The sequence below is a fragment of the Paraburkholderia fungorum genome (assembly GCF_902833645.1).
Lineage (GTDB): Bacteria > Pseudomonadota > Gammaproteobacteria > Burkholderiales > Burkholderiaceae > Paraburkholderia > Paraburkholderia fungorum.
Window position 1 is genome coordinate 401303 of the sequence record NZ_CADFGE010000004.1, and the last position, 168887, is coordinate 570189.

A 168887-nucleotide genomic window follows, 5' to 3' on the forward strand; every position below is an offset into this window, starting at 1 on the left:
GAGCATGCGCGGCTCGCGGACCCATCGGCGGCGGTGGTCTCGATCTATGCGCGGGGCCGCGATTATCACAAGGTGATGCGTAACCGTCTGCAACAACTAGCCGAGAAAATCGAGGCGGCGATTGGTGCATTCGGCTACCGCGTATTTACCGATTCGGCGCCGGTGCTCGAAGTTGAACTTGCGCAGAAGGCCGGGATCGGCTGGCGCGGCAAGCACACGCTGCTGCTGCAGCGGGATGCGGGGTCGCTGTTTTTTCTCGGCGAGATCTACGTCGACGTGCCCTTGCCGACCGATGCCGAGACCTCGCCCGACGATGCACCTGAAACGCCGGGCGCGCATTGCGGCAGTTGCACGCGCTGCATCGGCGCTTGCCCGACGGGTGCGATTGTTGCGCCGTACAAGGTCGATGCGCGCCTCTGTATTTCGTATCTGACGATCGAATTGAAGGGCAATATTCCCCTGGAAATGCGGCCGCTGATCGGTAATCGTGTGTATGGCTGCGACGATTGTCAGCTCGTCTGCCCGTGGAACAAGTTTGCGCAGGCCGCACCGGTCGCCGATTTCGATGTGCGGCACGGGCTCGATCGCGCGACGCTGGTTGAACTGTTTGCATGGAGCGCGGAGGACTTCGATACGCGCATGCAGGGGAGTGCGATTCGCCGTATCGGCTATGAGAGCTGGTTGCGCAATCTGGCGGTGGGGATGGGCAACGCGCTACGGGCCCCTTCGGAGCATCTGGACGCGGAGGCGCGCGCGGCGATTGTGCACGCGCTTGAATTGCGCGTCGGAGACCCCTCTGCCGTTGTGCGAGAGCATGTGGAATGGGCGTTGGAAGCGGCGTAAAGTAGCGGCAATCCACCGGCGGGTAGCATGCCCGCGCGTCATGCAGGCACGCTACCGCGAAGTTTAAAAAGCACCGGTTCAGTCATGAGGCAAGCACCATGTTCAACGCAGTGATCGATGCACCGTTCGGCAAGGTCGGCATTCGTCTCGAAGGCGAGGCCGTGCGCGAGATCGTCTATTTGCCGGAGTCGGTGCAGAGCGTTGCACCGGACACGCTATTGGCCAGACAGGCAGCCGGGCAGATCGAGCGTTATTTCGAGCGTGCGTCGGCGAAGTTCGAATTGCCACTGGCGCAGGTCGGCACCGCGTTCCAGCGCCGCGTGTGGCAAGCGATCAGCGACATCCCGCCCGGTGTCGTGCTGACCTATGGACAATTGGCACGGCAGATCGGCAGCGTCCCGCGCGCGGTCGGCCAGGCGTGCGGCTCCAACTATTTCCCGATTGTGGTTCCGTGTCATCGGGTGGTGAGTTCGAGCGGCATCGGCGGATTCGCGCATACGGGTGGAGACGGCTTCTTTCGCAACGTCAAGCGTTGGCTTCTGGCGCATGAAGGCATTCCCTACGCATGAGCGACACCGTGACTGAAGACGCGCTCGTCGCGTCGCCTTTGTTTGTCGCGAGCTCGGCCTCGATCGATGCATTCTGCGACGCGCTGTGGCTCGAACACGGCTTGTCGCGCAACACGCTCGATGCGTACCGGCGCGATCTGCGGCTGTTCTGCGAATGGCTCGCACAAACCCGCAACACGTCGCTCGACACCGCCAGCGAGGCCGATCTCAACGCCTACAGCGCGGCGCGCCAGAAAGACAAATCGACCTCGGCGAACCGGCGGCTCTCGGTGTTTCGCCGCTACTACGGTTGGGCCGTGCGCGAACATCGCGCAAAGGTCGATCCGACGGTACGCATCCGTTCGGCCAAGCAGCCGCCGCGTTTTCCGTCGACGCTCACTGAAGCCCAGGTTGAGGCGCTGCTCGGTGCGCCGGATATCGACACGCCCTTGGGCCTGCGCGACCGCACCATGCTGGAGTTGATGTACGCAAGCGGTTTGCGTGTCACCGAACTCGTCACGTTGAAGACCGTGGAAGTGGGCCTGAACGAAGGTGTCGTGCGTGTGATGGGCAAGGGTTCGAAAGAGCGCCTGATTCCATTCGGCGAAGAGGCTCACGGCTGGATCGAACGCTATTTGCGCGAAGCGCGGCCCGCTTTGCTGGGCGCGCGCGCGACGGATGCGCTGTTCGTCACGAGCCGCGCGGAGGGCATGACCCGTCAGCAGTTCTGGAACATCATCAAGCGTCACGCGGCAGCGGCCGATGTGCACGCGCCGCTCTCGCCGCATACGCTGCGGCACGCGTTCGCGACGCACCTGCTGAACCATGGCGCCGACCTGCGCGTCGTGCAACTGCTGCTCGGCCATACGGATATCTCGACCACGCAGATCTATACGCACGTGGCCCGCGAACGGCTGAAGTCGTTGCATGCGCAGCATCATCCGCGCGGATGATTCACACAAGGCGTGCTACTCGCGTTTGCCCGCGCCGTTAGATGAACTCGCGCAACCGGTGCTTGAGAATCTTGCCCGTCGACGCCGCCGGCAGCGCGGCGAGCACCTTCACTTCAGCAGGACGCTTGTAGGGCGCGAGACGCTCGCCGCACCACGCGATCAGTTCCGCTGGCGACACCGTTGCTCCCGCGATCAATTCGACGAACGCGATCACTTCCTCGTTACCCTCCACCGCGCGCCCGATCACGGCCGATTGCACTACCTGCGGATGCGCGTTCAACACATGCTCGACTTCCGACGGATACACGTTGAAGCCCGAGCGGATGATCAGCTCCTTGCTGCGCCCGACGATATGCAATGCACCGTCCGCGTCCTGGCGGGCGAGGTCGCCGGTTTTGAGCCAACCGTCTTCGGTGACGGCAGTGCGGGTCTGCTCAGGGTTCCGGTAATAGCCGAGCATCACGTTCGGACCGCGCACCCATAGTTCGCCGATTTCGCCCGTCGGGGCATCCACGCCATCGGGTCCGACGAACCGCACGTCGACGCCGGGAATGGCTTCGCCGACCGAGCAATCGCTGCGCGGTGCGTCGAGCATGGTGTGCGAGACGGTCGGGCTGCTTTCGGTCATACCGTAGCCGTTGTGCAGCGTAAGGCCGTAGACGGTTTCGACGTGCGCCTTTAGTGCAGCATCGAGCGGCGAGCCGCCCGAATAGGCGAAGCGCAGATGTGGCGCGGACCAGGCGTGGCCGTGCGTGTGCAGATGTTCGAGCAGTTTGGCGTGCATGGCCGGAACGCCCTGGAAGATCGAGACGCGTTCTTCGGCTAGCGCGCGCCGCACTGCTTCCGGCGCGAAACGTGGGGCGAGCCGCAAGGTTGCGCCGGCGTGCAGGCTGCCAAGGCAAACCGAGGCGAAACCGTACACATGCGAGATCGGCAGAACGGCGTACACCACGTCGTCGGGCACGACTTTGCGCAAGCGGCTCGACACGGCCGCGATGAAGAGCAGATTGCGATGCGACAGCATCACGCCCTTCGGCGCGCCGGTGGTTCCCGTGGTGTAGATCAGCGCGGCGCATTGGCGGTGGCTGGCGGCTTCGACCGGCTCGGCTTGCGCGTTGGCGTCGATCGCGTACGACCAGCCGCCGATATCCGGCGTGATGGCAGGCGCCTTGACGGCTTGATGCCGCTCGGCATGCTGTTGGGCATCCACGGAGCTTTCGACCGCGTAGGCGACCACGCGAGGCTGCGCATGCGCACGGATTGCGTCGAGTTCCGCAGCCGACAGGCGCGCGTTCGACACCAGCGCCCACGCGTCGAGTTTCGCGGTCGCGAACAGCAGCACGATCTGCGCGATGCTGTTCTCGGCCACGATCATCACCCGATCGCCGCCACGTACCCCCCATTCGCGCAGCAGCGCGGCGGCGGCGTCGACGGCCTCCAGAAGCTGTGCATAGGTAAAGCGGCGCGCGTCCTCGATCAAGGCGACGTGCTGCGGATCCCGCGCGGCCGCAAGCACCGGGATTTCGGCGATACGCGTGGGCAGGCCGGCCAGTAACGCGGGGATGTCGATAGTGGAACGGGTGGAGGAATCGAGGTTCAACGCTGTCTCCAGGAAGCAATCCGGTACCCGGCATGCGGTGCGCCGGAACATTTGCGAACGATCGTGCCACAATCGCCGGGCCCGCACAATTGGCCGTTCGGCAAATAGCCGTTGTGCAAACTCGCTATTACAATGCGCCGATGAGCAAATCCAGACACGTCTCCGAAACGCCCGCGACGCAGTTTCTGCGCCGCCATGGCGTCACTTTCGGCGAGCATCCTTATGATTATGTCGAGCATGGCGGCACTGAAGAGTCGGCGCGCCAGCTCGGTGTGGACGAACATCATGTCGTGAAGACTTTGGTGATGGAAGACGAGCACGCCAAGCCGCTGATCGTGCTGATGCACGGCGACCGCACCGTCAGCACCAAGAATCTGGCGCGGCAGATTGGCGTGAAACGCGTCGAGCCGTGCAAGCCCGAGGTGGCGAACCGCCATTCGGGTTATCTGATCGGCGGCACGTCGCCGTTCGGCACGCGCAAGCAGATGCCGGTGTACGTGGAGTCCAGTATTCTCGAGTTGGACAAAATCTGGCTGAACGGCGGCCGGCGAGGTTTTCTGGTCAGCATCGAGCCCGGGATCTTGACCGGTTTGCTGGCGGCGCAGCCGGTTCAGTGCGCGAGCGTCGATTGACGTTTGCCTGAATGTTGGCCGGGCAGGCGGGTTCGGTAGAATGTGCGCCGCCTTGTTCCCTGTTGCGGTTGAAGTATCGAGTTTCAGACCGCCGATCCTTATAAGAGTCCCCAGATGCAAAACCTGATCGTTGCTGTCGTTGCCTACCTGATCGGCTCGGTGTCGTTTGCCGTGATCGTGAGCGCTGCAATGGGGCTGGACGACCCGCGCTCGTATGGTTCGGGCAATCCGGGCGCCACTAACGTGCTACGCAGCGGCAGCAAGAAGGCCGCGATTCTCACGCTGATCGGCGACGCCTTCAAAGGCTGGTTGCCGGTGTGGTTCGTGGTGCACTTCGGCGCGCGCTACGGGCTCGACGATACGTCGGTGGCGATAGCGAGCATCGCCGTGTTTCTCGGTCATCTGTATCCGGTTTTCTTCCGCTTCAAGGGCGGCAAGGGTGTGGCGACCGCCGCGGGTGTGCTGCTCGCGATCAATCCGATCCTCGGCATTGCTACGTTGCTGACGTGGCTGATCGTGGCATTCTTCACGCGCTATTCGTCGCTGGCGGCTTTGGCCGCGGCCGTATTCGCGCCGCTCTTCGACGGTTTTCTGTTCGGGCCGCATATCATCGCGCTGGCGATTGTCGTGATGAGTTCGCTGCTGGTATGGCGTCACCGCGGCAATATCGCCAAGCTGATGCGCGGCCAGGAAAGCCGCATCGGCGACAAGAAGAAAACCGACGCAGCGGGGAGCGCGGCCGGCGGTAACGAGTCTTGAGCGTGGACCCATTGGCGGGCCTCAACGGGGCCTCAACGCACGTCCGCTACCAGGCGTCCACACATGCCTGGTTTTAAGCGTCACGCGTGTCAGTCACGGAAGTTGTTGAAGTCGAGCGGCGTGTCAGTCACGTCCTTGCGCAGCATCGCGATCACGCTTTGCAAGTCGTCGCGCTTGCCGCCTGTGATGCGCACCGCATCGCCCTGAATGCTCGCCTGGACCTTGATCTTGCTGTCCTTCACGAGGCGCACGATTTTCTTCGACAGATCGCCGGAGACGCCTTTCTTGATCTTGATGACCTGCTTGACCTTGTCGCCGCCGATCTTCTCGATCTTGCCGTAGTCGAGAAAGCGCACGTCCACATTGCGCTTGGCCATTTTCGACAGCAGGACGTCCTTGACCTGGCCGAGCTTGAAATCGTCGTCGGCGTAGGCCGTGATTTCACTTTCCTTGTGCTCGACACGCGCGTCCGACCCTTTGAAGTCGAAGCGGGTTGAAATTTCCTTGTTGGACTGCTCGATCGCGTTCTTGACTTCGATCATGTCCGCTTCGCAGACGACGTCAAACGATGGCATTGTTTTCTCCCAATGGTGCTGCGGTGCGTGGCGCAACCGGTCGGCTGCTCACGGGGCACTCGCTATAATCACGAACCTGGTGTCATTTTACCGATGCCACTCCCTTTTGCCTAAGGCCGCCGCGCATTGTCGCGCGGCAGGGGCCAGATGCCGTTTCGTTCGCCGTCCCATTCTTCCTATTCCGATGTCTCTATCCGACTCTGCCGCGTTCGTTGCCGGCTATCCGCTGAAGGCGCATAACACCTTCGGTTTCGATGTTCGCGCGCACTTCGCGTGCCGGATCGAGCACGAAGCGCAACTGATGGCTGCCGTGCGCGATCCGCGCGCCACCGGCTTGCCGCGGCTGGTGCTGGGCGGCGGCAGCAACGTCGTGCTGACGGACGACTTCGCCGGACTGGTGCTGCTAGTGGCGCTGCGAGGCCGCCGCGTCGTGCGTGAGGACGATGACGCCTGGTACGTCGAGGCGGCCGCCGGCGAGCCGTGGCACGAGTTTGTCGCATGGACTTTGTCGCAAGGGCTGCCTGGATTGGAGAACCTCGCGCTGATTCCCGGCACGGTGGGCGCAGCGCCGATTCAGAACATCGGCGCGTACGGGCTGGAAATGTGCGAGCGGTTTGCGTCGCTGCGAGCGGTTGAGCTGGAAACGGGCGCCGTGGTCGAACTCGATGCCGCCGCTTGCCGATTCGGCTACCGTGACAGTTTTTTCAAGCGGGAAGGGCGCGACCGTTTTGTGATTACTTCGGTCACGTTCCGTTTGCCGAAAGTTTGGCAGCCGCGCGCCGGCTATGCGGATATCGCGCGCGAACTGGCTGCGGGTGGCAATGCCGCGGCCGCGCCGAGTGCGCAGGCGATTTTCGACGCGGTAGTCGCGGTGCGGCGCGCCAAGCTGCCCGACCCGCTTCAGCTTGGTAACGCGGGGAGTTTCTTCAAGAATCCGGTCGTGGAAGCGGCGCAGTTCGAGGCGCTGAAGCTCAAGGAGCCAGAGGTCGTGTCTTACCTTCAACCGGACGGCCGGGTGAAGCTCGCCGCTGGCTGGTTGATCGATCGATGTGGCTGGAAAGGCCGTGCGATGGGCGCGGCGGCGGTGCATCAGCGGCAGGCGCTGGTGCTGGTGAATCTCGGCGGCGCGAGCGGGGCGGAGGTATTGGCGCTTGCAAAGGCGGTGCAGCGGGACGTGCTGGCACGGTTTGGGGTGGAGCTGGAGGCGGAACCGGTTTGTTTGTGATGGCGTAAGTGGCTTGCGGCAATAAAAAAGGCGCCGGGAGTTTTCTCCCGGCGCCTTTTTTTGCGTCTGTGATTCAGTGCCGGCCGCGCCTTGCGGCACTTAACTTCGCTCACGCGAAGTTAAGTTAGCCTTCACCGAAACGCCCGTGCTCAGCCGCGCTGACGACGTGCGTTTTCAGCAATCCGCATACGCAGCGCGTTCAGCTTGATGAAGCCGCCAGCATCGGCCTGGTTGTAAGCGCCGCCGTCGTCGTCGAACGTGGCAATCGTCTTGTCGAACAGCGTTTCTTTCGAGTCGCGCGCGACAACCGAGACGCTGCCCTTGTACAGCTTTACACGCACCCAGCCGTTGACCTTCTCTTGCGTATGGTCGATCAGCACCTGGATGGCGCGGCGCTCCGGGCTCCACCAGTAGCCGTTATAAATCAGCGACGCGTAACGGGCCATCAGATCGTCTTTCAGGTGAGCGACTTCACGGTCGAGCGTGATCGACTCGATACCGCGGTGCGCCTTCAGCATGATCGTGCCGCCCGGCGTTTCATAGCAGCCGCGCGACTTCATGCCGACGTAACGGTTTTCAACCAGATCCAGACGGCCGATGCCGTGCTTGCCGCCCAGGCGGTTAAGCTCGGTCAGCATCTCGGCCGGCGACAAACGCTTGCCGTTGATCGCGACCGGGTCGCCGTGCTCATACTCGATGTCGAGATACTCAGCCTGATCCGGCGCCTGTTCCGGCGACACCGTCCAACGCCACATGTCGGCTTCGGCTTCGGCCTTCGGGTCTTCCAGGTGACGGCCTTCGAACGAGATGTGCAGCAGGTTCGCGTCCATCGAATACGGCGCGCCGCCTTGCTTGTGCTTCATTTCGATCGGAATGCCGGCCTTTTCGGCGTACGCGAGCAGCTTTTCGCGCGACAGCAGATCCCATTCACGCCACGGCGCGATCACCTTGATGCCCGGTTCCAGCGCGTAGTAGCCGAGTTCGAAGCGAACCTGGTCGTTGCCCTTGCCGGTTGCGCCGTGCGAGACCGCTTGCGCGCCGGTGGCGCGGGCGATTTCGATCTGACGCTTGGCGATCAGCGGACGCGCGATCGACGTGCCCAGCAGGTATTCGCCTTCATAGATCGTGTTGGCGCGGAACATCGGGAACACGTAGTCGCGCACGAACTCTTCACGCAGGTCTTCAATGAAGATGTTGTCCGGCTTGATGCCGAGTTGCAGGGCCTTTTTGCGCGCCGGTTCCAGCTCTTCGCCCTGGCCGATGTCGGCCGTAAACGTGACGACTTCGGCGTCGTAGTTGTCCTGCAACCACTTCAGGATGACGGAGGTGTCGAGGCCGCCCGAATAGGCGAGCACGACTTTCTTGATATCGCTCATGGTGAACTCGTAGCTGGAGAAAGCTGGAAAACAAGGCGCACCGGCGGTTCCGGAGCGCGGAAAACCACTATTTTGACACTAAACCGCCGCTTGCCCCTCGTTTTTGGGGTAGGGCGGCGGGTAAGCCAGGTCCACTTGGGAGCGTGAACTACCCGTGAACAACCCGCGGACACCGGCCTGATGCGTGGCGCTAAACGTGGATGCCTTGCCTCGTATTCAAGGCCCCGTCGCGCTTCACGCAGGTGCTGCGTAGCGGTTCGCTCAGTGATTGAGCTTGCCGAGCAGCAGATATTCCATCAACGCCTTTTGCACGTGCAGACGATTTTCCGCTTCGTCCCACACGACGCTTTGCGGGCCGTCGATCACTTCCGCGCTGACTTCCTCGCCGCGATGGGCGGGCAGGCAGTGCATGAACAATGCGTCGGAATTGGCGCGCGCCATCATGTCGGCGTCTACGCACCAGTCCGCGAAGGCTTTCTTGCGGGCTTCGTTTTCGGCCTCGAAGCCCATGCTGGTCCACACGTCGGTGGTGACCAGATCGGCACCGGTGCAAGCCTCGTTCGGATCGTCGAATTCCTGATAGAACGGGGCGCTTTCCGGCGCGACCATCGCGTGGTCGAGTTTGTAGCCCGGCGGCGTGGACAGGCGCAGCTTGAAACCGAGAATCTGCGCGGCTTCGATCCACGTGTACAGCATGTTGTTGGCGTCGCCGACCCATGCGACCGTCTTGCCGCGAATCGGACCGCGATGCTCGAAATACGTGAAGATGTCCGCCAGCACCTGGCACGGGTGATATTCGTTGGTCAGCCCATTGATCACCGGCACGCGGGAATTCTCGGCGAAGCGCTGAAGAATGTCCTGGCCGAACGTGCGGATCATGATGATGTCGACCATGCGCGAGATCACCTGCGCCGCGTCTTCAATCGGTTCGCCGCGGCCAAGCTGCGTGTCGCGCGTACTCATGAAGACGGCGTGGCCGCCTAGCTGGAAGATGCCGGCTTCGAACGACAGGCGCGTGCGTGTCGAATTCTTCTCGAAGATCATCGCCAGCGTGCGGTCGTGCAGCGGATGGTACGTCTCGTAGTTCTTGAACTTGCGTTTGAGAATGCGCGCGCGTTCCAGTACGTACTCGTAGTCGTCCAGCGAGAAATCCTTGAACTGCAGGTAGTGGCGAATTTTCTTGGCGGTCATGAAACAAATACGGCGGTCTCACCCGGCAGGATTGCCGGACGGCGCCGCCGTCGTTTGTGGTAACTCAATGCAGCATAAAGGATTTCGCCTCGTTTGACGAGTCGGCTAAAACGTCCGGCAAGCCGGCTGAAAGCCGTTTGCAACCCTCAAACGAGGCTTGTGTGCGCTGCGGAAAAAGGTCCGCTGCGCTATAATCTACCGGTTATCCCTAAGCCCAGCAGGCTGATATCGAGCTTGCGGGACACGGCTCGCGCGCTCCGGAAAGTTTCGTCGCGGTGCGCCGTCATGATGAGCGCCGCGGCGGCCTGTCCGGCCCTTCGCGGTATCTGGCGGCGCAGCTCGCCAATCAGGCGTGGTCACGTGTTCAGGCATCCCAAAGCCGCTTTGCAGTCAGCTTTGCCGTCATTCCGCTGGGCAGTCACACAGGTATTCCTACATGGCCGAAGCAGCTCCAACCGAATATTTCATTCAGGGCATCACGTCGACCGGGAAAAAGTTTCGGCCGAGCGACTGGTCGGAGCGGCTCGCAGGCGTCATGGCATGCTTTGGTCCCAGCCCGGGCGGCAAGGGGCCGAACGCTTACCTGCAATACTCGCTGTACGTGCGGCCCACCATGATCGGTGACCTCAAGTGCGTGATTCTCGATTCGCGTTTGCGCGATATCGAGCCGATGGCCTTTGATTTCGTTTTGAACTTCGCAAAAGACAACGATCTCGTCGTGACGGAGGCTTGCGAGTTGCAACTCGAGCAGCACCCGGCGCCGCAAGAGAAGAGGCATGTGATCTAGCAGGAGCTTCTGCCGGATCGGCAAAAAAGCAAAAACCCGCAGCCAGCGGGTTTTTTTGTGCCTGAAGCAATGACTTCAGGGCGGGTGGCATGGGTGCTGTGGAGTCGATGTGCCGCTAACTGAGGCGCGAACCGGTGAAGGTCCGTATCCGCTGCCGTTAGTAGGCAAACTCGAGGCAAGCCCCAAGCAAAAAAGCCCGCCGAAGCGAGCCTTTCCGTTGCAGCGGAAACAGGAGGTAGCCCACCGAAGCGGGCTGACCGAATTTACTGCGCTGCAGGCGCTTGCAGACCTTTGAGGGCTGCAGCCAGACGGCTCTTGTTACGAGCTGCCTTGTTCTTGTGGACGATTTTCTTGTCGGCGATGATGTCGATGGTCTTCGACGATGCCTGGAAGATCTCAGCGGCCTTAGCCTTGTCGCCGGCTTCGATTGCCTTGCGGACAGCCTTGATAGCCGTGCGGAACTTCGAGCGCAGTGCCGAGTTGTGCGAGTTTGCCTTGGCGGCCTGGCGGGCGCGCTTACGTGCTTGTGCGGAGTTAGCCATGACGGTTCCTTATCCTGTTCCTGTTTCCAGTACCTGACCTTCAAGTGGGTGAGGTGCTGCTTTTAGATCGAACTCTTGGAAGCGATTGCCCAAGAGCGCAAAAAGTGTCGAAAAAAATCGATCGGACTACGCGAAGGCGCGCCCGTGTTCGGAGTATTTCGAGGATAAAGGTGACCGTTTGATGCCGACCTGAACCCCGTCCGAAAATTGAGCGAGCTTCGAAACCGGCGATTATAGCAACAAAATCAGGCACGTGGCAACGGGGAATCGTCGGGCGCGGCGTGCCGGTTGCCGCGCGAGATCCGGGATTCTGCCGGCCCTGACTAGGGCGGGATCGTCTGCGGGTGTGCCGACGACCGTGCGGCAACAGGCGAGCGGATGGCAGGCCCGGCACGCAGGGGGTGCGGCGCGGGTACGGCGGCCAACAAAAAAACAACCATAAAACGGCCCGATTCGCTCGTCTGAACGAACGTATGCGGCGCAAATCGGTCCGATTCGCGTTCTGGCTCGTCGTCCGCCCCTGCGGCACCCGTATAATAAGCGCCCCATGAATCTATTCCGAGCCCTGCTGACGGTCAGCGGCTTCACGCTGCTGTCGCGCGTGACCGGACTGGCCCGCGAAACGCTGATCGCCCGTGCGTTCGGCGCCAGTCAATACACTGACGCGTTTTACGTCGCCTTCCGCATCCCGAACCTGCTGCGCCGCATTTCCGCCGAGGGTGCGTTCTCGCAGGCCTTCGTGCCGATTCTCGCCGAGTTCAAGAACCAGCAAGGACACGACGCCACCAAGGCGCTGGTCGACGCCACCTCGACCGTGCTCGCCTGGGCGCTCGCGATTCTCTCGCTGATAGGCGTGGTGGGGGCCTCGGGCGTGGTGTTCATCGTCGCGTCGGGACTCGCGCATGAGGGCCACGCCTATGCGCTCGCGGTCACGATGACGCGCATCATGTTCCCGTACATCATTTTCATCTCGCTGACGTCGCTGGCGTCCGGCGTGCTGAATACGTACAAGAATTTTTCGCTGCCCGCGTTCGCGCCGGTCCTGCTGAACGTGGCTTTCATCTTCGCGGCGGTGTTCGTCGCGCCGCGCCTGCAAACGCCGGTTTATGCGCTCGCGTGGGCGGTAATCGCCGGCGGCGTGCTGCAGTTCATCGTGCAACTACCAGGTCTGAAGAAGATCGACATGCTGCCGCGCATCGGCCTGAATCCGCTGAAAGCGCTCGCGCATCGCGGTGTGAAGCGAGTTCTGTCGAAGATGGTGCCGGCAATGTTCGCCGTATCGGTCGCGCAGATCAGCCTGATCATCAACACCAACATTGCGTCGCGGATCGGCCCGGGTGCTGTTTCCTGGATCAATTACGCCGACCGGCTGATGGAGTTTCCGACCGCGCTGCTCGGTGTCGCGCTTGGCACGATCCTGCTGCCGAGCTTGTCGAAGGCGCACGTGGATGCCGATTCGCACGAGTATTCGTCGCTGCTCGACTGGGGGCTGCGTGTCACCTTCCTGCTGGCGGCGCCCAGCGCCATCGCGCTGTTTTTCTTCGCTCAGCCACTCACCGCGACGCTGTTCCACTACGGTAAGTTCGACGGCAACGCCGTGGTGATGGTCGGTCGCGCGCTGTCTGCGTACGGCATCGGCCTCGTCGGCCTGATTCTCATCAAGATCCTCGCGCCCGGTTTTTACGCCAAGCAGGACATCAAGACGCCGGTGAAGATCGGCGTTGGCGTGCTGATCGCCACACAGATGAGCAACTATCTGTTCGTGCCGATTTTCGCGCATGCGGGCCTCACGCTGAGCGTCGGGCTCGGTGCTTGCGTCAACGCGCTGTTCCTGTTCCTCGGTCTGCGCAAGCGCGGCATTTACACGCCGTCGAAAGGCTGGTTGAAGTTCTTCGTGCAATTGTTCGGCGCCTGTCTGGTGCTGGCCGGCGCGATGCATTGGTTCGCGATCAGCTTCGACTGGATCGGCATGCACAGCCGGCCGGTCGATCGCATCGTGTTGCTGGGGGCGTGCCTCGTTCTGTTCGCCGCGCTATATTTCGGTATGCTTTGGCTGATGGGCTTCAAGTACGCGTATTTCAAAAGGCGGGTGAAGTGATCACGATGACGCGAGTTCTCGACTATTTCAGTACGCTGGTTGCCGAAGATGACAGCCTGCCGCTGACCGAGGCGGCGCTTTCGCTCGCGCAGGACGCTTATCCCGATCTCGATTTGCAAGGCACGCTGGCCGAGATCGACGAGCTGGTTTTGCGTTTGCAGCGCCGCATACCGGACGACGCCGACATCAGACAGAAGGTCGGCATTCTGAACCGGTTCTTCTTTCGCGAGCTGGGTTTCGCCAGCAACCTCAACGATTATTACGACCCCGACAACAGTCATCTGAACGCAGTGCTGAAGCGCCGCCGCGGCATTCCGATTTCGCTGGCGGTGCTGTATCTGGAGATGGCCGAGCAGATCGGCATTCCGGCGCGCGGCGTGTCGTTTCCGGGTCACTTCCTGTTGCGCGTGACAACGCCGGACGGCGACGTGATGCTCGATCCGACTACCGGGCATTCGCTGTCCGAGTCGCAGATGGTGGATATGCTGGAGCCCTATGTGGCGTCGGCGGGCGACTCGGTGAGCCGGGCGTTGCGCATGTTGCTGCAGCCGGCCACGCGCCGCGAAATCATCGCTCGCATGCTGCGTAATCTGAAGTCGACTTATCTTCAGACAGAACGCTGGCAGCGTTTGTTGGCGGTGCAGCAGCGTCTTGTGATCCTGCTGCCGGACAGCATCGAGGAAGTGCGCGATCGCGGGTTCGCCTATGCGCGGCTCGATTACCTGCGCCCGGCGCTCGAAGATCTCGAGCGCTATCTAGGCGATCGGCCGGATGCTGAAGACGCGACGGTGGTGGAATCGCAGTTGCATGAACTGCGCCAACGCACCCAGTACGACGACCGCGACTGAGCGCCGTTTCGACGGAGCAAAACAGAACGCCTGCCAGTGAGTCATGCTGATTCACTGGCAGGCGTTTTTCATTGGCACAGCCGCGCAACGCGGCAGGCCGGATGGGTTGTTACTTCGGCTGCATCCGGATCGCGCCGTCCAGACGAATCACTTCGCCGTTGAGCATCGGATTGTCGAAGATCTGCTTGGCCAGCATTGCGTACTCCGCCGGTTTGCCCAGCCGCGGCGGGAACGGCACCATTGCGCCGAGCGCGTCCTGCACCTCCTGCGGCATGCCGAGCAGCATGGGCGTTTCGAAGATACCCGGCGCGATCGTCATCACACGAATCGCGTTGCGCGACAGATCGCGGGCGATCGGCAGCGTCATGCCGACCACGCCGCCCTTGGACGCCGCATACGCGGCCTGGCCGATCTGGCCGTCAAATGCCGCCACCGAGGCCGTATTGATGATCACGCCACGCTCACCATTCGCATTCGGTTCATTCTTCGACATGGCCGCGGCGGCGAGCCGGATCATGTTAAAGGTGCCGATCAGATTGATGGAGATGGTGCGGGAAAACGATTCGAGCGGATGCGGGCCGTCTTTGCCGACCGTCTTGATGGCGGGCGCAACACCCGCGCAATTGACGAGGCCGCGCAGCGTGCCGAGTTTTGTGGCGGCTTCGACGGCTTGCGTGGCGTCGTCTTCGCGGCTCACGTCGCACTTGACGAATACACCGCCGAGTTCTTTCGCGAGTGCGTCACCCGCGTCCTGATTCAGGTCGGCCAGCACCACCTTCCCGCCGTTCTCGACGAGCAGGCGCGCGGTGGCCGCGCCGAGTCCCGATGCACCGCCGGTGATCAGGAATACGTTGTCACGAATCTCCATGTCTTCTCCTTTGCTTCGGTTCAGTAATGTCTTGATCGAATATTTTTTCGATGATCGATTGTAACGGCTATGCTGCGATGCGGAAAGTGAGGCGGGCACCGACCGCCGTGGGCACTCGCGGGAAGCCCGCAGCACCGTCAAACTGATATGGATGGCTAATTAATATCGGGCGGGGTGGGCGCCGCCGGCGCATGGCTATGCACGCCGTGCGATACAGGACGCAATAAAAAAACCCGCCGGCATGGGCGGGTTTTTATACGGCAGGCAAGCACGGACGCGAGCTTACTTCAACGCGTCGAACGCGCGGTTGCGAATTTCTTCGACCGTACCGAGGCCCGAAATGCGGCGATATTGCGGCGCCTTCAACGGGGTAGTCGGGTCGCCGTTCTGCGCCCAGTTATTGTAGTACTCGATCAGCGGCTTGGTTTGTGCAACGTACACGTCGAGGCGCTTCTTGACCGTTTCTTCCTTGTCGTCGTCGCGCTGGATCAGCGGTTCGCCGGTCACATCGTCCACACCTTCGACCTTCGGCGGGTTGAACTTGACGTGGTACGTACGGCCCGACGCGGCGTGCGAGCGGCGGCCGCTCATCCGCACGATGATCTCGTCGAACGGCACGTCGATTTCCAGTACGTAATCGATCGCGACGCCTGCCTGCTTCATCGCTTCGGCTTGTGGAATGGTGCGCGGAAAACCGTCGAACAGATAGCCGTTCGCACAATCCGGCTGCTGCAGACGTTCCTTCACCAGATTGATGATCAACTCGTCCGTTACCAGCTCGCCGGCGTCCATGAAGCGCTTTGCCTCAATGCCGAGCGGCGTGCCTGCCTTAACGGCGGCACGCAGCATGTCACCGGTGGAAATTTGCGGAATGCCGAATTTTTCCTTGATGAAGTTTGCCTGAGTGCCCTTGCCCGCGCCGGGCGCACCCAAAAGGATCAAACGCATGTGATATCTCCAGATCTATGTGAATTCTTTGGTAGCGCTGCAGCCATCCCGCGAATCGTCGAGGGACCCCGCGCCGGCTGCCGTTTCGGGTCTCGCGCTGCACGTCGACAACGACGGCGCTGCAAGCCGGCAACGGCGCGACCGGGGCAAACCCTGACTCTCGCGTTTAACGGGAGGCGCGCATAACCGTTCGATTATGCCATGGGTTTTTACGCTCACGCCCCGAATAAAGCCTGCACCCGCGCGAGATCGGCGGGCGTGTCGACGCCGGGCAGCGGCGCATTCTCCGTGACCAGCACCGCGATTCGCTCGCCGTGCCACATCGCGCGCAGTTGTTCGAGCGCTTCGACCTGCTCGATCGGCGAAATCGCGAGGCTCGGATAGGTGCGCAGGAACTGGGCGCGATACGCGTACAGACCGATATGGCGATAGACCACCGCGGGCGTCGGCGGCGCAGGCATCGACGCCACATCGGGCCAATGCGCTTGATACGCGTCGCGTGCCCATGGAATCGGCGCGCGCGAGAAATACAGCGCGACGCCGCGCGCGTCGAGCACGACCTTGACGACGTTCGGATTGAAGATTTCCGCCGCATCGGTGATCGGATGCGCGGCGGTGGCGATCGCGCATCCGTGGCTCGACGCGAGGTGCGACGCGACGCCGCACACGAGCACCGGATCGATCAACGGCTCGTCGCCTTGCACGTTCACCACGATCGTGTCGTCGCTCCAGCCGAACTGCGCCGCCACTTCCGCGAGGCGGTCGGTGCCCGACGGATGATCGGCGCGTGTCAGCACGGCGTCGAAGCCGTGCTCGCGGGCCACATCCAGCACCGGCTGCGCGTCGGAGGCGATCAGCACCTGTTGCGCGCCCGATTCGCGGGCACGTTCGGCGACCCGCACCACCATCGGCTTGCCGCCAATGTCGGCGAGCGGTTTGTTGGGCAGGCGCGACGAGGCGAGCCGGGCCGGTACGACGGCGACAAACGGAGGAGTGGTGACGTTAGCGTTGGTCATCGGAAGGACGGGCGGCGATGAAACCGGAAGAAAGCGCTCGCAAGTCGTGCATTGCGCGCGCCAACGGGAAAGAGGGCAAATACGACGGTGAATTGCGGCGGATCGGAGAGCCAGGGCGCGCCGAATCCCGCCGCCCCGCATCTTGCCCGCGCCGGGCAACCCCGATTCAGGCGACCGAGCCCGGATTCAGGTCGACCGGTGTGCCTTCGACGGTCTGGCGCGCTTCGTCGACCAGCATCACGGGAATACCGTCGCGGATGGGATAGGCAAGCTTGTCCGCGTTGCAGATCAGTTCCTGCGCAGAACGGTCGTAGCTGAGCGGGCCCTTGCAGATAGGGCAGACGAGAATTTCAAGCAGGCGAGCGTCCACGGACTTTCTCCACAACTAATGCAATGAGGCGATGATCGAGCGCGGCTTCGACAGGAACAACCCAGATGCGCGCGTCGCGCCAGGACCCTAATTTTACCGCATCCTTTTCGGTTATCAGGATGGTGTCCGCGTCGACGTCCGTAAAAGGATTGCGCTCGAACGCGTAGTGATCCGGCAAAGCGCGGGTGGTCGGCGTGAGACCGGCCGCGCGCAGCGTCGCGAAAAAACGTTCCGGCGCGCCGATGCCGGCCGCCGCCAACACGCGCTCGCCGCTGAATTGCGCAAGTGGGCGGCGCAGACCGGGGTTGTCGAGATGCCAGGCGTCGGCGGGCGCAAGTTGCAGCGCGAACGTGTTCGGCCAGGGAGGCAGTGTGCGCGCGTAAGGATCGTTGACCAGCGTCGCGTCGCGGCGGCGCGACAGCGGCTCGCGCAGCGGACCGGCCGGCAGCAGAAAACCATTGCCGCCCAGCCGGTGATCGAAGACCACCAGTTCGGCATCGCGCTCGAGGCGGTAGTGCTGCAAGCCGTCGTCGCTGACAATCACGTCGACTTCGCGATGCGCGGCGCACAATGCCTGCGCGGCCGCGACGCGATCCGGGCAGACCCACACCGGTGCGCCGGTGCGACGCGCGATCAGCAACGGTTCGTCGCCGCCGACGTTTGCCGCCGAGGTCGCGAGAACCGGCGTCGGTTCTTTGACGCGTGCGCCATAGCCGCGCGACACCACGCCGGGCTTGAAACCGGCGGCGCGCAAGGCTTCGACCAGCGCGATGACGGTCGGCGTCTTGCCGGTGCCGCCGACGGTCACGTTGCCGACCACCACCACCGGCACGCCAATGCGCACGGATTTCAGCCAGCCGAACGAGAAGGCGGCGCGGCGCGCGGCGGCAATCGCGCCGAACACACACGCGAGGGGCGTCAGCGCCCACGCAAGCGGGCCGCGCTGCTGCCATTCGCGCGCAAGGCGTGCCTCGAGACGGTCGTTCAGGCCGCTCATTGGCGAGCCGCAAGGACGGGCGATGCACGGCGCGCCCGAAGGGGGCGGGGCGGCGTGGCAGTGCCAGGTGCGATACGCGGGGCAAGCATCAACGCGGTTCTCCGGACAATCAAAAAGGGCAGCAAAAAAGTGCGGCGGCATGAAGCAGCGGGACCGAGCAGCGGCCGCAGCCGATGCGCTCGCGCGGCGTGGCGTCAGTGTGCCGCAATGGCGGGCGCCGCGGGGCTTTCGGCATGCTGTCGAACCCGCCACTCTAGCGCGCGGGCGTCCCGCCCGGCAAGTCGCGCGTCCCGCACCGCGCGGCAGGCAGCGACACCGGACGATGCCCACAGCCTGTGGATAACTTTGTGGAGAACCTGCCTGTCGATCGGCTGGAAAGGCCGCGCCGAGCGCTCCGTATCGGCAATCGTTCTCTTTAATGAGATGTAAATACCATATAAATCAACGACATGCTTCCAATTCGCGTGGTCCGGCGGCCGATCTGGACGGTATTTGTCTAATGGGTCCCGGCATGTGGACACTTTTAACAATTTGGCCGCCGCGCTGGACGCCGCTGGCCACTCGGTCTATCGTCTGTCCGGCCAGTCACAGATATTCCTCGCATGAATTCCGAAAGCCCTTTTGCTTCGTCGGCTACGCCCGGCGGTGAAGTCGTCGTCCCCGTTTCAGCGCTCAACCGGGCGATCGGCACGATGCTCGAACGCTCGTTTCCGCTCGTCTGGGTGGCGGGAGAAGTGTCGAACTTCACCCGTGCCGCGAGCGGCCATTGGTATTTCTCGATCAAGGACGCTCAGGCGCAGATGCGCTGCGTGATGTTCCGCGGCCGCGCGCAATACGCCGAGTTCACGCCGCGTGAAGGCGATCGCATCGAAGTGCGCGCGCTGGTGACCATGTATGAGCCGCGCGGCGAACTGCAACTCAATGTGGAAGCGGTGCGCCGCACCGGGCAAGGGCGTCTTTACGAAGCCTTTCTCAAACTGAAGGCGCAACTCGAAGCCGAGGGTCTCTTTGCCGCCGAGCGCAAACGCGCGTTGCCGGCCCATCCGCGTGCGATAGGCATCGTGACATCGCTCCAGGCAGCGGCACTGCGCGACGTCCTGACCACCTTGTCGCGCCGCGCGCCGCATATTCCGGTGATCGTCTATCCGGCGCCGGTGCAGGGTGTGGGCGTGAGCGCCAAGCTGGCCGACATGGTCGACGCGGCCAACGCGCGGCGCGAAGTCGATGTGCTGATCGTGTGCCGCGGCGGTGGCTCGATTGAAGACCTGTGGGCGTTCAACGAAGAAGTGCTGGCGCGCGCGATCGCCGAAAGCGCCATTCCGGTGGTGAGCGGCGTGGGGCACGAAACCGATTTCACGATCGCCGACTTTGCCGCCGACGTGCGCGCGCCGACGCCCACCGGCGCCGCCGAACTCGTCAGCCCGCAGCGCGTGCTGTTGCTGCGTGAACTCGATCATCGGCATGCGACGCTCGCCCGCGGTTTTGGCCGCATGATGGAGCGGCGCGCCCAGCAACTCGACTGGCTCGCGCGGCGGCTCGTATCGCCGGCCGAGCGGCTCGCGCGGCAGCGCACCCATTTGCAGCAATTGAGCGTGCGGCTGGCATCGGCGGGGGCGCGTCCGGTGCGTGACGCCCGAGCGCGCTTTTCTCTGCTGCAGATGCGCTGGCAGCGCTGGCGTCCCGATCTCGCCGCGCATCAGGCGAAACTCGGCAGCCTTTCGCAACGTCTGGACGCGGCATTGTTACGCCAGCATGAACGTCAGTCCGCGCGAATCGACACGCTGGCCGCGCGGCTCGAAGTGTTGAGTCCGAAGCGCACGCTGGAGCGCGGCTATGCTGCCGTGCTCGACGCGCAGAGCGGTCGCGCGGTGCGCGCGCCTTCGTCGCTGAAACCGGGGCGGCGCCTGACGGTGCATCTCGCGGAGGGGGCCGCGGACATTGCGCTCGCCGATGTGCAGCCGCGTCTGACTGACGCTTTCTGACCGGTCGCCGGCAGCGGTCCGAGGCGTCTTTTCGACATCCGCATGCGGCGGGCACAACTCGTGCGAAGGCACGAATTACGCTATGTGTGCGGCAAGTTCGCCGATGCCGGACATAAAGTCCGTTGGTTTGCGGGGTTATTCCAACTCGCCTACAATCGAGTGCTCAATAGCGTTATCCCGCAGACTCCCCCACAACAGATACAGACTGAAGGAAAGCACCATGGAACATACGCTCCCGCCGCTGCCGTTTGCCAGAAACGCACTCGTTCCGCACATGTCGGAAGAGACGCTCGACTATCACTACGGCAAGCACCATCAGACCTATGTGACTAACCTGAACAATCTGATCAAGGGCACGGAGTTCGAGAACCTGTCGCTCGAAGAGATCGTCAAGAAGGCATCGGGCGGCATCTTCAACAACGCTGCTCAAGTGTGGAACCACACGTTCTTCTGGAACAGCCTGTCGCCGCAAGGTGGCGGTGCGCCGACCGGCGCACTGGCTGACGCGATCAACGCCAAGTGGGGTTCGTTCGACAAGTTCAAGGAAGAATTCGCCAAGACCGCAGTCGGCACGTTCGGCTCGGGCTGGGCATGGCTGGTGAAGAAGGCCGACGGTTCGCTCGACCTGGTGTCGACGAGCAACGCCGCTACGCCGCTGACCACGGACGCGAAGGCGCTCCTGACGATCGACGTGTGGGAACACGCGTACTACATCGACTACCGCAATCTGCGTCCGAAGTTCGTTGAAGCGTACTGGAACATCGTTAACTGGGAATTCGCGTCGAAGAATTTCGCGTGAGATTGCCGGTTGCAGCGTGATGAGATAGTTCGGATTTCCAGGTAAGTTGCAAATCTGGATTGATCGCTGCGATCAAGTCTGAAAAAGTAGTAAAGCAAAAAGCCCTCCTTCGCGAGGGCTTTCTGTTTTTTTGGGCGCTTCGCAAGTTGGTGCGGCCAGTTGCTGGTCGAATCACCGGCCAAGTAAATACATTGAATCCGATAGAGCGGATTCGAGCATTTCATGCTGTCTGTCGTATTCGCACGTCGAATGTTTCCCGATTTACGTCCATTGTTACTGTCGAATTACTGAAGATTTCTTTCGGCTGGAAAGTTTCGTCGGCATTCCGAATTGAGGATGCGGTCTTGTCGAAAGCTCCCGGTCTCACCATCGAAAGACTCGTCCTCTCCGCCCTCATCCTCTGAGCATAGCGAGCGCCGTACTGGGTATGCCCGGCACGCCTGCCATGCATGCTTACAGCCCCGCGCCGCCAAGGTTTCCACGACGTTCCGCCGTTGCGCCGGCCCCGGCGTCAATGCATTGCAACATGTTTCTGACGGTGAGCACCGGTAAACATCGGTAAGAACTGGCTCGTTATCGTTCGCTGACGTTTATCCCCCGTCGCGCAGCCAGCGGGCTGTCCCGCGCGACGGCATCACATCGACGTGATGCGGACGAAAGGTCCGGGTCGACGTGAGATCGACGACGAAATAGCAGTTCATCCGCGGGGCATGATGGAAACCACTCAGATTCTGGAACGCGCGACGGCACATCATCTCGCGGGTGAGTTCGGCCATGCGCGCGCGCTGTACGATGCCGCACTCGCGATTGCGCCTGACGACGCGAACGTGATGTTCCGTCTCGGTGTGCTCGACATGCAAAGTGGCGCGTACGACGCCGCGCTCGCCTGGCTCGATAGGGCGCTGACGCGTGCGCCTGACAACGCGCGATATCACTTCGTTCGCGGACAAGTCTTTGCCGCGGCCCAGCGGTTCGCCGAGGCGATCGACGCCTATCTGCAAGCGTTGTCATTCGACGCCAATTCCACCGACACACTGTTCGCGCTCGCCGCGGCGTTGCAATCGGCCGGTGAAGATGCGGCCGCGATCGAGACCTACGAATCATTGCTGGCGCTCGAGCCGAACCACATCGACGCGCTTAACAACCTGGGCAACTGCTACCGGCAGCAGGGCGACGCGAAGGCGGCCGAAGCTGCATACCGCCGCGCGATCACAGCGCAACCCGGCGATGCCAACGCCCTGACGAATCTCGGCACGCTGCTCGAGGCGGCCGGCCGTCTGGACGAAGCCGTGACCCTGCTCGAAGCGGCGGTGCGCGCGGCGCCCGATTCGCCGTGCGGCCTTGTGAACATGGGTGTCGCGCTGCACCGGCGCGGCGAATTCGAGTCGAGTGCCGTGTTGCTGGCACGTGCGTTCGCGTTGGACCCCGCGTTCCCCGAAGCCGCCTACAACCTGGGCAACGCGCTGCATGCGCTAGGCCGGCGGCGCGAAGCGGTGCTTGCCTATCGGCGCGCGATCGAGCAGGCGCCTGCTCACGCCGATGCGTACAACAATCTGGGTATCGTCTACCAGGAGTCGGGCGCGCGCGAGGAGGCGGCGCAGGCGTTCGACGCGGCGATTCGCCTGCGCCCCGGTTTTGTGGCCGCGCTCAACAATGCCGCTACGCTGATGCGCACGCTTGGCCGCTTTGCCGAAGCGGAATCTCATTTGCACGAGGCGCTTATCGTCGACCCGCACTACGCCGTCACGCACAACAACCTGGGCAACGTGCTCAAGGACCAGGGGCGCCTCGACAACGGCATCGACTGTTATCGCCGCGCGCTCGCGTGCGATCCATCGAACGTCGTTGCGCACAGCAACCTCGCTTATGCGTTGACCTTTCAGGCAGAGCAACCCCAGCCGCTGCTGGACGAATGCCGCCGATGGTCCGCACAGCACGAGGCGCCTTATCGCGACACGCATGAACCGCATTCGAACGATGCGACAGCGTCGCGCCGCCTGCGTATCGGCTACGTGTCGCCGGACTTTCGTGAACACTGCCAGACGCTGTTCACGCTGCCGCTTCTGTCGCATCACGACCACGCGCAGTTCGAGGTGTTCTGTTATGCGAGCGTCACGCGGCCGGACGACCAGACGCAGCGCCTGGCCCGTCATGCCGACGTATGGCGCGACGTACGCGAACTCGACGACGAACGGCTTGCAAGGGTGATTCGTGACGACTGCATCGACATTCTGGTCGACCTGACCATGCACATGGCGGACGGCCGTCCGCTGCTGTTCGCGCGCAAACCAGCGCCGGTGCAGATTGCGTGGCTGGCTTATCCCGGGACGACCGGCGTCGAGGCAATCGACTATCGGCTGACCGACTCATGGCTCGACCCGGCCGGCACGGATGCACAGTACAGCGAACAGTCGATCCGTCTGCCGGATTCGTTCTGGTGCTATGACCCGTTGACCGATACGCCGCAGGTCAACGCGTTACCCGCGTTATCGAACGGCTATCCGACCTTCGGCTGCCTGAATAACCCGTGCAAGCTGAGCGACGCGACGTTCAGACTGTGGGGCGGCGTGATGCGCGAGGTGACGGAGGCCCGGCTCCTGCTGATGGCCCCGGATGGCGCGGCCCGTGCGAGTCTGCTCGAGCGGCTCGGACGCCATGGGATAAGCGCGGAGCGGGTTTCTTTTACGCCGTTCCGGCCACGCGCGGACTATCTGCGCACGTATCATCAGATCGATGTCGGGCTCGACACGTTTCCGTACAACGGCCATACGACGAGCCTTGACTCGTACTGGATGGGCATTCCTGTCGTTACTCGGGTCGGCGGCACGTCGGTGGGTCGCGCGGGGTTGAGCCAGCTGGAAAATCTGGGTCTGCGCGAACTCGCGGCGGATAGCGATGCACGGTTTGTCGAGACCGCGGTTCAGTTGGTGCGCGATCTGCCGCGGCTGGGCGAGATGCGGGTAAACCTGCGGGCGCGGCTCGCTGCTTCGCCGTTGATGGACGGCGCGCGTTTTGCGCACCACGTCGAGGCCGTTTATCGCGGCGCCTGGCTGGCGTGGTGCGAGCAGGTTCACGGGAGAGCGTCCGTTAGAGGCGAGCGCGCTACCGCTGCGCACTGATGCGCGAACGTCCGCCCGCCGCGCCCAATCCCAGGCGCAAACGGTTGCCGCCGACGGAGCTTTGCGAGGTCATGTCGGTCACGTCGGCAATGGTCCCCAACTGCCGTTCCAACGGACTCGCCACGCTGTTGGCGACGGGGCGGTCGATAAAGGGACGCGAAGGGTTCATCAGCGATCGTCAGCGCGACAACAGGCGGGGAGGGTATGACGATGCCGGGGAAGGGCTTCGATTGATGGGTTACGGATGTTTTTCCGGCGGTTACCCGGCATTGGGGCGGGAAACAACTGTCAGGTCGGAGTCTGCCGGGCTGGCGCCGAGTGCAAGCTTTGTCACAGTTGGTAACTGCGGTGAGCCCGGCGGATCCGTGTCCAACTCGGATTCAGAGCGTGCGGACATCCATCAAGGTTGCGTGGAAGCGGCCCCGGTCGAATCGGAATCCGTCGACATCTGCCGATGCCGGTGACCGCGGCCGCCGCCGGTGGATGCAACCGTGCTTGCCGGCGCGGGCGGCGGCGGCGGGTGATTCATGTACTGAAAATTCTGCGCGATCGAGGCACTGGGAAATGTCGTGGTCGGCGCGACGAGCACACTGCTCGTCAGCGGCGCGTCCGACTGCGCGAAGGCGGGCGATATGCAACCGGCGCAAGCCGCCGCTACTACGAAAACAAGCCGGTTCATCGAGTGATCCTCTTTCTCTAATGCATGGATTGACGCGGCACGAGCCATGGGTGAGCGCATGTTTGGCGGGGTTGCCGTGCGATTCGCGGCGGCATGCTTCGACGGTCCGATCGCGCGACGCAGGTGCCACGCTGGTGTCGGCCAGTTTAGGCCGGATGGTGTGAAATCAGGTTGCCGTCACGCTTACAAGCATTACCTCATATGACGTCGCCGGAGCGGCGAGCGAGCCGTCACTCCCGCACGGTGAGGATAGTACGAAGGCCACGCCGCGGGCCGCAGTCCGGGCCGCAGTCCGGGTCGAAGTCCGAATGTAAGCGAAAAACTTTCTGTAACGATCTGGTAACCAAGGACGGTAGCGATTGGCCTAACGTTTAAATTCCAACGTCCTTGAAGCGTACCAACATGATCTCCAGTACCAAGTCGATAAGCATCGCCATACCTGCCGCGGCCGTCGCGCTTGCGCTCGGTGGTTGCGCGGTGATGCCGCCGAGCGGTCCGAGCGTGGTTGCCCTGCCGCGCAGCGGCGAGCCGCTCGGCCAGTTCCAGCAGGACGACTATGCATGCCGCGACTACGCGAGTCGCTCGACGGATCCGAACGGCACCGCGTCGCAGGCGGCAACCACCAACAGCGTGAACAGCGCGGCGATCGGCACGCTCGGCGGCGCGGCGGTCGGCGCACTGATCGGCGCGGCGGCGGGCAATGCCGGGGCGGGCGCGGCGATCGGCGCCGGCAGCGGGCTGTTGCTCGGCGGCGCGAACGGCGCGAATAGCGCCCAGTATTCGGCCGCGGGTTTGCAGGCCCGCTACGACGCCTCCTACGCGCAGTGCATGACCTCGAAAGGCAACACGATCTCGCAGCCGCCGCAGCCGGCCTATTACGCGCCGCAGCCGTACTACTACGCGCCGCCGCCGAGATATGTCGCGCCGCCCCCGGTGATATACGCGCCTTATCCTTACTACTGAGGTCGGCTGCCTCGCTTAACCGGGGGCGAAGTGTTTGCGCCGGGTACCAGGCAAGCTTGTTGCTGTAAAGCTTTTGTCATGTCTGGCGGAAAGACACGACACCATGGCGGCTCAGCGCCTGGCAAACGGCGTAGGTTTGGATCGAGGGCTGGGTCGCCGCTATCCGGCGGTGCCGCGCAGCCCGCGAATGCCACTCCGCCCCTGCCGACAGACGCCGTTTCTGACTTCGCCGCGCGACGTAGCCTGAACATTGGGAGTCGGCCGGGCATCGTGCAAGCGAGGCGACCATGCAGCGACCGCGAACCGGCACGTTCAGTCCGAATGTAGTGTCCCGGGTGTGTGAGTGGCTGGCGATTGCATTCGTTGTCGTTTTCTTTCTTTCATGCGGTGGTGGCTCAGGAAGCGGGTCGGGCACGCTCTCGGGTTCGGGCGCCGGCAGCGGCACCAATGGCGGCGGCTCGACAACAGGCGGCAGCACGAGTGGGACCGGCTCATCGGGCTCAACCGGTACAGGCGGCATGGCCACGGGCACGACGGCCTACGCGACCGATGTGCTGATGCATCACAACGATCTCGCTCGCACTGGCCAGATGCTTGCCGAGACGACCCTCACGCTCGCGAACGTCAATTCGGCGAGCTTCGGCAAAATCGCGTTTCTTCCTGCGGACGGCAAGGTTGACGCGCAGCCGCTCTTCGTCACCAGTCTGTCGATCGGCGGCACCCCCCACGACGTGGTCTACGTGACGACCGAACACGACAGCGTGTACGCCTATGACGCTACGACCTTCGCGCAATTGTGGAAGGTTTCGCTGATCGGCAACGGCGAAACACCCAGCGATGACTTTAGTTGTCCGGACTTCACACCGGAAATCGGCATTACATCGACACCGGTGATCGACCGCAATCGCGGCCCGAATGGCGTCCTTTATGCCGTGGCGATGACCAAAGACAGCAGCGGTGCATACCATCACCGCCTGCATGCACTCGACCTGACGACTGGCGCCGACATGCTGGGCGGTCCGACCGAGATCGCGGCGACCTACCCTGGCAACGGCGCGGGCAGCGTCAACGGCGTGATTACTTTCAATCCGGCACAGCATACCGAGCGCGCGGCGCTCACGCTGGTTGGCGGCAACCTCTATATGGGCTGGACCTCGCATTGCATGGCGGGTGCGTATACCGGCTGGCTGATGGCCTATAGCGCCGACACGCTGCGGCAGACCAGCGTCCTCAATATCACGCCGAACGGCAGTCAGGGATCGATCTGGATGGCCGGGTCGGGGATGGCGTCGGACGGCACCTCGGTTTACGTCGTGGACGGCAACGGCACGTTCGGCACCACGCTCAACGCGCAGGGCTTTCCGGTCGACGGTGACTTCGGCAACTCGCTGATGAAGCTATCGACGGGCAATCTGCAGGTCACCGATTACTTCGCGATGGATAACGTCGTGGCCGAGGCAAACGCCGACAACGATTTCGGTTCGGGCGGTGTGATGCTGTTACCGGATCAGACGACCGCGAGCGGCGTCGTCAAGCATCTGGCGGTGGCGGCGGGCAAGGACAATCTGATCTATGTCGTCGATCGCGACTCGATGGGCAAGTTCAGTCCGACCGCGAACAACATCTGGCAGGTGTTGACCGGCACGCTTGCCGGCGGCATCTGGGGATCGCCGGCTTATTACGCCGGCGTGGTGTACTACGGCGGCTGGAACGACAACCTGAAAGCGTTGCCGGTATCGGGTGCGTATCTCGCCACCACCGCCGCATCGAAGAGCGCTACGACCTTTGCCTATCCTGGCGCGACACCGGCCGTGTCGGCCAACGGCACCAGCAACGGCATCGTCTGGGCAGCGGAAAACGGCACGACGGGCGCCTTGCACGCGTACAACGCAAGCAATCTCGCGAACGAGTTGTACAACAGCAATCAGGCCGGCACGCGCGACCAATGGGGAGCGGGCAACAAGTTCATCACGCCGATGATCGCGCGCGGCAAAGTGTATGTCGGCGCGACCAACGGAGTGGCGGTGTTCGGTTTGCTGTAGGTGGAGCTGCGGCGCCCGCATTGCGTGAGTGTCAGTCCATGTCACGCAATGCGAGGGGCTTATTCCGCGTCGCTCGTTGCCGCTGTCTTGCGTGGCCGGCGACTGCGCGGAGCCGCTTTGCGCGCTGCCTTTTTGGCGGCCGCAGGCGGTTTTTCTTCGGCGACAGACGCGGCCGGTGCTTCGGCAGGCGCGGCGATTTCCGGCACCTCGTCGATCGTTCGCGGGCTTGCCTTCTTCGTTTTCTTCGCGGCCGTCTTGCGCGGTGCGCGTTCCTTGCGGCGCTTCGGTTGAGCGCCGTTCGTTTCCTGCGCTTCTTCCACGGCCGGCGCGACGGGTTCCGCTGTGAAGGCCTCCGGTTCTGCCCAGGCTGCTTCTGGCCGCTCGAAAACGGCGTCGTCGGCCAACGGCGCAGGCGCGTGCATTGCCTGTTCTTCCGCGGGACCTCGCGCGTGGCCGCCGCGCTCGAACGCCGCGCGTTCTTCGTGCGCCGTTTCCTGCTGGCCACGACCCGCCTTGCGATTGCCACGGGTTCTGCGGCGCGACTCGTGCTTGTTGCCCGATTCGCCTACTACGGTGTCCGCGGATTGCGCGTCGACGACCTGTTCCACCGATTCACCCGATTCACCCGCTCCGGGCGGCTCGGTCACGTTCTCAACGACCACATTCGCAGCCGTGCCCCGGTAAACGTACGCACCCGACTTCTCGTCGCGGCCGAACTCGAGCAGTCCGCGCGCCTGCGCCTCTTCCAGCAGATTGCCGAACGCGCGAAAACCGTAGTACGTCTCGTTGAAATCCGGCTTGCGGCGCTTGATCGCGTTCTTCAGCACCGAGGCCCAGATCTTGCCGCTGTCGCCACGTTCGGACGCGAGTGCGTCGAACGTTTGCACCGCGATCTCGACCGCCTTGGTGCGGCGCTTTTCGAGGTCTTCCTTGTTGCGCGACTTTTCTTCGTCGGGCGCGCGTTTGGCAGTCTGCTGCGCGGCCTGTTGCGGGCGCGACGATTCCCGTTTGGCGACCGTGCGCTGACTTTCGCGCACGAGGTCGTCGTAAAAGAAGAACTCGTCGCAGTTGGCGATCAGCAGATCGGAGGTGGATTGCTGCACGCCGACGCCGATCACCTGCTTGTTGTTCTCGCGCAGCTTCGACACCAGCGGCGAGAAGTCCGAGTCGCCGCTGATGATCACGAAGGTGTTGACATGCGATTTCGTATAGCAGAGGTCGAGCGCGTCGACTACGAGCCGGATGTCGGCTGAATTCTTGCCTGACTGGCGCACATGCGGAATCTCGATCAACTCGAAATTGGCCTCGTGCATCGCGCCTTTGAAACTCTTGTAGCGGTCCCAGTCGCAATACGCTTTCTTCACGACAATGCTGCCCTTGAGCAACAGACGTTCGAGCACCAGCTTGATGTCGAACTTGTCGTACTTCGCGTCGCGCACACCGAGCGCCACGTTTTCGAAGTCGCAAAATAGCGCCATGCTGACGGTTTCGTTGGATGACGCCATGAATATCTCCATTGAAGCGATCGTCGAATTCGACGAATCGCGACCATGATAGCGATTCCGGCGCCGCCGATCAGCTTTTGTGTTGCGCGCGTGTTTCCAGCACCTCGTCGACGAGGCCATACGCTTTGGCGTCGTGGGCCGACATGAAGTTGTCGCGGTCGGTGTCGCGGACGATATCTTCGATGCTGCGCCCGGTGCACTCGGCCATCATCGCGTTGAGGCGTTGGCGTTGGTAGAGCACCTCTCTCGCCTGGATTTCGACGTCCGCGGCGGTGCCCTGGCTGCCGCCCGACGGCTGGTGAATCATGATGCGCGCGTTCGGCAGCGCGAAGCGTTTGCCGCGTTGTCCGGCGGTCAGCAAAAACGTTCCCATGCTGGCGGCAAAGCCGGTGCACAAGGTCGACACTTCGGGCTTGATGAATTGCATCGTGTCGTAGATGGCGAGGCCGTCGTACACTGAGCCGCCCGGCGAGTTGATGTAAAAGGAAATATCCTTGTCGGGATTCTCGGATTCCAGGAACAGCAATTGGGCGACGATCAGACTCGCCGACTGTTCATTCACCGGGCCGACCAGAAAGACGATCCGTTCGCGTAGCAGACGCGAATAAATGTCATAGGCGCGCTCGCCGCGGCCGGACTGTTCGATCACGGTGGGCACGAGGCCGAGGCCGGTGATGGCAGGATAGCTGGAATGCATGATTACCTCGTTTGGGACGGTAAGTAGGTTGCCGGCAGCAGCAAGCGGCACGGTGCGTTGACCGATTCGAACCGCCACGCGCCGTTTGCGCGGGTTGTTGTCCGTATGACGAGGGGGAGGGCGGCCGTGTGACGGGAATATTTTTTCGCCGGCCTGTCACATCGGCGAGGGCTCGGGCGTCAAGCTGGAAAGGATGCAGATCTGGAGGTGTACGCATGACGGAACAGGCAATCGACAAGGCATCCCGTTTCGAGGCGGCGCGCGCCCGCCTGGTCGCGCTGGCGTACCGGATGCTCGGCAGCCGCGCCGACGCGGAAGACGTGGTGCAGGACGTCTGGCTCAAATGGCATCTCGCCGATACGAGCGAGGTGCGGGCACCGGCCGCCTGGCTCACCACGATCACCACGCGCGCGGCCATCGACCGGTTGCGCCACGTTCAGCGCGAACGCGCGTCGCGGCCCGCGGGCTGGTTGCCGGAGCCCTGGCTTGACGAGGTGGCGCCATCGGCGGAGGACCTGGTCTTGCGCGCGGCGCAGATGTCGTACGGTGTGATGCTGCTGCTCGAGCGTTTGAAGCCCGACGAGCGGGCAGCATTCGTGCTGCACGAGGCTTTCGATTGCGACTACGCGGAGATTGCGAAAATCCTCGAGCGCACGCCGGCCGGTTGCCGTCAGATGATCCACCGGGCCAAAGCGCGTTTGCAGCGTGACGGCGAGCCGCTTGGACGGCCCGATCCCGCCGCGCACGCGCGGGTCGTCGAGCGCTTGCGCGCCGCGCTGGAGGCACAGGATCGGGTGGGTTTGCTGCAACTCTTTAGCGACGCGCCGGAAGTCGTCAGCGACGCGCCGGTGTGCACGCAGGAACGGGCCCCTGTGGCCTGGGGGGATATGGTGATAGCGCTCGCGCAGCAGGCGAGCCATGCGGAGACGGTGTCAGTGGAAGGCGCAATGGGTATTGCGCTGCTCTTCGCAGGCGAGGTCGTCGGTGTCATCGACGTGTCCACGCGGATTCTTGCGGACGGCTCGGTCAAAATCGTCGCGTTGCGCGTCGTCACCCGCGCGGCGCGGTTGCATGCAGTCAATCGCGTGCTGGGGTGCGCGGCCATCGTGAAGCTGCTCGCGCGAATCCAGCACCACGCTGCCGTGTCAATTACGATGCGCAGCGACTTCCCAGTTGATATCGACGCATAGCACCTGGGTGCCGTGCGGCGTATGCGCGGCGATCGAAGCCGTCACGCACAGGTGCGCTTCGTTGATCGACAGGTAAGGCGGCGTGAGGTGCACCTGATCGGGCACGCGCATGGCCTGAATGAAATACGGCCGGCGTTCCCAGCTCGCGCCTTCCGAATGCAGCAAGGGCCGGAAGCGCTTCGCGCGTTGCGAAGTACGGCCCGGCGGCAGTACGTTGTCGCCGATTTGCCGTCCCGAACCGTCGAGCACGAAGCAGCGTGCCGTTTCACCGAGCGCGAGCAACGGCGCGCTCGCCTCGGTAACCGATTCGCCGGCCACGAGTTGGGCGGCCGCCGTTTCCAGTGCCTTGACGTAAGGTGCGAGCCGCGTGGACTGTGCGCGTTCGCGCGCGGCAACCCGCTCGCGCAGCGCTGCGGAGAGCGAGTCCATTAAGCCGGCCGCCGCTTGCGGTTTCACCGGCTCCACGCTCGGGCCCGCGAAGAACGCGCCCTGTACGAAATCGACGTTGCATTCGAGCGCAATCAGCGCATCGCGCTCGGTGCTCAGGCCGCCCATCAGTACGAGTTGACCGGATTCGTGCAGCAGCGAGACGAGGCCCGGCAGCACCCGTTCGATATGCGAGTGCTCGCTTGCCTGGGCGAGGATGCAGCGGTCGAGCGTGACGATGTCCGGGCGCAGATTCCACACGCGATCGATGTTCGAATGCTTCGCGCCAAAGCCGTCCAGCGCGATCAGGAAACCGGATTTGCGCAACGCGTCGATGATCTCGGCGAAGCGCGTGGTTTCGCCACCCGCCTGCTCGGATACTTCCAGCACCACCCGTTGCGGCGGCAAGCCCAGCGCCTTGAGGCCGGCGAGCAGCGCGTCGCCGTAACTGGTGTCCATCAACGCCGCCGGGTGCAGGCTGAGGAAAAGCCATTCGTCGTGACTGTCGAATGCGTTGAAATTGCCCAGATGCAGCGATTCGGCGAGTCGTCCGAGTTCCAGCAGGTCGCCGCGCCGTGCCGCCTGCGTGAAAACCTCGTGCGAAGGCACTTGCAGCGCATGTTCGTCGTGCGCGCGCAATGAAGCGTGATAACCGATCGCGCGCCGGTGCGACACCGAGAAAACCGGCTGGAACACGCTGAATACGGTGTAGCCGCCGTACAGAACGGTGCGCCGGGAGCCTTCGTCGCCGGCCATCGGGCGCGGTGGCTGGAAACCGGGAGGATCGAGTTCGATCATGCTCATCATGTCAGTCGTGTCTGGAAGTGGCGGCGCGCCTGCATGCTCGGCACGAGTCCGCACGCGCAAATGGTGAGTTTACAGGATAGGCGAGCAAGAACTATGCGCACGCGGAAACATGCTACGCGCGCCCGGTTACCACGGCCGGTACGCCGATTGTGCGCCAGCGCGGCCGTGAAAGCGACGCTTCGCACATCGGTGGTGCGATACGCGCCCCGTTGCGGGTCGGTGGCGGGTAACGGTCAACGGCAGCAAGTCAACGGCAGCAAGTCAACGGCAGCAAGTCAACGGCAGCAAGTCAACGGCAGCAAGTCAACGGCAGTAAGCCCACCGCAGCAACACCGCCGCCCGCAGCAAAACTCAGGTCCGCTCTGAGGGATCGGTCTTTTTCGCGGGCGTGCGGATGTCCGGCGACAGTTGCGCGAAGATCCACGACGAGCCCGCGGTGATGATGCCGACACATAGGAACGTCGCATGGAACGCGGGCAGCGAGTTGGCGGCCGTCATACGCGGCAGGAGGCCGGTGAAGGTCGCGAGCAAGGCGCCGGCGACTGTCACGCCGAGACTCATCGACAGCATTTGCACCAGCGAGAACAGGCTGTTGCCGCTGCTCGCGCCGCCGGTGCCGAGGTCCTTGAGCGTTAGCGTGTTCATGGCGGTGAACTGCATCGAATTGACGCCGCCGAAGAACGCCAGTTGCACGAGCCGCAGCCACAGCGGCTGGCCGGCGCTGGTCAGCGCGAAGCTCGCCATGGTCAGGCCCACCAGCACTGTGTTGACGATCAGCACGCGCCGGTAGCTGTATCTGACGATCAGTGTCGTGACGAGGCGCTTGGCCGCCATGCCCGCGGCCGCTACCGGCAGCATCATCATGCCGGCCTCGAAGGCGCTATAGCCGAGACTCACCTGCAATAGCAGCGGGATCAGATACGGCATCGCGCCGCTGCCGATCCGCGCGAACAGATTGCCGAGCAGCCCGACGCTGAAGGTGTGGATCTTGAACAGGTCGAGCGAGAAAATCGGTTCAGGTTCGCGCACCGCGTGCAAACCATAGGCGACGAAGCAGGCGAGGCTCAGGATCAGCAGCACCAGCACGGTGGCGTGCTGAATACCAAACTCGGTGCGGCCGTCGAGCGCGAACGAAATCGCCACCATGCCGAAGATCAGCAGCAGATAGCCTTTCAGATCGAACTTGCCGGTGTGCTCGTTGCGGCTATCCGGCATGAAGATGAAGGTGGCGATGCAACCCACGATCCCCACCGGCACGTTGATCAGAAAAATCCAGTGCCACGAAGCGATCTTCACGAGCCAGCCGCCGAGCGTCGGCCCGATCAGCGGCCCGATCAGCCCCGGGATCGCCACGAACGACAAAGCCGGCAAGTAGCGCTCCGCCGGGAAGGTGCGCAGCACCGCGAGCCGGCCAACCGGCAGCAACATCGCCCCACCCACGCCTTGCACGATGCGGTAGATCACCAGTTGATTCAGGGTATGCGCGTTCGCGCACAGCAGCGAGCCGACCGCGAACACGAGGATCGCGCTGAAAAACACGCGCCGCGTGCCGAGTTTGTCGGCGAGCCAGCCGGACACCGGGATCATCACCGCCATGGTCAACGAATACGCGATCACCACCGATTGCATGCGCAACGGCAACTCGCCCAGGCTCGTCGCCATCGCGGGGAGCGCGGTATTGACGATGGTCGAATCGAGCGTCTGCATGAAGAAGCCGGTGGCGACCAGCCACAGCATCACCGTGAGCGAGCGGGCCGAAGGTGCCGGCGTGGCCGGGGCGGAAGAAGAGGCGGGCAGGGTCGGCGGCGTGGACATGGAGGGCGGCAGGGCGCGCAGGGACGGACTGGGGACTCGCTATTCTAGGGAAAAGCGGGACCCGGCGCAGCGAATAAGCACCAGCCGCGATGACGGCTCAAGCCGCTCGTGCCACAGCCGGCAACGCCACGGCAGCATGGAAAAATGCCTGCGCGCGCGGCTCGTTGCCGAACGCCGCGTGAATTCTGATCCACGGGCTGACTGCGGTATTCGGCCGGAAATAGCTGCCGGGAATCACGGTCACACCGAGCGGCGCGGCACATGCCACGAACCTTTCGGAGTTGTCGACGTGCGGTACACGTGCCCAGACAAACTTGCCGCCGACGGGCTTTTCGAACAACTCCCAGCCGGCATCTTCGAGCGTCTGGATGGTCGATCCGAGCGCGTCGCGCATACGGCGGCGCAGACGCTCCAGATACTTGCGGTACGCGCCGCGCTCCAGCAGCGACACCGCCACCGCTTCGGCAAAACGCGACCCGCCAATGCTCGTCAGCATCTTGATGTCGACCAGATCCTTGATGATCGCGTGGCTTGCCACCACACAGCCGATGCGCAACGAAGACGACAGCGTCTTCGACAGGCCGCCCACGTAGATCACGTGCTCGAGCTGGTCGAGGGTCGCGAGGCGGTCGGTGACGTCGCTCTGGAAGTCGGCGTAGATGTCGTCTTCGATGATCTTGAAGCCGTGTTCGCGCGCCAGTTGCAGCAGCCGGAACGCGACCGGCGGCGCGACCGTGGTGCCGGTCGGATTGTGGAACACCGTGTTGATGAACATCAGCTTCGGCCGGTGCAATTGCAACTGTGCCTGCAATACGTCGAGATCGGGGCCGTTGTGGGTGCGTGGAATGCCGATCAGCTTCACGCCGTGCAGCTTCAACAGACCGTAAAGATTGTAGTAACCAGGGTCTTCGACCAATACCGTGTCACCGGCTTTGAGCATGTAGCGCATCAGCAGATCGAGCGCCTGGCTCGCGCCGTTCGTGATCAGAATCTGCGAGGCGTCTGCCTGAATTCCCAACTGGCCGATGCGGCTTTGCAGATGTTCACGCAAGGTCAGATTGCCGAGCGGGGTCGCGTAGTCGACCATGCTTGCGGCGTCGGTGCGCGATACGTGGCGGATCGCCTGCGCGAGGCTATCCATGTCGCGCCACGCGTCGGGGATGAAGCCGCTGCAGAGCTTGAGCGTTTCACCCGGATGATTGAACTGCTGCAGAAGGTGCCCCGATTCGTCCTCGGCGCGGCGCGGGTCCGAGGTGCCCTGGCACTGCGTGCTGGCCGGCTGGCGCTCGGAGACATAGAAGCCCGAGCCGTGGCGCGAGTCGACGTAGCCAAGCGACACCAGCCGGTCGTAAGCCTCGATCACGGGGAAACGGCTAACGGCGTAGTCGGCGGCAAACTGGCGGATCGACGGCAGCTTGGCGCCCGGGTGAACCGTGCGCGACCGGATCCAGGCGGTGACGCCAGCGACGATCTGTTCGGTGAGCGGCACGCCGCTGTCCCGATCGAGTTGGATTTCGAGTTTCATGGTTCTTTCCTTCAACGGATAGCGGGGCCGCCGCACGCTCTTCTGAAGCGTGTTTACCCCAACTGTCCGTTTTTTCGACTGAACAGTTCCGATGAAAGTGTTCGGAACTGTGCATGGGTATCTGATGATCGCACGTCAATAATCCATACAACAGGAAAGTTCTTCGAAGGAGAAAAGCGATGCGTGAAGTCCGTATTTTCGAAATGGAACATGACGAGCCCGCGGCGGCCTGGCGTGTCGCGCGTCCGTCGACCTTCAAGGCGATCTCGGGCGAGATCTGGCTGACCGTCGAAGGTGAGCATCACGATCACTGGCTGGCAACGGGGCAATCGATCGAGTTGCCGCGCGGCGCGGTGGCGTGGGTCAGCGCCGGGCGGGCCGGTGCGCGCTTCGCGTTGGCCAGCGGGTCGGAACACCTCGCCATGCGGTCACTGCGCGCGTTGCCGGGCTTGAACTGGCTGCCGCGTTGGCTGGGTGTGGCGTAACGCGGGGCCATGGCTGCCTGCACTGCTGCGGCTGAGGCAAGCACGGATTACGTGTTGCGTCCGCTCAAGGCCGCGGCTCAGGCGGTTGCATCAACCTCCCCGATATAGCGCGCGCGTGGCCGGATCAACCGGCCGTCGCGCGTCTGTTCGATTGCATGGGCAATCCAGCCGACCACCCGGCCGAGCGCAAACAGCGTGAATGCGGCGCCGGTCGGCAGACCGAGTACCCGTTCGATTGCGGCCAGGGCAAAGTCGACGTTCGGCTCCACGCCGGTCGTGTCGCGCACCGCGCGCGCGAGCTTTTCTACTTCGGCTAATGGCGAGCGGGCCGGTGCGCAGTCGGCAAGCATCCCCAGCAGCAGACGTGCGCGCGGATCGCCTTGCGGATACAGCAGATGACCGAAGCCCGACAGCACGGGTCGATGCATGCTCTGTTCGTGGTGCGCAAGCCGGTTCGCCAGATAGCGATGCAGATCCGGCGCGCGCGACGCTTCGTCGAAAAGCGCGGCAATCCTCACTGTCTCGCCACCATGCCGCGGCCCGGCCAACGCGGCCAGACCGCCGGCCACCGCGCCGAACAGGTGCGTTCCCGTCGACGTGATGCAGCGAACCGTGAAGGTCGACGCGTTCAGTTCATGATCGGCGCATGCCACCAGCGCCGCGCGCAGCAGCCCGGCCTGCTGACGGTTGCGCACGTTCCACGCCGAAGCCAATTGCCGGTGCAGCGGTTCGTTCGACGGCGCCGCCGAGACCATTGCCGCCGCCAGCAAACGCATGACCGAGCACGCGGTATCGAGTTGCGCATCGCGGCCGAGCGCCCATACCCGCGGCATTTGCGCCGCGGCGGCCGGCAGCAGCACGAGCGCGCGGTCGAGCGGCGTGCTGTCGCTCCAGAGCTTGAGCCACGCCGCCCACTGAGCGGTGGCGAACGGCACGGCCGGCGCCTCGGCGATACGCCTCGCACTGCATTCCCACAACAGCGCCGCGACCTCTTCCAGTGACGCCGTGCGTGCCAGTTCCATCGCGTCATGTCCGCGATAGAGCAGGCGCCCCTCGGCCACCAGCGTGATAGACGATTCGAGCACCGGCACGCCCCAGTCCAGCACCTTTTGCGCGACCTTGCCGGCACGCTTGCCGTCTTCCTTGCGCCGAGCGAGCCGCCGCACTTCGCCGGCATCGTAGAGCCGGCGCTTGCCTTGCGCATCGGGCGACGAACTTAGCATGCCGCGGCTGACATACGCGTACAGGGTAGGCAGGCTGATGCCGAGTTCGGCGGCGGCTTCGGCAGCGGTCAGAGTAGGGGCGAGTGGCATGGAAACGCGTGGAAACCGAAGAAATCAATATATATTGATTATCATAATCAAGATTGATTGCGGCAAGGCGGAATTCTAGACTCGGTTCACTTTCTTTCTGTTCCAACCTGAATGAGATGAACGCCATGACGCCTGACCTTGCGCTCAAACATATCTGGACGACGGCGGGATGCGACCCGACTGCATTGAAATCCGTGTCGCTTGCCGGTACCGATCCGGAGCTGCCGTCGGTCTATCGGGTCGGCACGCTGGCCTCGGCGACCATCGCCGCCGCGGGTCTTGCCGCGGCTGAATACTGGCGCTTGCGCACGGGGCATCGGCAACACGTTGCGGTTGAGATGCGGCGCGCGCTGGCCTCGTTTCGCAGCGAGCGCTATCTGCGCATCGACGACGGGCCGCCGCCTGCTTTGCGCGATCCGGTGATGGGCTTCTATGCGACGCGTGACGACCGCTGGATTCAACTGCACACCAACTTTCCGCATCATCTTGCCGGGGTATTGCAGGTGCTCGGTTGCGCGAACGATCGCGCGGCAGTGGCCGAGGCCATTCGCGGCTGGGATGGCGCGACGCTCGACCAGACGCTCGCCGACGCCGGCTTGTGCGCCGCCTTGATTCGCTCACCCGACGAATGGGCCGCGCTCGATCAGGCAAAAGCGATTGCGAGGCTGCCGCTGTTCGAGATCGAGCGCATTGGCGACGCACCCGCCGAACCGCCGCGCCGGGACGGGGCGCAGCGGCCGCTCGCGGACGTGCGGGTGCTGGATCTGTCGCGCATCATTGCCGGGCCGGTGGCGGGACGCGCGCTCGCGCAACATGGCGCGGACGTGTTGATGATCAACGGTCCGCACTTGCCGAACATTGCGCCGCTGGTGATCGACAACGGACGCGGCAAGCGTTCGGCCGTCGTCGATCTGCGCGATGACGCGGGGCGGGAAACCTTGCGTGGCCTCGCTGGCGGCGCCGACGTGTTTTTGCAGGCGTATCGGCCAGGCGCCCTGGCGGCGCACGGGTTTGGACCCGAGGAACTGGCGCGGATACGGCCGGGGATCGTCTATGTTTCGGTTTGCGCTTATGGGCATACGGGACCATGGGCCGGGCGGCGTGGCTTCGATAGCCTGGTGCAGTCGGCAAGCGGGATTGCCGTGACTGAGCGCGACGCGGCGGGATGGACCGAGCCGAAGCATTTGCCCTGTCAGGCGCTGGATCACGCGACGGGCTATCTGGCCGCTTTCGGCGCGATGGCCGCATTGGCGCGGCGCGCCACCGAAGGCGGAAGCTGGCACGTGCGGGTGTCGCTCGCGCAGACCGGACGGTGGCTGCAGTCGTTTGGATTGTTGCCGGACGGCTGGAAAGCGCCCGATGTTGCGATCGACGACGTGCGGGATTGCCTTGCGACCGTTGAGTCCGAGTTTGGGCGTGTTCTCGGCGTGATGCCGGCCGAGCGGCTGGATGAGACGCCCGCCGGTTTCGCGTTGCCGCCGTCCCGGATCGGGGCGCACGAGGCGAAATGGATGTGAAGACGGCTTGGCGGCCCGGCACTGGCATTTACCCGCACAGCGCCTGGCCGCAGGCGCCGCGAAAAATCGCCGCGTGGGCGGAAAACTACTTCCTCAACTCCGCCACGAAATCATAGTAATCGTTGCGGCAGTAGGTATCGGTCAGCTCGATCGCGCGCTGATCCGCCGTGTACCCGACGCGAGTAATCAGCAACAGCGCTTCGTTATTCGCAATGCTCATTTGCTGCGCGATCTCTTCATTCGCGTTCACCGCGCGAAAATGCTGCAGCGCGCGCACGATCGTCAGTCCGCGACTTTCCAGGTACGAGTACAACGACTCGCCAATTGCCTGAGGATCGGGAATCACCGCAGCCGGGAACGTGGAGTTTTCCACGGCCATTACGATGCCGTCGGCGAGGCGCAAGCGGCGCAGGCGCGTCACGGCTGCTGCCGGGGACAAGCCCAGTTGAATCACTTCATCGCGATTGGCCGGCGAAATTTCCCGCGACAGCCATTTCGAACTCGGTGTAAAACCGCGCCGCCGCAGCATTTCGCTGAAGCTCGACAGACGCGATAGCGGATCTTCGTAGCGTGGCGTGATGAAGCTGCCGGCACCCTGGGTGCGCCGGATCAATCCCTGTTCGACCAGCAGGGCAATGGCTTTGCGCGACGTGATCCGCGACACGCCGAGCGCTTCGGACAGCACGCGCTCGGAGGGCAGCGCCTCGCCCGCGTTCCAACGGTTTTCGTGAATCGCAGTGCCGAGCTTGCGCGCGAGTTGCAGATACAGCGGCGTGTCGTTTTCCGGGTCCGGGCGCAGATCGCGCCAGCGGTCTTCCGAGGCAGAGGTCATGGGGCTCACGCAAGAAGGGCAAGCGGCAATTCTATGACATCGGCGCGCTCCGTTATAGCGGGCTTTTGCCGGAGGCCCGATCCGATGCCCGGGCAAGCGCTAAACTCGTCCCTATGATTTCCGTACCGTCCGCCTGCGCCGCCGCGGCGGCTGCCGCGCGTTGGCTCCCGTCCGCCTGACCATTTTCTGCTACTTTAGCCACATCGAGGAGAAAGCATGACGACCGATATCGCAAGCGTAAGCCTGCCCGACGGCGAGCGCATTCCGAAACTGGGGCAGGGCACCTGGGAGATGGGCGAACAGCCGGCACGCCGCGCTGCGGAAATCGCCGCGCTGCGCTGCGGCATCGAATTGGGCATGACGCTGATCGATACGGCGGAGATGTATGGCGACGGCGCGACCGAATCGCTCCTGAGTGAGGCGCTGGCGGGGCTGCGCGACCAGGTATTTCTCGTCAGCAAGGTGTATCCGCATAACGCCAGCCGGCGCGGTGTGATCGCGGCCTGCGAACAGAGCCTGAAGCGTTTAAAGACGGATCGGCTCGATCTGTATCTGTTGCACTGGCGCGGCTCGGTGCCGCTCGCGGAAACCGTCGAAGGATTCGAAGCGTTGCGCCGCGCGGGCAAGATTCGCCACTGGGGCGTCAGCAATTTCGACACCGACGACATGGAAGAACTGGTCGCCGCGCCGGGCGGCGACGCATGCGCGACCAATCAGATTCTCTACAACGTCGCGCGTCGCGGAGCCGAATTCGACCTGTTGCCGTGGCTCGCCGCGCGTAGCATGCCGGCTATGTCATACAGCCCGGTCGATCACGCGCGTCTGCCGAAGCGCTCGCCGCTCGACGACATTGCCGACACGCGCGGTGTTTCGATATTTCAGGTGGCGCTGGCGTGGGTATTGCAAAAACCCGGCGTGTTCGCCATTCCTAAAGCAGGCCGCGTCGAGCATGTGCGCGACAACCATCGTGCTTCGCAACTGCAACTCCACGCTGACGAACTCGCCGCCATCGACACGTATTTCAAATCGCCACGCAGCAAGCGGCCGCTCGAAATGCTGTAAGCGCCGCGGCGGTCCGGGGTCGCCCGCTTCAGACTTTAGCGAATCGCGGCCAGCCGCGAAGTTGCCGCGCGCGGCGCCTCGCAGTGGCTCGCTGCGGCGGCCCTACGCCGACTAATTGCAGCTGTGATGCAGGTGCACGGAACCCAGAACAGCGACTTCAGCGGGCGTATGCCTGAGCGAATCTTCGTTGACCTGGGCGGCGTCGGCGATGAATTCGTCGACGATCGACGACACCGGCGTATTGTTCAAACACAGCGATACCCGCTGCGTTTCGTTGGGTGGCAGCGACGCGCGCTGGCCGAGGAACAGCACCCCGTATTGATAGCCGTGGATGATGCCGCGGATCGCGCCGACGCATTGGCCTTGCGCGACGTTGTCGTTTTTCCGTTTGCAGGTTTGTGCGAGTGAATAGGCGGAGAAGCTTGGGTCGACCGGCGGGGCGGCTTGCGACAGAGTTTGTGGTTGCGGCCCGGCCGATGGGGCAGGGGTTTGCGCCGGGGTTTGAGCATGAGCGAGCGATGCGAGGCCGAGAGCGGTGATCATCAGCAGGCCGGCGGCCGTGCGCGCCATCGCGTGGGGGACGTTTCGTTGCATGTTGTGGTGCCCTCATATCGAACGTTGAATCTGATATGAGGCGATCGCTTCGGTTTGGTTCCGGTCATGCGCGACGCGATCGATTGGCTGGGCTTTAAACGCGTGCAGGAGCACGCTGGTGAGCTCGCCGGAGGTGCGCCAAGGGTTCGTGCGGGCGCCCCGCTTGCCCGCGAGCGTCGTCGATTCAAACCGGCCTCGGGCGGTGACGCTCGACCGGGGGATCGAGACATCACCGCCGTTGCCGGGGGACTGCGGGCGGGATACGGAGGGTCGTCGTTAGCGACGGGTAGGGCGCGGGGGCCCCCTACCCGGGAATCAGGCCATTGCTAATGCCCGTTTCCTCCGCCATTGCCACCGTTACCGCCGTTGCCGCCACTACCCTTGCCTCCGTGGCCGCCGCCGAAGCCTCCGCCAAAGCCGCCGCCGAACCCGCCACCGAAGCCTCCGTGGCCGCCACCGCAACCGCAGCCGCCGCTCCCGCTGCTGCCGCCGCCGCTGCTGCCACCACCGCTGCTGCCGCCGCCACTGCTTCCACCGCCACTGCTTCCACCGCCACTGCTTCCGCCGCCGCTGCTTCCGCCGCCGCTGCTTCCGCCGCCACTGCTTCCGCCGCCACTGCTTCCGCCGCCACTGCTTCCGCCGCCACTGCTTCCACCGCCGCTGCTGCCTCCGCCACTGCTTCCACCGCCACTGCTTCCACCGCCGCTGCTGCCACCGCCGCTGCTGCCTCCGCCACTGCTTCCACCGCCGCTGCTGCCACCGCCGCTGCTGCCACCGCCGCTGCTGCCGCCACCGCTGCTTCCGCCACCGCTGCTGCCGCCGCCGCTGCTGCCACCACCGCTGCTTCCGCCGCCACTGCTTCCGCCGCCACTGCTTCCGCCGCCGCTGCTTCCGCCACCACTGCTACTACCACCGCCGTTACCTCTACCGCCGCCGCCGGCCGCTCCCGAGCCTGCCGCGCCACCGGCGCCTCCGGCACTATTGCCGCTCGCGCCACTGCTACTGCTGCCGGCACTCGCAGCACCGCTGCTGCTACCGTTGCCGGCATAACGCAAGCACCCTCCAACACTGGTGCTTATGCAATTGCGCGGACTGAACACCACGGCCGCATCATCTGCAGCCGTTGGTTCGTCGGGTGGCGTGCCGGTGGTTGCCGCACCCGCTGCGCCCGCTGCCGCGCCGTCGTCCTGCGCGAGTTGGGTCGCGCTATGCACGCCGCTGGCAGGCAGTGGCGCGTTGGCGGACGCCGTCCACCTGGGGACCGGATCCGTCGACGCCGAATACGCGACCTGAGTGACGAGCAAAGCTACACCTGCCACGATCGCCGCACTTCGCAGAACCCCGCAGTAGTACTGATTGAATTTTCTGGTTTTCATCACGTCTCTCCCGAGGGAATGCCGACACCTCGCTGCCGCCAATTCCCACGCTGACTCCTCGACGACTGGCCTGTCTGAACGCGGGCCGCATCGTCCCCCCGGACTCTGGCTTGCGGATGCAAGTCAAGCATCATCACTGCTTTCCCGGCTGCGTAGCCGGTGCGGCTGACAAGCGCCTTTATGCGTTTCAGCCGTTACCGTCAGGGCACGCTTTTCGTCACGTATCGCTTCTTGCCATGGCGATTCCCAAAAGCGGCGCTTCAGACGTTGTCCCGATCTCTTTGGTCCTGAGTGTCTGGACACTACTTAGCGATATCCATGCCATTACCCGCAAAGCCTTGCGGTGACAGGTGTCGAATAGGGGTGTGTGATGCCGGCGAGGAAAAAACGCATGAAAACGTTTCGGCGATGAAACGCACCGCTGGAAAGCCGCGTTATTGCGCGTTATTCGTTGCGCGCGGCATCTTCCGGGGTGTCTTCCGAACCACGGCCGGTGGCCTTGCCGGTACCGTCGCGCGACGCGGCCTGGAGCGCGCGCAGTTCGTCGACGGGGATATGGCAGCGGATGCGATGCGCGGACGACTGAGTAGAGTCGTCGCCGCCGGCTTCGAGGAAGGGCGGATCTTGCTGCTCGCAAATCGCACCGAGCTTGCGCGGGCAGCGCGTATGGAACACGCATCCGGAAGGCGGCGTGGCGGCGCTCGGCAGATCGCCCGACAGGCGGATGCGGGCGCGGCTGTCGTGGGCGTCGAGCGTCGGCACTGAAGACAGAAGCGCTTCCGTATAAGGATGATGCGGCCCACCGAAGACCGCGGCCGCCGGTCCGATCTCCAGCAGCCGGCCGAGGTAAAGCACCGCGATGCGATCCGACAGATAGCGCACCACATGCAGATCGTGCGAAATGAACACGTAGCTCACGCCGCGCTCGCGTTGCAGATCGGCGAGCAGATTGAGAATCGCGGCCTGCACGGAGACATCGAGCGCGGAGGTAGGTTCGTCGCACACCACCACGCGCGGCTCACCGGCGAACGCGCGCGCGATCGCCACGCGCTGTTTGAGTCCGCCGGACAACTGGCGCGTGCGCGAGCCGAGATAGCGCTCGGGCAAGCGCACGGCGGCCGTCAAGGTGGCGAGCCGTTCGTCGATCGCGGCGCCGCGCAGGGCGGTGAGGCGCGACAACGCGCGGCCGATCAGGCGCTTCACCGAATGCGCGCGATTGAGTGCCGAGTCCGGATTCTGAAACACGATCTGCAAGGACTTGACCTGTTCGTCGTTGCGTCGCGTGACGCGCGCGGCGAGTGGCGTGCCGTCGAGTTCGAGCACGCTGCCCGCATCCGGTGTCAGCAGACCGAGCATCAGTTTCGCGAGCGTGGTCTTGCCGCTGCCGGATTCGCCGACAAGGCCGAGTGTTTCGCCGCTGGCGAGATCGATCGAGACGTCGTCGACGGCGCGCAGCGGGGCGCCGGACACGTGGAATGTCTTCGAGAGTTTTTCCGCGCGCAGCACGAGAGCAGGGCGCCCGGCGTTGCGCGCCGCGCCATCATGCAGCGGCAATCCTTCGGCGGCCGCACGCGGCAATTCGGTTGCGCGCTCGTGATAGTGGCAGCGCGACATCTGATCGCCGTGCGCGGCGCTCACGCGATACGGCGGTGGCGCCTCACGGCGGCAACGGTCGTCCGCGAGGCGGCAACGCTCCGCGTAAATGCAGCCTTGTGTGACCGAACCCGGCGAGGGCAGATGGCCCGCGATGGTGTCGAGCCGCTCGCTGTCCTTGCTGCGCCCCGCGCCCGGCAAACAGCGCAGCAGTCCAACCGTGTAGGGATGGCGCGGCCGGGCGAACACGTCCTGGGTCGCGCCTTCTTCGACCAGCTTGCCCGCATACAGCACGCCGACACGCTCGCACATCCGCCCGATCACCGCGAGATTGTGGCTGATGAACAGCACGGCGGTGCCGAGTTCCGCGCGCAGTTGCGCGACGAGGTCGAGCACTTCCGCTTCGACGGTGGCGTCGAGCCCGGTGGTCGGTTCGTCGAGAATCAGCAGGGCCGGATTCGAGGCGAGCGCCATCGCGATCACCACCCGCTGCTGCATGCCGCCCGACAACTGATGCGGGTAGCTGTCCATCACGCGCTCGGGTGAGGCGATGCGTACACGCTGCAGAATCTCGACCGTGCGCTGCACCGCTTCTTCACGTGATACGCCGGCCGCTTCGAAGGCTTCCGTGACTTGTCGCGCAATCGTCAGTGACGGATTCAATGCGCGTCCAGGGTCCTGATAGACCATCGAAATCGCGTTCGCGCGCATCGTGCGCAAGGCGTCGGCGTCGAGCTTCTGTACGTCCTGACCGGCGATGACGATCTTGCCCGCCTTCACCTTGCCGTTGCGCGGCAAATAGCGCAGCGCTGCCATTGCGACTGTCGATTTACCGCAACCCGATTCGCCGACGAGACCATACGCTTCGCCGCGCCGCACGCGAAACGACACGTCCTGCAACACTTCGCGATCGCGTCCGCGCATCCGGTAGGTGACCGTCAGGCCCACCACGGTCAGCGCATCCGTGCGATCGCTCTTCGACACGTCGAAGGCCGGGAACGAGGCGGGCGGCGGGCCGTTCATCGGTCGAGCACTCCTTGCACGCTATCGGCGATCAGATTCACGCCGACCACCAGCGAGGCGATGGCGCCGGCCGCGAACACGACGGTCCACCACGCGCCGCCCGCCATCAGCGTGTACGACTCGGATAGCGCAAGCCCCCAGTCGGCGGAAGGCGGTTGAATGCCGAAGCCGAGAAACGACAGCGTCGCGACCGCGAAAATGGCATAGCCGAGCCGCACGGTCGCCTCGACGATGATCGGCGGCAACACGTTCGGCAGAATCTCCGCGAACATGATGTAAGGCGCGCGCTCGCCGCGTAGTTGCGCGGCGGCGACGTAGTCCAGATGCCGTTCGGCGAACACGGCGGCGCGCACCGTGCGCGCGGTGATCGGCGTGAAGGTGATGCCGATCACGAGAATCACGGTGAAGTTCGACGCGCCGACCGCGGCGAGCGCGAGCAAGGCGACGATCACGAGCGGCAGTGCGAGCACGGCGTCGATTGCGCGGCCCACGACGTTGTCAACCCAGCCCTCGAAGTAGCCGACGATCAAACCGAGAGCGGTGCCGGCAAGCGTGCCGAGCAGGGTCGCCAAAGGCGCGATGGTCAGAATGTCGCGCGCGCCGACGATCACGCGCGAGAACACGTCGCGGCCGAGCTGATCGGTGCCGAACCAATGCGTGCTGTCGGGCGGCATCAGCGAGTTGAGCGGATCGGACGCATACGGGTCGATCCGCACGATCCATTGCCCGGCGATCGCGCAGACGATCCACCATCCGACGATCAGCACGCCGACTACAAACGTAGGTGAGCGCAGCAGCACGCGCAACTGGTCGAAGCGCGGTTCGCCGGCCCGACGTGGCGTGGGCGGCGCGGCCGGTGGAACGATGGTGCTCATTCGGCGCTCCTCACCCGCAAGCGCGGATTGAGCAGGACATGCAGCGCATCGGCGACGAGATTGGCGACGGTGTAGACCACACCGATCGTCAGCACGCCTGCTTCGAGCATGGGGAAGTCTTTGGCCTTGGCGGCGTTGTAGATCAACGAGCCGATGCCCTGATAGTGGAACAGCGTCTCGACCACCACGAGACCACCGATCATGTAGCCGAGCTGCGTTGCGGCAACGGTGATGGTGGGTAGCAACGCATTGCGCAATACGTGCCGCCAGATCACGATATGACGCGGCAAGCCTTTGAGGATCGCGGTGCGGGTGTAGTCCGCATCGAGTGCTTCGACGGTGCCCGCACGCGCCATCCGCGCGATGTAGCCGAAAAACACCAGCACCAGCGGCAGCACCGGCAAAATTAGATGCCGAAGTTGTTCGAGCACGCTCGCTTCCGGCGGATACGACGCTTCGATCGGCAGCCAGCGCAGCCACACGCCGAACACCAGAATCAGCACGATCGACGAGACGAACTCCGGCACCACGGTGGCCGACAAACCGGCGATGCTGATGGTGCGATCGAGCCAGCGCCCGGCATGCATGGCCGACCACACACCGCCCGCAATGCCGAGCGGCACGACGACGATAAATGCGAGCAGGCCGAGCCTCGCCGAATGCGCGAGCGCATCGGCGATAAACGGCCCAACCGGCTCGCGGTACGCATAGGAGAGCCCCATGTCGCCGCGCACGAAATGCGAGATCCACTCCACGTATTGCGTCATGAGCGGACGGTCCGCGCCGAGCTGGTGATTGAGCGCGGCGACCGCGCGCGCATCGGCGAGCGGCCCGAGCACCGCACGGCCGATATCGCCCGGCAGCAACTGGCCGCCCGCGAACACGATCACTGACAGCAGCCACAGCGTGATCAACGACAAACCTAGCCGCGTCGCCAGAAATCGCACGACGCGGCCGGCGTTGCCGCTCGACACCGGGGAAGCGGAAGGGGTCACCGTGGTCGACATCGTGCGCTCCCGTCGAAGCAGTGCCGCGCGCTCAGCATTACGCGCTCAACACCGCGCGATCGAAATAGAGTTGCGCGAGCGCGGTGAAGCGCACGCCGTTCACACCCTTGCGCATGGCGATCAGTTGATCGTAAAAGAACGGGATGATCACGGGTGTTTCGTCGAGCAACAAGGTCTGAATCTGTCCGGAAATTTTCCGCTGCGAACTCAGATCGATCGCCGCGACGAATTGCGCGACCAGTTGATCGTACTGCGGGTTCCGGAAGTGCGCGGCGTTCCACGTGCCGGTACTGGTGAGCGGCGCGTTCAGGAACACATTCGGCACGCCGCGATGGCCGTAATCGGTGATGCCGAGCGGCGAGTCGAGCCAATCCGATTTGCCCGGCGTGCCCGCGCCGTAGTACAGCGACTGGCTTTCCACTTTCAAATTGATGCGCACACCGATCGCCTTCGCCGCGTTCTGCACGACCACCGCGAGATCGGGAATCTCCATGTACTTTTCGGTGGTCAGCGTGACGTCGAAACCGTTCGGCACACCCGCTTGCGCGAGCAGTTGCTTTGCTTTCGCGATGTCGATCCTGCGTTGTGCGACGCCGGCGTCGGAAGACGGAAACACCGGTGCGAACGGACTGTCGTTACCGAGTTGCGCGCGGCCCTTGAACAGGCCCCGCACCAGCACGTCGCGATCGAGCGACAACGCCATGGCCTGGCGTACGCGCTTGTCCTTGAACACCGGGCTGTCGTTGCGCATGTGAATCTGGCGGTGCGCGCTCGACTTCACGCCGACTGCCTTGTAGTCAGGGTTGTTCAGAATGCCGGCGCCACCCTGCACGGTGAAGGTGCCCATCACGTCGGCCTGGTGACCTTGCAGGGCAAGCAATTGAGCCTGTTCGTCGGCATAGAAGGAGAACTGTACGCGTTGCGGTAACGCTTTGTCGCCCCAGTAATCCGGATTGCGCACGAACGATGCGCCGACCTTCGCCTGATACTTTTCGAACTTGAACGGGCCAGTGCCGATGAAGCTCTTTTCATAACCGCCCGCATAGTTCGCGGGCAGGATCACTGCGTTGTAATTATCGGAGGAAACGTAGTACGGAAAGTTGCCGTTCGGAGCATCGAGGTGGAAGGCGACCGTGTGCTCGTCGACCACTTTCGCGCCGCCTTTCGACAGCACACCCTTGAGCACCGACAGCGCCGCCGAACCGCTGGCCGGATCGGCGAGACGATCGAAAGTGGCAACGACATCTTTGGCGGTGAATGCCTGGCCGTCGTGGAATTTGACGTTCGGCCGTAGCTTGAAGGTCCACACGTCGCCTTTGTCGTTCGGCTTCCACGACAGGGCGAGCGCGGGCCTGAGCACGAGCTTTTCGCCGTCGTCGTCGATCAGGAATTCGCCGGTCTGGTTCAGCAGTGCGAGACTCGCGGCATCGGTCACGGTGAGCGGATCGACCGCACCGGCCGGTGTCAGGTGGGCCACGCGGATCGTCTGATTAGATGGAGCGGGCGCGCCTTGTGCGCGTGCGAGCGGCGCGTTCAGCACGCCGCCGCCGGCCAGCGATAGACCGATCACGCCGGCATAGCGCAGCAGCTCGCGGCGCGTGATGCGGCCGGCGATGAATTCGTCGATAGCGTGGTTGCCGTAGGCGTCGGCGGTGCGGCGGGCCAGGTCGAGTCCGGAAAGTCGATCCGCGGGAGTCTTCATCGATGGAGTATCCAGTCCGTTCTGCTGTCGGTTCTGAAGGGCCGCGCTGGATGCGCGCGGCAGGGTAGCGGGTTTGCGATGACGCAACGCGGTTTCAGTGTAAGCGATTGCCTGCGGATTCGGCGCGCCTGCGAGGGCGCGGCCTGCCGGTTTCGCGGATAAAAGGGCCCGCGTGTGTCGTCGGGACAACGCTCGACGCATGCTGCGAGACGCCCGGCCACGGGCCGTAGGGTGCGCAATCCGCCCGCGGCCGATGCCGTAGCGCAGGAAGCGCTGCTGCGATGGCATCCTTACCGATCAGGCCGGTGCCGGCGAGTTGAATTTACCGCGCGCCGGGGGCCACTGGCACGATACGCGAAACGGCGCGAACGGGAGATTCAATGTTCGTGCGGATGTTTGTGAATCGGATCGACCCAGAAGACCGTTTCCGGCGCTTCCACTGCGTCGATGTTCAGATTTACCACCACCGCTTCATTGTCGCTGCGCACCAGCACGCATTCGAGCGGCTCGTCGGTGCTCGCGTTGATTTCCTGATGCGGCACGTAAGGCGGCACGAAGATGAAGTCGCCCGGGCCAGCCTCGGCCGTGAACTCCAGATGTTCGCCCCAGCGCATGCGGGCCTGGCCTCGCACCACGTAAATCACGCTTTCGAGCGCGCCGTGATGATGCGCACCGGTCTTTGCGTTCGGATGGATCGTCACGGTGCCGGCCCAGATTTTCTGCGCCCCGACCCGCGCCGCATTGATCGCCGCCGCGCGATTCATACCGGGCGTTTGCGCGGTATTGCTGTCGAGCTGGTCGGCCTTGATGACCTTCACGCCGTGCTCGCGCCAGTCGACCGGCGCCGACGGGTGCTCGTCCTTGTAATGCGGGTGTTCGTGATCCTGGCTCATGGTGTGTCTCCTCGTGGGCGGCCGCCCGGGTGATGGACGCGCCGCCTTGCGGCATTTTTGCACGTTCAGAAACAGGCGTGTGGCTCGCCGCTGCGGGTGTTCGCGTTTTCCGAACCCGCCCGGAACCCTTGTCGGTTGTCTCGCACGGGCTGCTTTTACGAGTTGTCCGATAGTGCCGCCCCATGCGCTAACGCAGGCTGGCGCTCTGTCAATTTTTCAAGGGTTTAACCACCATGAAGCAGATTAAACGATTGTCCTGTGGCGCGCTGCTTTGCCTCGCCTTTGCCGCATCCAGCGCCTGGGCCGAAGCCGGCCACGAGTGGGGCTACAGCGGCGACCACGGCCCTGCTCACTGGGGGGAAATCAGCAAAGACTTTCATACTTGCGAAAGCGGCCGCGCGGAATCGCCGATCAATATCGAAAGTGCGAAGAAGGCGCCCGCCGATCTGCCCAGGCTGAAAATCAACTACCAGCCGCTGCCGATCGACATTTCCAACACCGGGCACTCCGTACAGTTCAACGCAGCGCCGGGCACGGATAGCATTTCGCTCGGCGCCCATGCCTACCAGCTGGTCCAGTTCCACTTTCACACACCGGGTGAAGAGCGCTTCTCCGGCAAGGCGAGCGTGATGGATGCTCACTTCGTTCACCGCTCCGACGACGGCAAACTGCTCGTGCTGGCGGTTCAGTTCAAACTTGGGGCGCAAGCCAATCCGGTTATTCAGGCCCTGCTGGATCGTATCCCTCGTGAGCAGGGCGCGGAGCTGATGGCGAGAGGCGTCACGATCAACCCGCTCGATCTGCTGCCGGGGAATCGCGGTTATTACACCTATAGCGGCTCGCTGACCACGCCGCCTTGCTCCGAAGGGGTGACCTGGATCGAGTTCAAGGAACCCGTGACGATCACGCCGCAGCAACTGCACGCGATGGAGGCGTTCTATCACGGCAATCAACGTCCGGTGCAAGCGCTGAACGGTCGCGATATCTGGGACGTTGAGTGATTATTCGCCGCGTGGAGCGTGCCGGTATCCACGACCCCGCGCCGCGATGAAAAAAAAAGCCCGTCCACCAAGGACGGGCTTTTTTGCTTCAGTCCGGGTGGCCGCACATTGCGTGCAGCCACCTCGGCGCTTACTTCTGCTTCGAGCTGATCACGGCTTCCGCGACGTTGTTCGGCGTTTCCGCGTAGTGCTTGAACTCCATCGTGTAGGTCGCGCGGCCTTGCGTGGCCGAACGCAGCGACGTCGAATAGCCGAACATCTCCGCGAGCGGCACTTCGGCGCGCACCAGCTTGCCGCCGCCGCCGGCGATGTCTTCCATGCCTTGCACCATGCCGCGACGGCTCGACAGATCGCCCATCACGTTGCCCATGAAGTCTTCCGGCGTTTCCACTTCGACGGCCATCATCGGTTCGAGCAGCACGGGCCTTGCCTTGCGCATCGCATCCTTGAAGGCCATCGAACCGGCCATACGGAAGGCGTTTTCGTTCGAGTCGACGTCGTGGTACGAACCGAAGGTCAGCGTCACTTTCACGTCGACCACCGGATAGCCCGCCAGCACGCCGGCCTTCAGCGTTTCCTGAATGCCCTTGTCGACCGCCGGAATGTACTCGCGTGGAATCACGCCGCCCTTGATCGCGTCGACAAACTCGTAGCCTTTGCCTTGCTCCGACGGTTCGAGCGTGATCACCGCGTGGCCGTACTGGCCACGGCCGCCCGACTGCTTGACGAACTTGCCTTCGACATCTTCGACCTTGTTGCGCACCGTTTCGCGGTAAGCCACCTGCGGCTTGCCGACAGTCGCCTCGACGCCGAACTCGCGCTTCATCCGGTCGACCAGAATTTCCAGGTGCAACTCGCCCATCCCGGAGATGATCGTCTGACCGGATTCCTCATCCGTCTGCACGCGGAACGACGGGTCTTCCTGCGCGAGACGATTGAGCGCGATGCCCATCTTCTCCTGATCGACCTTGGTCTTCGGCTCGACGGCCTGCGAAATCACCGGTTCCGGGAAGATCATCCGTTCGAGAATGATCACGTGCTGCGGATCGCACAGCGTGTCGCCGGTGGTCGCTTCCTTCAGGCCGACTGCCGCGGCGATGTCGCCCGCGTAGACTTCCTTGATTTCCTTGCGCTCGTTCGCATGCATCTGCAGGATCCGGCCAAGGCGCTCCTTCTTCTCCTTGACGGCGTTGTAGACGGTATCGCCCGAATTCACCACGCCCGAATACACGCGGAAGAAGATCAACTGGCCGACGAACGGGTCGGTCATGATCTTGAAGGCGAGCGCCGAGAACGGATCGGTGTCGGTTGGATGACGCTCGATTTCCTTGTCGTGCTCGTCGTGACCGGTAATGGCGGGCACGTCGACGGGCGAGGGCAGATAGTCGATCACCGCGTCGAGCATGGCCTGCACGCCCTTGTTCTTGAACGCGCTGCCGCACAGCATCGGCACGATTTCGTTGGCGATGCAGCGCGCGCGAATGGCGTGCTTGATTTCCTCTTCGCTCAACGTCTCGCCGCCGAGATACTTGTCGAGCAGTTCTTCATTCGCTTCAGCCGCGGCCTCGACCATCTTGTCGTGCCATTCCTTGGCGGTGTCGGCGAGTTCGGCCGGAATATCGCGATATTCGAACTTGATCCCCTGGTTCTCTTCGTCCCAGTAGATCGCTTTCATCTTCACCAGATCGACTACGCCCTGGAAGTGTTCTTCCGCGCCGATCGGAATCTGGATCGGCACCGCGACGCCCTTCAGGCGGTCGCCGATCTGCCGCTGCACGCGGAAGAAGTCCGCGCCCACGCGGTCCATCTTGTTGACGAACGCGATGCGCGGCACCTTGTACTTGTTCGCCTGGCGCCACACGGTTTCGGATTGCGGCTGCACGCCGCCGACCGAGTCGTACACCATGCACGCGCCGTCGAGCACGCGCATCGAGCGTTCCACTTCGATCGTGAAGTCGACGTGGCCCGGGGTGTCGATGATGTTGATCCGGTGTTCGGGGTAGTTGCCGGCCATGCCCTTCCAGAAGGCGGTGGTGGCCGCCGACGTGATGGTGATGCCGCGCTCCTGCTCCTGTTCCATCCAGTCCATCGTCGCAGCACCGTCGTGAACCTCGCCGATCTTGTGGGTCACGCCTGTGTAGAACAGGATGCGTTCGGTGGTGGTGGTTTTGCCGGCGTCGATGTGAGCGCTAATGCCGATATTCCGGTAGCGCTCGATGGGAGTCTTGCGGGGCACGTGAACCTCCTTGAAATGGCGCGCCTGAAACGCTTGCCGGGCGGCAATCTGTGCTGCCCGGGGAGCCTTGGATGCTGCTTTGCCAAGAATACTAGGATAGCGCGTCGGCCCGTCTTTTGCAGGAATCTTGCCAGCTGCGTGTGACGGCCTGCTGGCATGGCTCCCGGCGCGGGGCCGGAGATGGCATGGCCTGCTTCGCGCGGAACGCAAAAAAAAGCCGGCACCTCGTGAAAGGCACCGGCTTTTCCGGAAAGCGGCCGCTCGAGGAGCGGCGGGGTGACGCCGTGGCGGCGCGCGTTTAGCGCGTTTATTGCGCGGCCGGCAACCCCTGGATTTTCATCCCCGGTTTGATGCCTTTCGACGAGAACCAGCCCTTGCTCATTTCCAACGCATACACGCCGTTGTTCTTCGGGCAGTGATTGTTGGTCGTCTCGGCCTGCATTTCGTCGATATCGGTGACCGTGCCGTCGGCGCGCATGAAGGCGATCGACAGCGGGATCAACGTGTTCTTCATCCAGAAGCAATGCACGGCGTTTTCATTGAAGACAAACAACATGCCTTCATTCGGCGCGAGGGTCGTGCGATACATCAGGCCTTGTTCGCGGTCGGCGTCATTCGCGGCAACGGCGGCGTCGATCACGAACATGCCCGCCGTCAGCTTCGCGCGCGGGAAGTCGCCGGGTTGCTTCGCGCCGGCCGGCATCTGTTGCGCGTGAGCGGGAGCAGCGGTGGTCGCGGCGAACGAGATCGCCGCAAGCGGCAGGGCAACGGCAACAGCGAAACGCGCAATCAACGAGCGCATGGGAAATCGCACGGCATGACTCCTTGCTGGAAATTAACCCGCGAATGTTACGCGAGCGCGTCAAAAACAAAAAGGCAGATCGCCTTGCGGTGATCTGCCTTTCAACGCCGTAAGAACGGCAATGAAGCGTGTACTTGACTGCGTTTTTACAACAAACTTACTCCGAAGCGCCCGAAGCTGCAGCTGCTGCTGCTGCCTTCTTGTGCGACTTCTTGTGAGCGTGCTTCGTGGTCTTCTTTGCCGACGAAGCTGCTGCTGCCGGAGCTGCCGAAGCTGCTGCCGGTGCCGAAGCTTGTGCGAATGCTGCCGTTGCGAAGAGGCCAGCGACCAGAGCGGCGATCAGTTTGTTCATTTTGTAAATCCTCAGCTTGAGTTAATTAACCAAATGACCCGGTTATATGTAGAGTCATGTCGGTAAACGTGCCATCCACCTTTCGGTTGACAGCCGCATCGAGATTTTTTTCGACGCGTCTGTTTAGCGTTCAGACTCCCTGTACTCGCCGCGTGAGCGGCTTGTGCAAAGGCCCTTAAGGCTGAATGCCGGATAGCTTCGGGCGGCATCTGCGTCGAATAACGCGTGAGCTCGCGCACCGGTTGACGTGTTTTTTGTGGAAAATTTATATGCGGATGCGCTGATGCAAATGAGTAGCCGCGCAGTGATCGCGGAAGCAATTGTTTCACGCGTTTTCAGCTTGGTTTCACGCGCTATTTTTGTTTGCGGATACAACGAGTTAGCTTTTTTATCGCCGGTCAGAATACAAACTTGATGCCGGCGCGGCGCCGGCATGGCGTGCAGGTGAACCGTTTTAAACCATGCCTTCCCATGGCGCCTTCAGCGGCAATTCGACACTCTCTCCGGGCTGCAGCCCGAGCGCAAAAATATCGAGTGCGCCGATGCCCGCGCGTACAAGACGCAGCGTCGGAAATCCGACCGCGGCAGTCATGCGACGTACCTGGCGGTTCTTGCCTTCGGTGATCGACAACTCGATCCACGTGGTGGGTATCGCGGCGCGGTAGCGGATCGGCGGTGTGCGGGCCCAGAGCGATCCGCCTGGCTCGACATAATCCGCGCGACAGGGCCGCGTGACGTAATCGCCGAGATCGACGCCGCGCGCGAGCTTCTTCAACGCGGCATCGTCGACTGCGCCTTCCACTTGTGCCCAATAACGTTTGACCAGTTTGTGGCGCGGTTCGGCGATGCGCGCTTGCAGCGCGCCGTCGTCGGTGAGAAGCAGCAGCCCTTCGCTATCGGAGTCGAGCCGGCCCGCTGGATAAACGCCGGGCACCTTCACCCAGTCGGCTAGCGACGCGCGCGTTTCATGCGGCGAGAACTGGCAAATGGTGCCGAACGGTTTGTTCAGGGCGATAAGTCGCATAAGGGAATCGGTGAAGGTCGGCTGGCGCCGGCTGCGGCGGTGGCGTGCCGCTCAAGCCGGAAAAGATGCTGGCCCAATGGTAAATCGCGGAATAGTAATGCATAATCGCTTGTCGCAAGTCTTATGTCTTATATAAGACATAAGAATAAAGCGCCTTGCCGCTTTGATTTTCGACAATGTTGGAAAACCCCGAGCCGCGACGGCCTCGTTGCCGCGTCGGCGTGGGCTAGAATAGGCGACCAGGCCGCTCGCGGGCGTCCGGCATTGCGCGCAGCGAGGAGCACCCAGTTTCCGCAGTCTCCCCATCAGCTTTCAGCACAGCCTTCACTGGAGTCGATCATGCCGTATCAGCACATCAAGGTTCCGACCGGTGGTGACAAGATCACTGTCAACGCAGATTTCTCGCTCAACGTTTCCGACCAGCCGATCATTCCGTATATCGAAGGCGATGGAACGGGCCTCGACATCACGCCGGTGATGTTGAAAGTGGTGGATGCCGCAGTAGAAAAAGCGTACGCGGGCAAGAAGAAAATCCACTGGATGGAAATCTACGCCGGCGAGAAATCGACCAAGGTGTACGGCCCGGACGTGTGGCTGCCGGAAGAGACGCTGCAGGTGCTGAAGGAATACGTTGTCTCGATCAAGGGTCCGCTCACCACGCCGGTTGGCGGCGGCATCCGTTCGCTGAACGTTGCGCTACGTCAGGAACTCGATCTGTATGTTTGCCTGCGTCCGGTGCAGTACTTCAAGGGTGTGCCTTCGCCGGTGCGTGAGCCTGAAAAGATCGACATGGTGATCTTCCGCGAGAACTCGGAAGACATTTATGCCGGCATCGAATGGCCTGCCGGCTCGGAAGACGCGAAGAAGGTCATCAAGTTCCTGCGCGAGGAAATGGGCGTGAAGAAGATCCGCTTCCCCGAAACCTCGGGGATCGGTGTCAAGCCCGTGTCGCGCGAAGGCACGGAGCGTCTGGTGCGCAAGGCGATCCAGTATGCGATCGACAACGAGCGCCGCTCGGTCACGCTTGTGCACAAGGGCAACATCATGAAGTTCACGGAAGGCGCATTCCGCGACTACGGCTATGCGCTGGCGCAAAAGGAATTCGCGGCGGAGCTGATCGACGGCGGTCCGTGGATGAAGATCAAGAACCCGAAAACGGGTGGCGACATCGTGGTGAAAGACGTGATTGCCGACGCGTTCCTTCAGCAAATCCTGCTGCGCCCGGCCGAATACGATGTGATCGCCACGCTGAATCTGAACGGCGACTATGTTTCGGACGCGCTCGCCGCGCAAGTCGGCGGTATCGGAATTGCACCGGGTGCAAATATGTCGGATTCGGTCGCCATGTTCGAAGCCACGCACGGCACGGCGCCGAAATACGCCGGCAAAGACTATGTGAATCCGGGTTCGGAAATTCTCTCGGCCGAGATGATGCTGCGTCACCTGGGCTGGACCGAAGCGGCGGATCTGATCATCAAATCGATGGAAAAGTCGATTCTGCAAAAACGGGTCACGTATGACTTCGCGCGCCTGATGGAAGGTGCGACGCAAGTGTCCTGTTCGGGCTTCGGCCAGGTGTTGATCGAAAACATGTAAGCGATTCGCGCCGGTTTGCCCGGCTTGAATTCAAAACCCCGGCGCCGTGAGGCGGCCGGGGTTTTTTGTATGTTCGTTATCAGGTGGAGATCGAAAGCGTTCGGAAAGGAAGTTCGGTGTCCAATATTTGAGACATTCAATCAACCCGCGTCTCGAACCGGAACAACGATTCGCATTCAAAATGCGCCTCAAACTGGAAAGCGCCGCCCCAAAAAGAAACCCGGCACGGAGCCGGGTTTCAAAGGACGGGTAACGAACAGTTTCAGGCAGGTGCCTGGATGTTCGATGCCTGTTTGCCTTTCGGGCCTTGCACGACCTCGAAGGTTACTTTTTGACCTTCCTTGAGGGTCTTGAACCCATTCATCTGGATGGCCGAGAAGTGTGCAAACAGATCCTCACCACCTTCGTCAGGCGTGATGAATCCGAAACCTTTTGCGTCATTGAACCATTTGACCGTACCAGTTGCCATTCCAACTTCCCCTGTAACTCATGTCACTACCACGAGCCCTCGAAAAGCTCGACGGCCGCATGATGCAGCCGCTCCCTCCTCACAAGCTCACCAACGGCATTTTTTCGAAATTATGGCGCAGTGAAAAAAGTGCCAGCTTGATTGTTGAGGCTCTTTATTCGAGTGTCAAGAAAATTTTGAGACGTCGTTGTCGTGTTGCAAACAGGCGTTTCCAGGGTTTTTCCCGCTTTTATTTTCTTATGTGCGGTTGCCCAAGCGTGGTGTCTTGAAAAGTCGCATAATCGACTCACATGCTGTTCTGCGGGTGGCAGAACCTACCGATGCGGCGGGGCGAGCGGCTTCAGCCAGTACCGGCAGGTTGTGCGATACTCGATCCGACTGCGGCGCAGCACGACTGCGACGCTTCACAGGATAGGGGCCGGCTCCGCAATCGGCTCGTCGAATGACGCAACGCCGTGGGGGTAATTACCCATAGGCGGTAGCGAACGGGCTCACCGGCCGGTCGGCCGGGTTTTGACAGGATTGCGGGCCTGTCCTAGTTGTTTAGAATGGGTGTATGGCGATTATCCCGGACAAGCAGGACAGCACCGTACTGGAGCGGCAGGAGAAAAAGCTCAAGCCGCCATCCATGTACAAGGTGGTGCTGCTGAATGACGACTTCACGCCAATGGAATTTGTCGTGATGATCGTGCAGGAGTATTTCAATAAAGATCGTGAAACCGCAACGCAGGTCATGTTGAAGGTGCATCGCGAGGGCAGGGGAGTTTGTGGGGTCTATACGCGGGACATCGCGTCGACCAAAGTCGAGCAAGTCGTTACCCACGCACGGCAGGCCGGGCATCCGCTGCAGTGTGTGATGGAGGAAGCATGATTGCCCAGGAACTGGAAGTCAGCCTGCACATGGCGTTCATGGAAGCACGCCAGGCGCGGCACGAGTTCATAACGGTCGAACACCTGTTATTGGCTCTGTTGGATAACCCAACGGCGGCCGAGGTGTTGCGTGCATGCGCGGCCAATATCGAGGATCTGCGCCAGAACCTGCGCAACTTCATTCATGACAACACGCCGACCGTGCCCGGCACGGACGACGTCGACACGCAGCCCACGCTGGGTTTCCAGCGTGTGATCCAGCGTGCCATCATGCATGTTCAGTCCACCTCGAATGGCAAGAAGGAAGTGACCGGCGCGAACGTGCTGGTGGCGATCTTCGGCGAGAAGGATTCGCATGCGGTGTACTACCTGCAGCAGCAGGGCGTGACGCGGCTGGATGTGGTGAATTTCATCTCGCATGGCATTGCGAAGACCAGCAGCACGGACGCCGCGAAAGCGAGCGACGCGAATGCCGAGTCCGACGAAGCCGCCGCGCAGAAGGAAACCCCGCTCGCCCAGTTCACGCAGAACCTGAACCAGATGGCGAAAGACGGTCGCATCGATCCGCTGATCGGGCGCGAGTCGGAAGTCGAGCGCGTCGTGCAGGTGTTGTGCCGCCGTCGCAAGAATAATCCGCTGCTGGTCGGTGAGGCCGGTGTGGGTAAGACCGCGATTGCCGAAGGTCTCGCGTGGCGCATTACGCGCGGCGAAGTGCCGGACATTCTGGCGGATGCGCAGGTGTATTCGCTTGATATGGGCGCGCTGCTCGCCGGCACCAAGTATCGCGGCGACTTCGAACAGCGCCTGAAGACGGTCCTGAAGGAACTGAAGGAACGTCCGCACGCCATTCTGTTCATCGACGAAATTCATACGCTGATCGGCGCGGGCGCCGCGTCGGGCGGTACGCTCGATGCGTCGAATCTGTTGAAGCCGGCGTTGTCGTCGGGCACGCTCAAGTGTATCGGCGCGACCACCTTCACGGAATATCGCGGCATCTTCGAAAAAGACGCGGCCCTGTCGCGTCGTTTCCAGAAAGTCGACGTGACGGAGCCCAGCGTCGAGCAGACGGTGGCGATCCTGCGCGGTCTGAAGTCGCGTTTCGAGGAGCATCATGGCGTGAAGTACTCGTCGGGTGCGCTGTCGGCGGCGGCTGAGTTGTCGGCGCGCTTCATCACGGATCGTCATTTGCCGGACAAGGCGATCGACGTGATCGACGAAGCCGGCGCGGCGCAACGCATCCTGCCGAAGTCGAAGCAGAAGAAGACGATCGGCAAGAACGAGATCGAAGAAATCATCTCGAAGATTGCTCGCGTGCCGCCGCAAAGCGTGTCGCAAGACGATCGCAGCAAGCTGCAAACGCTCGATCGCGATCTGAAGAGCGTGGTTTTCGGGCAAGACCCGGCCATCGACGCGCTGTCGGCCGCGATCAAGATGGCGCGTGCGGGTCTCGGCAAGCTGGACAAGCCGATCGGCGCGTTCCTGTTCTCCGGCCCCACGGGCGTCGGCAAGACGGAAGTGGCGAAGCAACTGGCGTTCACGCTGGGGATCGAGTTGATCCGCTTCGACATGTCGGAATATATGGAGCGTCATGCGGTGAGCCGGTTGATCGGCGCGCCGCCGGGCTATGTCGGTTTCGATCAGGGCGGTCTGCTGACCGAAGCGGTGACGAAGAAGCCGCATTGCGTGCTGCTGCTCGACGAAATCGAGAAGGCGCATCCGGACATCTACAACGTGCTGCTGCAGGTGATGGACCATGGCACGCTGACGGACAACAACGGCCGCAAGGCGGATTTCCGCAACGTCATCATTATCATGACGACGAACGCGGGCGCCGAGGCCATGGGCAAGTCGGTGATCGGCTTCACGAATCGTCGGGAAACCGGCGACGAAATGGTCGACATCAAGCGCATGTTCACGCCGGAGTTCCGTAACCGTCTGGACGCCACGATCAGCTTCCGTGCGCTCGATGAGGAAATCATCATGCGTGTGGTCGACAAGTTCCTGATGCAACTGGAAGATCAGTTGCACGAGAAGAAGGTCGATGCGCTCTTTACCGACGCGCTGCGCAAGCATCTCGCCAAGCACGGTTTCGATCCGTTGATGGGCGCGCGGCCGATGCAGCGTCTGATCCAGGACACGATCCGTCGTGCACTGGCCGACGAACTGCTGTTCGGCAAGCTGATGAGCGGTGGCCGTGTGTCGGTCGACGTCGATGCGGAAGACAAGGTGCAGTTGACCTTCGACGAACATCCGGCGCCGCGCAATCCGAATCCGGAAGCAGTCGAAGTCGAGTAAGTTTCAGGCGTTACAGAGGCAGGCAAAAAAACGGCGCGGGTTCGATCCCACGCCGTTTTTTTATGTCTGTTCGAAGGGGCTTCGACTAGTGCTTGCCCGTGCTGCCGAACCCGCCCGCACCACGCTCGCTGCTTTCGAAATCGTCGACGATATTGAACTCGGCCTGGACCACCGGCACGATCACGAGTTGCGCGAGGCGCTCCATCGGATTCAGCACGAACGTGGTCTCGCCGCGGTTCCACGTCGAGATCATCAGTTGACCCTGGTAATCCGAATCGATCAGGCCGACCAGATTGCCCAGTACGATCCCATGCTTATGGCCAAGACCCGAACGCGGCAGAATCAACGCTGCGTAGCCCGGATCGCCGACGTGAATCGCCAGACCTGTGGGCACCAGCGCGGTTTCGCCCGGCTTCAGCGTCAACGGTTCGTCGAGACAGGCACGCAGGTCGAGGCCCGCGCTGCCGGTGGTGGCGTACGCCGGGAGTTGATCGCGCATGCGCGCATCGAGAATCTTCAGGTCGAGTTTCATGCAGGTTCGAAGGTTAGGGAGTGGAGGCCGGGCGTCCAAGCTGGAACGCGTCGGCGAGAAGTTCATAGGAGCGCAGCCGGGCGCGATAGCTGCCGGCTACGGTGAGCACGATCAATTCGTCGGCTTGGAACTGCGCCTGCAAGTCGTGCAGCCGCTCCGTGACGGTTTCAGGCGTGCCGATGATACTGCGCGGTTTCTCACGGTCGATGACGAGACGCTCGCGTTCGCCGTATTCCTGAGCGAGGCCTTGTTCGACGGTGGGAATCGGTGCGTTCAGACCGTATGCCATTTGCACGCGGCGCAGGTCGACGGCCTTTTCCAGATCGGCCGCTTCCTGCTCGGTGTCCGCGCAGATCACGAATACGGCGGCGGCCAGATACGGCTGCTGCGCCTCCAGGCTGGGTTTGAAACGATCGCGATAGGCATGCGCCACCTGGTGTCCGAAATGCGCGTTGATGAAATGCGCGAACGCAAAGCGGATCCCGAGTTGTGCCGCCAGCAAGCCGCCGAATTCACTCGAACCGAGCATCCACAGTTGCGGGCGCGTGGCGATCTGCGGTTGCAGCAACACGCCGTGCGCGAGGTGATCCTCGGGCAAGCTGCCATGCATCAGGCCGCCCAGATCGGCAACCTGCTGCGGGAAAATGTCGCCACGATTGTAGGCGCCGGCCGCGACCGCCTGAGCGGTGCGCATGTCGCCACCGGGCGCGCGTCCCACGCCCAGATCGATGCGATTGGGAAACAGCGCCTCGAGCATCATGAATTGCTCGGCGACCTTGAACGGGCTGTAGTACGGCAGCATCACGCCGCCGGAGCCCATGCGTATGCGTTTGGTGACGCTGCCGAGGCGCGCCAGCATCACCTCGGGGCATGGGTTCGACACGCCGCGCAAGCCGTGATGTTCGGCGCACCAGTAGCGCGTGTAGCCGAGATCGTCAGCCAGTTGCGCGAGTTCGACGGTGGCGGCGATGGCGTCCGCCACTGAGTGCCCGTCGATCACGGGCGTTTGATCGAGCACGGAAAGTAGCGTCATGTCAGTACTGCTCCAGATACAGATAACTTGCTGCGCAGAAGTTGCTCGCGGTGAAGCCGGCGTGCGCCGCCCGCGAGCGGCCTTAGCGGATCAGACTTGTGTCGGGCAGACGCCTCGCAATTTCCACGATCAAGGCTCGCGCGAGCGTCTGCTTGTCGGCGCGCGGCAGCTTGGTTGAACCCCCTGCTTCGAACAGGATGACCTCGTTGTCGTCGAGACCGAACGTCAGCGGGCCGAGGTTGCCGATCAGCAGCGGTACGTTCTTGCGCACGCGCTTTTCTTCGCCATGCACTTCGAGATCGCCGCTTTCCGCAGCAAAGCCGACGGCGAAAGGCGGATGCGGCAGCTTGGCCACCGACGCCAGAATGTCCGGATTCTCGACGAATGTGAAGGTGGGCAGTGCGCGATCGGCGGTCTTCTTGATCTTCTGTTCGCTGGCGTGATCGACGCGCCAGTCGGCCACCGCGGCCACGCCGATAAAGATGTCGGCGTCTGCCACTGAGCGCATCACCGCGTCGTGCATTTGCTGCGCGGTTTGCACGTCTTCGCGGAACACGCCCCACGGTGTTTCCAGCGCGACGGGGCCGGCGATCAGATGCACCTCGGCGCCCGCTTGCTGCGCGGCGCGCGCCAGTGCAAAGCCCATTTTGCCGCTCGAACGATTGGTGATGCCGCGCACCGGATCGAGCGGCTCGAAGGTCGGGCCGGCGGTCAGCAACACGCGACGGCCGGACAGGATCTTGGGCGAGAAGAACGACGCGATTGCTTCGAACGTGGCGGCTGCTTCCAGCATGCGCCCGTCGCCGATTTCGCCGCACGCTTGCGGACCCGAATCGGGGCCGAGCACTTCGATGCCGTCCGCGCGCAGTTGCGCAACGTTGCGTTGGGTCGCCGGGTTTTGCCACATCTGCCGGTTCATCGCCGGCACGACCAGCAGCGGACAATCGCGCGCGACACAGAGCGTCGAGAGCAGATCGTCGGCCATGCCGTGCGCCAGTTTGGCGAGGAAGTCAGTCGAGGCGGGCGCGATGACGATCGCGTCGGCTTCACGCGACAGATCGATGTGCGCCATATTGTTCGGCACGCGCCCGTCCCACTGACTTGTGTAGACGGGCCGGCCGGACAGCGCCTGCATCGTGACGGGGGTAATGAATTGGGTAGCCGCTTCGGTCATGACGACCTGGACCGTCGCGCCGGCCTTGGTCAACAGACGCGTGAGTTCGGCGATCTTGTAGCAGGCAATGCCGCCCGTCATGCCGAGGACGAGGTGTTTTCCTGCGAGTTCTGCGGTTGCCAACGAAAGCCTCCGACAAAGCGTGGTGGCGGGCAGCGGTGCGGGTGCCGCACCGTTGGCCGCCTACGAATCGGCGCGTAAGCGCTCATCTGAGCGCAAACCGAAGCCTCGGACGCAAGCGCCACATGAGCGTGGCTCAAGCCCCCAAGGCGGCGCTGATACGCGCCGTTTAGCGCGAGCCGCGTACGCGCCGCAACTCGTCGAGCACGAGCAGGATCGCGCCGATCGTGATCGCGCTGTCGGCGAGATTGAACGCCGGCCAGTGCCATGCGCGCACGTGGAAATCGAGAAAGTCGATCACGTGGCCGTACGCGAGCCGGTCGATCACATTGCCGAGCGCACCGCCGAGAATCAGCGAGAGCGCCGTGCAGAACATTTTCTGTCCGCCATGACGCTTGAGCAGATAGCAGATCACGAGCGCCGCAACCACGCCGAGCGCGGTGAAAGCCCAGCGCTGCCAGCCGCCCGCCATCGCGAGGAAGCTGAAGGCGGCGCCACGGTTGTACACGAGGATCAGGTTGAAAAACGGCGTGACCTCATGCGGAACACCGTAGGCGAACACCTTCTGGATCGCGATCTTGGTGAGCTGATCGAACAGAATCACGATCAGCGCCACGCCAAGCCAAGGCGCCAGCGAGCTGTTTCCGGACGACGCTTTCGACACGGTTCTTGCCATTATGCCGCGCTCCTCGTTTCGCCGTTGCCGAACAGATTGCTGAAGCAGCGGCCGCACAAGGTGGGGTGCTCGGCGTTGGCGCCGACGTCCGCGCGATAGTGCCAGCAGCGCTCGCACTTCAGATACTTCGAGGCGATCACTTCGACGCTTTCGTCCGCTTCGCTGTCGACCTTCACGACGTTCGCCGCCGACGTGATCAGCACAAACTTGAGGTCGTCGCCGAGGCTCGTGAGCGCGTCATAACGCGCGCCGCTCGCCCGAATTTCGACTTCCGCCTGCAGCGACGAGCCGATCAGGTTCGCAACGCGTGCTTCTTCCAACGCCTTGGTCACGTCGCTGCGCGCGGCGCGCAGCAGCGTCCACTTGTCAAGCAGTTCACCGGCTTGCGGCACGGCCGGGAACGCGTGATACGTCTCGGTGAAGATCGTTTCGCTGTTCGGCTGGAACACCTTCCACGCTTCTTCGGCGGTGAACGACATGAACGGCGCCATCAGACGCAGCAGGCCGTGCGCGATGTGATACAGCGCGGTCTGCGCCGAGCGGCGCGCGACGGAGTCTGCCGCCGTGGTGTACAGACGGTCTTTCAGCACGTCGAGATAGAAGCCGCCCAGGTCTTCCGAGCAGAACGTCTGCAGCTTGGCGACCACCGGGTGGAACTCGTACTTGTCGTAGTGCGAGAGGATGTCGTTCTGCAGATTCGCCGACAGCGCCACCGCGTAACGATCGATCTCGAGCCAGTCTTCGACCGGCCGGGCGTGTTGCGCGAAGTCGAAGTCCGAGAGGTTCGCGAGCAGGAAGCGCAGCGTGTTGCGGATGCGGCGATAGCTTTCCGTCACGCGCTTCAGGATTTCCTCGGAGATCGCCAGTTCGCCCGAGTAATCGGTCGAGGCAATCCACAGACGGATGATTTCCGCGCCGAGGCGGTTTGCCACCTCATGCGGGTCGATCCCGTTGCCGAGCGACTTGCTCATCTTGCGGCCTTCGCCGTCGACGGTGAAGCCGTGCGTGAGCAGCGCGTTGTACGGCGGACGCCCGTCGAGCATCGACGCGGTCAGCAGCGACGAATGGAACCAGCCGCGATGCTGGTCCGAGCCTTCCAGATACAGGTCGGCCGGGAATTGCAGTTCGTCCTTATGCGAGCCGCGCAGCACGTGCCAATGCGTGGTGCCCGAATCGAACCAGACGTCGAGCGTGTCGCGGTTCTTTTCGTACATGTTGGCGTCGTCGCCGAGCAGTTCGCGCGGGTCTAGCGTTTGCCACGCTTCAATGCCGGCCTTCTCGACGCGTTGCGCGACTTCTTCAAGCAGCTCCAGCGTACGCGGATGCAGTTCGCCGGTTTCCTTGTGCACGAAGAACGCCATCGGCACGCCCCATTGGCGCTGACGCGACAGCGTCCAGTCCGGGCGATTCGCGATCATGCTGAACAGGCGCTGTTTGCCCCACGCCGGATAGAAGGCGGTGTTCTCGATGCCTTCGAGTGCGGTTTCGCGCAGCGTCTTGTCGGAGTCGTTCGGCTTCACATCCATGCCGGCGAACCATTGCGAGGTTGCGCGGTAGATGATCGGCGTCTTGTGGCGCCAGCAATGCATGTAGCTGTGCCGGTAGTTCTCGGTGCGCATCAGCGAGCCGGCGGCCCGCAGGGCTTCGACGATCTGCGGATTGGCCGCCCAGATCGACAGGCCGCCGAACAGCGCGAGCGATTCGATGTAACGGCCGTCGCCCATCACCGGGTTGATGATGTCGGAATCGGCCATGCCGTGCGCCTTGCACGACACGAAGTCTTCCACGCCGTAGGCCGGCGACGAGTGGACGACGCCCGTACCCGATTCAGTCGTCACGTAGTCGCCGAGATAAACCGGCGCCGTGCGCTTGTAGGCCGGATGCGCGGCCGCGAGCGGATGATTGAAGCGCAGATTGACGAGCTTCGCGCCCGGCGCGGTTGCGATGACCGTGCCTTCCAGTTCGTACTGTTTCAGGCACGCTTCCGCACGCTCTTCGGCGAGGATCAGCAAGCCGCGCGGCGTATCGACCAGCGCGTAGACGATTTCCGGATGCAGGTTCAGCGCCTGGTTGGCGGGGATGGTCCACGGCGTGGTGGTCCAGATCACGATGCCGCCTTCGTTGCGCGGCAGTGCTTTGAGGCCGAAGGCCTGCGCGGTCTTTTCCGGTTCGGCGAAGCTGAACAGCACGTCGATGGTCGGATCGGTCTTGTCCGCGTATTCGACTTCCGCTTCGGCCAGCGCCGAGCCGCAGTCGAAACACCAGTTGACCGGCTTCAGGCCGCGGAACACGTAGCCCTTTTCCATGATCTTCGCGAGCGCGCGGATTTCGCCGGCTTCGTTCGTGAAGTTCATCGTCTTGTACGGGTTGTCCCAGTCACCGAGCACGCCGAGACGGCGGAAGCCGACCTTCTGCTTTTCGATCTGCTCGGTCGCGTAGGCGCGCGCCTTCTGCATCACTTCAGCGGCCGGCAGCGACTTGCCGAACTGCTTTTCGATCTGGATTTCGATCGGCATGCCGTGGCAATCCCAGCCCGGCACGTAGACCGCGTCGAAGCCCGCCATATTGCGCGCCTTGACGATCATATCCTTGAGAATCTTGTTCACCGCGTGGCCGAGGTGGATGTCGCCGTTCGCATACGGCGGCCCGTCGTGCAGGATGAACTTCTTGCGGCCCTTGGAAGCGGCGCGGATCTTCTCGTAGACCTTGCGTTCCTGCCACTCCTTGACCCATTGCGGCTCGCGCTTGGGCAGGTCGCCACGCATCGGGAAGGGCGTGTCGAGCAGGTTGACCGGGTAGCGTGACTGCGGTTTCGAATCGGCTTTCTTGTTGCTCATGATGAGGTCGCGGTGAATTCTTTCTAAGCGCAGCGAGGCTGCGGTATGCGCACGAAGCGCAGGGCGTGGGGCGCGCCCGGCAGGCATGTCGCGTAATCCACGGACGCCCTTCGATGCGCGCAGCGGTGGGTACATGCAGCACTCAGCGCGCTTGCATGTACCGCGGCGGCTATCTAATTCGGTCGGTGGCCGAGGTGGCGAAACCAGTGGAACGGCTGCCCGGCGTGCCGGCGCCGACGGCCGCGAACCACGCGCGCGCATTGGCGACATCGCGCGCGATGGCGGCGGTCAGCGTTTCGAGGTCGACGTATTTCTCCTCGTCGCGCAGCTTTTTCAGGAATTCGACGCGCACGAGTTTGCCATACGCGTCGCCGTGCCAGTCGAGCAGATGCACTTCGAGCAGCACGCGGCCGGAATCGTCGACGGTCGGGCGCAAGCCGAGGCTCGCGACGCCGGGCAACGGCTCATCAGCCACGCCATGCACGCGCACCACGAAAATACCGGACAGCGCCGGACGCTTGTGGGCGATCGCCAGATTGAGCGTGGGGAAACCAAGGTCGCGGCCAAGCTTCATGCCGTGCACGACGTGCCCGCTGATCAGGTAATCGCGGCCTAGCGCGGCACGCGCGGCGTCGAGATCGCCCGCCACCAGTGCCGCGCGCACGCCCGAGCTGGAAATGCGCGCGCCGGACGGATCGGCCACCGTGGCCATCTGCTCGACTTCGAAGCCGTGCTGTTGGCCAGCGGCCTTGAGCGACGCGAAATCGCCCGCGCGTTTGGCGCCATAGCGGAAGTCGTCGCCGATCATGACCCAGCGGGCATGCAGCCCGTTGACGATGATCCGCTCGACAAACGCATCCGGCGACTGGCTCGCGAAGGTGTGATTGAAATGCTCGACCACCACCCGGTCGACACCGTTGGTGCGCAGCGCCTCGAGCTTGTCGCGCAACATGGCGATGCGGGGCGGCGCACCGGCCGGGTTGAAGAATTCGCGCGGGTGCGGCTCGAAGGTCATCACGCAGACGGGCAGGCCGCGTGCATCGGCTGCGGCCCGGACGTGGGCGAGCAAAGCCTGATGGCCGCGGTGGACACCGTCGAAGTTGCCGATGGTCAGTGCGCAGGGCGCACGGCTTTCAGCATTGGGAAGACCGCGGAAGACTCTCACGATAGCGGGTTTGAGGTAGGGCGGCCGAGGTGCCGCAAAACAAACGATTATAAACGCTCAGCGCACGAGACGGCGGCGCGTCGCCGTTTCAGTGTCCCCCGAATGATAAAATCCGCGGATGAAAAAACTCGTCATCCTGATTTCTGGACGGGGAAGCAACATGGAAGCGATCGTTCGCGCCTGCGCGGACGAGGGCTGGCCGGCGCAAGTCGCCGCCGTGATTGCCAACCGTCCTGACGCCGCGGGCCTTGCGTTCGCGGCGTCGCACGGCATTGCCACGGCGGTGGTCGATCACCGCCAGTTTCCCGATCGCGAGAGCTTCGACGCCGCGCTGGCGCGTCAAATCGACAGCTTCGCGCCCGACCTGGTGGTGCTCGCCGGCTTTATGCGAGTGCTCACGCCCGGGTTCGTCGACCGCTACGCCGGACGCATGCTGAACGTGCATCCGTCGCTGCTGCCGAGCTTTCCCGGCCTGAAAACCCATCAACAGGCGCTGGACGCCGGCGTGCGGCTGCACGGCGCGTCGGTGCATTTTGTCACGTCGCAGCTGGATCACGGGCCGATCGTCGCGCAGGCGGCAGTCCCCGTTGAGGCTGGCGACACCCCCGCCATGCTCGCGGAACGCGTGCTGGCAACCGAACACATTATCTATCCACGCGCGGTGCGCTGGTTCGTCGAAGGGCGTCTTGCCCTCGACGGCTTGCGTGTCACGCTTACGCCGCCGGAGCCGCAATGGCTCTTTGCCGGTCACACCGCCGGAGAGGGCGCATGAGATTGCATGGTTTTTTGATTGGACAAACCGAGACTTTGCTGGCTGAAGTCCTGAAACTGAACGGCCCGGCCGACGCCACGACGAGCCGCTTTTTCCGCGCGCATCCGAAGCTCGGGCACGGCGAGCGCGGCGTGATTGCCGAGGCGGTTTTCGCCGTGCTGCGTCGCCGGATGGAGTTCGCTCACCTGGCCGAAGGCGGCGCCGGCAGCCCGGCGCGCCGCATGGCCTTGCTGGGATTGATGCAGACGGCCGGCCGCACGGCCCTCAAGCCGTTCTTGTCGGAGACCGAATCGCACTGGCTCGAACACGTCGCGAAGATCGACCCGGAAAGCCTGCCGCTGCGGATTCGCCTGAATCTGCCCGACTGGATCTACCAGGCGCTCTCCAAGCGTTTCGAACCCGCGGAACTGGCGCAACTGGCCGCCGCGCTGAACTACCCGGCGCCGCTGGACCTGCGCGCGAACCCGATCAAGGCAAGCCGCGACGACGTGCTGAACGCGCTGTCGAAGGCCGGCATCGAGGGGGGCGCGACGCCGTTCGCGCCGTTTGGCGTGCGGGTGGTCGGCAAGCCGCCGCTCACCAAGCTCGACGCGTTCCAGCACGGCTGGGTTGAGGTTCAGGACGAAGGCAGCCAGTTGCTGTGCTCGCTGGTCGCGCCCAAGCGTGGCGAGATGATCGTCGACTTCTGCGCGGGCGCAGGCGGCAAGACGCTGGCGCTGGGCGCGGCTATGCGCTCTACCGGGCGTCTGTACGCCTTCGACATTTCCGAGCGGCGTTTGGCCAAACTCAAACCGCGTCTTGCGCGCAGCGGGTTGTCGAACGTTAACCCGGTGCTGATCGACAGTGAGCACGACAGCAAGATCAAGCGTCTGGCCGGCAAGATCGACCGCGTGCTGGTCGACGCGCCGTGCAGCGGCCTGGGCACATTGCGCCGCAATCCTGACCTGAAATGGCGGCAGTCGCCGGAATCGGTCGCTGAACTGGCGCCGAAACAACTGTCGATTCTGACCAGCGCCTCACGTCTGGTGAAGAAGGGCGGCCGTCTCGTCTACGCGACCTGCTCGATTCTCGAAGCGGAAAACGAAGCCATCGTGCGGCAGTTCCTCGCTGAGCACCCGGACTTCGCGCTGGTGCCGGCGCGCGATGTGCTCGCCGAGCAGCGTATCGAGCTGGAAATGGGCGATTACCTGTCGCTGTGGCCGCACCGTCACGCAACCGACGGCTTCTTCGCCGCCGTGCTGGAACGTCAGAGCTAAGCCAACCGCAGCAAGCTATCTGCCGGTGTGGCCGGGTTCTTTTCCTGAACCCGGCCGCACCGGCGATTTCGGCGACATCATGCTAAACCGCATTTTTCCTCACATGTTTGGCGACCTCGCGCGCGACTTTGGGCAACCGGTCATGCTGTGGCAGGTCGGCGTGCTGCTTGGCACGCTCGCCGTCGCATGGCTGCTCGCGCGCTTCTTGCGCCGTGCGCTCGATCTGCGGCGCCAGACGCGCTACCAGACCTTGCGATTCGGCGCGGAAAGCCTGAACCGTGCATTCTTTCCGCTGATCGGTGCAGCGCTCGTCTGGCTCGCGCAGGCGATCACCGGCCAGTTCATGCACACCGCGCTGCTCGATCTGGCGCTGGTGCCGCTGTTCGGTATCGGCCTGATTTACATCGTATTTTTCTTCGCGCGGCGCGTTTTCAGCCAGGACGGCGCGAATCATCCGTGGCTGTTCCTGGTCGAGAAGATCGTCTCGCTGGTGGTTTGGGTCGGCATGATCCTCACCGTGATGGGCATTCAGGACGACGTGATCGCCTGGATGGGCAGCGTGCGCTTCAGGGTTGCGAATGCGCACATGACGCTGCTCTCGCTCACTACGGGCCTCCTGTGGGTGTGCGTGACGATGATCGTCGCGATGTGGCTCGGCGCCACGTTCGAAGATCGCCTGATGCGCTCAAAGACGCTCGACGCCAACCTCAAGGTGGTAGTGGCGCGCGTCGGCCGCGCGGCGTTCGTGCTGGCGGCAATCCTGATCAGCCTGTCGCTGGTCGGTATCGACATCACCGTGCTAGGGGTATTCGGCGGCGCGCTCGGTGTGGGGCTTGGGTTCGGGCTGCAGAAGATCGCCAGCAATTACGTCTCGGGTTTCATCATCCTGATCGACCGCTCGCTGCGCATCGGCGACACGATTAACGTCAGCGGCCTGCAGGGCATGGTCACGCAGATCCGCACGCGCTATACGGTGGTGCGCGGTCTCGACGGCATCGAAACGCTGATTCCGAACGAAAAGCTGATTACGGACGTGGTGCAGAACCAGTCCTCCTATTTGACGCGCGGTTACGCCAAGGTAGCCGTGCAGGTGGCCTATACCTGCGACGTCGAGCAGGCGATGACGTTGCTCGCCCAAGCGGCGCAGGGCGTTGCGCGCGTATTGCAGGAACCGGCGCCTACGCCTTACCTGGTGGGCTTCGGTGCTGACGGCATCAATCTCGAATTGGGTTTCTGGATCGAAGATGCGGCGACCGGCACTTCAGGCGTGCGCTCGGCCGTCAATCGCAATATCTGGCGTCTGTTCTCCGAGCACGACATCTCGATTCCCTTCGCGCAACGCGAAGTGCGAATCGTCGGCAACGTCAGCGACGCCATGCCGCAAGTGGTAAAAATGACCGCTGCAGCGGCTAATCATCCCGACAGCGCCCGTTGACGGGCGTTTCGAACCCGTCGGACGGTGAAAAAACCACCTTCCGGCGCGTTCAATCCGTTGATACCGCACAAAAAATCCCTATTTGTTACAAACACTTGGAACGCTTCAAGTAGAATGTCGTCCAATCCCGTTGTATGCTTTCACTTTCTTGACACACGTATTTTGCGTGCGTCTGGCGTCTCTTGTTCCACAGGTAAATTGCCTTGTTGAATTCCTTGCTCGATTTCCTTGCCCACGGGCTGTTGCACTTCTCGTGGTGGCAACTTGTGCTGTACACGCTAATCGCGACGCACATCACGATCATTGGCGTAACGGTCTATCTGCATCGCTGCCAGGCGCACCGCGCATTGGAGCTGCATCCGATCGTCAGTCATTTTTTCCGCTTCTGGCTGTGGATGACCACTGGCATGCTGACCGGCCAGTGGGCCGCGATTCACCGTAAGCACCACGCCAAGTGCGAGACCGAAGAGGATCCGCACAGCCCGCAAACGCGTGGCATCTGGAAGGTGCTGCTCGAAGGCGCAGAGCTGTATCGCACCGAAGCCAAGAACGAAGAAACCATGCGCAAATTCAGTCACGGCACGCCGAACGACTGGATGGAGCGCAACGTCTACACCAAGTATCCGATTCTCGGCGTGAGCCTGATGATGGTGCTGAACGTCGCGCTGTTCGGCGTCGTCGGTTTGACCATCTGGGCTGTGCAGATGGTATGGATTCCGTTCTGGGCGGCCGGTGTGGTGAACGGTCTTGCGCACTGGTGGGGTTACCGCAACTTCAACTCGTCGGATGCCAGCACCAACATCTTCCCGTGGGGCATCATCATCGGCGGTGAAGAGCTGCATAACAATCACCATACGTATGCCACGTCGGCCAAGCTGTCGAACAAGTGGTACGAGTTCGATATCGGCTGGATGTACATCCGCATCATGTCGGCGTTCCGTCTGGCCAAGGTGAAGAAGATTGCGCCTACGCCGCGTCTGACCACCGGCAAGCTGGTGCTCGATCAGGACACGCTGCAAGCCGTGCTGGCAAACCGCTATGAAGTGATGGCGCGTTACGGCAAGGCACTCAAGCGTGCCTATCGCCAGGAATTGGCGCATCTGAAGGAAGTGGGCGCGCGCGAGAAATATCAGGTCATGCGCGGCGCGCGTAGCTGGTTCCACAAGGAAGAGGCGGGTCTCGACGAGCCGCAGAAGCGTCAGTTGCCGCAGATTTTCGCTAATAGCCAGAAGCTCAAGACCTACATCGACATGCGCAATGAACTCGCGGCAATGTGGGAACGTTCCAATGCGTCGCGAGATCAACTGCTGATTCAGTTGCAAGACTGGTGTCACCGCGCTGAGCAGAGCGGTATCAAAGCGCTGCAGGAATTCGCAATGCGCCTGCGTCGCTATGCTTGATCGCATGCCTGACCGCGAAATCCATTAAAATTTCGTTACGTCACAAAACCCCGCGTTGGCGGGGTTTTGCTTTTTGGGCCGCGGTAATTTCAACGACACGCGATTGAAAGGCCGCGGCGGCAGCGCGAGGGCAGAGGAGATCATGGATCAGCAGGCGATCAGGGCCGTCGAATACGATCGGCCACAGGCGCAGGGCATGACCTGCGGGATCGGGCAGGCGTGGGCGAAGGTGCCCGATACGCCGTCGGCGGAGCAAAGGGTGGCGCTGAAGGAGCGCATCCGCGGGTTGCTTAAGCGCGAAAAGGCCGTGCTCGTCGCCCATTACTATGTCGACGCGGAACTGCAGGAACTCGCCGACGAGACCGGCGGCTGCGTAGCCGATTCGCTGGAAATGGCCCGTTTCGGCCGCGATCATGACGCGCAAACGCTGGTGGTGGCGGGCGTGCGCTTCATGGGTGAGACCGCGAAAATCCTGAGTCCGGACAAGCGCATTCTGATGCCCGATCTCGACGCGACCTGTTCCCTCGACCTGGGCTGTCCAGTCGATGAATTCTCGGCCTTCTGTGACGCTCACCCGGATCGCACAGTGGTCGTGTACGCGAACACCAGCGCGGCGGTCAAGGCTCGTGCGGACTGGATGGTGACGTCGTCGATCGGGCTGGAGATCGTTGCCGATCTGCACGCACGCGGCGAGAAGATCATCTGGGCGCCGGATCGGCATCTTGGCGGCTATATCCAAAGTAAGACCGGCGCGGACATGCTGTTGTGGCAGGGCTCGTGTCTCGTGCACGACGAATTCAAGGGCATCGAACTCGATCTGTTGCGCGCCGAATATCCGGGCGCGAAAGTGCTGGTGCACCCGGAGTCGCCGGCTAACGTGGTCGCGCAGGCGGACGTGGTGGGTTCGACAACCCAGTTGATCGACGCCGCCCAGAAACTCGACGCAACGCATTTCATCGTGGCGACCGATCTCGGCATTCTGCACAAGATGCAGCTAGCCGCACCTGGCAAGACCTTGATTGCCGCGCCCACGGCCGGCAACAGCGCGACCTGCAAGAGTTGCGCGCATTGCCCGTGGATGGCGATGAACGGCCTGGCCAATCTGGCCGACGTGCTCGAGCGCGGCCACAACGAGATCTTCGTCGACCGGGTCATTGGCGAGCGTGCGCGCTTGCCAATCGACCGGATGCTCGACTTCGCGGCGCGTCACAAGAAGCGCGTGCAGGCCAGCGGCGATCTCTCGCGCGACGGGCAACTGTATTCGAACGTGGGAGCGGCGTAATGGGGGCGGTGGAACACAATCAGATCGAGGCGGTGTCGCCGCTGTTCGCGGAGATCCAGGCCCAGTACGGCGCCGTATTCGATGCTGCGTTGGCACGCAATGTCGCTGATGCGCTGGCCGAGGATGTTGGCGCTGGTGACCAGACCGGCCGCCTCGTCCCCGCGGACGACATGCGTGATGCACGCATCATTGTGCGCGAAGATGCCGTGCTATGTGGTGTGCCGTGGTTCAACGCGGTGATGCGTCAGGTCGATCCGCGCATCGACTTGCGGTGGCGTTATCGCGAGGGCGATCGGATGACGGCGGATACGCCGGTGTGCGAACTACATGGTCCTGTCCGTGCGCTACTGACCGGCGAACGCAATGCGCTGAATTTCCTGCAATTGCTGTCGGGCGTGGCGAGCGCGACGCGCCGCTATGTCGACGCCATTGCTCACACCCAGACGCGTGTTCTCGATACACGTAAGACTTTGCCGGGCTTGCGGCTCGCGCAGAAGTACGCTGTGCGCGTGGGCGGCGGTGCGAACCAGCGGCTGGCGTTGTACGACGGCATTCTGATCAAGGAAAACCACATCGCCGCAGCGGGCGGCGTTGGTGCCGCGATGGATGCGGCGCTGGCGCTGAACGCCGGCGTGTCGATCCAGATCGAAGTCGAAACGCTGGCGCAATTGGAAATCGCGTTGGCGCACCGCGCGCAATCCATTCTGCTGGACAACTTTTCGTTCGACGCAATGCGTGACGCCGTGCGCATCACCGCAGGCCGGGCGGTGCTCGAGGTGTCTGGCGGGGTGAACTTCGACACAGTGCGGACCATCGCTGAAACTGGCGTTGATCGCGTGTCGATTGGTGCGCTGACCAAAGATGTCCGCGCTACGGATTACTCGATGCGGATTGTCTGAGCCGCGCGCTTGAACGTTCGCGATTCGTGAAAAGGCCATCGCCGGCGCCCGGCGATGGCCTTTTCACTACAGCTTCAGAAATCATACGTTGCGGTTACGCACATGTTCTGGCGACAGCACGGTCGGCAACGCTTTAGGCAGCGTGGTCGGCCAATCGCGGCTGAAATGCAGGCCGCGGCTCTCACGTCGCGAGCGAGCGCCCTCAACAATCAACGACGCCACGTCGACCAGGTTGCGCAGCTCAAGCAAATCGCGGCTCACCTTGAAATTCGCGTAGTACTCGTGGATCTCGTCGCGCAGCAGTGCAAGCCGATGTTTGGCTCGCATGAGCCGCTTGTCCGTGCGCACGATGCCCACATAGTTCCACATCAGGCGGCGCAACTCATCCCAGTTGTGCGCGACCACCACTTCTTCGTCCGGATCGGACACGCGGCTTTCATCCCAGTCCGGCAGCGGCGCGTGGACAGCGGCGCTGAAGCCTTCTTCCTCGATAGCCTGCGCGGCGGAACGTCCGATCACGAGGCATTCGAGCAGGGAATTGCTGGCAAGTCGGTTCGCGCCGTGCAGGCCGGTGCAGGACGTTTCACCCACTGCGTAGAGACCTGCGAGATCAGTGCGGCCAGCCAGATCGGTCACGACACCGCCGCACGTGTAGTGCGCGGCGGGCACAACCGGAATCGGCTCCTTGGTGATGTCGATGCCGAATTCGAGGCAGCGGGCCAGAATTGTCGGGAAGTGTTCGCGCAGGAATTCGGGCGATTGATGGCTGATGTCGAGATACACGCAATCAATGCCGCGTTTCTTTATCTCGAAGTCGATCGCACGCGCGACGATGTCGCGCGGCGCGAGTTCGGCGCGTTCGTCGTGGTTAGGCATGAAGCGCGTGCCGTCGGGCAGCTTCAGGATGCCGCCTTCGCCGCGCACTGCTTCCGAGATCAGGAAGGACTTTGCATAGGGATGGAACAGGCAGGTGGGATGGAACTGGATGAACTCCATGTTCGACACGCGGCAGCCGGCGCGCCAGGCCATTGCGATACCGTCGCCGGTCGCGGTGTCGGGGTTGGTGGTGTACAGATAGACCTTGCCGGCGCCGCCGGTGGCGAGCACGGTATGCGGCGCTTCGATGGTCACGGTGCGGCCGCTTTGCAGATCGAGTGCATACAAACCGTGGCAGCGACGTCCAGGCAACCCGAGACGGTCGGACGTGATCAGGTCGATCGCGTAGTGGTCTTCGAGCAACGTGATGTTGGGATGGCGGCGCACCCGCTCGCTGAGCGTGGCGACTACGGCATGACCCGTTGCATCCGCGGCGTGAATGATCCGGCGATGGCTGTGGCCGCCTTCGCGTGTCAGGTGAAAGCCAAGTTCGGCGGCGTCGTCTTTGGTGAATGGCACGCCTTGTTCGATCAGCCATTCGATTGCGGCGCGCCCATGTTCGACGATAAAGCGGGTTGCCGCCTCGTCGCACAAACCACCCCCGGCGATCAGTGTGTCACTCACGTGGTTTTCGATGCTGTCTGCGGAATCCAATACGGCGGCGATCCCGCCTTGCGCCCAATCGCTTGCGCCTTCGGTCATCGATCGCTTGGCGACCACCGCAACCCGACGGGTCTGCGCAAGATTGAGCGCGACGCTCAAACCTGCCAGACCGCTACCGACAATCGCTACATCGAATTCCATCGCCCGCATCTCCGCTCTCGTTTTTGCCATGACAGCATGCCTTTCGCATGCCGCTAAAACGAGAAAGGATACGCGCCGCAGCGAATGAGGGAAAGCTGGCCGAACGGGATAAGACTGTCCTGGTGGGTATTGGGCAGTTAAATAGCGTGAAAGCGGGACATGGAAAACAAAAAAGCCCCGCATGAATGCGAGGCTTTTTTGCAAATCTGTTTGCCTTCGTCAGGCAGGAGCCAAGATTTATTTAATCTTGGTTTCCTTGTACTCAACGTGCTTACGGACGACCGGATCAAATTTCTTGATCAGCATCTTTTCCGGCATGTTGCGTTTGTTCTTCGTCGTCGTGTAGAAGTGACCCGTGCCTGCGGTCGATTCCAGCTTGATCTTGTCGCGTGCGCCTTTCGCCATGATTTACTCCTTAGGCTTCACCGCGTGCGCGCAGATCTGCGAGCACAGCGTCGATACCGTTCTTGTCGATCAGGCGCAGGCCGGCGTTCGAAACGCGCAGACGCACCCAACGGTTTTCGCTTTCCACCCAAATACGGCGGTTTTGCAGGTTCGGCAGGAACCGGCGCTTGGTTTTGTTGTTCGCGTGGGAAACGTTGTTGCCGCTCATCGGCGCTTTCCCAGTTACTTGGCATACGCGTGCCATGAGAGCACTCCTAATACGCTAATTCTGAGTTCGAACGCCGTGAAAGTTTCCCGAAAAGAGCCGCGCTTGAGAGTTTATGGAAACTCGAGGCACGTTTCCTTTCCGGAACGCCTTGGTGGCTTCGGAACAGGGGGTTGGAAATAGGCAAACCGGAATTCTAGCAGAAAAAAAGCCGCAAAATCAAACCTTATTTGCGATGCCGAACACGGCGAGAGGTCGCCGCGGCCCAGGTTCAGGCCATTTCAGGGCCAGCCTGCATGGGCAAACGAGTAGGTAGTGTCGGCGCCAATTACCAGATGATCGATCAACCGCACGTCGATCAGCGCAAGCGCGTCGCGCAGCGTATGCGTCAGGCGGCAGTCGCTCGCACTCGGCTGGACGGCGCCGGAAGGGTGATTATGCGCGACGATCAGGCTGGCGGCATTCAGACTCAACGCGCGCCGGACGATCTCGCGCGGGTAGACCGCCATGCGCGTCAGCGTGCCGCGTGCGCTTTCTTCGCAACGGATCAGCCGATGCCGGGCGTCGAGAAAGAGCGACACGAAGACCTCTTGCGCCTTGCCGCCTATATAGAGGCGCAGATAGTCCTTCACGGCCTCAGGCGAGTTCATCAGCACACGGTCACGCATTTTATCGACCAGCGAGCGCCGCGCCATCTCCATGATGGCGAGCAACTGCGCCTTTTTGGCCGGCCCGATGCCGCGCAGGCCGTCGAAGTCCGAATAGGTCGCGTCGAGCATGGCGCGCAGCGAGCCGAAGCGGTCGAGCAGGGTGCGCGCGACATTGAATACATCGTGGCCGGGCAGGCCTGAGCCGAGCACGAGCACGATCATTTCGGTGTCGGATAGCACGCCCGGTCCTTGCTCGATCAGCCGTTCGCGCGGCATGTCGTGTTTAAGCCATTTGCCGCGTACGAGCCGCTGGGGTGCGGATTTGCCGATGTTCGCCGCGGCCTTGGCGATGCGAGCGCCAGGACCGGCGGCGGTACTGGTGGCGCTATCAACTGCGGCGCAAGCGCGCGGTGACGCCCGCGCCGGCGCCGCGCCGGTGGGCGCGGCGGGCTCCGGCAGGCTTGCCTCGGATGGCGCTTTGTCTATCGTGCAGGCGTAATCAGCCATATCAGGTACACATCCTCCAGTTCGCTTCGGGGGCGGCGCGCGGTGCCCGGCCGCGCCGCGATGCGTGCGACGGACCCAAGCCGCCGCCCGCTATGTGGCTTACAATAGGCGCTTTGCGCACGGCACCCCGACGGTTTGCCACACGCGTCGACTGCGCCCGCGGCGCACGCGTGCAGCGCGCTTCGACTGAGCGAGCATTGCATGAGCATCATCGACATTTCCGAAGTGAAACCCGGTTCACATGTGACGCTTCACTACCGGCTTTCCCTTGCCGATGGCGCCGAAGTCATCAATACGTTTACCGACAGGCCGGCCACGCTGCTGCTCGGTGCGGGTCAACTGGCGCCGCCGCTGGAACATATTCTGCTGGGTTTGAAGGTGGGCCACCACTCGACCTTTCAGCTAACGCCGGAGCAGGCATTCGGCCCGCGCAATCCGGAGCTGATCCAGCGGGTCTCACTGGCCACGCTGCGTGAAAACAGCATGATCGGCGAGGATTTTTCGCCGGGTGATCTGGTCGAATTCAACGCGCCGGGCGGCGGCCGCTATGCCGGCGTCCTGAAAGAAGTGGGCGAAACGTCGGCGCTGTTCGATTTCAACCATCCGCTTGCCGGCCAGACGCTGGCGTTTGAAGTGAAAATCATCGGGATTCTGTAAACATGAGCATCACGGATACGACTCTTGCCGAAGCCGAAATCCTGCTGGCGCAACCGCGCGGGTTCTGTGCCGGCGTCGATCGGGCCATTGAGATCGTTGAGCGGGCCATCAAGTTGCACGGCTCGCCGATCTACGTGCGCCACGAAATTGTCCATAACGCCTATGTCGTCGAGGATTTGCGCAAGAAGGGCGCGATTTTCATCGAACAACTGGAAGAGGTGCCGGCCGGCAATACCGTCATTTTCAGCGCGCATGGCGTGTCGAAAGCGGTGCGCTCGGAAGCCGAATCGCGCGGCCTGCGCGTGTACGACGCCACTTGTCCGCTCGTCACCAAGGTGCACATTGAAGTCGCGAAAATGCGCCAGGACGGCTTCGATATCGTGATGATCGGCCACAAGGGTCACCCGGAAGTCGAGGGCACGATGGGGCAGGCGGGCGAGGGCATGCATCTGGTGGAAGACATCAAGGATGTGCAGGCGCTGCAACTGGCCGACCCCGAGCGGATCGCGTTCGTGACGCAAACCACCCTGTCGGTCGACGATGCGGCTGAGATCATCGGTGCCCTGAAGTCGAAGTACCCGGCGATCCGTGAACCGAAGAAGCAGGACATCTGCTACGCCACGCAGAACCGTCAGGACGCGGTCAAGTTCATGGCGCCGCAATGCGACGTGGTGATCGTAGTCGGCAGCCCGAATAGTTCGAATTCGAACCGCTTGCGCGAACTGGCCGAAAAGCTCGGCGTGCCGTCTTATATGGTGGACTCGCCGGATCAGATCGATCCGGTCTGGGTCGAAGGCAAGCGCCGGATCGGCGTGACGGCGGGCGCTTCGGCGCCGGAAGCACTGGCACAAGCGGTGATTGGCCGTTTGCATGAGCTCGGTGTGCGCAACGTGCGCGCACTTGAAGGTATCGAAGAAAACATCGCGTTTCCGCTGCCGCGCGGGCTGGGTTTGCCTGCCTGACGATTAGCCGACGTTTCTGAAAGCAAGGCGCGCCCAAGGGCGCGCTTTTTTTTCGTCCGCAGATTCATGAGGTGTTGGAAATAAAGTGCCAGAACACTGGTCCGAGCCTTTTTACGTGTGTTTCCACACGAATTCTTTTGAGCTGCGATTTGGCATTTAATCGTTTTTCGACCGATGTGACCCCGTTTAAATCCAGCGAAACGCGTTGCGGCGATTTTTGACGCACTAAAATAGTGCGTGTATCCCGGTATCAATGGAAACGTAATACTTAACGCGAACCACCGTGTAACCGGGGATCGGGCCAATTCGCTGCAACACTTGATGCCATTGGGCGCGACGGTGGTGCAACTGGTGCACGAAAATTAGTCGCAACCTAGTTGCGCCTGTCGCTGGTTTTCTCTCTCAAAATAAGGTTGCAATGCAGGAAAACCCCACCGTTTCAACAATATTGCGCGTCGCATAATTGGAGTTACAATGCGCGCGTTCTCAAGGCCTCCGGGTCCCGAACAACGGATTTTGCAAGGCGCGGGAGACCTACTTAATGCGAGTCAAATTTGCTTACACCGTGTCCATCGTGACCGCGGTTGCGATGTTGACCGCGTGCGGCAAGAAGCAGGATGGTGAGGTTGGAGCCGGTGCATCGGCTGCCACGGTGGCAGCGGCCCCGGCAAGCGAAGCGATTGTCGTGAAGATCGGTCATGCGGCCCCATTAACGGGTCCCATTGCGCATCTCGGTAAAGACAATGAAAACGGTGCGCGTCTGGCAGTCGAGGAAATCAACACGCAGGGTTTAACGATCGACGGTCACAAGATCCAGTTGGAGCTCGACGCCGAGGATGATGCGGCCGACCCGAAAACGGGAACGGCGGTCGCCGAGAAGCTCGTTGAGGATCACGTCGTCGCCGTGGTCGGGCATCTGAATTCAGGCGTCTCGATTCCGGCCTCGAAGATCTATAGCGACGCCGGCATCGTGCAGATCTCGCCGTCGTCGACCAACCCGGGATATACGCAGCAAGGTTTCAAGACGACTTATCGGGTGGTCGCGACCGATGCCCAGCAGGGGCCGGCGCTGGCCAACTACGCGACGAAGGTGCTCGGCGCGAAACGCATCGCGATCGTCGACGACTCGACCGTATACGGTAAGGGACTGGCCGACGAGTTCGCAAAGACGGTACAGGCGAGCGGCGCGAAGGTCGTCGCGCGTGAAGCCACGAATGACAGGGCTACGGAGTTTCAGGCCGTCCTTAGAAAGATCAGGCGTGTTCAGCCGGACGTGATCATGTTCGGCGGAATGGACGCGACGGGCGGGCCGTTCGCCAAACAGGCGGCGGCGCTCGGTATCAGGGCAAAAATCCTTGGCGGCGACGGCGTGTGTACCGACAAGGTGGGTGAGCTGGCGGGAACCGCCGTGCAAAACCTGGTCTGTTCGGAAGCGGGACTCGCGCTTTCCAAAATGGACAAGGGAGCGGACTTCGAAAAGAAGTACGTGGACCGCTTCCACACGCCGGTGCAGATTTACGCACCGTTCACGTATGACGCTGTGTACGTGATTGTCGATGCAATGAAGCGCGCTAATTCGATCGAGGCGCCCAAGGTGCTGGCTGCGATGCCGTCCACCGATTACAACGGGGTAATCGGCCACATCGCGTTCGACGACAAGGGTGATTTGAAAGAGGGCGCCATTACGCTTTACGACTTCAAGGACGGCAAGAAAGCGGTTCTCGACGTCGTGAAGATGTGATGACGGGACGTACAGCCTGACGGCACCGAAACCACCCAACGGTGCCGTTTTTGCATCCGCCATCGGCAAGTGAGCGACTGCATCACAGTCGCAAGACGAACCGGGCGGCGGATAACCCTTACCGGTCTTTTACATCAGTACCCGCAGTGCCGTTGAGATTGGCGTACCGCATCACCGCCCACCGGCTGATGAAGAACGCGAATCCAGTCGCACGGGCTAAGGAGCATTAAATGGATATCTTCATCCAGCAGGTCCTCAACGGGCTGGTGCTTGGCAGCGTTTACGCCATCATCGCACTGGGCTATACGATGGTTTACGGCATCTTAGGCATCATCAACTTCGCGCATGGCGATGTGTTGATGGTGGGCGCGATGGTCGCGCTCTCAGCCATAGGCGTGCTGCAGAACCACTTCCCCGGCCTCGGCAATGTGCCGACGCTATGCATTGCGCTGGTCATCGCCGCGGTTGTGTGTGCTGTCGTCGGCTACACGATCGAGCGCGTGGCCTACCGGCCGTTGCGTAAAGCGCCGCGCCTCGCCCCGCTGATCACCGCGATCGGCGTGTCGATCCTGCTGCAAACCCTCGCGATGATGATCTGGTCGCGCAACCCGCTGCCGTTCCCGCAGCTGTTGCCTACTGACCCGATCAACGTGATCAAGGCCACGGATACGACGCCGGGCGCCGTGATCTCGATGACCGAAATCGTGATCATCGTGGTGGCGTTCCTCGTGATGGGCGGTCTGCTGCTGCTGGTTCACAAGACCAAGCTGGGCCGCGCGATGCGTGCAATCGCCGAGAACCCGGGCGTTGCCAGCCTGATGGGCGTGAACCCGAACTTCGTGATTTCGGCGACCTTCATGATCGGCTCGGCGCTGGCCGCGCTCGCCGGCGTGATGATCGCGTCCGAATACGGTAACGCACACTTCTATATGGGCTTCATCCCAGGGCTGAAGGCCTTTACCGCGGCGGTGCTGGGCGGGATCGGCAATCTCGGCGGGGCGATGGTGGGCGGCGTGCTGCTCGGCCTGATCGAACAGTTGGGGGCCGGTTATATCGGCAATCTCACGGGCGGTGTCTTCGGCAGTAACTATCAGGACGTGTTCGCATTCATCGTGCTGATCATCGTGCTGGTGTTCCGTCCGTCGGGCCTGTTGGGCGAACGTGTTGCGGATCGAGCATAAGGAGTAGACAGACATGACCTCAATTCAACCGATCGAGCCGTCCACGACGCTCATCCCCGAAAAGAACATGACGAAGACGTTGACCGTCGGCATCCTTACTGCGGTCTTCGTGATCGCGGCGCCGATGATCATCGGCGCGGCCGGCGGCAACTACTGGGTCCGCGTGCTCGACTTCGCGATGCTGTACGTGATGCTGGCGCTAGGCCTCAATGTGGTGGTCGGCTTTGCTGGCCTGCTGGATTTGGGCTACATCGCGTTCTACGCAATCGGCGCTTACGTTGCCGCGTTGCTGAGCTCGCCGCACCTGACCTCGCAGTTCGAGTGGATCGCGCATATGTTCCCGAACGGCCTGCATACGCCGATCTGGGTCATCGTGCCGATTGCCATGGCGCTCGCGGCGACTTTCGGCGTGCTGCTCGGCGCACCGACCTTGCGTCTGCGCGGCGACTACCTCGCGATCGTGACCCTGGGCTTCGGGGAAATCGTGCGGATCTTCATGAACAACCTCGACCGTCCGGTGAACATCACCAATGGTCCGAAGGGGATCACGGGGATCGATCCGGTGTCGGTGGGCGGCTTCAGTCTCGCGCAAACCCACTCGCTGTTCGGCTTCCAGTTCCCGTCGGTGTACTCGTACTACTACCTGTTCGTGCTCTGCTCGCTGTTCGTGATCTGGACCTGTACGCGTTTGCAGCACTCGCGGATCGGCCGTGCATGGGCCGCAATCCGTGAAGACGAAATCGCCGCCAAGGCAATGGGCATCAACACCCGTAACGTGAAGCTGCTGGCTTTCGCGATGGGCGCGTCGTTCGGCGGCCTGTCGGGCGCGATGTTCGGGTCGTTCCAGGGCTTCGTGTCGCCGGAATCGTTCACGTTCTGGGAATCGGTCGTGGTGCTGGCGTGCGTGGTGCTGGGCGGTATGGGCCACATTCCGGGCGTGATTCTCGGCGCGGTGCTGCTTGCCGTGTTCCCGGAATTCCTGCGCTCGACCATGGGTCCGCTGCAGAACGCGATCTTCGGCCATGAAATCGTCGATACCGAAGTGATCCGTCAGTTGCTGTACGGCCTCGCGATGGTCGTGATCATGCTGTATCGCTCGGAAGGCTTGTGGCCGTCGCCGAAGCACGAAGACAAGATTGCGAAACTGGCGAAGCGCGCCGGCAAGAAACCGGTGCGGGCGTAAGGACGCGGAGAAAAAATATGAGCGACAACATTCGACTGTCCGTCAAAGGCGTCAACAAGCGTTTCGGCGGTTTGCAGGCACTTTCCGACGTGGGGCTCGAGATCAAGTCGGGCCAGATTTACGGGCTGATCGGCCCGAACGGCGCCGGCAAGACAACCTTCTTCAATGTGATCACGGGGCTGTACACGCCGGATTCGGGCGAGTTCAGGCTCGACGGCACCGAATACACGCCGACCGCCGTCTATCAGGTGGCGAAGGCGGGGATTGCGCGTACGTTCCAGAACATCCGTCTGTTCGGCGGCATGACCGCGCTGGAAAACGTGATGGTCGGCCGTCACGTGCGCACCAAGCACGGTCTGATCGGCGCGGTGTTGCAGACGCCGGCCGAGCGTCGCGAAGAGCGCGAGATCAAGGAACGCGCAATCGAGCTGCTGGAGTACGTCGGCATTGCGCAGTACGCGGACTACACGTCGCGCAATCTGTCGTACGGCCACCAGCGCCGTCTGGAAATCGCCCGCGCGCTGGCAACGGATCCAAAGCTGCTCGCACTGGATGAACCGGCTGCCGGCATGAACGCCACGGAAAAGGTCGAGCTGACCAAGCTGCTCGACAAGATCCGCGCGGACGGCAAGACGATTCTGCTGATCGAACACGACGTGAAACTGGTGATGGGTCTGTGCAACCAGATGACGGTGCTCGACTACGGCAAGGTGATTGCGCAAGGACTGCCGTCGGACGTGCAGAAGGATCCGAAAGTGATCGAAGCTTATCTGGGTGCGGGGGTCCACTAATGGCTACGGCAATGTTGAAAATCAAGGGCCTGCAAGTCAATTACGGCGGCATTCAGGCAGTTAAGGGCATCGATCTCGAAGTCGCGCAGGGCGAACTGGTCACGTTGATCGGCGCGAACGGCGCGGGCAAGACCACGACGATGAAGGCGATCACGGGTCTGAAGCCGTACTCGGCAGGCGATATCGAGTACATGGGCCAGTCGATCAAGGGCATCCCGGCGCACGAGCTGCTCAAACGCGGTCTGGCGATGGTGCCGGAAGGCCGCGGCATCTTCTCGCGCATGTCGATCGTCGAGAACATGCAGATGGGGGCTTATCTGCGCAGCGACACGGACGGCATCAAGGCAGACGTCGATCGCATGTTCGGCTTCTTCCCGCGCCTGAAGGAACGGGCCGCGCAATACGCGGGTACGCTTTCGGGCGGCGAACAGCAGATGCTGGCGATGGCGCGCGCGATCATCAGCAAGCCTAAGCTGTTGTTGCTGGATGAACCGTCGATGGGTCTGTCGCCGATCATGGTCGAGAAAATCTTCGAAGTGGTGCGGGCGATCTCGGCCGAAGGCATGACTGTGCTGCTGGTCGAGCAGAACGCGCGTCTCGCGTTGCAGGCTGCGAACCGTGGCTACGTGATGGACTCGGGTCTCGTCACGATGTCCGGCGACGCGAAGCAGATGCTGGATGATCCGAAGGTGCGGGCAGCTTATCTGGGTGAATGAGCTGGGTAAATGAGTTGGGTGAATAACCCGGACCAGATTTGCTTTAGCCGTTAAAAAAGGCCGCCTGCGCGATTGAAGCGCAGGCGGCCTTTCTCTTTTCAGGCGCTTGTCCGACGCTCAGGCAGCCGGCGTCTCCGCCAGTTCGCCGAGGCGTTTGCCGAGACTGATGACGGCATCCGCGCGATAACCGAGCGCTTCATAAAACGCCCGCACGTCGGCCTTTGCGGACAGCACCTGCAAGTTCAGCTTCGGGCAGCCACGTTCGGTCAACGCGTTCTCGACATGCGCGACCAGCCTCGTGCCGATGCCATGACGTCGCAACGATTCATCCACCGCGAGCGAATACAGCCAGCCCCGGTGCCCGTCGTAGCCGCCCATCACTGTGCCGACGATACGCTCGCCGAACACCGCGACAAAGAACAGCTCCGGTTGCGTCGCCAGCTTGTTGGCGATCGACAAATGCGGGTTGCGCTGCGGCCTCGTCACGTCCCGGTACTCGGGGAATGCTTGCTGCCACAGCGCGACCACGGCGTCGGTGTCGCTCGCTTCGAAGCGGCGAATCGAGAGGGCTGCGGTCGTCGTCATACGCGCTTTTCCGTGTGATTACAGCGTGTCGAGAATCGAACGCAGCATCGCCATCATCTGGTCGATCTCTTCGTTCGTGACGTTCAGCGCCGGCATGAAGCGCAGCAGGTTCGGCCGCGCCGCATTCAGCAGCAGGCCGTCCGGCTGCATCAAACGTGCTTTCTCGACGATCTGATTGCCGATGTCCTTGCCGAGCAGCAGCGCGCGCAGCAGACCCTCGCCGCGTTCGCCTTCGAAGCCGCGTTCTTCCGACAGTTCGAGCAGCTTCGCGCGCAGATATTCGCCGCGCGCGCGCACGCCTTCGAGGAAACCCGGCGCGGTAAGCTGCGAAATCACCGAGTAGCCGACCGCGGTCATCAGCGGATTGCCGTTGTACGTGCCGCCCTGGTCGCCCGCTTCGAACACGGCGATTTCAGCCTTCGAGAGCAGCGCCGCGAGCGGCACGCCGCCGCCGATACCCTTGCCGAGCGTCATGATGTCCGGTTCGATACCCGACAGTTCGTACGCGAACAGCGTGCCGGCGCGGCCGCAACCGCTTTGCACTTCGTCGACGATCAGCAGCAGGTTGTGCTGTTTGGTCAGCGCGCGCAGTTGCTGCATGAACTCGCGGGTGGCGGGAATCACGCCGCCTTCACCCTGAATCGGCTCGAGCATCACCGCGACGGTCTTCGCATTGATGAGCTTTTCAACCGATGCGATGTCGTTCAGATCCGCCTTCGGGAAACCCGGCACTTGCGGTGCGTAGATCGTGTCCCAGCCCGGTTTGCCGCTGGCGGACATGGTGGCGAGCGTGCGGCCATGGAAGCTGTGATCGAACGTGATGATTTCGAACGCGCCGTCCTTGAACTTCTTGCCCCACTTGCGCGCGAGCTTGATTGCACCTTCGTTGGCTTCGGCGCCGCTGTTCGCGAAGAACACCTTGTCGAAACAGCTGTGCTGCGTGAGCAGACCCGCGAGTTTCGCCATCGGTTCGTTGTAAAAGGCCGGCGACGGATTCAGCAACAGTTGCGCCTGCTTGTTCAGCGCTTCGATCATGCACTCGTTGCAGTGGCCGAGGCTGTTGACCGCCCAACCCTGGATGAAGTCCAGATATCGCTTGCCGTTATTGTCATAGAGCCACGAGCCCTTGCCGTGCGTGAAAACGATTTCGGGCCGGTTCGTGATGTACATCAGCGACTCGATCGGGTACTCATTGAAATTCATGACGGCAGGCTCCAGACAGCGGGGTGAAAGTTAGTGAGCGGTTTGGCCACACAATGAAACACGGGCCGGGGAAAGCAAAAAAAGCAAACAAAAAAGCCACGGCATGCCGTGGCTTTCATGATTCGAACTGCTTGCGCCCTTGTGCGGCGCGAATCCGTGACGAAGCCGGCGGCGTCCCTAAGGGAGCGGCGAGCGGCGACGTCGAAGTTCGGATTGAATGCGGTTCATGCGCGAAAGAATACGACAAGGAAAGCGCCGGTGTAAACCATGAATTTGCACAAATTCGCGTCAACGCGAATTCAGGCAAGTCTGCCAGCGTGCCTGTTTCGTTTTGATGAATGGGTCGAAAGGCGTGCAGTCAACCCATTCACAGCCTCAAACCGCGTTCGCCAGATCCGCTGCACTCGTGAAGGAATCCGCGTAGAACTCGTCTTCCGGCAGACCGTGATGCTGGGTGAAATCGCGCTGCGCCGACTCGACCATCACCGGCGCGCCGCACGCGTACACCTGATACGGCGACAGGTCGGGCAGATCCTCGATCACCGCGCGATGCACGAAGCCGACACGGCCCGTCCACGCGTCGCTTGCGTCGGGTTCCGACAGCACCGGCACGAACTTGAAGTTCGGAATCTCGCGAGCCCATTGCTCGGCGAGATCGAGCAGGTACAGGTCTTTCTTGCGGCGTGCGCCCCAATAAAGCGTCATGGGCCGGTCCAGATTCTTGAACACCGCATGTTCGACAATCGCCTTCAGCGGCGCGAAGCCCGTGCCCGAGGCGAGCAGCACGATCGGCTTGTCCGAGTCTTCACGCAGGAAGAAGGTGCCGAGCGGCGCTTCGAAGCGCAGAATGTCGCGCTCCTTCATCGCACTGAAGACGTGATCGGTGAACGCGCCGCCGGGCATGTGACGGATGTGCAATTCGATCGGGCCTTCCGTGTGCGGCGCGCTCGCCATCGAATAGCTGCGGCGCTTGCCGTCCTTAAGAATGAACTCGAGGTATTGGCCGGCCAGATACTGCAGACGTTCGTTGGCGGGCAATTGCAGCTTCAGCACGACGACGTCGTCGGCCTTGCGCTCGATGGCGTTCACGCGGCACGGCAGTTTCTTGACCTGCACGTCGCCCACGCCGGCCACTTCGCGGATATCCACTTCGAGATCGGAGCATGCGGTCGCGCAGCAGAGGAGCGCCATGCCGCGCGTTCTTTCGTCGTTCGACAAGGCCGACGACGAATGCTGACGCTGTTCGATCTGACCGCTGATCACGGTGCCTTTGCATGAGCCGCAGGCGCCGTTCTTGCAGCCGTACGGCAGGCCGATGCCTTGTCGCAGCGCTGCTATCAGGACCGGTTCGTCCTGTTCTACCTGAAACTGCCGGCCGCTTTGCCGGAGCGTGACGTTAAATGCCATAGAGTGAGTATTCGAAATCGAGGAGTCGGTAATCGTTATCGGAGCCGCCGGTTCAACTGTGCGGTACCTGCCGCGCTTGACGGCTACAATGCATCCACCATGAAAGCGACACGAAATTTACGCCGGCCGCGCGTATTGATAGTTGGCTGCGGCGATGTCGGCATGCGTTGCGTGCCCTTGTTACGGCCGCGCGCGCATGTCTTCGCGCTCACCAGTCACGCCGAGCGCAGCGCCGAATTGCGCGCTGCCGGGGCCACGCCGCTGCTCGGCGATCTCGACGTGCGCCGCAGCCTGAAACGGCTTGCCGGGCTCGCGCCGACGGTGCTGCATCTCGCGCCGCCGCAAAAAACTGGCGACGACGACCGCCGTACCCGTGCGTTGCTCGCTACGCTGAGCGCGCGCCGCGATCGGGCGCTGCGTGCCGCGCGCGGCGCGGTGGCGCCGGTGGGGCGGTTACGCCGCGGGTTGCGCAGCATGCATGCCTCGTGGGCTGAATCTGAAACAGCCAATATTGTACCCGACAGGGTGCGCTGGGCTGCCGCTCTGCAAGCGCCGGTGAAGTTGGTGTACGCGAGCACGACGGGGGTCTATGGCGATTGTGGCGGCGCGTGGATCGACGAGACGCGCACGGCGCGGCCGGCCAATGCGCGTGCCAAACGTCGCGTGTCGGCCGAGCGGCAATTGCGGCGCGCCACCGCACGCGGCGTGGTCGCTGCCAGCGTGGCGCGGATTCCGGGCATCTACGCAAGCAACCGTCTGCCGCTCGCGCGGCTGGAAAAGCGCACGCCCGCCCTGATCGACGCCGACGACGTCTACACCAACCATATCCATGCCGACGACCTCGCCGCGATCCTCGTGCGCCTCGCCACGCACGGGCGGCCGGGGCGCGTGATTCACGCATCGGACGATACGTCGCTGAAAATGGGGGAATACTTCGATGTGGTGGCCGATGCGTTCGGCCTCGAACACGCGCCGCGCATCACGCGCGCGCAGGCGGAGCAGCAGATCGAACCGACCTTGCTGTCCTTTATGCGTGAATCGAGGCGCCTCGTGAACCGGCGCCTCAAAACGGAATTGCGCGTGCGCTTGCGCTATCCGAGCGTCGAAGACTTTCTGCGCGCGGCTTCGTAGGCATGGCGGGCCTGCCTTCGCGGGCTTACGTCAGCGCCGGCAACGCCTCCAGCAACAGGAAGCACAGCATGGCGCCGATCAGCGCGCCGATCAGGTTCGGATGATATTTATGCCGCAGCCGCATCATGACCAGCAGTCCGCCGATCAGAACCAGGCCGAGGCACACGAAAGCGATCATCATATTCGTGACCGGGATGGTGTCGTGAGTGACCATGGCGCGCCCTCCTTGAACCCTTTGTAGTCGTTGTTTAAACGAGTATAGGGCGAGTTGTAAGGAAGAACATGCTGCGCCGCAGCGAGCCATCGGGATTCAGCGAACCCGTGTGCGGGCGCGCACACGATTCTCCTGATGCATCAAGGCCTTAAAAGGGTCCTACCGGTTTACCCGCTCCGTAGAGATCCGAGGTCGGTTTCATCGAGCCATTGCCACCCGCCTGGTGCGAGTGTCGCGGGCAAGCTGAGTCCGCCGATCCGCTCGCGATGCAGTGCCTCGCAGCGGTTGCCGGCCGCCGCGATCATCCGCTTGACCTGGTGATACTTGCCTTCCATCACGGTGAGGGCCAGCGCGTGCTCGCCGCGTGCGTGGGCGTCGACGGCGGCGATCGGTTTGGGCTCGCCGTGCAGCAGGACACCGTTGCGCAACGCGCCCAACTGGGTGTCGTCGATAGGGTGCCGGGTGGTTGCGATGTACAGCTTCGGCACTTTGCGTTTCGGCGACGTGAACATGTGAACGAACTTGCCGTCGTCGGAGAGCAGCAGGAGGCCGGTGGTGTCCTGATCGAGACGGCCGACGCATTGCACGCCACGTTCGGCGAACTGCGGCGGCAGCAGGCTGAACACGCTCAGATGATGCTGCGGATCGCGCGAACATTCATAGCCGGCGGGCTTGTTCAGCAGCAGATAGGCGTGCTCGCGATACGGCCAGACCACGCCGTCCACGCTGAAGCAGAACGTGCCGTCGTCGGTGGGGAAATCGGTGTCGGCATCGGCGCACACTGAGCCGCCGATACTCACGCGGCCGTCGCCGATCAATGCCCGGCATTGGCGGCGCGAGCCGAAACCTTGAGTGAAGAGGATGCTTTCGAGATTCATGGCGAGCGAAGAATAACACCGCAAGAAGCGGAGCGCCGCGTAGCGACATAGCGGCGACGATGGTCTCCCAACGTTCCAGCGCAGGAGTTCATCGATGTCCGTCACGTCATCTTCGCCGTCGTCATCCGCGATCCGTTTGCCGGCCGCATTCCAGCGGCTTGCATGGTCGAATCTGGTCGCGCAATCCGCCGAGCAGATCAGCCTCGCGGCCGCGCCGCTCGTCGCCGTGTTCGCACTGGGCGCCGGCGCGCGCGAGACCGGCCTGTTGCAAACCGCGCAGACGCTGCCGTTCCTGTTGTTGTCGATTCCGCTCGGCGTATGGGCCGACCGCCGCTCGCGCCGTACGTTGATGACGCTCGCGGAAAGCGTACGCGTGGTCGCGATGTTGTGCGTGCTGCTGCTGGTAATGACGCACGCGCTGAGCTTGCCGCTGCTTGCCGCGCTCGGCTTCATTGCCGCGACCGGCACGGTGGCGTACAACGTCGCGGCGCCTTCGCTGGTGCCCTCGATCGTGCCGCGCGAGGCGTACGCCCAGGCGAACGGCCGGCTCGAACTGGCGCGCAGCGTCGCATATTCGGCGGGCCCGGCGCTTGGCGGGCTGCTGGTCGGCTGGATCGGCGCGGGCTGGGCGTATGGCTGCGCGGCCGGGCTATCTGCGCTGGCCGTCGCGCTCCTTGCGGGCTTGCGCGAACCGCCGCGAGCAAGCGCTTCTCAACGGCACTTCCTGCTCGAACTGCGCGACGGTACGCGCTTCGTTTTGCACGACGCGCTGCTGCGCCCCATGCTGGCCACCGCGATCTTCTTTAATCTCGGCTTCTTCGTGTTGCAAGCGGTGTATGTGCCGTATGCCGTGCATCGCCTTGGATTGAGCGCGTCGATGGTCGGCGTGACGCTCGGCGCGTACGGCGTCGGCATGGTGTGCGGCGCGCTCGCCGCGCCCGCCATCGCGCGACGTCTCGCGTTTGGACGCGTGCTGATCATCGGGCCTTCATGTGGTTTGCTCGCCTCGCTGGTGATGGTGGCGACGATCGTCGCGCCGTCGTTCTGGCTGGCGATGCTGAGCTTCTTCCTGCTCGGCGCCGGACCGATTCTGTGGGTGGTCGGCTCGACCACGCTGCGCCAGGCGATCACGCCAGAGCGGATGATGGGCCGCGTCTCCGCGATTAACAGCACGGCAACCTACGGCGCACGGCCGCTGGGCGCGCTGCTCGGTGCGGCGATCAGCGCGCGGTGGGGAATGGATGCCTGTCTGGTCGCGGCTGCGGCGGCGTTCGTCGTGCAGGCGCTGATCATCGTGATGTCGCCGGCGGCGCGGCTCGCGAACATTCCAGAAGGCGCCGCGGTCGCGCCATGAAAACTGGTTTTCATGGCGTAAGCGGATGTTCACGAACACGCACGCGGCTCTCCGTGAAAACCCTCGAAAATGAAAATGAATTTTTTTCTGTGCGATTTCTATGTAAATATACTTTCATTCATTTTGATTACAGTCGCCGCGTCGCAGCGGTTGGCTCGCTCGCATGATTCATCACTCGTCCGCTGCTTCCAACCATGCCGAACAGGCGATCGCTTCACGCATCGCCGCAGCGATGCCGACGCTTACGCCAATCCATCGGCGCATGGGCGAGTACGTGCTGGCGAATCTGTTCCGCGCGGCGACGATGCGAATCGACGAACTGGCGAGCGTGGTCGGTGCATCGGTGGCGACGGCGAATCGCTTCGCTCGCGCGCTCGGCTTCGACGGCTATCCGCAGTTTCGCGAAGCGCTGGTACGCGGCTTCGAAGCGACGCTTGCACCCGTCGAACGGCTGCGTAGCGCGCAGGAATCGCTCGCCTCCGGCGACGCTCTGCTCGATGCATTGCTCGAACAGGCGGCGGCCAATCTTCATTCCACCCGCACCGCAATCGATAGCGCCGCCGCCGAAGCAGCGGTTGAAGCGATCATCGCCGCGCGCCGGGTATTCGTGCTCGGCTACGGGGCCAGCGCGTTTCTCGCCGGTTTGATGGAACACGGCCTGATGCCGTATCACGACAACGTGCAGTCGCTCGCATTGATCGGCGGACCGTCGCATGCCGCACGGCGCCTGTTCACTGCGGACAGCGCCGATCTGGTGATCGGCATTGCGTTTCCGCGTTATGTCGACGACACCATCGAACTCGCCCGGCGAGCGGCAAGTCGCGGCGCACGCGTGCTTGCGCTTACCGATAGTCCGCGCTCACCGCTCGCGCAATTTGCCGATCTCAAGCTCTACATCCGTTCTGAACGGCGGCTCGCGGCCAATGCCGATTCCGCTGTGCTGGCCGTGATCGAAGCACTCTGCGACGCGGTTGCTTATCGCGCCCAGCGCTCGGTCAAAGCCGCAGCGGGTGTCAGCGAATTTGTATTGCCCTGGCTGACCGATCCGCAAGCCGAGCCTTCCAGCGTGGCCGAGAACCCCGCGCGACCTTCTACCCGTACCACCCGCACTACGAAAGCCAAGAAATGAACTCCAACGCAGTCATTGCCATTCACGGCGGGGCAGGCACGATCCTGCGCGCGTCCATGTCGGCCAGCGCCGAAGCCGACTACCACGCCGCCTTGCATGCCGTACTGAGCGCGGGTCAGCGCGTGCTCGCCGACGGCGGCAGCGCGCTCGACGCTGTCAGCGAAGCCGTACGCCTGCTCGAAGATTGCCCGCTCTTCAACGCGGGCCGCGGCGCGGTCTACACGGCAGCCGGCACGCATGAGCTCGACGCGGCCATCATGGACGGCAGCACACTCGACGCGGGCGCGATCTGCTGCGTGACGCGCATACGCAATCCGATTCTGGCGGCGCGCCGCGTACTCGAACGCAGTGAACACGTTCTGTTCACCGGCGCCGGCGCGGAAGCTTTCGCAGCCGCGCAAGGACTCGAATTCGTCGAGCCCGAGTATTTCCATACCGAAGCCCGTTATCGCCAATGGCAACTCGCACGCGGTCAGCAGCGCGCCATGCTCGATCACGACGGCGCGACGCTGGCCTCGAATAATGACGATCCCACGCCGCATGAGCCGATCGATCCGAATCGCAAGTTCGGCACGGTGGGGGCGGTCGCGCTCGATCAGCATGGCCACGTGGCGGCTGCCACCTCGACAGGCGGCGTCACCAACAAGCAGGTCGGCCGGGTCGGCGATACGCCGCTGATCGGCGCGGGCTGCTATGCGGACGACGCTACCTGCGCAGTGTCGACCACCGGCTCCGGCGAGATGTTCATGCGCATGGTTGCCGCGTACGACGTCGCGGCGCAGATGGCGTACCGCAACGTCTCGCTTGAAGAGGCGGCGCACGACGTGGTGATGACCCGCCTGCCGAAAATCGACGGACGCGGCGGTCTGGTCGCCGTCGATGCGCGCGGCAACGTCACGCTGCCGTTCAATACCGAGGGCATGTATCGCGGCTTCGCGCGAATCGGCGAGACGCCGGTGACGGCGATCTATCGCTAACGCTGTTGCTGTTGCCGTTCCGTTGCACTCCCGTTTGAGTTCTTTGCCTGAGCCACCGTTAGCCGCGTTCGAAACAAAAGGAACCATCGTGCCGACTTCATCGCACACCGCCCGTCCGCTTATCGAAACCTTGCCGCCGCAACGCGTGCTTGCGGTCGACGATCTGTCGGTCGCATTTCGCAGCGGCGAGAAGACCTTCAACGCGGTGCGTAATCTCTCGCTGACGGTCGAGCGTGGCGAGACGCTGGCGATCGTCGGCGAGTCGGGTTCGGGAAAATCGGTGACATCGCTTGCATTGATGCGGCTGATCGAGCATGGCGGTGGGCGCCTTGCCGGCGGCAGCATCGCCTTCCGGCGCCGCGACGGCAGCGTGCTCGACCTTGCGAAAGCATCGTCCGGCACGATGCGCTCGATTCGCGGCGCCGACATCGCGATGATCTTCCAGGAGCCGATGACCTCGCTCAATCCGGTGTTCACGGTCGGCGATCAGATCAGCGAAGCGATTGCCTTGCATCAGGGCAAGAGCCGTTCGGCCGCGCACGCCGAAACGCTGCGCCTGCTCGAACTCGTCCGGATTCCGGAAGCACGCCGGGTGGCGGCACGTTTTCCGCATCAACTATCGGGTGGTATGCGCCAGCGCGTGATGATCGCGATGGCGCTGTCGTGCAAGCCCGCCTTGCTGATTGCCGACGAACCCACCACCGCGCTCGACGTCACGATTCAGGCGCAGATTCTGCAATTGATTCGCGGCTTGCAGGACGAGATGAACATGGGCGTGATCTTCATCACGCACGACATGGGTGTGGTGGCTGAGGTGGCCGATCGCGTGCTGGTGATGTATCGCGGCGAGAAAGTGGAAGAGGGGGCATCGGACACGCTGTTCGCCGTGCCTTCTCATCCTTATACGAAGGCATTGCTCGCCGCGGTTCCGCGACTGGGCGCGATGGAGGGCACCGATCAGCCCGCCAGGTTCCCGATTCTGACCATCGAGCAGGCGGCGCTGAATGGCACCGATGGAGCCGTGCGTCCGGCTGCGGCTGTCGCCGAAGAATCGCAACCGGTGATCCACGACAGCACGCCGCCGATTCTGCGCGTGCGCGATCTGGTCACGCGCTTTCCGGTCAAGAGCGGCATGTTCGGACGCCTGACGGGCCGCGTGCATGCGGTCGAGAAAGTCAGCTTCGATCTGCGCCCCGGCGAGACGCTCGCGCTGGTCGGCGAGTCGGGTTGCGGTAAATCGACTACAGGCCGTTCATTGCTGCGCCTGGTCGAAAGCCAGAGCGGTTCGATCGAATTCAATGGCAAGGAAATCAGTTCGTTGACCGGCCCGGCGTTGCAAGCGCTGCGCCGCGATATCCAGTTCATTTTCCAGGACCCGTTCGCTTCGCTGAATCCGCGCCTGACGGTCGGCTTCTCGATCATGGAGCCGCTGCTTGTGCATGGCGTGGCTCAAGGCGAAGAAGCGCAGGCGCGCGTTGCCTGGCTGCTCGACAAGGTCGGCTTGCCGCGCGAAGCCGCGCGCCGCTATCCGCACGAGTTTTCGGGTGGGCAACGGCAACGCATTGCGATTGCGCGCGCGCTGGCATTGAACCCGAAGGTCGTGATCGCCGACGAGTCCGTGTCCGCGCTGGACGTCTCCGTGCAGGCGCAGATCGTCAACCTGATGCTCGATCTGCAACGCGAACTCGGCGTCGCGTATCTGTTCATTTCGCATGACATGGCGGTAGTGGAGCGCGTCAGCCATCGCGTGGCGGTGATGTATCTCGGCCAGATCGTCGAGATCGGTCCGCGCCGCGCGGTGTTCGAAGCGCCGCAGCATCCGTATACGAAGAAGCTGATGGGCGCGGTGCCGGTTGCCGACCCGGCGCGCCGTCACGCGAAACGCATGCTTGCCGCCGACGAGATTCCGAGCCCGATTCGTGCACTGGACGATGAACCGGTCGTGGCGCCGCTAGTGGCGGTGGGACCGGATCATTTCGTGGCGCAGCATCGGGTCGGCGGCGCTTACTAGGCCTGAACGAGAAACCCGAACGCAGTACCAGACCTGAACCGAAGCAATTTTCTCTCGCAGCACATAACCCTGTTTCATTTCGCAGCCTGGAGCAACCTCATGAACCTGCTGGTCCCGTCTTCTCCGTTTCGTTTGCGCGCGCTGGTCAGCGGCGGCGCGATGGTGTTCGCGATGCTCGCGGGCAATGCGGCGCACGCCGATACCACGGCCGTGATGGCCGTTGCGTCGACCTTCACGACGCTCGATCCGTACGACGCGAACGACACGCTCTCGCAAGCCGTCGCCAAGTCGTTCTATCAAGGCCTGTTCGGTTTCGACAAGGACATGAAGCTGGTCAACGTGCTGGCCGACAGCTACGAAGCGAGTCCGGATGCGACGGTCTACACGTTCAAGCTGCGCCACGGCGTGAAGTTCCAGGACGGCACCGACTTCAATGCGGCTGCCGTCAAAGCGAACTTCGACCGCGTGACCGATCCGGCGAACAAGCTCAAGCGCTACAACATGTTCAACCGGATCGAGAAAACCGAAGTGATCGATCCGTACACGGTGAAGATCACGCTGAAGGCGCCGTTCTCCGCGTTCGTCAACGTGCTGGCGCATCCGTCGGCGGTGATGATTTCGCCTGATGCGCTGAAGAAATACGGCAAGGACATCGCGTTTCATCCGGTGGGCACGGGTCCGTTCGAGTTCGTGAAGTGGGACCCGGCGGGCGACCTGACGGTGAAGAAGTTCGCTGGTTACTGGAAGAAGGGTTATCCGAAGATCGATGCGATCGACTGGAAGCCGGTGGTCGACAACAACACGCGCGCCGCGTTGATGCGCACCGGCGAAGCGGATTTCGCGTTTCAGGTGCCGTTCGAGCAGGCCGCGCAATTGCAGTCCAGCCCGAAGGTTGATCTGATCGCGTCGCCGTCGATCATCCAGCGTTATATCAGCCTGAACGTCAACCAGAAGCCGTTCGACAATCCGAAGGTGCGTGAAGCGCTGAACTATGCGGTCAACAAGGACGCGCTGACCAAGGTCGCGTTTGCCGGTTACGCAACGCCGGCCGACGGCGTGGTGCCGCAAGGCGTGGACTACGCGGTGAAGCTCGGCCCATGGCCGTACGATCCGGCCAAGGCGCGCGAACTGCTGAAGGAAGCAGGCTATCCGAACGGTTTCGAAACGACGCTGTGGTCTGCCTATAACTACTCGACCGCACAGAAGGTGATTCAGTTCGTGCAGCAGCAACTGGCGCAAGTTGGCATCAAGGCGCAGGTCGAAGCACTTGAAGCAGGCCAACGCGTCGCGAAGGTGGAAAGCGCGCAGGACCCGGCAACCGCGCCGGTGCGGATGTACTACGCCGGCTGGTCGTCGTCGACGGGCGAAGCGGACTGGGCGATTACGCCGCTGCTCGGCTCGGTCTCGTTCCCGCCGAAGATGGTCAACACCGCGTACTACAAGAACGATACGGTCGACAGCGACCTGAAGCAGGCGCTCGAAACGACCGACCGCACCAAAAAGGCCGCGCTCTACACCGATGCGCAAAAACGTATCTGGGCCGATGCCCCGTGGATTTTCCTCGTCAAGGAGAAGGTGGTGTACGCGCGCAGCAAGCGTCTGTCTGGTGCGTATGTCGCGCCGGACGGCTCGTTCAATTTCGACGAGATCGCGATCAAGTGATGGGTTGACCGCCCGGCGTTGCGTGTTCCAGACACACACGCGGCCCGGGCGGCTGCTTTTCGACGAATCTTCGTTGCCTGCCTCATTGCCGGATTGGTTTCATGCTGAACTTCCTCGTCAAACGTATCTTTGGCCTCCTGCCGACGCTCTTTATCGTCGCCGTGCTGGTGTTCCTGTTCGTGCATCTGCTGCCCGGCGATCCTGCGCGTCTCGCGGCAGGTCCCGAAGCGGACGAAGCAACCGTCGCACTGGTGCGTGCCGATCTTGGCCTCGATAAACCGATGCCGGAGCAATTCGTCAACTTCTTCGTGAAGATCGCTCACGGGGACTTCGGCACGTCCACGCGCAGCAAGCGGCCGGTCAGCCAGGAAATCGGCGAGCGTTTCATGCCGACGCTGCTGCTCACGCTCGCGAGCATGGTGTGGGCGGTGGTGCTCGGTATGGGCATTGGCATCGTCTCGGCGGTGTGGCGCAATCGCTGGCCGGACCGGCTCGGCATGACGCTCGCGGTGTCGGGTATTTCGTTTCCCGCGTTCGCGCTCGGCATGCTGCTGATGGAAATCTTTTCGGTGAAGCTCGGCTGGCTGCCTATCGTCGGCGACGGTTCCTGGCAGAGCTACGTACTGCCCTCGCTCACGCTTGGCGCGGCCGTGGCGGCGGTGATGGCGCGCTTCACACGGGCTTCGTTCGTCGAAGTGATGAATGAAGATTTCGTGCGCACCGCACGCGCCAAGGGCGTGCCCGAACGGCTTGTGATCGTCAAACACTGCCTACGTAACGCAATGATTCCTGTCGTTACGATGATGGGGCTGCAGTTCGGCTTTTTGCTGGGCGGCTCAATCGTGGTCGAAGTGGTGTTCAACTGGCCAGGGCTCGGACGTCTGCTGGTGGATGCCGTGGCCATGCGCGACTATCCGGTGATTCAGGCTGAAGTGCTGTTGTTCTCGCTTGAATTCATCATCATCAACCTGGTTGTCGACGTGCTGTACGCCGTCATCAACCCGACTATCCGTTTCAAGTGAGGCCCGCATGAGCATCTCAGCTACCGAGGCGAATGCGGCCAAAGCCGCTCTTGTAGAAAGCGCGATCCGCACGCCGTGGAGTGAATTCTGGCGCAAATTCCGTAAGCAGCATGTGGCGCTCGCCGCCGGCATTTTCGTGCTGCTGCTGATCGTGGTCGCGATCGTCGCGCCGCATATCGTGCCGTACGATCCGGAAAATTTCTTCGACTACGACGCGTTGAACGCAGGGCCGTCAGCCGCGCACTGGTTCGGCGTCGATTCGCTGGGCCGCGATATTTTCAGCCGCATTCTGGCGGGTTCACGCATCTCGCTCGCGGCCGGTTTTCTGTCGGTGGCGATCGGCGCGGTGATCGGCACGTTTTTCGGTTTGCTGGCCGGTTACTACGAAGGCTGGTGGGACCGCATCACCATGCGCGTCGCCGATGTGCTGTTCGCGTTTCCCGGCATTCTGCTGGCGATCGGCGTGGTCGCGATTCTCGGCAACGGCATGATCAATGTGATCTGCGCGGTGGCGATTTTCAGCATCCCGGCGTTTGCGCGGCTCGTGCGCGGCAACACGCTGATGCTCAAGCAACTTACGTATATCGAAGCAGCGCGCAGCATCGGCGCATCGGACTGGACCATCATCGTGCGGCATATTCTGCCGGGGACGATTTCGTCGATCGTGGTGTACTTCACGATGCGCATCGGTACCTCGATCATCACGGCGGCGAGCTTGTCGTTTCTCGGACTCGGCGCGCAACCGCCGACGCCGGAGTGGGGCGCGATGCTCAACGAGGCGCGCGCCGATATGGTGACCGCGCCGCATATCGCGCTGTTTCCGAGCCTGGCGATTTTTCTCACCGTGCTGGCTTTCAATCTGCTCGGCGACGGTTTGCGCGATGCGCTCGATCCGAAGCTCGACCGCCCATGAGTTCGACTGAAGTTTCACGCGCGGGCGCGCCGCATATCGGTGTGCTGCAGCGCGGCCCGCTGGGATCGATTGCCGACGTGAAGGGTGTGACGGTCGGGCATTGCACGCTCGATGACGGAGCGGTGCAAACCGGCGTCACCGTGATTCGCCCGCACCCCGGCGATCCGTTTCTCGCGAAGGTGCCCGCGGCTGCTTCCGTGATCAACGGTTTTGGCAAAAGCATCGGACTCGTGCAGGTTGAAGAACTTGGCGTGCTGGAGACGCCGATTGCGTTGACCAATACCTTCGGCGTTGCCGCGCTCGCGCAAGCGCAGATTCGCGCTGCCATTCATGCCAATCCGCAAATCGGCCGCGAATGGTCGACTGTCAATCCGCTGGTGTTCGAATGCAATGACGGATACCTGAACGATATTCAGGCTTTGGCGGTAAGCGAGCAGCATTACAACGACGCCTATGAGGCGGCGACCACGGACGTCGCAAGCGGTTCGGTCGGCGCGGGCCGCGGCATGTCGTGCTTCGACCTGAAAGGCGGAATCGGCAACGCGTCGCGGATCGTCGACGTTGCAGGTCAGCGTTATACGGTCGGCGCGCTGGTGTTGGCGAACTTCGGCCGCCTGCCGATGTTGACGATCGACGGTGCGCCGCTTGGCCGCATACTCGCCGAACGCGCAACCCGAGCCGCCTCGAAACCCGAGCAAGGCTCGATCATCATGATCGTCGCCACCGACGCGCCGCTCGACGCCCGCCAGCTCAGGCGTCTGTCATTGCGCGCCGCAGCGGGACTTGCCCGAACCGGTTCGGTATATGGCCACGGCAGCGGCGATATTGCGCTGGCGTTTTCAACGGCCTACACCGTGCCGCACGAATCCGATTTCGTCGCGTTGCCGCCCATGCTTGCCGATGCACGCCTCGATCCGCTATTCCGCGCCTGCGCGGACAGCGTCGAGCAGGCGATCGTCGATGCGCTATGGTGCGCGACTTCGGTCACGGGGCGCGACGGCCATCGTCGCCTGTCGCTGCACGACACTGCCCCGGACCTTGCTCAACTCCTCAACTGAACCTCGCTGATGAAAGTCCTGATCTCCGCCGATATCGAAGGTGTGGCCGGCGTGTTCCACCCCGAGCAAACGCGCGCGGGTAACGGCGAATACGAAGCTGCGCGCCGCTGGATGACGCTCGAAGCCAACGCCGCGATCGAAGGGGCATTCGCAGGCGGCGCGACCCACGTGTGGGTCAACGATTCGCATGGCGGTTTCCGCAATCTGCTGCCCGATCTACTCGATGCGCGCGCCCAGGTGGTGCTCGGCAAACCGCGTACGCTCGGCATGATGGCGGGCCTCGAGTACGGCGCGGCGCTGGTGTTCATGATCGGCTATCACGCCCGCTCTCAAACGCACGGGATTCTCTCGCATACGATCAACAGCTTCGCGTTCGCGCGTGTCTCGCTGAACGGTGTCGAAGTCGGCGAGGCTGGATTGTATGGCGCGCTGGCGGAAGAATATGGTGCACGGGTCGCGCTTTTATCCGGCGACGATGTATTCGCCGAAGAAACCGCACCGCGCTTTCCAGGCGCGCGTTTCGTGATTACCAAAAGCGCGACGGGGCATGCAAGCGGCGTGACGCAGACGCCGGCGAGCGCCCGTGCTGCGATTGAAAACGCCGCGCGCGAAGTGGTGCGGCATCACATCGACGAGGGCCATGCGCCGCAAGCCACGCGCGCTGCCGTAAAACCTGTCGAATGCGACTTGCGTGTGCAGACCACCGCGCTTGCCGACCTGTTCTGCCAATGGCCGACGCTCACGCGCGTCGATGCCGTCACATTGCGCTTTGGCGCGGAGTCGGTCGAACATGCGGTGCGCATGCTGAACTGCCTGTCGGCCATGTCGTTCATGCTGCGTTGAGCCGTGTGACGAAGCGGGACACCAGGCAAACTCGGCCATTACCAAGCTTACGTTTCCGTAAAACGCTAGCGGCGCGGTGACACGTTTCGCGAGGAAGCTGTACGCTCTGGCATTCCAGAGGTACCGTCTCTCTCACTTAGCGGAGCACAGCATGGGTAAGCAGACTATCGCGGATTATCTGGCCAGAACCCTGGCGGCAGCAGACGTCGAACGGATTTGGGGCGTGACGGGCGACAGCCTGAACGGCCTGTCCGACAGCTTGCAACGGCTTGGCTCGATTCGCTGGATGCATACGCGCCACGAGGAGGTCGCGGCCTTCGCCGCCGGTGCCGAAGCCGCCGCCACGGGCAAGCTCGCCGTCTGCGCGGGCAGTTGCGGCCCAGGCAATCTGCATCTGATCAACGGCCTGTACGACTGTCACCGCAATCACCAGCCCGTGCTTGCCATCGCCGCGCACATTCCCTCGTCGGAGATCGGTCTCGGTTACTTCCAGGAAACGCATCCGCAAGAGTTGTTCAAGGAATGCAGCCACTACGTCGAACTGGTGACGAACCCGTCGCAGTTTCCGCGCGTGCTGGCGCGCGCGATGCATACGGCGATCGAAGAACGTGGCGTCGCGGTGATCGTGCTGCCGGGCGATGTTGCGCTCAGCGAAGCACCCGACGAAACACCGGCATGGACCGGCACGCTCGAACGCTCGAGCGTGGTGCCCTCCGGCGCGGATCTCGACCGGCTTGCCGATCTGCTCAATCAGGCCGGCGGCGTGACGCTGCTATGCGGCAGCGGCTGCGCCGGCGCGCACGACGAAGTGGTGGCCTTCGCCGATCAGCTCGCTGCGCCCACCGTGCATGCATTACGCGGCAAACAATACGTGGAGTGGGATAACCCGTTCGACGTCGGCATGACGGGTCTGATCGGTTTCAGTTCCGGCTATCACGCGATGATGTCGTGCGACACGCTCGTGATGCTCGGCACCGATTTTCCGTATCGCAACTTTTATCCGTCGCATGGCAACGTGGTGCAGATCGATCGGCGCGGCTCCGCGCTCGGCAAGCGCGCGCCATTGAAGCTGGGTCTTGTCGGCGACGTCAAGGCGACCTTGCAGGCACTGCTGCCGCTGATCAAACGCAAGACCGATCGGCGCTTTCTTGAGAACGCCCGCAAGCACTACGCCGATACACGCAAGGACCTCGACGATCTCGCTCGCCCGTCCGATCCAGGGCGCGCGATTCATCCGCAATATCTGACCAGCATCGTCGACAAGGTGGCGAACGAAGACGCCGTGTTTGCCGCCGACGTCGGCACGCCGACGCTTTGGGCCGCGCGTTATCTGACGATGAACGGCAAGCGCAGTCTGCATGGCTCGTTCAACCACGGTTCGATGGCCAACGCGATGCCGCAGGCGCTGGGCGCACAGGCGGCCGAACCGGGGCGCCAGGTGATTTCACTTTCAGGCGATGGCGGTTTGTCGATGCTGCTCGGCGATCTGCTCACCGCGCGTCAACTGAATCTGCCCATCAAGGTGGTCGTGTTCAACAACAGCACGCTCGGCTTCGTTGCGATGGAGATGAAGGCCGGCGGCTACCTCGAAAGCGGCACCGATCTCGCCGCCACCGACTTCGCGGCGATCGCGCGCGGCGCGGGCATTTACGGCGCGCGGATCGAACTGTCGGAGAATATCGAGCCGGCCTTACGCGAGGCCTTCGCGCATCCCGGGCCCGCGGTGATCGATGTGGTGACGGCCAAGCACGAACTCGCTCTGCCGCCGAAGATCCAGTGGGCGCAGGCGAAGGGTTTCAGCCTGTACATGCTGCGCGCGGTGCTCAATGGCCGCGGTGACGAAGTGGTCGAACTGGCGACGACGAATCTACGCTAAGGGGCGTTGGAGCCGGCCGCGCGGGGTTGACTGTTCTACTGTTGCCGGCTCAATTCGCGCGCGGCGCGATCGATTACATCCGCCACAGCACCCGCGTGCGACACCGGCACGAGATGGCTCGATGCGATCGGCACGATCTTCGCCCCCATCCGGTCGGCCATGAATTTTTCGACGGCGGGCGACACCGCGCGGTCCCGTGTGGTCAGTACGTACCACGACGGTTTCTCTCTCCACGCGACCTGGCTGACTGTTTCACTGAACGCTGTCGCGGCGATTGGGACTTGCGCCGTGGCCAGTACGCGTGTGAGATTTTCGGGTACGTCGGCGGCGAAGTCGGCATGGTATTTCGTGCGGTCGAGCCACAGGAAGCCCGTCGGGTCCGCGACGATACTTTGACCCGCGGGCATCGGCGCCGCGCGCTTCAGCAGATCTGTGGTCGATTCATGCAGGTCGGGCGCAATCGCCGCCACATAGACGAGACCCGCGACGTTCGGTGCGTTCGCGCCGGCTTGCGTGATCACGACGCCGCCCCATGAGTGGCCCACCAGGATGGTTGGGCCATCCTGGCGCGCGAGCACACGGCGCGTGGCCGCGACATCGTCGGCGAGCGACGTGAGCGGGTTCTGCACCGAACTCACGTGATATCCCTTCTGCTGCAACTTCGCGATCACGCCATTCCAGCTCGATCCATCGACGAACGCACCGTGAACCAGCACGACGTTGTGCACAGGGCCGGTCATTGGCGCGGCGGGTGGTGTGGGAGCGGCGGCTCCTCGCGTGGCAGGTGTGGTGGGGGTGGGGACGGTCGCAGCGGGCGGCGCGGGCGCCGCAGGGATTGCGGGCACCACGGCTGGCGCGGCGGATGGCGGGACCGGGACCTCCGGTGCGCTCGCCTCCATCCCGGGCATGTCGGCCGGTTCGGCGGCGGGTTCTGCCGCAGGCGCGGCGGTTTGCGCGAGCGCGGCCGCCCCGGCGAAGCAGAGACACAAAACAGCGGCGCAAAGCAGACGTTTGGGCGACATGTTGAATCTCCGCAGGCTGAGACCTCGACTAGGGCAACATACCGAAGCGCTTCGCCAGTGACAATCACTATCCTCGCCGTTAAGTGCGGCGCAGAACCAAGCGCGGGTTGGCCCCAGTATTGAGCAAATATCGGCCGCGGTAAAATTTCAGGTTCTGCCGGGGCGGGCCATAAGTCTGATCGGGCGATTGATATCCATACACTGGGGCGCAATTTTGAATAGTGCACAGCAGCAAGACGGCCTGAAGCGCGGGCTTAAGAATCGCCACATCCAGCTGATCGCGCTGGGCGGGGCAATCGGCACCGGCTTGTTTCTCGGCTCCGCCAGCGTATTGAAGGCAGCCGGCCCGTCGATGATTCTCGGTTACGCGATCGGCGGCATTATTGCCTTCATGATCATGCGCCAGCTTGGCGAAATGGTCGCGCAGGAACCGGTTGCCGGTTCGTTCAGCCACTTCGCATACAAGTACTGGGGCGACTTCCCCGGTTTTCTGTCCGGCTGGAATTATTGGGTGCTGTACGTGCTCGTGAGCATGGCCGAGCTGACCGCGGTCGGCACGTACGTGCATTTCTGGTGGCCAGGGGTGCCCACATGGGTCTCCGCGCTGGTGTGCTTCGCGGTAATCAACGCGATCAATCTTGCCAACGTCAAAGCGTACGGCGAAACGGAATTCTGGTTTGCGATCATCAAGGTGGTAGCGGTGATCGGCATGATCCTGTTCGGCGGCTATCTGCTGATCAGCGGCCACGGTGGCCCGCAAGCGTCGATTACCAATCTCTGGGCCGACGGCGGCTTTTTCCCGCACGGTTTTCATGGCCTCTTCATGATGCTCGCAGTCATCATGTTTTCGTTCGGTGGCCTCGAATTGATCGGCATTACGGCGGCTGAAGCGGCCGATCCGCAGAAGAGCATTCCGAAGGCGGTGAATCAGGTGATATACCGGATTCTGATTTTCTACATCTGCTCGCTAACGGTGCTGCTCTCGCTGTACCCGTGGAATCAGGTGGCGGCTGGCGGCAGCCCGTTCGTCATGATCTTCTCGCAGATCGGCTCGACGCTGACCGCGAATGTGCTCAACGTGGTGGTGCTGACTGCGGCGCTGTCGGTGTACAACAGCGGCGTGTACGCGAATAGCCGCATGCTCTACGGTCTCGCGGAACAGGGCAACGCACCGCGTGCGCTGATGAAAGTCGACCGGCGCGGCGTGCCGTACATGGCGATCGGTTTGTCGGCGCTCGCTACGTTCACCTGCGTGATCATCAACTATCTGATCCCCGCCGAAGCACTCGGTTTGCTGATGGCGCTGGTGGTTGCCGCGCTCGTGCTGAACTGGGCGCTGATCAGCCTGACGCATCTGAAGTCGCGCAAGGCGATGGTGGCGGCGGGCGAGACGCTCGTGTTCAAGTCGTTATGGTTCCCGGTCAGCAACTGGATCTGCCTCGCGTTCATGGCGCTGATCCTCGTGATTCTGGCGATGACGCCGGGCCTCTCGGTTTCGGTGTGGCTCGTGCCCGCATGGCTCGTTGTGATGTGGGCCGGCTATGTGTTCAAGCGCCGGCGTGCGGCGCTGCATGGCGGCGCGCGGGTGGCCGGGCAGTAAGGCATGCGGGTGGCGTGAGCGGCGGAGGTTGCGCGCTCACGCCGTTTGCGTTTTCCTTGCGCCGCCGGTCGGCCCGGAACAGGGCGTGCTGTCCCGTTCGAATCCCTTCATCTCCGCCAGACATGGCGGCCAAACCCCACAAAATCCAGGCTCCACGGGATCCGCGCTGGGTCTGTGTCCTCCTCATCGTACAGCTCATATCTCTGCCGGCTGTCGATCTCGCCTTGCGACGCTTGTCGCGACAAAACCCACTTTCAAAGGGTAAACGATAGTTTTTGCCTTATTGACTCAAGGTGAATTGCTGATACCATCAATTCATCAGCATACTGATCAATTATCAAGGCAAGGCGATGACACTCAAATTCGCGGCAAATCTTGACGATCTGAACCCGGACGAGCCTTACGCGGCAACGGTCGACAAGGAGCAGATCGCCCTGTACCTCGTAGATGGCGAGGTCTATGCGACGCACAACGTGTGCACGCATCAGTTCGCGCTGCTTAGTGACGGTTTTCTTGAGGACGGATGCGTTGAATGTCCGCTTCATCAGGGGAAATTCGATGTGAAGACCGGCGCCGCGCTTTGTGCGCCGGTGAGCGCTCCGCTCAGGACTTACAAGGTCCACGTGGAAGGCGGTGCGGTGATGGTCGAACTCTGAGCGCCATACCTTTTTGACTACGCCAGGAATTCGAAAGTGGAAACGATTTTGATCGTCGGCGCCGGACAGGCAGGCGGCCGTGCAGCCGAGACGCTGAGGGCGCATGGCTTCGAGGGGGCGGTCCTGCTCGTCGGCGATGAACAGCATAGGCCGTACGAGCGGCCTGCATTGTCAAAGACGGTGCTGACGGCAGCGGACGATAACGAATGCTTCGACGCGTGGCTGCATTCGAGCGACTTCTACGCCACCAGAAAGATCGACTGGATCGCAGACGGTGTCGAAAGACTGGATGTGACACACCGCACCGCGATGCTCAGAAGCGGGCGAAGCATCAGCTTCGACAAATGCCTGCTGACGACAGGCGGTCGCGCGCGGCACCTGCCCGGCACGGCGGAAAGTCGCCATGTATTCACGTTGCGTACGCTGCCGGATGCGATGCGGGTGCGGCAGCGCATGATCGATGCGAGTTCGGTGGCCGTCATTGGCGGCGGCTTCCTTGGGCTTGAGTTCGCAGCAAGCGCAAGGGCGCGCGGAATCGATGTCACCGTGGTTGAAGCGGGAGAGCAGCTACTGGGCCGCGCGTTGCCGCACGAATTCTCGGAGCGTTTGCGCGCGAAGCACGAACAGAACGGCGTGAAGTTCATGCTGGGCGCAAGGCTGGTTGGCTCCGTGGAGCATGCGTCGGGGGTAGCGCTGACGTTTGCCGACCATGCACCGCAGCGGTTCGATTTCGTGGTGGTTGCCATTGGGCAGCAGCCGAATGAGGAGCTCGCCAAAGTGTCCGGTCTGGAGACGGGCAATGGCATACACGTTGATGCGCATTGTCGAACTTCGGGCGCCGCTGTCTATGCCGCAGGCGATTGTGCAAATTTCCCATTTGGTGCGTCCGGACGACGTCTGCGCCTCGAATCATGGCAGAACGCGCAAGACCAGGCGATCGTTGCCGCGCGCAACATGCTGGGGGAGTCGATCGAATATCGGCCAAGCCCCTGGTTCTGGACAGACCAGTATGACTGGAACGTACAGATGCTAGGAATGCTCGACAGCCCAATAGAGCAATGGATCGAGCGCCGGGTATCGAGCGACAGGGTTCTGCTGATGGGGCTGCGCAACAACGTCATTGTGTATGCACTCGCAGTCAATAACGGCGGCGAACTGCGTGCGATTCGCCGTCTCGTTGAGGAGGCGATTCAGGTCGACCCCGAGGCCCTCGCGGACCTGAACGTCAAGTTGCGGCAACTTGAACGAAAAGCTCACTCATAACGCATTCAGGAGAGTACTTTGTATTCGTCAGAGACGGTAATTGGGCTTGGTACGCCGAGCGTCAAGAATAAGCCCATCGAGCAACTGGTCTGGCCGGAAGAAGGCCTTCACGCTATTCCAGACTGGGTTTACACGAGCGACGATGTGTACGCTCGCGAGGTTGAACGGATTTTTCAGGGCCGTACCTGGAACTTCGTTGCGCTGGAGGCCGAAGTGCCCAACAGCGGGGACTACAAGCGCTCGTATGTAGGGCCGACGCCGGTGGTCGTCTCGCGCGCAGAAGATGGTTCCATTCACGTGTTTGAAAACCGCTGCGCCCATCGTGGCGCCGAATTCTGTCGCCACACGCGCGGCAACAATGCTGAGTTCGTTTGCCCGTATCACCAGTGGTCTTATGACCTGAAAGGCAACCTGCAAGGCATTCCGTTCAAACGGGGTGTGAACAAGCTCGGCGGGATGCCGCGCGACTTCCGTAATGAGGAGCACGGTCTCAAGAAGCTTGCCGTCACGACGCGTAACGGCGTGGTCTTCGCCTCGTTCACGCACGACATGGAGCCGATTGAAGATTACCTCACGCCCGAAATCCTGAAAGATTTCGACACCGTCTTCAACGGCAAGAAGCTGCGCATCCTCGGGTTTTACAAGAATGAGCTGCCTTGCAACTGGAAGATGTACCACGAGAATCTGAAGGACCCCTACCACGCAACGCTGCTGCATTCCTTCCTGGTGGTGTTCGGCTTGCTGGTTGCAGGAAACCGCTCGGCGATGGTGGCCGACAGTAAATACGGCGTACACGGCACGATGGCGTCGGCCAAAAGCGATTCACTCTATGCAACGGTGGACGCCGACAAGAAAAAAGAAATGCGCTCGTTCCATGAAGGTATGGTCCTCAAGGATGAGCGGTTCCTGGAGTACGTCAAGGAGTTTGACTCCGAATGGTCGGTGACGATGCAGACGATCTGGCCGAATCTGATCGTCCAGCGTGAAATGAATACTTTGGGTGTGCGGCATATTGTTCCGAATGGTCCAAACAGCATGGTGATGCTGTGGACGATGTTCGGCTACGAAGACGATACAGAAGAGACCACGCGTCATCGGCTGCGCCAGGGCAACCTGATGGGACCCGCTGGATTCCTCGGTCTCGAGGACAACGAAGCCATGAAGTTTGTGCAGGAGGGCGTGCGTCGCTCGGTAACCGATCGCAGCGTGCTCAAACTCGACAGTGAAAAAACTGGAACCGCGGACAATCTGATTTCGGAAGCTGCAATTCGCGCGATGTACAAACACTACCGTGAAGTGATGGGGTTTTAAATGCTGCCAGGATTCGAAAAGAAACCAGTTGCACACGACAAGGCACTTGCGGCGCGCGCAGCCGTGGAAGATTTCCATGCCGAATATTGTGCGGTGCTCGACGGGGGCGACGTCGAGCGGTGGCCAGACTTTTTTACGGAGAACTGTCTTTACCGGGTGACCGAGTACGAAAATGCCGCGCTCGGGTTTCCGGTCGGTCTGGTCTACGCTGAAGGTCGGGACATGCTGCGCGACCGCGCAGTCGCTATCTCCAGAACGCAGATGTTCGCGCCGCGACAAATGCTGCATTTCGTCACCAACGTTCGGATTCTTGACGCGACAGACGAAGAAATCATTGCTCAGAGTAACTACATGTTGATGCAGACCCTGGTCGAAGGCGCGACCTGTCTGCATCAGGCCGGTCGGCTTTTCGACCGCTTTGCTCGAAAGGGCAATGAGCTGCTTCTGAAGGAGCGGCAGGCTATTTATGACACGGCGATGATTGCGAACGATCTGGCCTATCCTGTTTGAAGGCGTGATCAGAGAATGTTAATGGCGGGCTACAAACCAGGGGAATGCCGATGAGCCACACTGAACCGACGGAAGCGCCCATCGAAAGTGGCGGCGTCGGCGCCCGCGTGAGGCGTCGCGAAGATGAGCGCCATTTGCATGGCAAGGGAAAATTCGTTGCCGACTATACGTTTCCTGATTTGCAGGAAGTGGCGTTCTTGCGCAGCCCACTTGCGCATGCGCGCATCGAGCGCATCGGCAAGCCCGAACGCTTCGCCGATCAGGTCATTGTGCGGGAAGACATGCAGACGGCGACAGACATCGTGGCTGATTCCAGCTTGCCGACCTACAAGTCTTCATCGCACCCGCCGCTCGCCTTTGGGAAAGTCCGCTTTGTCGGCGAACCCGTGGCGATGTGTTTCGCGAGTTCCCGCGCCGAGGCCGAGGACATCGCGGAGGAAGTCGAGCTGGATCTGGAGGAACTGCCTGCGTTGGCGAGTGCATTCGCGGCACGCGAGCGCACAGACGTGCGGGTGCATGATCACTGGACAGACAATCTCTTCCTCGATCTGAAGGCGGATGTCAATTTCGACGAGCGCTCTAAAAATGCACCCGTCGTCGTCAGGCAAAAGGTCGACCTGGCCCGTCAGTGCATGGTCCCAATGGAAGGCAAGGCCGTACTGGCCTACTGGGACCACACGCAGGCGCAACTGGTCGTCATTACGTCGACCCAGGTCCCGCACATGATCCGTACGGTGCTTGCGCAATGCCTTGGCATTGACCATGCTCAGGTGCGCGTCATTTCGCCTGATGTGGGCGGTGCATTCGGCTACAAATGTGTGCTTCAACAGGAAGAGCTTTGCATTGCGTGGCTTGCTCTCACCTACAAACGTCCGTTTCGCTTTATCGAAGACCGTCGTGAGCATTTGATCGCGGGTGCGAATACGCGCCAGCACCACTATGAACTTACCGCGTATGCGGACAACAACGGACGGCTCCTGGCGCTGGACTGCAACCTGTTGATTGACGGCGGCGCCTATTCCGCGTGGCCTTTTACGATTGGGCTGGAAACAGGGCAGGCGTTGGGTAACCTGCCTGGCCCCTACGATTTCAGCGGATACCGCTGCCGTACCCAGTGCGCGGCAACCAATAAGCCCGGTTTCCTCCCGTATCGTGGCGTGGCACGCACCGGCGTCTGTTTCGCGATCGAACTGACGATGGACGCCATTGCGCGGGCAGTCGGCCGCGAAGCGTGGGAGGTTCGCTACGACAATCTGATTCGCGGGGCCGACATGCCCTATACGAACGTTGTCAAGAAGCACTACGACAGCGGCGACTTCCAGGAGAGTCTGAAGCGGGCCGCTGAACAGCTTGACGTTGCCAGGTGGCGTCGTCGCCAGAAAGAGGGCGAGCCAGACGGCAGGCTGATCGGTATCGGCTTCGCGACATTCACGGAGCAATCGGCACACGGCACGGCAGTGTTCGCGTCGTGGGGCTTGCCGGTCGTTCCAGGCTACGACCTGGCAACGGTTCGGATCACAGCGGATGGTGGCCTGGAAGTTCGTGCCGGAATCCATTCCCATGGCCAAGGGATGGAAACGACGTTGGCGCAGATCGCAAATGAAGTGCTGGGCGTTCCGATTCAGAAGATCAAGGTCGTGCACGGCGATACCGCTCTCACCCCGTACTCCACGGGTACCTACGCCTCTCGCAGCATTGTCATGGCAGGTGGTGCAGTCGCGGCAACATGCCGTGAACTGCTACCGCGACTGATCAAAATTGGCGCGCATATCCTGGGTGAACCGGAAGACGCGGTCCGCTACGAGGCTGGCGAGGTGGTAGGCACAACGGGGCGAGTTTCCCTCGCTGAGATCGGTCACGCGTGGTATTTGCGGCCCGAACGCTTACCCCCGGGCGTGGATCTTACCGGGCTTGAAGCAACGCAGGGTTTCAAGCCGAAGGTCGATACCGGCGCATTCAGCTACGCGACGCATGCGGCCGCCGTGGCGGTTGATACGAAAACGGGCCACGTCGACATCCTGGACTACGTCATCGTTGAAGACTGCGGGCGAATGATCAACCCGATGGTCGTCGAAGGCCAGACCATCGGCGGCACGGCACAGGGTATCGGCACCGCGTTCTATGAAGAAACGCTATACGACGATAACGCCCAGCCGCTCACGTCCACGCTAGCGGACTACATGTTGCCCGGGCCGACGGAATTGCCGCCCTTGACCATCATTCACATGGAAACGCCGTCGCCGTATACGGAATTCGGCGCGAAAGGTGTGGGCGAAGGTGGCGCGATCGCACCCCCCGCCGCGCTTTTCAATGCGGTGAACGATGCGCTTGGTCCGATTGGAGCACTTGTCAGCGAGACGCCTCTCACGCCGCGACGGCTGCTTGCCGCGATTGAGGCGGCCAAAACGGCCTCGCACAGCAAAGCAGAAGCAGAACATGCTCACGAGGTGATTTGATGAAGGCTGCTGCTTTTGAATACGTACGCGCCGCGACATTGGCCGACGCGTTACGTGAATTCAGTGATTCGGCGACGGGCGTGAAACCGATCGCCGGCAGCCAGTCGATGGGGCCGATGCTCAATCTCCGTCTGGCGAGGCCATCGCGCGTGATCGATGTGTCACATGTCGACGAATTGCGCAGCGTCACTGTCCTAGGTGATGTGGTTCGTGTGGGCGCGGCGATTACGCACGCGGAAATCGAGGACGGAAAGTACGAGCCTTTGCGTAACGGATTTATGCAGTATGTCGCTTCGGGTATTGCGTACCGGGCGATTCGCAACAGAGGAACCATAGGCGGCAGTCTGGCGCATGCCGACCCCGCGGCCGACTGGCCGCTGGCGCTTTCGGCCCTTGATGCCCGGCTCGAGCTCGCGAAGGCGGGCAGTACGCGTCAAGTCCGCGCCAGTGAGTTCATGCTGGGTGCCTTTACAACGCTGCTTGAAGACGGCGAGATTATCTCAGCGGTTCTGTTGCCGAAAATCGGTGGCACTCTGCGTTGGGGCTATTACAAGCTTTGCCGTAAGACTGGCGAGTTCGCCCACGCAAGCGCGGCTGCGGCGTTTGACGCGCAAACCGGCCTGGCACGCGTAGTCCTTGGCGCGCTCGATGGGCCGCCGACCGCACTGGACTCGCTTGCGCAGTCAATCGCGCAGCAAGGCCCAAGTGCCGCCACAGCGGAGGCGATTGCGGCAGGTGTAGCGAACGCGATGCCGAATGCGGACGCCATCGACCGCTCCATGCATGCCGCCACGGTTGAGCGCTGTCTTGCACAAACCTTCGGTTCATCCGCGCGGTAACGCGTTAACGGGAATTTCCATGTCTGTCATTGAACTCACTATCAACGACCGGGCGATACGCGGCGAGGTCGCACCGCGCACGCATCTGGGCGATTTCCTGCGCGATAGCCAGAATCTGACCGGCACCCACCTGGGGTGCGAGCACGGAGTGTGCGGCGCGTGCACCGTCCTTATCGACGGCGAACCGGTGCGTTCCTGCATTACTTTCGCGGTTGCTTGCGACCACCAGAAGGTGCGTACGATCGAAGGGTTCGACGACGATGAACTGATGAAGCGCATCCGTCGATCTTTCTCGGTGCATCACGGCCTGCAGTGCGGCTACTGTACGCCGGGCATGCTCATTACGGCACGCGATATCGTGCGTCGTTTCCCCGACGCTGATGAGTCGCGCATTCGTCTCGAGTTGTCGGGAAATCTGTGCCGCTGTACCGGCTACATGGGCATCGTCAACGCGATCAAAGCGGTACTCGGCGACCTGAAAGACAATCCGATCGCTGACGCTCCCACCGTTCCCACGGCTCCAGTTCGACAGACGGCGGCGCAGGAAACCGGTGCATTCCAGACATTTGCAGCAGTGGCGGCTGTCCCGTCGATTGCCCCGGAACGCGCGCCGCAAGAGGCGAGCGCGGCATCGCCGGTTTCTGCTGCCCAGCCGGCGGGTGAGCGCAAAGGCTGGACGGCAATTGATGACAGTTTCGTCGTGCCATTTCCGCTTGAGCGGGTCTGGAGTTTTATGGGAGACCTTCCCTCCGTCACCGGTTGTCTGCCAGGGGCGGAACTGATCGAGCACGATGCCGAAAAAGTGAAAGGCAAGATCGCCATCAAATTTGGGCCGATGTCGGCGAATTTTGCCGGTGCTGCACGTCTTGAACGTGATGACACGGCGCATCGGGCCGTGATGCGTGGAGCGGGCCAGGACAACATCAGCCGCTCGAAAGCGAGTGGCGACGTGACTTACGCGTTGAGTGATGAAGCGAACGGGACGCAGACGCGAGTGGCGGTCACGCTCGAATACATGTTGCAAGGACCGCTCGCGCAATTTTCGCGTTCCGGGCTTGTTAAAGATTTTGTTCGACGGATGATTGCTGACTTCGGTATGCGAATTACCGCGCAGTTGGGCGGTGCGGACGCGCCGGACTCCGCAGCGTTGCAGTCCCGATTCAACGTCGGCAGTCTGGTGTGGAGTGTCCTGTGGGGCCGCATAAAACGGCTCTTTGGCAGAGGCGAATAAATGCTGTTACAGCGATAGCAGAAGACGGGGGCGTAGCGTGTCAAGCACGCCGTCTAGTGTTCTTATTGTCAGTATGCTGATTAAAAATGGGAGTTTTGTCGTGACTAAACGGATTCGGAAGATTGCCCTTGAAGAGCACTTTTCAACGCCTGGCTTCCAGGGCTACTCAAAAAGCTTCACCCAGCACATCGCGCCGGACGTGCTCGCCGATCTTGCGGCCCGGCTTGCGGATTTCGACGAGCAGCGGATCGTCGAGATGGACCGCGCCGGGATTGATTACACCATCTTGTCCCAAACCGGGCCGAGCGTGCAGGGTGAGACGGACTCGGCTCTGGCAGTTGCTCGCGCCAGGGAAAGCAATGATTTTCTGGCACGACAGATTGCGCGGCATCCGACGCGGTTTGGCGGGTTTGCCACGCTGCCGATGCACACACCTCATGGCGCCGTTGACGAGTTGACCCGCACGGTTCGGGAATTCGGTTTCAAGGGCGCGCTGGTGAATGGGCACACGCTGGGAACGTACTACGATGGCCGTGCTTACGACCCTTTCTGGGAACGGGTGCAGGAACTCGATGTTCCGCTGTATCTGCATCCTACCGATGCGCATGTGATGCCAAAGGTATTCGACGGCCATCCGGAATTGACGGGTGCCGCGTGGGGGTGGGGTGTTGAAACCGGCAGCCATGCATTGCGCCTTCTCTTCGGTGGCGTCTTCGACCGGTTCCCCAAACTGAAAGTCATTCTGGGCCACATGGGTGAGGGCTTGCCCTACCTGCGCTGGCGGTTCGATAGCCGTTTCGCTGTTTACTCGCACGGTATTCGTCTCGAGCGCGCGCCTTCCGAGTACATCGGAACAAACATCCTGATTACCACTTCCGGTGTCTGCTCGGCGCCATCCCTGCTGGGTGCAATCGGGGAAATGGGCCCGGAGGCCGTGATGTTTTCGGTGGACTACCCGTACGAGTCCACGGCGATTGCCGCCGATTTCATTGAGCAGGCACCCCTCGACGAGAAAGTCAGAAATCTCGTTTGCCACGGTAATGCCGAACGTATCTTCAAGCTGTGACGCCGGTTTTTTACCGCGAGCAGCGAAAACATCAGGTTAAATTTATCTAGAGGTAGCAATGACGAAGCAGTACCGAATTGGTCAGATTGTGCCGAGTTCGAATACGACGATGGAGACGGAGATTCCGGCGATGTTGCTCGCGCGCCAGACGATCCGTGCCGAGCGTTTCACGTTCCACTCCAGCCGTATGCGCATGAAGAAGGTGGTGAAGGAAGAGCTGGCCGCCATGGATGCGGAGTCGGACCGCTGTGCGCTGGAACTCAGCGACGCGCGTGTGGACGTGCTTGGCTATGCGTGTCTGGTTGCGATCATGGCGATGGGTCACGGTTATCACCGCGTGTCGCAGAAGCGGCTGCATGAACGTACGGTCGAGAATGGTGGGGCGGCACCGGTCATCACCAGCGCTGGCGCACTCGTTGATGCGCTAAAGGTGATCGGCGCAAAGCGTATTGTGGTGGTGGCTCCGTATATGAAGCCACTCACCGAACTGGTGGTCGACTACATCCGTAATGAAGGTTACGAGGTGCTCGATTACCGTGCCCTCGAAATTCCCGACAACCTCGAGGTGGGCCGCCACGACCCCGGTCTGCTGCCGGGCATCGTTTCCCAGATGGACACGACCCACGCCGATGCGATCGTGCTCTCGGCATGCGTGCAGATGCCCTCGCTGCCGGCCGTAGCCAAGGTCGAAGCGATGACGGGCAAACCTGTCATTACCGCTTCGATTGCGACGACCTACGCCATGCTCAAACAGCTCGGTCTGGAAGCAGTAGTGCCGGGTGCCGGCGCGTTGCTCTCTGGTGCCTACTGACGTGCTGACGCTTAACGACTCCGAGACCGGCATGAGCAAGACATCCACATTTCTCTACGGTGGCAACGTTTACGCGAACGGAATCCGCCAGCACTACCTGCGCTACGGCGGTGCGAGCGACGCACGCGCCGGTCGCGACCCCGTCATCATCGTGCCGGGCATCACCAGTCCGGCTGTGACGTGGGGTTTCGTCGGTGAGCACTTCGGCACGACGTTCGACACTTATGTGCTCGATGTCCGCGGCCGGGGTTTGTCTTCGGCATCGGACTCACTGGACTACAGCCTGGATGCGCAGGCTGCGGACCTGGTCGCGTTCGCTCAGGCGCTGGGGCTGACACGCTACAGCGTAGTGGGCCACTCGATGGGCGGTCGCATTGGTGCACGCGCCGCGCGCACGCAGCCACGCGGTCTTGCCCGACTGGTCATGCTCGATCCGCCCGTATCCGGACCGGGCCGTCGCCCGTATCCATCGCAGCTGCCCTGGTACGTCGATTCGATGCGCCTCGCGCGCGAAGGCACGGACGCCGAGGGAATGCGCGCGTTCTGTCCTAGCTGGACCGATGAGCAGCGCCAACTGCGCGCCGAGTGGCTGCACACGTGTGACGAACGCGCCGTGATCGCGAGCTTTGAGGGCTTCCATACCGACGACATGCATGGGGACCTGCCGCACATCGGCATACCCGTCCTGCTGATGACGGCTGGACGTGGCGACGTGGTCCGCCCCGAAGACATCGAAGAGATTCGTACGCTGATACCGCAACTCGAACACTCGCACGTGTCCGACGCCGGTCACATGATTCCGTGGGACGACGAGCCCGGTTTCTATCGTGCGTTCGGTGATTTTCTGGGCGCGCCTCTGCCGAGTCTGGCCACCGTTCGGGCTTGACATCCCTTTTCCAAGGAGAACTCGATGCCAGTTAGCGACTACCAGATGGTCGAAGCGTGGAAGCAGGTATTGACACTCTCGCGCCTTGAAGCGGGCCAGACTGTCACGATTCTGACGAGTGCGGCGACCCATCCGCAAACGCTCTCGACCGCGTTGATCGCGACGCAGTCGATGGGTGCGATCGTCAACCGCCTGGACCTGCCGCCGGTGAATGGCGAAAAGGCGCTGAGCCGCGACTCGCTTGCCTACCTGGGCACGACACCGCTCACGGGCAACCCTGCGGCGATAGCCGCGCTCAAGGCGAGCGACCTGGTCCTGGATCTGATGACGCTGCTGTTCTCGCCGGAGCAACTCGACATTCTGAAGACCGGCACCAGGATTCTGCTCGCGGTCGAGCCGCCTGAAGTGCTGACACGGCTAGTGCCAAGTCTGGCCGATCGCGAGCGGGTGCTGGCGGCTCAGGCCCACATCAACCGGTCCAAAGAGATGCACGTCGTGTCGGCCGCCGGAACGGACTTCCACTGTCCAATCGGCGAATTCGAGGCGATCGCGGAATACGGCTTCGTCGACAAGCCGGGCCGGTGGGACCACTGGCCCAGTGGCTTTGCACTGACATTTCCCAACGAAGGGCGAGCCTACGGGCGCATTGTGATCGACCGGGGCGACATCCTGCTGCCGCAAAAATGCTATGTGCAGGACCGGATCGAACTCACTGTCGAGAACGGCTTTGCCACCCGCATCGAGGGCGGCATGGACGCGGATCTGCTCAAGGAGTACATGGGCACCTTCAAGGACCCCGAGGCGTATGCCATCTCGCACATCGGTTGGGGGCTGCAGCCGCGCGCGCACTGGTCGACGTTGGGGCTGTATGACCGGGAGGCGACCATCGGTATGGACGCGCGCGCCTTCGAGGGCAACTTCCTGTTCTCGCTCGGACCGAACAACGAAGCGGGTGGCAAGCGCACAACTACCTGCCATATCGACATTCCGTTGCGCCGCTGCGACGTGTTCCTCGATGGTGAGGCGGTGGTGCGCAATGGCCAGGTACTGGATAAGTGAGGAATCGGCATGTCCAATGAACTCGATACATACCAGCGCCAGAGCTTCGGCTCGACGCTCGAACCGAAGGCGCCGGTGGGTCTGCTTATCGTTGATTTTGTCAACGGCTTTGCCGACCCCGAAGTGTTCGGCGGGGGCAACATCGCGCCAGCTATCGAGCGCACTGTTGCGTTGCTGGCGCATGCGCGCGAGCGCGGCTGGCCCGTCGCTCACACGCGCATCGTATTCGCCGACGACGATGCGGACGAAAACATCTTTACGCTGAAGGTGCCGGGTCTGCTCACACTGAAGGAGCACACGCACAACAGCGCCATCGTGTCGCAACTCACGCCGCGCGAGGGTGAACTGGTGGTGCGCAAGACGGTGCCGTCGGCGTTCTTCGGCACATCACTGGCTGCGTGGCTCACACAGCGCGGTGTACAGACCCTGGTGGTCGCCGGTGCGGTGACGAGCGGCTGCGTGCGCTCGAGCGTGGTGGACGCGATGCAGTACGGTTTCCGTCCGTTCGTGCTCTCAGATTGCGTGGGCGACCGTGCCATCGCTCCGCACGAGGCCAACCTCTTTGATATGGCACAGAAGTATGCCGCTGTCATGACCCGGGACGAAGCACTCAGCGTCCTCGGAAATCTGTAGCCGGGCCGAAGCGGAAGGGCGCGTCAGATAAGGCGCGCCCGGCGCCGATCGCTAACGCTTTTCGAATCGAAACGTGCATCGATGCTGGTCTGGCTATGCCAGATCACCTTTCAATAATTATGTATAACTAAATATATATTCGGAGAAAACCGTGCAGCCAGGAGTGGGAATGGAAATCTCGACGTCGGAGCCGTCGCGGCATGCTGTCACGCGTCGCGAATTTACGCTTATTATCGCGTCCTCATTTGGGGCGTTACTCGAATGGTATGACTTCTATATCTACGCCGCCCTGGCGGGAACCTTCAGTACGCTCTTCTTTCCCAGTGGAAATGAGACTACGGCCTTTCTGGCCAGTCTCGCTACATTCGGTGCGGGCTTCCTCGTGCGGCCGCTCGGCGCGCTGTTCTTTGGCCGGCTCGGCGACCGGATCGGTCGCAAATATACTTTCATGGCAACCATTGTCCTGATGGGTGTCGCTACGGTGGGTGTGGGACTGCTTCCTTCGTTCGCAAGGATCGGGATGTTGGCGCCGGTGTTGCTCGTGTGCCTGCGGCTGTTGCAGGGTTTTGCGCTGGGCGGCGAAACGGGTGGGGCGGCTACCTATCTGGCCGAACATTCCCCAGCCAGGCGTCGGGGTTTGTATACCAGTTCGCTGCAAACGACTGCCACACTGGGTTTGCTGGCATCCATCGCAGTTGTCAGCGCGAGCCGGTCCGCCATGGACAGCGCATCGTTTCAGGAGTGGGGCTGGCGGGTGCCGTTCCTGGTTTCGCTCGCGCTACTGGTGATCTCCGTTTACCTTCGGACGAAGTTGGCCGAGTCGCCGACATTCCAGAGCATGAAGCACGCGGGAAAACTGTCGAAATCTCCGATCAGCGAGAGCTTCGGCAACTGGGAAAATCTCAAGTACGTGCTCATCATGCTGTTCAGTACTGCTTCCGGCGTCGGCGTCGTGTTTGGGACTGGCCACTTCTATTCGATGTATTTCCTGCAGAACACGCTGAAGGTAGCGCCCAACACGGTGAATCTCTATCTGGCTATTGCCTTGGTGTGCGTTTTTCCGTTCTACCTGATCTTCGGCTGGCTCTCTGACCGCATTGGGCGTAAGTGGATCATGATGACAGCCTGCCTGCTGCTCGCCGCAACGACGCAGCCAATCTTTCACGCGTTGACCCACTACGCGAATCCGAAGCTGGAGGCGTTCCAGAAAAGCTCGCCGGTCATCGTTCACGCAGATGACTGCCACTTTTCGCTGTTTGCCTCACCGAAAACGGATTGCGACCGCATTCGTTCGTTCCTGAGTGCATCAGGCGTTTCATACCAGCAGATGCCATTGCAACCAGGGCAGTCGGCGGATACCACTATTGGCAACGTCACCGTGCACAGCGGCGACCGGCACGAGCTGGAGAATGCGCTGCTGGCCGCTGGGTGGGTGCAACATGCGGACCCGGCGCAGATCAATGCGCCCATGGTCATCTTCCTTATGTGGCTGCTGATTGTGTATCTCGCGATGGTCTACGGTCCGATGGCGGCGTTCATGGTTGAACTGTTCCCCGCACGAATCCGCTACACCTCGCTGTCACTTCCGTTCCATCTAGGGTCCGGCTGGTTCGGCGGGATGTTGCCCTTCGTTGTTTCGGCCATGGCGGTAGCGAACGGCAACGTCTACTTCGGCTTGTGGTATCCGATTGTGATTGCGGTGCTCTCTCTGATAGTCGGTGTGCTTTTCGTTCCTGAAACGTTTCGCCGGGACGTTTCCCAGTAGTCCATATTTCCCTACATAGAGAAGATTTCTGCAGCTCATTTGGGCGACGGAGCTCTTCATACAATCTTGCATATAAGGTTTGGCGATGAGAACTTCATGGGCCGTTGCTGCAACGGCGTGTACTCTTGCGGCCGCCGTTCCGGCGCGCGCGCAATCTTCCGTGCAACTCTGGGGTGCGCTCGATGCGGGGATCACCATGGTCACCAATCAGAAGGGCGGTCATAACTACGCGATGGATAACGGCATCGCGATGCCGAACCTATGGGGCCTGCGCGGCACAGAAGATCTCGGTGGCGGTAACAAGGCAATATTTGAATTGATCGACCAGTTCAATCTCGGTACCGGCGCAATTTTTCCGACGAACGGCGGCGGACTTTTTGGCCGTAACGCTTACGTGGGTCTGTCGAACGATCAGTACGGGAAACTGACTTTTGGCGAACAGTACGACTTCATGATCGACTCGTTGCTGCGCTTTGACAATTCGATCTACATCGCGGGACAGTACGGTTTTCGGGAGGGACCATTTTCGGGCCTTGGCATTCCGGGAAATTCCTCAGGGAACGCGAATTTCGACCGCATGTCGGGCACCGCTATTTCCAACTCGGTGAAATACACGACGCCGACGTACTATGGATTCTCAGCCGGCATGCTTTACAGCTTTGGCGGTGTGCCTGGTGCGATCGCGCAGAACGACGGTAAGAGCTTCGGCGCTAACTATGCCAACGGGCCTTTTTCCGCTGGTGTGGCGTATACGTACCAACGGTATGCGCAGCTTGCGAACGGCATGGCCGGGATACGAAATTTCGGGGCCGGCGCCGAATATAAGTTCGGCCTGGCCACGCTTAACGTCCTGTACACGAACACAAAAAACACGGCTAACAACGCAACCATCAACGTGTATCAGATCGGTGCACGCTACCAGATTACGCCGGCACTTTCGGTTGGTGGAGACTACGAATTGATGAAAGGCAATGCCGTGCTTGCCAGCGACAAAGCTAACCAGTTCTCAGTGGGCGTTCGATATGCATTGTCCACGCGCACGGTACTTTACACAGAAGCCGTGTATCAGAAGGTGAGCGGTGACAACGACCCGAAGGCGTGGATCATGGCGGTGTCGAGTGCGTCGAGCAACGACAGGCAACTGTTGACGCGAGTCGGGATATTGCATCGGTTTTGAGAGCGGAAAATATGGCGTCCCGGGACGCCATATTTTCAGTCGAAGTGTTTGAGTAATGTGCGGCCATACTGGTTGTTGCCTTCGACCAGTTGCATCATCATCCGGATGAATTCAATGCGCTCCTTGGCATCCAGAGGAGCCAGAAATCGGACCTGAGCTTCGCGCATGCTCTCATACATCTCATTCATGACGCGCCGCCCCTTGCTGCTGATGTTGGCGATTTTCTGGCGTCCATCAGCGGGACTAGGCTCACGCTTGACGAGTCCCCGCTCTTCCAGGCGCCGGAGAACGTCGGCCATCGTCGTGCGGTCGACGCCGACTTCAGCGCAGAGTGAGGTCTGGTCGAGCCCAGGGCGCTCGCTCAGCGTTGTGAGCAAGCCGTACTGAACCGGCGTAATCGCGAAGTCTTTGCAGCTTTCAAAGAACAGTGCGACGTGGATCTGATTGAGGCGCCGGATCAGGAAGCCCGGACGCTGCCAGAGGTGACCGGTCTCAATCGTCGAATCCGCGACGGCAGTCTTTTTCTCCGTAACTGTGCCCATATTCATCCTTTTCAAAGAGTCCTGTCATTCAGGACAAGTGTAACTGCTGTCTGGCGGTGACAGTCGGTGGCGCTTGCGTTAGGGCAGGTGCGCGTAGTGTGCGCCTGGGTGGCAGACACGCCGTCTGCAGTCCTTGACGGGACGGCCTGGGAGAACTCCTGTTGCATTCGTTTTTTTTTCGGGATAAAAACCTATTTGTCAGTACGCTGATGATTCTACCGCCAGGTTGGCAGGCCGTTGCTAGCGGCTGAGATTCCCTTGATTTTAAGAGTCAACGTAAGAGAAGCGTCACGCAGGCATTTCGACCCGGGGATTCGTTGGTGGGCTAGTTCCATACCCAATTAATCAGTGTGCTGATAAAAAGGGTTGGCAGTTTTGCCGGGCGTCAACTTTCATGTGTTTGGAGGCAACGAATGAGTACTACCCCTGTACGATCGAATGAGGCTGCCTTGGGCGGGCAGTCAATGTCCTGGCGCGACATCAAGACGCTAGGGCTCGCTTCCCTCGGCGGCGCACTCGAATACTACGACTTCATCGTCGCCGTATTCTTCACGAAGCTGCTCGCTACCGTGTTCTTTCCGCCGCACACACCGGAATGGCTTGCCCAACTCGAGGTGTTCTGCATTTTCGCGGCGGGTTACCTCGTTCGTCCGATCGGGGGTATCTTCTTCGCCCACTTTGGCGACCGGATCGGCCGCAAGAAAATGTTTGCACTCAGCCTGTTCCTGATGGCGTTTCCCACGCTCCTGATCGGCCTGCTGCCCAGCTATGCGATGTTCGGCATGGCCGCGCCACTGCTGTTTCTGCTGTGCCGCGTCCTTCAGGGTCTCTCCGTTGGGGGAGAGGTCCCGGGCGCCTGGATTTTCTGCTCGGAACACGTGCGCCGTGACCGCGTGGGTCTCGCGTGCGGCCTGCTGATGTCGGGTCTTTGCACGGGCATCCTGCTCGGTGCGTTGAGCGCCAAATATCTGATGGGCAATCTCGATGCGGAGAGCCTGAGGAGTTGGGGGTGGCGCATGCCGTTCATCGCGGGCGGCGTCTTTGGGCTGATCTCCGTCTACCTGCGTCGCTACCTGCACGAAACGCCCGTCTTCGAAGCGCTGCGCGCCAAACGTGCCGCTGACTCGCGTTTGCCGCTGTCGGTCGTGCTCAAACATCACCGTGGTGCGATCGTCGTATCGCTGCTGGCCACATGGGTCTTCTCCGGCATCTTCGTGCTGTATTTCCTGTACACACCGACCTTCCTGCAGTCGCAGTTCCACTATGAAGCGAAAGCGGTATTCACCAACAACTCGTGGTCGATCCTGGGACTGATCATAGGCAGCACGGTCGCAGGTTGGGTCGCGGACAGGATTGGCGGCGGCAAGGCGTACGCGCTGGGCAGCATCGCAATGCTCGTTGTGACAGGCGCTTTCTACTTCGCGCTCACTTCCGGCAGTAGCGCGGTCTGGCCGCTCTATATCGCCGGCGGCTTCCTGATCGGCACCATTACGCTCGGCCCGTACATTATTGTGAAAAGCTTCCCGCCCGAGGTTCGCTTCACGGGTTTTGCGCTGTCGTACAACACCGCCTACGCGATCTTCGGCGGCACCGCGCCGGCAGTCGCCTCGTACATGGTGGGTCGGCAGGGCATCCTCATGGCGCCTGCCTGGTATATCGCCGCGCTCTGCGTGCTCGGCGTCATCATCGGACTCACCTGGCGTGCCCCAGTCCACGCCGACGTTGTCGCTTCGTATTGAGGTAGTGGCGGCATCGAGCGGTTGCGTTGCCGGTTCGATGCCTGAATGACGCGCCGTCTTTACCGCATCCCGGGGATTTCCACACAAGGCTTGATCATGGACAGTGTCGACCTTGACGTGTTGAAAAGCAGTGCGCCAGGGTCGTACCAACAGCATCGGCGCGAACTTGAGCACGCAAAGCGCCGGGGGGAGGGGGCGTGCCTGAGAGTCCGCCAAACGCCCGTCGCATTTCTGCCATCCTGGTGGGCTCGGTAGCGGCTGCGAAATGCTGCCTGACCGGCGCCGGGATAGTGGGAGTCAAATCGCTTGCATGATCGATCCTGCAAAACAAAGATCGAACTGACTCCGGAAAACGAAAAAACCCGCGGAGCCTTGTGCTGTCGCGGGTTTCTGTACTTCTCTGGAATATTCTTTGGTGCCCAGGGCCGGAATCGAACCGGCACGCCTTGCGGCGGGGGATTTTGAGTCCCCTGCGTCTACCAATTTCACCACCTGGGCAGGTCTTGCAGCGCACGCGTCAGACTTTGGCGCGCGGCGAAGACGCAGATTATGGCCGAAAATTCGACGGCGAGCAAGCCGCCCGCCTTCTTCGCTTGCCCGGCCGTCAAACCGTGCGTGAAAACCGTTCGAGCGCCTGCTGGCCGAGGTAGCGGTCGAACACCATCGCGATGTTGCGCACGAGCATGCGTCCGGCCATCTGCACTTCGAGCTTGTGGCCGCTCACCGACACCAGCCCGTCCTGCTCGAAGCCGCGCAGGCGCTCCAGCTCCGGCTCGAACGTATCGGCGAAGCGGATGCCGTACGCAGCTTCGAATTCATCGAAACGCAACTCCAGATTGCACATCAATTGCGTGATCACGTCGCGCCGCAGACGGTCGTCCGCTGTGAGGCGCACTCCGCGTGTGATTGCGAGCTTGCCGGCATCGATTGCCGCGGCGTAGCCCGGTAGATCTTTGACGTTCTGCGCGTAGACGTCGCCGACTTTGCCGATCGACGACGCGCCGAAGCCAATCAGATCGCATTCCGCGCGCGTGCTATACCCTTGGAAATTCCGATGCAACGTACGCTGCGCTTGCGCGCGTGCGAGTTCGTCCATGGGCAGCGCGAAATGATCCATGCCGATGTAGACATAGCCCGCGCCCGTCAGCCGCTCGACCACCCGTTGCAGGATCGCAAGCCGCACGGCCGGGGAGGGCAGCGTGGCGGGATCCATCTGCCGTTGCATCTTGAAGAGCTGCGGCATGTGCGCGTACGCGAACACCGAAAGACGGTCGGGCGCGAGCTCAATCATTGTGTCGAGCGTGCGACTGAAGCTGTCGACCGTTTGATGCGGCAGCCCGTAAATCAGATCGACGCCGATCGAGTGGAAGCCCGTGGCACGCGCGGCTTGCATCACTGATACGGTCATATCGAGCGGCTGAATGCGATTGATCGCTCGCTGCACCACCGGATCGAAATCCTGTACGCCGAGACTGAGCCGGTTAAAGCCTAGCGTGCGCAAATGCGCAATGGTCCCGGGCGACGCTTCGCGCGGGTCGACTTCGATCGAATACTCGCCCTCGCTATCGGCGAGCAGGCTGAAATGCTCGCGTGCCGCGGCCATCAGCTCCGCCATTTCATCGTGCGACAGGAAGGTGGGTGTTCCACCGCCCCAGTGCAATTGCGACACGGGGCGCCGCGTGTCGAAACACGCCGCCTGCAGTGCCATTTCCCGCTTCAGACGGTCGACGTAAGGACGCGCGTGCGCGCGGTTTTTCGTGGCGACCTTGTTGCAGCCGCAGTAGAAGCACACGGTGTCGCAAAAGGGGATGTGAAAGTACAGCGAGAGATCGGTGGCCGATGCCCCTGGGTCCGCGGCGGCACGTAAATAGTCGGCAGGATCGAACTCGTCGCGGAACTGGAGGGCGGTTGGATAGGACGTATACCGTGGACCATTCGCGTTGTACTTGGCGAGCAGGTCGGGGCGGAATAGCAGGTTGGCGGTGGTCATGGGGCGCTCGGGTTGGACAGCCACCGTTGAAGAGGCACGAGCCGGCGGGGTTCTCGGCACCGGATCGAGCAGCACAAACGCCTCTTGAGCGTGGCCTTTCGTATCCATCGAGTTTACGTGGGCGGTCCTCGGCCGAATTGTGTAAAAAGGTCGCACGCGACGCGATGGCACAATGCGGGTCTGGCGCTGCGTTGCATGTTGTGTTGCGTGTTTTTGAGTTCAGGAAGAATGTCGTGAGTGATGTGTCGAGCCGCGCTCTGAAGCGCGAGTCCCCGTTCAACGTGACCGGTCACGCGTGCCGCCCCGATTGCGGCGCGTGCTGTATCGCACCGTCGATTTCAAGCCCGATCCCGGGCATGCCGGATGGCAAACCGGCGGGCGTGCGCTGCGTGCAACTTGGTGACGATCTGCGTTGCGCGATCTTCGGTCAACCGGAGCGGCCGGCGTGTTGCTCCGGTTTGCAACCGCAGATGGACATGTGCGGCGCGAGCCGTCATGAAGCACTCGCGTGGCTCGCCCAACTGGAAACACAAACTCAGCCGGCGGTGCGCCGTTAGCGCCTGAACGAGATTCCGCCATGCCGTCCGTTCCATCCGTTCGGACAGGTACGCATCAACCGAAGCGCATGCACGAAAAGGCTTCCACAGGAGATTTCGCATGACTCAACCCGCTGCGCCGACCCGGCGCCGCTTCCTGCTCGCAGCGCTGACAGGCTGTAGCGCGCTTGGCCTCACTGTGTCGCTGGCGGCGTGCGCGACGCCGATCTTTCCGTTCATCCCCTCGCATTACACGTTCTCGCAGCAACAGGTGCAGGACGCGGTGCAGCGCAAATTCCCGTATCAGCGCACGGTTTCGCAGGTGTTCGAGGTCGCGCTGACCAATCCGGTGGTCGGCTTCCTGCCGGACGCGAACCGTGTTTCGGTGAAGCTCGACGCACGGCTCGTGAGCCCGTTCATGCAGCAACCGGTCGATGGTGTATTCACGCTGTCGAGCGAACTGGCCTACGACGCGGCCAGCAAATCCGTCGTGCTGAAGTCGCCGAACGTCGACAACGTCAGCGTGAGCGGGCAGGCGCAGGCTTACACGCAGCAGATCAACGCGGCGGCGGCCGTACTCGCCACGCAGTTGCTGACCAATTACCCGATCTACACGTTCAAGCCCGAACAGTTGCAATTTGCCGGGGTGAACTACGAACCCGGTACAATCACGATCCTTACAAACGGCATACGCGTGCAAATCGTCGAGAAATGACGTCGCGCGCGGCCGGCAGGGTCGCGCGGGTGCCGTGCGGGCCCTGTTCGTTCCGACTATCTACAGCGATGAGGGTCACGGATGGACTGGCTAATGGCTTGCAAGGCGCTGATTCTGGGCGTCGTCGAGGGGTTGACGGAATTTTTGCCGGTGTCGAGCACGGGCCATCTGATCGTCGCGGGTAGTCTGCTCAATTTCACGGATGACCACGCGAAAACCTTCGATGTCGTGATCCAGCTCGGCGCCATTCTGGCCGTGTGCTGGGAGTTTCGCCGCCGCATCGGCAGTGTGGTGGCCGGTTTGCCCAGCCGGCCCGACGCCAGGCGCTTCACGCTGAACGTGATCATCGCGACGATTCCGGCGGTCGTGCTCGGCTTGCTGTTTGAGAAGAGCATCAAGGCTGCGCTGTTTTCGCCGGTGCCGGTCGCGTTCGCGCTGGTGGCGGGCGGCGTGGTGATCCTCTGGGCGGAAGCGCGCCAGCGCGCGCGAGGCCAAACAGCGGCGCGCGTTCAGCACGTCGACGATTTGAGCCCGCTCGATGCGTTGAAAGTCGGCCTCGCCCAATGTTTTGCGTTGATTCCGGGCATGTCGCGTTCGGGGTCGACGATCATCGGCGGAATGCTGTTTGGTCTCGAACGGCGCGTCGCCACCGAGTTTTCCTTCTTCCTCGCGATTCCGATCATCTTCGGCGCGACGGCTTACGAACTCTATAAAGACTGGCATCTGCTGTCCGTCGACGCCTTGGGCAGTTTCGCGCTGGGCTTCGTGGCGGCCTTTATCAGCGCCTTCGCCTGCGTGCGCTGGCTGCTGCGCTATATCTCCGCGCACGACTTCACCGTGTTCGCGTGGTACCGGATCGGCTTTGGCCTGCTGATCCTGCTGGTCGGCTACAGCGGTGCATTGAGCTGGGCGGATTGAGTTTTCAGCCGTTTTTGGAAGCATGAAAAAAGGTCCGCGTTCACGGACCTTTTTCTTTTTGCAGGCGGGGTATCGCGCGTGTTTTTACGCCGTGGCGCGCTTCCTGAACACCAGATCCCACACGCCATGTCCTAGCCGCAGCCCGCGGCGTTCGAACTTTGTCACCGGACGATATTCAGGACGCGGGGCATAGCCATCGGCGGTGTTTTCCAGCGCCGGATCGGCGCCCAGTACTTCGAGCATCTGCTCGGCGTAGTTTTGCCAGTCGGTTGCGCAATGCAGATAGGCACCCGGCTTCAGACGGGAAACCAGCAGCGCGACGAACTTCGGCTGGATCAGCCGGCGCTTATGGTGGCGCGCCTTGTGCCAGGGGTCCGGAAAGAAGATGTGAACGCCGTCGAGGCTGTCCGGGGCAATCATCTGTTCGAGCACTTCGACCGCATCGTGCTGAATGATGCGGATGTTCGACAATGACTGCTCGCCCATCAACTTCAGCAGCGCGCCGACGCCCGGCTCGTGCACTTCGACACCGAGAAAGTCGTCGCCGGGACGGTGCGAGGCGATTTCCGCCGTGGTCGCGCCCATTCCGAAGCCGATTTCTAGCACGCGCGGCGCTGCGCGGCCGAACACGTTATTCCAGTCGGGTTGTTGTGGGGTGAAGGGCACGACGAAACGCGGGCCGAGTTCATCCATCGCGCGGCGCTGGCCGGTCGAGACGCGGCCCGCACGCGTGACAAAGCTGCGGATGCGGCGCCGGTGCAGGGCTTCTTCTGACGGGGCGCCGGTATCGACCGGTTGGCCTTCGATTGCGGAGGAAGGCGGCGGGAGTTGGTCCGGCAGGCCGGCGTCGTTTGGATCGTGGATCATGGTCGATGCTGCTACAAGGGTGAGGGCATGGCGGCTTGCGTGGCCCGTTGCGAGGTGCCGTTGCGCTGGCGCGGGACGGGGCGCAGTTCGCTCGAATCGCTATGCGTTGCCGCTGTCACTACAAAAAAGCCGCCTTCATGGGAGGCGGCTCGTGCTGATTTCTGCTGAAGGCTCAGCAGGAAGGTGGAGCGGGCGTTGCAAGTGCGCGTAAGGTAGCACACCCGAAAAGGGTGCGTCCAGAAGGTGACCGGCTTGACCGGGCCTGAAGCCAGAGTCGAGATTACGTTTTCATAACCATGATTACAATTCGTATGTTTTAATCGAGTTGTAAGCCATCCCTTGTAACGGTTATCGAAACGAAAATTCATTATGGGTAAATACGCACACAACCATCGTCAGACGAAACCCGCCAAAATCGGTTGGACCGCGGTCGATCCAACCGCCGTTCCGACCACTTCCCGGAATGCGCTTCGCAAAGCCATGGCCATTGAAGGCGTGCCGCTCACGCAATTCAACGATTTACTGTGGATCATGGCGCAGGAGTCCGGCGGCGCAGTAGGCATGCGCAACGGCAAGTTGGCCACGCGCGGCATGTATCAATTGCTGCCGTCGCAATGTGAATTGAATCCGAATGGCGAAAAATCATTCGGCAATGCAGTCGAGGAATGTCAGGGTGGGATTCGCTATATTCTCGGCCGGTATCACACTGCGGCATCAGCGCGGCTGGTGTGGGAAGCAAACCACTGGTGCTGAATGGCGTGCGGGTTCATCGCAGCGATGTGCGATTTCCTGAAATGATAGAGCGGGAGTAGGTGGCCAACACGGCAGACGCAGATTCCTTCGCGAAGCCGCCCGGTCAATCGCCAGGCTGGCTGAAGGGATCTGGAGCGGGCGATGGGAATCGAACCCACGGCTCTAGCTTGGGAAGCTAGGGTATTACCATTATACGACGCCCGCAGAGCCCGCTATTTTACAGGGGTTTCAGCGTTTTGGGGAGGCGGGTTCGTGTGAGGTGGCGTGAAAAGTGTATGCACTTCGGAAATTCTTGCTGGCATTGCCAGTACGGCTGGTCACGAAAGTCTCGGATCGACCAGTTGCAGCCGTTCGAGCGACCGCTTGGGGCAATCTATGGCCAATCGTAAGGAAGGGGGTGGCCGTACAGACGGAAGTGTGAATAGTCACTGACTGGCGCGCGGGCGCTCGTCGGCCAAGAAGGGCGGTTCGCCCCCTTTCCTATGGACTGACATATGCGGACTTCCTGCACGTGCCGGACATTCGGCAAATGCGCGCGCATCTTATCTCATCGACGTCCCACAGCTTCGAGCCGAGTAACACTCTTCTTGCCGGAGTCTTTTTCACTGGCCTGAAGTTGATCAATCGTTGCTGACTGAATAGCCATCGTTATAGGCCTCAAGTTAATCGAATTGGTGCCGATACATCTTTTTGGGGGCGCTATCGATTACGGCGTTCCGTACCAACATCGCCGTTTTTTCCAAGTAAGTGAGAGCACGGATGTTTGACTTGTCCCAAGAAATGGCAGACAGCGTCTTTGGTCTGTCGAACATAGCGCTTACGATTGGCGCCGCACTCGTGCTGCTCGGTACGGCCGGAGCGTTTTGGAGTGGCGGCATTCGAGACAGATACTCCGACGAACGAATAACCAGCAATGAAGCAAAAACAGCGCAAGCTGTCGCGCAGGCTGCACAGGCAAACCAACGAGCAGAAGAAGAAAAGCTCGCACGTGTCAAGATAGAAGAGCGATTGGCACCGCGATCGTTAACGGGTGCCCAAGAGACCAACCTTCAAAACCAACTAAGCAAATTCGCAGGCACATCGCTAGACATTCTAATTTATGGCGGCGGAAGCGAGGACGCGCTTCCGTTTGCCGGCATGATTGCGACAACCTTGAACGCGGCGGGTTGGAAGGTACGTGTCTGGAACACCATTTCTCCTGGGAGATGGTATCGCGGTGTAGGGTTGAGCACGAGTAGTGGGAGTGATCAAAGCGCTGAAAATGCCGCCAACGAATTGGTGGGTTCGCTGGCCAGGGAGGGGATTGGCGTCGGTCGGCTTGACCAGTTTGTGACCGGCGAGTTGCCCGACAACGTAAATGGTCCCCCGTGGGACGCTAACAACGTCGCACCGATTCGAATGGTGATCGGCAGCAAGCCCTGACAAGCAAAGACATCTGTCCGAGCGGCGACAAACGTCCGCTTCACTTAACAAAGAGCCATCAAGGTTCCGCCGCGTGCAGAGCCCGCTCCGGGGCGGCAGCAGTCGGCCCGAAGCCGTCGTCCACGATTGACTGCTTTCGAGTAGGCTCTGCCCCGATATGGAGCCCCTGATTGCCGAGGTTATCCGACCTGCCTTCGCCTACCCGGCCTTGAGCAAAGAAAGAGTCGTCAACTCATATTGACGCAAAGGTATAGATGCCTACATTGCGAATAAACGACCGAGACGTGAAGCCCCACAAGGCCACAGTCAGTCCTAATCTGGGTGCGCGCACGGTCCTGACCAACAGTCACTGGGAGTACGTATCCCTTTGGCTCCGTCGTGCCAAAAAGCCCAATGCGTTGTTCTATTGGGAGCAAGCGCACTCGTTCTTTACGGCATCACAGGGAATGCCAGTCGAGTCTGCCCCGCTGTTGCTCTACTACACGTTTATGAACGCCACGAAGGCATTGCTCTCTGCCAAAGGGGTCGTTTTCGATGAGCACCATGGTGTTCGCGCGCACAACATGAGAGGACCGTCCAGCAAGATCGCTCTGTCAAACGAAGGAGTAAGAATCATGCAAAGAGGTATTGCGCCTGCACTGTCGCAGTACCTAGGTGAATTGGAAGCATCGCAGCACCACAGCTTGGAGGAGATCTTTTTTAACTTGCCGTGCATCCATCGAACCTTCTGCCTGAGCTATGCGAACCAGCGCGACCTGTTCGTTCCGTTGACGGACTGTGAGATTAAGTTTGATGCGTCAACTGGCGCTGCCTATTTCTCTGCACTCCTGTCGAAGGACTTCACGGGATCGGCCCACATGCGTCGCCTTCCGCCCTCGCTCATTGCCGATCCAACAGTGAACGATGCAAGAACGATCAGGTCTGTTGCGACGGCGATAGTTACCGGGAAAGATGCCAGCTCGGAAGCGGATAAAACCGCCGTCGCAGGACTGTTGCGCGGACTTCGGCCCGACATCAATTACCTTGCAGGCACCCAGACGCTTTGGTATGTGAAATGTGTCGTCCCTGGCCCGTCTAGACTGAAACGTTCGCCACTCACACTGACGCTACTCGCGATGCACAGGCTCAGCGAAATTTGCCGCTATCGGCCAATCGAACTGGCCTCTTTTCTAAATGGCCAAAAGAACTGGCTGTTGACGGAGTTTGTCCGGATGTCGCCGGCGCAGTTTCTTGACGAACTGGTAGCCGAACTGACTGGTCAACAGTTCATGTTTCCCAATGTGCGCCCCTCAAACTAAAGTGCACCTATCAAAATGAAAATCTATCTGGCATGCGGGCTGACGCACGTACCTCGCTCCGAGTTTCCTGCCTACGTGAACCTTTTGCAGAGCCTGGCGGTGCGCTTGACTGACATGCATGGTATCGAGGTCAAGTACGCCCTTCAAGACAGTGATCCGCAACTTGGGCAGAAACCGTTCGCTGATCGAGCCCGACTCTGCTACGCGTGGGATAAGGAAATGGTCGAGTGGGCGGACTTAGTTGTTGCCGAAGCAAGCTTTCCGTCCACAGGACTCGGCATCGAACTGCAAATTGCTTGTGCTCGCAACACTCCAATCATCGTCGCCTTTAAGCTGGACGAGAGGCACAAGGCCCCGCCCGTCGAGTATCGAACTCCGGATCACGACCTCCATAGCCTTCAACTGGGAGAGGGCTACGTTTCACTTATGGCTCTGGGCTTGCCAACGATCGCTAAAGTGCTGTCGTACAGAAATGAGGCCGATGCTCTTTCAAAGGTCGGCGCAGCTGTCGACGCGCACCGCTCAAGTTCAAGCCTACTGGCGTCAGCCACGGTGGGTTCTCAATGAACATTTCATTGGACGCGGGATAACTTCCGACCCTTCTGGATACGAGAGGCTGTACGTCCGTTTTCAGGCGTCGAAACTTGGTCTGTCGACCGACAGCAACGGGTCGGACTTGGACGATTAGCTCCCCGAAGCGCATAGCGTTCGTCATGTTGTGCCGATCATGCGGTTGACGGGATAGTCATCGCATGAACGACATCAATTCTCGGGGCGGTCTTCCGCCCTTAACCACCGATCAGATCTGCGATCTGGCCGCTGCCCTTCGCGATGTTTTCGGGAGCAACCTCTCTCGGGCGCAGTTTACCGTCAAGTTGCTGATGTTTCTTGAGGACGTACCGGGATATGAATCTGGTGAGGCGTCGTCAGCGCTGATCGAGTCGGCATGGGCCGCGTATGGCGAGGCCGGGGAATGATGCAGCCACTATTTCATATCGGCGAGGTTATTGCGACGCGCGGGGTCTTCGCGCATCTTGAGCAGCACCGCATCGCGGCCTTTTTATATCTGAGACGCCACGCGCGAGGAGACTGGGGAATGGTGCCGCCCGAGGATGCGGCGGCGAACCGGTCCGCGGTCGAGAATGGTGCGCGCGTCCTGCCTAGCTACGATATTGCGGGAAAACGTGTTTGGATCATCACCGAAGCAGATTGCAGCATGACAACACTGCTGTTTCCGGAAGAATATTGAGCATGAAAGGCAAGCATCCCATCGCGCCGGAGATGGGAACGCCGGACATGATCCGTCGTCCGTTGCGCGATTTGATCGCCGGGTTCGCGCAACTTCCTACGATGCCATCCGGCGAACCGGATTATGACGAGGCTGAACCGGACGTGCTTGTCAGCCTTGCTGAGTCAGCAGGACTGGCGATTCAGATCATGCATCAAGGATTGTCCGCAATCGGGTTGCTGTACGCACACACGGCGGACCAGATCGCGGCAGGGCAAATCAAGGCTGTCCATGCTGCGCCGCTTGGCCGTCTTCAGGCCGAACTCGGGGAGCTGCTTCCCTACATCTATCGGTTGTCGTCGGAGTGCCGACGCTTTACAGCCGACTACGTGGGGGATTGACGGCGTCCTCATACAACTACTTGTGCCGGGCAGCCTTCTTCGGCATGGTCTCGAATGCCAGCATGTCGGTCGGCGCAACGCCCAAGGTCTCTGCCAGCACGCAGATATTATAGAGCGCGATATTTCTCTGGCCGCGCTCGATCCCGCCGACGTAGGACCGCGCCAAACCTGATTCGAGGGCGAGCTTTTCCTGCGACCAGCCCTTTGCCTTCCGCAGCTCTACCACTCGTTTTCCGAACAATTCTAGCGGGTCGTAATTCATCGTTGGCGTCCAAAAACAACCAACGAAGGGTATGGAGTTGACCTTTATATAGCCACGCTCTATAGTGACACGCACTATAAGTGACAATCGAAAATGATCGGCGTCGCCTTCTCGCCGGTAGTCGCTAGAAAATGATCGCAATACGCGGGGGGTCAACTCACATGATCAAGGTGGATATCAGTCTTACGGGGGCAGGGCGAATCGCCGCTGCAGCGATTGCAGCAATCGTGCTGAGCGCAGGGTTCTGCCGAGCCGATGAGCTGGGCCCGAACTGCAAGCAATTTCTTCAGTTGAAGATGCAGTGTCTTGGAGCCAAGGCGAACACGATCGAATCGAACGGAAACGCGCAGAGAGCTCGTGAAATTCGACGCAGCATTCCGTTTGAAATGCATCAGGCAATTTACTACCTCGCGAAGGACAAGGAGTTCACGGATTCTTATCGCATGGAGCTTCGGTGCGCGAACGATGCCTGGTATATCCAGAACGCGGATAGTCCGGAAAATAATCGTCCTGAAACAAGCGCGCGGTTATGCGGCGTCATGAGGAGCTGGTCAGAAGATTACAAAATCACGCCGGATAGTGATTCGAAGGTCGAAGCACGCATTCGAGAAATGGAAGCTGAGATTGGCATTTCAAAATAGCGGGACAAGTATCTTGCCGGGGGTTCAATGAATAAAGCGGGAATGGTGCTCTGCAAGCTCGGCCTGGGAATCTTCGTAATGACCGTTTCCTGTGTCGGCTTGGCAAAGACTCCCATCGACCAGACGCTCGATTTTCTGGTCGGGCCGAAGATGGGCGGGTCGCGAATTTTCAAGTGTAGGGAAGCGGTCAATGACAAGGTCACTGACGAGCATGCCTATTACCAGTTTGGCGACGACGGATCGTACTCGCGGTTGAGTTCACATCCAGACCCACGGACTCGATTTTTACAGCCGCTGGATGTGAGAGGAATATTCAGGTTGAAAATTTCGAATGGGCTGTTGATAGTCACCTTCACAGATGAATTTGTGGGTGAGGTGTATCTGAAGGATCAAAGACCTTACGATGCTGTCCTGATCGGAACCGACAACAACGACACGATGGCAATGATGATGGATCGACCCGTACCGGAGAGACCGGACATCCGGGAGCGCTTGCGTCTTGTGTGCGTTGGAGATAAACCAACGGGCCGTGGACCGCAGAGAAGCTATTAGAAATCGATCAGCAGGTCAGTAACGTCAATCGGGGCATCGCCAATGAAACACGTCATGTTTTCTGCCATCGCCGTAGGAGTTTGCGCGATCACTGCCGCCAATGCGGCGACGATCCCTACATCGTTTCAGGGCAACTGGGCATCTAACTGCGCGGTAACAAAAAATTCGCAGGACACCGAGGCCGCCATGTCCATCGTGCGTATCGACACGACCAGCGTTTCTTACGGCGAAGCGCAATGCACGGTGCTGAAGACATCGACTAACAACGCGTCGCAGATTGAAGGGACTTTCGATTGTATCGGAGACGGTGTGGGCGGAAAGGAAGTGCTTAGCCTACAGCAGGAAGGCGGGACGCTGCGGCTGATCGATAGGTCCGGGAACGTGTGGCAAAGCACGGACAAGCTCCATCGCTGCAAATGACGCATTGAACCCGAGCCGTGCGCAGCGCGGGCAGTTCGGACCTATATTACCGACATCTGGAATCAATCAAGGTATGTTCGATATCGTATCGTTTCTGGCAGCGTTGGCGTTTGCTGCTTACGCGAAGAATAAAGGCCGAACCTACATGTGGGGCGTCCTTCCTTTCCTGATCGTGCTGGTCATGCAGATATATTCGGAAATCGGCGGCGGTCCAGCTGAACCGATGAGGACGGTCTACGCCTTCACGATCACCGGTTTCCTGTATTTCATTGCCGGACAGGCGACGATAGCAGCAGATCGGGAAGAAAAGAGCAACGACGTCAGATAACGGCACGGCGAGACGTGGACATCGATTGCTGTCGATCACGCGGTTGACACCTTTCCAAAAACCTAGAAAAACATTAAGGATAACTTTTCAAATGCTAACCGATTGCCCACATTGCTACAAAAAAATGCATGAAGAAGCAGATTACTGCCCCCATTGCAGACAGTATGTCCCCAACGCGGCCGAAATGTCTGGCAGCGGCGTCGATGGGGAGTGGTTCATCAAACTCTCGGTAATTTCGGTAGCGATTTTCTTCGGTTTGGGTATGGCACTAGACTATCTATCGTGGTGGAGTAACTGGGAGTTTGTCCCGTGCATGCTCGTAGCATTGGTACTGGGCGGTTTAATCACGGCGAAGTTTTCTTGATTTACGAACGCGATGGTTGATTCGCAACTAAGAAGTCTTGCTGTGGAATTCGGGCAGTTTTTCAGAGATAAAGAACACCCGAAAATGAGTGAGCGGATCGGCGTGATGTCCATCGATTCGCTGACGCGGCAATGGGAGCCGGTTGGTGAAGAGAACGGCTATCTGATAGCTCGGTCGAAGGACGGAAAAGCAGCGTTGCTGGGCCGGATGGGCAAACGCGAAGATGGCAAGTTCTGCATCGAGATTGCCATCCGGGCGACCATCGAAAACAACCGCCTATCGGCTCCTGAGTTCTGGCACGTTGATCTGACCGAGAAGCATCATCTCTACCGCGTGATGCAACGCCTTGTCTGGACGGGGCAGGCGGAAGGCGATCGATGACGCCGCAACGACCTTGAGGGTTGCTCCCCGAGATTCGTTGCGTCGCGAATCCCGGTTTTATACGCCTTTAATAAGGCATGGAAAGTGAACCATTTCCAAGCGATCGAAACAGCTAAGCTCCCTGAGTTTATGCGGGGTCGAGCAGCAGCGAGTCGATGACTTTTACGGCCTTGCGACTTGCGTCATTCGGGCTCAAGTGAGCGTAGCGCTGCGTCATCTTCGGATCGCTGTGGCCGAGCAGGACCGACACTTCATACAGGCTGACGCCTGCCTTGACCAGCTTGCTCGCGAATGTATGTCGGAACGTGTGCAGCGTAACGCGCCCACCGCGCTCCTTGACCGCAGCCGGATCATTTAGCCCTGCGCGCTCGATTGCCTTCTTGATCGACTTCGTGCTGTACCCGCGTTCGTTACCGGTGCGGTCTTCGAATACGTACCGCTGACCCGACCTGCGTTCCTCCCACCGGCGACGAAGGATTGCTTCGAGTCGGGAGGTCATGTACAGCACGTCCTCGTTTCTTACCTTGCTCCGGTACAGGTTGATTGTGCAGGTTTCGAGGCTGATCGCCGACCACGGAATGTTAGCGACCTCGGAGTAGCGACACCCCGTATCCAGCAGGAAAACCGTGATGTCGTAGTTGTCCTGCACATTCCGCGTCATCTCGGGTGTTCGCGTTTCTAACGGCTTTAAACCGTTTCTAAGCCGCTCCGGCTCGAGTTCGAGCAATAACGCCGACTCTTCGCTGGAATCCAGATATCGAAGCCTATAAGAAGTCTTAAGCACGGGAAACACGATTTCGCGATTCACTTTGAAGCCGAGCTTCGTCATCTCGTTGATGGTTGCGCGCAGCAAGCCAATCTCGTGTTTGATCGTCGCAGGCTTGTCGCCTTCGGCCTTGCGTTTCGCAACGAGGACCTCGAAATCACGCGTTGTCAGTTCATGCAGCAGCGTGTCAGGCGAAAATCCATAGCAGGGCAGCTTCGCCTTCGTTTTCGAATGAAGCTTGTACCCCATCGCTTTCCGGATACCTGACCACATGCCGCTGTAATAGGCGGTGCCCTTGCGGGCCTCCACGTACTGCTCCAGCGCATCCTTTACTGTGATTTCGGGCGAGTCACGGAGGTATCGTTCACTGTGCGCGCGGTTGCGGAATTCACGTTCGACCTGCGCGGCCTTCGTCTTGTTCGGCGTCCCGGTCGAGCCGAAGAATTTCTTGCCCTGAATCTGGAACTGGTAGTACCAGTTTTTGCTGTTGTTTCGACGGATGAGTGTCATGCGGGTTGCTCCTTGCGGAATGTAATTAATGAGCAACACCATCCGGCCGGACGTGGGGTATGACAACAGCTTTCGCCCATGCCAGGACGAAAAAAACGGACCGTGCGCGAATACGGTCCGTTCGGGAAACACTGCTTACAACGGCTTACATTGGAGACACGTCACCTTCGTTACCGCCTGCGTCGAAGTGCTCGTCAGCCATATTGGAGAGCAACTTCTTCTGCCATTGTTTCTTCCGCTGGTAGACCTCCGTCTCATTGAATTCGTAACCGATATAGTCCTTCGTGTGTTCGTTGAATTCAAGATCCACAATCAGACGCAAGCCCTTATAAACGCGGTGAGGTTTCGAGAGGGGTTTATATCCCTTATCGGCCAGAATCATGCCGAACCGCTTGCCCGAATAGGCGAAGTTATGTTGCGCTTTGCTCCACGCATTGAAGAACTTGTAGGCGTCGCCGAAATGGATCTCGCCTTCGGGATCGTCACGTGTGAACTCCGACAACCAGCTCTCGACAACGTCCATTTCCCCACGATACTCTAATACCTCGTTCGTGATGATCGCAGGTTCCTTAAGCTTGTACCCATTCTCCTGCCATTGCTTGCAGCCGGCAAGCGCCCAGTTCAGGATGCCAGGGAGTTCGTCGCGCAGTTTGCGTTCGAGGTCCGGGTCACGTTTTTCGGGTGGAATCGTCACAGTGAACGGAATCAGCTTCATACGGCGCCAGATACCATGATCGTTGCCCTTGATCGTCGGTTTGTAGTTGCCGGCGAGCCAGAGTTTGAAACGCGGCTTGAACTCGAACGCATTTTGGTAGAGCATGCGCGCTGTAATAACCTCGCCGCCGGTATACCACTTCACCGTTTTTTCGCTGAAATGGCGACCCTCTTCGACTTCGCTCATGGCGACGAGACGTTTTCCGGCGAGCCGAGCGACTTCACTACTTGCCGCGTTCTGGGACATGGCTTGCCCGCCATTCTTATCGAGCAACATGTCGCCGTTCGCTTGCGCTCCGAGATCCCCGACGAGCGCCCGTACCATATTGAGAAAGGTCGATTTTCCGTTCGCGCCACTGCCGAATAAGAAGAACAACGCGTGTTCGATCGTCTGTGTGGTCAGCGTGTAGCCAATAGCGCGGCGCAGATATTCCACGAGGTCGGTGTTTCCGTCCATGATTTGCAAAAGGAATTTTTCCCACCGCGGGCAGGTCGCATCTGGATCGTAATCCACTCCCGCCGTTTGCGTAATGTGAAGAGCTGGGTCTATCGGCATGAACTTGCTCGTCTGCAAGTCGATCAGCCCATTGCGCACCGGGAGCATCCATTCACCCTGATCGAGATCGCTAGCAGAAATCGCGATGCCGGGTTCCGACCGGAAAAGGTCCACTGCATATTTCAGGCCGGTGTTGCTCTCGGTATATTTTGCGTGCTCGAACATCTCCATGCGATTGCCCGGCGACAGCCGAGACATTTCTTCGTAAATCAGCGGAAGAAGTTCACGGGCGAGCCCAAGGACATGCAGCTCATCAATGCGCTGCCATACTCCCGAATCCTGTTTCTTCAGCCACTGTTTGGTCTCGTAAACGTAGCGGAGGATGGCGCGATACAGCTCCGACAAACGCATGGCGTTTCCGAGGTCAGTGGTATGTAAGGCGTTGGCGGCATTCTCCCTGTGCGACTTGATGACATTCATCGCAATCTGAGCAACTTCGGATTCAGAAAGGGGCGGGTTGCAGCAGGCGGTGTTGTATTCAAACAGTTCTTCTCCCAGCCGTTCGTAGTCCAATCCGCTATTGAGCAGGGAAAATGCGTGAAGCATGACGGACTGGTTGCGGCTCCCAGCGGGGGCAATTGGGGTTGTGCGAGATTTCCGCTTACGGCGCATGGCACTTTGCTCGGCAAGTTCTTCCAGCAGCCATACCGGAGCAGGTGCGATGGGGGTAGCCGGATCGACCCATTCATAGGCGCCACCATTAATGGTCGATGGGGGGGCAACGCAATAGCCACCGTCCGCCCTGATGTCGATTCCCTCGCGGAAATTGACCTTGCACGGAATTTTCATACCTTCTGGGTATGTCAGCACGAAATGAGCGCCTCCCGATTGCGTGATGGCTGTCAGAGTCTCAGGCAGGCGACCGTATTTTTTTTCAAGTGCGACGATCGATTTCGCGCGGGACTTCTGGTTCTTCACGTCCATATCCAGCACGATCACGCGACCGGATGGAGCGCCAGTAGCATAGGCAATGTTCGCATCGGGGTATTGCTCAGCCCATGCCCGATGCTGTTCGGGGTCAAGGCTCGCGTCCTTGAATCCGTTCGGCGTGAGAGGCCGCTTTTCGTTCGGGACAATCGGAAAGCAGGCAAAGCCCTTCTTGGCAAGGGCGGAATATGTCTGAATTGGATCTTTATTCATTATGGAGTGCGATATAAATTATCGGACGGCTACACTGTGTAGCCGTCCGGTTATAGATTGAATAGGGGTTAGTCGGCGCAGTCGTCGTCCGCCTCTCCGGCGACGTTGACGGACAACAGGATGACCTTATCTTGACGGTAGTGGGGGATGCAGGAGATTTTCGTCATGGCCCAGTCGGGGATGATCGAAGGCCGCGCATAAACCGACTTGCATTCGTCGCATACGATTCCCGTCGCCCACTCGCCGCCAATAGTCCGTGCCGGAGGGTGTTGCGTCAGATGCGTCGGGCAAAGAACGGGGTCACCGACCCCATGACTGGAGAGGGTGAACGGTCCGTCCTTGAGATCGGCGGCCCAAATCGGGTAGAAGTCTTCGATGCATTCGAGCTTGTACCCTACTGGCATGATGGCCGTGACGTCTTCGGTACAGACGAACGTATCCGGGTAGATCAGGCTCTTTGCCGGATGGCCTTCGGCAAGAGGCTCGTTCGTAGGGAGTTTCCTTGCCGTATAGACGGCCTTGCAGTCGTCACAAACGACGCCGCAGGCCTCACCGTACATTCCAATCGTGCGAGCCGAATGGTTTGCGGCCGGGTGCATCGGGCAGCGGACGCGATCTCCGATGGCAAGGCAATAAACCGGAAACGGACCGTCACCCGCACAGGAGCCGTCAACTGGCCAGATAGGATGCTCGGGCGACAGGCCGTCGATCCGATAATCAGAGGGGAAGGAACTGACCTCGGCGTGGCAGAGGATTTCGTTAAGGTCAGGGGTAGTGCTATGAGTTGCCATGCTTGGCCTCGCTATCAATTAGCGGCCAATGGCGATCTGCGGAGATAGTGTGAATGCAGTAGACGCCATCGACCAAAACCATTCGTGTTGAATGGAGCTTTGATCGAAGATGCGCCTCACTGCACCACCCAGATGACTGGGCTGGGACCGCTCACAACGCGCGTCCCTCGGGCTGGTCACACAACCGCCAATGCCCGGTGCTGGCGAGACCCCAGCGATTTTTTGCAGTCGATGGGTCTAAGTGCCAAGAACTCTTGATGTGCTGAACTGTACAGAAGCAGCAGGGCGGAGACAAGGGGGTGTGGTATACATTGCGCGTCCGCAACCTGACCGATCGCGGCTGAAAGATTTTTCGAATACGCGGGCAGGAAGGGGTGTTACAAATATCGAGGCAGGGTTTATCGTCCGACCACCATTGTGAGACGCATGGCGGGGCTATATGTTTGCCTGCGGCGCAGGTTTTCTCCCCTGACTGCACGGCATCCGTGCCCCCGTCCCCCACTCCATGCGCGAACGCAACACATCTTAAACAATTCAACGATTTCATCAATTTTCAGAAAGTTCTCTCTATCCCTTCCTCTATATAAAAACTTTCTAAAAACAAGAGAAATGGTTTAATCGTTTAAAAAGGCGTTCCCTTCTAACAGATGGGAAGAAATTTTCATCCCCACATGCTGGGGGCGGTCGGCGACGGCCAGAACGCGGGCTTGGCGAGGGATGGCCCCTACGGCAGAATCTTAAAAAGCTGAGATCGGGCTCGAAAATCCCCGTGTGATCAATCGGATAGAGCGCCGGTGCGTAAGGGTGACGTGAAAACTGTCACTGTTGCTTGTCGGGGTTTCCGGTGGTCGCTGCGGTGTCGGTCGTTGGCTGCTCGCTTGCTGTTGTCTTGGGGGCGATTTGTTGGACCCCGGACGCTCTTTGAATCAACCGGAGGGCGATCTGGTCGATCAGAAGCAAGAGGTACATGCGTCCGCTGACATTTCGTGTCGTTTGCTCGGACGTCCAGTTCGACCCATTGCAGCCGCTAGAGTTTCATTGAGCAGTGACTGAATTGCAGCGGAATGCAGCCGGTCTTCTCCGCGCTGTCGGTCGGCCGATATTCGCCATTTAGAGCCTTTGGCAAACGGCGGCTCTATGCCTACTCGGCGGCAGCCTTCAAACGAGGAAGAACCGCACGCATTGAAGACGGCCTGAGTGTAAGCTACGATCTTTTCAAATTGGATACTAGGCGCACCGAGCTCCACCGCATCAGCGATTGGGGCTTCAAGACTGAAACGGCGCCAAGCGAAGGAAAAGACATGCCGCTCAAATTTGTTTCTGCCATCACCCGCAACGACGACGAGGTCATGTTTGGGCCGATGACCGTGCTCGTTGGCCCGAATAACAGCGGAAAGTCGCAAACCCTGCGAGACTTGCGGGACTTCGCTTTGGGAGGTCCAGAGAGCTCCCTAACATTATTTAAGAGTATCGACGTGACGATGCCCTCCAAGGAGGATTTTGAGAAATTTTTCCAGGTCCTACCTTCCAAGGGTTCGCCCACGAACGAGAACGTCTTGGGCATAGGCGATAGCCTCGTCAAAGTTCAAAATATCAGCAGTGGTGTCGGCTGGTCGAAAACGGTGATCGAAAGTCCTGACCTGCAACTACAGCGTCAGTCGCTGGGAACATTCCTGATCAGCCATCTCCATGCGGGCACACGGTTTGAGTTGACCGCTCCACAAGAGGCCTACGATCTTGAGACAGAGGGGCCCACACACGCGTTGCAAGAGTTCTTCCGTCGCCGCCGTGAGGTACAGCCGAAACTTAGGCAAGCGTTCGCGGAAGCCTTTGGGCGCGATATTGCGCTAGACTGGACGGCGATGAAGCGCTGGTACTTTAAGGTTGGAAGCGGATTCGGTGACCTCTCCGAATCGCTGGATGAACTGAAGCAACAGCTTCGTTTTGGGCAACTGCTCAAAGAGCAAGGCGACGGCTACCAGTCGTTTACCGGAATTCTCATAGCTGCGATCGTCTTTCCAGATCGCCCCCTCTTGCTGGACGAGCCCGAAGCATTCTTACATCCCAAGCAGGCGCGTGTGCTTGGCCGACTGTTGGGGCAACTGAGCGTTGATCGCCCTGCCCAGATTATTGTTTCGACCCACAGCTCAGCATTCATGTGGGGCGTTGTGAGCGGGAACGATAATGCCAACGTCCTGCGTCTCAATCGCGTAGGTGATACGACACACTACACTCAGGTTCCGGCCTCAACGGTGACAGCCCTCACACGCACTCCGCTACTCTCAAGCCAGCCAATCCTCGACTCGCTCTTCCATCAAGGCGTGGTCGTCTGCGAAGGCGATCCCGACCGAGCGGTCTATCAGTTCGTTGCGCACCGGCCGCTCGGCGGCAAGGGGGGGGAAGACCTGCTTTTCATTCACACGAATGGAAAGGGCGCTGCGGATACGCCCGTCGAACTGCTGAAAGGCGCTGGCGCTCCGGTCGCCGTCATCGTAGATATTGACATCCTCAATGCAAGTAGCCCCTTGGACAAGATCGTTAAGGCGTTGACCGGCTCCGAGATTTCGGGGGCGCTCGAAGAGCGACGTGCCGAGATCGGGGGGTGGGTGCTCCAGATGCAGGAAGATCAGTTCCTGCAGAAGCTGCTCGACGGCGTGAACGCATGGATCAGTTCTGATCACACTGACGCTCGCTCCTCCCGGAAGCGGCTCGAGAGCACGCTGAAGTCGACGACATCCAAGTGGGAAGTCGTGAAGCGGAAGGGCATCTCTCATTTCACTGGCGACCAGCTTGCCGCCGTCGTGAGCCTCATCGAAGACCTGGCCAAGATCGGTGTGTTTGTCGTCCCCTGTGGGGAGCTCGAGCAGTGGATCGACACGGGCGCGAGCAAAGGCAAAGATTGGAACCGCAAGGCGCTTGAAAAGCTTCAGACGGAAGGCTGCCCGACGGACCTCGAAGCCTTCGTGCAGGGAGTCATCGAATTCTTGTTGCCTCCCGCTGTTGCAGCTGCCAGCACCTCTTGATGCTCTCTTCAAGATCTCCCGAATGTGGGTGGATCGGAGGACCGCCAGTCATCATCCGCCGAATCCGACGGATGCGGTGTGTATCCAGCGGCGAATTACGTTAAGCCGATGCGCTCTATGTGAGCGGCTCCAATCCAGCCCATAGCCGCCGCTCAAGATTTACTTTTCATCGACGGCTCTTGGCTGACTACCGACAGATGCGAAGGACCGTAGCGGAGCCACCTCGGTCGTTGGAGACAGCGAGGCTGCATGATGCTTGGGGCGAGCGTTCGTGATGACTTGCGCGACAAACCCATGTTTCCAGCTTAGGTGCTTCCTCAAGCTCATTGGTCTCGACACTGCGAAGACTGGCAAATACGAAGGGAAGAATAAAATCTACAAGTGACCTCACTCCTCGTTAGCAACAGCGGGAGTTGACCCGGAATTCGAGGAGGCAAAAGCCTCAACCGATCGAACCGAATCCGTTCGACCACGAGGAGGGCATCATCCCGCTCGACCCCGTCGATGACGGATCGTAGTGCTTAATAAGTCGCCGCATGTTCAATGATTGTAGATAAGTGGTTTTTTCAGTGTTGATAAAGCGGCGACTTATCTGCTCGAAAGATAGGGCCAACCATGAGTTGGTCGTAGGCAGAATATTAATATGCTGGTGATCTCGCTCAGAAACTCTAGGCGGTTCTGAGGCGTGGGAGAACGGTGGCGTGAAAAGTGTCGCTGTCGTGGGCCAGAGTCCGCCCTGCCGGCTATTACTGAGCTTGATTCGTCATGTCGTGACGTACCCGTCTTAGCTTGTGAGGCTGCACTTCGGCGCGAGAGTCTGCTTGTTTGGTCGTAGGACTCGGTTGACCTGACGATGAGACATCTGGCGGACCTCCTCTGAGCGCTGCTGTCCATCCGGAGGCGAAAGTCTGAATTTGGGCGGGGGTGGTTTGCGTTAGCTGTGCCAATCCGAGTATTCCGATGAATACGCCGAGCACTGTTAGACGTTTTTGCACCTTTGCTTCAAAAGCAGACTCAGTTGCCGTTCTCTCTATCCGGATAATTTCTGCGATTCGCCCAAGCTGATCAACGAGTTCGTGACGAAGCGAAGCGAGAAGCAAGCGGTCGTGGATAGCTTTATATAGTGGGCCGACTTCCGTTGTGAAGACTCGGGCGGGTGCATCAAAGTAGTAGCTCGCGATGAAGCGCGAGATTTCCGAATGCATTGCTTCAGTGCGCTTGACCTTCGAGTCGTCACGGCAGCATTCGGCGAGGTCGTGGATTGCCTGCTCTAGGACTCGGTGGTAGGCGAGCCCAAGCATATATGCTGTTAAGGCTCGTCCAGCGCGCTCGCCGCCGGGTTCTGTAGAAAGTATCGCCATGCCTTTTGCATCGACGGTCGCTCTTACGCGTGCGACGGGCAGGTAGTCACTTTCAGTCAACGTGGCTGAGCTTCGGAAGAACGTCGAAATTTCACTGATCGTCGTTACGGTCGAATTGTTTGACCAAACGAAACGGCCGATCTCTTCAGGAACTGCACCTCGTTCCACAAGCTGAGTTGCTCGACCCCACGCTTGTCCGACGGCACCGGTGGTTAGACTGTCAGTCGGACAGAAACAGAATACGACTGAACGGTCTGATCCGGAGAAGAAGCGAAATAAGAGCGGATCATTTGCGGTTTGGCGGCCGCTGGTCATGGTTGAACTGTGGACGGGCTGAAGAAGGTACTTCCCCTCTAGAGGCGCTGTCAGTTGCAGCGATTTCAGGGGTTGATCGATACGGTAGATAATTCCTTGCACTTCAATCTCCGGCTGGGATGCCGTGGAGGCAAACCCGGTTGGCTTTATTTGTCCGCGTGTTTACGGCAGCCGTTTAAAAAACTGAAGTGGAAGAAGGCTTGATCTATTGTCGGCATGTCATCTGCCCGACTTACGAGCCAGCAACGAGTCGGTCCCACGGCATACTCTCATTAAGCTGATGATCTGGCTCGAAATTCCCCGTTGGATCAAGGGGATAGAGAACCGGTGTATGGGGGTGACGTGAAAACTGTCACTGTTGCTCGTCGGATTCGAGGCGGTCGCCGTCGTGTTGGTCGTGGTCGCTTGCTTGCTGTTGCCTTGAAGGTTGATCTGCTGGACCCTGGACGCACTTTCAACGAATGGAGTGCGATGATGGTCGATCAGAAGCAAGCTGTGGCGAGCAAGGACGAGAAAGCTGGCAAGTCGGTTGCTGGTGACGCGAAGGCAGGTGCTGTTTCTCCGGCCACGAGGGTGACGACGGACGATACCTCAGCGAAGGCTGAACCAGCTACGCCGACGAAGATGGAGCTGGCGACGGAAATCTACAAGCGGATGCGGACGGTGAAAGATGTCACACGGAAGGACATCATCGAGAAGTTCATCGCCGAAGTGAAGTTGACGAAGGCTGGTGCGAGCACGTACTACCAGATGATCAAGGACAAGCACGAGCCGCAGGGCAAGAAGTGAGGCGCGTACAGGTTAGGTGTTGCAGCGGAAGGCTCCTTGCGGGCCTTTTTGTTCATCTGGATTGTGGATTGCGCACGCGTTTGTTGGATGTTTTGAGCCTTTGTGACCAAGTGATCACATCCTCAAAGGCGAACGACCGGGTGCGGCCCGCCAAAAATTCCGACGAATAGCGTTCGTACGTCCTGATGCTGTGCTCTATGCTAGTAATCCGCTTGGCTATGCGCCTTACTTCTGCGATTTCCCCTCTCCGGTAGGGGCCGCGGGTCCACTTCACTCGCGTAAGCAGTTCGTTTGTGCGCGCGTCGCGGCCTGCCGGACTGCATTCAGCCTCGTACCATTGTAGGAAGCTTTCGACAAGTTGGTTCTCAGCTTGGAAAAAGAGGAACGATGGCGTCGCCGAGTTTCCCACTCGCGCGTCCGCTAGATGGTTCAATGCTGCTGCCAAATCGCCGGTCTCGAAGAACATTTGGTAAAACTGCGGCATTTGTTTATCCAGATATCCTTCGGTCGGTTTTTCGACGCTGCCTACAAGGAAGTTGCATGGCGCGGGCAGTCGGATTTTGATGTCCTGAACTAGCCGAAATCCGTAGCATGTCGCCATCACTACGCCTAGGTTGCCACGACAGGCAACGTTGATACGTCGTAGCAGATTGCGCAGCAGCTCCCAACTTACCAATTCACGATCCGGCCCAACTTCCAGCCCATGCGTCTTGTCGCCGTGAGCGTTAAAGTGCAGGATGGGATTCAACTCTGTTTGACGCGCACACGTCGCGATCCCTTCAAGTGCGCTGCGAACGTCGCCTGCGTTTCGAACCCTTAAATGCACGAGAAGCCGATCTTTCCCAATTCCGTGAGTCCGCAGATCCTTCAGCCGGCGGCCGATATTTCTGTCGGGTGCCCATTCACTCTCTGGAAGGCACTCGATCACAAACACGGCGTTATTCTTGAGCTGCCAGGTGGGTGGGAACCCTTTCCAGAAAGGGGCATGCTCGAACGGGCCGATATCGGGAATATCGTGCAAAATTGATTTGTTCATGGGTATCTCGGCTGGAGCCTCGGCTCCGGGAAGTTAAGGCTTGGTGGCCTGGCGTCCTTTCTTTAGATAACGGCCGATGCTCCAGTCGTAGAGAGCTGCGGAGACAAACACCCCGAGTCCGTAGTATGTGCTCGTCTTGCCATTCCAACCCACGTACCAGGAAACCCCCCCTGCAATACAAATCAAAAAACCAGCAAATCCCCACGTCATCAGATCGCAGATACTGATCTTGACCCGCCCTAGAGTTCTGCCGTTTCGGAACCAAAGCCAAAGGTTTTTTAGAATCGTTCCCGCTGCCATTGGGTAGGCCGTCAAAAAGAATCCTGCGCAGAACCGATCCATATCTGTCGTTGCATTGGGGCGGTGAGCCAAATAACCTGCGGTCGCCCATAGCGCGACGGCGACAACGACGAGTCCGACGGATCCGCCTGCCTTATCGGCTGTGTCAACTGCTGTAACGATTCGATCTCGCATACATGTCTATCTTGAATTAAATCCGTGTATACGGTCTATCGACGAAAAACTTAAATTTTGGCAATGCGGGAGGGAGGCAGAGGGATGCGGGCGAGGGCGGGGTGATCGCTATTACTGTTGCGCATCGGATTTCGTGATGGTCAAAGAAGTGACTAGGAAAGACATCATCGAGAAGTCCATCACCGACGTGAAGCTGACGAAGGCCGGTGCGAGCACGTACTATCAGATGATCAAGGACAAGCACGAGCCGCAGGGCAAGAAGTGATTTACTGGATAATTGAACGATGTTGCGAGAGGCTCCGTGAGGAGCCTCTTTCTTTTGGGATGGCGCGACGCCCTGATTAGGCGGTCTGTTCGGCTTGGTCGCGCGGTGGAAATAACGACGGATCTAGCCGGCATCCCTCAAGCTCATTGAGGGCTGGATGTTTACTCGAACCGGTAACGTGTGCGATGTATTCGAATAAGGGTATGGGGCCGACAAATCGTTTCGCCTGAGGGAGGACGATATAAATTTGGCCGCCGTGCAGCGTGGACATTTCTCGCCAAAGACTTGGGTCGTCCGATAGAGCTATATGCGCGCTTCGCCCAGTCGGGGTGAAGACAGAGAGCCCAAATTTGTCTTTGTTTGGTAAGAGAATGATGCTGTATGCACCGCGCCAAGAGAGTAGCTTTTTTGCGTGGTCATCACCTTTTTGCCAGTAGGCGGTTCCATAAAGGGGGATTTCTGACGCTCGGTCGGAGTCTTGTTCCCACATGGCATCTTTAAGATGTGCGGCATACGGCGTAGCAAGGAATGCGTCTCCGAAAAGGTTATGGCCTATCGCGCGAGCGATCTTTGCCATGAACCGGGCCTCAGCATTCACATTGATGCTCATATTCATGGTGCGTGGACCATTGCCGAGGGACCGAATTTTTTCGATATCGGGGAGGGCCGTTTCGTCTTGAGTATGAACGAACGGATCATCCGGTTTGTCGTCGGATATATCGAAATTCAGTGCATATCTCCGCGCACGCCGAAAATGTGCCTTGATCGATCGTAATGCGAGGCTGATCCACCACGGATGGGACGCAGTGAGCGCGACATACACGCGCCCCGTGTCCTTTCGTCTCGCGATTGGATCTCCGCCTAGGTATGTAACGAATCGCTCGTCGTCTCGCTTGTGGAAGTGATAGACGTGCTCCCCGGCCGGCCCGAGCCAAGATTCACACAATTCTTCCGTTGTCGAAATTGCTTGTACCTGGCCCATGTAGATTAGCGGTAGTGTGCTGTCGTCAGCATCTAAGGTCAGGTACTCGCGAGATGCCAGTGCATCATCGTTGTTTCGGAACCAACTCTTAATGAACGGGCCATCGATGAAAAGGCCGCACAGGTTGTTGCACCTCTGGCATACCCGACGGGTCTTGAATACCTCGTCGCAAAGCGATCCCCCAAGACTCTCCGGGAAAATATGTTCCAGAGAGAACTCGGCGATAGGCTTGTCTTTCTCACAATAGATGCAATTCCTGGTCGGCACATCTGTCGGCGTGACTTGTTCTGCTGATGTAGGCATCTGCTTGGCAGGAAGAGGGGCGGTTGTTTGGAAAACCAGATGGTTGCATTGCACCGGTATGCGAAAAAACCCGGGCCCGCGAAGAGGCCCGGATTGTTGCTGCTGGATCAGTCGAAGTTGAAGCTCAACTGACCGGGTGCAGACCGCCAGTGCGAGCACACACTTTCCAGATTGCCGAAGCGAACCCGAGTGTAGTTACGCACGAAGACAGTCTTAGCCCGCGTAAAGGCGCGTGTGGGCATAATCCCTCCGTGTAAGGAGGTTGAAAGCGATTCTTGCCCTCAGCTCCCTTGTAGCGTAGACTGCAAGGGTTATCTGCCGATAACTGTGGGTGACAGAAGCACGCTCTAACGCGCTGTCTTTTGCCCGCGGATGCCTCCAACGTTTCAGTCTCCTGGCAGAGATCGGGATGTTGGGGGCGTTGTTTTTTCCGGCCCGATTACTGCGAGCAATGTAAGCGGGTCCGACTTATCTTCTGATCAATTTTTCTCCTCGGAAGTAAATCCCTTCCAGCGCCTAATGTACGCGGCTAACATCGTTTGAAGCATTACCCAATCGTCCGCATCGAGGCCGTTCGGGACCGTGATCTTCGCGCTCCGTTTGCCGGGAAGAGGGATTTCAAAACGTTCAACGTCTTGATCATCCTCGTCATCGCCGGTCCTGCCATCTAAAGCCCGAGAGGGTTCATCAAGACCCTTCGCGGATTTCTTTCCCGCGCTGCCGTTCTTGGGCGGTGGCGGAGGCGGAGCTTTGACGTGCGGCGAAACAGGGATCCCATATTCTTTGGCTGCAGCCAAGAAAAACGCGATGGTCTTCGTCAAAGTGCTTCCGCTGATCCCTAGATTGCGGAATTTCTGCGTCATCTCACCTGAGCTGGCATGGTGCAAGTCAAACTCAGGATCATTGAAGAGAAATGCGTAAGACTCTCGAACGATCGCTTCTAGGAGAGGCTTCCTTGCGTCGTCTTGAGCTTGCACGAGTGGCTTGAACTGCTCCTTTGGTTTTCCAATCTCGTCGATAAGACCGAGGAAGCGGAGCGCGGCTAGCATCCCTGATTGCTGAGAGCCCGAGGCCTTTGGCATAAGGGTTTTGTCAATACGAGTCGGAACGGTCCCTGCATCGCGCAGCGAATTCAGGAAAGCCGTGAAGGACATGTGGGAGATGACTGGCGGCGTTAGAACTTTTTCATTAGTGCTAGCCATGGTGCGTCCGTAGACTTTGAGTTGGTGACCTGACTATACACCGGATTTGTCCTGCTCAACAGATTTCTTTGGGTAGACATTCAATCTAGCCATAGATGGCTACTTTTATCCATGCGCGAATATCGGACAGAATCAGAGACCGGTCCATTCACAATCAGAGATTGCGCCACATGGAATTTGCATATGTCATTGAATATAAACAATAAAAATTAAGCAAATCTTACGAGGTAGATGGAAGGGACTGCTCTCTGATATGGGGCTCGATATCACATTTAATGTGACCCTTTATTTTTTGGGACCTGTTCCCCCATTGAGGCTAGCCTAATCAAGAAGGTCAAGATTGGGACTTGCGTGGCATACACGCGTAGCGCGGACTCCCGTTTTCTCTGTTCGAACCAAGGGGAGGAGCCGCAGGGAGGTCTGTCGGCAGGCAGGTACGCAAGTACGTGAGGCTGCTCGGGAGTGAATGCAGTTTAGAATGCGCGTTGATGGCTGCGCGGGATCGCGAGTCGCCTGGCAAAGAATCGAAGTCTGTGCGTAGAGGCACTACGATGGGTCGGTCTTTTATACAGGGGAGAGCAACTTTCGCTTCGAGCGATGCAGGAGGCTAGGACGTTAGCTTATACGTGAGCGCACTGGGGTGAAAACTGGCGTCGCCGTCAAACCCGCGTGACACGTGGTTTTCAATGGTGCCCGTTGGAAAACCGCATCCAAAACCCGCATGAATAGTGGATTTGCTCAAGCCGTTGCAGCTTGGGAAGCTAGGGTATTACCATTATACGACGCCCGCAGAGCGCATAATTCTACTCGGGAAGGGGCGGTTAGCGCAAATCACACCACCGCTACCCTTATCCGCAAGGCGCGCGGAGCGCCGCTCAGATGACGAAGTAGGTCAACTGAACGGCCGCACGCGTCACCACCATCAGCAGCACCTGCACGATCACGAACAGCAGAATCGGCGAGAGGTCGAGGCCGCCGAGTTGCGGCACCACACGGCGCAGCGGATTCAGGAACGGTGCGGTCAGCTGATACAGGATCGGCATGGCCGGTGAGCGCGGATTGAGCCAGGACAGCAGCGCCATCAGAATCGTCATCCAGATGATCAGATTCAACGCCCACTTGATGACGGTCAGCACGGCAACGATCAGCAGCGTCGGCACCAGCGTGAGCGGATCGGCGCCCGTGAGCACCACCATCAGCACCACATAGACGATTGCCGCGATCAGCGCCGCGGCGAGGCTCGCCCAGTCGATGTTGCGGGTACTGTGCAGGACGTGCCGCAAGGGCAGCACGATCCAGTTGGTGACCTGCAGCACGGCGTTCGTGACCGGGTTGTACGGCGGCATGCGCACGACCTGAAGCCATGCGCGCAGCAGCAACGCCGCGCCGAACAGCGTAAAGACGGTATTGAGCAGAAAGCGGGCGATATCGCCAAACATCTCGTGTCCTTATCCTTCGAAGCGCGGCTGTCGATCAGCCGCGGGGTGCAGGCGCTGACCGATCGGTGCGCCTGCATGTTCATGTGTTTTACCTGCGCCGATCCTGCAAGAGGGCGCCTATGCGTCCAAATGGGGACGCAGTGGATCAATTTCCAGACGTTCGAATGACACTAGTCGGCAAACTGTAGGCCGACAAGCCGCATCCGACCATGGGACATCACACAGAAATCTTGATTTCGCTGATCAGAATTGTGCCGTTGCCGCCGTCGGTGTAGTTCGGAATGTCGGCAACCAACTGCTCCGAGGCCGACTTGAAGACCTTATAGAAATCGTCCGCGCTTTCGAACAGGAAGTGGCCTGCGGCGACATACGGCGGCGGCGTTCCCGGCGGCCCCGCATTGATACCGACGTCGACCGACCAGCCTTTCAGCGACGGTCCGAACAGTCGGGCCGCAAGCGGCATATGCGTGACGCAGTAATAGTCCACGTCGAAGTGGCCGTTTTCCCGATACGGATAGAGGATGCTGACCTTGATCATTGTGCGTTCTCGTCTGTTGGTCCCGAAGCGCAGCGCAGGCGGATTGCGCGCGGCGCCGGACGTCACATTATCACGGCTTACTTGACGCTTGCACCTGCCGCCGCCTGATTCAGCGAGCGGTTGAGCGATTCTTCCACCGTCTGGGCAATTGTCCCGATCGCGGCGGGCGGTTTGGCGCGCCGTTCGGCCAGTCCGACCGCGCGCCGCGTCAGCAAGCCGTACAGCGCGGCGTGGTCGCCGCCGAGGCCTTCGAGCAGCGCCAACTGCTTCTGCACGACGCCCGTATCGCCGCGCGACACAGGGCCGGCGAGCGCGTTCGGCAGGCCTTTGTCGCGGGCGGTTTCGATGGTGCCGGAGAGCATCGGCAGCAGCGCGCGCAGCGCGTCGTCTTCATCGAAGCCCAGCGTGCGCCATAGCGCGACGCATTCGGCGAGGCTGCACAGCGCGAAGCTGGCGGCGTAGTGCGCGGCGGCGTGGTACAGCATGCGTCCACCCGGCGGAATCGACAGCGGATGGCAGCGCAGCGCGACGGCCAGTGCCGTCAATGCGTCCTTGAGCGCGCCATCGGCCTCGATCGTCACCGAGCAGCCGGCGATCCGGTCGAGGTCGGCGAGATCGCCGCTAAAGAGGTAGAGTGGGTGAAAGCCACCGATCGAAACACCCTGGTCGCGCGCCGTAGCCAGCAATTCCACCGGCGAGGCGCCGCTGCAATGCACGAGCGCTTTGCCATGCGGGGCACATGCCGCGTCGGCCGTGAACCGCAGTGTGTGCGCTGTCGTACCGATGCTGTCATCGGGAACCGCTAAAAAGACGATATCGGCGGCATCGACGACCTGTTGAGGGTCGCCGTATGCCGCGCAAGATTCGATTTGACTGGCGAGCCGGCTGGCTGAGGCTGCTGTACGGCTCGCCACCGCCGTGACGGCGTAGCCGGCGCGTGAAAAGCTCAGCGCGAGACAGCGCGCGAGCCGGCCAGCACCGATGAAGCCGAGGCGCGGCAAAGAGGGCTGGGACATGGTTGCCTGCTCCAGACGGGATGCTTGAACGGGAAAGCGGAAGTATCGCCCATCCATTAAGCAGTGGCGTGTCCTGCTGCCGGCATTCCTCTGATCAGTGCGCGCGCGATATGGCGCATGCGGTCGGTCATCCGGCCTTGCGCGCCCCGCAGGTCTGAAAACTGCTCACAATTTCTTTAAAGCTTTCCTTTGTAGTTGCTGTTCTGGGTTTTTCGTCTCGCAGTCAGATTCGGGAGGTAACGATGAATATTTTTTCTTACCGAAAGCACTTGCGGTTTTTGACGCACTCGCAGCGCCGTCGCTGGTGGGACCAGAAGAAGCGCTTGACCCCACGCGTGCGCATTAGCGGCGCGTATGTCCCGCCGAACGTCTCCCGAGAATTTGCCTATGTGAAGGTAGGCTGAAGCCACTGTCTGCTCGTAGGTAAGAAATGCCCGGCGCCATTGCGCCGGGCATTTTTCATTTCGGCCGTCAGAATTGAAGCTAATTTGTAATCAAAGATTACTGACGAACGCGGCCCATAGGCCCTCAGGGGCCGCGGGACCATAGCTTCACATCCGTCTGCGCGCCGGCAAACACGCTGGCAAACCCTTGGTTGTCAGTCCGTTCTCTATCCGTTGAGCTGTGCGTCCCGCTGGCGCAATGTCGGCGCACATTCCGGCCTGGCGCCGCCGATTGCAATTTGCAACAAATGCGCACATCTATGTACGGGCTTTTTCGATACATTGAATTCATAGCATGCAAGGCATGCGAAGTCGGCGACCTTAGTGGGCCGCGTCAGGAGAACAAAAGTGAAAAAGATCGTTCCGTTTGTCGTTGCCGCCGCACTCGGCGTGGGGTTCGCCACTGCTGCCGAAGCGCACGTTTCCGTCGGTATCGGTATTGGCATTCCAGTCGCACCGGCGTACCCGGTTTATGCCGCGCCGCCGCCAGTCTATTACGCGCCGCCGCCTCCGCCGCCGGTAGTGTATGCGCCGGGTTACTATGCGCCGCCTGCAGTCGTGGTGGGTGGGTACTATGGCGGTTATCGTCCTTATTATCACCACGGCTATTACCGTGGTTACTACGGTCACGGCTACTATCGCCGCTAATCGTTACAGGATCAAAGAGTGTGTTGACGGCGTAACGCCGGCTTGATCGCCGGGTTACGCCGTTTGTGTTTTAGCGCGGCATACCAAAGCACCGGTGAAGCTGGGAGAATGGCTGTTTCGCCACCGCTTCTGGAGAGTTTTGCCGATGCAAGTGCTTCCCGCCCCCACCTTCGATGACGTACTCGACGCCGCCGCGCGTCTTGAAGGCGTCGCCCACCGTACTCCCGTTCTGACGTCGAACACGTTCAATGAACGCACGGGTGCGTCGGTATTCTTCAAGTGCGAAAACTTTCAGCGCATGGGCGCCTTCAAGTTTCGCGGCGCCTACAACGCGATTTCGCATTTCGACGCGGAACAACGCAAAGCAGGCGTGTTGACGTACTCGTCGGGTAACCATGCACAAGCGATCGCGCTATCGGCACGCCTCGCCGGCATTCACGCGACGATCGTCATGCCGCACGACGCGCCCGCTGCCAAAGTCGCGGCCACCAAAGGCTATGGCGGCGAAGTAATCAGCTACGACCGCTACACGGAGAATCGCGAAGAGATCGGCCGGCGGCTCGCCGAAGAGCGCGGCATGACGCTGATTCCGCCGTACGACCATCCGCACGTGATTGCGGGGCAGGGCACCGCGGTGAAGGAACTGATCGAAGAAACCGGCCCGCTCGACATGCTGTTCGTTTGCCTTGGCGGCGGTGGCCTGATTGGCGGCAGCGCATTGTCGGCGGCGGCCTTGAGCCCAGCGTGCACCGTGATCGGCATCGAGCCCGAAGCGGGCAACGACGGCCAGCAATCGCTGGCGCGTGGCGAGATCGTGCATATCGCCGCGCCGCGTACGATTGCGGATGGCGCCGCCTCCACGCATCTCGGCGACTACACGTTCGCGATCATTCAGAAGCTGGTCGCACAAATCGAAACGGTCAGCGACGCGCAGTTGATCGAAACCCTGCGGTTCTTCGCGCAGCGCATGAAGATCGTGGTCGAGCCGACGGGCTGCCTCGCGGCTGCTGCCGTGCTCAACGGCATCGTGCCCGTGAAGGGCAAGCGCGTGGGCGTGGTGGTGAGCGGCGGCAACGTCGATCTTGAGAAGCTCGCGCAGTATCTGGCCTGACAGGCTGCCTGAGCGTTTTTACGACGCGCGGTGTAAGGCTGTGCAGATCGACATTGATGAAATACGGCTCGCTCAGGCGGGCCGTTTTTTCTAGCTTGCCGCGTGCGCGGTCTGCACGATCAGATCGCGATAACCGTTCACGATCACGCTATACGAGAAGTACGCGAACAGCAGAGCCGACAACACGTGACAAGCGCGCAGCAAACCGGTGCCGGCGCGTTTGCGTCCGTGACTGCCGAGTCCGCAGATAAAGATCGTCCAGCACAAGCCGCCCAGGAAGAAGCCGCCGAGGAACACCGGCGCCGTCGTCGCGCTGGTGGCGCCGGCTTTTGCAATCAACGCGCCGCCCACCGCGGCAAACCACAAAATCGCCGACGGCGACGACATCGCCAGCAACATGCCGCGCAAGAACCCCCGCCATGGGGAAAGCTGCGGCGCATTGGCATCTGCTTCTCCGGCAACGGCAGGCGCCGAAGCCGGGAACAATGCTTCACGCGCCATCTTCCACGTGAGAAACAGCAGGATCGCCGCGCCGCCGATCCACACCACCCAGCGTACCGATTCGAACTGCAGCAGCGCAGCCATTCCCGCGAGCGCGAGCGCTGCGTAAACCAGATCGCCGAAACAGGAACCCAGGCCCAGCCAGAAGCCCGGCTTGAAGCCGTGCGACAGCGTCAGCGAAATCATCGCGACGTTGACGAGACCGATATCCAGACACAACGACAACGACAGAAAAAAACCATCCGACATCATTGAAAAGGCATGCATCCGCGCAACTGCTCCATCGGTTTTTTTTCAGACTTGTTCGAGCGGGAGCGATCCGGCAGGTCAATGGATCGCTTCGATGCCGACAGAATCAAGGAACTCATTGGTGTGATTCGAGGCCTGTTTCTACAGTCCCAACTCATCCCACAAGGTGTCGATGCGCTGTTTGACCGCGCTGTCCATCTCGATCGGGCGGCCCCATTCGCGATCGGTTTCGCCGGGCCATTTGTTGGTGGCGTCGAGCCCCATCTTCGATCCGAGGCCTGCTACCGGCGAAGCGAAATCCAGATAGTCGATCGGCGTGCGATCGACCAGCACGGTGTCGCGTGCCGGATCGATGCGCGTGGTGATCGCCCAGATCACTTCCTTCCAGTCGCGGATATTCACGTCCTCGTCGACCACGACGATGAACTTCGTATACATGAATTGCCGCAGGAAGCTCCACACACCAAACATCACCCGTTTCGCGTGGCCGGGATAGCTCTTTTTCATCTGCACGATCGCCATCCGGTAGCTGCATCCTTCGGGCGGCAGATAGAAGTCGGTGATCTCGGTGAATTGCTTCTGCAACAGCGGCACAAACACTTCGTTGAGCGCGACGCCGAGCACGGCGGGCTCATCCGGTGGTTTGCCGGTGTAGGTGGAGTGGTAGATCGCGTCGCGCCGCATCGTGATGCGCTCGACCGTGAAGACGGGAAACCACTCCTGCTCGTTGTAGTAGCCGGTATGGTCGCCGTAAGGACCTTCCAGCGCGTGTTCGTAAGCGGCCGACGCGCCCTTGGCCGGCCGGGGCGGCGCGCCAACCGGAGCGGGCGAGGGTGTGCCTTCCTGCGGATAGATGAAGCCTTCCAGAACGATCTCCGCGCGCGCGGGCACCTGCAAGCCATCGACCCGGGGCGTGATGCACTTCGCGAGCTCGGTGCGTCCGCCGCGCAGCAGTCCGGCGAACTGGTATTCGGAAAGCGTGTCGGGCACCGGCGTGACCGCGCCGAGGATGGTCGCCGGATCGGCGCCGAGCACGACGGCCACGGGATAGGGCTTACCTGGATTCTGCAGCGCGAACTCGCGAAAATCGAGCGCACCGCCGCGATGCGCGAGCCAGCGCATGATCAGCTTGTTACGCCCGAGCAGTTGCTGGCGATATATGCCTAAGTTTTGTCGGCTCTTATTTGGGCCTTTTGTGACGGTCAGGCCCCATGTGATCAGCGGTCCTGCATCGCCTGGCCAGCAGGTCTGAATCGGCAGCTTTCCCAGGTCGACGTCGTTGCCTTCCCAGACGATTTCCTGACAAGGCGGCGCGCTCACCGTTTTAGGCGCCATGTCCCAAACCGCCTTCGCGAGCGAGAACAGTTTGCCCGCATCCTTGAGCCCCTTCGGCGGCTCCGGTTCCTTCAACGCGGAGAGCAGGCGGCCGACGTCGCGCAGCGACTCCAGCGCAGCGCCATCGCCTTCACCTGGTTGCGCGTCGATCCCCATGCCGAGCGCGACGCGGCGCGGCGTACCGAACAGGTTGCCGAGGACGGGGAACGCATGCTGCTGCCGGCTCTCGAACAATATCGCCGGACCGCCGGCGCGCAGGACGCGGTCGCACAGTTCGGTCATTTCCAGGACGGGCGAGACGTTTTGCGAGATACGGCGCAATTCACCGATCGTTTCGAGACGGCCGACGAAATCGCGCAGGTCTTTGTATTTCATCTGGTGCGGTAGAGAGCCGGGCTAACGGCAAAAAGAAAGGGCGCCGCGGGATTTCACGGTGCCAGAACGATTGTCGATTTTACCTGTGTTGGCACGCGCACGTAGTTTGGCCAAATCGCCTGCTTTGGACGACCTATTCGAGACAGCTCAAGAAGCGCGCGCCACGCGGTTCTGAACGGACTGAACACTGTTCATTATTACAATTAGTTATACATTTGCCTATCTATAGTGTTGACGATCTATAAAACCCTGCATAGAATCCGTCCACATTGGTTGCAGGGCGTGAACCTTTTTACCACTGCCCCCGGTCCCTTTTGACGCAACGCGTCACCGTTTACCGAACCCCTGCACGGTATCTGACGGCCTTACTGAAGTCCTAGCCAGCGCCAACTGACGCTGGTTTTTCGCGTGGGAGCTACCCCCTGCATGCTTTTTTGGCATGCCGCGGACGTCTTTTCAAGATGGCTCCCCACAAACGGTATGTACCGTTTTCCCGACGTCGCTGCTGCCCTAACCAGACAGAGCGCGCGATGTCTTGATTCTGCGAGCGTGTGTTACCGCCTGTTCAAGGGGCGGGGTTCGCGGATCATGCAACATGGGAGATCTGAATGAACGCCTGGTTATCGTGGCGTCCCGATGAACGTATTGCGCAAGTTGTGCGTGGTGCGTTGCGACGCGGGACGCGAATGAGTCATCACCTGTTCAGCATCGTCGGCGGTATCGCTGTCGTGCTGGCACTTGCGCTGTGGCTGATGCCAACCTGGCGCGGCACCCTTGCCGCCCGGTTGATGCCGGTCATTTCCGCCGCTGTGCAGGCCGGTCCCGCCCGCCTGCTGCAAGGCAACCCGCTACCCGCCTTTGGGCCGCCTGGCGCGTCCTCCTCTGACGACTCGCTGTCCGCGAACTCGGCCGGTAACGATGCCACGGGCGGCGCGAACAGCGGCGCCACCGTCAGCAATACCAGCTACGACGGCGCTTTCGACGGCAGCGGCACGTCCGGTATGGGGGTGGCTGCACTGAACGGACTCGATCCGCGCACCATGCAGAGCGTCTCCGCGCTGGCCCGGCTGATTCCGGCGCAGCGCGTCTCGGCCGACGCACGCGACGATCGCGTGCTGGTCTCGACCCGCGAGCAGAATCTGGTTGCGTCGTACCTCGCGCGGCGTTACCGCGTTGCTCAGGAGCCCGTTAGCGAGCTCGTGAAGGCTGCGTTCGACACCGGCCGCGAAGTCGGCCTCGACCCGCTTCTGCTGCTCTCCGTGATGGCAATCGAATCGGGCTTCAACCCGTACGCCGAGAGTGGCGTGGGCGCACAGGGCCTGATGCAGGTAATGTCGAAGGTTCATTCGGACAAGTTCCAGTATTTCGGCGGCGAGAGCGCCGCGCTCGAGCCGGTTGCGAACATCAAGGTGGGTGCGCTGGTGCTGAAGGATTGCATCGCACGCGGCGGTTCGCTGCCGGGCGGTTTGCGTCTCTACGTCGGCTCGACCTCGCAGGACGACGGCGGCTACGGCGCCAAGGTGATGGCCGAGCGTAGCCGTCTGCGCGACGTGGCGCGTGGCCGCAAGGTGCCGATCAATGCCCCGCAGGCTCCGGTTATCACGGCGTCGAACGCGGCCCCGGCTGCTGCTACGGCTTCGGCCAATGGCAAGCGTGTGCAGATGACGCTCGATGCGAGCCATCCGCTTAGCGCGGCAACCACGGTGAAGACGCCGGTATCCGAGCAGGACGACGCGAGCTCCAACGCCACGAAGCACGTGGCGTCAGCTTCGGAGTTGGGCGCCTGAGGTTGGGCTAACTAACTACCGGTTCGCCGGACACGAAAGTTTGCAGGCATAAAAAAGGACACCCACGGGTGTCCTTTCTTTTTTTGTGACTGCGCACAACGGGCCGCAGTACTGATTCTGGTCCTGTCAGTGCCGTCCAAAAAGCTTTGCCAGCCGTTCGACAGCTTCTTCCAGCTTCGGCAGGGCGGTTGCGTACGATAGCCGGATGTACTCCTTCGGCGCGTGCGTGCCGAAGTCCATGCCCGGCACCAACACCACACCTGCGTCGTGCAGCATTGCTTTGGTCAATGCCGCGCTGTCTCCGGCCGCCTGATGGGCGACCGTGCGGCAATCGGCGTACACGTAGAATGCGCCGTCAGGCATCACCGGCACCGAGAAGCCCAGCGATTCGAGCGCCGGCGCAATGAAGTCGCGGCGACGCTTGAATTCGATGCGGCGGCCTTCGTAGATGGCGATCGTTTCCGGTTCGAAGCAGGCCAGCGCCGCATGCTGCGCGAGCGCCGACGCGCAGATGAACAGGTTCTGCGCGAGCTTTTCGAACGCGCCGACCATGCCGGGCGGCACCACCAGCCAGCCCAAACGCCAGCCGGTCATGTTGAAGTACTTCGAGAAGCTGTTGACGGTGATGACGTCGTCACCGAACGAAAGCGCGGAGACAGGCTTGGCGTCATAGCTCAGGCCTTGGTAGATCTCGTCGACGATCGTAAAGCCGCCGCGCGCCCGCACAGCCTTGACGATGCGTTCGAGCTCGGCGGGTTCGATCGATGTGCCGGTCGGGTTCGACGGCGATGCGAGCAGCACGCCGCGAGTGCGCTCGCTCCAGAGGCGCTCGACGTCGGCGGCGGTGAGCTGGAAGCGCTCGGCCGGCCCGCTTGGCACCATCACCGGCTTGCCTTCGGCCGCGATCACGAAATGCCGGTTGCAGGGGTAGCACGGGTCTGGCATCAGCACTTCGTCGTCGCGATCGACCAGCGCCGCGCAAGCCAGCAGCAGCGCGGCAGACGCGCCGGCGGTAACGACGATCCGTGCCGGATCGACGCTGACGCCGTAGAACCCGGCGTAATGCGCCGAGATCGCCTCACGCAGCGCGTGCAGCCCAAGTGCGTTGGTGTATTGGGTGACGCCACGGCGCAGGGCGCTCGCAGCCGCTTCGATGACCGGCTCGGGCGCGGTGAAATCGGGTTCGCCGATGCCCATGTGGATGATGTCGCGTCCATCGCGCTCGAGCAGCGCGGCTTCCTTGGCCAGTTCCATCACGTAGAAAGGCTGGATGGCGTCGACGCGGGCAGCAAGCCGCACCAGAGGTTCGGTCACGGAGTTCATACGGTCAAATCCAGTTCAGAAGCAAAAGCGGGACGGCGCGTGGCGCATGGGTTCAGCCACGTGCACTGCGGCGTCCTTGCAGGCGCCCGGCAATAGGGGGCTGCGGCATGGAGCAGGCGCATGACCGGGTCACGCGCCTCATTCTCAATGTTTGCGGGCTGCCTGCGTTTCAGCGGCACGCAGTTGTGCCGACAGTTTGTCCAGCACACCGTTCACGTACTTGTAGCCGTCCGCGCCGCCAAACGTCTTGGCGAGTTCGACCGCTTCATTGATCACCACGCGATAGGGAATATCGAGGTGATTCTTCAACTCGAACGCAGCGACCAGCAGTACCGCACGTTCGACCGGCGAAAGCTGATCGATCGGACGGTCGAGGCACGGTGCGATGTCCGCGGACAGCGCTTCCGAATCGCGGATCACGCCGTGCAGGATGGCGTCCAGATGTTCGTGGTCGGCCTTGTCGAAGCCTTGCGCGCCGCGCAGTTGCGCGTCGATTTCACCGCCGGGCGAACCCGACAGCAGCCACTGATAAAGTCCCTGCGTGGCCAGTTCGCGGGAGCGTCGGCGTGCGCTCTTCATGCCTCTTCCTCTTCTTCGTCTTCTTCCTCGTCGTCACCGCCGAGTTGTTCGAGCGCGACGGCGAGATTCGCCATTTCAACGGCCACGCGTGCTGCGTCACGACCCTTTTCAGTCATGCGCGCGACGGCCTGCTCGTCGTTTTCCGTGGTCAGCACGGCGTTCGCAACCGGAATGCCAAAATCGAGGCCGATACGCGTGATGCCCGCACCACTTTCGTTCGACACCAGCTCGAAGTGATACGTCTCGCCGCGAATCACCGCGCCCAGCGCGATCAAGGCGTCGAATTGCGCGCTTTCGGCCAGCTTTTGCAGCGCCAGCGGGATTTCCAGCGCGCCCGGCACGGTGACCAGCAGCACGTCTTCGCCCGTCACGCCGAGGCGCTCCAGTTCTTCGATGCACGAGTCAGCAAGACCGTTGCAGACGGGTTCGTTAAAACGCGCCTGAACGATGCCGATACGCAGTCCGTCGCCGTCGAGATTCGGTTGGTATTGTCCGATTTCCATGTGAATTCCGTAGTGTTTTGAGTGAGCGCCTAAGCGCGTGAATGGTCGGATCAGCCTTGTTGCGGAGCTTGAGCTGCGCTGCCCGGCATGGGTACGAAGCCGGTGACCTCAAGGCCATAGCCGGACATGCTGCCAAGCTTGCGCGGATTCGACAGCACCTGCATTTTTCCGACACCGAGCTCGCGAAGAATCTGCGCACCGATGCCATACGTCTTGAAGTCGACCGGCCGGCGTTTGAGCGCCTCGGCTTTTTCTTTCGAGTCGAACGCCTTGAACACGTCGACCAGATGATCCTTCGAATCGCCGCAATTCAGCAGCACGATCACACCGAGGTCGCGCTGGGCGATCTCTTTCATGGCCGCATCCAGCGTCCACGAGTGAGTCGATTTGCCGACTTCGAGCAGATCCAGCATGGACAGCGGTTCGTGCACGCGCACCAGCGTTTCCTGTTCCGGGCTCGGCGTGCCGCGCACCAGCGCGATATGCGGCTGGCCGCTCGGCTGGTCGAGATACATCACGGCGCGAAACGCGCCGTGCGCGGTTTGCATGGTGCGTTCGCAAATGCGCTCGACGATCGATTCGGTCTGGCTGCGGTAGTGAATCAGATCCGCAATTGTGCCGATTTTCAGCTCGTGCTCTTTGGCGAATTCCATCAGATCCGGCAGGCGCGCCATCGTGCCGTCGTCCTTGATGACTTCGCAGATCACCGCTGCCGGCGTGAGGCCTGCCAGCGCGGTGAAATCGCAGCCGGCCTCGGTGTGGCCGGCGCGCACCAGCACGCCGCCGGGCTGCGCCATGATCGGGAACACGTGTCCCGGCTGCACGATGTGATCGGCCTTGGCGTCCGGCGCGACCGCTGCGGCGATCGTGCGGGCGCGGTCGGCTGCCGAAATGCCGGTTGTCACGCCTTCTGCCGCTTCGATGCTGACGGTGAACGCCGTGCCGTACTGCGTACCGTTGCGGTAGGTCATGAGCGGCAGGTTCAACTGTTTGCAGCGTTCCTGGGTGAGCGTCAGACAGATCAGGCCACGGCCGTAGCGGGCCATGAAGTTGATCGCTTCCGGCGTGACGAATTCGGCGGCGATTACGAGGTCGCCCTCGTTTTCGCGGTCTTCTTCGTCGACGAGGATCACCATCCGGCCTGCTTTCAGTTCGGCAATGATCTCTTGAGTGGAGGCGAGCGTCATGTTGGCGGAGTTTTTCGGAGAAAGCGCGTATTTTACGCCACGCGCGCCCTCAAGTCGCCTGGGCCGGACGGCATAGGCCGTTTGGCCGGCTGGCGTTGAGCCGCCACGTGCCGGTATGCTCGACAAAACGATGGGCCGACGGTCGGCGTGATCGCGACAATCGTCGTCGGGAAAAGGGAAGGCGGATGCGATGCGCAGAAGATGCGCAGTGAACTGCGCGTGAAGGTGTGGCCGATGTCTGCCGGCCCGTTTGTTGGGGTGCGGCAGGCGTACCCCGACGCCTGCAGGTGTCCGTCACCGGGCCGTAGGGTTAGCTGGGCCTGGTGAAGCGTTCTATCATTTCAGCGGGTTATGGCCGTCCTGGGACGCACTGAGCATCCGCTCCACATACCGCGCAATCAGATCGATCTCCAGATTGACCGGCGAACCCTCGCGCAAATTCTTGAGCGACGTCACCTGCACGGTGTGCGGAATCAGATTGATCGAAAACTCGCAGCCATCGTCGCGGTCTTTCACCGAGTTGACGGTCAGGCTCACGCCATTGACCGTGATCGAGCCTTTGTAAGCCAGGTAGCGGCCGATCTCGCGCGGCGCCAGCACACGCAATTCGTGCGATTCGCCAACCGGGGCAAAATGCGTGACCGTGCCGAGGCCGTCCACGTGTCCGGAGACGATATGGCCGCCGAGCCGATCGTGCGCGCGCAGCGCCTTCTCGAGATTGACCTCGCCAGGCTCGCCCAAGCCCGCCGTGCAGTTCAGGCTTTCGCGCGATACGTCGACTTCAAACGAATGCGTGGTCTTTCCCACGACCGTCATGCAGGCGCCCTGAATCGTGATGCTGTCGCCAAGCTGGACATCTTCGAGATCGAGACCGCCGGCTTCGACATTCAGGCGCACGCCCGCGTCCCCGTCCGTGCCGAGGGGTTTGACTGATTCGATACGGCCCACCGCCGCGACGATTCCTGTAAACATCGTGCTAATCCTTGATCAATTCGAAGTTGGTTGGGGTGCGGGCCCGGTGTCGCCCTCGATGGCCGGTTGCGGCACGGAGCGGGGCACAAAGCGCGCGAGAATCCGCAGATCGTCGCCGATCCGGTCGACCGCGTGGAAATTCAGTTGCGTGCGGCCTTCAAGCGTCTCCGGAGCGTTGAGATTGAACATGCTCATCGAGTCCATGCCGAGCAGGCTCGGGGCGAGATAGACCAGCAGTTCGTCGACGCAACCCTCGCGCAGCAGCGAGCCATTGAGCTTGTAGCCCGCTTCCACGTGCAGTTCGTTCACGTTACGCTCGCCGAGGACTTTCAGCATGGCAGGCAGGTCGACTTTGCCCGCCGCGTTCGCCAGTTGCACGATTTCCGCGCCGCGCTCGCGCAGCGCGCTCGCCCGCTCCGCATGACGTTCATCGAGGTTGCCGCAGAAAATCAGCGTGGGTGCGCCGGCCAGAATCTGCGCGTTGGGCGGTACGTCGAGCTGACTGTCGATCAGTACGCGTTGCGGCTGGCGTGGTGTGTCGACAGCGCGCACGGTCATGCGCGGATCGTCTTCTCTCACCGTACCGATGCCCGTCAGGATGGCTGACGCACGGGCGCGCCACGCGTGACCGTCGGCGCGTGCCGCTTCGCCGGTAATCCATTGGCTGATTCCCGACGGCAAGCCAGTGCGGCCGTCCAGCGAGGCAGCGACTTTCATGCGCACCCACGGGCGGCCACGCGTCATGCGCGACACGAAGCCGATGTTCAGTTCGTGCGCTTCGTTGGCGAGCAATCCGCAACGCACTTCAATGCCGGCGTCGCGCAGCATCTTCAGGCCGCGCCCGGAGACTTGCGGATTCGGATCTTCCATCGCAGCGACCACGCGTTCGACCTGCGCTTCGATCAACGCATTGGCGCACGGCGGCGTGCGGCCGAAATGGCTGCACGGTTCGAGCGTTACGTAGGCAGTAGCACCGCGTAGATCATGGCCGCGCGAGCGTGCATCCTTCAACGCGCGTACTTCGGCGTGATCCTGGCCGGCCGGTTGCGTGAAGCCTTCGCCGATCACCTCGCCGTTCTTGACGAGTACGCAGCCGACACGCGGATTCGGGTCGGTCGTGTACATGCCGCGTTTGGCCAGCGCGAGCGCGCGTTCCATATGGACGAAGTCGGTTTGCGAAAACATCGTTATCCGGTCGGGTGCGGTGGCAGGCAGTATCAGGTTTCGGTGGCGGGTTTCGGTGGCTTCCGTGTCGCGTCGGTCTCAGACGGCGAGCGAGGCGAACGCGCTGCGCGCCGCGTCGATCGTGGCGTCGATGATCGCGTCGTCGTGTGCGATCGAAACAAAGCCAGCTTCATAGGCCGACGGCGCGAAGTACACGCCCGCGTCGAGCATCTTGTGGAAAAACGCATTGAAGCGCGGCACATCGCTCTTCGTGACTTCGGCGAAGCTGGTCGGGACCGACCCGGTGAAGTAGAGGCCGAACATGCCGCCGAGCGAATCGGCCGAGAACGGCACCTTCGCTTCGCGCGCGACATTGGCGAGACCTTGCGCGAGACGCGTGGTGCGAGCGGCGAGCGTGTCGTAGAAGCCCGGCGCCTGGATCAGTTGCAGCGTTTTCAGGCCTGCGGCGACTGCGATCGGATTGCCCGACAACGTACCCGCCTGGTAGACGCCGCCAAGCGGCGCGAGGTGAGCCATGATGTCGCGCCGGCCGCCGAAGGCCGCCGCCGGCATGCCGCCGCCGATCACCTTGCCCAGACATGTCAGATCCGGCGTGATGCCGTAGACCTGTTGCGCACCGCCGAGAGCGACGCGGAAACCGCACATCACCTCGTCGAAAATCAGGACCGAGCCGTACTCGGTACACAGGCGCCGCAACGCTTGCAGGAATTCAGGCGTGGCGCGCACGAGGTTCATGTTGCCGGCCACCGGTTCGACGATCACCGAGGCGATCTCGTTGCCGAACGCCTTGAACGCTTCTTCGAGTTCCGCGACGTTGTTGTACTCGAGCACCGTGGTGTGCTTGGCGATATCGACCGGCACGCCGGCTGACGTCGGATTGCCGAACGTGAGCAGGCCCGAGCCGGCTTTGACCAGCAGGCTATCCGCGTGGCCGTGATAGCAGCCTTCGAACTTGACGATGCGGCTGCGGTTCGTGAAGCCGCGCGCGAGACGCAGCGCGCTCATGGTCGCTTCGGTGCCGCTCGAGACCATGCGGACCTGCTCGATCGACGGCACCAGCTTGCAGATTTCTTCGGCGATTTCCACTTCCGATTCGGTCGGCGCGCCGAAGGAGAAGCCGTTGGCCAGTACTCGCTGGACCGCTTCCAGGACCTCCGGGTGCACGTGGCCGAGGATCATCGGGCCCCACGAGCCGATGTAGTCGATGTAGCGTTGGCCGTCGGCGTCCCAGAAGTAGGGGCCCTGCGCGCGCTCGATGAAGCGCGGCGTGCCGCCTACTGAGCGAAAGGCGCGGACCGGGGAGTTCACACCGCCCGGGATGGTGCGCTGGGCGCGCTCGAAGAGGGTTTCGTTGTTTGACATGGTGATGGGCGGAGTTTGGGTTGCGCAGCGGCATGCGAGTTGTGGGTCTTGCGCTTCGCGCAGTGCCGGCTGGTTGGTGGGGAAATTGTACCGGAGTCGGGGGGAGGAGGTTTTGGGGCTTGTGAGGTTGCCTGGGTGGGGGCTGTTGGTCTTTCCTTGTTCTGGTGTTTTGTTGTGGTTCTTTGGCCTTTCCTTGGTGTGTTAGTGGTCTATTAGCGTTGCCCCTGTGCGGGGCGGCACTTACTTTCTTTGCCGCCGCAAAGAAAGCAACTGTATTGAAGGTCAAGTGTTTGGGGTTCAT

At 61.3% G+C, this 168887-nt stretch carries 158 protein-coding genes and 2 tRNA genes (1 of these 160 cut by a window edge); 86 read left to right on the plus strand and 74 right to left on the minus strand.

Translation table 11 applies throughout. The annotated features are described in order from the left end of the window. The 3 genes from queG to xerD all read left to right on the plus strand — a co-directional run. Positions 1 to 843 carry the 3' portion of a tRNA epoxyqueuosine(34) reductase QueG gene (gene queG, locus HWX91_RS16310; RefSeq protein ID WP_028197949.1) on the plus strand. It extends 399 nt beyond the left edge of the window, so 843 of the gene's 1242 nt are visible here — the last part of the coding sequence; its start codon lies off the left edge, out of view; its stop codon occupies positions 841 to 843. 98 nt (positions 844 to 941) lie between these two features. Then, positions 942 to 1412: a methylated-DNA--[protein]-cysteine S-methyltransferase gene (locus HWX91_RS16315; RefSeq protein ID WP_028197948.1), complete on the plus strand. Its 471-nt coding sequence runs from the start codon at positions 942 to 944 to the stop codon at positions 1410 to 1412. Then, on the plus strand, positions 1409 to 2344 hold the full coding sequence (gene xerD / locus HWX91_RS16320) for a site-specific tyrosine recombinase XerD (RefSeq protein WP_028197947.1): 936 nt from the start codon (positions 1409 to 1411) through the stop codon (positions 2342 to 2344). The genes HWX91_RS16315 and xerD overlap by 4 nt, the downstream gene beginning before the upstream one ends. A 37-nt stretch (positions 2345 to 2381) precedes the next feature. Here xerD and HWX91_RS16325 read toward each other — a convergent pair whose 3' ends face one another. Beyond that, positions 2382 to 3944: a class I adenylate-forming enzyme family protein gene (locus HWX91_RS16325; RefSeq protein WP_028197946.1), complete on the minus strand. Its 1563-nt coding sequence runs from the start codon at positions 3942 to 3944 to the stop codon at positions 2382 to 2384. Between the two features lie 140 nt (positions 3945 to 4084). Here HWX91_RS16325 and ybaK point away from each other — a divergent pair, with 140 nt between their 5' ends. Then, positions 4085 to 4576, plus strand: coding sequence for a Cys-tRNA(Pro) deacylase (ybaK, locus tag HWX91_RS16330; RefSeq protein WP_028197945.1), 492 nt, complete (start codon positions 4085 to 4087; stop codon positions 4574 to 4576). Between the two features lie 114 nt (positions 4577 to 4690). Further along, entirely contained in the window at positions 4691 to 5335 is a 645-nt protein-coding gene (gene plsY / locus HWX91_RS16335) for a glycerol-3-phosphate 1-O-acyltransferase PlsY (protein ID WP_028197944.1), read from the plus strand. Positions 5336 to 5424: 89 nt separating this feature from the next. On the opposite strand, the gene HWX91_RS16340 is transcribed toward plsY, so the two are convergent. Continuing rightward, complete coding sequence (locus HWX91_RS16340; RefSeq protein ID WP_028197943.1) at positions 5425 to 5910, minus strand: YajQ family cyclic di-GMP-binding protein; 486 nt, start codon at positions 5908 to 5910, stop codon at positions 5425 to 5427. 184 nt (positions 5911 to 6094) lie between these two features. Between HWX91_RS16340 and murB the strand changes: the two genes are divergently transcribed. Beyond that, a complete protein-coding gene (murB, locus tag HWX91_RS16345) occupies positions 6095 to 7135 on the plus strand; it encodes a UDP-N-acetylmuramate dehydrogenase (RefSeq protein ID WP_028197942.1) in 1041 nt (346 codons plus the stop codon). A gap of 149 nt (positions 7136 to 7284) precedes the next feature. Here murB and HWX91_RS16350 read toward each other — a convergent pair whose 3' ends face one another. Together HWX91_RS16350 and argF are read right to left on the minus strand one after the other, a co-directional pair. Next, on the minus strand, positions 7285 to 8511 hold the full coding sequence (locus tag HWX91_RS16350; protein WP_028197941.1) for an argininosuccinate synthase: 1227 nt from the start codon (positions 8509 to 8511) through the stop codon (positions 7285 to 7287). Positions 8512 to 8772: 261 nt separating this feature from the next. Next, complete coding sequence (gene argF, locus HWX91_RS16355) at positions 8773 to 9702, minus strand: ornithine carbamoyltransferase (RefSeq protein ID WP_028197940.1); 930 nt, start codon at positions 9700 to 9702, stop codon at positions 8773 to 8775. A 436-nt stretch (positions 9703 to 10138) separates the two neighbouring features. Between argF and HWX91_RS16360 the strand changes: the two genes are divergently transcribed. Beyond that, complete coding sequence (locus HWX91_RS16360) at positions 10139 to 10489, plus strand: DUF3579 domain-containing protein (protein WP_028197939.1); 351 nt, start codon at positions 10139 to 10141, stop codon at positions 10487 to 10489. Between the two features lie 263 nt (positions 10490 to 10752). Here the strand turns inward: HWX91_RS16360 and rpsT are convergent, their stop codons facing one another. Beyond that, complete coding sequence (gene rpsT, locus HWX91_RS16365; protein WP_028197938.1) at positions 10753 to 11031, minus strand: 30S ribosomal protein S20; 279 nt, start codon at positions 11029 to 11031, stop codon at positions 10753 to 10755. A gap of 547 nt (positions 11032 to 11578) precedes the next feature. On the opposite strand from rpsT, the gene murJ reads away from it, so the two are divergent. Both murJ and HWX91_RS16375 read left to right on the plus strand, forming a co-directional pair. Next, positions 11579 to 13129: a murein biosynthesis integral membrane protein MurJ gene (gene murJ, locus HWX91_RS16370; RefSeq protein ID WP_028197937.1), complete on the plus strand. Its 1551-nt coding sequence runs from the start codon at positions 11579 to 11581 to the stop codon at positions 13127 to 13129. A 5-nt stretch (positions 13130 to 13134) separates the two neighbouring features. Then, positions 13135 to 13977, plus strand: coding sequence for a SirB1 family protein (locus HWX91_RS16375; protein ID WP_028197936.1), 843 nt, complete (start codon positions 13135 to 13137; stop codon positions 13975 to 13977). Positions 13978 to 14086: 109 nt separating this feature from the next. Here the strand turns inward: HWX91_RS16375 and HWX91_RS16380 are convergent, their stop codons facing one another. The 5 genes from HWX91_RS16380 to lpxK form a co-directional block, all read right to left on the minus strand. After that, entirely contained in the window at positions 14087 to 14845 is a 759-nt protein-coding gene (locus HWX91_RS16380; RefSeq protein WP_028197935.1) for a 3-hydroxyacyl-CoA dehydrogenase, read from the minus strand. A 282-nt stretch (positions 14846 to 15127) separates the two neighbouring features. Continuing rightward, positions 15128 to 15793 (minus strand): adenylate kinase, encoded by a 666-nt coding sequence (adk, locus tag HWX91_RS16385; RefSeq protein WP_028197934.1) that lies wholly within the window; start codon positions 15791 to 15793, stop codon positions 15128 to 15130. A gap of 215 nt (positions 15794 to 16008) precedes the next feature. Next, positions 16009 to 16809, minus strand: a complete 801-nt coding sequence (gene kdsB, locus HWX91_RS16390) for a 3-deoxy-manno-octulosonate cytidylyltransferase (protein ID WP_028197933.1) — start codon at positions 16807 to 16809, stop codon at positions 16009 to 16011. A gap of 166 nt (positions 16810 to 16975) precedes the next feature. Beyond that, positions 16976 to 17179, minus strand: a complete 204-nt coding sequence (locus tag HWX91_RS16395; protein ID WP_006050060.1) for a Trm112 family protein — start codon at positions 17177 to 17179, stop codon at positions 16976 to 16978. Then, positions 17160 to 18176 (minus strand): tetraacyldisaccharide 4'-kinase, encoded by a 1017-nt coding sequence (lpxK, locus tag HWX91_RS16400; protein WP_035519901.1) that lies wholly within the window; start codon positions 18174 to 18176, stop codon positions 17160 to 17162. Before lpxK ends, HWX91_RS16395 begins: the two co-directional genes overlap by 20 nt. 602 nt (positions 18177 to 18778) lie before the next feature. Between lpxK and xseA the strand changes: the two genes are divergently transcribed. The 4 genes from xseA (at position 18779) to HWX91_RS16420 (ending at position 24076) form a co-directional block, all read left to right on the plus strand. Continuing rightward, positions 18779 to 20158 carry an exodeoxyribonuclease VII large subunit gene (xseA, locus tag HWX91_RS16405; RefSeq protein ID WP_028197931.1) on the plus strand — a complete coding sequence of 460 codons (1380 nt, stop codon included), beginning with the start codon at positions 18779 to 18781 and terminating at the stop codon, positions 20156 to 20158. Between the two features lie 220 nt (positions 20159 to 20378). Further along, positions 20379 to 20957 carry a superoxide dismutase gene (locus HWX91_RS16410; protein WP_028197930.1) on the plus strand — a complete coding sequence of 193 codons (579 nt, stop codon included), beginning with the start codon at positions 20379 to 20381 and terminating at the stop codon, positions 20955 to 20957. Positions 20958 to 21016: 59 nt separating this feature from the next. Continuing rightward, entirely contained in the window at positions 21017 to 21361 is a 345-nt protein-coding gene (locus tag HWX91_RS16415; RefSeq protein ID WP_127837945.1) for a hypothetical protein, read from the plus strand. Positions 21362 to 21667: 306 nt separating this feature from the next. After that, on the plus strand, positions 21668 to 24076 hold the full coding sequence (locus HWX91_RS16420) for a tetratricopeptide repeat protein (protein WP_244144078.1): 2409 nt from the start codon (positions 21668 to 21670) through the stop codon (positions 24074 to 24076). On the opposite strand, the gene HWX91_RS16425 is transcribed toward HWX91_RS16420, so the two are convergent. Continuing rightward, entirely contained in the window at positions 24060 to 24245 is a 186-nt protein-coding gene (locus HWX91_RS16425) for a hypothetical protein (RefSeq protein WP_028197929.1), read from the minus strand. The two genes, HWX91_RS16420 and HWX91_RS16425, sit on opposite strands and share 17 nt — an antisense overlap. Positions 24246 to 24476: 231 nt before the next feature. Beyond that, the gene (locus HWX91_RS16430) at positions 24477 to 24755 is read right to left on the minus strand and encodes a hypothetical protein (protein WP_028197928.1); all 279 of its coding nucleotides are present in this window, start codon (positions 24753 to 24755) and stop codon (positions 24477 to 24479) included. Between the two features lie 402 nt (positions 24756 to 25157). Between HWX91_RS16430 and HWX91_RS16435 the strand changes: the two genes are divergently transcribed. Both HWX91_RS16435 and HWX91_RS16440 read left to right on the plus strand, forming a co-directional pair. Further along, positions 25158 to 25718 (plus strand): glycine zipper family protein, encoded by a 561-nt coding sequence (locus HWX91_RS16435; RefSeq protein ID WP_028197927.1) that lies wholly within the window; start codon positions 25158 to 25160, stop codon positions 25716 to 25718. Positions 25719 to 26005: 287 nt separating this feature from the next. Continuing rightward, the gene (locus tag HWX91_RS16440) at positions 26006 to 27760 is read left to right on the plus strand and encodes a PQQ-binding-like beta-propeller repeat protein (RefSeq protein ID WP_042275705.1); all 1755 of its coding nucleotides are present in this window, start codon (positions 26006 to 26008) and stop codon (positions 27758 to 27760) included. A gap of 59 nt (positions 27761 to 27819) precedes the next feature. On the opposite strand, the gene HWX91_RS16445 is transcribed toward HWX91_RS16440, so the two are convergent. Both HWX91_RS16445 and clpP read right to left on the minus strand, forming a co-directional pair. Then, the gene (locus HWX91_RS16445) at positions 27820 to 29265 is read right to left on the minus strand and encodes an NYN domain-containing protein (protein ID WP_028197925.1); all 1446 of its coding nucleotides are present in this window, start codon (positions 29263 to 29265) and stop codon (positions 27820 to 27822) included. A gap of 70 nt (positions 29266 to 29335) precedes the next feature. Beyond that, a complete protein-coding gene (gene clpP, locus HWX91_RS16450; protein ID WP_028197924.1) occupies positions 29336 to 29962 on the minus strand; it encodes an ATP-dependent Clp endopeptidase proteolytic subunit ClpP in 627 nt (208 codons plus the stop codon). Between the two features lie 215 nt (positions 29963 to 30177). Between clpP and HWX91_RS16455 the strand changes: the two genes are divergently transcribed. After that, the gene (locus HWX91_RS16455; protein ID WP_028197923.1) at positions 30178 to 31152 is read left to right on the plus strand and encodes a sigma-70 family RNA polymerase sigma factor; all 975 of its coding nucleotides are present in this window, start codon (positions 30178 to 30180) and stop codon (positions 31150 to 31152) included. Here the strand turns inward: HWX91_RS16455 and HWX91_RS16460 are convergent. The 3 genes from HWX91_RS16460 to HWX91_RS16470 all read right to left on the minus strand — a co-directional run bounded on the left by HWX91_RS16460 (position 31108) and on the right by HWX91_RS16470 (position 35725). After that, positions 31108 to 32382 (minus strand): EAL domain-containing protein, encoded by a 1275-nt coding sequence (locus tag HWX91_RS16460; protein ID WP_028197922.1) that lies wholly within the window; start codon positions 32380 to 32382, stop codon positions 31108 to 31110. The genes HWX91_RS16455 and HWX91_RS16460 overlap by 45 nt on opposite strands. 354 nt (positions 32383 to 32736) lie before the next feature. Continuing rightward, positions 32737 to 34200: a multidrug transporter subunit MdtD gene (gene mdtD, locus HWX91_RS16465; RefSeq protein ID WP_042275703.1), complete on the minus strand. Its 1464-nt coding sequence runs from the start codon at positions 34198 to 34200 to the stop codon at positions 32737 to 32739. A gap of 97 nt (positions 34201 to 34297) precedes the next feature. Next, a complete protein-coding gene (locus HWX91_RS16470) occupies positions 34298 to 35725 on the minus strand; it encodes an aminotransferase-like domain-containing protein (protein ID WP_028197920.1) in 1428 nt (475 codons plus the stop codon). Between the two features lie 179 nt (positions 35726 to 35904). Between HWX91_RS16470 and HWX91_RS16475 the strand changes: the two genes are divergently transcribed. After that, on the plus strand, positions 35905 to 36210 hold the full coding sequence (locus tag HWX91_RS16475; RefSeq protein ID WP_028197919.1) for a DUF2917 domain-containing protein: 306 nt from the start codon (positions 35905 to 35907) through the stop codon (positions 36208 to 36210). A gap of 77 nt (positions 36211 to 36287) precedes the next feature. Here HWX91_RS16475 and HWX91_RS16480 read toward each other — a convergent pair whose 3' ends face one another. Next, a complete protein-coding gene (locus HWX91_RS16480; protein ID WP_028197918.1) occupies positions 36288 to 37523 on the minus strand; it encodes a citrate synthase in 1236 nt (411 codons plus the stop codon). A gap of 125 nt (positions 37524 to 37648) precedes the next feature. Here HWX91_RS16480 and HWX91_RS16485 point away from each other — a divergent pair, with 125 nt between their 5' ends. Further along, positions 37649 to 39040: a CoA transferase gene (locus HWX91_RS16485; RefSeq protein WP_028197917.1), complete on the plus strand. Its 1392-nt coding sequence runs from the start codon at positions 37649 to 37651 to the stop codon at positions 39038 to 39040. Positions 39041 to 39125: 85 nt separating this feature from the next. Here HWX91_RS16485 and HWX91_RS16490 read toward each other — a convergent pair whose 3' ends face one another. Continuing rightward, positions 39126 to 39872 carry a GntR family transcriptional regulator gene (locus HWX91_RS16490; protein WP_028197916.1) on the minus strand — a complete coding sequence of 249 codons (747 nt, stop codon included), beginning with the start codon at positions 39870 to 39872 and terminating at the stop codon, positions 39126 to 39128. A gap of 216 nt (positions 39873 to 40088) precedes the next feature. On the opposite strand from HWX91_RS16490, the gene HWX91_RS16495 reads away from it, so the two are divergent. Next, positions 40089 to 40934, plus strand: coding sequence for an aldo/keto reductase (locus HWX91_RS16495; RefSeq protein WP_028197915.1), 846 nt, complete (start codon positions 40089 to 40091; stop codon positions 40932 to 40934). Between the two features lie 111 nt (positions 40935 to 41045). On the opposite strand, the gene HWX91_RS16500 is transcribed toward HWX91_RS16495, so the two are convergent. Then, the gene (locus tag HWX91_RS16500; RefSeq protein ID WP_028197914.1) at positions 41046 to 41528 is read right to left on the minus strand and encodes a hypothetical protein; all 483 of its coding nucleotides are present in this window, start codon (positions 41526 to 41528) and stop codon (positions 41046 to 41048) included. Between the two features lie 304 nt (positions 41529 to 41832). Next, complete coding sequence (locus tag HWX91_RS16505; RefSeq protein WP_156034536.1) at positions 41833 to 42576, minus strand: hypothetical protein; 744 nt, start codon at positions 42574 to 42576, stop codon at positions 41833 to 41835. A gap of 29 nt (positions 42577 to 42605) precedes the next feature. Between HWX91_RS16505 and HWX91_RS16510 the strand changes: the two genes are divergently transcribed. Further along, positions 42606 to 42821 carry a hypothetical protein gene (locus tag HWX91_RS16510; protein WP_028197913.1) on the plus strand — a complete coding sequence of 72 codons (216 nt, stop codon included), beginning with the start codon at positions 42606 to 42608 and terminating at the stop codon, positions 42819 to 42821. Between the two features lie 527 nt (positions 42822 to 43348). On the opposite strand, the gene HWX91_RS16515 is transcribed toward HWX91_RS16510, so the two are convergent. The 5 genes from HWX91_RS16515 to HWX91_RS16535 all read right to left on the minus strand — a co-directional run bounded on the left by HWX91_RS16515 (position 43349) and on the right by HWX91_RS16535 (position 49997). Next, complete coding sequence (locus HWX91_RS16515) at positions 43349 to 45520, minus strand: ABC transporter ATP-binding protein (protein WP_028197912.1); 2172 nt, start codon at positions 45518 to 45520, stop codon at positions 43349 to 43351. Next, positions 45517 to 46395 carry an ABC transporter permease gene (locus HWX91_RS16520; protein WP_028197911.1) on the minus strand — a complete coding sequence of 293 codons (879 nt, stop codon included), beginning with the start codon at positions 46393 to 46395 and terminating at the stop codon, positions 45517 to 45519. The genes HWX91_RS16515 and HWX91_RS16520 overlap by 4 nt, the downstream gene beginning before the upstream one ends. Then, on the minus strand, positions 46392 to 47402 hold the full coding sequence (locus HWX91_RS16525) for an ABC transporter permease (RefSeq protein ID WP_028197910.1): 1011 nt from the start codon (positions 47400 to 47402) through the stop codon (positions 46392 to 46394). Before HWX91_RS16525 ends, HWX91_RS16520 begins: the two co-directional genes overlap by 4 nt. A gap of 37 nt (positions 47403 to 47439) precedes the next feature. Then, positions 47440 to 49104 carry an ABC transporter substrate-binding protein gene (locus tag HWX91_RS16530; RefSeq protein ID WP_028197909.1) on the minus strand — a complete coding sequence of 555 codons (1665 nt, stop codon included), beginning with the start codon at positions 49102 to 49104 and terminating at the stop codon, positions 47440 to 47442. Between the two features lie 377 nt (positions 49105 to 49481). Further along, complete coding sequence (locus tag HWX91_RS16535) at positions 49482 to 49997, minus strand: cupin domain-containing protein (protein ID WP_028197908.1); 516 nt, start codon at positions 49995 to 49997, stop codon at positions 49482 to 49484. A 233-nt stretch (positions 49998 to 50230) separates the two neighbouring features. Here HWX91_RS16535 and HWX91_RS16540 point away from each other — a divergent pair, with 233 nt between their 5' ends. Further along, on the plus strand, positions 50231 to 50998 hold the full coding sequence (locus tag HWX91_RS16540) for a carbonic anhydrase (protein WP_042275698.1): 768 nt from the start codon (positions 50231 to 50233) through the stop codon (positions 50996 to 50998). A 130-nt stretch (positions 50999 to 51128) separates the two neighbouring features. On the opposite strand, the gene fusA is transcribed toward HWX91_RS16540, so the two are convergent. The 4 genes from fusA to HWX91_RS16560 all read right to left on the minus strand — a co-directional run bounded on the left by fusA (position 51129) and on the right by HWX91_RS16560 (position 55412). Then, positions 51129 to 53234: an elongation factor G gene (gene fusA / locus HWX91_RS16545; protein WP_028197906.1), complete on the minus strand. Its 2106-nt coding sequence runs from the start codon at positions 53232 to 53234 to the stop codon at positions 51129 to 51131. Between the two features lie 307 nt (positions 53235 to 53541). Further along, positions 53542 to 54048, minus strand: a complete 507-nt coding sequence (locus HWX91_RS16550; protein WP_028197905.1) for a DUF192 domain-containing protein — start codon at positions 54046 to 54048, stop codon at positions 53542 to 53544. Positions 54049 to 54193: 145 nt separating this feature from the next. Continuing rightward, the gene (locus HWX91_RS16555) at positions 54194 to 54388 is read right to left on the minus strand and encodes a hypothetical protein (RefSeq protein ID WP_011489640.1); all 195 of its coding nucleotides are present in this window, start codon (positions 54386 to 54388) and stop codon (positions 54194 to 54196) included. Between the two features lie 454 nt (positions 54389 to 54842). Next, positions 54843 to 55412 carry a pseudouridine synthase gene (locus HWX91_RS16560; RefSeq protein WP_028197904.1) on the minus strand — a complete coding sequence of 190 codons (570 nt, stop codon included), beginning with the start codon at positions 55410 to 55412 and terminating at the stop codon, positions 54843 to 54845. 339 nt (positions 55413 to 55751) lie between these two features. Here HWX91_RS16560 and icd point away from each other — a divergent pair, with 339 nt between their 5' ends. Continuing rightward, entirely contained in the window at positions 55752 to 57008 is a 1257-nt protein-coding gene (gene icd, locus HWX91_RS16565) for an NADP-dependent isocitrate dehydrogenase (protein ID WP_028197903.1), read from the plus strand. A gap of 262 nt (positions 57009 to 57270) precedes the next feature. On the opposite strand, the gene HWX91_RS16570 is transcribed toward icd, so the two are convergent. Then, positions 57271 to 57477 (minus strand): cold-shock protein, encoded by a 207-nt coding sequence (locus HWX91_RS16570; RefSeq protein WP_007180614.1) that lies wholly within the window; start codon positions 57475 to 57477, stop codon positions 57271 to 57273. A gap of 556 nt (positions 57478 to 58033) precedes the next feature. Here HWX91_RS16570 and clpS point away from each other — a divergent pair. Both clpS and clpA read left to right on the plus strand, forming a co-directional pair. After that, complete coding sequence (gene clpS, locus HWX91_RS16575; RefSeq protein WP_028197902.1) at positions 58034 to 58348, plus strand: ATP-dependent Clp protease adapter ClpS; 315 nt, start codon at positions 58034 to 58036, stop codon at positions 58346 to 58348. After that, the gene (gene clpA, locus HWX91_RS16580; RefSeq protein WP_020069123.1) at positions 58345 to 60642 is read left to right on the plus strand and encodes an ATP-dependent Clp protease ATP-binding subunit ClpA; all 2298 of its coding nucleotides are present in this window, start codon (positions 58345 to 58347) and stop codon (positions 60640 to 60642) included. Before clpS ends, clpA begins: the two co-directional genes overlap by 4 nt. A gap of 85 nt (positions 60643 to 60727) precedes the next feature. Here clpA and dut read toward each other — a convergent pair whose 3' ends face one another. From dut to HWX91_RS16610, 6 genes are all read right to left on the minus strand, one after another. Then, a complete protein-coding gene (gene dut, locus HWX91_RS16585) occupies positions 60728 to 61174 on the minus strand; it encodes a dUTP diphosphatase (RefSeq protein WP_028197901.1) in 447 nt (148 codons plus the stop codon). A 13-nt stretch (positions 61175 to 61187) separates the two neighbouring features. Further along, a complete protein-coding gene (locus tag HWX91_RS16590; RefSeq protein ID WP_028197900.1) occupies positions 61188 to 62207 on the minus strand; it encodes an LLM class flavin-dependent oxidoreductase in 1020 nt (339 codons plus the stop codon). A gap of 82 nt (positions 62208 to 62289) precedes the next feature. Beyond that, positions 62290 to 63504 (minus strand): bifunctional phosphopantothenoylcysteine decarboxylase/phosphopantothenate--cysteine ligase CoaBC, encoded by a 1215-nt coding sequence (gene coaBC / locus HWX91_RS16595; RefSeq protein ID WP_028197899.1) that lies wholly within the window; start codon positions 63502 to 63504, stop codon positions 62290 to 62292. 166 nt (positions 63505 to 63670) lie between these two features. After that, positions 63671 to 64177, minus strand: coding sequence for a signal peptidase II (lspA, locus tag HWX91_RS16600; RefSeq protein WP_028197898.1), 507 nt, complete (start codon positions 64175 to 64177; stop codon positions 63671 to 63673). Next, positions 64177 to 67014 carry an isoleucine--tRNA ligase gene (ileS, locus tag HWX91_RS16605; protein WP_028197897.1) on the minus strand — a complete coding sequence of 946 codons (2838 nt, stop codon included), beginning with the start codon at positions 67012 to 67014 and terminating at the stop codon, positions 64177 to 64179. The genes lspA and ileS overlap by 1 nt, the downstream gene beginning before the upstream one ends. Positions 67015 to 67183: 169 nt before the next feature. Beyond that, positions 67184 to 68179 carry a bifunctional riboflavin kinase/FAD synthetase gene (locus tag HWX91_RS16610; protein ID WP_028197896.1) on the minus strand — a complete coding sequence of 332 codons (996 nt, stop codon included), beginning with the start codon at positions 68177 to 68179 and terminating at the stop codon, positions 67184 to 67186. 118 nt (positions 68180 to 68297) lie between these two features. Between HWX91_RS16610 and purN the strand changes: the two genes are divergently transcribed. The 6 genes from purN to nadC all read left to right on the plus strand — a co-directional run bounded on the left by purN (position 68298) and on the right by nadC (position 75223). After that, positions 68298 to 68951, plus strand: a complete 654-nt coding sequence (gene purN, locus HWX91_RS16615) for a phosphoribosylglycinamide formyltransferase (RefSeq protein ID WP_028197895.1) — start codon at positions 68298 to 68300, stop codon at positions 68949 to 68951. Continuing rightward, a complete protein-coding gene (locus tag HWX91_RS16620; protein WP_028197894.1) occupies positions 68948 to 70207 on the plus strand; it encodes an RsmB/NOP family class I SAM-dependent RNA methyltransferase in 1260 nt (419 codons plus the stop codon). The genes purN and HWX91_RS16620 overlap by 4 nt, the downstream gene beginning before the upstream one ends. A 79-nt stretch (positions 70208 to 70286) precedes the next feature. Beyond that, positions 70287 to 71642: a mechanosensitive ion channel family protein gene (locus tag HWX91_RS16625; protein ID WP_028197893.1), complete on the plus strand. Its 1356-nt coding sequence runs from the start codon at positions 70287 to 70289 to the stop codon at positions 71640 to 71642. Positions 71643 to 71845: 203 nt separating this feature from the next. Next, complete coding sequence (locus HWX91_RS16630) at positions 71846 to 73042, plus strand: DesA family fatty acid desaturase (RefSeq protein WP_028197892.1); 1197 nt, start codon at positions 71846 to 71848, stop codon at positions 73040 to 73042. A 142-nt stretch (positions 73043 to 73184) separates the two neighbouring features. Continuing rightward, positions 73185 to 74324, plus strand: coding sequence for a quinolinate synthase NadA (gene nadA / locus HWX91_RS16635; protein WP_028197891.1), 1140 nt, complete (start codon positions 73185 to 73187; stop codon positions 74322 to 74324). Beyond that, positions 74324 to 75223 carry a carboxylating nicotinate-nucleotide diphosphorylase gene (nadC, locus tag HWX91_RS16640; protein ID WP_028197890.1) on the plus strand — a complete coding sequence of 300 codons (900 nt, stop codon included), beginning with the start codon at positions 74324 to 74326 and terminating at the stop codon, positions 75221 to 75223. The genes nadA and nadC overlap by 1 nt, the downstream gene beginning before the upstream one ends. An 81-nt stretch (positions 75224 to 75304) precedes the next feature. Here the strand turns inward: nadC and nadB are convergent, their stop codons facing one another. From nadB to radC, 4 genes are all read right to left on the minus strand, one after another. Continuing rightward, positions 75305 to 76903: an L-aspartate oxidase gene (gene nadB, locus HWX91_RS16645; RefSeq protein WP_028197889.1), complete on the minus strand. Its 1599-nt coding sequence runs from the start codon at positions 76901 to 76903 to the stop codon at positions 75305 to 75307. 237 nt (positions 76904 to 77140) lie between these two features. Then, complete coding sequence (gene rpmG, locus HWX91_RS16650) at positions 77141 to 77308, minus strand: 50S ribosomal protein L33 (RefSeq protein WP_007180630.1); 168 nt, start codon at positions 77306 to 77308, stop codon at positions 77141 to 77143. Between the two features lie 10 nt (positions 77309 to 77318). Further along, positions 77319 to 77552: a 50S ribosomal protein L28 gene (gene rpmB, locus HWX91_RS16655; protein ID WP_007180631.1), complete on the minus strand. Its 234-nt coding sequence runs from the start codon at positions 77550 to 77552 to the stop codon at positions 77319 to 77321. 242 nt (positions 77553 to 77794) lie between these two features. After that, positions 77795 to 78670 (minus strand): RadC family protein, encoded by an 876-nt coding sequence (radC, locus tag HWX91_RS16660; protein ID WP_028197888.1) that lies wholly within the window; start codon positions 78668 to 78670, stop codon positions 77795 to 77797. A 201-nt stretch (positions 78671 to 78871) separates the two neighbouring features. On the opposite strand from radC, the gene HWX91_RS16665 reads away from it, so the two are divergent. The 7 genes from HWX91_RS16665 to HWX91_RS16695 all read left to right on the plus strand — a co-directional run bounded on the left by HWX91_RS16665 (position 78872) and on the right by HWX91_RS16695 (position 85901). Continuing rightward, a complete protein-coding gene (locus tag HWX91_RS16665; RefSeq protein WP_028197887.1) occupies positions 78872 to 79327 on the plus strand; it encodes an FKBP-type peptidyl-prolyl cis-trans isomerase in 456 nt (151 codons plus the stop codon). Between the two features lie 2 nt (positions 79328 to 79329). Further along, positions 79330 to 80289 (plus strand): 4-hydroxy-3-methylbut-2-enyl diphosphate reductase, encoded by a 960-nt coding sequence (gene ispH / locus HWX91_RS16670; protein ID WP_028197886.1) that lies wholly within the window; start codon positions 79330 to 79332, stop codon positions 80287 to 80289. 541 nt (positions 80290 to 80830) lie between these two features. Next, a complete protein-coding gene (locus tag HWX91_RS16675; protein WP_028197885.1) occupies positions 80831 to 82030 on the plus strand; it encodes a branched-chain amino acid ABC transporter substrate-binding protein in 1200 nt (399 codons plus the stop codon). A gap of 230 nt (positions 82031 to 82260) precedes the next feature. Beyond that, complete coding sequence (locus HWX91_RS16680) at positions 82261 to 83211, plus strand: branched-chain amino acid ABC transporter permease (RefSeq protein WP_028197884.1); 951 nt, start codon at positions 82261 to 82263, stop codon at positions 83209 to 83211. Between the two features lie 13 nt (positions 83212 to 83224). Beyond that, positions 83225 to 84394 carry an ABC transporter permease subunit gene (locus HWX91_RS16685; RefSeq protein ID WP_028197883.1) on the plus strand — a complete coding sequence of 390 codons (1170 nt, stop codon included), beginning with the start codon at positions 83225 to 83227 and terminating at the stop codon, positions 84392 to 84394. Between the two features lie 17 nt (positions 84395 to 84411). After that, positions 84412 to 85185, plus strand: a complete 774-nt coding sequence (locus tag HWX91_RS16690; RefSeq protein ID WP_028197882.1) for an ABC transporter ATP-binding protein — start codon at positions 84412 to 84414, stop codon at positions 85183 to 85185. Then, positions 85185 to 85901, plus strand: a complete 717-nt coding sequence (locus HWX91_RS16695) for an ABC transporter ATP-binding protein (RefSeq protein ID WP_028197881.1) — start codon at positions 85185 to 85187, stop codon at positions 85899 to 85901. Before HWX91_RS16690 ends, HWX91_RS16695 begins: the two co-directional genes overlap by 1 nt. Positions 85902 to 86018: 117 nt before the next feature. Here the strand turns inward: HWX91_RS16695 and HWX91_RS16700 are convergent, their stop codons facing one another. Then, positions 86019 to 86486 (minus strand): GNAT family acetyltransferase, encoded by a 468-nt coding sequence (locus HWX91_RS16700; protein ID WP_028197880.1) that lies wholly within the window; start codon positions 86484 to 86486, stop codon positions 86019 to 86021. Positions 86487 to 86504: 18 nt separating this feature from the next. Next, positions 86505 to 87689, minus strand: coding sequence for an acetylornithine transaminase (locus HWX91_RS16705; protein ID WP_028197879.1), 1185 nt, complete (start codon positions 87687 to 87689; stop codon positions 86505 to 86507). A 23-nt stretch (positions 87690 to 87712) separates the two neighbouring features. Between HWX91_RS16705 and HWX91_RS16710 the strand changes: the two genes are divergently transcribed. Continuing rightward, positions 87713 to 88024 (plus strand): hypothetical protein, encoded by a 312-nt coding sequence (locus HWX91_RS16710; RefSeq protein ID WP_127837944.1) that lies wholly within the window; start codon positions 87713 to 87715, stop codon positions 88022 to 88024. 40 nt (positions 88025 to 88064) lie between these two features. On the opposite strand, the gene HWX91_RS16715 is transcribed toward HWX91_RS16710, so the two are convergent. Continuing rightward, entirely contained in the window at positions 88065 to 89096 is a 1032-nt protein-coding gene (locus HWX91_RS16715; protein WP_028197878.1) for a CDP-6-deoxy-delta-3,4-glucoseen reductase, read from the minus strand. 99 nt (positions 89097 to 89195) lie between these two features. On the opposite strand from HWX91_RS16715, the gene HWX91_RS16720 reads away from it, so the two are divergent. Then, entirely contained in the window at positions 89196 to 90227 is a 1032-nt protein-coding gene (locus HWX91_RS16720) for an NAD-dependent epimerase/dehydratase family protein (protein WP_028197877.1), read from the plus strand. 25 nt (positions 90228 to 90252) lie between these two features. Here HWX91_RS16720 and HWX91_RS16725 read toward each other — a convergent pair whose 3' ends face one another. Together HWX91_RS16725 and HWX91_RS16730 are read right to left on the minus strand one after the other, a co-directional pair. Then, positions 90253 to 90441 (minus strand): hypothetical protein, encoded by a 189-nt coding sequence (locus tag HWX91_RS16725; protein WP_028197876.1) that lies wholly within the window; start codon positions 90439 to 90441, stop codon positions 90253 to 90255. Between the two features lie 167 nt (positions 90442 to 90608). Continuing rightward, on the minus strand, positions 90609 to 91319 hold the full coding sequence (locus HWX91_RS16730) for a pseudouridine synthase (protein ID WP_028197875.1): 711 nt from the start codon (positions 91317 to 91319) through the stop codon (positions 90609 to 90611). Positions 91320 to 91413: 94 nt separating this feature from the next. Here HWX91_RS16730 and HWX91_RS16735 point away from each other — a divergent pair, with 94 nt between their 5' ends. From HWX91_RS16735 to poxB, 10 genes are all read left to right on the plus strand, one after another. Next, positions 91414 to 92673, plus strand: coding sequence for an MFS transporter (locus tag HWX91_RS16735; protein WP_028197874.1), 1260 nt, complete (start codon positions 91414 to 91416; stop codon positions 92671 to 92673). 163 nt (positions 92674 to 92836) lie between these two features. Continuing rightward, complete coding sequence (locus tag HWX91_RS16740) at positions 92837 to 93802, plus strand: MurR/RpiR family transcriptional regulator (RefSeq protein WP_028197873.1); 966 nt, start codon at positions 92837 to 92839, stop codon at positions 93800 to 93802. After that, positions 93799 to 94779 carry an isoaspartyl peptidase/L-asparaginase family protein gene (locus HWX91_RS16745; protein WP_028197872.1) on the plus strand — a complete coding sequence of 327 codons (981 nt, stop codon included), beginning with the start codon at positions 93799 to 93801 and terminating at the stop codon, positions 94777 to 94779. The genes HWX91_RS16740 and HWX91_RS16745 overlap by 4 nt, the downstream gene beginning before the upstream one ends. Positions 94780 to 94867: 88 nt before the next feature. Beyond that, on the plus strand, positions 94868 to 96790 hold the full coding sequence (locus HWX91_RS16750; protein ID WP_028197871.1) for a dipeptide ABC transporter ATP-binding protein: 1923 nt from the start codon (positions 94868 to 94870) through the stop codon (positions 96788 to 96790). A gap of 99 nt (positions 96791 to 96889) precedes the next feature. Continuing rightward, positions 96890 to 98452 carry a glutathione ABC transporter substrate-binding protein GsiB gene (gene gsiB, locus HWX91_RS16755; RefSeq protein WP_028197870.1) on the plus strand — a complete coding sequence of 521 codons (1563 nt, stop codon included), beginning with the start codon at positions 96890 to 96892 and terminating at the stop codon, positions 98450 to 98452. A gap of 101 nt (positions 98453 to 98553) precedes the next feature. Continuing rightward, positions 98554 to 99474, plus strand: coding sequence for a glutathione ABC transporter permease GsiC (gene gsiC, locus HWX91_RS16760; RefSeq protein ID WP_028197869.1), 921 nt, complete (start codon positions 98554 to 98556; stop codon positions 99472 to 99474). 7 nt (positions 99475 to 99481) lie between these two features. Further along, positions 99482 to 100387, plus strand: coding sequence for a glutathione ABC transporter permease GsiD (gene gsiD, locus HWX91_RS16765; protein WP_035519911.1), 906 nt, complete (start codon positions 99482 to 99484; stop codon positions 100385 to 100387). Continuing rightward, a complete protein-coding gene (locus HWX91_RS16770) occupies positions 100384 to 101445 on the plus strand; it encodes a DmpA family aminopeptidase (protein WP_028197867.1) in 1062 nt (353 codons plus the stop codon). Before gsiD ends, HWX91_RS16770 begins: the two co-directional genes overlap by 4 nt. Before the next feature lie 9 nt (positions 101446 to 101454). Continuing rightward, a complete protein-coding gene (locus tag HWX91_RS16775; RefSeq protein ID WP_028197866.1) occupies positions 101455 to 102288 on the plus strand; it encodes a M55 family metallopeptidase in 834 nt (277 codons plus the stop codon). Between the two features lie 151 nt (positions 102289 to 102439). Next, complete coding sequence (gene poxB, locus HWX91_RS16780) at positions 102440 to 104164, plus strand: ubiquinone-dependent pyruvate dehydrogenase (RefSeq protein ID WP_028197865.1); 1725 nt, start codon at positions 102440 to 102442, stop codon at positions 104162 to 104164. Positions 104165 to 104199: 35 nt separating this feature from the next. On the opposite strand, the gene HWX91_RS16785 is transcribed toward poxB, so the two are convergent. Next, complete coding sequence (locus tag HWX91_RS16785; RefSeq protein ID WP_028197864.1) at positions 104200 to 105186, minus strand: alpha/beta fold hydrolase; 987 nt, start codon at positions 105184 to 105186, stop codon at positions 104200 to 104202. Between the two features lie 214 nt (positions 105187 to 105400). Between HWX91_RS16785 and HWX91_RS16790 the strand changes: the two genes are divergently transcribed. The 15 genes from HWX91_RS16790 (at position 105401) to HWX91_RS16860 (ending at position 122449) form a co-directional block, all read left to right on the plus strand. Continuing rightward, positions 105401 to 106786 carry an amino acid permease gene (locus tag HWX91_RS16790; protein ID WP_028197863.1) on the plus strand — a complete coding sequence of 462 codons (1386 nt, stop codon included), beginning with the start codon at positions 105401 to 105403 and terminating at the stop codon, positions 106784 to 106786. A gap of 350 nt (positions 106787 to 107136) precedes the next feature. Next, positions 107137 to 107442 (plus strand): non-heme iron oxygenase ferredoxin subunit, encoded by a 306-nt coding sequence (locus HWX91_RS16795; RefSeq protein WP_028197862.1) that lies wholly within the window; start codon positions 107137 to 107139, stop codon positions 107440 to 107442. A 36-nt stretch (positions 107443 to 107478) separates the two neighbouring features. Beyond that, positions 107479 to 108705 carry an NAD(P)/FAD-dependent oxidoreductase gene (locus HWX91_RS16800; protein WP_028197861.1) on the plus strand — a complete coding sequence of 409 codons (1227 nt, stop codon included), beginning with the start codon at positions 107479 to 107481 and terminating at the stop codon, positions 108703 to 108705. 18 nt (positions 108706 to 108723) lie between these two features. Continuing rightward, on the plus strand, positions 108724 to 110016 hold the full coding sequence (locus tag HWX91_RS16805) for an aromatic ring-hydroxylating dioxygenase subunit alpha (protein WP_028197860.1): 1293 nt from the start codon (positions 108724 to 108726) through the stop codon (positions 110014 to 110016). After that, the gene (locus tag HWX91_RS16810; RefSeq protein WP_028197859.1) at positions 110017 to 110526 is read left to right on the plus strand and encodes an aromatic-ring-hydroxylating dioxygenase subunit beta; all 510 of its coding nucleotides are present in this window, start codon (positions 110017 to 110019) and stop codon (positions 110524 to 110526) included. A 50-nt stretch (positions 110527 to 110576) separates the two neighbouring features. Further along, positions 110577 to 112982 carry a xanthine dehydrogenase family protein molybdopterin-binding subunit gene (locus tag HWX91_RS16815; RefSeq protein ID WP_042275687.1) on the plus strand — a complete coding sequence of 802 codons (2406 nt, stop codon included), beginning with the start codon at positions 110577 to 110579 and terminating at the stop codon, positions 112980 to 112982. Further along, on the plus strand, positions 112982 to 113821 hold the full coding sequence (locus HWX91_RS16820) for an FAD binding domain-containing protein (RefSeq protein ID WP_028197857.1): 840 nt from the start codon (positions 112982 to 112984) through the stop codon (positions 113819 to 113821). Before HWX91_RS16815 ends, HWX91_RS16820 begins: the two co-directional genes overlap by 1 nt. A gap of 13 nt (positions 113822 to 113834) precedes the next feature. Then, the gene (locus tag HWX91_RS16825; RefSeq protein ID WP_028197856.1) at positions 113835 to 115052 is read left to right on the plus strand and encodes a xanthine dehydrogenase family Fe-S subunit; all 1218 of its coding nucleotides are present in this window, start codon (positions 113835 to 113837) and stop codon (positions 115050 to 115052) included. Positions 115053 to 115125: 73 nt separating this feature from the next. Then, entirely contained in the window at positions 115126 to 116118 is a 993-nt protein-coding gene (locus tag HWX91_RS16830) for an amidohydrolase family protein (RefSeq protein ID WP_042275686.1), read from the plus strand. 58 nt (positions 116119 to 116176) lie between these two features. Beyond that, positions 116177 to 116929: a maleate cis-trans isomerase family protein gene (locus HWX91_RS16835; RefSeq protein WP_028197854.1), complete on the plus strand. Its 753-nt coding sequence runs from the start codon at positions 116177 to 116179 to the stop codon at positions 116927 to 116929. 31 nt (positions 116930 to 116960) lie between these two features. After that, positions 116961 to 117815, plus strand: a complete 855-nt coding sequence (locus HWX91_RS16840; RefSeq protein WP_028197853.1) for an alpha/beta fold hydrolase — start codon at positions 116961 to 116963, stop codon at positions 117813 to 117815. Positions 117816 to 117839: 24 nt separating this feature from the next. After that, on the plus strand, positions 117840 to 118874 hold the full coding sequence (locus HWX91_RS16845) for a 2,5-dihydroxypyridine 5,6-dioxygenase NicX family protein (RefSeq protein WP_028197852.1): 1035 nt from the start codon (positions 117840 to 117842) through the stop codon (positions 118872 to 118874). 9 nt (positions 118875 to 118883) lie between these two features. Then, the gene (locus tag HWX91_RS16850) at positions 118884 to 119507 is read left to right on the plus strand and encodes an N-carbamoylsarcosine amidohydrolase (protein ID WP_028197851.1); all 624 of its coding nucleotides are present in this window, start codon (positions 118884 to 118886) and stop codon (positions 119505 to 119507) included. Positions 119508 to 119676: 169 nt separating this feature from the next. Then, positions 119677 to 121272: an MFS transporter gene (locus tag HWX91_RS16855; RefSeq protein ID WP_028197850.1), complete on the plus strand. Its 1596-nt coding sequence runs from the start codon at positions 119677 to 119679 to the stop codon at positions 121270 to 121272. A gap of 85 nt (positions 121273 to 121357) precedes the next feature. After that, the gene (locus HWX91_RS16860) at positions 121358 to 122449 is read left to right on the plus strand and encodes a porin (RefSeq protein ID WP_028197849.1); all 1092 of its coding nucleotides are present in this window, start codon (positions 121358 to 121360) and stop codon (positions 122447 to 122449) included. A gap of 35 nt (positions 122450 to 122484) precedes the next feature. Here the strand turns inward: HWX91_RS16860 and HWX91_RS16865 are convergent, their stop codons facing one another. Next, complete coding sequence (locus HWX91_RS16865) at positions 122485 to 122991, minus strand: MarR family winged helix-turn-helix transcriptional regulator (protein WP_042275726.1); 507 nt, start codon at positions 122989 to 122991, stop codon at positions 122485 to 122487. 413 nt (positions 122992 to 123404) lie between these two features. Between HWX91_RS16865 and HWX91_RS16870 the strand changes: the two genes are divergently transcribed. Beyond that, a complete protein-coding gene (locus HWX91_RS16870; protein ID WP_028197847.1) occupies positions 123405 to 124730 on the plus strand; it encodes an MFS transporter in 1326 nt (441 codons plus the stop codon). 413 nt (positions 124731 to 125143) lie between these two features. Here HWX91_RS16870 and HWX91_RS16875 read toward each other — a convergent pair. Further along, positions 125144 to 125228: transfer RNA gene (locus tag HWX91_RS16875), tRNA-Leu, on the minus strand. A gap of 106 nt (positions 125229 to 125334) precedes the next feature. Beyond that, positions 125335 to 126720 (minus strand): oxygen-independent coproporphyrinogen III oxidase, encoded by a 1386-nt coding sequence (gene hemN, locus HWX91_RS16880; RefSeq protein WP_028197846.1) that lies wholly within the window; start codon positions 126718 to 126720, stop codon positions 125335 to 125337. 233 nt (positions 126721 to 126953) lie between these two features. Here hemN and HWX91_RS16885 point away from each other — a divergent pair, with 233 nt between their 5' ends. From HWX91_RS16885 to HWX91_RS16895, 3 genes are all read left to right on the plus strand, one after another. Further along, the gene (locus HWX91_RS16885; protein WP_081833159.1) at positions 126954 to 127277 is read left to right on the plus strand and encodes a YkgJ family cysteine cluster protein; all 324 of its coding nucleotides are present in this window, start codon (positions 126954 to 126956) and stop codon (positions 127275 to 127277) included. Between the two features lie 100 nt (positions 127278 to 127377). After that, positions 127378 to 127971: a DUF1439 domain-containing protein gene (locus HWX91_RS16890; protein WP_028197844.1), complete on the plus strand. Its 594-nt coding sequence runs from the start codon at positions 127378 to 127380 to the stop codon at positions 127969 to 127971. An 81-nt stretch (positions 127972 to 128052) separates the two neighbouring features. Continuing rightward, complete coding sequence (locus tag HWX91_RS16895) at positions 128053 to 128889, plus strand: undecaprenyl-diphosphate phosphatase (protein ID WP_028197843.1); 837 nt, start codon at positions 128053 to 128055, stop codon at positions 128887 to 128889. A gap of 84 nt (positions 128890 to 128973) precedes the next feature. Here HWX91_RS16895 and trmB read toward each other — a convergent pair whose 3' ends face one another. Beyond that, positions 128974 to 129756, minus strand: a complete 783-nt coding sequence (trmB, locus tag HWX91_RS16900) for a tRNA (guanosine(46)-N7)-methyltransferase TrmB (protein ID WP_028197842.1) — start codon at positions 129754 to 129756, stop codon at positions 128974 to 128976. Positions 129757 to 130125: 369 nt separating this feature from the next. Here trmB and HWX91_RS16905 point away from each other — a divergent pair, with 369 nt between their 5' ends. Next, positions 130126 to 130509: an aggregation-promoting factor C-terminal-like domain-containing protein gene (locus HWX91_RS16905; RefSeq protein WP_028197841.1), complete on the plus strand. Its 384-nt coding sequence runs from the start codon at positions 130126 to 130128 to the stop codon at positions 130507 to 130509. Between the two features lie 130 nt (positions 130510 to 130639). On the opposite strand, the gene HWX91_RS16910 is transcribed toward HWX91_RS16905, so the two are convergent. Beyond that, positions 130640 to 130713: transfer RNA gene (locus HWX91_RS16910), tRNA-Gly, on the minus strand. Between the two features lie 555 nt (positions 130714 to 131268). Between HWX91_RS16910 and HWX91_RS16915 the strand changes: the two genes are divergently transcribed. The 6 genes from HWX91_RS16915 to HWX91_RS16940 all read left to right on the plus strand — a co-directional run bounded on the left by HWX91_RS16915 (position 131269) and on the right by HWX91_RS16940 (position 134858). Next, positions 131269 to 131931, plus strand: a complete 663-nt coding sequence (locus tag HWX91_RS16915; RefSeq protein WP_028197840.1) for a hypothetical protein — start codon at positions 131269 to 131271, stop codon at positions 131929 to 131931. 284 nt (positions 131932 to 132215) lie between these two features. Beyond that, on the plus strand, positions 132216 to 133229 hold the full coding sequence (locus tag HWX91_RS16920; protein WP_208459040.1) for a YaaC family protein: 1014 nt from the start codon (positions 132216 to 132218) through the stop codon (positions 133227 to 133229). A 15-nt stretch (positions 133230 to 133244) separates the two neighbouring features. Continuing rightward, positions 133245 to 133796 (plus strand): TIR domain-containing protein, encoded by a 552-nt coding sequence (locus tag HWX91_RS16925; RefSeq protein ID WP_028197838.1) that lies wholly within the window; start codon positions 133245 to 133247, stop codon positions 133794 to 133796. A gap of 185 nt (positions 133797 to 133981) precedes the next feature. Then, a complete protein-coding gene (locus tag HWX91_RS16930) occupies positions 133982 to 134206 on the plus strand; it encodes a hypothetical protein (protein WP_028197837.1) in 225 nt (74 codons plus the stop codon). Then, positions 134203 to 134478, plus strand: a complete 276-nt coding sequence (locus HWX91_RS16935; RefSeq protein ID WP_028197836.1) for a hypothetical protein — start codon at positions 134203 to 134205, stop codon at positions 134476 to 134478. The genes HWX91_RS16930 and HWX91_RS16935 overlap by 4 nt, the downstream gene beginning before the upstream one ends. A gap of 2 nt (positions 134479 to 134480) precedes the next feature. Continuing rightward, positions 134481 to 134858, plus strand: a complete 378-nt coding sequence (locus tag HWX91_RS16940; protein WP_028197835.1) for a hypothetical protein — start codon at positions 134481 to 134483, stop codon at positions 134856 to 134858. Between the two features lie 16 nt (positions 134859 to 134874). On the opposite strand, the gene HWX91_RS16945 is transcribed toward HWX91_RS16940, so the two are convergent. Continuing rightward, positions 134875 to 135120, minus strand: a complete 246-nt coding sequence (locus tag HWX91_RS16945; protein WP_028197834.1) for a helix-turn-helix domain-containing protein — start codon at positions 135118 to 135120, stop codon at positions 134875 to 134877. A gap of 161 nt (positions 135121 to 135281) precedes the next feature. Here HWX91_RS16945 and HWX91_RS16950 point away from each other — a divergent pair, with 161 nt between their 5' ends. The 5 genes from HWX91_RS16950 to HWX91_RS16970 all read left to right on the plus strand — a co-directional run bounded on the left by HWX91_RS16950 (position 135282) and on the right by HWX91_RS16970 (position 137806). Then, entirely contained in the window at positions 135282 to 135761 is a 480-nt protein-coding gene (locus HWX91_RS16950; protein ID WP_028197833.1) for a hypothetical protein, read from the plus strand. Positions 135762 to 135788: 27 nt separating this feature from the next. Next, a complete protein-coding gene (locus tag HWX91_RS16955) occupies positions 135789 to 136313 on the plus strand; it encodes a hypothetical protein (RefSeq protein WP_127837943.1) in 525 nt (174 codons plus the stop codon). Positions 136314 to 136367: 54 nt separating this feature from the next. After that, complete coding sequence (locus tag HWX91_RS16960; RefSeq protein WP_028197831.1) at positions 136368 to 136733, plus strand: hypothetical protein; 366 nt, start codon at positions 136368 to 136370, stop codon at positions 136731 to 136733. A 73-nt stretch (positions 136734 to 136806) separates the two neighbouring features. Further along, positions 136807 to 137061 (plus strand): hypothetical protein, encoded by a 255-nt coding sequence (locus HWX91_RS16965; RefSeq protein WP_028197830.1) that lies wholly within the window; start codon positions 136807 to 136809, stop codon positions 137059 to 137061. A 376-nt stretch (positions 137062 to 137437) separates the two neighbouring features. Further along, positions 137438 to 137806 carry a hypothetical protein gene (locus tag HWX91_RS16970; RefSeq protein ID WP_221306802.1) on the plus strand — a complete coding sequence of 123 codons (369 nt, stop codon included), beginning with the start codon at positions 137438 to 137440 and terminating at the stop codon, positions 137804 to 137806. A gap of 127 nt (positions 137807 to 137933) precedes the next feature. Here the strand turns inward: HWX91_RS16970 and HWX91_RS16975 are convergent, their stop codons facing one another. From HWX91_RS16975 to HWX91_RS16985, 3 genes are all read right to left on the minus strand, one after another. Then, complete coding sequence (locus tag HWX91_RS16975) at positions 137934 to 139082, minus strand: site-specific integrase (protein WP_028197827.1); 1149 nt, start codon at positions 139080 to 139082, stop codon at positions 137934 to 137936. Positions 139083 to 139227: 145 nt separating this feature from the next. Beyond that, positions 139228 to 141492 (minus strand): phage/plasmid primase, P4 family, encoded by a 2265-nt coding sequence (locus tag HWX91_RS16980; RefSeq protein WP_028197826.1) that lies wholly within the window; start codon positions 141490 to 141492, stop codon positions 139228 to 139230. Positions 141493 to 141560: 68 nt separating this feature from the next. Further along, positions 141561 to 142283: a hypothetical protein gene (locus tag HWX91_RS16985; RefSeq protein ID WP_127837942.1), complete on the minus strand. Its 723-nt coding sequence runs from the start codon at positions 142281 to 142283 to the stop codon at positions 141561 to 141563. Positions 142284 to 143347: 1064 nt separating this feature from the next. On the opposite strand from HWX91_RS16985, the gene HWX91_RS16990 reads away from it, so the two are divergent. Beyond that, on the plus strand, positions 143348 to 145306 hold the full coding sequence (locus HWX91_RS16990; RefSeq protein ID WP_028197824.1) for an ATP-dependent nuclease: 1959 nt from the start codon (positions 143348 to 143350) through the stop codon (positions 145304 to 145306). A gap of 746 nt (positions 145307 to 146052) precedes the next feature. Here HWX91_RS16990 and HWX91_RS16995 read toward each other — a convergent pair. Further along, positions 146053 to 147084: a hypothetical protein gene (locus HWX91_RS16995; protein ID WP_127837941.1), complete on the minus strand. Its 1032-nt coding sequence runs from the start codon at positions 147082 to 147084 to the stop codon at positions 146053 to 146055. A 372-nt stretch (positions 147085 to 147456) separates the two neighbouring features. Here HWX91_RS16995 and HWX91_RS17000 point away from each other — a divergent pair, with 372 nt between their 5' ends. Beyond that, positions 147457 to 147771, plus strand: coding sequence for a hypothetical protein (locus tag HWX91_RS17000; protein WP_028197822.1), 315 nt, complete (start codon positions 147457 to 147459; stop codon positions 147769 to 147771). A 52-nt stretch (positions 147772 to 147823) separates the two neighbouring features. Here the strand turns inward: HWX91_RS17000 and HWX91_RS17005 are convergent, their stop codons facing one another. Both HWX91_RS17005 and HWX91_RS17010 read right to left on the minus strand, forming a co-directional pair. Beyond that, positions 147824 to 148807 (minus strand): hypothetical protein, encoded by a 984-nt coding sequence (locus HWX91_RS17005; protein ID WP_028197821.1) that lies wholly within the window; start codon positions 148805 to 148807, stop codon positions 147824 to 147826. Positions 148808 to 148840: 33 nt separating this feature from the next. Beyond that, positions 148841 to 149281: a hypothetical protein gene (locus HWX91_RS17010; RefSeq protein ID WP_127837940.1), complete on the minus strand. Its 441-nt coding sequence runs from the start codon at positions 149279 to 149281 to the stop codon at positions 148841 to 148843. A 136-nt stretch (positions 149282 to 149417) separates the two neighbouring features. On the opposite strand from HWX91_RS17010, the gene HWX91_RS41075 reads away from it, so the two are divergent. Beyond that, positions 149418 to 149546: a hypothetical protein gene (locus HWX91_RS41075; RefSeq protein WP_255246803.1), complete on the plus strand. Its 129-nt coding sequence runs from the start codon at positions 149418 to 149420 to the stop codon at positions 149544 to 149546. Positions 149547 to 149622: 76 nt separating this feature from the next. Here the strand turns inward: HWX91_RS41075 and HWX91_RS17015 are convergent, their stop codons facing one another. The 5 genes from HWX91_RS17015 to HWX91_RS17035 all read right to left on the minus strand — a co-directional run bounded on the left by HWX91_RS17015 (position 149623) and on the right by HWX91_RS17035 (position 155026). Continuing rightward, positions 149623 to 150990 (minus strand): HNH endonuclease, encoded by a 1368-nt coding sequence (locus HWX91_RS17015; RefSeq protein WP_052660770.1) that lies wholly within the window; start codon positions 150988 to 150990, stop codon positions 149623 to 149625. 320 nt (positions 150991 to 151310) lie between these two features. Next, positions 151311 to 152033, minus strand: coding sequence for a DUF5343 domain-containing protein (locus tag HWX91_RS17020; protein ID WP_028197818.1), 723 nt, complete (start codon positions 152031 to 152033; stop codon positions 151311 to 151313). A gap of 875 nt (positions 152034 to 152908) precedes the next feature. Next, on the minus strand, positions 152909 to 153472 hold the full coding sequence (locus tag HWX91_RS17025) for a YggT family protein (RefSeq protein ID WP_028197817.1): 564 nt from the start codon (positions 153470 to 153472) through the stop codon (positions 152909 to 152911). 217 nt (positions 153473 to 153689) lie between these two features. Continuing rightward, the gene (locus HWX91_RS17030; protein WP_028197816.1) at positions 153690 to 154010 is read right to left on the minus strand and encodes an EthD family reductase; all 321 of its coding nucleotides are present in this window, start codon (positions 154008 to 154010) and stop codon (positions 153690 to 153692) included. Between the two features lie 77 nt (positions 154011 to 154087). Next, entirely contained in the window at positions 154088 to 155026 is a 939-nt protein-coding gene (locus HWX91_RS17035; protein ID WP_028197815.1) for a Rossmann-like and DUF2520 domain-containing protein, read from the minus strand. A 791-nt stretch (positions 155027 to 155817) separates the two neighbouring features. Here HWX91_RS17035 and HWX91_RS17040 point away from each other — a divergent pair. Beyond that, positions 155818 to 156117, plus strand: a complete 300-nt coding sequence (locus HWX91_RS17040; RefSeq protein ID WP_028197814.1) for a hypothetical protein — start codon at positions 155818 to 155820, stop codon at positions 156115 to 156117. A 145-nt stretch (positions 156118 to 156262) separates the two neighbouring features. Further along, a complete protein-coding gene (locus HWX91_RS17045) occupies positions 156263 to 157228 on the plus strand; it encodes a threo-3-hydroxy-L-aspartate ammonia-lyase (protein ID WP_028197813.1) in 966 nt (321 codons plus the stop codon). 90 nt (positions 157229 to 157318) lie between these two features. On the opposite strand, the gene HWX91_RS17050 is transcribed toward HWX91_RS17045, so the two are convergent. From HWX91_RS17050 to HWX91_RS41320, 3 genes are all read right to left on the minus strand, one after another. Further along, positions 157319 to 157996, minus strand: a complete 678-nt coding sequence (locus HWX91_RS17050) for a LysE family translocator (RefSeq protein WP_028197812.1) — start codon at positions 157994 to 157996, stop codon at positions 157319 to 157321. 123 nt (positions 157997 to 158119) lie between these two features. Next, a complete protein-coding gene (locus tag HWX91_RS17055) occupies positions 158120 to 159688 on the minus strand; it encodes a UbiD family decarboxylase (protein ID WP_028197811.1) in 1569 nt (522 codons plus the stop codon). 21 nt (positions 159689 to 159709) lie between these two features. Next, positions 159710 to 159802 carry a hypothetical protein gene (locus HWX91_RS41320; protein WP_127837939.1) on the minus strand — a complete coding sequence of 31 codons (93 nt, stop codon included), beginning with the start codon at positions 159800 to 159802 and terminating at the stop codon, positions 159710 to 159712. Positions 159803 to 160296: 494 nt separating this feature from the next. On the opposite strand from HWX91_RS41320, the gene HWX91_RS17065 reads away from it, so the two are divergent. After that, on the plus strand, positions 160297 to 161475 hold the full coding sequence (locus tag HWX91_RS17065) for a lytic transglycosylase domain-containing protein (RefSeq protein ID WP_028197810.1): 1179 nt from the start codon (positions 160297 to 160299) through the stop codon (positions 161473 to 161475). 126 nt (positions 161476 to 161601) lie between these two features. Here HWX91_RS17065 and HWX91_RS17070 read toward each other — a convergent pair whose 3' ends face one another. From HWX91_RS17070 to hemL, 7 genes are all read right to left on the minus strand, one after another. After that, positions 161602 to 162798, minus strand: coding sequence for a pyridoxal phosphate-dependent aminotransferase (locus HWX91_RS17070; RefSeq protein WP_028197809.1), 1197 nt, complete (start codon positions 162796 to 162798; stop codon positions 161602 to 161604). Positions 162799 to 162942: 144 nt separating this feature from the next. Then, positions 162943 to 163377 carry a transcription antitermination factor NusB gene (gene nusB, locus HWX91_RS17075; RefSeq protein WP_028197808.1) on the minus strand — a complete coding sequence of 145 codons (435 nt, stop codon included), beginning with the start codon at positions 163375 to 163377 and terminating at the stop codon, positions 162943 to 162945. Next, positions 163374 to 163880 carry a 6,7-dimethyl-8-ribityllumazine synthase gene (gene ribH / locus HWX91_RS17080; protein ID WP_006050161.1) on the minus strand — a complete coding sequence of 169 codons (507 nt, stop codon included), beginning with the start codon at positions 163878 to 163880 and terminating at the stop codon, positions 163374 to 163376. The genes nusB and ribH overlap by 4 nt, the downstream gene beginning before the upstream one ends. Before the next feature lie 50 nt (positions 163881 to 163930). Further along, a complete protein-coding gene (gene ribBA / locus HWX91_RS17085; protein ID WP_028197807.1) occupies positions 163931 to 165067 on the minus strand; it encodes a bifunctional 3,4-dihydroxy-2-butanone-4-phosphate synthase/GTP cyclohydrolase II in 1137 nt (378 codons plus the stop codon). Between the two features lie 336 nt (positions 165068 to 165403). Continuing rightward, positions 165404 to 166039: a riboflavin synthase gene (locus tag HWX91_RS17090; protein ID WP_028197806.1), complete on the minus strand. Its 636-nt coding sequence runs from the start codon at positions 166037 to 166039 to the stop codon at positions 165404 to 165406. Between the two features lie 15 nt (positions 166040 to 166054). Then, the gene (ribD, locus tag HWX91_RS17095; protein WP_028197805.1) at positions 166055 to 167224 is read right to left on the minus strand and encodes a bifunctional diaminohydroxyphosphoribosylaminopyrimidine deaminase/5-amino-6-(5-phosphoribosylamino)uracil reductase RibD; all 1170 of its coding nucleotides are present in this window, start codon (positions 167222 to 167224) and stop codon (positions 166055 to 166057) included. A gap of 78 nt (positions 167225 to 167302) precedes the next feature. Further along, positions 167303 to 168586, minus strand: coding sequence for a glutamate-1-semialdehyde 2,1-aminomutase (gene hemL / locus HWX91_RS17100; RefSeq protein ID WP_028197804.1), 1284 nt, complete (start codon positions 168584 to 168586; stop codon positions 167303 to 167305). Positions 168587 to 168887: the final 301 nt, after the last annotated feature.

Bases quoted from the DNA above. Each gene is read 5' to 3' on its own strand.
- HWX91_RS16315 (WP_028197948.1), top strand. From the start codon at position 942: ATGTTCAACGCAGTGATCGATGCACCGTTCGGCAAGGTCGGCATTCGT.
- xerD (WP_028197947.1), top strand. From the start codon at position 1,409: ATGAGCGACACCGTGACTGAAGACGCGCTCGTCGCGTCGCCTTTGTTT.
- ybaK (WP_028197945.1), top strand. From the start codon at position 4,085: ATGAGCAAATCCAGACACGTCTCCGAAACGCCCGCGACGCAGTTTCTG.
- plsY (WP_028197944.1), top strand. From the start codon at position 4,691: ATGCAAAACCTGATCGTTGCTGTCGTTGCCTACCTGATCGGCTCGGTG.
- HWX91_RS16340 (WP_028197943.1), bottom strand. From the start codon at position 5,910: ATGCCATCGTTTGACGTCGTCTGCGAAGCGGACATGATCGAAGTCAAG.
- murB (WP_028197942.1), top strand. From the start codon at position 6,095: ATGTCTCTATCCGACTCTGCCGCGTTCGTTGCCGGCTATCCGCTGAAG.
- HWX91_RS16350 (WP_028197941.1), bottom strand. From the start codon at position 8,511: ATGAGCGATATCAAGAAAGTCGTGCTCGCCTATTCGGGCGGCCTCGAC.
- argF (WP_028197940.1), bottom strand. From the start codon at position 9,702: ATGACCGCCAAGAAAATTCGCCACTACCTGCAGTTCAAGGATTTCTCG.
- HWX91_RS16360 (WP_028197939.1), top strand. From the start codon at position 10,139: ATGGCCGAAGCAGCTCCAACCGAATATTTCATTCAGGGCATCACGTCG.
- rpsT (WP_028197938.1), bottom strand. From the start codon at position 11,031: ATGGCTAACTCCGCACAAGCACGTAAGCGCGCCCGCCAGGCCGCCAAG.
- murJ (WP_028197937.1), top strand. From the start codon at position 11,579: ATGAATCTATTCCGAGCCCTGCTGACGGTCAGCGGCTTCACGCTGCTG.
- HWX91_RS16375 (WP_028197936.1), top strand. From the start codon at position 13,135: ATGACGCGAGTTCTCGACTATTTCAGTACGCTGGTTGCCGAAGATGAC.
- HWX91_RS16380 (WP_028197935.1), bottom strand. From the start codon at position 14,845: ATGGAGATTCGTGACAACGTATTCCTGATCACCGGCGGTGCATCGGGA.
- adk (WP_028197934.1), bottom strand. From the start codon at position 15,793: ATGCGTTTGATCCTTTTGGGTGCGCCCGGCGCGGGCAAGGGCACTCAG.
- kdsB (WP_028197933.1), bottom strand. From the start codon at position 16,809: ATGACCAACGCTAACGTCACCACTCCTCCGTTTGTCGCCGTCGTACCG.
- lpxK (WP_035519901.1), bottom strand. From the start codon at position 18,176: ATGAGCGGCCTGAACGACCGTCTCGAGGCACGCCTTGCGCGCGAATGG.
- xseA (WP_028197931.1), top strand. From the start codon at position 18,779: ATGAATTCCGAAAGCCCTTTTGCTTCGTCGGCTACGCCCGGCGGTGAA.
- HWX91_RS16410 (WP_028197930.1), top strand. From the start codon at position 20,379: ATGGAACATACGCTCCCGCCGCTGCCGTTTGCCAGAAACGCACTCGTT.
- HWX91_RS16420 (WP_244144078.1), top strand. From the start codon at position 21,668: ATGATGGAAACCACTCAGATTCTGGAACGCGCGACGGCACATCATCTC.
- HWX91_RS16425 (WP_028197929.1), bottom strand. From the start codon at position 24,245: ATGAACCCTTCGCGTCCCTTTATCGACCGCCCCGTCGCCAACAGCGTG.
- HWX91_RS16430 (WP_028197928.1), bottom strand. From the start codon at position 24,755: ATGAACCGGCTTGTTTTCGTAGTAGCGGCGGCTTGCGCCGGTTGCATA.
- HWX91_RS16435 (WP_028197927.1), top strand. From the start codon at position 25,158: ATGATCTCCAGTACCAAGTCGATAAGCATCGCCATACCTGCCGCGGCC.
- HWX91_RS16440 (WP_042275705.1), top strand. From the start codon at position 26,006: ATGCAGCGACCGCGAACCGGCACGTTCAGTCCGAATGTAGTGTCCCGG.
- HWX91_RS16445 (WP_028197925.1), bottom strand. From the start codon at position 29,265: ATGGCGTCATCCAACGAAACCGTCAGCATGGCGCTATTTTGCGACTTC.
- clpP (WP_028197924.1), bottom strand. From the start codon at position 29,962: ATGCATTCCAGCTATCCTGCCATCACCGGCCTCGGCCTCGTGCCCACC.
- HWX91_RS16455 (WP_028197923.1), top strand. From the start codon at position 30,178: ATGACGGAACAGGCAATCGACAAGGCATCCCGTTTCGAGGCGGCGCGC.
- HWX91_RS16460 (WP_028197922.1), bottom strand. From the start codon at position 32,382: ATGAGCATGATCGAACTCGATCCTCCCGGTTTCCAGCCACCGCGCCCG.
- mdtD (WP_042275703.1), bottom strand. From the start codon at position 34,200: ATGTCCACGCCGCCGACCCTGCCCGCCTCTTCTTCCGCCCCGGCCACG.
- HWX91_RS16470 (WP_028197920.1), bottom strand. From the start codon at position 35,725: ATGAAACTCGAAATCCAACTCGATCGGGACAGCGGCGTGCCGCTCACC.
- HWX91_RS16475 (WP_028197919.1), top strand. From the start codon at position 35,905: ATGCGTGAAGTCCGTATTTTCGAAATGGAACATGACGAGCCCGCGGCG.
- HWX91_RS16480 (WP_028197918.1), bottom strand. From the start codon at position 37,523: ATGCCACTCGCCCCTACTCTGACCGCTGCCGAAGCCGCCGCCGAACTC.
- HWX91_RS16485 (WP_028197917.1), top strand. From the start codon at position 37,649: ATGACGCCTGACCTTGCGCTCAAACATATCTGGACGACGGCGGGATGC.
- HWX91_RS16490 (WP_028197916.1), bottom strand. From the start codon at position 39,872: ATGACCTCTGCCTCGGAAGACCGCTGGCGCGATCTGCGCCCGGACCCG.
- HWX91_RS16495 (WP_028197915.1), top strand. From the start codon at position 40,089: ATGACGACCGATATCGCAAGCGTAAGCCTGCCCGACGGCGAGCGCATT.
- HWX91_RS16500 (WP_028197914.1), bottom strand. From the start codon at position 41,528: ATGCAACGAAACGTCCCCCACGCGATGGCGCGCACGGCCGCCGGCCTG.
- HWX91_RS16505 (WP_156034536.1), bottom strand. From the start codon at position 42,576: ATGCCGGCAACGGTAGCAGCAGCGGTGCTGCGAGTGCCGGCAGCAGTA.
- HWX91_RS16510 (WP_028197913.1), top strand. From the start codon at position 42,606: ATGCAATTGCGCGGACTGAACACCACGGCCGCATCATCTGCAGCCGTT.
- HWX91_RS16515 (WP_028197912.1), bottom strand. From the start codon at position 45,520: ATGAACGGCCCGCCGCCCGCCTCGTTCCCGGCCTTCGACGTGTCGAAG.
- HWX91_RS16520 (WP_028197911.1), bottom strand. From the start codon at position 46,395: ATGAGCACCATCGTTCCACCGGCCGCGCCGCCCACGCCACGTCGGGCC.
- HWX91_RS16525 (WP_028197910.1), bottom strand. From the start codon at position 47,402: ATGTCGACCACGGTGACCCCTTCCGCTTCCCCGGTGTCGAGCGGCAAC.
- HWX91_RS16530 (WP_028197909.1), bottom strand. From the start codon at position 49,104: ATGAAGACTCCCGCGGATCGACTTTCCGGACTCGACCTGGCCCGCCGC.
- HWX91_RS16535 (WP_028197908.1), bottom strand. From the start codon at position 49,997: ATGAGCCAGGATCACGAACACCCGCATTACAAGGACGAGCACCCGTCG.
- HWX91_RS16540 (WP_042275698.1), top strand. From the start codon at position 50,231: ATGAAGCAGATTAAACGATTGTCCTGTGGCGCGCTGCTTTGCCTCGCC.
- HWX91_RS16555 (WP_011489640.1), bottom strand. From the start codon at position 54,388: ATGAACAAACTGATCGCCGCTCTGGTCGCTGGCCTCTTCGCAACGGCA.
- HWX91_RS16560 (WP_028197904.1), bottom strand. From the start codon at position 55,412: ATGCGACTTATCGCCCTGAACAAACCGTTCGGCACCATTTGCCAGTTC.
- icd (WP_028197903.1), top strand. From the start codon at position 55,752: ATGCCGTATCAGCACATCAAGGTTCCGACCGGTGGTGACAAGATCACT.
- HWX91_RS16570 (WP_007180614.1), bottom strand. From the start codon at position 57,477: ATGGCAACTGGTACGGTCAAATGGTTCAATGACGCAAAAGGTTTCGGA.
- clpS (WP_028197902.1), top strand. From the start codon at position 58,034: ATGGCGATTATCCCGGACAAGCAGGACAGCACCGTACTGGAGCGGCAG.
- clpA (WP_020069123.1), top strand. From the start codon at position 58,345: ATGATTGCCCAGGAACTGGAAGTCAGCCTGCACATGGCGTTCATGGAA.
- dut (WP_028197901.1), bottom strand. From the start codon at position 61,174: ATGAAACTCGACCTGAAGATTCTCGATGCGCGCATGCGCGATCAACTC.
- HWX91_RS16590 (WP_028197900.1), bottom strand. From the start codon at position 62,207: ATGACGCTACTTTCCGTGCTCGATCAAACGCCCGTGATCGACGGGCAC.
- lspA (WP_028197898.1), bottom strand. From the start codon at position 64,177: ATGGCAAGAACCGTGTCGAAAGCGTCGTCCGGAAACAGCTCGCTGGCG.
- ileS (WP_028197897.1), bottom strand. From the start codon at position 67,014: ATGAGCAACAAGAAAGCCGATTCGAAACCGCAGTCACGCTACCCGGTC.
- purN (WP_028197895.1), top strand. From the start codon at position 68,298: ATGAAAAAACTCGTCATCCTGATTTCTGGACGGGGAAGCAACATGGAA.
- HWX91_RS16620 (WP_028197894.1), top strand. From the start codon at position 68,948: ATGAGATTGCATGGTTTTTTGATTGGACAAACCGAGACTTTGCTGGCT.
- HWX91_RS16625 (WP_028197893.1), top strand. From the start codon at position 70,287: ATGCTAAACCGCATTTTTCCTCACATGTTTGGCGACCTCGCGCGCGAC.
- nadA (WP_028197891.1), top strand. From the start codon at position 73,185: ATGGATCAGCAGGCGATCAGGGCCGTCGAATACGATCGGCCACAGGCG.
- nadC (WP_028197890.1), top strand. From the start codon at position 74,324: ATGGGGGCGGTGGAACACAATCAGATCGAGGCGGTGTCGCCGCTGTTC.
- nadB (WP_028197889.1), bottom strand. From the start codon at position 76,903: ATGGAATTCGATGTAGCGATTGTCGGTAGCGGTCTGGCAGGTTTGAGC.
- rpmG (WP_007180630.1), bottom strand. From the start codon at position 77,308: ATGGCGAAAGGCGCACGCGACAAGATCAAGCTGGAATCGACCGCAGGC.
- rpmB (WP_007180631.1), bottom strand. From the start codon at position 77,552: ATGGCACGCGTATGCCAAGTAACTGGGAAAGCGCCGATGAGCGGCAAC.
- radC (WP_028197888.1), bottom strand. From the start codon at position 78,670: ATGGCTGATTACGCCTGCACGATAGACAAAGCGCCATCCGAGGCAAGC.
- HWX91_RS16665 (WP_028197887.1), top strand. From the start codon at position 78,872: ATGAGCATCATCGACATTTCCGAAGTGAAACCCGGTTCACATGTGACG.
- ispH (WP_028197886.1), top strand. From the start codon at position 79,330: ATGAGCATCACGGATACGACTCTTGCCGAAGCCGAAATCCTGCTGGCG.
- HWX91_RS16675 (WP_028197885.1), top strand. From the start codon at position 80,831: ATGCGAGTCAAATTTGCTTACACCGTGTCCATCGTGACCGCGGTTGCG.
- HWX91_RS16680 (WP_028197884.1), top strand. From the start codon at position 82,261: ATGGATATCTTCATCCAGCAGGTCCTCAACGGGCTGGTGCTTGGCAGC.
- HWX91_RS16685 (WP_028197883.1), top strand. From the start codon at position 83,225: ATGACCTCAATTCAACCGATCGAGCCGTCCACGACGCTCATCCCCGAA.
- HWX91_RS16690 (WP_028197882.1), top strand. From the start codon at position 84,412: ATGAGCGACAACATTCGACTGTCCGTCAAAGGCGTCAACAAGCGTTTC.
- HWX91_RS16695 (WP_028197881.1), top strand. From the start codon at position 85,185: ATGGCTACGGCAATGTTGAAAATCAAGGGCCTGCAAGTCAATTACGGC.
- HWX91_RS16700 (WP_028197880.1), bottom strand. From the start codon at position 86,486: ATGACGACGACCGCAGCCCTCTCGATTCGCCGCTTCGAAGCGAGCGAC.
- HWX91_RS16705 (WP_028197879.1), bottom strand. From the start codon at position 87,689: ATGAATTTCAATGAGTACCCGATCGAGTCGCTGATGTACATCACGAAC.
- HWX91_RS16715 (WP_028197878.1), bottom strand. From the start codon at position 89,096: ATGGCATTTAACGTCACGCTCCGGCAAAGCGGCCGGCAGTTTCAGGTA.
- HWX91_RS16720 (WP_028197877.1), top strand. From the start codon at position 89,196: ATGAAAGCGACACGAAATTTACGCCGGCCGCGCGTATTGATAGTTGGC.
- HWX91_RS16725 (WP_028197876.1), bottom strand. From the start codon at position 90,441: ATGGTCACTCACGACACCATCCCGGTCACGAATATGATGATCGCTTTC.
- HWX91_RS16730 (WP_028197875.1), bottom strand. From the start codon at position 91,319: ATGAATCTCGAAAGCATCCTCTTCACTCAAGGTTTCGGCTCGCGCCGC.
- HWX91_RS16735 (WP_028197874.1), top strand. From the start codon at position 91,414: ATGTCCGTCACGTCATCTTCGCCGTCGTCATCCGCGATCCGTTTGCCG.
- HWX91_RS16740 (WP_028197873.1), top strand. From the start codon at position 92,837: ATGATTCATCACTCGTCCGCTGCTTCCAACCATGCCGAACAGGCGATC.
- HWX91_RS16745 (WP_028197872.1), top strand. From the start codon at position 93,799: ATGAACTCCAACGCAGTCATTGCCATTCACGGCGGGGCAGGCACGATC.
- gsiB (WP_028197870.1), top strand. From the start codon at position 96,890: ATGAACCTGCTGGTCCCGTCTTCTCCGTTTCGTTTGCGCGCGCTGGTC.
- gsiC (WP_028197869.1), top strand. From the start codon at position 98,554: ATGCTGAACTTCCTCGTCAAACGTATCTTTGGCCTCCTGCCGACGCTC.
- gsiD (WP_035519911.1), top strand. From the start codon at position 99,482: ATGAGCATCTCAGCTACCGAGGCGAATGCGGCCAAAGCCGCTCTTGTA.
- HWX91_RS16770 (WP_028197867.1), top strand. From the start codon at position 100,384: ATGAGTTCGACTGAAGTTTCACGCGCGGGCGCGCCGCATATCGGTGTG.
- HWX91_RS16775 (WP_028197866.1), top strand. From the start codon at position 101,455: ATGAAAGTCCTGATCTCCGCCGATATCGAAGGTGTGGCCGGCGTGTTC.
- poxB (WP_028197865.1), top strand. From the start codon at position 102,440: ATGGGTAAGCAGACTATCGCGGATTATCTGGCCAGAACCCTGGCGGCA.
- HWX91_RS16785 (WP_028197864.1), bottom strand. From the start codon at position 105,186: ATGTCGCCCAAACGTCTGCTTTGCGCCGCTGTTTTGTGTCTCTGCTTC.
- HWX91_RS16795 (WP_028197862.1), top strand. From the start codon at position 107,137: ATGACACTCAAATTCGCGGCAAATCTTGACGATCTGAACCCGGACGAG.
- HWX91_RS16810 (WP_028197859.1), top strand. From the start codon at position 110,017: ATGCTGCCAGGATTCGAAAAGAAACCAGTTGCACACGACAAGGCACTT.
- HWX91_RS16815 (WP_042275687.1), top strand. From the start codon at position 110,577: ATGAGCCACACTGAACCGACGGAAGCGCCCATCGAAAGTGGCGGCGTC.
- HWX91_RS16820 (WP_028197857.1), top strand. From the start codon at position 112,982: ATGAAGGCTGCTGCTTTTGAATACGTACGCGCCGCGACATTGGCCGAC.
- HWX91_RS16830 (WP_042275686.1), top strand. From the start codon at position 115,126: ATGCTGATTAAAAATGGGAGTTTTGTCGTGACTAAACGGATTCGGAAG.
- HWX91_RS16835 (WP_028197854.1), top strand. From the start codon at position 116,177: ATGACGAAGCAGTACCGAATTGGTCAGATTGTGCCGAGTTCGAATACG.
- HWX91_RS16840 (WP_028197853.1), top strand. From the start codon at position 116,961: ATGAGCAAGACATCCACATTTCTCTACGGTGGCAACGTTTACGCGAAC.
- HWX91_RS16845 (WP_028197852.1), top strand. From the start codon at position 117,840: ATGCCAGTTAGCGACTACCAGATGGTCGAAGCGTGGAAGCAGGTATTG.
- HWX91_RS16850 (WP_028197851.1), top strand. From the start codon at position 118,884: ATGTCCAATGAACTCGATACATACCAGCGCCAGAGCTTCGGCTCGACG.
- HWX91_RS16855 (WP_028197850.1), top strand. From the start codon at position 119,677: ATGGAAATCTCGACGTCGGAGCCGTCGCGGCATGCTGTCACGCGTCGC.
- HWX91_RS16860 (WP_028197849.1), top strand. From the start codon at position 121,358: ATGAGAACTTCATGGGCCGTTGCTGCAACGGCGTGTACTCTTGCGGCC.
- HWX91_RS16865 (WP_042275726.1), bottom strand. From the start codon at position 122,991: ATGGGCACAGTTACGGAGAAAAAGACTGCCGTCGCGGATTCGACGATT.
- HWX91_RS16870 (WP_028197847.1), top strand. From the start codon at position 123,405: ATGAGTACTACCCCTGTACGATCGAATGAGGCTGCCTTGGGCGGGCAG.
- hemN (WP_028197846.1), bottom strand. From the start codon at position 126,720: ATGACCACCGCCAACCTGCTATTCCGCCCCGACCTGCTCGCCAAGTAC.
- HWX91_RS16890 (WP_028197844.1), top strand. From the start codon at position 127,378: ATGACTCAACCCGCTGCGCCGACCCGGCGCCGCTTCCTGCTCGCAGCG.
- HWX91_RS16895 (WP_028197843.1), top strand. From the start codon at position 128,053: ATGGACTGGCTAATGGCTTGCAAGGCGCTGATTCTGGGCGTCGTCGAG.
- trmB (WP_028197842.1), bottom strand. From the start codon at position 129,756: ATGATCCACGATCCAAACGACGCCGGCCTGCCGGACCAACTCCCGCCG.
- HWX91_RS16905 (WP_028197841.1), top strand. From the start codon at position 130,126: ATGGGTAAATACGCACACAACCATCGTCAGACGAAACCCGCCAAAATC.
- HWX91_RS16915 (WP_028197840.1), top strand. From the start codon at position 131,269: ATGTTTGACTTGTCCCAAGAAATGGCAGACAGCGTCTTTGGTCTGTCG.
- HWX91_RS16925 (WP_028197838.1), top strand. From the start codon at position 133,245: ATGAAAATCTATCTGGCATGCGGGCTGACGCACGTACCTCGCTCCGAG.
- HWX91_RS16930 (WP_028197837.1), top strand. From the start codon at position 133,982: ATGAACGACATCAATTCTCGGGGCGGTCTTCCGCCCTTAACCACCGAT.
- HWX91_RS16935 (WP_028197836.1), top strand. From the start codon at position 134,203: ATGATGCAGCCACTATTTCATATCGGCGAGGTTATTGCGACGCGCGGG.
- HWX91_RS16940 (WP_028197835.1), top strand. From the start codon at position 134,481: ATGAAAGGCAAGCATCCCATCGCGCCGGAGATGGGAACGCCGGACATG.
- HWX91_RS16945 (WP_028197834.1), bottom strand. From the start codon at position 135,120: ATGAATTACGACCCGCTAGAATTGTTCGGAAAACGAGTGGTAGAGCTG.
- HWX91_RS16950 (WP_028197833.1), top strand. From the start codon at position 135,282: ATGATCAAGGTGGATATCAGTCTTACGGGGGCAGGGCGAATCGCCGCT.
- HWX91_RS16955 (WP_127837943.1), top strand. From the start codon at position 135,789: ATGAATAAAGCGGGAATGGTGCTCTGCAAGCTCGGCCTGGGAATCTTC.
- HWX91_RS16960 (WP_028197831.1), top strand. From the start codon at position 136,368: ATGTTTTCTGCCATCGCCGTAGGAGTTTGCGCGATCACTGCCGCCAAT.
- HWX91_RS16965 (WP_028197830.1), top strand. From the start codon at position 136,807: ATGTTCGATATCGTATCGTTTCTGGCAGCGTTGGCGTTTGCTGCTTAC.
- HWX91_RS16970 (WP_221306802.1), top strand. From the start codon at position 137,438: ATGGTTGATTCGCAACTAAGAAGTCTTGCTGTGGAATTCGGGCAGTTT.
- HWX91_RS16975 (WP_028197827.1), bottom strand. From the start codon at position 139,082: ATGACACTCATCCGTCGAAACAACAGCAAAAACTGGTACTACCAGTTC.
- HWX91_RS16980 (WP_028197826.1), bottom strand. From the start codon at position 141,492: ATGAATAAAGATCCAATTCAGACATATTCCGCCCTTGCCAAGAAGGGC.
- HWX91_RS16985 (WP_127837942.1), bottom strand. From the start codon at position 142,283: ATGGCAACTCATAGCACTACCCCTGACCTTAACGAAATCCTCTGCCAC.
- HWX91_RS16990 (WP_028197824.1), top strand. From the start codon at position 143,348: ATGCAGCCGGTCTTCTCCGCGCTGTCGGTCGGCCGATATTCGCCATTT.
- HWX91_RS17000 (WP_028197822.1), top strand. From the start codon at position 147,457: ATGGTCGATCAGAAGCAAGCTGTGGCGAGCAAGGACGAGAAAGCTGGC.
- HWX91_RS17005 (WP_028197821.1), bottom strand. From the start codon at position 148,807: ATGAACAAATCAATTTTGCACGATATTCCCGATATCGGCCCGTTCGAG.
- HWX91_RS17010 (WP_127837940.1), bottom strand. From the start codon at position 149,281: ATGCGAGATCGAATCGTTACAGCAGTTGACACAGCCGATAAGGCAGGC.
- HWX91_RS41075 (WP_255246803.1), top strand. From the start codon at position 149,418: ATGGTCAAAGAAGTGACTAGGAAAGACATCATCGAGAAGTCCATCACC.
- HWX91_RS17020 (WP_028197818.1), bottom strand. From the start codon at position 152,033: ATGGCTAGCACTAATGAAAAAGTTCTAACGCCGCCAGTCATCTCCCAC.
- HWX91_RS17025 (WP_028197817.1), bottom strand. From the start codon at position 153,472: ATGTTTGGCGATATCGCCCGCTTTCTGCTCAATACCGTCTTTACGCTG.
- HWX91_RS17030 (WP_028197816.1), bottom strand. From the start codon at position 154,010: ATGATCAAGGTCAGCATCCTCTATCCGTATCGGGAAAACGGCCACTTC.
- HWX91_RS17035 (WP_028197815.1), bottom strand. From the start codon at position 155,026: ATGTCCCAGCCCTCTTTGCCGCGCCTCGGCTTCATCGGTGCTGGCCGG.
- HWX91_RS17045 (WP_028197813.1), top strand. From the start codon at position 156,263: ATGCAAGTGCTTCCCGCCCCCACCTTCGATGACGTACTCGACGCCGCC.
- HWX91_RS17050 (WP_028197812.1), bottom strand. From the start codon at position 157,996: ATGCATGCCTTTTCAATGATGTCGGATGGTTTTTTTCTGTCGTTGTCG.
- HWX91_RS17055 (WP_028197811.1), bottom strand. From the start codon at position 159,688: ATGAAATACAAAGACCTGCGCGATTTCGTCGGCCGTCTCGAAACGATC.
- HWX91_RS17065 (WP_028197810.1), top strand. From the start codon at position 160,297: ATGAACGCCTGGTTATCGTGGCGTCCCGATGAACGTATTGCGCAAGTT.
- HWX91_RS17070 (WP_028197809.1), bottom strand. From the start codon at position 162,798: ATGAACTCCGTGACCGAACCTCTGGTGCGGCTTGCTGCCCGCGTCGAC.
- nusB (WP_028197808.1), bottom strand. From the start codon at position 163,377: ATGAAGAGCGCACGCCGACGCTCCCGCGAACTGGCCACGCAGGGACTT.
- ribH (WP_006050161.1), bottom strand. From the start codon at position 163,880: ATGGAAATCGGACAATACCAACCGAATCTCGACGGCGACGGACTGCGT.
- ribBA (WP_028197807.1), bottom strand. From the start codon at position 165,067: ATGACGCTCGCCTCCACTCAAGAGATCATTGCCGAACTGAAAGCAGGC.
- HWX91_RS17090 (WP_028197806.1), bottom strand. From the start codon at position 166,039: ATGTTTACAGGAATCGTCGCGGCGGTGGGCCGTATCGAATCAGTCAAA.
- ribD (WP_028197805.1), bottom strand. From the start codon at position 167,224: ATGTTTTCGCAAACCGACTTCGTCCATATGGAACGCGCGCTCGCGCTG.
- hemL (WP_028197804.1), bottom strand. From the start codon at position 168,586: ATGTCAAACAACGAAACCCTCTTCGAGCGCGCCCAGCGCACCATCCCG.